Annotated in this window: 217 protein-coding genes, 1 tRNA gene, 1 other RNA gene, 1 pseudogene and 5 other annotated features (2 of these 225 cut by a window edge); of the genes and pseudogenes, 176 read left to right on the top strand and 44 right to left on the bottom strand. The window is 47.1% G+C overall.

Annotation, left to right across the window (positions count from 1 at the left end):
- A protein-coding gene (locus tag EXIG_RS11420) for a GNAT family N-acetyltransferase (RefSeq protein ID WP_012371107.1) crosses the window boundary here: on the bottom strand, nucleotides 1-250 show its 5' portion. It extends 383 nt beyond the left edge of the window; the window shows 250 of its 633 coding nt (coding positions 1-250); the start codon lies at nucleotides 248-250; its stop codon lies beyond the left edge, outside the window.
- A gap of 146 nt (nucleotides 251-396) precedes the next feature.
- Here EXIG_RS11420 and acsA point away from each other — a divergent pair, with 146 nt between their 5' ends.
- Nucleotides 397-2,100 carry an acetate--CoA ligase gene (gene acsA / locus EXIG_RS11415; protein WP_012371106.1) on the top strand — a complete coding sequence of 568 codons (1,704 nt, stop codon included), beginning with the start codon at nucleotides 397-399 and terminating at the stop codon, nucleotides 2,098-2,100.
- Nucleotides 2,101-2,232: 132 nt separating this feature from the next.
- Here acsA and EXIG_RS11410 read toward each other — a convergent pair whose 3' ends face one another.
- Nucleotides 2,233-4,842, bottom strand: coding sequence for a transglycosylase domain-containing protein (locus EXIG_RS11410; protein WP_012371105.1), 2,610 nt, complete (start codon nucleotides 4,840-4,842; stop codon nucleotides 2,233-2,235).
- Between the two features lie 150 nt (nucleotides 4,843-4,992).
- Nucleotides 4,993-5,194 (top strand) — a binding site (T-box leader).
- A 50-nt stretch (nucleotides 5,195-5,244) separates the two neighbouring features.
- Here EXIG_RS11410 and tyrS point away from each other — a divergent pair.
- Complete coding sequence (gene tyrS / locus EXIG_RS11405; RefSeq protein WP_012371104.1) at nucleotides 5,245-6,492, top strand: tyrosine--tRNA ligase; 1,248 nt, start codon at nucleotides 5,245-5,247, stop codon at nucleotides 6,490-6,492.
- Nucleotides 6,493-6,541: 49 nt separating this feature from the next.
- Here tyrS and EXIG_RS11400 read toward each other — a convergent pair whose 3' ends face one another.
- From EXIG_RS11400 to EXIG_RS11390, 3 genes are all read right to left on the bottom strand, one after another.
- On the bottom strand, nucleotides 6,542-7,069 hold the full coding sequence (locus EXIG_RS11400) for a biotin transporter BioY (RefSeq protein WP_012371103.1): 528 nt from the start codon (nucleotides 7,067-7,069) through the stop codon (nucleotides 6,542-6,544).
- Nucleotides 7,070-7,187: 118 nt separating this feature from the next.
- The gene (gene rpsD / locus EXIG_RS11395; protein WP_012371102.1) at nucleotides 7,188-7,787 is read right to left on the bottom strand and encodes a 30S ribosomal protein S4; all 600 of its coding nucleotides are present in this window, start codon (nucleotides 7,785-7,787) and stop codon (nucleotides 7,188-7,190) included.
- Between the two features lie 225 nt (nucleotides 7,788-8,012).
- Nucleotides 8,013-8,498: a free L-methionine (R)-S-oxide reductase MsrC gene (locus tag EXIG_RS11390; RefSeq protein WP_012371101.1), complete on the bottom strand. Its 486-nt coding sequence runs from the start codon at nucleotides 8,496-8,498 to the stop codon at nucleotides 8,013-8,015.
- A 220-nt stretch (nucleotides 8,499-8,718) separates the two neighbouring features.
- On the opposite strand from EXIG_RS11390, the gene ezrA reads away from it, so the two are divergent.
- The gene (gene ezrA, locus EXIG_RS11385) at nucleotides 8,719-10,425 is read left to right on the top strand and encodes a septation ring formation regulator EzrA (protein ID WP_012371100.1); all 1,707 of its coding nucleotides are present in this window, start codon (nucleotides 8,719-8,721) and stop codon (nucleotides 10,423-10,425) included.
- Between the two features lie 66 nt (nucleotides 10,426-10,491).
- Nucleotides 10,492-12,051, top strand: a complete 1,560-nt coding sequence (locus tag EXIG_RS11380; protein WP_012371099.1) for an amidohydrolase — start codon at nucleotides 10,492-10,494, stop codon at nucleotides 12,049-12,051.
- A gap of 34 nt (nucleotides 12,052-12,085) precedes the next feature.
- Here EXIG_RS11380 and EXIG_RS11375 read toward each other — a convergent pair whose 3' ends face one another.
- Nucleotides 12,086-12,901, bottom strand: a complete 816-nt coding sequence (locus tag EXIG_RS11375; RefSeq protein WP_012371098.1) for an NAD kinase — start codon at nucleotides 12,899-12,901, stop codon at nucleotides 12,086-12,088.
- A 164-nt stretch (nucleotides 12,902-13,065) separates the two neighbouring features.
- On the opposite strand from EXIG_RS11375, the gene tpx reads away from it, so the two are divergent.
- The 3 genes from tpx to EXIG_RS11360 all read left to right on the top strand — a co-directional run bounded on the left by tpx (nucleotide 13,066) and on the right by EXIG_RS11360 (nucleotide 15,917).
- Nucleotides 13,066-13,572, top strand: coding sequence for a thiol peroxidase (gene tpx / locus EXIG_RS11370; protein ID WP_148206690.1), 507 nt, complete (start codon nucleotides 13,066-13,068; stop codon nucleotides 13,570-13,572).
- Nucleotides 13,573-13,676: 104 nt separating this feature from the next.
- Nucleotides 13,677-14,585: a class I SAM-dependent methyltransferase gene (locus EXIG_RS11365; RefSeq protein WP_012371096.1), complete on the top strand. Its 909-nt coding sequence runs from the start codon at nucleotides 13,677-13,679 to the stop codon at nucleotides 14,583-14,585.
- 120 nt (nucleotides 14,586-14,705) lie between these two features.
- Nucleotides 14,706-15,917 (top strand): acetate kinase, encoded by a 1,212-nt coding sequence (locus EXIG_RS11360; RefSeq protein WP_012371095.1) that lies wholly within the window; start codon nucleotides 14,706-14,708, stop codon nucleotides 15,915-15,917.
- Between the two features lie 63 nt (nucleotides 15,918-15,980).
- Here EXIG_RS11360 and EXIG_RS11355 read toward each other — a convergent pair whose 3' ends face one another.
- Nucleotides 15,981-16,919, bottom strand: a complete 939-nt coding sequence (locus EXIG_RS11355) for an IS30 family transposase (protein ID WP_012371094.1) — start codon at nucleotides 16,917-16,919, stop codon at nucleotides 15,981-15,983.
- Between the two features lie 386 nt (nucleotides 16,920-17,305).
- On the opposite strand from EXIG_RS11355, the gene EXIG_RS11350 reads away from it, so the two are divergent.
- Nucleotides 17,306-17,911 (top strand): 3D domain-containing protein, encoded by a 606-nt coding sequence (locus EXIG_RS11350; RefSeq protein WP_233494505.1) that lies wholly within the window; start codon nucleotides 17,306-17,308, stop codon nucleotides 17,909-17,911.
- 103 nt (nucleotides 17,912-18,014) lie between these two features.
- Here EXIG_RS11350 and EXIG_RS11345 read toward each other — a convergent pair whose 3' ends face one another.
- Nucleotides 18,015-18,452 carry a universal stress protein gene (locus EXIG_RS11345; protein ID WP_026827730.1) on the bottom strand — a complete coding sequence of 146 codons (438 nt, stop codon included), beginning with the start codon at nucleotides 18,450-18,452 and terminating at the stop codon, nucleotides 18,015-18,017.
- 152 nt (nucleotides 18,453-18,604) lie between these two features.
- On the opposite strand from EXIG_RS11345, the gene EXIG_RS11340 reads away from it, so the two are divergent.
- Complete coding sequence (locus EXIG_RS11340) at nucleotides 18,605-19,330, top strand: SDR family oxidoreductase (RefSeq protein WP_012371091.1); 726 nt, start codon at nucleotides 18,605-18,607, stop codon at nucleotides 19,328-19,330.
- A gap of 59 nt (nucleotides 19,331-19,389) precedes the next feature.
- Here EXIG_RS11340 and EXIG_RS11335 read toward each other — a convergent pair whose 3' ends face one another.
- Nucleotides 19,390-20,493 (bottom strand): M24 family metallopeptidase, encoded by a 1,104-nt coding sequence (locus EXIG_RS11335; protein ID WP_012371090.1) that lies wholly within the window; start codon nucleotides 20,491-20,493, stop codon nucleotides 19,390-19,392.
- A 156-nt stretch (nucleotides 20,494-20,649) separates the two neighbouring features.
- Here EXIG_RS11335 and EXIG_RS11330 point away from each other — a divergent pair, with 156 nt between their 5' ends.
- On the top strand, nucleotides 20,650-21,960 hold the full coding sequence (locus EXIG_RS11330; RefSeq protein WP_012371089.1) for a DRTGG domain-containing protein: 1,311 nt from the start codon (nucleotides 20,650-20,652) through the stop codon (nucleotides 21,958-21,960).
- 44 nt (nucleotides 21,961-22,004) lie between these two features.
- On the opposite strand, the gene EXIG_RS11325 is transcribed toward EXIG_RS11330, so the two are convergent.
- On the bottom strand, nucleotides 22,005-22,322 hold the full coding sequence (locus tag EXIG_RS11325) for a YtpI family protein (protein WP_012371088.1): 318 nt from the start codon (nucleotides 22,320-22,322) through the stop codon (nucleotides 22,005-22,007).
- A 66-nt stretch (nucleotides 22,323-22,388) separates the two neighbouring features.
- Between EXIG_RS11325 and EXIG_RS11320 the strand changes: the two genes are divergently transcribed.
- On the top strand, nucleotides 22,389-23,327 hold the full coding sequence (locus tag EXIG_RS11320; protein ID WP_012371087.1) for a DHH family phosphoesterase: 939 nt from the start codon (nucleotides 22,389-22,391) through the stop codon (nucleotides 23,325-23,327).
- Between the two features lie 57 nt (nucleotides 23,328-23,384).
- On the opposite strand, the gene EXIG_RS11315 is transcribed toward EXIG_RS11320, so the two are convergent.
- Nucleotides 23,385-23,579: a YtzJ family protein gene (locus EXIG_RS11315; RefSeq protein ID WP_012371086.1), complete on the bottom strand. Its 195-nt coding sequence runs from the start codon at nucleotides 23,577-23,579 to the stop codon at nucleotides 23,385-23,387.
- A gap of 154 nt (nucleotides 23,580-23,733) precedes the next feature.
- On the opposite strand from EXIG_RS11315, the gene dnaE reads away from it, so the two are divergent.
- The 11 genes from dnaE to EXIG_RS11260 all read left to right on the top strand — a co-directional run bounded on the left by dnaE (nucleotide 23,734) and on the right by EXIG_RS11260 (nucleotide 37,733).
- A complete protein-coding gene (gene dnaE / locus EXIG_RS11310) occupies nucleotides 23,734-26,901 on the top strand; it encodes a DNA polymerase III subunit alpha (protein WP_012371085.1) in 3,168 nt (1,055 codons plus the stop codon).
- 102 nt (nucleotides 26,902-27,003) lie between these two features.
- Nucleotides 27,004-27,522, top strand: a complete 519-nt coding sequence (locus tag EXIG_RS11305; RefSeq protein ID WP_012371084.1) for a FadR/GntR family transcriptional regulator — start codon at nucleotides 27,004-27,006, stop codon at nucleotides 27,520-27,522.
- Nucleotides 27,523-27,543: 21 nt separating this feature from the next.
- Complete coding sequence (gene accD, locus EXIG_RS11300; protein ID WP_012371083.1) at nucleotides 27,544-28,404, top strand: acetyl-CoA carboxylase, carboxyltransferase subunit beta; 861 nt, start codon at nucleotides 27,544-27,546, stop codon at nucleotides 28,402-28,404.
- On the top strand, nucleotides 28,391-29,326 hold the full coding sequence (locus tag EXIG_RS11295; protein ID WP_012371082.1) for an acetyl-CoA carboxylase carboxyltransferase subunit alpha: 936 nt from the start codon (nucleotides 28,391-28,393) through the stop codon (nucleotides 29,324-29,326). Before accD ends, EXIG_RS11295 begins: the two co-directional genes overlap by 14 nt.
- Nucleotides 29,327-29,479: 153 nt before the next feature.
- Entirely contained in the window at nucleotides 29,480-30,442 is a 963-nt protein-coding gene (gene pfkA / locus EXIG_RS11290; protein WP_326930248.1) for a 6-phosphofructokinase, read from the top strand.
- Between the two features lie 82 nt (nucleotides 30,443-30,524).
- Nucleotides 30,525-32,273, top strand: coding sequence for a pyruvate kinase (pyk, locus tag EXIG_RS11285; RefSeq protein ID WP_012371080.1), 1,749 nt, complete (start codon nucleotides 30,525-30,527; stop codon nucleotides 32,271-32,273).
- 57 nt (nucleotides 32,274-32,330) lie between these two features.
- Nucleotides 32,331-32,801: a DUF441 domain-containing protein gene (locus EXIG_RS11280; RefSeq protein WP_012371079.1), complete on the top strand. Its 471-nt coding sequence runs from the start codon at nucleotides 32,331-32,333 to the stop codon at nucleotides 32,799-32,801.
- A 217-nt stretch (nucleotides 32,802-33,018) separates the two neighbouring features.
- Nucleotides 33,019-34,131, top strand: a complete 1,113-nt coding sequence (gene citZ, locus EXIG_RS11275) for a citrate synthase (RefSeq protein WP_012371078.1) — start codon at nucleotides 33,019-33,021, stop codon at nucleotides 34,129-34,131.
- 69 nt (nucleotides 34,132-34,200) lie between these two features.
- Nucleotides 34,201-35,475: an NADP-dependent isocitrate dehydrogenase gene (icd, locus tag EXIG_RS11270; RefSeq protein WP_012371077.1), complete on the top strand. Its 1,275-nt coding sequence runs from the start codon at nucleotides 34,201-34,203 to the stop codon at nucleotides 35,473-35,475.
- Between the two features lie 22 nt (nucleotides 35,476-35,497).
- Nucleotides 35,498-36,430: a malate dehydrogenase gene (mdh, locus tag EXIG_RS11265; RefSeq protein WP_012371076.1), complete on the top strand. Its 933-nt coding sequence runs from the start codon at nucleotides 35,498-35,500 to the stop codon at nucleotides 36,428-36,430.
- A gap of 163 nt (nucleotides 36,431-36,593) precedes the next feature.
- Nucleotides 36,594-37,733, top strand: coding sequence for a zinc-dependent alcohol dehydrogenase (locus EXIG_RS11260; protein WP_012371075.1), 1,140 nt, complete (start codon nucleotides 36,594-36,596; stop codon nucleotides 37,731-37,733).
- A gap of 86 nt (nucleotides 37,734-37,819) precedes the next feature.
- Here the strand turns inward: EXIG_RS11260 and EXIG_RS11255 are convergent, their stop codons facing one another.
- Nucleotides 37,820-38,251 carry a divergent PAP2 family protein gene (locus EXIG_RS11255; protein WP_369835016.1) on the bottom strand — a complete coding sequence of 144 codons (432 nt, stop codon included), beginning with the start codon at nucleotides 38,249-38,251 and terminating at the stop codon, nucleotides 37,820-37,822.
- A 215-nt stretch (nucleotides 38,252-38,466) separates the two neighbouring features.
- On the opposite strand from EXIG_RS11255, the gene EXIG_RS11250 reads away from it, so the two are divergent.
- The 13 genes from EXIG_RS11250 to EXIG_RS11190 all read left to right on the top strand — a co-directional run bounded on the left by EXIG_RS11250 (nucleotide 38,467) and on the right by EXIG_RS11190 (nucleotide 53,899).
- On the top strand, nucleotides 38,467-39,174 hold the full coding sequence (locus EXIG_RS11250) for a response regulator transcription factor (protein WP_012371073.1): 708 nt from the start codon (nucleotides 38,467-38,469) through the stop codon (nucleotides 39,172-39,174).
- Nucleotides 39,171-40,904: a two-component system histidine kinase PnpS gene (gene pnpS / locus EXIG_RS11245; RefSeq protein WP_012371072.1), complete on the top strand. Its 1,734-nt coding sequence runs from the start codon at nucleotides 39,171-39,173 to the stop codon at nucleotides 40,902-40,904. Before EXIG_RS11250 ends, pnpS begins: the two co-directional genes overlap by 4 nt.
- A 201-nt stretch (nucleotides 40,905-41,105) precedes the next feature.
- The gene (gene polA / locus EXIG_RS11240) at nucleotides 41,106-43,703 is read left to right on the top strand and encodes a DNA polymerase I (protein WP_012371071.1); all 2,598 of its coding nucleotides are present in this window, start codon (nucleotides 41,106-41,108) and stop codon (nucleotides 43,701-43,703) included.
- A 24-nt stretch (nucleotides 43,704-43,727) separates the two neighbouring features.
- Nucleotides 43,728-44,558 (top strand): DNA-formamidopyrimidine glycosylase, encoded by an 831-nt coding sequence (mutM, locus tag EXIG_RS11235; protein WP_012371070.1) that lies wholly within the window; start codon nucleotides 43,728-43,730, stop codon nucleotides 44,556-44,558.
- Nucleotides 44,555-45,142, top strand: a complete 588-nt coding sequence (gene coaE / locus EXIG_RS11230) for a dephospho-CoA kinase (protein WP_012371069.1) — start codon at nucleotides 44,555-44,557, stop codon at nucleotides 45,140-45,142. The genes mutM and coaE overlap by 4 nt, the downstream gene beginning before the upstream one ends.
- Before the next feature lie 175 nt (nucleotides 45,143-45,317).
- On the top strand, nucleotides 45,318-46,361 hold the full coding sequence (locus EXIG_RS11225; RefSeq protein ID WP_012371068.1) for a glyceraldehyde-3-phosphate dehydrogenase: 1,044 nt from the start codon (nucleotides 45,318-45,320) through the stop codon (nucleotides 46,359-46,361).
- Nucleotides 46,362-46,619: 258 nt separating this feature from the next.
- A complete protein-coding gene (speD, locus tag EXIG_RS11220; protein ID WP_012371067.1) occupies nucleotides 46,620-47,006 on the top strand; it encodes an adenosylmethionine decarboxylase in 387 nt (128 codons plus the stop codon).
- Nucleotides 47,007-47,112: 106 nt separating this feature from the next.
- Entirely contained in the window at nucleotides 47,113-47,481 is a 369-nt protein-coding gene (locus EXIG_RS11215) for a hypothetical protein (protein ID WP_012371066.1), read from the top strand.
- Nucleotides 47,482-47,494: 13 nt separating this feature from the next.
- Nucleotides 47,495-47,977 carry a transcriptional regulator NrdR gene (gene nrdR, locus EXIG_RS11210; protein WP_012371065.1) on the top strand — a complete coding sequence of 161 codons (483 nt, stop codon included), beginning with the start codon at nucleotides 47,495-47,497 and terminating at the stop codon, nucleotides 47,975-47,977.
- 67 nt (nucleotides 47,978-48,044) lie between these two features.
- Nucleotides 48,045-49,400, top strand: a complete 1,356-nt coding sequence (locus EXIG_RS11205; RefSeq protein WP_012371064.1) for a replication initiation and membrane attachment family protein — start codon at nucleotides 48,045-48,047, stop codon at nucleotides 49,398-49,400.
- Between the two features lie 12 nt (nucleotides 49,401-49,412).
- Nucleotides 49,413-50,330: a primosomal protein DnaI gene (dnaI, locus tag EXIG_RS11200; RefSeq protein WP_012371063.1), complete on the top strand. Its 918-nt coding sequence runs from the start codon at nucleotides 49,413-49,415 to the stop codon at nucleotides 50,328-50,330.
- A 321-nt stretch (nucleotides 50,331-50,651) separates the two neighbouring features.
- Nucleotides 50,652-52,592 (top strand): threonine--tRNA ligase, encoded by a 1,941-nt coding sequence (thrS, locus tag EXIG_RS11195; protein ID WP_012371062.1) that lies wholly within the window; start codon nucleotides 50,652-50,654, stop codon nucleotides 52,590-52,592.
- A 122-nt stretch (nucleotides 52,593-52,714) separates the two neighbouring features.
- Nucleotides 52,715-53,899 (top strand): glycoside hydrolase family protein, encoded by a 1,185-nt coding sequence (locus EXIG_RS11190; protein WP_234944534.1) that lies wholly within the window; start codon nucleotides 52,715-52,717, stop codon nucleotides 53,897-53,899.
- Between the two features lie 83 nt (nucleotides 53,900-53,982).
- Here the strand turns inward: EXIG_RS11190 and EXIG_RS11185 are convergent, their stop codons facing one another.
- Nucleotides 53,983-55,452: a catalase gene (locus tag EXIG_RS11185; RefSeq protein ID WP_012371060.1), complete on the bottom strand. Its 1,470-nt coding sequence runs from the start codon at nucleotides 55,450-55,452 to the stop codon at nucleotides 53,983-53,985.
- 434 nt (nucleotides 55,453-55,886) lie between these two features.
- Here EXIG_RS11185 and infC point away from each other — a divergent pair, with 434 nt between their 5' ends.
- From infC to EXIG_RS11135, 10 genes are all read left to right on the top strand, one after another.
- Complete coding sequence (gene infC / locus EXIG_RS11180) at nucleotides 55,887-56,417, top strand: translation initiation factor IF-3 (RefSeq protein WP_012371059.1); 531 nt, start codon at nucleotides 55,887-55,889, stop codon at nucleotides 56,415-56,417.
- Between the two features lie 27 nt (nucleotides 56,418-56,444).
- Nucleotides 56,445-56,639, top strand: coding sequence for a 50S ribosomal protein L35 (rpmI, locus tag EXIG_RS11175; protein ID WP_012371058.1), 195 nt, complete (start codon nucleotides 56,445-56,447; stop codon nucleotides 56,637-56,639).
- Between the two features lie 37 nt (nucleotides 56,640-56,676).
- Nucleotides 56,677-57,036 carry a 50S ribosomal protein L20 gene (rplT, locus tag EXIG_RS11170; protein ID WP_012371057.1) on the top strand — a complete coding sequence of 120 codons (360 nt, stop codon included), beginning with the start codon at nucleotides 56,677-56,679 and terminating at the stop codon, nucleotides 57,034-57,036.
- A gap of 116 nt (nucleotides 57,037-57,152) precedes the next feature.
- A complete protein-coding gene (locus tag EXIG_RS11165) occupies nucleotides 57,153-57,635 on the top strand; it encodes a dUTP diphosphatase (RefSeq protein WP_012371056.1) in 483 nt (160 codons plus the stop codon).
- Nucleotides 57,636-57,647: 12 nt separating this feature from the next.
- Nucleotides 57,648-58,730 carry a M42 family metallopeptidase gene (locus EXIG_RS11160; RefSeq protein WP_012371055.1) on the top strand — a complete coding sequence of 361 codons (1,083 nt, stop codon included), beginning with the start codon at nucleotides 57,648-57,650 and terminating at the stop codon, nucleotides 58,728-58,730.
- A 3-nt stretch (nucleotides 58,731-58,733) separates the two neighbouring features.
- On the top strand, nucleotides 58,734-59,489 hold the full coding sequence (locus tag EXIG_RS11155; protein ID WP_012371054.1) for a TrmH family RNA methyltransferase: 756 nt from the start codon (nucleotides 58,734-58,736) through the stop codon (nucleotides 59,487-59,489).
- A 308-nt stretch (nucleotides 59,490-59,797) separates the two neighbouring features.
- Nucleotides 59,798-60,820: a phenylalanine--tRNA ligase subunit alpha gene (gene pheS / locus EXIG_RS11150; protein ID WP_012371053.1), complete on the top strand. Its 1,023-nt coding sequence runs from the start codon at nucleotides 59,798-59,800 to the stop codon at nucleotides 60,818-60,820.
- Nucleotides 60,821-60,832: 12 nt separating this feature from the next.
- Nucleotides 60,833-63,229, top strand: a complete 2,397-nt coding sequence (gene pheT, locus EXIG_RS11145) for a phenylalanine--tRNA ligase subunit beta (RefSeq protein ID WP_012371052.1) — start codon at nucleotides 60,833-60,835, stop codon at nucleotides 63,227-63,229.
- Between the two features lie 183 nt (nucleotides 63,230-63,412).
- A complete protein-coding gene (locus EXIG_RS11140; protein ID WP_012371051.1) occupies nucleotides 63,413-64,840 on the top strand; it encodes an ABC transporter permease in 1,428 nt (475 codons plus the stop codon).
- Between the two features lie 4 nt (nucleotides 64,841-64,844).
- Nucleotides 64,845-65,537, top strand: a complete 693-nt coding sequence (locus tag EXIG_RS11135) for an ABC transporter ATP-binding protein (RefSeq protein ID WP_012371050.1) — start codon at nucleotides 64,845-64,847, stop codon at nucleotides 65,535-65,537.
- Nucleotides 65,538-65,708: 171 nt separating this feature from the next.
- Here the strand turns inward: EXIG_RS11135 and EXIG_RS11130 are convergent, their stop codons facing one another.
- The 4 genes from EXIG_RS11130 to EXIG_RS11115 form a co-directional block, all read right to left on the bottom strand.
- Nucleotides 65,709-66,893, bottom strand: a complete 1,185-nt coding sequence (locus EXIG_RS11130; protein WP_012371049.1) for an MFS transporter — start codon at nucleotides 66,891-66,893, stop codon at nucleotides 65,709-65,711.
- Nucleotides 66,890-67,327: a MarR family winged helix-turn-helix transcriptional regulator gene (locus EXIG_RS11125; protein WP_012371048.1), complete on the bottom strand. Its 438-nt coding sequence runs from the start codon at nucleotides 67,325-67,327 to the stop codon at nucleotides 66,890-66,892. Before EXIG_RS11125 ends, EXIG_RS11130 begins: the two co-directional genes overlap by 4 nt.
- A 68-nt stretch (nucleotides 67,328-67,395) precedes the next feature.
- A complete protein-coding gene (locus EXIG_RS11120) occupies nucleotides 67,396-68,799 on the bottom strand; it encodes a HAMP domain-containing sensor histidine kinase (protein ID WP_012371047.1) in 1,404 nt (467 codons plus the stop codon).
- Nucleotides 68,783-69,445 carry a response regulator transcription factor gene (locus EXIG_RS11115; RefSeq protein WP_012371046.1) on the bottom strand — a complete coding sequence of 221 codons (663 nt, stop codon included), beginning with the start codon at nucleotides 69,443-69,445 and terminating at the stop codon, nucleotides 68,783-68,785. The genes EXIG_RS11120 and EXIG_RS11115 overlap by 17 nt, the downstream gene beginning before the upstream one ends.
- Before the next feature lie 276 nt (nucleotides 69,446-69,721).
- On the opposite strand from EXIG_RS11115, the gene EXIG_RS11110 reads away from it, so the two are divergent.
- A complete protein-coding gene (locus tag EXIG_RS11110) occupies nucleotides 69,722-71,191 on the top strand; it encodes a UDP-N-acetylmuramoyl-L-alanyl-D-glutamate--2,6-diaminopimelate ligase (protein WP_012371045.1) in 1,470 nt (489 codons plus the stop codon).
- Nucleotides 71,192-71,209: 18 nt separating this feature from the next.
- On the opposite strand, the gene rnhC is transcribed toward EXIG_RS11110, so the two are convergent.
- On the bottom strand, nucleotides 71,210-72,130 hold the full coding sequence (rnhC, locus tag EXIG_RS11105; protein ID WP_012371044.1) for a ribonuclease HIII: 921 nt from the start codon (nucleotides 72,128-72,130) through the stop codon (nucleotides 71,210-71,212).
- A 119-nt stretch (nucleotides 72,131-72,249) separates the two neighbouring features.
- On the opposite strand from rnhC, the gene zapA reads away from it, so the two are divergent.
- From zapA to trxA, 11 genes are all read left to right on the top strand, one after another.
- The gene (gene zapA, locus EXIG_RS11100; RefSeq protein WP_012371043.1) at nucleotides 72,250-72,486 is read left to right on the top strand and encodes a cell division protein ZapA; all 237 of its coding nucleotides are present in this window, start codon (nucleotides 72,250-72,252) and stop codon (nucleotides 72,484-72,486) included.
- A gap of 5 nt (nucleotides 72,487-72,491) precedes the next feature.
- A complete protein-coding gene (locus tag EXIG_RS11095) occupies nucleotides 72,492-73,037 on the top strand; it encodes a CvpA family protein (RefSeq protein WP_234944533.1) in 546 nt (181 codons plus the stop codon).
- A 45-nt stretch (nucleotides 73,038-73,082) separates the two neighbouring features.
- On the top strand, nucleotides 73,083-74,798 hold the full coding sequence (gene polX, locus EXIG_RS11090; RefSeq protein WP_012371041.1) for a DNA polymerase/3'-5' exonuclease PolX: 1,716 nt from the start codon (nucleotides 73,083-73,085) through the stop codon (nucleotides 74,796-74,798).
- Nucleotides 74,799-77,165, top strand: a complete 2,367-nt coding sequence (locus EXIG_RS11085; protein ID WP_012371040.1) for an endonuclease MutS2 — start codon at nucleotides 74,799-74,801, stop codon at nucleotides 77,163-77,165.
- An 11-nt stretch (nucleotides 77,166-77,176) separates the two neighbouring features.
- Nucleotides 77,177-77,584 (top strand): DUF350 domain-containing protein, encoded by a 408-nt coding sequence (locus tag EXIG_RS11080; protein ID WP_012371039.1) that lies wholly within the window; start codon nucleotides 77,177-77,179, stop codon nucleotides 77,582-77,584.
- Between the two features lie 184 nt (nucleotides 77,585-77,768).
- On the top strand, nucleotides 77,769-78,662 hold the full coding sequence (locus EXIG_RS11075) for a YitT family protein (RefSeq protein WP_012371038.1): 894 nt from the start codon (nucleotides 77,769-77,771) through the stop codon (nucleotides 78,660-78,662).
- Between the two features lie 169 nt (nucleotides 78,663-78,831).
- On the top strand, nucleotides 78,832-80,505 hold the full coding sequence (locus tag EXIG_RS11070) for an AMP-binding protein (RefSeq protein WP_012371037.1): 1,674 nt from the start codon (nucleotides 78,832-78,834) through the stop codon (nucleotides 80,503-80,505).
- Nucleotides 80,506-80,576: 71 nt separating this feature from the next.
- Nucleotides 80,577-81,155, top strand: a complete 579-nt coding sequence (gene fadR, locus EXIG_RS11065) for a fatty acid metabolism transcriptional regulator FadR (RefSeq protein ID WP_012371036.1) — start codon at nucleotides 80,577-80,579, stop codon at nucleotides 81,153-81,155.
- An 81-nt stretch (nucleotides 81,156-81,236) separates the two neighbouring features.
- Nucleotides 81,237-82,010 carry an electron transfer flavoprotein subunit beta/FixA family protein gene (locus tag EXIG_RS11060; protein WP_012371035.1) on the top strand — a complete coding sequence of 258 codons (774 nt, stop codon included), beginning with the start codon at nucleotides 81,237-81,239 and terminating at the stop codon, nucleotides 82,008-82,010.
- Between the two features lie 15 nt (nucleotides 82,011-82,025).
- The gene (locus EXIG_RS11055; RefSeq protein ID WP_012371034.1) at nucleotides 82,026-82,988 is read left to right on the top strand and encodes an electron transfer flavoprotein subunit alpha/FixB family protein; all 963 of its coding nucleotides are present in this window, start codon (nucleotides 82,026-82,028) and stop codon (nucleotides 82,986-82,988) included.
- A gap of 166 nt (nucleotides 82,989-83,154) precedes the next feature.
- Entirely contained in the window at nucleotides 83,155-83,466 is a 312-nt protein-coding gene (trxA, locus tag EXIG_RS11050) for a thioredoxin (protein ID WP_012371033.1), read from the top strand.
- A 59-nt stretch (nucleotides 83,467-83,525) separates the two neighbouring features.
- On the opposite strand, the gene EXIG_RS11045 is transcribed toward trxA, so the two are convergent.
- Nucleotides 83,526-83,903 carry a VOC family protein gene (locus EXIG_RS11045; RefSeq protein ID WP_012371032.1) on the bottom strand — a complete coding sequence of 126 codons (378 nt, stop codon included), beginning with the start codon at nucleotides 83,901-83,903 and terminating at the stop codon, nucleotides 83,526-83,528.
- A 22-nt stretch (nucleotides 83,904-83,925) separates the two neighbouring features.
- A complete protein-coding gene (locus tag EXIG_RS11040; RefSeq protein ID WP_012371031.1) occupies nucleotides 83,926-85,248 on the bottom strand; it encodes a dihydrolipoyl dehydrogenase family protein in 1,323 nt (440 codons plus the stop codon).
- Nucleotides 85,249-85,330: 82 nt separating this feature from the next.
- Between EXIG_RS11040 and uvrC the strand changes: the two genes are divergently transcribed.
- Nucleotides 85,331-87,115, top strand: a complete 1,785-nt coding sequence (uvrC, locus tag EXIG_RS11035) for an excinuclease ABC subunit UvrC (protein WP_012371030.1) — start codon at nucleotides 85,331-85,333, stop codon at nucleotides 87,113-87,115.
- Nucleotides 87,116-87,218: 103 nt separating this feature from the next.
- Here uvrC and EXIG_RS11030 read toward each other — a convergent pair whose 3' ends face one another.
- Both EXIG_RS11030 and EXIG_RS11025 read right to left on the bottom strand, forming a co-directional pair.
- A complete protein-coding gene (locus EXIG_RS11030) occupies nucleotides 87,219-87,833 on the bottom strand; it encodes a PH domain-containing protein (RefSeq protein WP_012371029.1) in 615 nt (204 codons plus the stop codon).
- A 107-nt stretch (nucleotides 87,834-87,940) separates the two neighbouring features.
- Complete coding sequence (locus EXIG_RS11025) at nucleotides 87,941-88,360, bottom strand: DUF2507 domain-containing protein (RefSeq protein ID WP_012371028.1); 420 nt, start codon at nucleotides 88,358-88,360, stop codon at nucleotides 87,941-87,943.
- A gap of 224 nt (nucleotides 88,361-88,584) precedes the next feature.
- On the opposite strand from EXIG_RS11025, the gene EXIG_RS11020 reads away from it, so the two are divergent.
- From EXIG_RS11020 to EXIG_RS10875, 30 genes are all read left to right on the top strand, one after another.
- Nucleotides 88,585-89,202 carry a succinate dehydrogenase cytochrome b558 subunit gene (locus EXIG_RS11020; RefSeq protein WP_012371027.1) on the top strand — a complete coding sequence of 206 codons (618 nt, stop codon included), beginning with the start codon at nucleotides 88,585-88,587 and terminating at the stop codon, nucleotides 89,200-89,202.
- A gap of 19 nt (nucleotides 89,203-89,221) precedes the next feature.
- Complete coding sequence (gene sdhA, locus EXIG_RS11015) at nucleotides 89,222-90,985, top strand: succinate dehydrogenase flavoprotein subunit (protein ID WP_012371026.1); 1,764 nt, start codon at nucleotides 89,222-89,224, stop codon at nucleotides 90,983-90,985.
- The gene (gene sdhB, locus EXIG_RS11010) at nucleotides 90,985-91,791 is read left to right on the top strand and encodes a succinate dehydrogenase iron-sulfur subunit (RefSeq protein ID WP_012371025.1); all 807 of its coding nucleotides are present in this window, start codon (nucleotides 90,985-90,987) and stop codon (nucleotides 91,789-91,791) included. Before sdhA ends, sdhB begins: the two co-directional genes overlap by 1 nt.
- A 66-nt stretch (nucleotides 91,792-91,857) precedes the next feature.
- Nucleotides 91,858-92,313 carry an acyl-CoA thioesterase gene (locus EXIG_RS11005; protein ID WP_012371024.1) on the top strand — a complete coding sequence of 152 codons (456 nt, stop codon included), beginning with the start codon at nucleotides 91,858-91,860 and terminating at the stop codon, nucleotides 92,311-92,313.
- Between the two features lie 65 nt (nucleotides 92,314-92,378).
- Nucleotides 92,379-92,642, top strand: coding sequence for a phosphocarrier protein HPr (locus tag EXIG_RS11000; RefSeq protein ID WP_012371023.1), 264 nt, complete (start codon nucleotides 92,379-92,381; stop codon nucleotides 92,640-92,642).
- 87 nt (nucleotides 92,643-92,729) lie between these two features.
- The gene (gene racE / locus EXIG_RS10995) at nucleotides 92,730-93,545 is read left to right on the top strand and encodes a glutamate racemase (RefSeq protein WP_012371022.1); all 816 of its coding nucleotides are present in this window, start codon (nucleotides 92,730-92,732) and stop codon (nucleotides 93,543-93,545) included.
- Nucleotides 93,536-94,288 carry a ribonuclease PH gene (rph, locus tag EXIG_RS10990; protein ID WP_012371021.1) on the top strand — a complete coding sequence of 251 codons (753 nt, stop codon included), beginning with the start codon at nucleotides 93,536-93,538 and terminating at the stop codon, nucleotides 94,286-94,288. Before racE ends, rph begins: the two co-directional genes overlap by 10 nt.
- A complete protein-coding gene (locus EXIG_RS10985) occupies nucleotides 94,285-94,881 on the top strand; it encodes an XTP/dITP diphosphatase (protein WP_012371020.1) in 597 nt (198 codons plus the stop codon). The genes rph and EXIG_RS10985 overlap by 4 nt, the downstream gene beginning before the upstream one ends.
- 6 nt (nucleotides 94,882-94,887) lie before the next feature.
- On the top strand, nucleotides 94,888-95,394 hold the full coding sequence (locus tag EXIG_RS10980; RefSeq protein WP_012371019.1) for a metallophosphoesterase family protein: 507 nt from the start codon (nucleotides 94,888-94,890) through the stop codon (nucleotides 95,392-95,394).
- Between the two features lie 66 nt (nucleotides 95,395-95,460).
- A tRNA-Arg gene (locus EXIG_RS10975) sits at nucleotides 95,461-95,534 on the top strand.
- 114 nt (nucleotides 95,535-95,648) lie between these two features.
- A complete protein-coding gene (locus tag EXIG_RS10970) occupies nucleotides 95,649-96,161 on the top strand; it encodes a hypothetical protein (RefSeq protein ID WP_234944532.1) in 513 nt (170 codons plus the stop codon).
- A gap of 29 nt (nucleotides 96,162-96,190) precedes the next feature.
- A complete protein-coding gene (locus EXIG_RS10965; protein ID WP_012371017.1) occupies nucleotides 96,191-97,213 on the top strand; it encodes a hypothetical protein in 1,023 nt (340 codons plus the stop codon).
- Nucleotides 97,214-97,321: 108 nt separating this feature from the next.
- Nucleotides 97,322-98,614, top strand: a complete 1,293-nt coding sequence (gene tig / locus EXIG_RS10960) for a trigger factor (RefSeq protein WP_012371016.1) — start codon at nucleotides 97,322-97,324, stop codon at nucleotides 98,612-98,614.
- A 233-nt stretch (nucleotides 98,615-98,847) separates the two neighbouring features.
- Nucleotides 98,848-100,113, top strand: coding sequence for an ATP-dependent protease ATP-binding subunit ClpX (gene clpX / locus EXIG_RS10955; RefSeq protein ID WP_012371015.1), 1,266 nt, complete (start codon nucleotides 98,848-98,850; stop codon nucleotides 100,111-100,113).
- Between the two features lie 71 nt (nucleotides 100,114-100,184).
- Complete coding sequence (gene lon, locus EXIG_RS10950; protein WP_012371014.1) at nucleotides 100,185-102,494, top strand: endopeptidase La; 2,310 nt, start codon at nucleotides 100,185-100,187, stop codon at nucleotides 102,492-102,494.
- 1 nt (nucleotide 102,495) lies between these two features.
- Nucleotides 102,496-103,077, top strand: a complete 582-nt coding sequence (gene yihA / locus EXIG_RS10945; RefSeq protein WP_012371013.1) for a ribosome biogenesis GTP-binding protein YihA/YsxC — start codon at nucleotides 102,496-102,498, stop codon at nucleotides 103,075-103,077.
- A gap of 150 nt (nucleotides 103,078-103,227) precedes the next feature.
- The gene (locus tag EXIG_RS10940; protein ID WP_012371012.1) at nucleotides 103,228-106,275 is read left to right on the top strand and encodes a hypothetical protein; all 3,048 of its coding nucleotides are present in this window, start codon (nucleotides 103,228-103,230) and stop codon (nucleotides 106,273-106,275) included.
- Nucleotides 106,276-107,028 (top strand): response regulator, encoded by a 753-nt coding sequence (locus tag EXIG_RS10935; protein WP_012371011.1) that lies wholly within the window; start codon nucleotides 106,276-106,278, stop codon nucleotides 107,026-107,028.
- On the top strand, nucleotides 107,025-108,047 hold the full coding sequence (locus EXIG_RS10930; protein ID WP_012371010.1) for a HEAT repeat domain-containing protein: 1,023 nt from the start codon (nucleotides 107,025-107,027) through the stop codon (nucleotides 108,045-108,047). The genes EXIG_RS10935 and EXIG_RS10930 overlap by 4 nt, the downstream gene beginning before the upstream one ends.
- Entirely contained in the window at nucleotides 108,034-109,482 is a 1,449-nt protein-coding gene (locus EXIG_RS10925; protein ID WP_012371009.1) for a glycosyltransferase family 2 protein, read from the top strand. Before EXIG_RS10930 ends, EXIG_RS10925 begins: the two co-directional genes overlap by 14 nt.
- A 25-nt stretch (nucleotides 109,483-109,507) precedes the next feature.
- Nucleotides 109,508-110,656 carry an AI-2E family transporter gene (locus tag EXIG_RS10920; protein ID WP_012371008.1) on the top strand — a complete coding sequence of 383 codons (1,149 nt, stop codon included), beginning with the start codon at nucleotides 109,508-109,510 and terminating at the stop codon, nucleotides 110,654-110,656.
- Between the two features lie 202 nt (nucleotides 110,657-110,858).
- The gene (gene hemA, locus EXIG_RS10915) at nucleotides 110,859-112,199 is read left to right on the top strand and encodes a glutamyl-tRNA reductase (RefSeq protein ID WP_012371007.1); all 1,341 of its coding nucleotides are present in this window, start codon (nucleotides 110,859-110,861) and stop codon (nucleotides 112,197-112,199) included.
- An 82-nt stretch (nucleotides 112,200-112,281) separates the two neighbouring features.
- The gene (hemC, locus tag EXIG_RS10910; protein ID WP_012371006.1) at nucleotides 112,282-113,208 is read left to right on the top strand and encodes a hydroxymethylbilane synthase; all 927 of its coding nucleotides are present in this window, start codon (nucleotides 112,282-112,284) and stop codon (nucleotides 113,206-113,208) included.
- On the top strand, nucleotides 113,198-113,884 hold the full coding sequence (locus tag EXIG_RS10905) for a uroporphyrinogen-III synthase (RefSeq protein ID WP_012371005.1): 687 nt from the start codon (nucleotides 113,198-113,200) through the stop codon (nucleotides 113,882-113,884). Before hemC ends, EXIG_RS10905 begins: the two co-directional genes overlap by 11 nt.
- Entirely contained in the window at nucleotides 113,881-114,870 is a 990-nt protein-coding gene (gene hemB, locus EXIG_RS10900) for a porphobilinogen synthase (protein ID WP_012371004.1), read from the top strand. The genes EXIG_RS10905 and hemB overlap by 4 nt, the downstream gene beginning before the upstream one ends.
- Nucleotides 114,867-116,177 carry a glutamate-1-semialdehyde 2,1-aminomutase gene (gene hemL, locus EXIG_RS10895; RefSeq protein ID WP_012371003.1) on the top strand — a complete coding sequence of 437 codons (1,311 nt, stop codon included), beginning with the start codon at nucleotides 114,867-114,869 and terminating at the stop codon, nucleotides 116,175-116,177. Before hemB ends, hemL begins: the two co-directional genes overlap by 4 nt.
- 327 nt (nucleotides 116,178-116,504) lie before the next feature.
- Nucleotides 116,505-119,147: a valine--tRNA ligase gene (locus EXIG_RS10890; RefSeq protein WP_167315862.1), complete on the top strand. Its 2,643-nt coding sequence runs from the start codon at nucleotides 116,505-116,507 to the stop codon at nucleotides 119,145-119,147.
- A gap of 56 nt (nucleotides 119,148-119,203) precedes the next feature.
- Nucleotides 119,204-120,454, top strand: coding sequence for a bifunctional folylpolyglutamate synthase/dihydrofolate synthase (locus EXIG_RS10885; RefSeq protein WP_012371001.1), 1,251 nt, complete (start codon nucleotides 119,204-119,206; stop codon nucleotides 120,452-120,454).
- Between the two features lie 72 nt (nucleotides 120,455-120,526).
- The gene (locus EXIG_RS10880; protein ID WP_012371000.1) at nucleotides 120,527-124,108 is read left to right on the top strand and encodes a GEVED domain-containing protein; all 3,582 of its coding nucleotides are present in this window, start codon (nucleotides 120,527-120,529) and stop codon (nucleotides 124,106-124,108) included.
- Nucleotides 124,109-124,123: 15 nt separating this feature from the next.
- On the top strand, nucleotides 124,124-124,813 hold the full coding sequence (locus EXIG_RS10875; RefSeq protein ID WP_012370999.1) for an ankyrin repeat domain-containing protein: 690 nt from the start codon (nucleotides 124,124-124,126) through the stop codon (nucleotides 124,811-124,813).
- A gap of 47 nt (nucleotides 124,814-124,860) precedes the next feature.
- Here EXIG_RS10875 and EXIG_RS10870 read toward each other — a convergent pair whose 3' ends face one another.
- The 3 genes from EXIG_RS10870 to EXIG_RS10860 are packed head-to-tail and all read right to left on the bottom strand — an operon-like array spanning nucleotide 124,861 to nucleotide 127,548.
- A complete protein-coding gene (locus EXIG_RS10870) occupies nucleotides 124,861-126,387 on the bottom strand; it encodes a type II secretion system protein (protein ID WP_234944531.1) in 1,527 nt (508 codons plus the stop codon).
- 59 nt (nucleotides 126,388-126,446) lie between these two features.
- Nucleotides 126,447-127,061, bottom strand: coding sequence for a type II secretion system protein (locus EXIG_RS10865; protein WP_012370997.1), 615 nt, complete (start codon nucleotides 127,059-127,061; stop codon nucleotides 126,447-126,449).
- Entirely contained in the window at nucleotides 127,024-127,548 is a 525-nt protein-coding gene (locus EXIG_RS10860; protein WP_012370996.1) for a type IV pilus modification PilV family protein, read from the bottom strand. The genes EXIG_RS10865 and EXIG_RS10860 overlap by 38 nt, the downstream gene beginning before the upstream one ends.
- Before the next feature lie 175 nt (nucleotides 127,549-127,723).
- On the opposite strand from EXIG_RS10860, the gene EXIG_RS10855 reads away from it, so the two are divergent.
- The 23 genes from EXIG_RS10855 to EXIG_RS10745 all read left to right on the top strand — a co-directional run bounded on the left by EXIG_RS10855 (nucleotide 127,724) and on the right by EXIG_RS10745 (nucleotide 148,518).
- Nucleotides 127,724-129,085, top strand: coding sequence for a G5 domain-containing protein (locus EXIG_RS10855; RefSeq protein ID WP_148206630.1), 1,362 nt, complete (start codon nucleotides 127,724-127,726; stop codon nucleotides 129,083-129,085).
- 26 nt (nucleotides 129,086-129,111) lie between these two features.
- Nucleotides 129,112-129,426, top strand: a complete 315-nt coding sequence (locus EXIG_RS10850) for a hypothetical protein (RefSeq protein WP_012370994.1) — start codon at nucleotides 129,112-129,114, stop codon at nucleotides 129,424-129,426.
- A gap of 8 nt (nucleotides 129,427-129,434) precedes the next feature.
- Nucleotides 129,435-131,099, top strand: coding sequence for a GspE/PulE family protein (locus EXIG_RS10845; RefSeq protein ID WP_012370993.1), 1,665 nt, complete (start codon nucleotides 129,435-129,437; stop codon nucleotides 131,097-131,099).
- Complete coding sequence (locus EXIG_RS10840; RefSeq protein ID WP_012370992.1) at nucleotides 131,096-132,139, top strand: type IV pilus twitching motility protein PilT; 1,044 nt, start codon at nucleotides 131,096-131,098, stop codon at nucleotides 132,137-132,139. Before EXIG_RS10845 ends, EXIG_RS10840 begins: the two co-directional genes overlap by 4 nt.
- 4 nt (nucleotides 132,140-132,143) lie before the next feature.
- Nucleotides 132,144-133,361, top strand: a complete 1,218-nt coding sequence (locus EXIG_RS10835; RefSeq protein WP_026827808.1) for a type II secretion system F family protein — start codon at nucleotides 132,144-132,146, stop codon at nucleotides 133,359-133,361.
- A 138-nt stretch (nucleotides 133,362-133,499) separates the two neighbouring features.
- Nucleotides 133,500-134,018, top strand: a complete 519-nt coding sequence (locus EXIG_RS10830) for a type II secretion system protein (protein ID WP_012370990.1) — start codon at nucleotides 133,500-133,502, stop codon at nucleotides 134,016-134,018.
- Between the two features lie 54 nt (nucleotides 134,019-134,072).
- A complete protein-coding gene (locus tag EXIG_RS10825; RefSeq protein ID WP_012370989.1) occupies nucleotides 134,073-134,831 on the top strand; it encodes a prepilin peptidase in 759 nt (252 codons plus the stop codon).
- Between the two features lie 18 nt (nucleotides 134,832-134,849).
- The gene (locus tag EXIG_RS10820) at nucleotides 134,850-136,601 is read left to right on the top strand and encodes a type IV pilus biogenesis protein PilM (RefSeq protein ID WP_012370988.1); all 1,752 of its coding nucleotides are present in this window, start codon (nucleotides 134,850-134,852) and stop codon (nucleotides 136,599-136,601) included.
- Nucleotides 136,598-137,329, top strand: a complete 732-nt coding sequence (locus EXIG_RS10815) for a hypothetical protein (RefSeq protein WP_012370987.1) — start codon at nucleotides 136,598-136,600, stop codon at nucleotides 137,327-137,329. The genes EXIG_RS10820 and EXIG_RS10815 overlap by 4 nt, the downstream gene beginning before the upstream one ends.
- A gap of 107 nt (nucleotides 137,330-137,436) precedes the next feature.
- Nucleotides 137,437-138,015 carry a Maf family protein gene (locus EXIG_RS10810; RefSeq protein ID WP_041261683.1) on the top strand — a complete coding sequence of 193 codons (579 nt, stop codon included), beginning with the start codon at nucleotides 137,437-137,439 and terminating at the stop codon, nucleotides 138,013-138,015.
- Between the two features lie 47 nt (nucleotides 138,016-138,062).
- Entirely contained in the window at nucleotides 138,063-138,695 is a 633-nt protein-coding gene (radC, locus tag EXIG_RS10805) for a RadC family protein (protein WP_200859019.1), read from the top strand.
- Between the two features lie 161 nt (nucleotides 138,696-138,856).
- Complete coding sequence (locus EXIG_RS10800) at nucleotides 138,857-139,891, top strand: rod shape-determining protein (RefSeq protein WP_012370984.1); 1,035 nt, start codon at nucleotides 138,857-138,859, stop codon at nucleotides 139,889-139,891.
- A 14-nt stretch (nucleotides 139,892-139,905) separates the two neighbouring features.
- Entirely contained in the window at nucleotides 139,906-140,790 is an 885-nt protein-coding gene (gene mreC / locus EXIG_RS10795; protein ID WP_012370983.1) for a rod shape-determining protein MreC, read from the top strand.
- Nucleotides 140,783-141,286, top strand: coding sequence for a rod shape-determining protein MreD (gene mreD, locus EXIG_RS10790; protein ID WP_012370982.1), 504 nt, complete (start codon nucleotides 140,783-140,785; stop codon nucleotides 141,284-141,286). Before mreC ends, mreD begins: the two co-directional genes overlap by 8 nt.
- Before the next feature lie 3 nt (nucleotides 141,287-141,289).
- Nucleotides 141,290-141,964, top strand: coding sequence for a septum site-determining protein MinC (locus EXIG_RS10785; RefSeq protein ID WP_012370981.1), 675 nt, complete (start codon nucleotides 141,290-141,292; stop codon nucleotides 141,962-141,964).
- A gap of 50 nt (nucleotides 141,965-142,014) precedes the next feature.
- Complete coding sequence (minD, locus tag EXIG_RS10780; RefSeq protein WP_041261996.1) at nucleotides 142,015-142,818, top strand: septum site-determining protein MinD; 804 nt, start codon at nucleotides 142,015-142,017, stop codon at nucleotides 142,816-142,818.
- 64 nt (nucleotides 142,819-142,882) lie between these two features.
- Nucleotides 142,883-144,220, top strand: coding sequence for a ribonuclease E/G (locus tag EXIG_RS10775; RefSeq protein ID WP_012370979.1), 1,338 nt, complete (start codon nucleotides 142,883-142,885; stop codon nucleotides 144,218-144,220).
- 78 nt (nucleotides 144,221-144,298) lie between these two features.
- Nucleotides 144,299-144,368: a sequence feature (ribosomal protein L21 leader region), on the top strand.
- A gap of 15 nt (nucleotides 144,369-144,383) precedes the next feature.
- On the top strand, nucleotides 144,384-144,692 hold the full coding sequence (gene rplU, locus EXIG_RS10770) for a 50S ribosomal protein L21 (protein ID WP_012370978.1): 309 nt from the start codon (nucleotides 144,384-144,386) through the stop codon (nucleotides 144,690-144,692).
- 3 nt (nucleotides 144,693-144,695) lie between these two features.
- Nucleotides 144,696-145,034: a ribosomal-processing cysteine protease Prp gene (locus EXIG_RS10765; protein WP_012370977.1), complete on the top strand. Its 339-nt coding sequence runs from the start codon at nucleotides 144,696-144,698 to the stop codon at nucleotides 145,032-145,034.
- Nucleotides 145,035-145,048: 14 nt separating this feature from the next.
- Nucleotides 145,049-145,327 (top strand): 50S ribosomal protein L27, encoded by a 279-nt coding sequence (gene rpmA, locus EXIG_RS10760; protein WP_012370976.1) that lies wholly within the window; start codon nucleotides 145,049-145,051, stop codon nucleotides 145,325-145,327.
- 69 nt (nucleotides 145,328-145,396) lie between these two features.
- Nucleotides 145,397-145,882, top strand: coding sequence for a Spo0B domain-containing protein (locus EXIG_RS10755; protein ID WP_012370975.1), 486 nt, complete (start codon nucleotides 145,397-145,399; stop codon nucleotides 145,880-145,882).
- Nucleotides 145,883-145,897: 15 nt separating this feature from the next.
- A complete protein-coding gene (obgE, locus tag EXIG_RS10750) occupies nucleotides 145,898-147,193 on the top strand; it encodes a GTPase ObgE (protein WP_012370974.1) in 1,296 nt (431 codons plus the stop codon).
- A 41-nt stretch (nucleotides 147,194-147,234) separates the two neighbouring features.
- A complete protein-coding gene (locus EXIG_RS10745; RefSeq protein WP_012370973.1) occupies nucleotides 147,235-148,518 on the top strand; it encodes a hemolysin family protein in 1,284 nt (427 codons plus the stop codon).
- Between the two features lie 80 nt (nucleotides 148,519-148,598).
- Here the strand turns inward: EXIG_RS10745 and EXIG_RS10740 are convergent, their stop codons facing one another.
- On the bottom strand, nucleotides 148,599-149,141 hold the full coding sequence (locus tag EXIG_RS10740) for a transcription repressor NadR (RefSeq protein WP_012370972.1): 543 nt from the start codon (nucleotides 149,139-149,141) through the stop codon (nucleotides 148,599-148,601).
- Between the two features lie 20 nt (nucleotides 149,142-149,161).
- A complete protein-coding gene (locus EXIG_RS10735; RefSeq protein ID WP_012370971.1) occupies nucleotides 149,162-150,253 on the bottom strand; it encodes a cysteine desulfurase family protein in 1,092 nt (363 codons plus the stop codon).
- A 97-nt stretch (nucleotides 150,254-150,350) separates the two neighbouring features.
- On the opposite strand from EXIG_RS10735, the gene EXIG_RS10730 reads away from it, so the two are divergent.
- From EXIG_RS10730 to EXIG_RS10655, 16 genes and pseudogenes are all read left to right on the top strand, one after another.
- Nucleotides 150,351-151,781, top strand: a complete 1,431-nt coding sequence (locus EXIG_RS10730) for an L-aspartate oxidase (RefSeq protein ID WP_012370970.1) — start codon at nucleotides 150,351-150,353, stop codon at nucleotides 151,779-151,781.
- A complete protein-coding gene (nadC, locus tag EXIG_RS10725; RefSeq protein ID WP_012370969.1) occupies nucleotides 151,750-152,592 on the top strand; it encodes a carboxylating nicotinate-nucleotide diphosphorylase in 843 nt (280 codons plus the stop codon). The genes EXIG_RS10730 and nadC overlap by 32 nt, the downstream gene beginning before the upstream one ends.
- Nucleotides 152,582-153,679 carry a quinolinate synthase NadA gene (nadA, locus tag EXIG_RS10720; RefSeq protein ID WP_012370968.1) on the top strand — a complete coding sequence of 366 codons (1,098 nt, stop codon included), beginning with the start codon at nucleotides 152,582-152,584 and terminating at the stop codon, nucleotides 153,677-153,679. Before nadC ends, nadA begins: the two co-directional genes overlap by 11 nt.
- 215 nt (nucleotides 153,680-153,894) lie before the next feature.
- On the top strand, nucleotides 153,895-154,488 hold the full coding sequence (gene ruvA / locus EXIG_RS10715; protein ID WP_012370967.1) for a Holliday junction branch migration protein RuvA: 594 nt from the start codon (nucleotides 153,895-153,897) through the stop codon (nucleotides 154,486-154,488).
- A 4-nt stretch (nucleotides 154,489-154,492) separates the two neighbouring features.
- Complete coding sequence (gene ruvB / locus EXIG_RS10710; RefSeq protein ID WP_012370966.1) at nucleotides 154,493-155,488, top strand: Holliday junction branch migration DNA helicase RuvB; 996 nt, start codon at nucleotides 154,493-154,495, stop codon at nucleotides 155,486-155,488.
- Between the two features lie 2 nt (nucleotides 155,489-155,490).
- A complete protein-coding gene (gene queA, locus EXIG_RS10705; RefSeq protein ID WP_012370965.1) occupies nucleotides 155,491-156,534 on the top strand; it encodes a tRNA preQ1(34) S-adenosylmethionine ribosyltransferase-isomerase QueA in 1,044 nt (347 codons plus the stop codon).
- Complete coding sequence (gene tgt, locus EXIG_RS10700; protein WP_012370964.1) at nucleotides 156,531-157,676, top strand: tRNA guanosine(34) transglycosylase Tgt; 1,146 nt, start codon at nucleotides 156,531-156,533, stop codon at nucleotides 157,674-157,676. Before queA ends, tgt begins: the two co-directional genes overlap by 4 nt.
- Nucleotides 157,677-157,747: 71 nt before the next feature.
- The gene (gene yajC, locus EXIG_RS10695; protein ID WP_012370963.1) at nucleotides 157,748-158,038 is read left to right on the top strand and encodes a preprotein translocase subunit YajC; all 291 of its coding nucleotides are present in this window, start codon (nucleotides 157,748-157,750) and stop codon (nucleotides 158,036-158,038) included.
- Between the two features lie 153 nt (nucleotides 158,039-158,191).
- Nucleotides 158,192-160,403, top strand: a pseudogene (secD, locus tag EXIG_RS16080) (protein translocase subunit SecD).
- Between the two features lie 69 nt (nucleotides 160,404-160,472).
- The gene (gene recJ, locus EXIG_RS10685) at nucleotides 160,473-162,782 is read left to right on the top strand and encodes a single-stranded-DNA-specific exonuclease RecJ (protein ID WP_012370960.1); all 2,310 of its coding nucleotides are present in this window, start codon (nucleotides 160,473-160,475) and stop codon (nucleotides 162,780-162,782) included.
- A complete protein-coding gene (locus EXIG_RS10680) occupies nucleotides 162,761-163,279 on the top strand; it encodes an adenine phosphoribosyltransferase (RefSeq protein ID WP_012370959.1) in 519 nt (172 codons plus the stop codon). Before recJ ends, EXIG_RS10680 begins: the two co-directional genes overlap by 22 nt.
- Before the next feature lie 139 nt (nucleotides 163,280-163,418).
- Nucleotides 163,419-165,617, top strand: coding sequence for a RelA/SpoT family protein (locus tag EXIG_RS10675; protein WP_012370958.1), 2,199 nt, complete (start codon nucleotides 163,419-163,421; stop codon nucleotides 165,615-165,617).
- 13 nt (nucleotides 165,618-165,630) lie between these two features.
- Entirely contained in the window at nucleotides 165,631-166,068 is a 438-nt protein-coding gene (gene dtd, locus EXIG_RS10670; RefSeq protein WP_012370957.1) for a D-aminoacyl-tRNA deacylase, read from the top strand.
- A 56-nt stretch (nucleotides 166,069-166,124) separates the two neighbouring features.
- Nucleotides 166,125-166,348 (top strand) — a binding site (T-box leader).
- 40 nt (nucleotides 166,349-166,388) lie between these two features.
- Entirely contained in the window at nucleotides 166,389-167,669 is a 1,281-nt protein-coding gene (gene hisS, locus EXIG_RS10665; protein ID WP_012370956.1) for a histidine--tRNA ligase, read from the top strand.
- Nucleotides 167,666-169,432 carry an aspartate--tRNA ligase gene (aspS, locus tag EXIG_RS10660; protein WP_012370955.1) on the top strand — a complete coding sequence of 589 codons (1,767 nt, stop codon included), beginning with the start codon at nucleotides 167,666-167,668 and terminating at the stop codon, nucleotides 169,430-169,432. Before hisS ends, aspS begins: the two co-directional genes overlap by 4 nt.
- A gap of 59 nt (nucleotides 169,433-169,491) precedes the next feature.
- A complete protein-coding gene (locus EXIG_RS10655; protein ID WP_012370954.1) occupies nucleotides 169,492-170,079 on the top strand; it encodes a DNA-3-methyladenine glycosylase in 588 nt (195 codons plus the stop codon).
- 85 nt (nucleotides 170,080-170,164) lie between these two features.
- On the opposite strand, the gene EXIG_RS16175 is transcribed toward EXIG_RS10655, so the two are convergent.
- Entirely contained in the window at nucleotides 170,165-170,287 is a 123-nt protein-coding gene (locus tag EXIG_RS16175; protein WP_012370953.1) for a hypothetical protein, read from the bottom strand.
- A 140-nt stretch (nucleotides 170,288-170,427) separates the two neighbouring features.
- Between EXIG_RS16175 and EXIG_RS10650 the strand changes: the two genes are divergently transcribed.
- The 3 genes from EXIG_RS10650 to EXIG_RS10645 all read left to right on the top strand — a co-directional run bounded on the left by EXIG_RS10650 (nucleotide 170,428) and on the right by EXIG_RS10645 (nucleotide 172,749).
- Complete coding sequence (locus EXIG_RS10650; protein WP_012370952.1) at nucleotides 170,428-171,630, top strand: DASH family cryptochrome; 1,203 nt, start codon at nucleotides 170,428-170,430, stop codon at nucleotides 171,628-171,630.
- A 67-nt stretch (nucleotides 171,631-171,697) separates the two neighbouring features.
- Nucleotides 171,698-171,887: non-coding RNA, 6S RNA (ssrS, locus tag EXIG_RS15770), on the top strand.
- A gap of 97 nt (nucleotides 171,888-171,984) precedes the next feature.
- Nucleotides 171,985-172,749, top strand: coding sequence for a tRNA threonylcarbamoyladenosine dehydratase (locus EXIG_RS10645; RefSeq protein WP_012370951.1), 765 nt, complete (start codon nucleotides 171,985-171,987; stop codon nucleotides 172,747-172,749).
- A gap of 36 nt (nucleotides 172,750-172,785) precedes the next feature.
- Here EXIG_RS10645 and EXIG_RS10640 read toward each other — a convergent pair whose 3' ends face one another.
- Nucleotides 172,786-174,099: a replication-associated recombination protein A gene (locus EXIG_RS10640; protein WP_012370950.1), complete on the bottom strand. Its 1,314-nt coding sequence runs from the start codon at nucleotides 174,097-174,099 to the stop codon at nucleotides 172,786-172,788.
- A 63-nt stretch (nucleotides 174,100-174,162) separates the two neighbouring features.
- Between EXIG_RS10640 and cymR the strand changes: the two genes are divergently transcribed.
- The 4 genes from cymR to EXIG_RS10620 are packed head-to-tail and all read left to right on the top strand — an operon-like array spanning nucleotide 174,163 to nucleotide 177,522.
- On the top strand, nucleotides 174,163-174,570 hold the full coding sequence (gene cymR / locus EXIG_RS10635; protein ID WP_041261991.1) for a cysteine metabolism transcriptional regulator CymR: 408 nt from the start codon (nucleotides 174,163-174,165) through the stop codon (nucleotides 174,568-174,570).
- Nucleotides 174,571-174,584: 14 nt separating this feature from the next.
- Nucleotides 174,585-175,715: a cysteine desulfurase family protein gene (locus EXIG_RS10630; protein ID WP_012370948.1), complete on the top strand. Its 1,131-nt coding sequence runs from the start codon at nucleotides 174,585-174,587 to the stop codon at nucleotides 175,713-175,715.
- 12 nt (nucleotides 175,716-175,727) lie between these two features.
- On the top strand, nucleotides 175,728-176,852 hold the full coding sequence (gene mnmA, locus EXIG_RS10625) for a tRNA 2-thiouridine(34) synthase MnmA (protein WP_012370947.1): 1,125 nt from the start codon (nucleotides 175,728-175,730) through the stop codon (nucleotides 176,850-176,852).
- Nucleotides 176,853-176,865: 13 nt separating this feature from the next.
- Nucleotides 176,866-177,522 carry a tetratricopeptide repeat protein gene (locus EXIG_RS10620; RefSeq protein ID WP_012370946.1) on the top strand — a complete coding sequence of 219 codons (657 nt, stop codon included), beginning with the start codon at nucleotides 176,866-176,868 and terminating at the stop codon, nucleotides 177,520-177,522.
- Between the two features lie 56 nt (nucleotides 177,523-177,578).
- Here the strand turns inward: EXIG_RS10620 and EXIG_RS10615 are convergent, their stop codons facing one another.
- The gene (locus EXIG_RS10615) at nucleotides 177,579-178,127 is read right to left on the bottom strand and encodes a VOC family protein (protein WP_012370945.1); all 549 of its coding nucleotides are present in this window, start codon (nucleotides 178,125-178,127) and stop codon (nucleotides 177,579-177,581) included.
- A 116-nt stretch (nucleotides 178,128-178,243) separates the two neighbouring features.
- Between EXIG_RS10615 and recD2 the strand changes: the two genes are divergently transcribed.
- The 15 genes from recD2 to EXIG_RS10540 all read left to right on the top strand — a co-directional run bounded on the left by recD2 (nucleotide 178,244) and on the right by EXIG_RS10540 (nucleotide 193,946).
- Nucleotides 178,244-180,469, top strand: coding sequence for an SF1B family DNA helicase RecD2 (gene recD2 / locus EXIG_RS10610; RefSeq protein WP_012370944.1), 2,226 nt, complete (start codon nucleotides 178,244-178,246; stop codon nucleotides 180,467-180,469).
- A gap of 42 nt (nucleotides 180,470-180,511) precedes the next feature.
- Nucleotides 180,512-180,729: a binding site (T-box leader), on the top strand.
- A gap of 60 nt (nucleotides 180,730-180,789) precedes the next feature.
- Nucleotides 180,790-183,432, top strand: a complete 2,643-nt coding sequence (alaS, locus tag EXIG_RS10605; RefSeq protein ID WP_012370943.1) for an alanine--tRNA ligase — start codon at nucleotides 180,790-180,792, stop codon at nucleotides 183,430-183,432.
- Nucleotides 183,433-183,466: 34 nt separating this feature from the next.
- Nucleotides 183,467-183,736: an IreB family regulatory phosphoprotein gene (locus EXIG_RS10600; RefSeq protein ID WP_026827846.1), complete on the top strand. Its 270-nt coding sequence runs from the start codon at nucleotides 183,467-183,469 to the stop codon at nucleotides 183,734-183,736.
- Complete coding sequence (gene ruvX, locus EXIG_RS10595) at nucleotides 183,733-184,155, top strand: Holliday junction resolvase RuvX (RefSeq protein WP_012370941.1); 423 nt, start codon at nucleotides 183,733-183,735, stop codon at nucleotides 184,153-184,155. Before EXIG_RS10600 ends, ruvX begins: the two co-directional genes overlap by 4 nt.
- 12 nt (nucleotides 184,156-184,167) lie before the next feature.
- Nucleotides 184,168-184,455, top strand: coding sequence for a DUF1292 domain-containing protein (locus EXIG_RS10590; protein ID WP_012370940.1), 288 nt, complete (start codon nucleotides 184,168-184,170; stop codon nucleotides 184,453-184,455).
- Nucleotides 184,442-184,735, top strand: a complete 294-nt coding sequence (locus EXIG_RS10585; protein ID WP_012370939.1) for a DUF1292 domain-containing protein — start codon at nucleotides 184,442-184,444, stop codon at nucleotides 184,733-184,735. Before EXIG_RS10590 ends, EXIG_RS10585 begins: the two co-directional genes overlap by 14 nt.
- Before the next feature lie 81 nt (nucleotides 184,736-184,816).
- Complete coding sequence (gene mltG / locus EXIG_RS10580; RefSeq protein WP_012370938.1) at nucleotides 184,817-185,965, top strand: endolytic transglycosylase MltG; 1,149 nt, start codon at nucleotides 184,817-184,819, stop codon at nucleotides 185,963-185,965.
- Nucleotides 185,966-186,037: 72 nt separating this feature from the next.
- Nucleotides 186,038-186,679, top strand: coding sequence for an O-methyltransferase (locus tag EXIG_RS10575; protein ID WP_012370937.1), 642 nt, complete (start codon nucleotides 186,038-186,040; stop codon nucleotides 186,677-186,679).
- Nucleotides 186,680-186,699: 20 nt separating this feature from the next.
- Entirely contained in the window at nucleotides 186,700-187,347 is a 648-nt protein-coding gene (udk, locus tag EXIG_RS10570) for a uridine kinase (protein WP_012370936.1), read from the top strand.
- Nucleotides 187,348-187,403: 56 nt separating this feature from the next.
- Complete coding sequence (gene greA, locus EXIG_RS10565; RefSeq protein ID WP_012370935.1) at nucleotides 187,404-187,877, top strand: transcription elongation factor GreA; 474 nt, start codon at nucleotides 187,404-187,406, stop codon at nucleotides 187,875-187,877.
- 58 nt (nucleotides 187,878-187,935) lie between these two features.
- Nucleotides 187,936-188,640 carry a 5'-methylthioadenosine/S-adenosylhomocysteine nucleosidase gene (gene mtnN / locus EXIG_RS10560; protein WP_012370934.1) on the top strand — a complete coding sequence of 235 codons (705 nt, stop codon included), beginning with the start codon at nucleotides 187,936-187,938 and terminating at the stop codon, nucleotides 188,638-188,640.
- Between the two features lie 111 nt (nucleotides 188,641-188,751).
- Nucleotides 188,752-189,696 (top strand): beta-ketoacyl-ACP synthase III, encoded by a 945-nt coding sequence (locus EXIG_RS10555; protein WP_012370933.1) that lies wholly within the window; start codon nucleotides 188,752-188,754, stop codon nucleotides 189,694-189,696.
- Nucleotide 189,697: 1 nt separating this feature from the next.
- On the top strand, nucleotides 189,698-190,936 hold the full coding sequence (gene fabF, locus EXIG_RS10550) for a beta-ketoacyl-ACP synthase II (RefSeq protein ID WP_012370932.1): 1,239 nt from the start codon (nucleotides 189,698-189,700) through the stop codon (nucleotides 190,934-190,936).
- Nucleotides 190,937-191,139: 203 nt separating this feature from the next.
- Nucleotides 191,140-192,078: an IS30 family transposase gene (locus EXIG_RS10545; RefSeq protein WP_012369167.1), complete on the top strand. Its 939-nt coding sequence runs from the start codon at nucleotides 191,140-191,142 to the stop codon at nucleotides 192,076-192,078.
- 221 nt (nucleotides 192,079-192,299) lie between these two features.
- Nucleotides 192,300-193,946: a peptide ABC transporter substrate-binding protein gene (locus tag EXIG_RS10540; protein WP_012370931.1), complete on the top strand. Its 1,647-nt coding sequence runs from the start codon at nucleotides 192,300-192,302 to the stop codon at nucleotides 193,944-193,946.
- Nucleotides 193,947-193,997: 51 nt separating this feature from the next.
- Here EXIG_RS10540 and EXIG_RS10535 read toward each other — a convergent pair whose 3' ends face one another.
- The 3 genes from EXIG_RS10535 to EXIG_RS10525 all read right to left on the bottom strand — a co-directional run bounded on the left by EXIG_RS10535 (nucleotide 193,998) and on the right by EXIG_RS10525 (nucleotide 196,837).
- A complete protein-coding gene (locus tag EXIG_RS10535) occupies nucleotides 193,998-194,936 on the bottom strand; it encodes an IS30 family transposase (protein WP_012370930.1) in 939 nt (312 codons plus the stop codon).
- Nucleotides 194,937-195,142: 206 nt separating this feature from the next.
- Nucleotides 195,143-196,144, bottom strand: a complete 1,002-nt coding sequence (gene trpS, locus EXIG_RS10530; RefSeq protein ID WP_012370929.1) for a tryptophan--tRNA ligase — start codon at nucleotides 196,142-196,144, stop codon at nucleotides 195,143-195,145.
- Nucleotides 196,145-196,196: 52 nt separating this feature from the next.
- Nucleotides 196,197-196,401: a binding site (T-box leader), on the bottom strand.
- Nucleotides 196,402-196,456: 55 nt separating this feature from the next.
- Nucleotides 196,457-196,837: a DUF3899 domain-containing protein gene (locus tag EXIG_RS10525; protein ID WP_012370928.1), complete on the bottom strand. Its 381-nt coding sequence runs from the start codon at nucleotides 196,835-196,837 to the stop codon at nucleotides 196,457-196,459.
- Nucleotides 196,838-197,108: 271 nt separating this feature from the next.
- On the opposite strand from EXIG_RS10525, the gene EXIG_RS10520 reads away from it, so the two are divergent.
- From EXIG_RS10520 to EXIG_RS10500, 5 genes are all read left to right on the top strand, one after another.
- Complete coding sequence (locus EXIG_RS10520) at nucleotides 197,109-198,725, top strand: peptide ABC transporter substrate-binding protein (RefSeq protein WP_012370927.1); 1,617 nt, start codon at nucleotides 197,109-197,111, stop codon at nucleotides 198,723-198,725.
- 338 nt (nucleotides 198,726-199,063) lie between these two features.
- Complete coding sequence (gene opp3b / locus EXIG_RS10515) at nucleotides 199,064-199,990, top strand: oligopeptide ABC transporter permease (RefSeq protein ID WP_012370926.1); 927 nt, start codon at nucleotides 199,064-199,066, stop codon at nucleotides 199,988-199,990.
- On the top strand, nucleotides 199,990-201,021 hold the full coding sequence (gene opp3C, locus EXIG_RS10510; protein WP_012370925.1) for an oligopeptide ABC transporter permease: 1,032 nt from the start codon (nucleotides 199,990-199,992) through the stop codon (nucleotides 201,019-201,021). The genes opp3b and opp3C overlap by 1 nt, the downstream gene beginning before the upstream one ends.
- Before the next feature lie 27 nt (nucleotides 201,022-201,048).
- A complete protein-coding gene (locus EXIG_RS10505; protein ID WP_012370924.1) occupies nucleotides 201,049-202,122 on the top strand; it encodes an ABC transporter ATP-binding protein in 1,074 nt (357 codons plus the stop codon).
- Nucleotides 202,122-203,075, top strand: coding sequence for an ABC transporter ATP-binding protein (locus EXIG_RS10500; RefSeq protein WP_012370923.1), 954 nt, complete (start codon nucleotides 202,122-202,124; stop codon nucleotides 203,073-203,075). The genes EXIG_RS10505 and EXIG_RS10500 overlap by 1 nt, the downstream gene beginning before the upstream one ends.
- 50 nt (nucleotides 203,076-203,125) lie before the next feature.
- Here the strand turns inward: EXIG_RS10500 and EXIG_RS10495 are convergent, their stop codons facing one another.
- Nucleotides 203,126-203,659 carry an HD domain-containing protein gene (locus EXIG_RS10495; RefSeq protein WP_012370922.1) on the bottom strand — a complete coding sequence of 178 codons (534 nt, stop codon included), beginning with the start codon at nucleotides 203,657-203,659 and terminating at the stop codon, nucleotides 203,126-203,128.
- A gap of 224 nt (nucleotides 203,660-203,883) precedes the next feature.
- On the opposite strand from EXIG_RS10495, the gene EXIG_RS15945 reads away from it, so the two are divergent.
- The 3 genes from EXIG_RS15945 (at nucleotide 203,884) to mecA (ending at nucleotide 205,390) form a co-directional block, all read left to right on the top strand.
- Nucleotides 203,884-204,021, top strand: coding sequence for a hypothetical protein (locus EXIG_RS15945; protein WP_012370921.1), 138 nt, complete (start codon nucleotides 203,884-203,886; stop codon nucleotides 204,019-204,021).
- Between the two features lie 174 nt (nucleotides 204,022-204,195).
- The gene (spxA, locus tag EXIG_RS10490) at nucleotides 204,196-204,594 is read left to right on the top strand and encodes a transcriptional regulator SpxA (RefSeq protein ID WP_012370920.1); all 399 of its coding nucleotides are present in this window, start codon (nucleotides 204,196-204,198) and stop codon (nucleotides 204,592-204,594) included.
- Between the two features lie 169 nt (nucleotides 204,595-204,763).
- The gene (mecA, locus tag EXIG_RS10485; protein ID WP_012370919.1) at nucleotides 204,764-205,390 is read left to right on the top strand and encodes an adaptor protein MecA; all 627 of its coding nucleotides are present in this window, start codon (nucleotides 204,764-204,766) and stop codon (nucleotides 205,388-205,390) included.
- A gap of 70 nt (nucleotides 205,391-205,460) precedes the next feature.
- On the opposite strand, the gene EXIG_RS10480 is transcribed toward mecA, so the two are convergent.
- A complete protein-coding gene (locus tag EXIG_RS10480; protein WP_012370918.1) occupies nucleotides 205,461-206,183 on the bottom strand; it encodes an SDR family NAD(P)-dependent oxidoreductase in 723 nt (240 codons plus the stop codon).
- A gap of 61 nt (nucleotides 206,184-206,244) precedes the next feature.
- Here EXIG_RS10480 and cls point away from each other — a divergent pair, with 61 nt between their 5' ends.
- From cls to pepF, 3 genes are read left to right on the top strand one after another with little or no spacing between them, the layout of a single operon-like run.
- Entirely contained in the window at nucleotides 206,245-207,756 is a 1,512-nt protein-coding gene (gene cls / locus EXIG_RS10475; RefSeq protein ID WP_012370917.1) for a cardiolipin synthase, read from the top strand.
- An 11-nt stretch (nucleotides 207,757-207,767) separates the two neighbouring features.
- Entirely contained in the window at nucleotides 207,768-208,835 is a 1,068-nt protein-coding gene (locus tag EXIG_RS10470; RefSeq protein ID WP_012370916.1) for a competence protein CoiA family protein, read from the top strand.
- Nucleotides 208,836-208,840: 5 nt separating this feature from the next.
- Nucleotides 208,841-210,643: an oligoendopeptidase F gene (gene pepF, locus EXIG_RS10465; RefSeq protein WP_012370915.1), complete on the top strand. Its 1,803-nt coding sequence runs from the start codon at nucleotides 208,841-208,843 to the stop codon at nucleotides 210,641-210,643.
- 169 nt (nucleotides 210,644-210,812) lie between these two features.
- Here the strand turns inward: pepF and EXIG_RS10460 are convergent, their stop codons facing one another.
- Both EXIG_RS10460 and EXIG_RS10455 read right to left on the bottom strand, forming a co-directional pair.
- Nucleotides 210,813-211,604 (bottom strand): DsbA family protein, encoded by a 792-nt coding sequence (locus tag EXIG_RS10460; RefSeq protein ID WP_012370914.1) that lies wholly within the window; start codon nucleotides 211,602-211,604, stop codon nucleotides 210,813-210,815.
- Nucleotides 211,605-211,695: 91 nt separating this feature from the next.
- A complete protein-coding gene (locus tag EXIG_RS10455) occupies nucleotides 211,696-212,271 on the bottom strand; it encodes a CYTH domain-containing protein (RefSeq protein ID WP_234944530.1) in 576 nt (191 codons plus the stop codon).
- 105 nt (nucleotides 212,272-212,376) lie between these two features.
- Between EXIG_RS10455 and yjbM the strand changes: the two genes are divergently transcribed.
- From yjbM to EXIG_RS10440, 3 genes are read left to right on the top strand one after another with little or no spacing between them, the layout of a single operon-like run.
- Nucleotides 212,377-213,027, top strand: coding sequence for a GTP diphosphokinase (gene yjbM / locus EXIG_RS10450; RefSeq protein ID WP_012370912.1), 651 nt, complete (start codon nucleotides 212,377-212,379; stop codon nucleotides 213,025-213,027).
- A gap of 10 nt (nucleotides 213,028-213,037) precedes the next feature.
- Nucleotides 213,038-213,841 (top strand): NAD kinase, encoded by an 804-nt coding sequence (locus EXIG_RS10445; RefSeq protein WP_012370911.1) that lies wholly within the window; start codon nucleotides 213,038-213,040, stop codon nucleotides 213,839-213,841.
- A gap of 17 nt (nucleotides 213,842-213,858) precedes the next feature.
- Nucleotides 213,859-214,740: an RluA family pseudouridine synthase gene (locus tag EXIG_RS10440; RefSeq protein WP_012370910.1), complete on the top strand. Its 882-nt coding sequence runs from the start codon at nucleotides 213,859-213,861 to the stop codon at nucleotides 214,738-214,740.
- Nucleotides 214,741-214,785: 45 nt separating this feature from the next.
- Here EXIG_RS10440 and EXIG_RS10435 read toward each other — a convergent pair whose 3' ends face one another.
- Entirely contained in the window at nucleotides 214,786-215,955 is a 1,170-nt protein-coding gene (locus EXIG_RS10435) for an FtsW/RodA/SpoVE family cell cycle protein (protein WP_012370909.1), read from the bottom strand.
- A gap of 144 nt (nucleotides 215,956-216,099) precedes the next feature.
- On the opposite strand from EXIG_RS10435, the gene fabI reads away from it, so the two are divergent.
- Both fabI and EXIG_RS10425 read left to right on the top strand, forming a co-directional pair.
- Complete coding sequence (gene fabI, locus EXIG_RS10430) at nucleotides 216,100-216,873, top strand: enoyl-ACP reductase FabI (protein WP_012370908.1); 774 nt, start codon at nucleotides 216,100-216,102, stop codon at nucleotides 216,871-216,873.
- A gap of 127 nt (nucleotides 216,874-217,000) precedes the next feature.
- Nucleotides 217,001-217,204 (top strand): hypothetical protein, encoded by a 204-nt coding sequence (locus tag EXIG_RS10425; RefSeq protein ID WP_012370907.1) that lies wholly within the window; start codon nucleotides 217,001-217,003, stop codon nucleotides 217,202-217,204.
- A gap of 2 nt (nucleotides 217,205-217,206) precedes the next feature.
- On the opposite strand, the gene EXIG_RS10420 is transcribed toward EXIG_RS10425, so the two are convergent.
- Nucleotides 217,207-217,719, bottom strand: coding sequence for a YjcG family protein (locus tag EXIG_RS10420; protein ID WP_012370906.1), 513 nt, complete (start codon nucleotides 217,717-217,719; stop codon nucleotides 217,207-217,209).
- A gap of 145 nt (nucleotides 217,720-217,864) precedes the next feature.
- On the opposite strand from EXIG_RS10420, the gene EXIG_RS10415 reads away from it, so the two are divergent.
- Genes EXIG_RS10415 through EXIG_RS10405 form a run of 3 tightly spaced genes read left to right on the top strand, consistent with a single transcriptional unit; the run spans nucleotide 217,865 to nucleotide 219,526 of the window.
- Nucleotides 217,865-218,410 carry a phosphatidylglycerophosphatase A family protein gene (locus tag EXIG_RS10415; RefSeq protein ID WP_012370905.1) on the top strand — a complete coding sequence of 182 codons (546 nt, stop codon included), beginning with the start codon at nucleotides 217,865-217,867 and terminating at the stop codon, nucleotides 218,408-218,410.
- Nucleotides 218,410-219,045 carry a phosphatase PAP2 family protein gene (locus tag EXIG_RS15615; RefSeq protein WP_012370904.1) on the top strand — a complete coding sequence of 212 codons (636 nt, stop codon included), beginning with the start codon at nucleotides 218,410-218,412 and terminating at the stop codon, nucleotides 219,043-219,045. Before EXIG_RS10415 ends, EXIG_RS15615 begins: the two co-directional genes overlap by 1 nt.
- The gene (locus EXIG_RS10405) at nucleotides 219,032-219,526 is read left to right on the top strand and encodes an HAD family hydrolase (protein WP_012370903.1); all 495 of its coding nucleotides are present in this window, start codon (nucleotides 219,032-219,034) and stop codon (nucleotides 219,524-219,526) included. The genes EXIG_RS15615 and EXIG_RS10405 overlap by 14 nt, the downstream gene beginning before the upstream one ends.
- 180 nt (nucleotides 219,527-219,706) lie before the next feature.
- On the opposite strand, the gene EXIG_RS10400 is transcribed toward EXIG_RS10405, so the two are convergent.
- From EXIG_RS10400 to EXIG_RS10385, 4 genes are all read right to left on the bottom strand, one after another.
- Nucleotides 219,707-220,579, bottom strand: coding sequence for a DegV family protein (locus EXIG_RS10400; RefSeq protein ID WP_012370902.1), 873 nt, complete (start codon nucleotides 220,577-220,579; stop codon nucleotides 219,707-219,709).
- Nucleotides 220,580-220,642: 63 nt separating this feature from the next.
- Nucleotides 220,643-221,965 (bottom strand): branched-chain amino acid transport system II carrier protein, encoded by a 1,323-nt coding sequence (gene brnQ, locus EXIG_RS10395; RefSeq protein ID WP_012370901.1) that lies wholly within the window; start codon nucleotides 221,963-221,965, stop codon nucleotides 220,643-220,645.
- Between the two features lie 202 nt (nucleotides 221,966-222,167).
- Complete coding sequence (locus EXIG_RS10390) at nucleotides 222,168-222,461, bottom strand: hypothetical protein (RefSeq protein ID WP_012370900.1); 294 nt, start codon at nucleotides 222,459-222,461, stop codon at nucleotides 222,168-222,170.
- A gap of 251 nt (nucleotides 222,462-222,712) precedes the next feature.
- Complete coding sequence (locus EXIG_RS10385; protein ID WP_012370899.1) at nucleotides 222,713-223,444, bottom strand: hypothetical protein; 732 nt, start codon at nucleotides 223,442-223,444, stop codon at nucleotides 222,713-222,715.
- Between the two features lie 122 nt (nucleotides 223,445-223,566).
- Here EXIG_RS10385 and EXIG_RS10380 point away from each other — a divergent pair, with 122 nt between their 5' ends.
- The 7 genes from EXIG_RS10380 to EXIG_RS10350 all read left to right on the top strand — a co-directional run bounded on the left by EXIG_RS10380 (nucleotide 223,567) and on the right by EXIG_RS10350 (nucleotide 229,451).
- Entirely contained in the window at nucleotides 223,567-224,124 is a 558-nt protein-coding gene (locus tag EXIG_RS10380) for a GNAT family N-acetyltransferase (RefSeq protein ID WP_012370898.1), read from the top strand.
- An 8-nt stretch (nucleotides 224,125-224,132) separates the two neighbouring features.
- On the top strand, nucleotides 224,133-224,858 hold the full coding sequence (locus EXIG_RS10375) for an alpha/beta fold hydrolase (RefSeq protein WP_012370897.1): 726 nt from the start codon (nucleotides 224,133-224,135) through the stop codon (nucleotides 224,856-224,858).
- Between the two features lie 133 nt (nucleotides 224,859-224,991).
- Entirely contained in the window at nucleotides 224,992-226,083 is a 1,092-nt protein-coding gene (locus EXIG_RS10370) for a virulence factor (protein WP_012370896.1), read from the top strand.
- A gap of 357 nt (nucleotides 226,084-226,440) precedes the next feature.
- Nucleotides 226,441-226,653 (top strand): hypothetical protein, encoded by a 213-nt coding sequence (locus tag EXIG_RS10365; protein WP_012370895.1) that lies wholly within the window; start codon nucleotides 226,441-226,443, stop codon nucleotides 226,651-226,653.
- Nucleotides 226,654-226,744: 91 nt separating this feature from the next.
- On the top strand, nucleotides 226,745-227,206 hold the full coding sequence (locus EXIG_RS10360; protein ID WP_012370894.1) for a BsuPI-related putative proteinase inhibitor: 462 nt from the start codon (nucleotides 226,745-226,747) through the stop codon (nucleotides 227,204-227,206).
- 38 nt (nucleotides 227,207-227,244) lie between these two features.
- On the top strand, nucleotides 227,245-228,060 hold the full coding sequence (gene nadE, locus EXIG_RS10355; protein WP_012370893.1) for an NAD(+) synthase: 816 nt from the start codon (nucleotides 227,245-227,247) through the stop codon (nucleotides 228,058-228,060).
- Nucleotides 228,061-228,170: 110 nt separating this feature from the next.
- On the top strand, nucleotides 228,171-229,451 hold the full coding sequence (locus EXIG_RS10350; protein WP_012370892.1) for a protoporphyrinogen/coproporphyrinogen oxidase: 1,281 nt from the start codon (nucleotides 228,171-228,173) through the stop codon (nucleotides 229,449-229,451).
- 8 nt (nucleotides 229,452-229,459) lie between these two features.
- Here the strand turns inward: EXIG_RS10350 and EXIG_RS10345 are convergent, their stop codons facing one another.
- Nucleotides 229,460-229,852: a disulfide bond formation protein B gene (locus tag EXIG_RS10345; RefSeq protein ID WP_012370891.1), complete on the bottom strand. Its 393-nt coding sequence runs from the start codon at nucleotides 229,850-229,852 to the stop codon at nucleotides 229,460-229,462.
- Between the two features lie 65 nt (nucleotides 229,853-229,917).
- Here EXIG_RS10345 and ccpC point away from each other — a divergent pair, with 65 nt between their 5' ends.
- Nucleotides 229,918-230,686, top strand: the 5' portion of a protein-coding gene (ccpC, locus tag EXIG_RS10340) for a transcriptional regulator CcpC (RefSeq protein WP_012370890.1). It continues 122 nt past the right edge of the window; 769 of the gene's 891 nt are visible here — the first part of the coding sequence; it begins with the start codon at nucleotides 229,918-229,920; the stop codon falls past the right edge of the window.

The following is a 230,686-nucleotide window of genomic DNA, read 5'->3' as shown; positions in this document are numbered from 1 at the left end:
CATACGGATCGGGATACAGGAATGTTACGTAGCCGATGATATCATTTCCTTGTCGGGCGATGATGATGCGTCCTTCTTCCAACGCAGCGATCTCAACGAGTGCTTCGTGTTGCTCCGCTGGTTGTCGAAAAGCTGTCAGCCCGGGATCGAGTTTGTAAGTAGCAAGGATCTGGCTTGTGACTGGTCCTTCGATTTCCACCGGACCAAGCGATGTTTCAAGAGTACGATGATTGAATTGTTTTTCAAACATGTAAGCGTCACCACCTTCTTGTTCATTATAATCGAAAGCAGCAAAAGAAAGAGAGGGATTTTTTAACAAATTGACGGCAAATGGATTGAACTACACAATAACTAGCTTATAATGTAGGAGAGAACAGTGAAGGGGAGGAACGAGACATGAAAGTTTTGAAAGCGCTTCCGGGGGAGCATTGGTTATCCGAATATGATGGTTCAGATTCATATGATTGGCAAGAAGCGGAACAGTATTTTTCGTGGTCGACGACGGGGAAAGTCAACATGGCCTACGAAGCAATCGATCGTCATGCAGAAGGTGAACGTGCCAATAAGACGGCATTGATTTATTTTGACGGGACAACGGAACAGACGTTTACGTATGCCGATATGAAAAGACTGACGAATAAAGCGGCGAACGTCCTGAAAGACGCAGGAATCGAAGCGGGAGATCGGATTTTCATTTTCATGCCACGTTCACCGGAATTGTATTTTGCCTTACTCGGTGCGTTGAAAGTCGGCGCGATTGTCGGTCCACTATTCGAAGCCTTCATGGAGCAGGCAGTCCGGGATCGCCTGCTGGATTCGGAAGCAAAAATGCTGATTACGACAAAAGCCTTATTGCCGCGTGTTCCTGTTGATGAGCTGACATCTCTCGAACAGATTTTCCTGGTTGATGAAGACGTCGAGGAAGACGATAAAATCAAGGACTTCCGACAAGCGTTTCAACAAGCATCTGAATCGTTTGAGCCTGTCTGGCTGGACCGGGAAGATGGTTTGATTCTTCATTATACATCGGGTTCGACGGGTAAACCGAAAGGCGTTTTACATGTTCAAAATGCCATGATCCAACATATGATGACAGGACGATGGGTGCTTGATCTACAGGAAGACGACGTCTACTGGTGTACGGCAGATCCGGGATGGGTCACGGGGACAAGCTACGGTATCTTTGCACCTTTCTTAAACGGTGCGACGAATGTTGTCGTAGGCGGTCGCTTTAACCCGGACTTCTGGTACAGTGTCATCGAGAAATATAAAGTAACTGTGTGGTACAGCGCACCAACTGCTTTCCGAATGCTGATGGGAGCAGGGGCGGAAGTCGCCAATACACATGATTTGTCCAGTTTACGGCATGTCCTTTCCGTAGGAGAACCTCTTAATCCGGAAGTCATCCGCTGGGGGAAAGAAGCTTTTGATCAACGGATTCATGATACGTGGTGGATGACGGAGACAGGGGCCATGATGATCTGTAACTACAAATCCATGGATATCAAACCGGGATCGATGGGGAAACCGATTCCGGGAACAAAAGCGGCTATTGTAGATGATCAGGGAAATGAGTTACCTCCGTTCCGGATGGGAAATTTGGCATTAAAAACACCTTGGCCGTCGATGATGCGCCAAATTTGGAACAATCCGCAAAAGTACGAGTCGTATTTCTTTAAAGGGTGGTATGTATCAGGGGACTCGGCCTATATGGACGATGAAGGATACTTCTGGTTCCAGGGTCGTGTCGATGATGTCATCATGACTGCCGGAGAACGTGTTGGACCATTCGAAGTGGAAAGCCGCTTAGTCGAGCATCCGGCTGTTGCAGAAGCGGGTGTCATCGGGAAACCGGATCCGGTTCGCGGTGAAATCATTAAAGCCTTCATTTCGCTGAGAGACGGTTATGAGCCGACAGAAGAGCTCAAACAAGAAATTCAAAAGTTTGTCAAAGAAGGATTAGCCGCACATGCTGCTCCGCGTGAAATTGATTTCCGCGATAAATTACCGAAAACACGTAGTGGTAAAATCATGCGTCGTGTTTTAAAGGCGTGGGAGCTGAATCTTGAAACGGGAGATTTGTCGACGATGGAAGACTGAGGAAACATCATAAAACGAGACCATCTATTTCCGGAAAAATCGGAAGTAGGTGGTTTTATTTTTTAATTTTAAAAGGAAACCTAAAAAAACACCGACTTGTTTAGAGTCGGTGTTTGAGTGACGGAACTTGGATTACTCTGCATTTTTCCGATTCTCATCGGCTTTCTTTTTGGCATCAGCCTTGGCTTTTGCTTCATCCGCTTTACGTTTGGCATCAGCATCAGCTTTGGCTTTTGCTTCATCCGCTTTACGTTTGGCATCAGCATCAGCTTTGGCTTTTGCTTCATCCGCTTTACGTTTGGCGTCCGCATCGGCCTTGGCTTTTGCTTCATCCGCTTTACGTTTGGCATCCGCATCGGCCTTGGCTTTTGCTTCGTCCGCTTTACGTTTGGCATCCGCATCGGCCTTGGCTTTTGCTTCATCTGCTTTACGTTTGGCGTCAGCATCGGCTTTGGCTTTTGAGTCGTCCGCCTTCTGTTTCGCGTCAGCGTCGGCTTTGGCTTCTGCTTCTTTTTTCTTTCGATCTTGTTCGGCTTGCTTTTTCTTTTGATCTTCCTCTTTGAAACGACCGGTATTTTTGAAGTCGTCTGCACTGATAGAGGCTGGCTGATTGAATCGGGCACCTGACTTGAAGTAACTGCTGTTTGAGTTATATGTCAGATTTGCCATTTGAGCCCAAAGATTTTGTGTCCGTTGATAGTACGTCGTCGCACCCATCAAGGAGTTGTTTTGGTCATGTCCGGTCCAGACGGCAAGCGTGACACCAGGTGTTGAACCGACAAGATATGAGTCTTTGATTTCATTCGTCGTCCCGGTTTTACCTGCCCAATCACCAGGTGCCTTGAGTAATGAATTGGCATATTGCGCCGTTCCTTTATCAAAGACACCTCGCATCATATCAAGCGTTAAATAAGCCGTCCGATCCTGGTAAATCCGTTTTTTCTTTGATTTTGCTTTATAGATGTTTTTGCCGTCTTTCGTAATCTTCGAGATGACATACGGTTTGACGTATTGCCCGTAGTTGGCAAGTGTCGCATAGGCGCCGGCCAGTTCGACCGGTGTGATTTCCATCGTTCCTAACGCGGCAGATGGTGCATAGCGGATGTTATCGGGAATTTCAATTCCCATATCCACTAATTTTTGAATCGAGTTCGACATGTTCATCTTTTCATACGTTTTAACGGCAGGAACGTTAAGCGAGAGTTCCAGTGCTTCCCGGACAGTGACGTTTCCGCGGTAACGTCCGCCTTCGTTATTGATCGGGTTATCACCGGGTTGACGCGGAACGGTCTGGTAATAATATTCTTCGTCATTAATGGTGGATGCCGGTGTGATCAATCCGTTTTCAATTCCGTTTGAATAAACAAGAATCGGTTTAGCGGTAGAACCGATTTGGCGTTTCGCCTGGAAAGCGCGGTTGAAGTCATCCGCTGTCCCATCCGTGTAACGTCCACCGACAAATCCCAGTATCCGGCCGGTTTCATTTTGAACCATAACCGCAGCGGTCTCTTCCGGATCTTTTTTCGTGACGGTCTTTTTCGTTTTTGGATTAACGACTTGTTTGTATTGCGGCGCACTTGGGAAATTGGCCGCATTTTTAGCCGGTGCCTGCATCGCTTCATGAATCTTTTTATCGAGCGTCAAATGAATTTTATATCCACCTTGTTTCATGGCAATCATCGCCTGATCCCGGTAGTTGGCTTTGACTTCGGCCAGTTCAGAAGGTTTGACTTCATCCTCTTTAATCCCGTCCTGTTTCATGAAATAGCTGGTCATGATTTTAAGTGCTTCTTTTTCGGCTAAATCATAGACGTAAGGATACGTATCGCGGGAACGTTTTGAGGTTTTGGCAAAGTCCTTTGTAATATCGTATTTTACAGCTTTTTCATATTGGGCTTTTGTAATACTTTTTGCGACATACATCCGCTTCAAGACGGTTTTCATCCGATTGGTACTCGGCGTCAAATCTTTTTTGACGACCCCACCTTGAAGGTAAGGCGTATAGTAGTAAGGGTTTTTTGGAATACCGGCCAGGAATGCTGCTTGCGGTAATGTCAGTTTTTTAGCGGGTTTATTGAATACACCGCGTGACGCAGCTTCGATTCCGGCGATATTTCGCCCGAGTGAATTCCGTCCGAATGAAACGACGTTCAGATATGCTTGAAGAATTTCATCTTTAGTCATTGCATTTTCGAGACGAAGTGCCAAAATGATTTCTTTCGCTTTTCTTTCAAAAGATACTTCATTCGTCAAAATTTGGTTTTTAATCAATTGTTGTGTTAACGTACTTCCGCCCGTCCGAGAAGACGAGTTCGTCAATTCCTGTAAGACGGCACGTAAAGTGGCTTTTGGAACGACTCCATCATGCTCATAGAAATCAACATCTTCCGTTGATAAAACAGCATCGAGCAGATAAGGAGAAATTTCTTTGATATTGACAGGTTGACGTTCTTCGTCTGTGGCGATGTTCGTCAGCTTTTCGCCACTTCCCCAGTAGATCTCACTCGTAACGGCGTAACTGTTTACTTGTTGTTTCATTTCTGTTAGTTTCGGAGCTTTTGTATCTTTGACGAGCGAAGCGAAATAGCCGCCAGCTGCTCCGACAGAAAAACTTCCGACCAACAGGACCCCTATAATGAGGAATAAAATGATATTCCAAGACACATCATATGTGATATTTGACCAGTGCCGAACGGCTTTCGTCCGGGGATGATTCCAAAACTTGAACCAGTTCTCGCGCATAAATGATCTCCTTTACATCTTAAACTTGGGTGTAAATTAACATTAAATCACAGATAGACGTATTATACCATAACTGAAGTATTAGAAAATGGCTTGACAGTGGATTCTGCTTCAACGTATCATGGAAACAGCTTCATCAAATGTATAGTAAAATCAGCTGTGATTGGAAAAAAGTAATGAACCGCTCCCTGTATCAGAGACCTAGTGGTGCTGCGAACTAGGACATAGCGCTTCATGAATTACGCTTCCAGGAGCTTCTTGAGAAATCAAGCGGACTGCCCCGTTATCGGCAATCTAAGTGGCATGATTTTCATGCAATTAGGGTGGTACCACGGAATATTCCGTCCCTTCGTTTCAGACGAGGGGACGGTTTTTTTTTAGACTATTTTAGGGGGAAGACAGATGACGTTACTTGAAGATTTAGAGTTTCGCGGATTGATCAGCCAGATGACGGATGAAGAAGGAATTAAGGAGTTACTTTCCAGTCCGACGACACTTTACACAGGATTCGATCCGACAGCTGATTCGCTCCACATCGGACATTTACTGCCGATTCTTGTCTTACGACGCTTCCAGGAAGCAGGACATCATGCGATTGGATTAGTTGGCGGAGCGACAGGGATGATCGGGGATCCAAGCGGTCGTTCGACGGAACGCTCACTGAATACATCAGATATCGTTGAAGAATTTGCTAACCGGATTAAAGGGCAGTTATCCCGCTTTTTACCGCTTGATGGTGAAAATCCTGTGACGATTGCGAACAATCTTGACTGGACAAAGGATTTGACGATCATTGATTTCTTACGTGATATCGGAAAACATTTCCCGATCAGCTACATGCTCGCGAAAGATTCCGTTGACTCGCGCCTGCAAAATGGGATTTCATTCACGGAGTTTTCTTACATGTTGCTTCAGTCATTCGATTTCCTGAAGCTGTATGAAAATGAAGGATGCCGCCTGCAGGTCGGCGGAAGTGACCAGTGGGGGAACATCACAGCTGGAATGGAATTGATCCGCCGTGTCGGTCACGATCAAAAGGCATTCGGGATTACCGTACCGCTTGTGACGAAATCGGATGGACAAAAGTTCGGGAAAACAGCCGGCGGAGCAGTTTGGCTCGATGCCGATAAAACGACGCCGTACGAATTTTACCAGTTCTGGTTCAACGTCGACGATCTCGATGTCATCAAGTTCTTAAAATACTTTACGTTCCTGACACCTGACGAAATCAACGCACTCCAACAGGAAGTCGAAACGGCACCGGAAAAACGCGTCGCGCAACGCCGGTTGGCTGAAGAGATGACGGTTCTTGTTCACGGAGCAGAGGCGCTTGAACAATCGGAACGCATTACAAAAGCACTTTTCAGCGGTGAAATCAAATCATTGAAAGCAGAAGACATTGCCGATGCTTTCAAAGGGATGCCGCGTTTCACACTCGGTGAAGCAACCAATCTGGTCGATATCCTTGTTGAAGCCAAAATCAGCCCGTCAAAACGTCAAGCACGTGAAGATGTAACGAACGGTGCGATTTACATCAATGGAGATCGTGAACAAGAATTAACAAAAGAGATCACAAAACAAGATGCGATCGGTGATTTTACAATTATCCGCCGCGGGAAAAAGAAATACTTCGTGCTTGAACATGCTTAAATAGAATGAAAAACAACGCTGACGATTTCGTCAGCGTTGTTTTTTTTGTTTAAGCGACACGGAACAACCGGAGCGGAAGCAGTCGAACCGCGATTGTCGTTGCAAGCAATGCTTTCAGGAAATCCCCCAAAATAAACGGTGTGTTGATGACAAGGGCATCCATGAAGGAAAGGTGGAGAACCAGCATTAATCCGAATGTACCAAGGACATAGACAAGACCAAGTCCAAACACAATCATCCCGATGAACAACGGCAGGAAACGGCGGGTCTTTTCAGCGACCAGACCGATGAAGAAACCGGCAATCGGAAAAGCAATCAGATAACCGACAGTCGGACCGACGAACGGGGCAAGTCCTCCTTTTCCACCGAGCAACGGGAGACCGGCAGCGGCAAGCAATAAGAAAATCAAGACAGCTAGTCCGCCGCGTTTCGCGCCGAGAATGGCGCTGACCGTCATGATGGCCAGCATTTGCAGTGTGATCGGCACAGGACCGACGAGTTGAAGTTGCGGCAACAGACTGACCGCAGAAATGATGGCAGCACCTAACGCAATAAATGTAAGATCTTTTGTTTTCATAAGATGACACGTCCTCTATGTTTTTGTGTTAACCAATATAAAATAAAGGTTAACACAAAAAAAGCAAAAGGGAAACATAAAAAAAGCACCCACCGGAGTGGATGCTTGAAACAACTGATTAACGTGAGTAGTACTCAACGACGAGTTGTTCTTGGATTTGATCGTTCAATTCAGAACGCTCTGGAAGACGGACGAACGTTCCTTCGAGCTTCTCAGCATCGAAAGTAACGAAGTCTTTAGTTGCTGGTGCAACTTCGAGTGCTTCTTTGATAACGACAAAGTTCTTCGATTTTTCGCGAACTGAGATCGTTTGACCTGGTTTCACGCGGAACGACGGGATGTCGACGCGAGCGCCATCAACTTGGATGTGACCGTGGTTGACGAGCTGACGAGCAGCACGACGTGTACGAGCCATACCCATACGGTAAACGACGTTGTCAAGACGTGCTTCAAGTAAGAACATGAAGTTCTCACCGTGGATACCAGGCATTTTGCCAGCATCGTTGAAGATACGGTTGAATTGGCGTTCGTTTACTCCGTACATGTGACGAAGCGTTTGCTTCGCTTGAAGTTGAAGACCGTACTCAGACATTTTACGACGGCTGTTACCGTGTTGTCCTGGAGCGTACGGACGTTTTGCGATTTCTTTTCCTGTTTCAGTAAGTGAGATACCGAGACGACGTGAAAGTTTCCAAGCTGGACCTGTATAGCGAGCCATAATAAGACTCCTCCTTAGTGTTCGTTATTATTTGCATAAAAATAATAACGCCATCAAACCCACGTTACGCCCATTTCATGATGTGGCATCCTCGCTTGATAGCAAAGTTACACGATGCCCCTCCGGCAAAGCCGAGTCATGAAATGTGATACGCAAGCGATTTGACCGCTATCGTTATCATTTCTGCACTTTTACAAGTATACGTCTGCTGATTCGTGCTGTCAATCAAATATGACGAAGAAGAATTTCGCTGAATGCTTCGAGACCGGCTTGATCCGTCTCATCGAAACGGCTGAGTTCAGGACTGTCGATATCGAGGACACCAATCGTTTTTCCGTCTTTAATCAACGGGACGACGATTTCCGAATTCGTGGCCGCGTCACAGGCGATGTGTCCCGGGAACGCATGAACATCCATGACGAGTTGTGTCGTCTGATCTTGTGCCGCTGTACCGCAAACGCCACGACCAAGCGGAATCCGGACACATGCCGGTAATCCTTGGAATGGTCCGAGCACCAATTCGTTTTGTTCTTGATCCATCAGATAAAAACCGACCCAGTTTGTTCGGTCGAGAAATTGACCGAGGAGTGCACTTGCATTTGACAGATTGGCAATCTGGTTTGTTTCTCCCGTCAGCAAAGCATCAAGCTGTTTATTCAACATCTCGTATTGTTTTGTACGATCGCCATCATAAGTCGTTGTCTCAAACATATAGAATTCCTCCTGAAAAATCATATTTCATTCATCTTATCGGGTTTTCCCGCGACTGACAAACAATTGATTTCAGGAATTCCGACTTAAAAATCCGGAAGAAATTAGTAAAAGCCCGAGTAAATCTATGCAAATCGGTTGCGCTATACTATTATAAGGATAAGATTAAAGCGAATTTCTCAAAATATAAAGTCGCTTGATAGGGTGGAGGTCGTAGCAAATGTGGGCATGGGTGATTGGCGTCATCGTCATCGTATTACTCGTCATGCTGTTCAGCATGGTCAGTCGGAAAAAATATTATACGAAAATCGATGAACTTGATCTTCGGAAACAAGGAATCATCAGCGCGTCGATTCCGAAGGAGTTGCAAGAACTGAAGGAACTCCCGATGGCGGGTGAGACGGAGACGAAATTCACTTCCTGGCATCAAGCATGGGAGGAACTCGTGACAGTCCACGTCGCACAAATCGACGAGACATTATATCGAGCGGAAGAAGGATTGGATCGTTACCGGTTTGTTGCGGTCAAAAATGATCTGGAAGTGACAGAACAATTAATTGCCGAACTGGAAGGATTAATTGATGAAATGCTGGCAGAGATGTCAACATTCAAAACGAATCAGTCGGTCTTGGCGGAACTCAAGGCGCAAGGCGAAACAAATTCGAGCCAAGTTCGTAAGTCACTGTTGTTGCAGGCGACGTCATTCGGACCTGCATTACCCAATCTTGAAGAGCAGGCGGAACAAATCGACCGGTTACGCGTCGAGATGGTTGCCTTTGAAGAAGCGGGCGAAGTGACGAAAGCTTATGAGACCAGTCTGTTACTGGAAGCAAAAGTAGAAGAAACACGCCAACTCGTCGAAGTGATTCCACAACAATGGAAGACACTTGCACATGAATTACGTCAACGGATTGACCAGCTCAGTGCCGGGTACAAAGAAATGACGCTTGACGGTTATCCGCTTGAACCGCTTGGAATGCAGTCGGATATCAAACGGTTTGAAGAACAACGTCTGAGTCTCGTCAAAAAACTCGAATTCCTGGAAATCGCGGGACTTGAAGAGCAGGTGCAACAACTCGCTTCGGATATTGATCAAATGTACGATACGTTCCGGCGGGAAGTCGATGCAAGACATCATGTCAAAAAAGAAAACCAATCATTGAAACAAAAAGCATTACGGATGCGGGAAAAGGTCCATCAACTGGCGCAGGAATTCAGTATGCTCCGTGAGAATTATGAGATTTCAGCAGATTTAGGGGAACATTACGAATCAATTCAGCGTGATGAAGAAATGTTGTTCGGAGCAGCAAAAGATTTAGATGAATCGATTGCGAGCCGGATCATTCCTTTCAGCATGCTTGAAGATCAAATGCGGGATGCTGTCCGTTTGGAAGAACAGCTGATGCTTCAATATGAACGGTTCGCCGTTGAACTGCAGGCATTACGGAAGGAAGAAACAGAAGTACGTCAACGTGTTGCCGAGTGGCGCCAACTGTTATCGACCATCCGATTACGCTTAAAACGACTCGGTCTCCCGAAAATTCCGGCAGACGTCGAAGAGGCTTTACAGGCATCAAGCCGTTCACTGCAGACACTCGAGATGCGGTTGGAAGAGTTGCCGTTTAACGTCCATTACATCGTTTCGCAAAGTGAAGATGTCAACGGAACGTTTAAAACATTGCAAGAACGGATAGATAAAGTAGTATTCGAAGTCACGTATGCAGAACGACTCGTCCAATACGCCAATCGATTCCGTCGACAAGATAACGAGATACATATGTCGTTGACGATTGCTGAGACGAAGTTCCTTGCAGGAGACTATGAACGGACGATTGCGTTAGGGGAACAAGTGTTACAACAGTTTGATCCTAATTCGATTGAACGTATTCGAAAAGCATGCGGTCAACCGGAAACGATGCATGCATAATCATCACTGACAATTCAGGGTGGCCGTCCAGGTCACCCTGTTTTTGTAAAAAAAGGAGCGATTGAGATGGGGAAACTGTATGTGAACGGAATCATTCGAACGATGTCGCATGAAACAGACATTCATTCGGCGATGTTCGTTGAAGGAACGCGTATCATTGCAATGGGGGAAGAAGGAAAGTTACGCCGGCGGTTCGGAAGACGGATTCTGTCAATCGTTGACCTGAACGGGAAAGCTGTTTACCCGGCCTTCACGGATGCGCACATTCATTTAATCGGATACGGAGAAGCGATCGGGCGGGTCGATGCATCAAACTATGCGACACTTGAGGAATTAGGAAAAGCATTTGTTGAGGCAGAGGCAATCAACGGGTTACATGTGGCGGAAGGGTACGATGAAACGAAGCTTGACCGGGCGCCGACGAAAGCATGGTTAAACCAACTGTTCCCGACAGAACCAGCGCTCTTAAAGCGGACGGATCGGCATACAGTCCTCGTTAATGATGTGTTATTCAAACAGCTGGGGTATAAAGCCTCAACTGTCGTCGAAGGCGGGAAAATCGGATTACTTGAATCAGGAGAAGCAGACGGATTCCTTTACGATGCAGCGATTGAACCGCTGTACGCCTTACAATCCGGATCGGTCGAGCGGAATAAATCCTCGTTGCGGTCGGCAATCAAAGACTTATACCGTCACGGAATTATTGCTGCACATACGGAAGATTTAGCGTATCACGGTGATTTAGAAGAAGTCCTGCAGGCCTACCGGGAAGTGACGGAAGAAACAGGCTTCCATGCCCATCTGCTCGTTCATCATTTAGTCATCGATCAACTCATTCAGATGAATCCTGTATTGCCATCGACTCTGTCGACCGGCGCGATGAAACTGTTTGTTGACGGAGCACTTGGCGGACGAACGGCACTGCTTGGCAGAGGATATTCGGATGATGCGACGACACGCGGCATCGAAGTCCATTCGCCGGAACAACTGGAACAACTCGTGAAACGAGCCCGGAGTTATGGCTTCACGGTGGCGGCACATGTCATCGGCGATTTGGCGATCGAACGTTTTGTCGCTGTCCTCGAAAAATATCCGGCGCCAAAAGGAACACGGGACCGGATCATTCATGCGACGGTCGTCCGTCCGGAATTATTGGCACGGATTCGTAAATTACCGGTCTTGATTGACGTCCAACCGGTCTTCCTGCTCGATGATGCAGATTTTGCGCAGGAACGTCTTGGTCTGAACCGTCTCGATTGGGCTTATCGATTGAAGTCACTGGGGGAAACGGGAGCGCTTCTATGTGGCGGATCGGATGCGCCGATCTCGAATCCGGATGTCCGGCGGGCCTTGTATGCCGCGACGACCGGAACAGCAGGGAACATCAATAAAACGAATGAAGTTTTGTCGATGTATGAAGCGTTATTATTGTTTACGAAAAATCCGCATATCGCGACGGACACCCACGGACGAAAAGGAATGTTGCTTCCGGGTTACGACGCGGACTTCGTCATTTTCGAACAGGATTTTTATACGTTACGCGGGGAAGCTGTTTTGCACAACCGCTTGCTGGAAACTGTTCAAGCAGGTAAAACAGTCTTTGAGTCGGCACCGGTCATGAATTAAAATAAAAAAACTGCCAATCGGCAGTTTTTTTATTTTATAAGAAAGAACGTTGGATTTTATGCCAAAATGTATTATTCGTTAATTTAACGGTCTTCAGTTCTTTTTCCGATAATTGAATATCGACAGAATCTGTCCGTTTTAAGCTGAGCGCCTCATTATCCATTCCGATGATCGGATAGTCGTTGCCGTCTTCGATGATACGTAAAGACAATTTCCGACCGCGGTTTAAGAGGAACGCTGAACCGAGTGTCCGGTAACGGTTGTTGTTGACGGACGCAATCTCACTGACTTGCAGACAATGGATCAATGGATCGACGATGGCACCTGACAATGATTTGTTGTACGCCGTTGAGCCGGTTGGTGTCGAGATGACCATACCGTCCCCGCGGAATGTCTCAAACAGGAAACCGTCAATGTAAACTTCGATTGCGAGTGACTTGATGATGCTCGATTTAACGGAACACTCGTTCAGACACAGCATGGCTGGACCACCGTTGATCGAAGCTTCAAGCAACGGATAACGGCGGACTTCAATTTCGCCTTCTGAAGCGCGGCTGCCGGTTTCTTTGAAAATCGCTTCGACTGAAGACAGATCGTTGATGTCGAAATCACAGTAAAATGAATTTTGTCCTTCACCAAACCCGACATAAATGGCATCTTCCCGGAATCCCGTGAAGCGGGCCGCCTGAAGAAAGGCACCGTCTCCGCCAACAGAGACAATGATGTTGGCTTGTTTGTGATCCTGGACGACGTTCAATCCATACCGATTTCCTACTTCAATCAGTTTACGTACCTGCGTCTCGTGTCTTTGTTTATTACGGTAATACAGGTAGACATTGTTTCGAGCCATGGTCAATTCCCCCTTGAAAGCGTTTCATGAACTCTTTCATTATACCTGTCTTTGACAAAAATCGGTACTGATAGCTTAAAGCACGGGCAGAAATCTTGTGTTATCGTGGCAGTATTTTTATAGTAGAATGGAAAACGACATATGAATCTATTGGGAAATGGGGAATTTACATGGCAACATTTAAAGGCAATGCCATCACATTAATCGGAACACCTGTTGAAATCGGACAAGAGGCACCGGATTTTGAGGTTCTAGCAAACGACCTTTCACCGGTGACACGCGATACGTATGAAGGAGTCCGCATCATCAGTGTCGTGCCGTCAATCGATACAGGTGTCTGTGATGCCCAAACACGTAAATTCAACGAAGAGGCAGCAGCGATCGAAGGTGTGACGGTCTTGACGATTTCAAACGACTTACCGTTTGCACAACGTCGCTGGTGTGCAGCAAGCGGCCTCGATAACGTCGTCACACTGTCCGACCACCGCGATCTTTCATTCGGTACACAATACGGAGTAGCAATCGAAGAACTTCGTTTGCTCGCCCGTTCCGTATTCGTCATCGATGCGTCAAATGAAGTCGTCTACGCGGAATATTTAGAAGAGTCAACGAACGAAGTTGATTTCGATTCGGCACTTGCAGCTGCTAAAGGCGCAAAAGCAACGAAATAAGAATAGTTTACAAACGGCGTAAAACCGCTACAATGAAAGTAATGAGAAAAAACGGCTCCCAAGAAGTGCGGGGGCCGTTTCGTTTTGGAAAGGGTGGGAAACATATGGAATCGTTAGAAAAATTATATAAAGAACTGACGCAACAAGCACGTAAGTTAGAACGTGATTTGGACATGCCTTATCTTGAAGGATTAACGGAAGTCATTGACCGCTTAAATGAGCGGCATACGGAAAACGTGGAACCGGAAACAGTCCGCAAAGCGGTTTCCCTCGCAATTCTTGAAGGAATGAAACAAGCGCAACCGAATCATTTGCCGACACCGGACAGCGTTGCATTGTTTGCGGGTTATTTAATCGGGAAATTAATCAAGAAGGAGGATGTCCGTCTACTTGATCTCGGAAGCGGAACCGGCGGCATGTTGCATGCTGTCCTCAGTCAACTTCCAAAAGATACGGTTGCCGAAGCCGTCGAAGTGGATGAAACGTTGATTCGATTATCGGCATCGGTTTCGGAATTAATGGATTATCCGGTCAACTATACGCATCAGGATGCATTACGTCCGCTCCTACTTGATCCGGTCGATTTGGCGATGGCAGACTTGCCGATTGGCTACTATCCGGATGAGGAAGTTTCAGAAACGTACGTTTTAAAACGGGACGAAGGCATGAGTTACAGTCACTTCCTGTTGATTGAACAAGCGATGAATTATGTTAAGCCGGGCGGGTTTGGTGTGTTTGTCATTCCGAATGGACTTTTTCAACATGATACAGAAGGTAAACTGAAGCAGTATTTCGAAACGAAAGCACATGTCGTCGGAATCCTCCAATTACCATTGACGATGTTTAAACAGGAGCAAGCGGCTAAAAGTTATCTGATAGTCCGGAACCACTTGGCGGGCATGACGATGCCGAAACAAGCATTACTGGCCGAGTTACCGTCGTTTACGGATGCCCGTGCGTTTGGCGGAATGGTGAAACAGATTGATGAATGGATTAACACAGAATTAAAATGAAATGCGCAAAGTGATTGAAATCTGTCGTTAATTTGACTATTCTAGTGTAGAACAGAAAAAGAGCAAGACTCATACAGATGTGAATGTCGATCGATTTGAATGGAAAAGGGGAAATAAATCATGGCAAAGATTATGGCAGTAAACGCCGGTAGTTCGTCACTGAAGTTCCAGTTACTTGAGATGCCGAACGAAACGATGATTGCAGTCGGTTTAGTAGAGCGCGTCGGAAAAGACGATGCCATCTTTACGATTAAATACGGAGAAGGACAGAAATTCACAGACGTTCTTCCACTTGCAACACATAAAGAAGCAGTTGAATTGTCACTTGAGAAGCTGATGGAATTCGGCATCATCTCATCATATGATGAGATTAAAGGTGTCGGACACCGTGTCTTACACGGGAAGGAAAAATATGCGGACTCTGTCATCATTACAGAAGACGTCATGCAAGATATCGAATCGTACACGGAGCTCGGTCCGTTGCACATTCCACCAAACTTGATCGGGATTCGCGCATTCCAAGCGATCTTGCCAAACGTACCGCAAGTCGCAGTCTTCGATACAGCGTTCCACCAAACAATGCCGGAAGAAAACTTCCTTTACAGTCTGCCGTATGAGTACTATACAGAGTACGGCATCCGCAAATACGGTTTCCACGGAACAAGCCATAAGTACGTCACAGAACGTGCCTCTGAACTGCTCGGCCGTCCGTTACAAGACTTGCGTCTGATCTCATGTCACCTCGGAAGCGGAGCGTCAATCGCAGCCGTTGCCGGCGGTGAATCGATTGACACAACGATGGGCTTCACACCACTTGAAGGAATTACAATGGGTACGCGGTCTGGTTCACTTGACCCGGCTCTGATTCCGTTCTTAATGGAGAAGACAGGGAAAACAGCAGAAGACGTCTTGAACGTCATGAATAAAGAATCTGGTATTTACGGTCTGTCTGGTCTTTCAAGCGATTTGCGTGATGTCCAAACAGCTGCAAAAGAAGGAAATCACCGTTCAGAAATGGCGCTTCGCATCTTTGCGAACCGGATCCACGGCTACATCGGACAATATGCAGCCGAGATGAACGGAGTCGATGCGATCATCTTTACAGCAGGTGTCGGTGAAAACTCGGATTCGATCCGTGAGCGTGTCTTACGCGGTCTCGAGTTCATGGGCGTTTACTGGGATCCATCACTCAACAACGGTGCACGCGGCGAAGAATTATTCATCAACTATCCGCATTCACCGGTCAAAGTCATCATCATTCCAACGAATGAAGAATTGATGATTGCCCGCGATACAGTTCGTGTAGGTGGATTGGTTGAACAAAACGCATAAGTAAATCAAACGTCTGGATGACAACGAAAGTTGTGTTCAGGCGTTTTTTTGTTTGACGGTTTGTCAAATTAAGTGCAACACTTCTTCCGTGAAGACCTCGTATGCAGTTTTCCAGTTAAGACATTTTCGTGGTCTCCCATTAATCCAGGCGAGCGCTTGAGCGATTTCAGAACGACTGACCTTTCCGAAATCTGTCCCCTTCGGGAAAAATTCACGGAGAAGACCATTGGCGTTCTCGTTACTACCACGCTGCCAAGAAGAATACGGATCTACAAAATACATGGGTAAGCCTAACGTGTCACGAATTCGTTCATGACAGCTAAACTCTTTTCCACGATCTGTCGTCGCAGTTTGGAACGTTCCCAACGGGAAGGAAAGATGTAATGCTTGAATCGCAGACTCCATCGATTGAGCGGACCGATTTTCCATCGGTACAGCGAGATAAAAACGACTCTTTCGCTCGACGAACGTTGCGACACAGGCTTTTGACGTTCCTCTACCCGATACAACAGTATCAAGCTCCCAATGTCCAAACGTTTGACGCCCTTTGACGTCGGACGGACGTTTACTGATTGGCAGTCCGACGTTGAAGCGTCCGCGCGTCTCACGTGGTTTCTGACGCTTTCCCTTTTGCCGAAGAAGTCCAGAATCGGCCTCGACGAGGCCACTATAAATCCAACGATAAATTGTCTTGAACGAGAGTCCTTCTTCTTGGAATAATCGTCCGGCAATTTGTTCAGGGGACCACGTCTCCCGTAATTTTTCGAGGATGCAGATTCCTTTTTCGAGCGTAAACTTCGTACGTGCACCGCACTTCTTTTTTCGCTCCACATAACGCTGGTCAGCATGAGAAGAATCGTAATGAGGATTTCGTTTCAATTCTCGAGAAATCGTAGAAGGTTGACGCCCCAGGCGTCCCGCAATCTTTCGGACAGAGAAACCTAGCTCGAGATACGTCTCTATTTTGACTCTTTCTGATATGGTAAGATGAATATAGCTCATAACGAATCCTCCGTTGAATTTTGTGTGGTAACTCTATTCTACACGAGGCCGTTATGGGTTTTTTTGTGTTTTCAGCTAGGTGTTGCACTTAATATTACAATTCGTCGTTTGAAAAAAATCATCTGAACAGACTAAAAACAGAAGGGTTGCCGCTGTTGTTAAAAACGTTTGTTACAACAGTTGTCATATAAAAAACGTGAAAACGAAAGTTAAACCGGTTATTGTCGTAAAAACGGTTCGAAACCGTTAAAAATGAGTCTTTTGTAACACAAAAGTAACAATCGCGTCATCTTTTTGTGGTCTATATGTAACGGCACTGCTCCATTTTGTCATGTATATTAATGTAAGTTACAAAACAGGAACAATTATGGAGGAGAGATTACATGATGATGAAACGAATAATCGCTAGTGTTTTAGCAGTCTTGTTAGCACTCAGTTCGTTTGCAGGTCTTCAAGCGGAAGCTGCAACTAAAAAAAATGTCAAGTCGTCGGTCGATAGTCTGATTGTTCGCCAGAAAGCCACAACAGCGTCCAAGAAACTCGGTCTTCTATATAAGAATCAAACATTGCCGTACAAAGCAAAAACAGGAAACTGGTATAAAGTCAGCTATAAAGGAAAAACAGCTTACCTCAGTGCCCGTTATTCTAAAGTCGTTACATCAAGCGGTTCGAAGAAACAATCAACAGGCGGATGGAAAACAATCACAAACGTCAGTGCGACAGCTTATACACCATATGATCCAGGCAGCGGTAACTTAACAGCTATCGGTTGGAACATCAAGAGTTCGAAAAAGAAAGTCGTAGCAGTTGATCCACGCGTGATTCCGCTTCGCTCAACAGTAAAAGTGTATTACAAAGGGAAATTAAAAGGGACGTACACAGCAGCAGATACAGGCGGTGCCATCAAAGGCAAGAAGATGGATATTCTGTACTACTCACGTGCCGAAGCCTTTAACTGGGGTCGTCGTAACGTCACTGTTAAATACAAATAAGTTTTTTCAATCAATCGTACATCGGTGCGATTGATTTTTTTTTTTTTTTTTGTCTTAAAAAAGCACCCCCTCTTTTTAGAGGGAGTGCTGAAAATAAGTTCAATTAAAGGCGGACGATTAAGACATCACATTTCGCATAACGGGTAATACTTTCAGAGACACTACCAATGAAGAAACGTTCGACAGCATTTAAACCGGTTGCACCACAGATGATCAAATCAACGTTATGATTCGGTGCAAGCTTTTTGGCGATGGTTACTTTAGGAGAACCGTATTCAATAGCAACTTCAACATCTTTGACACCACGTTCTTGAGCCGTCTTGACGTAATCATCAAGCAGTTCTTTCGCATAGGATTCGGCACGTTCGGTGATCGTCCGATCGTACGCTTCGACAGTCGCGAAAGTCCGCGTATCAATGACGTGAGCAATGACGAGTTTGGCATTGTTTCGAAGTGAGACGTCAATCGCCGTTTCAAAAGCACGTTCTGCCTCTTTTGATCCGTCGACTGCTACTAAAATGTTGTGATATACGATTGCCATCATGTATCCATCCCTTCGTGTTCGTCTGATTTTACACCCTTATTATACCATTCCCTTAAATAGAAGGTGAGGAACATTTAAGGAGATTTTAAAATTGTTCTTCGACAGCGGAACCCGTAAGATGGAAAGAGATGAAAGGAGGCGATGCCAAGATGAGGCACGCATTAATTACAGCAGGAACAAAAGGATTAGGTGAGATGGTGACCCGCCGTTTGCTTGAAGAAGGTTGGCACGTTACGGCACTACATCGCTCGGAACCGACATTTTCCCATGAACGGCTCCATTTGATTCAAGCAGACGTGACAAATCAAGATCAGTTGATGGAGGCGGTCGAACAGACGATGGCTGTCCACGGTCGGATTGACGCGTTGATTTTAAATGCGGGGCCGTATATCTTCGAACGGAAATCGCTCGTCGACTATTCGGATGAAGAATGGAATGAAGTAGTAACCGGTAACCTGACAGCTAGTTTTTGGTTGTTAAGAAAAATCCTTCCAATCATGCGCGACCAACAATACGGACGTATCGTTACATACGGTTTTCCGGAGAGCGCTTCTGCACCTGGGTGGGTGGAACGGGCTGCCTTCGCCGCTGCGAAAAGCGGTATGGTCAGTCTGACGAAAAGTGTTGCCCTTGAAGAGGCGGAACACGGCATCACAGTAAATATGGTCAATCCCGGCAATATTGTAGGGGACAATAAATCGAAGCGGATTGAAGAAGCGGCAGCGGATGATCAGACACCTATCGGACGAACGGGTGTCGGAGAAGATATCGCCCGAGCCATTTCGTTTTTACTGGCGGAAGAGTCCGGTCTGATTACAGGCGCAGTTTTAGATGTGACCGGTGGCGTCAATGTCGTCCATCAATCACGTCCTTGAAGAAGAGGAAGGCAAAAAAAGAGATCAATTCCGACTGATTCCGGAATTGATCTCTTTTTTTAGTGGGACGGGATGGACTGAAGATGTTTCGGATAGTGTGTCAAAGCTTCAGGACCGTTTTCTGTCAGATGAATATCGTCTTCGATTCGTACTCCGCCGACGTTTGGAACATAGATACCCGGTTCGAGCGTATAGACGATGCCGGCTTCTGCTGTCAGCAAATTGTTTGATGCGAGTGACGGGAATTCATGCACGTCGATGCCGAGACCGTGTCCGACACGATGCGTGAAGTAGTCTCCGTAACCGGCTTGATCAATCACGTTCCGGGCTGCTTGATCCAATGTGCCGAGGGTCACGCCGACCTGGCTGGCTTCTGTTGCAGCTTCAAGTGCCTGAAGAACGGTTTGGTAGATGGTTTGTTGTTCTTCACTGGCTTCTCCGTAAACGAAAGTCCGGGTGATGTCTGAACAATATCCTTTCCATACGACACCGAGGTCGAACAGAACGAAATCGCCTTCTTGAATGACACGGTCACCTGGGACACCGTGCGGATCGGCGCTGTTCGCTCCGAATAAAACGAGCGTGTCGAATGACATCTCACGGACACCTTTCTTTTTCATTTCAAACTCGATTGTTGAAATGACTTCCATTTCCGTGACGCCGGGACGAATCGCCTGTTTGCCGATTTCAACCGCTTCGTCCGCGAGTGCGGCTGCTTCACGGAGAATCTCAATTTCTTGAGCATCTTTTTTAAGGCGTAATGCTTGTAAAGGCTGACCAATATCAAGAATCGCCGCATTTTCCTGGCGGGCTTCCAACTCTTTGAACCGGCTGAACGTCATATGTTCACCCTCGATACCGATCCGGTTATTGGAAATCGAAAATGTTTTAAGGGCTTCGCTGATTTTATCAAATGGATGTTCATGGTCTGCATACGTAATGACTTCACCGTCCCATGGACTTGCGGCGACGATGTTTGCCTCGAGCGCAGGGCAGAAAAGAGCACGTTTTCCGTTCGCATCAACGATGACAGCCATCACGCGTTCATGGGGTTCCGCATAGACACCTGAGAAATAAAATACACTCGCTTTTGACGTAATCAATGCAACGTCAATTCCTGATTCTTTTAATACACGACTAATCTGGTTTGTCCGTTCTAACATATCGTTTCCACCTCTCTGTTCGTTTCATGATTCAGTATACCATCGTTGGAAATGGAAAACATTTCTCGTAAATCGAGACTAGTACACTTTTCATTCGTTGGAGTAGTACAGTATAATGACAGAAGAGTAGAATATAGGAAAAAGAAGGGATACAGCATGCCTACAAAACATGAACAGATCATCCGGCACATTGAGGATCTCGATGTGGGCGCCAAAATATCCGTCCGGCAAATTGCAAAGGACTTAACGGTATCCGAAGGTACGGCCTACCGTGCCATCAAAGAAGCGGAAAATTTAGGGTTCGTCTCAACGATTGAACGCGTCGGCACGATTCGCATCAAAAAGAAACAAAAAGAAAATATTGAAAAGCTGACGTTCGCGGAAGTCGTCAATATCGTCGACGGACAAGTTCTCGGAGGACGTGACGGACTGCATAAGACGTTGACGAAATTCGTCATCGGCGCCATGAAGCTGGAGGCGATGATGCGTTACATCGATGTCGACAGTCTCGTCATTATCGGAAACCGGGAAAAAGCACATGAACTGGTCTTGGATGCAGGAGCAGCGGTCCTGATCACCGGCGGGTTTGATACGACGGAAGACGCAAAACGGTTGGCGGACGAAATGGAGCTGCCGATCATTTCAACGTCTTACGACACGTTCACTGTCGCGACGATGATCAACCGGGCGATTTACGACCGATTGATCAAAAAAGAAATCCTGCTTGTCTCCGATATCTTGATTCCTTTACACGATACGTTTTATTTACAAACGAACGATCCGATTTCCAGATGGCATGAACTCAATGAACAGACGAAACATAATCGTTATCCGGTCATTGATGAACAGATGAAGGTTGTCGGTGTCGTGACGGCGAAGGATATCATTGACCGTCCGCACGATTGGCCCGTCGAAAAAGTCATGACCCGTCATCCGATCACGGTCGGAATTCGGACGAGTGTGACGAATTCCGCGCATCAGATGGTGTGGGAAGGAATTGAGATGTTACCGGTCATCGATCAATACGGTCGGTTGCTCGGGATCATCAGCCGACAGGATGTACTAAAAGCCCTGCAACTTGCGAACCGCCAGCCGCAAGTCGGTGAAACGTTTGATGATTTGATCACCGGACAAATCAAGGCGGCGGAAGATGCGAGAGGACCTTACCTTTCACTGGAAGTCTCGCCGCAAATGACGAACTTCATGGGAACGGCTTCAAGTGGCGTGTTGACGACTTTGCTCGTCGAAGGGGCGACCCGGATGTTGCGTCATATGAAAAAAGGCGACCTGGTCATCGAGAATGTCAGTATCTATTTCATCAAACCCGTCCAAATCGAGAGTACGATCACGATCCGGGCAAATGTCTTTGATGTCGGGCGGAAGTTCGGAAAAGTAGATGTCGAGATGTATCAAGGCACACAAATCGTTGCGAAAGCCCTCGTGACCTCGCAACTGATTGATCGATAACGTAACTAACAGGCCACAAAAAAAGACGGTAGATACCGTCTTTTTTAGGACTGTTCCGTCTGTTCCATTTCACGGACGACATACGGATAGATTTTTTTATAGCGGATGAAGCCGGCGATGAACGAAGCAACACCGATGACAATCAAAATCGAACAGACGACTTTTCCGATTGTCGTCGTCAATCCGTCACCGGAGACGAATTGGTTGACGGCAAACAAGATGACGAACAAGCTGAGCCAGATGCTCGCTTGCGTATTAAATAAAAATTTTCGGTTCGTGCTTTTCGTATGAAACGCACGTCGTTTGGCAAGCAGATATCCGCCGAGTGACAAGACGATTAACAGAATGAGAACAAACTGCATATGGATGACCTCCTTTTCTTTCTGTATCTGTTTGTATCATATCAATATTTAGAGGAGCTGTGCACTGTGAAAGAACAAATCAGACAATTGATTGAACAAGCATCCACGATCATCATTCATCGTCATGAACGTCCAGACCCGGACGCGTTAGGCAGTCAGTTTGGACTGCAACGAGTTTTACAAAAACGATTTCCTGATAAAAAAATAAAGGCCGTGGGTGAAATGGCGGCTTCACTTTCCTTCATGGGAGAACTTGATTCGGTGGACGCAACAGAATATCAACAGGCGCTTGTCATTGTACTGGATACAGCCAATCAAGGTCGGATTGATGGAGCGGAAGCCTTGAACGGGCAACAGACGATTAAAATCGATCACCATCCGGATGAAGATCCTTACGCAGACGTTCAGATTGTCGATACAACCGTCAGTTCGACGTCGGAGCTGTTGGTCCATCTTTTAAATGAATGGGAGTACGATATCCCGGCCGCTGCAGCGATTCAATTTTATGCAGGAATCGTTGGAGATACAGGTCGTTTCCAATTCAGAGGGACGACAAGCCGGACGTTTTCCGTCGCGGCGCAACTGCTTGATACAGGGATTGATACGGATTGGCTCTATCGAAATATGTATCAGACGGAACTAGTCGCTTTACAGTTACAAGGTTACGTGTTGCAACACATCCAGTTGACGGAAGCAGGCGTCGGTTACGTCGTGTTGACGCAAGATACGTTGGCGACGTTCGATGCGACCGTTGAACAGGCCTCTCTTCTTGTCAACAGTTTTGCAGGCTTGAAAGGCTTAAAAGCATGGGCCTTGTTCCTCGAAACAGATAAGGAAGTGCGTGTCCGTCTGCGCTCGAAAGGGCCCGTCATCAATGAGGTGGCTAAAGAATTCAATGGGGGCGGACATCCGATGGCATCAGGTGCAACAATCAAGAATTTAACGGAAGTTGATAAGGTCGTATCCCGTTTAAATGAAGTGGCAGAAGCCTTTACTTTCGAATAAAAAAGGGCTGCTCGCCATCATCCTGTTTCGGATACATGGCGAACAGCCTTTTTTGCATCAATGAGTGGTAGCCTCTTCCTGGGGGATGAACCAAGTTCCCCGTTCTGTATGATCTTCAATGACATTCAATTCAAGTTCTTTGACAGACTTACGAATTTTTTCAGCGATTTCTTCAGTCTCGGTAAAAGCGGTGACCCCTAATTTCAGTTGTTCCACTTTTTCACGAGCGATTTGGCTACGGTTTAAAATCATGGCAAACTCTCCTTCCGTGCAAGTCATGATGTTCTCTTTTTATTGTAGCGAAAAATGATAGGGATGGCGAGACTGAGAAACACATAGATATGAAACTTCTGAAAACGTTTCATTTACAGGCGAAATATAATCAAGTGAGGATGGAGGAAACAGGATGGTCCAACTAAATGTCCGTACAGCATACAGTCCGTTGCAAAGTACGATTCGGATGGATCGTTATCTCGATGAAGTGAAGCGACGCGGCTTTTCGGCTGCGGCGATTTGTGAGACTTCTTTGACAGGCGTCCCGGCATTTATGGCAGGCTGTAAGCAACGGGAACTGATTCCGATCGTCGGATTCGAACAAGTCATAGAACCGGATGAACTTACGATTCTATGGTATGCGAAAACAAGCCTTGGATTAAAAGTACTTTACCGGCTGGCCAGTGAAATGCCGGTTGAAGATTACTCGGAGCTGATTGCCGTCCTCGAACCGAAACGTCAGGCACCGGAAGATGAAGCGCGCTTGCGGCGTCTCGTCGCCCAGTGGATGGGATCAGCACACAAAGCCACGATTTTACTTGGTGTCAAGGCAGTCCGTTCGACTGTTGAACGCGACAGCAGGGAACGATACCGTCAAGCGGCAAATGCCCTGGGAATTGAAACGATTCCGATTGATCCCGTCCGTTATCTCTTTCGCGAAGAGGCAGATGCGTTTCAAGCCCTGCGTGCCATTGACGAAGGTACGATGTTCGCTGAACAAAAGGTCAGCCGATCGGCTCATCTTAAACTGACGGAAGAATTACAGGATCAGTTTACGGACCGGGAATTGCGGTTGTTAACACGGTGGGCGGAGTCGCAGGAGACGCTGACGTTACCTTTTCAATCGCGTCCTCTTCCACAGGTGACGGATGATTCGAATCACGCCCTGAACCGGTTGGCGCACGATGGTTTACTTGCACATGGACATGTCGGGGAAGAAGCGACGAAACGGCTGCAGTATGAACTCGAAGTTATTGAAAAAACAGGATTTGCGGACTATTTTCTGATTGTTGAAGATTTGGTTCGCCACGCGAAAAGTGAAGGAATCCGTGTCGGCCCGGGACGTGGATCGGCTGCCGGATCACTCGTCAGTTATGCCCTCGGGATTACGACTGTCGATCCGCTGAAGTACGGTTTGTTATTTGAACGGTTCCTGAATCCGGAACGGATCACGATGCCTGATATCGATATTGACATTGAAGATGCGCGGCGGGAGGAAGTGCTTGAGTACCTGGTCGAGCGGTACGGCAAGCAACATGTCGGTCAAATCGGAACGTTATCGACTCTTGGAGCGAAAGCCGCCCTGCGTGATGTAGCACGGGCATTGGAATTTTCGAAAGATGAAACCGACGCGGCGGCAAAACAATTGGGAAAAGTGACGACGCTACAAGGGCTCGAGCAACAAGCATCCATTTACCGCTGGTTCTCGGGCAGTGAAAAACGACGTCAATTGTTACAGCTGGCTCAAGCGATTGAAGGATTACCGAGACAACGTTCGATTCATGCTGCCGGCGTCATCATCGGTTCAGAGGAATTGATCGAGACGACACCGGTTGATTTACATGCAAGTGGACGGTTCGTCACACAATATTTAATGAAGGCAATCGAACAACAAGGTTTGCTGAAGATCGACTTGCTTGGATTACGTAATTTAACACGGTTACGGCAGATGGAGCAGTTGATTCAGCATGCGTACCCTGATTTCTCGGTCGAACGGATACCGGACGAGGACAAAGCGACGTTACGGTTGTTTGCCAAAGGAGAGACGGATCAAATCTTCCAATTTGAATCGGCAGGGATGAAACAGACGCTGCGCGAAGTCAAGCCGAACCGGTTTGAGGATTTAGTCGCGACGATGTCACTGTTCCGTCCGGGACCGATGAAGTTCATCGATCTCTATGCGAAACGAAAAGCCGGTCAACCTTATCAAATGGTTCATCCGATTTTAGAAGAAATTTTAACCGCGACCTACGGCGTTATCGTCTATCAGGAACAAATCATGGAGATTACACGCCGGGTTGCCGGATTTACGCTGGCTCAAGCCGATTTGCTGCGGCGGGCGATTTCGAAAAAAAGCAGTCAGTCTGTAGAAGCGGAAAAGAAACGTTTTATCGAAGGGGCATTGCAAAACGGTTTTGATTTAACGGTTGCCGAAACGTTGTACGATCAAATCGAACGGTTTGCCGGTTATGGATTTAATCGCAGTCATGCTGTTGCCTATACCAAAATCAGTTATGCACTCGGATATATGAAAGCCCATTATCCGCAAATCTTTTCATTGGTATCGATTGATCAACCGGAACGTCTCGTCCGCGTCATGCGGGAAAAACGGCTTCCGGTATTGCCGCCCGATATTTGGATGTCGGATTTCCGTTCGACATTAGAAGGCAAAGGAATCCGGCTCGGAATTCAGACGCTTCGGGGAATTACGGAAAAAGACTTTCATACGTTACGTGAAGCCGCGAAAACCTCGCAGACGATCACACAGTTATTGTCGGCAGTCGGGTGGGGGAAAAAGGAACGGGCGAAGATTGAGCTGTTGTTGTACAGCGGGGCGTTTGATCGTTCGACTCATGGAGACCGGGGGCTTGCAGAACAGGAGGTCCTCGACTACTTTACGATGGCTTCGAATACGCTGCTTCCGGACGAACTCGCAAGCCTTGGACGGAGAAAAACAACAACACAAACGAACCGGACAGCAACCGATTGGGCACGCCTTGAGCGCGAGTCACTTGGATTTTGGCTGACCTATTCTCCGTTGATGACCGCGATGAAGCCGCCTGTTGAGACGACACATTTCCAAACCCTCTCGCTGGAAGGGAATCAAACCAACTACTTGGTTTGTTATATTGAGCAAATCCGTGAATTCAAAACGAAGCGTGCCCAGACAATGGCAGTCATTCATGCCGTCGACGGGTATACGACGGAGGAAGTCGTTGTCTTTCCGCAACAGTATGCCGCGTTCAAACGTTCGTTGTATATCGGAAACGTGCTGTTGATTGAAGTGAAGGTGCAGGAACGTGAGGGAGATCGTCAATTCGTCCTCGAGCGGTTGCGTCCTTTGGGGCAGGACGTCTTATTCGTCAAACTGCCGTCTAAAAATGATCTCGCTGTTCTGGAACGGATGCTCGAATCGGCCCCGGGTGATATTCCGGTCGTCGTACGTTATGCCGATACGAATGAAACCAAGCCGTTACCGGGAATTTATGCCGTTCAGCAGGAAGAGGAATTGATGGCCCAACTCCGGATTCGCTTCGGGGAAGCGAATATCATCCTGAAAAATGTGCCGCGTTCGAACTAGTAGTAGGTAATAAGATTTGTTATAATAAGGCGTAATTGGTCTGACCAATGACCGCCGGAATAAGGAAATGACGCATGCGTCAGGAAGGTGGTGCTGTACAAAATGGAGAAAAAGCGGAATGCTTTTGAAACGAATATTTCAGCAATCAAAACGATGATCGAAAAGGATGGCTTTGTGCCGGGAGATCGAATTCCATCAGAACGTGAATTGGCAGAACGACTGTCGATCAGCCGTCCTTCGGTGCGGGAAGCACTTCGGACGCTCGCTTATCTCGGAATCATCGAGACAAGGCACGGGGGAGGCAGTTTTCTTTTAAACCGGGATGACCATACCTACATTCAGATCATCGCACAATTTTTAGTGACCGGCGATTCAAAATTTGAAGATTTGGCAGGAACACTTCGTTTGCTTGAACAGGCAGCTTTTGTTCAACTCGCAGACGTGTCCATTCTAGAAGAGCACGTCGATTCCGATGCGGCATTTCGGGAAACGCTGATCGCTACAATCGATAATGATTTGTTTGAGAGGATCTGGCGGCAAGTGAATGCCTTCTATCAAAGTTTTGGTCAAGGGGAGCTCTATACGCGAGCGGAACGGGAAGCTTTTCTAAAACGCTCGTAGGAACCACAAGGGGGAACTAACGTGCAAGCATTTTTTCGAAAACCTAAAAAATTTGTCACTCTGACGTCAAAGGAACAGCGGGTCGATGTACCGGTTGGTTTAATGACAAAATGTCCGAAGTGCAAACTGATCCAATATACGAAACAACTCGAAGCGAACTTAAAAGTCTGTGTCTGTGGATACCATCATCCGTTAACAGCGACTGAACGATTTGAACAATTATTTGATGCGGGAACGATTACGTATTTTGATTTACCGGCAGTCAAGGCCGATCCACTCGATTTTCAGGATTACCCTGAAAAGCTGAAAGGTGATCAAGTGCGGACAGGACTTGAAGAAGCGATTGTCTGCGGTGTCGGTCAAGTCAACGGATATCCGCTCGTCGCCTGTGTCATGGACGCCCGTTTCCGGATGGGCTCAATGGGAGCAGCAGTCGGAGCAGCGATTTCGGAAGCAATCCGTTACGCGACAAAAGAAAGATTACCCGTAACGATTTTTTCAGCTTCAGGTGGAGCACGCATGCAGGAAGGAATGGTCAGCCTGATGCAGATGGCGAAATCAAGCTTATTCCTGAAACAGCATTCTGATGCCGGATTGCTCTACGTTTCATGTATGACGCATCCGACGACAGGTGGAGTATCGGCAAGTTTTGCCATGTTAGGCGATTTTAATATCGCAGAACCCGGCGCTTTGATCGGCTTTGCCGGCCGGCGGATCATTGAACAGACGATTCGTGAAAAATTACCGGAAGACTTCCAAACGTCAGAGTTCTTACTGCAGGCGGGACAACTCGACGATGTCGTATCGCGACACGACTTGAAAACCTACTACACACGAATTCTGATGATGCACTCGGAGGAAACCAATCATGCAACCATTTGATCAACCAGTAATCGCATTGCGCAAAAAAATATTAGAACTGCACGATATGGCAGAGACGCAAGGCCTTGATTTCAAAGAAGAACTGAATTTATTGGAAGAGCGGCTGCGTCGGTTAGAACTCGATATTTACGGGAATATGAAAGCGTGGAACCGTGTGCAACTGGCACGGCACCCGGAACGTCCGACGACACTCGATTATGTGCGCTTGATTTGTGACGACTTCATTGAATTGCATGGTGATCGGCATGGATATGACGATGCAGCCATCGTCGGAGGTATTGCAATGCTGAATGGACAAGCCGTAACGGTGATTGGTCATCAGCGGGGGAAAGATACGAAGGAAAATATCCGCCGTAACTTTGGTATGCCGCATCCTGAAGGGTACCGGAAAGCTTTACGGTTGATGCAACAAGCAGTGAAGTTCAATCGTCCCATCATTACATTCATTGATACAAAAGGCGCATATCCCGGCCGTGCAGCGGAAGAGCGCGGACAAAGTGAAGCCATTGCGAAAAACCTGTTTGAAATGGCCGGAATGCCGGTCCCGATTATTTCGATCGTCATCGGCGAAGGCGGATCGGGCGGAGCACTCGGAATCGGTGTCTGCGATCAGCTGTTGATGTTGGAGAACTCCACGTACTCCGTCATTTCACCTGAAGGTGCAGCTGCCCTTCTTTGGAAAGACGCCAGTCTCGCGGAGAAAGCGGCGGAATCGATGCAAATCACGGCGCCTGATTTACTGCGACTCGGGATTGCGGATGGCATCATCTCAGAAGTCATCGGTGGAGCGCATTTAGATGTTTCATTACAGGCGGACAAACTAAAATCTGTTCTAGAACAAAAGCTTGCCCAACTGACCCGTTTGACACCAGAACAGTTAATCGAGAAGCGTACAGAAAAATATCACCAAATTGGCACATAACCTGCATGTAATCGCTATCATGATTGGCATTCCTTATTTCGTGAGAGGATGAACAAACTGCTGTAGAAAGTTTATGCAGTCTGCCCTGTTGTAAAACAACAAAACTACGTGCTATTTTAGACTAAGATTAATAGAGAGGTGATTAACGTGAGTTTGAAACGGATTGCTATTTTAACAAGTGGTGGCGATGCACCCGGCATGAATGCCGCAGTGCGTGCTGTAACACGTAAGGCGATTTTTCATGGACTGGAAGTGTTTGGTGTCTACAACGGATACCAAGGTCTGATTAACGGAGATCTCGTCCAATTGAACCTTGGTTCAGTCGGTGACATCATCCAACGGGGTGGAACGTTCCTGCGTTCTGCACGTTGCCCGGAATTCCGGACTGAAGAAGGACGCGCGAAAGCTGTCGTCAATCTGAAGAAATTCGAAATCGATGCACTCGTCGTCGTTGGTGGTGACGGGTCTTATCGTGGTGCTCAAAAATTGACGGGACTCGGTTTCCCGACGATCGGTCTTCCGGGAACGATTGATAACGACATCCCGGGTACGGATTACACGATTGGTTTCGATACAGCCCTCAATACGGCACTCGAAGCCATCGATAAGATCCGTGACACGGCGTCGTCACATGAGCGGACATATGTCATCGAAGTCATGGGACGCGACGCAGGGGATATCGCACTATATGCTGGATTAGCCGGCGGAGCGGAATCAATCCTGGTTCCGGAACGTCCGGAAGATTTAAAAGAAGTCTTGAACCGGATTCAAAGCGGTGTCAATCGTGGTAAGAAACACTCGATCGTTATCGTAGCGGAAGGTGCCGGACGTGCGCAGGATGTTGGAGACGAGATTGCCAAGGAAACAGGACTTGATACACGTGTCACGGTATTAGGTCATGTTCAACGCGGCGGTGCGCCGACAGCTGCTGACCGTGTACTGGCAAGCCGGATGGGTGCCTATGCGATTGACATCCTGCTTGAAGGTAAGCAAGGACGTGTCGTAGGTGTACGCGGCGGTAAGATGGTCGATCTTGATATCGACGAAGCATTGGATGAAAACAAACACGAACTGGATCTCGAAATCTTAGAGTTGTCAAAACAACTATCCATCTAAGGTAGACTGACATTCGTCGTATTGGTATAGGTTTATTGGCATTGTGATCGAACAGCCAAACATTGTAGGAGGTTTATGGAATATGCGCAGAACTAAAATTGTATGTACGATTGGACCGGCGTCAGAAAAACGTCTTCCAGAAATGATTGAAGCGGGTATGAACGTTGCTCGTCTTAACTTCTCACACGGTGACTATGAAGAACATGGTGCCCGCATCACGGATATCCGTCGTGCAGCAGAAGAAGCAAACAAATTAGTTACGATTCTTTTAGATACAAAAGGTCCGGAAATCCGCACGCATACGTTTGAAGAAGGTAAAGCCCTCCTCGTACGCGGCAAACAAGTTATCGTCGTCAGCGGTGACGCAAACGAAATCGTCGGTACAGCTGACAAGTTCTCTGTCACATACGACGGTTTATACGATGATGTCGAAGTCGGTTCAATGATTATGCTTGATGACGGGTTAATCGGACTCCGTGTCGCAGAAAAACTCGACAACCGTGAACTTCTTTGCGACATCGAAAACGAAGGAATCATTAAAACGAAAAAAGGGGTTAACTTACCAAATGTAAAAGTTAACTTGCCTGCTTTGACAGACAAAGACATCGCAGACATCGAGTTCGGAATTAAGAGCGACATCGATTTGATCGCTGCTTCATTCGTGCGTCGTGCGTCTGACGTTGTTGCGATTCGTCAATTGCTCGAAAAACACAATGCCAGCCACATCAAAATCTTCCCGAAAATCGAAAACCAGGAAGGTGTCGCCAACATCGAAGAAATCATCGCGATTTCTGACGGTTTGATGGTCGCACGTGGTGATCTCGGGATCGAAATTCCGACTGAAGAAGTCACGCCGACACAAAAAGATCTCATCAAAATTTGTAATGACTACGGTAAACCGGTCATCACAGCAACGCAGATGCTTGACTCGATGCAACGTTTCCCGCGTCCGACACGTGCGGAAGCATCAGACGTCGCCAACGCAATTCTTGATGGAACAGATGCCATCATGCTTTCAGGTGAAACAGCAGCCGGGGACTACCCGATTGAATCTGTTCAAATGATGCACACGATTGCGAAGCGTACGGAGAAAATGCTCGACTACAAAATGCTCTTGAAAGATCGTCAAACACGCAGTGAGCACACTGTGACGGATGCGATCGCTCAAGCGGTTACGCATACAGCCATCAACCTGGACGCAAAAGCAATCTTGACACCGACACAGTCTGGTTACACAGCTGCCCGGATTTCAAAATACCGTCCAGAGCCAAACATCGTTGCCGTCACACCGAGCGCGCGTGTTGCACGTCAACTCAACATCGTTTGGGGTGTTTATCCGATCGTTGTCGATCACCTCTCAGACAACACGGATGACATGTTGACACTTGCTGCTGATACAGCAAAAGAAGCAGGATTCGTCACAGACGGTGACCTCGTCGTCATCTCTGCAGGTATCCCGGCTCTTACAGCAGGTACAACAAACATGTTGAAAATTCACATCGTCGGTAAAGAAATCACAAACGGTCGCGGAATCGGTGAACGTGGTGTCGTTGGCGAAGTCGTCATCGCGCATACAGCTGAAGAAGCAAACGCAAAAGCAAAACCAGGCATGATTCTTGTCACGAACTCAACGGATCGCGACATGATGCCTGCAATCGAGATGGCTGCAGCAATGGTCACAGTAGACGGCGGATTGACTAGCCATGCTGGAATCGTTGGTCCTTCACTCGGTAAACCGGTTATCGTCGGTGTTGAAAACGCCATGACAATCTTCACGGATGGTCAACGTATTTCAATCGATCCGTTAACAGGTAAATTGTACAACGCATAATCACTGAAACGGATGTGGCGAAAGCCATATCCGTTTTTTCAAATCGGGGGTTTTAACATGGAAGCCTATCTGTTTTTGATCGGTCTCGTGTTGATCGGTGTCATCGCTCAAAACAAATCATTGATCATTGCAGCTGCTTTTTTGCTGATCATTAAGGCGATTGGTCTCGACGGACGTCTGTTTCCGTCTTTACAGGCGAAAGGCATCACCTGGGGAGTCACGTTGATCACAGCGGCCATCCTGGTACCGATTGCTACGGGAGACATCGGATTCAGGGAACTGCTCAACAGCGTACGGGGACATATCGGTATCATTTCGTTTTTAGCGGGAATTTTTGTCGCAATCATTGCGGCCCACGGTGTGGGTCTGATGAAGGAAGATCCCCTCGTCACGACAGCGTTGCTTGCCGGAACGATTCTTGCAGTCGGATTGTTTCGGGGTGTGCCGGTCGGTCCTTTAATCGGAGCGGGAATCGCCGCTCTTGTCATCGGGATGTGGGACATCATCGTCAAAGCAATCAGCGGCTAAGGGATGTTGTAATAGGGAACAGAATTAATTTTTTGATAATAGTATGCAAGTTCGTTCACTTTTTGGTTAATTTTGTTTATACTAAGAACAGAAACAAGATGGTCTATTCAGGAGCAAACGGTTCGATGTGGGGAACGACTCTTGCTTAGACGTCTTTTTTTCAATACGGAAATGAAAGCGTTTTAAATTTCTGGGGGAAAAAAAGGGGGATTTTTGTATGACACAAACAAAAGGTTTAGAAGGAATCGTCGCAACATCATCGAAGATCAGTTCGATCATCGATGGTCAGTTGACGTATGGTGGGTATACAATTGATGATTTGGCGGAGCACGCCTCATTTGAAGAAGTGGTCTTTTTACTTTGGAATGACCGCTTACCAAAAGAAGACGAACTGAAGCAATTGTCAGAAGCTTTGATTTCTGAAGCGACGGTTGCACCAGCAGTCCTTGAGACATTAAAAGTGGCGCCAAAAACCGCTAACGCGATGTCAGCCATCCGAACGGCTTTGTCACAACTTGCATTATATGATGAATCGGTGGAAGATATGTCGACAGAGGCGAATTACGCTAAAGCCATCAAACTCCAAGCGCAGATTGCGACACTCGTGACTGCATATGCACGAATCAAAAAAGGTCAAGAGCCGGTTGCACCGAAAGCTGGACTTTCATATGCAGCGAATTTCCTCTACATGCTGACAGGCGAAGAGCCGACAGAAGTAGCAGAAAAAGCCTTTAACCAGGCGCTTGTCCTGCACGCGGATCATGAGCTGAACGCTTCAACATTTACGGCGCGTGTCTGTGTCGCGACGTTGTCTGACATCTATTCAGGTGTCACGGCTGCCATGGGTGCTTTGAAAGGTCCGCTTCACGGTGGAGCGAACGAAGCCGTCATGAAGATGTTGGTTGAAATTGATTCAGTTGAAAAGGTTGACGAGTATGTTCATAATAAGTTTAAGAACAAGGAAAAAATCATGGGCTTCGGTCACCGTGTCTATAAGGACGGCGACCCGCGTGCGAAGCATCTCCAAGAGATGAGCCGTCAATTGACAGCACAAATCGGAGAACCGAAATGGTATGAGATGTCAGTGAAGATTGACGAAATCGTCCAATCGGAAAAAGGATTGAAACCAAATGTTGATTTCTATTCGGCTTCGACGTACCATGCACTTGGACTTGATACGGAATTGTTTACACCAATCTTTGCCGTTAGTCGTATGTCAGGTTGGTTAGCGCACATTTTAGAGCAGTATAGCGACAACCGCCTCATTCGTCCACGCGCCGATTATATTGGTGAAACACACCGGACATACGTGTCCATGAACGAACGTTAAAAAGGCGGAGAGGAGAAATCCTCTCCTGCTTTTTGATGACATCAATCATATTCAAGGGGGATTTTACAAATGGCTACAATTCAAGGCGAAAACATCACAGTAACAGACGGAACACTTAACGTACCGAATTCACCAATCATTCCATTCATCATCGGTGATGGCACTGGACCTGATATTTGGAATGCTGCAGTTCGTGTCTTCGACGCTGCTGTCGAAAAAGCATATAACGGCGAGAAGAAAATTGAGTGGAAAGAAGTCTACGCCGGAGAAAAAGCCTTCAACAAAACAGGCAACTGGCTTCCTGAAGAAACACTTGATCTGATTCGTGAACATATCATCGCAATCAAAGGACCACTCACGACACCAGTCGGCGGCGGAATCCGGTCGTTAAACGTTGCGCTTCGTCAAGAACTTGATTTATATACATGTCTTCGTCCGGTCCGTTACTTCACAGGCGTTCCTTCACCGGTTAAACGTCCAGAAGATACAGATATGGTCATCTTCCGCGAAAACACAGAAGATATCTATGCTGGAATCGAGTACGCATCAGGCAGCGAAGAAGCACAAAAATTACTTAACTTCCTGCAAACAGAGATGGGTGTCAACAAGATCCGTTTCCCTGAAACATCTGGTCTCGGAATCAAGCCGATTTCAAAAGAAGGAACAGAACGTCTTGTCCGTGCAGCAATCGAATATGCACTTGAAAACAAACGCGCTTCATTGACGCTCGTCCACAAAGGAAACATCATGAAGTTCACGGAAGGCGCATTCAAAAACTGGGGTTATGAACTCGCAGAACGTGAATATGCAGAACACGTCTTCACATGGAACCAATATGACCGTATCAAAGATGAAGAAGGTGCTGATGCAGCGAACAAAGCACAGTCTGAAGCAGAAGCAGCCGGCAAATTGATCGTTAAAGACTCGATTGCTGATATCTTCTTACAACAAATCTTGACGCGTCCAAAAGAATTCGATGTCGTTGCAACAATGAACTTAAACGGAGACTACATTTCAGATGCGCTTGCAGCACAAGTCGGCGGAATCGGGATTGCACCGGGTGCCAACATCAACTACATGACGGGCCACGCAATCTTTGAAGCGACTCACGGTACAGCACCGAAGTATGCAGGACTTGATAAAGTAAACCCATCTTCTGTCATTCTTTCAGGAGAAATGATGTTCCGTCACCTCGGATGGAATGAAGTCGCAGACTTAATCATTCAGTCAATGGAAAAATCAATTGAAGGCAAAGTCGTCACATATGATTTCGCACGTCTCATGGATGGCGCAACAGAAGTGAAATGTTCTGAATTCGCAGATGAACTCATCAAGAATATGTAATCTTGCATAGGGGGACGGGACAATGAATCGACGGAAAAAGATTTCGGTGATTGGTAGCGGATTTACTGGAGCGACGACGGCACTGTATCTCGCTCAAAAAGAGTTAGGGGATATCGTGCTCGTCGATATGCCGCAACAGGAAAACGCAACCAAAGGAAAAGCACTTGATATGCAGGAAACAGCACCGATTCAAAGTTTTGACGCCTGGATCAACGGAACATCTGATTATCAAGACATTCAAGGTTCTGACATCGTCGTCATTACGGCGGGGATTGCCAGAAAACCGGGGATGAGTCGTGAAGATCTTGTCAGCACGAATGCAAACGTCATGAAAGCCGTCACGAAAGAAATCGTGACCCATGCACCGGAATCGATCATCATCGTGTTGACGAACCCTGTCGATGCGATGACGTATACCGTCTTTCAAGCATCCGGTTTTCCGAAAGAACGCGTCATCGGTCAGTCCGGTGTGCTCGATACAGCACGTTTCCGGACGTTCGTCGCAATGGAACTGAATGTCTCCGTTAAGGATATCTCCGGATTCGTGCTCGGTGGGCATGGCGACGATATGGTACCGTTGTTACGTTATTCCTACGCGGGCGGAATTCCGCTGGAGAAACTGCTGACACCGGAACGATTAGCTGCCATCGTCGAACGGACACGCAAAGGCGGCGGTGAAATCGTTCAGTTACTCGGGAATGGTTCGGCCTATTACGCACCGGCAGCGGCCATCGTCGAGATGGTGGAAGCGATTCTAAAAGATCAGCGGCGCATTTTGCCGGCGATTGCCTATCTCGAAGGAGAATACGGGTATGAGGACTTGTATCTCGGTGTTCCGACCATTCTTGGTGGGAACGGCGTAGAACAGGTACTTGAGTTGGACTTGACGTCAGAAGAAAAGCAAGGGCTGGATCGATCTGTTTCAACGGTCCGTTCTGTGTTGGAAATGCTCTGACTTCAATTTTAGTAAACAAGGCATCCAATCAATAGATTGGGTGTCTTTTTGTATTGGATTAAAAAATCTTCTTTTTGTAAGAAACATGTAACATGAATGCCTGGTTTTTAGGGTAAACCTTTACAGTAGACCTTTTTTTTAAAACTTTAAAGGGGGAAATTTCATGCGCGCCGTTACGTATCAAGGTACAAAAAATGTCGAAGTGAAAGATGTCCAGGATCCGTCGATTGAGAAGAACGATGATATCATCGTCAAGATTACGTCTACTGCCATCTGTGGGTCAGATTTGCATATCTATCAAGGAAACATGCCGGCGAAAAAAGATTATGTCATTGGACATGAACCGATGGGGATTGTTGAAGAAGTTGGTCCGGATGTGACGAAGGTCAAGCGGGGAGACCGAGTTGTCCTGCCGTTCAACGTCGCGTGTGGACATTGTTTCTTTTGTGAACACGATATGGAGAGTCAGTGCGATAACTCTAATGGAAACCCTCATGTTGATACAGGCGGGTATTTCGGATTTACGGAAGAATTCGGCGGGCATCCGGGCGGTCAGGCAGAGTACTTAAAAGTCCCGTTTGGAAACTTCATGCCGCTCGTTGTTCCTGAATCATGTGAACTGGAAGACGAAGCGTTGTTGTTTTTATCAGACGTCATTCCGACAGCATACTGGAGCGTCATCAATTCGGGAGTCAAAAAAGGGGATACGGTCGTCATTCTCGGGTCGGGGCCGGTCGGATTGATGACACAGAAATTTGCCTGGATGCAAGGAGCAAAACGGGTCATTGCCGTGGATCAGCAGGTATACCGGTTAAATCATGCCAAGATGACGAACCGCGTCGAAACAGTCAATTTGCAGGATCACAAAGAGACCGGTCAATATCTGAAGGAACTGACTCAGGGCGGCGCAGATGTCGTCATTGATTGTGTCGGACTGGACGGTAAGATGTCGGCTGTTGAAAAAGTGGAACAAAAAGTCGGTTTGCAAGGCGGAACGTTGAGTGCCATCAATATCGCGAAAGATGCTGTTCGGAAATTTGGAACCGTCCAATTGACGGGTGTCTATGCCAAAAAATACAATCAGTTCCCGCTCGGAGATTTCTTTACGCGGAACATCACGCTCAAGATGGGACAGGCTCCGGTCGTTCATCTGATGCCCGAATTGTTCCAAAAAATCATCAATCAGGAGTTTGATCCAACCGATATCATTACGCACAAAATCGATTTGGAACAGGCAGCCCATGCCTATCAAACGTTTAACGATCATGAGGACGGGTGCATTAAAGTCATTTTAAAACCATAACGCAATCAGCAAAAAGACCGCTTCGATATCCGAAGCGGTCTTTTATGTGAAAAAATTATATCCGATGTACCAGGTGGGCGTTACGATCAGAAGAACAAGACGGGCCATAGGAAACCTACGGCAAGACCAAGCAGAAGACCCACGAAGACCTGGAACTCGGTGTGTCCGACCAGTTCATTGAGCAAAGGTGTCTTGTGCCGGATTCCTTTGAAATAATCATTTAACAGCTTGGCCTGTAACCCGACGGCTTGGCGAACGCCGGTCGCATCATACATGATGATGACAGCGAAAATGGCGGCAAGTGCAAACAGGGAAGAACTAAAGCCTTCTTGAAAACCAATCACGACAGCCAGTGCGACGACAGTCGAACTATGTGAACTCGGCATGCCCCCTGAAGCAAACATGATTTCAAGGTCAAATTTTTTTGTTTTGATTAAACCGGTGACGAGTTTAGCGGCTTGTGCGATAAACCAGGCTGTAATTGCTGCAAACAGCGGGTGATTCCATTCCATATTCATTCCTCCACATGATCACGATATGTAACTGTTTCCCCAATTCCGCCATTTCAACACGGGAAACTACTGGAAGAAAGTGTCCGACCTTAAAGATTATGTAAAGAAAGACCAGAAAGATTTGTGGTTTAGTAGCGAAAGTCGTTAAGATGAAGACAGAAGAAGCGGATTCCACGGAATTCCTCATTCAAAGATGAAATGTGCTGAGGAGGCTAACTGTCTTGAAAGATAAAATAATCGTTGTTGATGATGAACTCTCGATTGCCACACTTTTGAAATTTAATTTAGAGCAAGCCGGATTTGTTGTTGAAACGGCCCATGATGGCATGACAGGGTTGAAGTTAGCGGAGAAACAGGATGCGGCGTTAATTGTCCTGGATCTCATGTTACCGGAACTGGATGGACTGGAAGTCTGCAAGCGACTACGCCAACAAAAAATTAATACCCCGATCTTAATGCTGACGGCAAAAGATGATGAGTTCGATAAAGTGCTCGGACTGGAACTCGGAGCAGATGATTATTTGACGAAGCCGTTCAGTCCGCGTGAAGTCGTCGCCCGTGTCAAAGCGATCCTGCGCCGGATGAACCAGCAAACTGTCGCGGAGGAAGTGACGGATGGAACGATTCTGATTGGAGACGTCAAAATCGTACCGGACAACTACGAAGCGTTCAAGGCGGAAGAGCGACTTGAATTAACACCAAAGGAATTTGAGCTGTTAGTGTATCTCGCAAAAAACAAGGGACGTGTCTTGACACGGGACCAATTATTGTCCGCCATCTGGAATTATGACTTCGTTGGGGATACACGAATCGTCGACGTCCATATCAGTCATGTCCGGGAAAAGATTGAACCGAATACGAAAAAGCCGATCTACATTAAAACGATTCGCGGATTAGGTTACAAGATGGAGGAGCCGAAAGCGGAATGAGTAAATACCGCAAACGATTCATTCTGAAAATGTTGTCTTTCATCAGCCTGGTCTTAATCGCACTGGGCTTTTTGCTTGGACAATCATTTAAAGATTTTTATATCAATAATGAAAAAGAAAAATTAGTGGATGAGACTTCACTGGTGGAATCCATTTTACGGGAGCGGACAGTGCCGGATATGGCAGCTTACGTTGATAAGATGTATGCTGAATCGAATTTCGACATGATTTTATTTAACGGTCGCGGGGAAATCATTGCCGGAACCCCGATCGATGTCACGAAGTTGAACGTTCGGGCTATCAATTTTTCTGCCATTCCGAATGATGGGACCTTCGAATCGAAAGTCGATGAGACGAGTCTGCAATATACGAAACCCGTCCTGACTGCTGACGGGGGGGAAGTCTATATCAGTTTCATCCGCTATACAAAAGATTTAAATATGATTTATTCACGGATTTGGACCGTCATCATTTTATCGCTGTTGACATCGTTTTGTATCATTTTCTTTGCTGTCTACAGTTCGACAAAGCGTTTCCTGCGTCCGATTGCGGAAGCAACAGAAGTCTTACACGAATTGTCACATGGGAACTACAAATCCCGGGTTTATGAATTGACGGCACCGGATGAATCAAGAGATCTCGGGAAATCCATTAATCTGTTAGCCCGGAATTTAGAGAATGCGTCTTCCGGCGAAGCGATGCAGCGGGCGCGACTCGAGTCACTGATTGAATACATGGGAGCCGGCTTGATGCTGATCGATGAGAAAGGGTATGTTCTTCTGGTTAATCGGACATACCGGGAAATGTTTAATATCTACGGTCAGTCGAATGGACAATTGTACTACCGGGTTTTACCGAATGAAAAGATGAGTCAGGTCATCGAAGATGTCTATCTGACGGAAAAACCGAACCGGAAACAATCGAGTGTCAGGTTTGGATTGAACAGTCGGACTTTCATGGTCAGTGCGGCACCGATTTTTGGGAAAAACGGACGCGTTCAGGGGACGACAGTCGTATTTAACGATATTACGGAAATCAAAAAGCTTGAACAGATGCGGAAGGACTTCGTCGCCAATGTCAGCCATGAGCTGAAGACACCGCTGACGTCAATCAAAGGATTTGCCGAAACGCTGCTCGATGGTGCCCAGGACGTCCCGGAAATCAGGGAGCAGTTCCTGAACATCATTCATGATGAATCCGAGCGGATGCAGACGCTGGTCGAAGATTTACTCGAATTATCCCGTCTTGAACAGGATAATTACCAACTGGAAACGACAATTGTCGATGTCACGAGTTTACTCCACGAAACAGCCACGCTGCTCCAGCGAAAAGCAACTGAAAAACAGATGACGATTCACCTTGAAACGGAAGAGGAAGTCTTCATCCGGGCAGATTTAAATCGTCTGAAGCAAGTCGTCGTCAATCTGGTGGCGAACGCGTTGAATTATACTCCGAACGGCGGAAATGTCTGGATTAGTCTTGAGGACGGAGAAGAGGCCGTCATGCTGCGGATTAAAGATGACGGAATCGGAATCCATCCGAAAGAGATGCAACGGATTTTTGAACGTTTTTACCGGGTCGACAAAGCCCGGAGCCGGAACTCGGGCGGGACAGGTCTTGGTCTCGCAATCGTCAAACATATCATCGATCTGCATCACGGAACGATTGACGTGGAATCCGAAGAAAATCAAGGAACGACTTTTACGATACGTTTACCGAAAAAGGGATAAGAGTTCATATTTCCTTTACAGAAGAATCGTATGCTTAAAGTACCTTCTTCATCATCTGTGCCTCGACTGGTTCAGCTCCCATGTCGGGATACACAGGGACGACTGGCTTTTTAGCCGGTCGTCTTTTTTGTCTGCTTTTTTAGCGAACAAATGTGTGTAGAGTGATACAATAAGAACAGAAAATCTTCCAAAGGGGCGTAGATGATGGAAAACAAACTTTTATTGATTGATGGAAACTCACTGACGTATCGTGCTTTTTTTGCGTTACCACCAATGACGGATGCGCAGGGACGCAATACGAACGCAGCTTACGGTTTCACGATGATGCTGTTGAAATTACTTGAAGAGGAACAGCCGACACACATGCTCGTCGCATTTGATGCCTCGAGCGAAACGTTCCGGCATGACGTGTATCAGGAATATAAAGGCAGTCGGGAAAAGACGCCTTCTGAGCTTCGGGAACAGTTTCCGATTGTGCGGGACATCTGTGAAGCGTTAGGCATTCAAATGATGGAACTGCACCGTTATGAAGCGGATGATCTGATCGGTACATTGGCACAAACGATGCCGGCTGATCGAATCCGAATCGTGACGGGAGATAAGGATTTACTTCAACTCGTGACGAGTCAGGTCGAAGTGTTGATTACGAAGCGTGGCATCACAGACGTTCTCTGTATGACAGAAGAATTATTTGCCGAAACTTATGGTGGACTGAAGCCAATTCAGATGATTGATCTGAAAGGGTTGATGGGTGATAAATCCGATAACATTCCAGGAGTGCCGGGAATCGGTGAAAAAACAGCCATCAAATTGATTTCTGCGTATGGATCCGTCGAAGGTCTGTATGAGCATGTTGAAGACTTAAAAGGGAAACAAAAAGAAAAAGTCGTCGCAAATGAAGAATTGGCTCGATTGTCGAAAGAACTGGCGACCATCAAGTTGGACGTTCCACTCGATGTGACACTCGACGATTTACAAATCAGTGACGTCGATACACAAGTACCGTATTCATTGTTCCAATCACTTGGCTTTAAGTCCTTGACGAACCGGTTTGCTCCGGTCGTCGAAGAAGCGGATAAAGAACAGTTAAACGTCCAAGCGATTACTTCGCTTCCGGAGGATGTGACCGATGCCGTTCTCGTCGTGGAACAACTTCGTGAAGATTACATGGAAGAAGACATCATCGGATTCGGTATCGCGACACCGGATCAAATTTACGTCGCTTCAGCTGAACTCGTCGATGATCCGGCATTTCGTGACTGGATCGAATCGGATCATCAAAAAATCTGTCTGGATGCGAAACAAGCCGCGTTTGCCTTACGGAAACACGGTTTGAAATTAACGGCATTCGATGATTTACTGCTCGCCGGTTATTTATTGAATCTGAGCGGCGGGACGACGCTCGCATCGATTGCCGGCCATTATATGCTAATGGCACCAAACGAAGAAGCCGTCTTAGGGAAGGGGGCGAAACGTCTTGCTCCGGCAGACGACGTGCTGCATCCATATCTGGCGGAAAAAGCCCGGATGATTGAGCTGTTGTTCCCGAAAGTCAAAGAAGAACTGAAGGCCAACCAACAGTTTGAACTATATGAAACGCTGGAACGGCCGTTGTCGGGTGTTCTCGCTGAAATGGAATGGACCGGCATCCGTGTCGATGTCGGAACGCTCCAGGAGATGCAACATGATTTAGCCGGACGTCTGCACGATTTGGAACAATTGATTTACGGGGAAGTCGGCGAGGAATTCAATATCAACTCACCGAAACAGCTGGGGGTCATTCTGTTCGAGAAAATGGAACTGCCTGCCTTTAAGAAAACGAAGACCGGTTATTCGACCGCTGCCGACGTATTGGAAAAACTCCGTCCGCTGCATCCGGTCATCGACCATATCATGTTGTACCGGGAGCTTCAAAAACTGCAATCCACGTATGTTGAAGGCTTGCAGAAGGTCATTAAAGAAGACGGAAAAATCCATACCCGATTTGCGCAGACCATTGCCCAGACAGGCCGGCTCAGTTCCGTTAACCCGAACTTGCAAAACATTCCGGTCCGGATCGAGGAAGGACGAAAAATCCGGAAAGCATTTGTTCCGAGCGAACCGGGCTGGTCGTTATACGCTGCCGATTATTCACAAATCGAATTGCGGGTCATGGCCCATATGTCGGAAGACAAGACGCTTGTCCAGGCGTTCTTGGATGATGCCGATATCCACACGCAGACAGCCAGCAGCGTGTTTGGTGTCGCACCAAATGACGTAACCGGCAATATGCGCCGTCAGGCCAAAGCGGTCAACTTCGGAATCATTTACGGCATCAGTGACTACGGTTTGTCGCAGAACCTCAATATCTCCCGCAAAGAGGCGCAGGACTTCATTGACCGTTACTTTGAATTGTTCCCGCAAATCAAGTTGTTCATGGATGCCGCCATCGAGAAGGCGCGGATGAACGGTTTTGTCGAGACGTTGATGAACCGTCGCCGGAACATCCCGGATATCAATTCGAAAAACTTTAACTTACGTGGTTTTGCAGAGCGGACGGCCATCAATACACCGATCCAGGGCTCGGCCGCCGATATCATCAAAAAAGCCATGCTCGATGTCCATGCGGCGCTTGAACAGTCACCGTTGCGCGCCCGCCTGTTGCTCCAAGTACACGATGAACTGATTTTCGAAGCGCCGGATGAAGAACTGGATGCCCTGAAGACGCTGGTCAAACAAGCGATGGAACAGACGGTTCAATTATCCGTTCCGCTTCGTGTCGACGGCGATGCCGGTCATTCGTGGTATGAAACCAAATAACAAGTTGTCAGAGGAGGAAAACAGTTGCCTGAATTACCTGAAGTCGAGACCGTCAGACGAAGCTTGGAACGGACGGTCTCTGGAAAAACGATTTCTTCCGTTAAAGTATTTCATCCGAAGATGATTCGGGGAATGGAAGTCGCACCATTTGTTGACGCCTTGAAACAGGAGCGGATTGAACGAGTGGAGCGTCGGGGGAAATTTTTATTGTTCACATTTGATCGATTTTATCTCGTCAGTCATTTGCGGATGGAAGGGAAGTATTTCCCTTATCCGCAGGCGATTGAAAAAGATAAACACACCCATGTCATCTTCCGCTTTACAGATGGCTCGGAACTGCATTACAACGATGTCCGGAAATTCGGGACGATGGAGTTGCGTGAGAAGGAGACGGCGATGTCGGTTCCGCCACTGGCCCAGCTTGAACGTGAGCCGTTTGATCCGACGTTTACGGCTGAAGTCTTGGCAGAGAACCTGATCCGGAAAAAGCGCAGTCCAATCAAAACGTCTCTGCTTGATCAATCGATTTTTTTAGGGTTGGGGAATATTTATGTCGATGAGACATTGTTTGCCGCCCGGGTCCATCCGTTAACGAAAGCCGGGGCACTGACGCTTGATGATATCTCCCGGATTCACGCGGCAGGTGTAGATGTACTCGCCAAAGCCGTTGAAAGCGGCGGAAGTACGATTCGCAGTTATGTCTCTCCGACCGGAAAAGGGGAGTTTCAATTACAGCTTGCTGTATACGGTCAAACCGGTGCACCTTGCCCGAGATGCGGGACGGCAATCGAAAAAATTAAAGTCGGCGGACGAGGAACGCACTTTTGCCCGACCTGTCAACAGGTGGCTTTATGAGAATCGGACTGACCGGAGGGATTGCAACCGGAAAAAGTACGGTATCCGCCTATTTACACCAACAAGGGATTGACGTCATCGATGCGGATCTGGTCGCCCGGCAGGTCATCGAACCGGGTGGATTGGCATACGAGGAAGTCAAAGCGGCTTTTCCGACTGCTTTTTCCGACGATGCGCTCGTCCGGTCAAAGCTTGGCGATATCATTTTTTACGATAATGAAAAGCGGACTATCCTGAATGAATTGATGCATCCGAAAATTCGGCAACAGATGTTAGAAATGGCAAATCGACAGGAACAGGCCGGACAATCGATCATCGTTTTTGATATCCCTTTATTGCTAGAAGGGGACTGGAAACAACTTGTCGATCAAGTCGTAGTCGTCTATTGTCCTGCCGAATTGCAAAAGCAGCGTCTGATGGAACGAAATCATCTGACTGCGGAAGAGGCACAGGCCCGTATGAATTCGCAACTCGATATCGAACAGAAAAAGCAATTGGCAGACTACGTTCTGACTAATGAAAGTACACGGGAAGCATTATACCGGCAAATTGATAGCTGGTTAAAAACGCTTCGTTCAGTCTAACGCCGTTTTCTTATGACCGTTTTCTGTCGGCAAAAGTATTTTCGGAATCAAAGTGGGAGAAAGTTACCAACTTCTCTCACTTTTTTTAGATTACGTAATGAAATCGCTTACATTTCATGATATAGTTCTATCTGTAAACGGAGCATTATCCGTCACATTGAAGGGGGATCCGCAAATGGGAGTCAAGGTGGCAGTTAACGGGTTTGGTCGAATTGGTCGAATGGTATTTCGGCGTCTGATCGCTGAAGGGAAAAGTGAGGTCGTCGCGATTAATGCAAGTTATCCGGTGGAAACATTGGCACACCTCATCAAATATGACACGGTTCACGGGAAATTTGCATATCCAGTCGACATCATTGACGGGGCATTGATGGTGAATGGACGACAAATTCAAATCGTCAGCGAACGTGATCCGGAACAGTTGCCGTGGGGACAACTGGGGATTGATATCGTCGTCGAAGCAACGGGGAAATTTAATTCGAAAACGGGTGCTGAAAAACACTTGACGGCCGGTGCAAAAAAAGTCGTCATTACAGCTCCGGCAAAAGGGGATTTACGTACAATCGTCATGGGGGTCAATGACGAGATGTATGACCATGAGACGGATGCGATTGTCTCGAACGCTTCATGTACGACGAACTGTCTCGCACCTGTCGTCCAGGTCATCGACCGGGCATTCGGAATTGAGTCAGGTCTTGTGACGACGATTCATGCTTTTACGAATGACCAGAACAATATCGATAATCCGCATAAGGATTTACGACGGGCGCGGGCATGCGGATCGTCCATCATTCCGACTTCGACCGGAGCAGCCAAAGCGATTTCACTCGTCTTGCCGCATCTCGAAGGAAAACTCAATGGACTGGCACTGCGTGTTCCGACACCAAACGTCTCACTGGTCGATCTTGTCGTCGAGGTCAGTCGTGATACGACGGTCGCTGAAGTTAATGAAGCGTTCGTTAAGGCAGCGGACGGAGCGCTTGACGGTATCCTCGGCTTAACGATGGAACCGCTCGTCTCGATTGATTTTAACGGGGAAGAGAAGTCGACTGTCGTTGATGGTTTATCGACGATGGTCATGGGAGGACGGCAAGTCAAAGTCCTCGCCTGGTACGATAACGAGTGGGGCTACTCCTGCCGTGTCGTCGATCTTGTTCATCTCGTCGGAGCACACATTGAAGCGACTGGAAACGAAGCGAAACAACTGGAGTTAAAATAAAATAATGTTAAAGAAACGCTCTACATCAACGTGTAGAGCGTTTTCTTCGAGAAAATATAATAAAATTCGAAATTTATCCTTGTGTATCTTTTTGATACTCGCTATAATTCAAATCGTGAACTTCAATCGGTCTGGCAATCGCAGCTTAAAGGGTTAGGACCTCTCTGGACTAACTTTCCCCCGTGGGTGCGAACGACTCAGGCGCAAAGTAAGTGATCAACTACTTTGAAGACCATTGAATGTAGGGGGGATCCACAAATGGATACTATGGGAAGACACATTATTGCAGAACTTTGGGATTGTAATCCTGAAAAATTGAACGACATGGAATACGTAGAACGACTTTTTGTTGATGCAGCACTTCAAGCAGGTGCGGAAGTACGCGAAGTCGCATTCCACAAGTTTGCTCCACACGGCGTCAGCGGCGTCGTCATTATTTCTGAATCGCACTTAACGATTCACAGTTTCCCAGAGCATGGTTATGCATCAGTTGATGTATTTACATGTGGCGATCGAATCGATCCAGCCATCGCAGCGCATTATATCGCGGACGGACTCGATGCGAAAATCCGTGAAAATGTCGAAATTCCACGTGGTATGGGACCTGTTGAAGTTCCAGCTGCTACGGTTCAGCACGTTAACTGACAAAAACACGAATGAACAAGCTCTCGTCTTATGGCGAGGGCTTTTTAATATGTCTGACGTCTGTTATTCTTAATAGTAGAAGAAAACAGAAAAAGGTGATGACGGAATGGGACTGAAAGAACGATTACAAAAGCAAATGGAAACGTCAGATACACATAAAAATGAAAAGTTACAGACCCATTATTATGCAGCAACAGTAGAGATGCTGTTTACGGGATTAGAGGCGACGGTCACGAAACAGCAGGGAACGGTCAAACGCATCGATCAAGGACGCGGAGAACTGGCCTTTACAGCACCCGGATTAGACGGTCTTGCGACAGTCATCATGGTCGGATCCGGCCGTACGGCGGTTGATCTGTTCCTTCACCGGGACGGTCTGCTCGGTCCGGACTTAGAAAAATGGATTGAATTGATTTATGAGGATCTTGATTCGACATACCGTTTAAAAATGATCGGCACTAAAGAAATTACGTGAATGGAGGTACGACATGCGTTGTCCAGCCTGCAACTATAACGGGACAAAAGTATTAGATTCGAGACCCGTGCAAGATTTTGGTTCGATTCGCAGACGTCGGGAATGTGAATCATGCGGCTACCGGTTTACGACATTTGAGATGGTCGAACAAACCCCGCTCATCATCGTCAAAAAAGATGGGACCCGTGATGAATTCAATCGGGACAAAATCTTGCGCGGATTAGTCCGGGCATGTGAAAAACGCCCGATTTCCATCGAACAATTGGAAACAGTCGTCAGCCGGGTCGAAAAAACATTGCGGGCGACGGCGCAACATGAAATTCCGAGCGAACAGGTCGGACGGCTCGTGCTCAATGAACTGGCGTCTGTCGATGAAGTGGCATATGTCCGGTTCGCCAGTGTCTACAAACAATTTAAAGACATCAATGTCTTTTTCCAAGAATTATCCGAATTGATGGAACGTCATCAAGACACCGAACAGGAAAATCAAACCTAATGAAGGAGAGGTCGTCTGACTGTTCAGAGCGCCCTCTCTTTTTCTCACGAAAGAAGGGATGAAGCAAATGATGGAACGTGAATTGTCAGGGACCGATCTCTGCTTGATCATGAGTAATGGTGTCGTCGACCGGGAAGCGTATCAATCGCTTTATTATCTGTATCAACCAATCATCGGTGTAAAGGCCCTTGGGCTGTATCAAACGTTTTGGAGTGAGATGATTCCGGGGAAGACGAAATCACAATATATCTCGCATGCAGAACTCGGCACATTGCTCGGATTCTCAGTCGATGAATTTAAAGAAGAACTATTTAAACTCGAGGGAATTGGTTTGATTCGGACGTTTGAAGCGAAACAGGCCGCTTACCGTTATGTCTATCAAATCCGTGTCCCGTTAGCTCCGAATACATTTTTAAACGATGGTGTGCTGTCGAGTTTACTGTTTTACCGTGTTGGTGAAATTCGTTTCCGTGCTTTGCAGAATCGGTTCCGAACCGATCCGCTACCAAAAAATGTCGTCGACCGGACCGTCCGGTTTGATCAAGTATTTGATGTCAAGGCGGGACTTGCCTCCGCCCATCAGCCGAAATCCTATGCAAAACAGGAACGGGCAGCCTATGAATTTGATTATTCGTTTGACCTTGAAGAAATGAAACGTCAAACCGATCGATTCCTGCCGCGGAGCTTTTATACGAAATCGATTGATCATCTGCTGTTGAAACTCGCTTACGTCACACAATCAAATGAAGCACTCATGGCAGAACTCCTGAACGCCCGTTTCCGTCATGAAGCCTATCTGCCGATGACAGACAGTGAAAAGCAGGAACGATGTAAACAGATGATGTTATCGGCGAAGCAAAAGCTCAGTCGGGAAAAGAAAGCCAAAGTTGCGGTTCTCGAAGAGGTGGAAGTCGGGGAACTCAGTGAAACCGAGACGATGGAAGGAACCCATCCGAAGCATTACGTCGCGAAGTTAAGAAAAGTTAAAGCGTTGTCGGAACGTGATGAAGAGTTGATTCAGCAATTGATTATCGACTATGAAATGTCGTCCGGAATCGTCAACGCCGCTTATTATTATGCGTTGGTCATTAAAAAGGATAACCGTTTCAGTAAAAACTTCCTGTTGTCGATCGTCGATGACTGGAAACAAAAAGGATACGTAACGGCAGCCGAAGCGTTGGCCAAAACGAAAGAGCAAGACGAACTGATTTCAAAAAAACAGGATCAAAAACAGGAACGTTCGCGGCAGACCGTCGGAGGACGAAGAGGCCGTTCCAATGCGACCGGACCAAATCCGAAATGGTTGCAGGAAGAAAAAGAAAAACAGCAGCAATATGAAGCGACAAAAAAAGCCGATTTTGAAGCTGAGGTGCCGGATGATGAAGAAATGGAACGGATTCTGCGGGAACTCAAAGGCAAATAAAGGAGTAGTGAGATGGAACATATCCAATCATCGATTGAAAAGATTTTAAACCGGCCGGACGTGGCAGAATCAGTTCGGGCCATTCATCAGCGTGTCTTGTCACACCCGGGGGTCATCATGTTTTTGCGGACGCATCCTGAAATCGATCAACGGATGATTGAACGCGGCATGCTGAAACTAAACGAGTATGCGGAACAGATGAACGGAAATCAAATCATTGAAAAGAAAGCCGTCATCGAAGGTTATCAGCCTGTCCTGCACTTAGAAAAAGGCCAGATCATGGTCGCTTATGAAAAAACCCAAGCGTTACGGGACCGTGAGAACGAGCGGGCTCTCGAAAAGAAATTTAAAAGTCTCTTCTTACCGGATGAAGTCCGGGATGCGAACTTCAGTGACTTTGATTTAACGACGACGGACCGAAAGCTCGCTTTACGTGCCGCTTCACAGTTTTTAAATACAGTCCGTTCCAAACAACAAGTCAAAGGATTGTACCTGCACGGCAGTTTTGGTGTCGGGAAAACGTATCTGCTCGCAGCGATCGGTAATGCGTTGAAAAAGGAACGGGTTGCGACGATTTTGGTTCACGCACCCGGTTTCGTCTCGGAAGCGAAGCGGCGGATCCGGTCGGATAGTTTCGATACGTTTTTGGAAAGTTTTCAGACCGTCCCGGTTTTGTTGATTGACGACATCGGAGCAGAGTCGATCAGTCCATGGGTCCGTGACGAATTATTCGGCATCATCCTGCAGTACCGGATGATGCATCGTTTGCCGACCCTGTTCAGTTCCAACCTGTCGTACGACGAACTGGAGCTGCATTTCGGGATTACGAATGACCAGGGAGACAAACTGAAAGCCATGCGTCTGATGGAGCGGATCCGGACGACGACGAATCCGGTTGAGTTTTTAGGCGAAAACCGACGCCGGTATTAATTTCTCTTGTCAAAGAAGTTCGACTTTGGCTATACTAAGGACACAATCTGTATAGATGTCAGCTACGATTGAGGATATGAAAAATGAACAGGGACCAAACAAGCGAGAGAAGGATGGTGAAAGCTTCTCATGGAATCCGTCATTTCTTTACTCCCTCATAGCTCAGGCGGGGATAATCCGCTTGCGCGTCACGCCCGTTAGCGCGTGTTCGAGCCGGTGCATGGAAACATGTTCGGGAACGAGGGTGGTACCACGAGATTGAGACTCGTCCCTTTTTGAGGGATGGGTCTTTTTTATTTTAATTTATAGGGGGAAGCAGTCATGTCAAACATTGCTCTTACATTTCCAGATGGTGCAGTAAAAGAATTTACAGCCGGAACGACAGCTGAAGAAGTCGCCGCTTCAATCAGCCCGGGATTACGGAAAAAAGCGTTTGCCGCAAAATTAAACGGTCAAGTCATCGATTATCGTCGTCCAATTGAGGAAGACGGTTCAATTGAACTCGTCATGCCGGATTCGGAAGAAGGACTGGATTTAATCCGTCACTCATCTGCCCACTTGATGGCACAAGCGATTAAACGTCTGTACCCGGACGAGACGATTCATCTCGGAATCGGACCGACGATCGAAAACGGGTTTTACTACGACATTGATATGGAGCGTCGTCTGACAGAGGAAGACCTGCCGGAAATCGAAAAGATGATGAATAAGATTGCCGGTGAAAACTTACCGATCGAACGGGAAGTCGTTTCACGCGATGAAGCATTAGCTGTTTATCAGGAATTAAACGATCCGCTCAAAATCGAATTGATTGAATCGATTCCTGCCGATCAGGATTTAACGTTCTACCGTCAAGGCGAGTTCTTCGACTTATGCCGCGGACCGCACGTACCGGCGACAGCGAAACTCCAAGTCTTTAAACTGATGAGCATCGCCGGTGCTTACTGGCGCGGTGATTCAAAAAACAAGATGTTGCAACGGATTTACGGAACAGCATGGGCAAACAAAGATCAGTTAAAACAACACCTGCACTTCTTGGCGGAAGCCAAAGAGCGCGATCACCGGAAACTCGGGAAAGAACTCGACTTGTTCTTCACATCCCAAGATGTCGGACAAGGTCTGCCGATGTGGTTACCAAAAGGAGCGGCCATCCGCCGGACGGTCGAGCGTTATATCGTCGATAAAGAACTTGAACTCGGATACGAGCACGTCTATACGCCGGTTCTTGGTTCTGTTGAACTGTACAAAACATCAGGACACTGGGATCACTATCAAGATGATATGTTCCCGAAAATGGAAATGGACAATGAAGAGTTGGTTCTCCGTCCGATGAACTGTCCACACCATATGATGATTTATAAAAATGAACCGCGGTCGTACCGTGACTTACCGCTCCGCGTCGCAGAACTCGGTGGTATGCACCGGTATGAGATGTCGGGTGCGTTAACAGGTCTTCAGCGTGTCCGTTACATGGTCTTAAACGACGGTCATACGTTTGTTCGTCCGGATCAGATGAAGGAAGAATTTAAAGCCATCGTTCACTTGATTCAAGAAGTGTATGCCGACTTTGGTATCACGGACTATAAATTCCGTCTTTCGTATCGTGATCCGGCGGATAAAGAAAAATACTTCGACAACGATGCGATTTGGGAAATGGCGCAACGTGAGTTGAAAGAGACAATGGATGAGCTCGAGCTGCCGTACTTTGAAGCGGAAGGCGAAGCTGCATTCTACGGACCAAAGCTTGACGTACAAGTCCGCACAGCGCTTGGTAAAGATGAAACGCTGTCGACCGTTCAACTCGACTTCCTCTTGCCTGAACGCTTTGAGCTGACATACAAAGGAAACGACGGACAAGATCACCGTCCTGTCGTCTTGCACCGTGGTGTCGTCTCGACAATGGAACGATTTGTCGCTTACTTGATTGAAGAGTACAAAGGAGCGTTCCCGACGTGGCTCGCACCGGTTCAAGTCAAGTTGATTCCGGTCTCAAGCGTACATGAAGACTACGCACGTGAAATCAAAACGATGCTTTTGAAAAAAGGAATTCGTGTCGAAACGGACTTCCGTGATGAAAAACTCGGTTACCGGATCCGTGAAGCACAAGTCAATAAAGTACCGGTCATGTTGGTCCTCGGCGATAAAGAAATTGAAGCGCGCGAAGTCAATATCCGCCGTTACGGTTCAAAAGATTCAAGTAACGCATCACTCGAACAGTTCGTCAGCGATTTGGAACAAGAAATCGCGAACCGTTCAAAATAAGCATGTCTTACCAGTAAAAAGAGGATGGCTGTCAGCCATCCTCTTTTTGTGTCTTCTACAGATTTTGTATGGAAGTACCGATAATAGGAACAGAGAAGGGAGACGAAAGAATGAAAACAAGAATGATGCTTGCAGTATGTCTGATTGTTGCTTTTCTGCTCCTGCCTGATACGGAACATGCAGTCAGTATGAAAAGTTACCGGATTACGCCGCAGACAGAACCGATCGATCCTGTACTTCGCGCTTACTCCACATATAATGCCCAAACTAGAAATCATTACACACTCCGGTCATATCTTGAAAAAATTGAAGCGGAAGGCGGAGGAACATTGGTCTTGTCGAAAGGGATGTATCAATCTCCGTTACGTGTCGGCGTTCCTTCCAATACAACCATCATTTTAGAGGATGGCGTCATCATCAAAAAGACGAATGAGACCGGCACACCAAAACTTCAAGCGACGACGAGTATCTTTGATTTGGTACCGCCATCCGTTTTACGATTGAATAAAACAGTCGGGACATACAGCGGGTCCAAAAATATTAAAATCATCGGGCAGGGAAATGCTCAAATCGATTTAAATTATTTTCCGCGTGGTTCGGCTTTCGCCATTGCACATAATGAAAATCTGTATCTTGGAGGAATTACGATTCGTCATCAGCAAGGATCACATGCGATTGAACTGGATGCGACCAAAACAGCTCTCATTGAAAACATGCATTTTGTCGATGCCAAGATGATTGCCGGGACAGGACCAAATGAATCGATTAACCTTGATACGCCGGATCCGGTCACAAAGGGATTCCAGTGGAAATGGTCAGCCCAAGACCGGACACCAAACCATGATATTACGATTCGAAACAATGACTTCACTAATATCAATGTCGCAATCGGAACACATCAATACTCTCAAGATCGTCCGCATACGGCTGTGCGCATTTTGAATAATGTAATTGACGGGACAAAAGACTATGCGATTTCAATGATGAACTGGAACCAACCCGTCATTCAATACAATACGATTCGAAACGTACATCGGGCAGACGGGAAAGCGATTGCTATTTTAGGACGTGGAGTAGTCGGTGGGAGCATTAAACATAATCGACTGGAAAAGGTCGACCGGGCAATTCAATTCCAGCCTCACGTCAACTATGGATTCAAGCCGCTCTACAATCGATTCACAGATAAAGAAAAACTGAGCTTCCGTCAGAATGAAGTGAATCAAGCAACGGTAAATCAAGTCGTATTGTTTTCCAAGCTAGGTGTCTACTCGGCGGAAACATCAGAACGCTTTAATTTTATTCCTTAAAAAAAGCCTATTCCTTTGCGGAATAGACTTTTTTTATAGAAAAGATTATTCCTTTGCGGAATAGACTTTTTTTATAGAAAAGATTATTTTTGCATCTGTTGCAAGAACGGTTGGATATCGACTTGTAACGCTTCTGATAATTTCTTGCCGAGCGATTCGTCCGCACGGTAGAAGTTACAGATGGCAAGCAAGACAGTGTTTTCATGGCGGACTTGTTTTAAGTCATCCACTAAATTGTTCAGGAGTGCCGTTTGTTCTTCTTCTGTCATACGACGGTACACTTCACCGGCTTGACCGAAGTTATTTGTTTTTTCGATTTCAAGACGACCGTGAATGTCATCATACAACGGCTGGTTTTCTTCCGTGTATTCCGGCGTTTGTTTCGGCTCGTCCTGGTAACGGTTTGGTTCGTAGTTGACCGGGCTTGTTTGTTGTCCGACCGGCATTGCACCGTCACGTTGATAGTTGTTGACCTGAGCGAACGGGCAGTTAATCGGCAACTGTTGATAGTTCGTTCCGATACGGTAACGCTGTGTATCGGAATACGAGAAGAGACGCCCTTGGAGCAATTTATCTTCTGACGGCAACATGCCTGGGATCAGTACACCCGGGTTAAAGCCGACCGATTCCGTTTCAGCAAAGTAGTTGTCGACGTTTTTGTTTAATACCATCGTTCCGACGTGTTGGAACGGGATGACATCTTCAAACCAATCTTTTGTTGCATCGAGTGGATCGAAGTCGAAGTTGTCGACATCAGCCGGATCAAGAACTTGGACGAACAGATCCCACTCCGGGAATTCTCCGTCTTCAATCGCCTGATACGTGTCGTTTGATGCATGGTTAAAGTCTTTTCCTTGAATCTCTGTCGCTTCATCTGCTGACAGGTTATGAACACCGACTTTTGGCACCCAACGTAACTTGACATAAACCGTATTGCCGTGAGCGTTCACCCATTTAAAAGCATGGACGGACGAACCGCGCATTTTACGGTAGCTTGCCGGAATTCCCTCATCCGTAAAGAGGTGCATCAACATATTTGTAGATTCCGGGCGTAATGTCATGAAGTCCCAGTAGCGGTCAGGGTCTTGAATATTCGTGCGTGGATCCGGTTTCAGCGAGTGGACCATATCCGGGAACTTCATCGAATCGCGAATAAAGAAGACCGGTAAGTTGTTTCCGACGAAATCCCAGTTTCCTTCTTCTGTATAGAACTTAACCGAGAAGCCACGTGGATCACGTAACGTTTCAGGAGAATGTGTACCGTGAATAACGGTTGAGAAACGGGCGAATACAGGAACCTCGGTCCCTTCGTTTTGAAGGAATGCCGCTTTTGTATATTTCTTCATCGAATTTTTTACCGTGAAGACGCCGTGTGCACCAAAACCGCGGGCGTGTACAACACGCTCAGGAACACGTTCCCGGTCGAAATGGGCCATTTTCTCAATCAGTTGATAGTCTTCAAGCAGTGTTGGACCGCGACGACCGGCCGTACGCGAATTCTGATTGTCACCAATCGGGACACCCTGGTTTGTGGTTAATCGTTTTTCACTCATTAATAACTCCCCCTTATGTATAAGATTACATTGATTATAAAACAATAATTATTCTAAATAAAGAATAATGCTCTGCAAATTCTGAAAACTTGTTTTGAATTTTTTTTATTTACCCAGACGAACAAACTTAGAAACTTCTTGCTAAACGGACAGAGGATTGCTATTATAATCAAGTATCTGAGCAACGTTCTAACCGAACAGATATAGCGGCTTGACATCGAGGGAAAACAAGTGCTATGATAGCAAAGTGAAATGACAACAAAGCAGAAGCATCCCGCTTCTCACCACGTATAGCAAGCTATGCTGGTCCATCATGATGATATGTGATAGTAGAGTGTTCTCTGACTATTGTATACTTTATGAGTGTGGGCGGGAAAAACTGCCGACGCTTTTTTTATAGCGTTTTATATCATTCATTTTTCGTGCTCTGCACGATGGAGGTGCTAACCATTAGCAAAGATCTGTTAATCAATGAAGGCATTCGCGCTCGAGAAGTTCGTCTTATCGGAGCGGATGGCGCTCAACTTGGAGTCCAATCACGTACGGAAGCGTTACGTCTTGCTGAGGAAGCTGACCTTGACCTCGTCATGGTCGCACCACAAGCGACACCGCCTGTATGTAAAATCATGGACTACGGTAAATACCGTTTTGAGTTGCAAAAAAAGGACAAAGAAACTCGGAAGAATCAGAAAGTGATTCAGATGAAAGAAGTCCGTCTCAGCCCGACGATCGAGGAGAATGACTTCCAAACGAAATTCCGTAATGCGAAGAAATTCTTGGAGAACGGCAACAAAGTGAAAGCGAGTATTCGTTTCCGCGGACGTGCCATCACTCACTCAGAAATCGGTAGACGTGTCCTCGAACGTCTCGCTACAGAATTAAGCGAGTTCGGTGTCATTGAACAGAGACCGAAGATGGAAGGACGCAGCATGTTCCTAGTGCTTGCTCCAAAGAAAGAAGACTAATCGAATCGAAGTAGGAGGGAATCTCTCATGCCTAAAATGAAATCGCACCGCGGTGCTTCTAAGCGTTTCAAACGTACTGCTTCTGGTAAATTGAAACGTGGTCGTGCTTACACAAGCCACTTATTCGGTAACAAATCAACTAAAGCGAAACGTAAATTACGTAAAGCTAGCATGGTATCATCGGGTGACTTTAAACGTATCCGTCACATGATCGCTAAGTAATTTACCCAATCGTACACAGATTTAGGAGGGAATTTATATGCCACGCGTAAAAGGCGGATATACGACTCGTCAACGTCGTAAAAAACAACTCAAATTAGCTAAGGGCTACTACGGCTCGAAACATACACTCTTCAAGGTTGCAAAACAGCAGGTCATGAAATCTCTCATGTATGCTTACCGTGACCGTCGTCAAAAGAAACGTGACTTCCGTCGCCTCTGGATCACTCGGATCAATGCGGCTGCACGTATCAACGGTCTTTCTTACAGCCGCATGATGCATGGTCTTAAATTAGCAGGTATCGACGTTAACCGTAAGATGCTCGCTGACCTCGCAGTTACAGATGCAACTGCATTTGCTTCACTTGCTGATACAGCAAAAGCAAAATTGAACGCTTAAGTTCTACAATTCGTCGGGGAATTTAATTCTCCGACGTTTTTTTTGGATTCATGGTAAAATAAAAAAGCGCATTTTATGGGCTGAGGCAATTTTTTTAGATTAAAAGGAGAATTAAGATGGACTGGTTGACACTTTTTGAAATGCAGGAACAATTGGATAAACGGATTCAGTCAGAACATAATTTGACGGGAAATCAATTTGATGAACGTTTGCTGGCGCTATTAGTGGAGCTTGGTGAACTTGCGAACGAAACGCGTTGTTTTAAATTCTGGTCGACAAAAGGACCATCGGCTCAAGTTACGATTCTCGAAGAGTACGTCGACGGTGTCCATTTTCTACTTTCTTTAGGACTTTCTTTAGACTATCGTAAAAACGACTTTGTCGAAGGGGATTACTATCTGACAGCGACAGATGCGTTTTTGGATGTCTATAATAAGACAAACGTGTTTGCGATTTCGCGGACAGAACAAAGTTATGACGTTCTGATTGGTGCTTATCTCGCATTAGGTGCTACACTTGGATTTACACAAGAAATGATTTTCAAAGCTTATGTCGCAAAAAACGAGGCGAATCACGTTCGCCAAGACAACGGTTACTGAGGAGGAAATCAGATGAATGAACAATTACATATGCTGAAACGTCTTACGGACGCAACGGGTGTTCCCGGAAATGAGAAAGAAGTACGTCAATTAATGCGTGAATATCTTGAACCGCATGCAGAAAACTTCCATCAAGATGGATTAGGCAGTTTGTTTGCCGAACGTCAAGGAGCGGGAGAAGATGCACCACGGATTTTGATTGCCGGGCATATGGACGAGGTCGGATTCATGGTCACGAAGATTGATGAGAAAGGATTCCTTCGCTTCCAGCCACTCGGTGGATGGTGGGGACAGGTTCTTCTTGCACAGCGTATGAATATTGTCACATCGTCTGGTGAAGTCATTCCAGGTGTCATCGGTGCGAAACCACCTCATGTTTTACCACCGGAAGCGCGCAATAAACCAGTCGATATCAAAGAGATGTTCATCGATATCGGTGCCACTTCGAAAGAAGAAGTGGAAGGGTGGGGAATCCGACCGGGAGATACGGTTGTTCCGCATTGCGAATTTACTGTGATGAAAAATGATAATTTCCTGATGGCAAAAGCGTGGGATAACCGTGTCGGTTGCGCCATTGCAATCGAAGCGATCAAACGCTTAAAAGAAGAGGGTCACCCGAATACGATTTTTGCCGGTGCTACGGTACAGGAAGAAGTCGGTTTACGTGGTGCTCAAACGATTGCGAATCTGCTTCGTCCGACGATTGCTTTTGCAGTCGATACAGGAATTCCGGGTGATACACCAGGTATGACGGATCGTGAAGCCTTATCCAAACTTGGAGAAGGTGTTCAAGTCATCCTGTTTGATGCGACGATGATTGCGCATCGCGGATTGATTGATTTTGTAACAACAGTTGCTAAAGAAGAAAACATTAAATATCAATTGGATCTGACACCGGGTGGCGGAACAGATGCAGCGAAGTTCCACCTGTCTCATACGGGTGTTCCTTCACTTGCCTTGACTGTTCCGATCCGCTACCTGCACACAAACGTTTCAATCATGCATAAAGCAGATTTCGAAGCTGCCGTCGACTTGATTGTCGCGGTGACGAAACGTTTAGATGCAGAGACGGTCCAAGCGATTTACGAGGGGTAAACCATGAAACACATTTCATCTCCAAAAAACGAAATCGTTAAACAATGGAAAAAATTATTGACTAAAAAAGGACGCTTGCAAACAAAACGTTTCCTGATTGAAGGGGAACATTTAGTGGAAGAAGCCGTTCGTGCCGGAATCATTAAAGAATTGATCGTGCGCGAAGATGTTCAAGTACCGGGTTCTTGGAAAAAGAATGCTGCTGATTTAATTACGATTGATGAATCCGTCGCAAAAGTTCTTTCTGAGACAGAAACGACACAAGGTATTTTTGCTGTCTGTGAAATGAAACAGCAGACAGAACGTTTGGAACGCGGGCGTTATCTTTTACTCGATCGTCTCCAGGATCCGGGAAATGTCGGAACGATGATTCGGACAGCAGATGCTGCCGGTTTTGACGGTGTCATCATTGGTCACGGGACAGTGGATGTCTATAACAGTAAAGTCCTTCGGGCGACACAAGGTTCGATTTTCCACTTACCGGTCATCATGATGTCACTTGAAGAAGCTATTCAAGACTTACATGAGCTTGGAGTCTTCATTTTAGGGACTGCCTTACGTGGCGCTCAACCGTACACAGACGTTGAGAACCTTGGGGCAATCGGTCTGATTATCGGAAATGAAGCACAAGGTGTTGCTCCAGAGTTACTCGACCAATGTGATGGTCGGGCATACATCCCGATTCGCGGAAAAGCAGAATCTTTAAATGCGGCAGTTGCTGCCGGAATTTTACTGTATCATTTTGCTCCGGCTGATTGAATCCAAGGAACGTTCGTGCTAAAGTGAGTTACAGCATCATATTTAACTAGACAACGATGGAACAGAGTAGGTTAGAAAACGATTCGATCAGGGAGAAAAAGCCTTAGACTGAGAGCTTTTTTACGAATCTGCTAGCTGAATTCACTCCGGAGTCGCACGAGAAATCGTGACGGGAGGCGCCCGTTACCGCGCCGCTTGAGGACTTGAGAATTTCAAGTTGAACAAGGGTGGTACCACGATTATATTAAATCGTCCCTTCGGCATTTGCCGGAGGGACGATTTTTTTATTTGGAAAAGGAGTGAGGAACATGCGGGAACAATTAGAAGCTTTACGTGATGAAGCGTTGCAACTCGTTAATCAAGCAAGTACACAAAAAGAATTAAACGATGTCCGGGTAAAATACCTTGGGAAAAAGGGACCGATTACAGAAGTGCTTCGGGGAATGGGAAAACTTTCAGCTGAAGAACGACCAGTCGTCGGAGAAATTGCGAATGCTGTCCGCAGTGTCATTCAAACTGAACTCGAACAGCGTCTTGTTGATGTCAAACAACAGGAAATGGACGCAAAATTAGCACTTGAAGCGATTGATGTGACCCTTCCCGGTCGTCCGAAACAGGTCGGTCAAGCCCATTTACTGCAACAAGTGACAGATGAAATCGAAGATATCTTTGTCGGTCTCGGTTATACGATTGCCGAAGGTCCGGAAGTCGAACAGGATCTGTTCAACTTCGAAATGTTGAACTTACCGAAAGATCACCCGGCCCGCGATATGCAGGATTCGTTTTACATCACGGATGAGATTTTGATGCGGACGCATACTTCACCGGTACAAGCCCGGACGATGCTCGCTTCAAAAGGTGAACCGATCCGGATTCTTTGTCCCGGAAAAGTGTACCGCCGAGACGAAGATGATGCGACACACTCGCACCAATTCATGCAGGTGGAAGGACTGGTCGTCGGTGAAGAGATTTCAATGGCAGACTTAAAAGGAACACTTGAAGCATTCGTTAAACAAATGTTCGGTGAAGCACGCGAAATCCGGTTACGTCCGAGCTTCTTCCCGTTCACGGAACCATCGGTCGAAGTCGATGTATCGTGCTTCAAATGTGGCGGTAAAGGATGCAACATCTGTAAACAGACAGGTTGGATTGAAATCTTGGGCGCAGGAATGGTTCACCCTCACGTGCTTGAAATGGCGGAATATGACAGTACGAAAATGTCTGGTTTCGCCTTCGGAATGGGGATTGAACGAATCGCCATGTTGAAATATGGTGTTGATGATATTCGCCACTTCTATACGAATGACGTTCGCTTCAGCGAACAGTTTTAAGGGGGAAAACAGATGTTAGTCTCAAAACAATGGTTGCAGGAATTTGTTGATGTTCGTCATAAGACAGGTCAGGAATTGGCTGACTTGATTACAAAAAGCGGGATTGAAGTCGAAGGTGTCGAGGTTCGGGACGCTGACTTGAACAATATCGTCGTCGGTCGTGTCCTGACGAAAGAAAAACATCCGGAAGCGGATAAATTAAATGTCACGACAGTCGATATCGGACAAGAAGAGCCGGTTCAAATCGTTTGCGGTGCACCGAATGTCGATGCCGGACAAGATGTCATCGTTGCCCGCGTCGGAGCCCGTCTGCCGGGCATTAAAATCAAGCGTGCCAAACTGCGTGGTGTTGTTTCGGAAGGAATGATTTGTTCCCTTGAAGAACTCGGTTTCGAGAAGAAGTACATCCGGGAAGATGAACAGGACGGCATTCATACGTTCCGTGAACCGGTCACACCCGGGCAAGATGTCCTCGAATTGCTTGGACTCCACGATGAAGTACTGGAACTCGGGTTGACGCCAAACCGTTCTGATTGTTTGAGCATGTATGGGGTAGCGCATGAAGTAGCCGGCATCTTGAACACGACACCTGTTTTTCCGTCTGTCGAAGTACCGGAAGCAGCATCGTCGACTGCAGTAACTGTTCAACTGGATTCGGAAGCCTGTACGTTTTATGCGGCCCGTGAAATTCGCGATATTACAATCGGGGAATCGCCGCTCTGGTTAAAAAATCGTCTAATCGCGAACGGAATCCGCCCGATCAACAACGTCGTCGACATCACGAACTTCGTTTTGCTGGAGACGGGACAGCCGTTGCATGCGTTTGATGCCAACAAACTGGGGCAACAAATCGTCGTTCGCCAGGCAAAAGCCGGTGAAACGTTCCAAACTCTTGATGAAGTCGAACGGACACTTGATCCGTCGATGCTCGTCATCACAGACGGTGAACGTCCAGTGGCGCTTGCCGGTGTCATGGGGGGCGCGAATACGGAAGTGGATTCTGCGACGACGTCCATCGTCCTTGAGTCTGCCTATTTTGCACCGACATCGGTTCGGAAAACAAGCCGTGTTCTCGGTCTTCGATCGGATTCGAGCTCGCGTTTTGAAAAAGGTGTCGATCCGCGTCGTGTCGTGTTAGCGCTGGACCGGGCCGCGATGCTGATTGCTGAACTGGCAGGAGGTACAGTATTATCCGGAACGGCTGAAGCCGGTACGCTTCAACTGGAGGATCATCTGATTGAAGGCAGTGTTTCGTACATCAATCACCGCCTTGGTATGGAAATCGAAGGAACGGTCATGAAGGATCTGCTCGAGCGTCTTGGTCTTGAAGTCGAATTGTCGGCAGATGCATTGACAGTCAGTGTCCCGACACGTCGTCAAGACTTGATGATTCCGGCCGATTTAGCGGAAGAGGTTGCCCGTCTTTACGGATATGATGCGCTGACGTCGAGCCTGCCGCGCGAAGCAAGCCGCGGTTTCTTACCAAAACGTAACCAACACCGTCGTAAGATGCGTCAGCTTCTTCAAGGTGCTGGTCTTTCACAAGCCATCACGTACTCGTTGACAAGTGAGCAACGTGCGATGCAATTCAATGAACAGCAAGATTTGCATCCGGTTAAATTGGCGATGCCGATCAGTGAAGCCCGTTCCACGCTTCGGACATCCTTGATTCCGGGACTGCTGGAAGTCGCACAACATAATGTGGCACGACAACATGCTGATCTTGCCTACTACGAACTCGGAAGTGTTTATCTGCAACGTGATGCCTCACTTGAGACATTACCGCTTGAACAGGAAATGCTCGCAGGCATCATGGTCGGTCTGGCAGAGCAACATCGTGTTCACGGAACGCACGTCAAAACGGACTTCTTTGTCATAAAAGGAATCGTCGAGACGCTGGCTGAGGCGCTTGATGTGCCGTTAACGTATGAAGCGGCAGCAATGCAGTCGATGCACCCGGGCCGGACGGCACGAATTCTCCTTGACGGGGAAGCGATTGGATTTGTCGGACAAGTTCACCCCGGCTTATCGAAAGAAGAATACGGTCTGAAGGAGGTCTATGTCTTCGAACTCGATGCGATGGCACTACACTCTAAAGTAGCCCGTGTCTATCAGGAAATTTCACGTTTCCCGTCAATGACGCGTGACGTCGCGATTGTTCTCGACCGTTCTGTATCTGCGAGCGAAGTCGAAGCCGTCATCATGCAAGCTGCAGGACCATTATTGAAGCAAGTGGAACTGTTTGATGTCTATACCGGTGATAATGTTGGAGCGGATCAGAAGTCGTTTGCCTTCTCGCTCCGTTATCAAAATAAAGAACGGACACTCGTCGATGAAGAGGTCACGACAGCTCATCAACAAGTCATTGAAGCCCTTCAATCATCGTTTAAAGCCGAATTGCGTTCTTAATCGTTTATACCTTTTTAAAAGTGAATGATTACCCGGAAAAGGGAGCTGGATGAATCAAAATCCAGCTCCCTTTTTGATATGTCTATAAACTATTTTTTTCTTCGCTTGAGATACAGTCGGACTACAGGTTGGCTACAGGTCCGCTCGATAAGATGAAGTCAGAAGAAAAAGGGAGGCTTATATATGAATTTTTTAAAACGGGCAGGAAAAAGTATTATTGCACGAAAAGGAAAGACGCTGATCATGCTGATCATCTTGACAGTGATTGGGTCACTTGTGCTATCCGGATTTGCCATCCAGGAAGCTGCAAAAAATGCAGGGGAAGAAGCACGAAAAGAACTCGGAGCGACCGTCACCCTTCAAGTCGACCGACAAAAACAGATGCAGGAACGACAAGCATCCGGAGAACGGGGGCGACCTGAACAACAGGCGATTAGTCTGAAAGAGATTGAAGCGGTTGCTAATCTCAGCGAAGTCAAATCTGTCAATTACTTATCACAAGCAACCGCCACTTCCAGTAGTGTCGATCCAGTAACCAGTGAATCGACGGAAACGTCTGATTCCGAACAAAAAGGTCCTGGTACGATGGAGATGCCGGAAGGGATGACAACACCTGACTTTTCCCTGAACGGTGTCACGAGTATGGAACTGATAAATGCCTACACGGAAGGGACCTTAACAGTAGTCGAGGGGGAAGCGTTGACCACCGATTCACCTGAAAACAGTGTCGTCATTGATGAAAACTTAGCATCAGAAAACGATTTAAAGGTCGGGGATACGATTAAATTAAAAGCAACGACTACAAAACAATCTCAAAAATTGACGATTATCGGTCTGTCGTCATCGACGGAAGCGACATCCGATGCTGGTTTCCAGGCCGCCGGTTTCATGGATCCGATGAACCAGATGTATGTCTCGAATGATACGTTAGCTGATTTTGCGACAGAAGATGGAGAAGTCAGTGTATCGAGTGTTGTGTATACATTAAAAGATCCGGCAACGATTGCGACCTTTAAAAAAGAAGCGCAACTTGCAGCAAGTGATTTGGACTGGGATACGTATATGCTTGATGCTAATGATGCGGCTTATCAAAAGATGGTCGGACCAATCGAACAGGTTGCTTCGTTTTCTAAATCGGTTGTATATCTCGTCAGCATTGCAGGGGGATTGATTTTAGCGTTGTTGATTTTATTGTCTGTTCGTGAACGCCGAAAAGAAATGGGGATTTTACTTGCGATGGGTGAAAAACGTTCCAAATTGATGGGACAATTGTTGATTGAGACGTTTGCGGTTGCAACGGTTGCTTTCCTGATCACATATGCAACAGGCGGCATGACCTCTCAGTTTATGACAGATCAACTGCTCAGCCGAGAAGTGACGGAAGCAACAAGTACGGTTGCGACACAAACCGGATTTGGAGGTCCGGGCGGTCCCGGACAACAAATGCTGAACAGTATTCCGCAAATCACCGAAATGACGACTAATATCGACTGGGTGACACTAATTCAGGTAATGGAGATCGGAAGCTTGATCGTCTTCTTGTCCGTTCTGTTCCCATCAGTCGCCTTACTGCGTATGAATCCAAAAGAAATTTTGTTACGGGAGGATTAATCCAATGACTATCTTAAAAATGAATGATGTCTCGTATGCCTATACATCGGGAAGTAAGATTCAACATATCTTAAAAAATGTATCGATTGAATTTAAAGCCGGTCACTTTTACGCTGTTCTTGGCGAATCGGGATCTGGGAAAACGACTGCACTCAGTTTGCTGAGTGGTCTCGATTCACCTACTGAAGGACAAATTGAGTATGATGGACGAGACTTGCGAAAAATTGGTTTAACAAGATACCGCTCACGTCATGCTGCAACCGTATTTCAAGCCTTTAATTTACTGACGTATCTGAATGCGATTGACAATATCATCGTGGCGCTGGAATTGAGTGGGAGAAAGGTCAAATCGAAAAGAAGTCACGCTTTAGATCTGCTCGCTCAAGTCGGACTAGATGAAACACATGCCGAGAAAAAAGTGCTTCAACTAAGTGGCGGTCAACAGCAACGTGTAGCTATTGCCCGTGCACTGGCAACGGAGGCGCCGATCATTTTGGCAGATGAGCCGACCGGTGCTCTGGATGAAAAAACAGCTGCCGATATCATTGAACTGTTTAAACGACTTGCACATGAATCGAATCGTTGTATTATTACCGTGACACATTCAGCGGAAGTTGCCCGTGCAGCAGATCATATCATCGAATTGAAACAACAACACTTCCGAATCAGAACAAATGCCGAGCCTCAGACGGTATGACCATTATTCCGGGAGACAGAATACACCGGCCATCTTCTTGTTCTTGACAGAACAGGAAGGCAGCCGGTGCTTTTTTGTATCTACCCCAATTAGGTGAGAGGACTGCCGATTCTAAACGAAAAGAAAGTGGGAGGTGAACCACCGATCTTCTTTCCGGATAAAATCTAAACATCATGAAGCAAGTTCCTGCTCATGCGGTGGTTCGTTTCGACGATTGAAAATGAAGTAGATGAAACCACTTGTAAGAACGATGATACTGCAAAACAAAAACATGTTCGAGTAACCGATTTTGGCAGCAAGGCCCGACAGTAATAATGCGCCAAGACCAAATCCGCTGTCATAAGCCAAGAAAAAGGTAGAAATGGCTTTTCCTTTTTGATGTGGTGCAGCGTAGGTCAGCATGACAGTCTGGAGTCCGGGGAAAATCGAAGCAGATCCGATTCCGATGATGAGTGCAGCCAAAAGTAACCCGGGTAACGAAGGGAAAACGCCTAAGAGAATAAAACCTAGACTATACAGCAGGAAAGAAGGAAATAAAACGAAACCCGGTCCTTTTTGGTCAAACCATTTGCCGGCAAGCGGACGGATTGCTACCATGCCAAGTGCGACGAGGGCATAAAAGTAAGACGCGTAAGAAATGTGACCAATTGAATCCGTATACAATGAAATGAAAGCCGCTGTACTGGAGATGGCGACACCGGCTAAAACAGTGGCAAACAATAATAACGGACGGGATAAGAAAAGTGATTGATGAAGCCGGAAGACGCGCGTATTCGGTACATGTTGACTCGTTAACGGTAAGCGAATCATCAGAACGAATGAAACGAATGCGAGCGATGCGACCGTGATGAAATAAAGGAAAAAGGCATCATGCTGAATCAAACTAAGTCCGATGACCGGTCCGAGAACAGAGGCAAGATTCATGGATAAAACAAAATACCCCATCCCTTCACCTTGACGGGTTTTCGGAATAAGTGTCGTTACGGCCAAGCTGATGGATGAAGACAACATGCCGAAGCTAAAACCATGAAAAATACGGACGATGATGAGATACAAAAAAGAATTCAGAGGAAGAACCAACAGATACAAAACACTCATCATTGTGAACAATGATGCAGAAATCAACAGCATCCGTTTGACATCGTGGCGATCAAGCCAATGACCAATCAAGGGTCGGGAACAAACGGTTGCTAAAATAAAGCTGGTGACGACCCAACCCAGTGCAGCCTGTGAAACATCAAATTGTTTAGCGGCAAGTAAAGGAAGTGAAGCATTGAGTAAATAAAACGTAATGAATAACAACAGATTGATCAATAAAGTCAGTACGTAATGACGATGAAATAAACGGTTTTTCAAAGTGAATCCTCCTGTTCATCTGGACGGTGTGTTGCGAGTAACTGTGTCATGACTGCCGCAATGATGCTTTGATCGTCGAATGATACAGATTGCAGAAATGCATGATGAGCAGACTGGACGGCCTGATCGATTTCACGATAAGCGTGACGGGCGGAAGGCGTTAAAGTAATCAGGCGTTTACGTCCAGAACCCGTTCGCGTGATGTAGCCTAACTCTTCAAGACGTGCAACCGTCTTGGTGACGGCGGGTTTTTCAATGACTAAGTATTTGGATAAGGCAACTTGCGAGACGGGTTCGAGAATGGCGACCGCTTTGATTAACCCCCATTGTCCGGTGTGTAACGAAAAAGGCAGAAGCGCCGCATCGATGTCACGTTTTGCGAGGCGTGCTACTTTGGATAACTGCCCTAACAGATCTTCTTGAAACGTGGTCATATAAAAAACTCCTTTAAGTTAACTAGTTAACTTAAAGGAGTATACCGAATCGGTAACACGATGACAAGTTATTTTTCGGAAGGAAGCGCAAAGACGGCTTGAAACGTGACCTGATTGATTGAGCCGTTGATTTGAGTCATGATTTCGAGCCGGTCCATGATTTGACGAACGAGGAACAGACCCAAACCGCTCCCGCCATGAATCCGATTTCTGGATTGCTCCGAACGAACGAGAGGATCAAACCAGTTTGCGGTTTCACTTGTATCTTGAACGGTTGGTTCATTGGTAATCGTCAAGACGACAGCTGTATCCGTTGTGTCTGTCGAAATTTGGATGTTTCCCGTGACAGCGGTGTAAGAGACGGCGTTCATGAGTACATTATGAAGGGCACGACCCAACAAAGAAGGATCACTCTGAATCCAAGCATCATTTCCGGTTACTGTGACGTCCAGTCGACGCTCCGTAATCAGGTTCTCAAGTGGTCGTAGTTGTTGCTGTAGGATTTCATGCAGGGAGATATCATGTTTTTTGACTTCTATTTGTTCGACGCGGGCGACTTCAAGAAGTTCTGCAACCAATCGCTCCATATTTTCAATGACTTGTCCGGCGCGTTCCAAATAATAATCGCGATCCCGGTAAGCTCCTAGATTGAGTGACATCCCTTCAACCTGTCCTTTTATGATTGTTAACGGTGTCTTCAGCTCATGTGAGATGGCTAAAAATAAATTACGCCGTTCCGCATCACGTTGCCGATCTTTTTCAGATTCGAGACGCAAGCGTTCGTTCGAAGTATGCAGCGACTGCATCGTCGATTCCAGTTTTGTTGCCAGACGATTGATGTTTTCTGATAAATCGCCTAATTCATCGGACGAGGTATGGTGTGTCCGTACCGAAAAATTCAAGTGGGCGAGTTCTTTTGTAGCTTGATTGATCGTCAGTAAAGGGCGTGAAATGGTTCGAGAATACAAAAAAGCGGCTAAAGCAGCAAGTAACAGCAACGGAAGAACGATATAGGGGGCAAGATTCAAAATCACACTTTTCACTTCATCAATCGGTTGAATCATTTGATTGGCCTCTAAAATCAAAGTCTGGTCAGTCAAGTCGAGCGTCAAGGATTCTTGAATCATACCTTTTGGCGCATTGTCAGAAACAGGACGCGCTTGCCGGAGAGGACTCCGTTCAAAGCCGGGTGCATAATACAACTGATTGGTTTCCGTCCAAAGAGAAAAACGAATTCCTTGATCCGATAGACGGTCGAGCTCCGTAATCAATTGGGCACTGGATTTTTTTTGAGCGGTCTGTTGGATCGTTAACATCGTTGTATGAAACTGATCTTCCCGGTAGCTTTGATAATAAGACGGTAATGTTGCATATAGAAAGCCGACAGTCGACAGGACGGCAATCATCAGCAAACTAACCGTTAATGAAAACAACTTCCACGTTATCCGATGGCGTTTAATTAGTCGCTTCAAGTTTATATCCGACTCCTTTTACGGTCTGAATGTAGGGAACGTTGATTTTTTTGCGAAGGTTTTTAATGTGTGTATCTAAAAAACGTGTATCCCCAAAAGCGTCAAATCCCCATAATTGTTGAATCAGTTGTTCTCGTTCCAGTACTCGACCTGGATTTTCCAACAATAAATGAAGGATTTGAAACTCTTTTAACGTCAAAATAACAGCGTTACCAGAAATTAAAACGTTATAGCTTGCCGGAAATAGGGTAATTTCACGGAAAGAGAGCTGTTCTTCGTCATTCGTCCGGATTCGTCGAATGACGGCTTCGATTCTGCGCAATAAAATGCGTAAGGAAAAGGGTTTGGCAATATAGTCATCGATCCCAAGGTCAAACCCTTTTACTTGATTGTCTTCATCTTGTAAAGCGGTCAAAAAGATAATCGGCGTTTGAGACGTTTTTCGAACCTGTTGCGCGACTTCAAAACCGTCCAGATAAGGCATCATGATATCCAGTATCATCAAATCGAATGTCGCTGACTGATGCAGCTTAAGTGCCTCCATTCCGTTAGCGGCACTTGTGACATGATAGCCGCTCGATTCAAGCAGTTCAGTTAAGAGTTCGCGGATATCAAATTCATCTTCCGCAATTAAAATATGTGTCATTTTTTTCACCTCATACTTAGTTGTACCATCATTATCTGAAGTTTAACTGAATTTAGCGAGAATTCTCCCACCTCTAAGCGTCTCAGGGCGAAGCCCAGCATAGGTGGAAGATGAATCGCCCTGTTTTTCAAGACTGAGATTGTTGGATACAATCAGTGTAACGAATCAAAAGGAAACTTCAATTTGCGAAGCAAATAAGTGGTGAGTAGTTCACCGGTAAAGCCCGTCAGAATACTGTCGCTGTTCGTTTAAACTCAGGAGGAGAGAACATACATCATGAATCTTTTAGATAAACACCTGTCCGAATTAATTGCGCCATTTCATCTCACATGCGAAGTAAATCCTTCCATCACGGGCATCGCAACAGACTCGCGTGAAGTGACAAAAGGCTGTCTGTATATTTGTGTCCGCGGCTATACCGTTGATGGACACCAGTACGCTGAAGAGGCCGTTGCAAACGGAGCCGTTGCGATTTTAGCGGAAGAACCCATCGACGGAGTGGAAGTTCCCGTCGTCCTATTACAGGATACAAAACATGCAGCCGGAAAAGTGGCGGATTTATTTTACGATCATCCGAGTCACAAGTTGAAGGTTTATGGAATAACGGGTACGAACGGGAAAACGACGACGACCAAACTGACATACGATTTATTTCGTGCTGCCGGACAGAAGGCAGGGATGATCAGCACAATCGGAGCGATGATTGACGGAGAAATGATCGATACACCGAATACAACACCGGAAGCTATCATTTTGCATCGTCTGTTATACCAGATGGTCGAGCAGGGGGTCACCGATTGTGTACTCGAGGTTTCTTCGCACGCTTTAATGGAAGGTCGCGTGGAAGGGGTAAAGTTTCATGCCGCAGCGTTTACGAACCTGACACACGATCACCTTGATTACCATGCCTCGATGGAGGAATACGCGCAGGCAAAAGCCTTGGTGTTCAAACAAGTTGCAACGAGCGGAGGGCAAGCGGTCATTCTAAATGAGGCTGATCCGAAGAGTCGAGTCATGGAAAAAGCGGCAGAAGGCGTGCCTGTCATCTGGTACGCAACAAAAGCGCTGTCTGAAGCACCAATCACAGTGGAGTGGAAAGAGGAGACTGTCAGTGTCCGGATTGACGGGACAGTGACGGAAGTTCCTGTCTTTCTTCTCGGCGATTTCAATGCTGCGAATCTTGCGGCGGCCATCGGACTGATGCAGGCAGGTAACGTTAATATGTATCAGCTGATCCGCCATATACCGGAACTTCGTCTTCCGAAAGGACGTTTGGAACAGATTCCGTTTGAAGGGTGCGAAGTATACATTGATTATGCGCACACACCGGACGGATTGGAGAAGTGTTTGAAAGCATTGTCTGTTCCGGGCGAACCTTTATATATGGTGCTGAGTGCAGCAGGGGAACGAGATCGTTCCAAACGAGCGGTGATGGGACGGATTGCCGGTCAGTATTGCGAGGGAATCATCGTGACGGTACATGATCCGAGGCGGGAACAGCCGCAACAAATCATTAAAGAGCTTCTGGTAGAGATACCGCCTCGAAAAATCATCACCTGTCATGAGTCGCGAAAAGAAGCACTCCAGATTGCAGCAAAGGTTGCATTGACCGGGAAGCGGATGGTCATTGTCGGGAAAGGGCATGAACGGTTCGAACAGATTGGGACGGAGCACGTGCCGTTCGATGAAGTCAAGATTTTAACCGATGAACTGATTCGGTTATCCGGTCAGGAGACGGCCATGTAAAAAACCGACCATTTTTCATTATGGTCGGTTTCTTTTCTTAGCTAAAGCTTCCGCTTTTTTAGTATTGGCGAAATGATATTTTGTCCATTCCTGTAAACGTTCAGGACCGTATCTTAATAAGAGCGAAGCAGCGACCTGATCGACTTTTGCACCGGCACCTTTCGGGATCTCCGTCCCGGTCTGGCGGCTCAACTGATCCATCTCTTTTAAGAAGATGGCCCGTGCCAAAATTGAGGCGGCGGCGACGGCGACGTGGATTCCTTCCGCCTTCGTCGAAAAGTAGACGTTGTCCTTGACCTGGTTCGTCTCTCCGGAAAGATGTTTGTAGTAGACAGCTTTTTCAGCGAATTGATCAATCAGGATGGCTTGCGGCGGTTCATCCAGTCGAGTGAGTAATCCATTGAGCGCGGAATTATGAAGCAGGGCGGTCATCTTGCCCTGTGTCATCGTCCGTTGCATTCGATTGTAATCCGGATTGTGCAGGATCCGGTATTCATAAGGAATCACAGCATGCAAATCACGAGCAATCGTTCGGATTTCCGGATCGGAGACGTTTTTAGAGTCGCGGACTCCGAGCTCCCGGACCAGTTCGATTTTCGTTTTGTCAACGTAAGCGGCAACGACGACTAAAGGACCAAAAAAGTCACCTTTTCCGACTTCGTCACTGCCGACGACCGACCAGTTGGCAAATCCTTCTGGTAAAGAGCCGCTTGCCGGAGAAACGGTTTTTTTTGCTATCGGCGAACCGTAACGTACAGCGACAGTTTCAGCTTCCTGTCCTTGAAACATGACTTTTCCCGAGTTATAGACGGTCACGATACATCCGGCCGTTCGTGCGGCGAATCGTGCATAAGGCGGAGGCGAAACTTGATGACGCGTGAAATCGGAAATGACGGTTTCCTGTTTTTCTTTTGTTAGCTTTAAAACGACTGTTCCCATGACATGATCACCCTTTCGAAAATAAGCATACCATCCTTAAGTCGGATGGTGGACTTCTTTTCCTATTTCAAAAATGATGGTACTATATGAAAGAAGCAAAGTATGAGGAGGACAGGAAAATGGCTGATTCAGAAGGGTTGAACCGGACGACGATTCATATTGCAGGAAATGATTATACGATTGTCGGAACGGAGTCACCTGAACATGTTCGCGAAGTGGGTCTCCTCGTGGATACAAAAATTCGTGAAATCAGAGACCAGGCACCACAACTCGACGTGCGACAAATTGCTGTTCTAGCAGCTCTCAATATCGGTAGTGACTATGTCAAAATCAAAAAGAATTTGGGTGAACTTTAAACATGATGTCTCTTGTTATCTTACTGTTTTTAGCTTTAGGCACGATGACGGGTGTCCGTCGGGGTGTTGTGTTACAGGCAGGTCATTTATTAAGCCTGATCATCTCGTTTATTGTCGCTTTGTCGTTTTACGATGAGTTGGCCGAGAAGTTCAAGTTATGGATTCCTTACCCATCAACGCTGGATGATGCCGGAATTGATTTAACGATGTTCTCCATCCCGAGTTCGGTTGGTTTGGATGAAGTATTTTATAAAGCCTTTTGGTTCATCGTCTTGTTTTTTGCGACGAAAATCGTGTTATCGATTATCATCGCAATGTTTGATTCACTGACGAACATTCCAGTTCTCAAGCAGGTCAAAGGTCTCTTGGGAGGTATCTTCGGATTCATCGAGATGTATATCTTCATCTTCCTGGTTTTGTTCCTGGCAGCCTTTGCACCGATTCAGTCCATTCAAGATGCCATTGCAGATTCAAGTTTAGCGTCATTTATGATTCAACATACACCGGTCCTCGCAGATTGGTTAATGCAAAAAGTCGGTTTGATAAAATAACGTGCTCCCGTTGAATGGGAGCTTTTTTTGAGGGGAGAATTGAACATGCGGACGACACAAGATGCGATTCGACATTTGGAACGAATTTCAGTTTATCTCGAAGTAAAAGGTGAAAACCCGTTTAAGATCAATGCGTTTCGAAAGGCAGCAAGTCTGCTCGAAGCAGCGGAACTTGATTTCATGGCGATCGAAGACTTTACAGCGATGAAAGGAATCGGAAAAGGAACGGCAACGGTCCTTGAGGAATTCCGTGAAACCGGAACGAGTACCGCATTGACGGAACTTGAGCAACAGGTCCCGGAAGGATTGATTGCCTTACTGAAGATTCCGGGACTTGGTGGAAAGAAACTCGCGAAACTGCATGAAGTCGGTGTCATTGATGCAGATTCCTTCGCTGAGAAACTGGCAGATGGTACAGTGGAAGCAATGCCGGGCTTCGGGAAAAAGACCGTGGAAAAATACAGTAAGGCACTGGAAACATTTGAGACACGGCCGGAACGGTTACCGTACGGTGTCATGCGAAAGAGTGTCAGTGAGCTGGAGCGGACGTTAGCCGGGATCGATCAAATCATCCGTTTTGAAGTCGGGGGCAGTTTCCGGCGCGCGGAAGAGACGTGTAAGGATCTCGATTTCATCATCTCGACGGACCATCCAAAAGAAGTGAAGGCGCAATTACTTGAAATTGAACAAATCGATGAAATCATTGCTGCCGGGGACACCAAAGTCTCAATCGTTTTGAAGCGGGATGATGCTTACATCGCAGTTGATTTCCGATTAGTGGACGACTTGGCATTTGCTTCGACGTTACATCACTTTACGGGATCAAAAGATCATAATGTCCGGATGCGGCAACTGGCGAAAGAACGCGGTGAAAGTATCTCGGAATACGGAGTCGAAACGAAAGACGGACTGTTCCAACCGAAAACGGAACAGGAACTGTTTGCCCGTTATGACCTGCCGTTCATCCCGCCGGAACTGCGGGTAGGACGTCAGGAGTTCGAAGCGGATTTAAATATGTTGATTCAGGAAAAGGACATTCAAGCAGATGTCCATATGCATACAACGTGGTCGGACGGTACGTTATCCGTTGATGAACTGGTTGATGCCTGTGCGGCACGGGGATACTCCTGGATGGCCATTACCGATCACAGTAAATATATGAAGTTCGTCAATGGATTGACGGAAGAACGATTGCGGAAACAGCGCGTCGAAATTGAAGCGGCACGAAAGAAACATCCGGAGATGACGATTTTATGCGGTGTTGAGATGGATATTCTACCGGACGGATCACTCGATTATGAGGATGACTTCTTAAAAGAAATGGATTACGTCATCGCTTCGATCCATTCGAAGTTTGATCAGACGGAAGAGGAAATCATGCAACGTCTTGAAAATGCCTGCCGCAATCCGTATGTCTCTTTGATTGCCCATCCGACCGGACGCATTATCGGACGCCGGGATGGATATGCAGTCAACATCGATCGACTGGTCGAACTGGCGGCTGAAACCGGGACGGCACTGGAAATGAATGCGAATCCCGGACGGTTTGATTTAACCGCCTCGTCACTGGCGAAAGCGAAGGCAGCTGGAGTCAAACTGATGATCAACACCGATACCCATCGTCCGGAAATGTTGGAAGATATGAAACTTGGGGTCCTTCATGCACGTAAAGCATATTTGGAACCATCTGATGTCATCAATACGTGGACTGCCAAAGAAGCACGTGCCTTTTTTGACCGAAAACGTTTAGGAGTGAAGTAAATGAATGCCAATGCACTACGTGTATTAGAATACGATAAATTAAAAGAACTACTCGCCAAACAAACCGCCAGTTCACTGGGGGCTCAGTTCGTGCGGAAAATGGAGCCGGCGGAAGATTTTGAGCAGGTGAAAGCGTTACTCGCTTTGACGACAGAAGCGACGACCGTTTACCGATTGCGCGACCGTTATCCATTTGGCGGACTGACGGATGTCCGCAGTGAAGTCAAGCGGGCGGAAATCGGATCTGTCCTCTCAACCAGTGAGTTACTTGCAGTGGCAGACGTCGTCTATTCCGGACGTCAAGTCAAGGCTTTCCAGGAACGTCTGCATGAAGATCATCCGGATCTCCGCTTACCGGCGCTTGACAGCCGGATTGAGCAGATTACAAAGCTGGTGGAAATCGAACAGGGTATTCGTCATGCGATTGATGACCAGGGAACGGTTCAAGACTCGGCAAGCGACAAACTTCGGGCTTTACGGAGTCAGCTTCGCTCACTCGAAGGTCAAGTCCGGTCGAAAATCGACGGCGTCTTACGCAATAAGTCGAAGATGTTGTCCGATGCCATCGTCACGATGCGAAATGACCGTTACTGTGTGCCGGTCAAGCAGGAGTACCGTCAAGCCTTTGGCGGAATCGTCCATGACCAATCGGCATCCGGTGCGACACTGTTCATCGAACCGCAAGCCGTCGTTGCGGCCAACAATGAAATCCAGGAAGCACGCCTCAAAGAGCGGGCAGAAATCGAACGGATTTTAGCTCAACTTTCAGCGCTTGTCGGCTCAGTCGGCGATTCGCTTCGCATCAACGTCGACGTCCTGGCGGAGCTCGATTTCATCATGGCAAAAGCGTTATACGGACACACGATTCGTGCCGTCGAACCACGTTTAAATGAAAATCGCCACATCGTCCTGAAAGAAGCGCGTCATCCGTTCATTCCGGATGATGAGGTCGTTCCGATTACCGTGTCGCTTGGCGGGGAATTCACCTCACTCGTCATCACCGGACCGAACACCGGCGGGAAAACCGTCACGTTGAAAACGATTGGACTACTGCAATTGATGGTTCAATCCGGTTTATACGTTCCGGCAGCGGACGAGACGGAGTTGAGTGTCTTTGATGCGATTTATGCCGACATCGGAGATGAACAGTCCATTGAACAAAACTTGTCGACGTTTAGTTCTCATATGACGAACATCGTTTCAATGATGGGGAAAATTGATTTCATGAGTCTTGTCCTGTTTGATGAACTCGGTGCGGGAACGGATCCGACAGAAGGGGCGGCGCTTGCGATTGCCATCTTGGATGAAGTGAAACGACGCGGGGCGCGTGTCGCTGCGACGACTCACTATTCGGAGCTGAAAGCATACGGTTACAACCGGGAAGGTGTCGTGAACGCCTCGATGGAGTTTGATGTCGAGTCGCTTAGTCCAACGTACCGGTTACTGATTGGTGTACCTGGACGTTCCAATGCCTTTGAAATTTCGAAACGGCTTGGGCTAGAGGACCGTGTCATCGATGCGGCCCGTGATCAAGTTGGAACGGATGCGCAGTCCGTCGAAACGATGATCGGACGGCTGGAAGAAGCGAAACAACGTGCTGAATCCTTGGAACGGGAATTGCTGCAGGAACAACAACGATTGGTGGAAGAACGGGAAGAGTTCGAGCGGGAACAGGCGGAGATTCATCAAGAGAAAAATGAAATTCTCGCCAAAGCAGAAGAAAAAGCAACGCGTGCCGTCGAACGGGCACAAAAAGAAGCAGAAGCTGTCATTAAGCGCCTGAAAGAATTACGGGACGCGGGAGCTGTCAAAGAGCACGAACTGATTGAAGCCCGGAAACAGCTCGAGCAAGCGAAACCTTCGTTGCAAGATCAACGGATTGCCAAGGTCAAAGCAAAAACCAATCAGGCTCCGGTCTTTGCCAAAGGCGAAGAAGTAAAAGTAACGACCTTTAACCAAAAAGGATATATCATCAATCAAAATTCAAATGGTGAATATACAGTACAGGTCGGAATCATGAAAGTAAACGTCAAGCCGAGTGATTTAGCCAAGGTCGGGGAAGTCAAATCGGCTTCGAAAACCAAAAAACGATCTGGCGGAACAAGTATCACGAAGCAGTCTGCTGCTTCAGCCGAGTTGGATTTACGCGGTGTCCGGGTCGAGGAAGGACTGGCAAAACTCGATCGGTTCATGGATCAGGCACTGCTGTCCAACTACGAACAGATTCGTGTCATCCATGGTCTTGGAACAGGAGCGATGCGTCAAGGAGTACAAGAATACCTTCGTGGAAACCGTCATGTCAAAACCCATCGCTTAGGCGGTCAGGGTGAAGGTGGACATGGTGTGACAATCATCGAATTGAAATGAGGCGCGGTTAGGTGAATATTTTTGAAAACGTCTATGTCTACACGACAGCTTTATATTCGGTTGCGGGACTGTTAATCATCATGGGGTTGGCACTTTTTGAGTTGACAACCCGGTACCGGAACTGGGAACATATCAAGAGTGGAAACATTGCTGTTGCTCTCGCGACCGGCGGGAAAATCATCGGTTTGGCAAATATCGTCCATTTTGCCGTCCAAAGTGAACAGCGTGTCGGGGCGATTTTTTTAGAAAGTGCCTTCGGATTTTTACTGTTGATTTCGACCTATTGGATTTTTGAATTCTTAACTCCGAATCTTCCGGTCGACCGGGAGATCGAAAAAGGAAATATCGCTGTCGGCATCATCTCCTGTTCGTTATCGATCGGGATGTCTTATGTGATCGGTTCAGCGTTAGTGGGGTGAACAGGTGTTAGAACGATTAGCGAAAATCATGTTTGGCGTATCGATTGCCTTTTTGGTCGTCGGTCTGCTGTGGGTTTTTATGAATTAAAAGAACTGGCTCTGCTAAGTGATTATTCCGTACTGAGATCGATTCAGTACGGAATTTTTATTGGCAGGACACAAAAAAATGAAGGAGGAGACGACTATGAACGTCAAAAAAACCAATACCAATGAAATACGGCGCCGCGCCTTTGAAGCGATGCAACTGATTTCCTGGAAAGATATTTTTTGGGTGATCATCGGTTCAGCTATCCTGGCGTTCGGCATCAACTACTTTACGATTCCGAATGATTTGTCAGAAGGAGGGTTGATCGGGATTACGGTCATCTTCTACTACCTGTATGGATGGGATACCGGCTTAGTCTCGTTACTTGCCAATGCGTTATTGTTTGTCGTCGGCTACCGCTTCTTAAGTCGGAAAACGATGATCTATTCCGTCATTTCCGTCGCGACGACCTCGTTCGTCTTGTCGTCAACGGCATCACTCGCGACGAGTTCCGACAACCGGCTGATCGGGACGGTCTATGCCGGAATCTTGATTGGTCTTGGAATCGGTCTTGTCATCCGGGCAGGCGGGACGACCGGCGGCGGTGTCATCATCGCTCGGCTAATGAATAAGTATTTGAACTTAGGGATTGCCGTGTCGATGTTCATCATCGACGTGACGGTCGTCGGAGCCTCCGGATTTTTGTTTGGGGAAGAAACGATGCTTTATACGTTGATTGCAATCATCATTGGTTCGTATTTGATTGATTTGGTCAGCGAAGGATTGAATGTCCGTGAAGCCGTGACGATCATCAGTCATCGCCAGGAAGAAATCGCCACGATTTTGACCGAAACACTCGGACGCAGTGCGACCGTCATCCACAGCCACGGTCATTTCACAAAACAGAAAAACGATATGTTATATATGATTGTCGATAAGCGCCAGCTCGCGCCATTGAAACAAATCGTCGAAGCGGCGGATCCGCGTGCCTTTGTCGTCATTCATAAAGTACGGGAAGTCATCGGGGAAGGGTTTACCTATCCATCCCGTTAAACCGATTCAAAAGACCACTTGTGAAACAGCGCAAGTGGTCTTTTTGATGAGTTTCAAATATCTATTATTTGGAAAAAATGAAATTTATTTTAACAGAAGACTAGCCGTGTTAGCTGAAATACACGTATAATAAAAATGAATAGTAATTCAGTTACAGGGAGGGAATGGAATGGATTCAGCATGGTTAAAGGATTATCCGGAACAAATACCTGCATCGATCAACTATCGTGAAGTACCGCTTTATCAAGCACTCGAGGAGGCGGCAAATGAATTTCCGGAGCGGAGAGCGCTTAGTTTTCTCGGGAAACGAATGACGTTCCAGGAAGTGCGCCATGAAGCGCGGAGCTTTGCAAAAGTCCTGCAGGATGCCGGTCTTGAGAAGGGCGACCGGGTCGGTTTGATGTTGCCGAACTGTCCACAATATATGATCAGTTACTACGCGGTGTTGTACGCCGGTGGAATCGTCGTTCAGGTCAATCCGTTGTATACCGACCGCGAACTGGAACAGATTTTGGACGATTCAGGGGCGAAGATGCTCGTCACACTCGATTTGCTGTATCCGAAAGCATCGCGTGTCAAAGCAAAGACGTCTTTAAAAACCGTTGTCACGACAAGCATTGCTGACTACCTTTCATTTCCTAAAAATAAACTGTATCCGATCAAGTCCCGTAAAGACAATAACATCATCATTGATACGACGGGATCCATTCCGTTTCTGTCTCATCGCGGAAGTACGATGATTGAACCGGTGAACATCAACCCAAAAGAAGATATCGCAGTGTTACAATATACAGGTGGAACGACCGGTGCGCCTAAAGGTGTTATGTTGACGCACTTTAATCTCAGTGCCAATGTCGAGCAGATCAGTCATTGGTTCTATAAATATTCTCGGGGAGACGGGCGGAAGTTGTTGGCGGTCGTCCCGTATTTCCATGTCTACGGAATGACATGTAACCTGAACTTCGGCATGTTCAATGCCTATGAACAAATCATTTTGCCGAAATTCGATTTAGAACAGGTCCTGAAGACGATTGATAAAGAAAAACCGAGTCTGTTTCCCGGTGCTCCGACGATGTATGTCGGATTGTTAAATCATCCGAAACTAAAAAAATACGATTTATCCTCGATCGAAGCATGTATTTCCGGATCAGCACCGCTTCCGGTCGAAGTACAAGAGAAGTTTGAACAGGTGACAGGCGGACGCATCGTCGAAGGGTATGGCTTGTCGGAAACAAGTCCCGTGACGCATACGAACTGTATCTGGGATAAGCGCGTTCCGGGAACGGTCGGAATTCCTGTTCCGGATACAATCTCTAAAATCGTTCAACCGGACGGAGAGACGCCTGCTGCACCGGGAGAAATCGGAGAGATTCTTGTCCGTGGCCCGCAAGTCATGAAAGGATACTGGAAACGCCCGGAAGATACGCAGGCTGTCCTGCGTGACGGATGGTTGCATACGGGAGACCTTGGATATGTCGGCGAGGACCATTATTTCCGGATTGTCGACCGGAAAAAAGATTTGATTATCGCATCGGGATTCAATATCTATCCACGGGAAGTCGAAGAAATTTTGTACGAACATCCGGCGGTCAAAGAAGCGGTCGTCATCGGTGTGCCGGATGCTTACCGGGGTGAAACCGTCAAAGCCTTCATCGTACTGAAAGACGATGTGCAGACGACGGAAGAGGAACTGGATCAGTTTTGCCGGAAAAGTCTGGCTTCCTTCAAAGTGCCGAAGCAGTATGAGTTCAGACAAGAGTTACCGAAAACGTTCGTCGGGAAAATTCTGCGTCGTGTCCTGGTCGAGGAAGAACGGGCAAAACAACTGGAAGAAAGCAGTTGACAGTTCAAAATGGCATGATAGAATAAATATGAATGAACCATCATTCATTTTATGTGTTAGGAGATAACCTTATGAAAAGAACGATGTCTAAAAGTGATCGCATCATTGATGCGGCAGTGAAGGTGATTGCGAAAAACGGCTACCACGGTGCCAAAGTGACAGCTATCGCGAAAGAAGCAGGCGTAGCGGATGGAACGATTTATCTTTACTTCAAGAACAAAGAGCACTTATTGATTTCTTTGTTCCAAGCCAAGATGGGTAGCTTCATCGAATATTCAGAAGCGCAAATCGCACATCATCAGTCAGCGACGCAACAACTGGCAGCGCTCATTGAGGCACATCTCGAACAATTGTCGGTTGATTATGATTTGGCTGTCGTCACACAAATCGAGTTACGCCAATCGAATCAAGAGATGCGGCATAATATCGCAACGGTTTTAAAACCGTATCTTCATCTGATTGATCGTGTGATTCGAAACGGGATGGAATCGGGAGAGTTCTCAAACGAGCTGGATTACCGTTTAGCACGGCAAATGGTATTCGGAACGATTGACGAAGTCGTGACCAGCTGGATGGCGAGCGGATTTAAATACGAGTTGCTCGAGACACGTCACGGTATTCATCGCATGCTAATTAAAGGGCTGAGTTAAGCCCTTTTCATGAAAAACTTTTTGTAAGCGGATACAAAAATGATGGTGGTCAATAGAAGTTGATACGAGGGGGAACGAAGAATGGAAATCTACGTCTTGTTAAAACGAACATTTGATACGGAAGAAGCAATCCAGCTCGAAAATGGTCAAATCGAAGAGGATGGTGCGGAATTCATCATCAACCCTTATGACGAATATGCAGTCGAAGAAGCGATCCGTGTACGGGATGCCCAATCTGGAACCGTGACGGTCGTAACGGTCGGACCGGAAGATGCAGACAAAGAACTCCGGACAGCGCTCGCGATGGGAGCCGATCAAGCAGTCCGAATCTCAATTGAAGACGATATTGAGGAAGCCGATCATTATTCGATTTCAGAAGTATTGGCCGGATATCTCAAGGAACAGACAGTCGATTTAATCATCGCCGGAAACGTCGCCGTTGACGGCGGAAGCGGACAAGTCGCTCCGCGTGTCGCAGAACTGCTTGATATTCCGTACGTCACAACAATCACGAAGCTTGAGTTGAACGGAACGGATGCCGTCGTGACACGTGACTCGGAAGGGGATACGGAAGTCATTAAAACATCGTTGCCGTTGCTCGTCACAGCCCAACAAGGATTAAATGAACCTCGTTATCCAAGCCTGCCGGGTATCATGAAGGCGAAAAAGAAACCGCTCGAGGAACTTGAATTATCGGATCTGGAATTAGACGAGGATGAGTTGGCACCGCGTCTTGAGACGATTGAACGCTTTTTGCCGCCAAATAAAGCAGCCGGTAAAATTCTAGAAGGCGATTTGTCGACACAAGTCCAGGAACTCGCTTCATTATTACGCAACGAAGCAAAAGTTGTTTAAGGGGGAAGAAACGATATGTCAAAAGCACTTGTACTTGCAGAATCACGGGACGGGAATTTACGAAATGTGTCATTTGAAGCGATTGCAGCGGCAAACTTAGTTGCAGACGAAGTCGTGGTTGCCTTAATCGGACAAAACGTAGCAGCAGATGCCGCGCAACTCGCGACACGGGGGGCACATCAGGTTCTCGTCGTTGAAGACGAACGCTTGCAGCATTATACACCGGACGGGTACGGACAAGTCTTCATGCAGTTGTTGGAACGTGTTGCGCCGGACGTCATCGTCTTTGGTCATACCTCACTTGGTAAAGATCTGTCACCGAAAATCGCAGCGAAACTGCAGGCAGGATTAATCAGTGATGTGACGTCGATCGAAGGCAGCGGAGCAGATGCTTCTTTCATCCGACCGATCTATTCCGGAAAAGCCTTTGAAAAAGTAAAAGTTTCAGAAGGAAAAACGCTCTTCACCGTCCGCCCGAACAATATCGAGCCGTTGGCGGAAGGAACTTCAGAAGGAACGGTTGAATCCGTAACCGTTGAGTTGAAGGATCTGCGTACTATCGTTTCAGAAGTCGTCCGAAAAGCAACGGGTGGTGTCGATCTGTCGGAAGCGAAAGTCATTGTCGCAGGCGGTCGTGGTGTCAAGAGTTCAGACGGTTTTGCACCGCTTCAAGAGTTGGCGGATTTGCTCGGTGGTGCAGTCGGTGCATCACGTGGAGCGTGTGACGCAGACTATTGCGATTACGCGTTGCAAATCGGTCAGACGGGGAAAGTGGTCACACCGGACTTATACATCGCTTGCGGTATTTCCGGTGCGATTCAACATTTAGCCGGGATGTCGAATGCGAAAGTCATCGTCGCCATCAACAAAGATCCGGAAGCGAATATCTTCTCGGTCGCAGATTACGGAATCGTCGGCGATTTGTTTGATGTCGTGCCGTTACTAACGGCAGAATTCAAAAAAATGCTTGTTCATTAAGAAGCGGGGGAAGAAGCAAAGAGCAACTTCTTTGCTTCTTTTTTTGCGTATAACTTGTCTGAGCAGTTTCGTTTGCTGTAAGGTAGGGCTGTGCTATACTCAAGTCAGTAAAAAGATGGGTTGGATTCACAAGTCGATCCCGTCTAAAAATAGGAGGTTTTTCTCAATGGCAATCGTACACGCAACTAGCCAATCGTTTAAAGAAGATACACAAGAAGGTCTCGTTCTCGTTGATTTCTGGGCAACATGGTGCGGACCTTGTCGCATGCTTGCTCCGGTTCTCGAAGAACTTGATGCAGACATGGAAAACGTTAAAATTGTTAAAGTCGACGTTGACGCTAACCCGGAAGTTGCTGGAGCTTTCCAAGTCCAAAGTATTCCGACGCTCGTCTTATTCAAAGACGGTCAACCGGTCAACAAAACAATGGGCTTCATGCCTAAAGATGCTTTAAAAGAATTCGTTGAAACATCTAACTAATTCTAAACGCTATTCAAAAGGCATTCCGTCAATCGACGGAATGCCTTTTTTGTATTGAATCAACCTATCGGTGAACAAAGTTCAATCAGATGACCGTCCGGGTCAAGCACATAGGCGACTGTTTGACCCCACGGTTTTTCAGTCGGAGGTAACACGGTTTGGTGACCTGCATTCTTGATCTGCTCATACACATGAGCGACATCTTCCGTCACAAAACCGAGCTCGATCGATTGTTGAGCGGTTTTGTCCGGGATTTCATAGGGAATCATGGAACGGACGTCTTCTTTTGTGTTGAAGGCAAGAATTGTCGATCCGGTATCAAACTCCGTATAACTTCCGTGCTCCGCTTTAATCGGCAGACCGAGCAGACCGTTGTAAAACTGACGGGTCTTGTCAGGATCCGCGATATAAAGAATCGTATAGCCGTAGTGAACCATGTCGAAACCTCACTTTCCTTAATCAGTCTTCAAGTAATGAAGCAATGTCGGATGCCGGTGTCGGGTAGGCAAAACTTGTTTTTTGCAGGGCGGAGCTTGGAATCCGGTGTTGCATCGCGAACGAAAAGTAATTGGCCAATTCTGCGGCATGCACACCGATGAAGTGAGCACCCAGAATCTGATCGTCTTCGCCGATCAATACTTTGGCCCGGGCAAACGGATCTTTAATCCGGACATTTGTTTGCCAACTCGAGGTATCAATTAATTTTCCGCGATATCTTGTATTGTTTTGTTTTAGACTGGCTTCCGTCTGTCCGACTTTTGCAAGATTTGGCGTAGTGAAGACGATGCTCGGCACAGGAAGTAATTCCAGTCGGCGCGTATTGCCTTCGAGCATATTACAGGCAGCAAGCCGTCCTTCCGTTCCTGCAAAAGGAGTCAAGGCAGGATTTCCGCTGACTGCTACGTCACCTGCTGCATAGATGTTTGAAGCGGAAGACTGGAGGTAATCATTTACATGTATGCCTTTTTCTTCGTAGATGACACCGGCTTTTTCCAATTGCAAATGTTCGATGCTTGCGACGCGACCTGTCGCATTCAACACAACGTCAGCTTCTAACCGTGTTCCGTCAGAAAGTGTCAATGTCGTGTCCGAGTAAGATACAGCTTCCGTTTCGTGAAGAATCTTGATGCCAAGCGCCTGTGTCGCTTCGAGCAGCACGGAAACTAAATCTTGTTCAAACTGTTTAAGTGCACCGGAACGCAGGAGAATCGTCACTTCAGAACCGGCGATTCGGGCAAGGTGAGCGAATTCAAACGAAATGTATCCTCCACCAATACAGACAAGGCGACGGGGTACATCACGTAATTCCAGAAATTCATTACTGTTGAGGAAACGTTCACTACCGGGAACGGACAGCTCACGTGGGCGAAGTCCGGTCGCGATTAAAAATTGGTCGGCTTCCAACTCGATATCGTCCACAAGGAGTTTTTTGTTAGATAGAAAACGGGGTTCACCGTGATAGTAGTCAATTCCCACCTCGTCATACCGATTTCGTGTTTGTTCCGGGATGGCGCGTGTATATTCATTTTTTCGTTCCATCAGCTGACGCCAGTCAATGGACACAAGGCCTTTTAATCCATATCCCAGCAGACGTTCGACGGCGTCTTTAGCTTCACTGCCGGTCAATAAAATCTTTTTCGCATCACAACCACGCTGGGCACATGTTCCGCCCGGTGTAAAGTTTTCGATAATGGCAACGTTTAGTCCTTTTTCGGCAAATTTATAAGCTGCTTGGTTTCCAGCAGATCCTGTACCTATTACAATGCAATCGTATGTACGCATTTTTTATCCCCCATATGTCATAATCAATGTATGATATTTACCCTATAACGTAAAACTAGAAACGGTGGAAGGAGACATTTTTGTGAGTCATCAAGAACATATTAAGGCGAAATTATCCCTTTTACCTGACGAACCGGGCTGCTATTTGCATAAAAATCAATTTGGTGAGGTCATTTATGTCGGAAAAGCTAAAAATTTAAAGAACCGTGTCCGGTCTTATTTCACCGGTGCACATGACTTAAAGACAGAACGGCTTGTCGCAGACATCCGTGATTTTGAATACATCATTACGGGAAGTGAGCTCGAAGCTTTGCTTCTTGAGATGACACTGATCAAGAAACACGACCCGAAATATAACATTATGCTGAAGGATGATAAATCCTATCCTTATTTAAAAATTACGAATGAGACGTATCCGCGTCTGATTACGACACGGAAATTAAAAAAAGACGGCGGACATTACTTTGGTCCTTATCCGAACGCTTATGCTGCCAATGAAACCAAACGTCTACTCGACCGGCTGTATCCGCTCCGGAAATGCCAGCCGATGCCGAAGAAACTGTGTTTGTACTACCACATCGGCCAGTGTCTCGGACCTTGTGAAATCCCCAATCTCGAAGGGGACCAAAAAGAGATTGTCTCGGAAATCCGTCGTTTCTTATCGGGGGAAACAAAAGACTTGGTCCAGTCGTTGCAACAAAAGATGAGCGTTGCAGCGGAAGAGATGGAATTCGAGCGGGCAGGGGAGTTGCGTGACCAAATTCGGGCGATTGAATCCATCATGAACAAGCAAAATATGATTACGGCAGACCTGACCGCGCGGGATGTCTTCGGGATTTATGTCGACAAGGGATGGATGTGTGTCCAGGTCTTCTTCCTGCGTGGCGGAAAAATGATTGAGCGCGATGTGTCATTGTTTCCGATTTACGGGACACCGGCAGAAGAGCTCGAGAGTTTTATCGTCCAGTTCTACGAAAAAAACATTAAACCGAGCGAGATTTATGTCCCACCCCTCGTCAATCAGATGTTGCTGAAAGAAGCGCTTAGTTTGCGTGTCCATGTCCCGGTCCGCGGATCAAAACGTAAGTTGCTTGATCTTGCGACGAAAAATGCGGAAAACGCAATCGGCGAACGGTTCGAACTGATTGCCCGTGATGAAAAGAAAACCGTTCAGGCTGTTCAGGAACTGGCCGATGCAATTGATATCCATCCGTTATCGCGGATTGAAATCATTGATAATGCCAACATTCAAGGTGCTGATGCCGTCTCGGCACTCGTCGTTTTCGAAGACGGAAAACCGCTCAAAAAAGAGTATCGCAAATTTAAAATCAAGACTGTCACAGGACCGGATGATTATGAGTCGATGCGGGAAATCGTCAGACGACGCTACCGGCGTTTATTGCTTGAAGGAGCACGTTTGCCGGATCTTGTCTTGATAGATGGTGGACTCGGGCAATTAAATGCCGCACTCGAAGTCATTCAAGATGAACTGGGATTATCCCTGCCAGTCGGCTCACTGAAAAAAGACGATAAGCACCGGACAAGTCAGTTATTGTTCGGGGAAGGCGGTCGGTTGATTGAACTGCATCCGCGTTCGAGTGCGTTTTATTTGCTGCAACGTATGCAAGATGAGGTCCACCGGTTTGCCATCACGTTCCACCGTTCACTGCGCTCAAAAGGAATGACTCGGTCGCTGCTTGACGACATTCCCGGAGTCGGGCCAAAACGCCGTCAACAGTTGATCCGCCATTTTGGGTCGATGCGGAGTTTGAAGAAAGCGAACATCGAACAGCTGACGGAAGCGGGTTTACCCGTTAAGTTAGCAGAGACGGTTGCGGAATATCTCAGTCAGACGAATGAAGAGTAAAAATAAAAAGGAAACGCGCCATTCCCTCGATTTTCTAATAGAAAACGAGAGGACGGCGCGTATTTTTATAAGGAATTCATCAAATTAAGCTAAAACAGCAGTTTTAGTTATTGATATATTTTTCGTAGAACGAACCAAAGTCTTTTTGATTCCACTTGTAGTAATGGCCCTGTAACCAGTCAAACGACTCTTGCGATAAGTCTTTGAACGTTTGCGGGACGTTCATATCGCCTTGGCGGAGACCGCCGAGAATCGTCACGGAATGATTCAGTGAACTGTTAGCGAACTCAAGCATCTTTTGTCCCTCGTATTGTTTTTCGGCAATGGCGAGAAGCGCTTTGTAAAGATCCTTCACGTGTTCGAGCTGTTTTTTATCGACATCAATCGAATAGTGTTTTCCGCCAATCTCAAACTTGATCTCGACATCGAGATCAACCGTACCGGCCGTTTCAAACATGACATGACGAATCGGGTAATGGGCATACGGATAACGGTAGAGAACACGTTTTGAGCTGACGGCACTTTCGCCGTCAAGGTGAACAAGCGCCAGATTCGTAAAGCAGTACTCATCCGTTTTCGATTTGATTAAGAAATAAATTTTTTCGCCGTCTTCGTGTAACACGTAGTCGTCCGCAGCGGCCTTGTCAAAATCGTCCGGGTGAATCACTTGCCCAATATCACTGAATCCTGTTAAATCGGCTGCTAGTTTCTTGAACATAAAAATTCCTCCTTTGGTAGATGCGACTGAATACTGATACGGCAATCAAACGAAAAGGTTTCATGTTTCAAGAATTCGAGGTCCGCTTTAAAACTCCTGTATGGATTTCAAAGTGAGCGTTCTATCGGATCTTTTGGATCAATCTCAATCAAAATATGTACGCTGGTTTTGTTTAATTCTGCATATCCTTCCGCCACACAACCGTGCAGTCGAGAGAATTGTTCCGCTAAAAAGCCGGCTTCTAATTGGAAATAGCCTGAAGGGCGGTCGAGGCGTGTCGATTCAGGGGGTGTTAATACAAAACTCAAAGAGTTTCCTTTTTGTTTTTTTAGTTCGAGATGTCCCCAACCCGCTTCGTAAAAAAAGGGAGCTGCTTCTTCGGCACTTAAGACCGGAAATTCACGTGCCAGTCGCTTGCCTGCCCAATAGATGACATGGCGGTAATCTGTTCCTAATAAATCCATCAGCACATAGTCACGAATCAGTTCGATTCCGAATGTGGAAGAGGGGGTTGGTACTGAATCCATCAACAATCACTCCTATCTCTGAAACTATTATAGCGGGGTAATTCTCCTCGGTCATTGTTTTCCTGAAAAAATTTGCAGTTATTTGCAGTTAAATGCAACGGCTCGGGTTGTCTTATAAAAAGGACAGGAGTAGAATAAGTGATGAAAAGACGAATTTCCTTATGAAAGCGCTTTTCTACCAAAATGCGCCAACGTTTGATTGGCAAACAAAAGGGGGGATTTGGATGGCGAATCATCGTGATTTCGTGGGGCGTAAAATACACTCACTGCTCGGCGTCATTCCAATCGGGTTATTTTTACTTTCTCATTTTACGACGAACTATTTCATCGTTCGTGGGGAAGAAGACTTTAATAAGGCTGCGGAAGTCGTGGGGAGCGTTCCGTATCGGTTGTTCTTGGAAGTGTTTGTCATCTTCATTCCAATCATCCTACACGGTATCTACGGTGTTTACATCGCGTTTACAGGTTCCGCGAACACAGGTCGTTATACATACTTCCGGAACTGGATGTATGTGCTACAACGCTTCTCAGGTATTTTCCTTGTCGTGTTCATCACATGGCACGTTTGGGAAACACGGATTGCCGCAGCAATGGGTACGGAAGTTGATGCGAGCATGATGCAAAATATCGTCGATAACGGATTCATGCTTGCCTTCTACATCGTCGGGATCCTGGCGACGACGTTCCACTTGGCAAACGGACTCTGGACGTTCTGCATCACATGGGGAATCACACAGTCACCCGCTTCTCAAAAAGCGATGTCTTATGTGGCAGCCCTCGTATTCATCGGATTATCGTTTGTAGGCGTACGCTCGATCTTGACGTTTGCAGGCGTGTTGTAAGGAAAGGGGAACTAACAACATGGCGAATAAGAATCTTGTCATCATCGGCGGAGGACTTGCCGGTTTGATGGCTACGATAAAAGCAGCAGAACAAGGTGTACCCGTCAAATTATTTTCTCTCGTGCCAGTCAAACGTTCACACTCCGTTTGTGCACAAGGAGGAATCAACGGGGCCGTCAATACAAAAGGAGAAGGTGACTCACCTTACCAGCATTTGGACGATACGGTGTACGGCGGTGATTTCTTAGCCAACCAGCCACCGGTTCAAAAAATGACGGAAGCGGCACCGAAAATCATCCACATGTTCGACCGGATGGGCGTCATGTTTAACCGGACACCGGAAGGATTACTTGATTTCCGTCGTTTCGGAGGAACATTGCATCACCGGACGGCTTATGCCGGTGCAACGACAGGACAACAATTGTTGTATGCACTTGATGAACAGGTCCGTAAATTTGAAGCGCAAGGTTTGGTAGAAAAATATGAAGGATGGGAATTCCTTCGTGCGATCATTGATGAAGAAGGGATTTGTCGTGGTGCGGTATGTCAAAACTTACGTTCGATGGAAATCGAAGCGTTTGCAGCTGACTCAGTCATTTTAGCAACAGGCGGTCCGGGTGTTATTTTCGGAAAATCAACCAACTCGGTCATCAACACAGGACAGGCAGCAGCAGCGGTTTACCGCCAAGGTGCTATTTACGCGAACGGGGAGTTCATTCAGATTCACCCGACAGCGATTCCGGGAGACGATAAACTCCGTCTCATGAGTGAATCGGCCCGCGGTGAAGGTGGACGTGTCTGGACGTATAAAGACGGTAAACCATGGTACTTCCTCGAAGAAAAATATCCGGCTTACGGAAATCTTGTGCCACGTGATATCGCGACGCGCGAAATCTTTGATGTTTGTGTCAATCAGAAGCTTGGTGTCAACGGGGAAAACATGGTCTATCTTGACCTTTCTCACAAAGATGCGAAAGAACTGGACGTCAAACTTGGCGGTATTCTTGAAATTTACGAGAAATTCGTCGGAGACGATCCACGAAAAGTACCGATGAAAATCTTCCCGGCAGTTCATTACTCAATGGGTGGACTATGGGTTGATTATGATCAAATGACGAATATCCCGGGATTATTTGCATCCGGCGAATGTGACTACTCGATGCACGGCGGGAACCGTCTGGGAGCGAACTCGTTGCTGTCTGCCGTCTACGGCGGAATGGTCGCAGGACCGGCAGCAATCGCCTACATGAACGATCTCGATCAATCCGTTCATGAGATGCCGGAAGAAGTCGTGGAAGCACACAAAATTGCTGAGATCAACCGTTTCAACGACATCCTCGCAATGGAAGGTACGGAAAATGCGTATCAAATCCACCGCGAACTCGGTGAAGTCATGACGGATAACGTCACAGTCGTTCGTTATAACGATAAACTCGAGCAGACGCTTGAGAAAATCAAGGAACTCCGCGACCGCTTCACACGCATTTCAGCGACGGACACAGCGCGTTGGAGCAACCAGGGTGCATCATTCATCCGTCAGCTCGATCATATGCTGGATCTTGCGGAAGCGATCACACTTGGAGCCTTGAAACGCGACGAGAGCCGTGGCGCCCATTACAAACCGGACTTCCCGGAACGTGATGACGAACGATTCTTGAAAACAACGATGGCCCGCTATACGAACGGTCATCCGGAAATCTATTACGAAGAAGTCGATACATCATTGATTCCACCGCGTAAGCGCGACTACAGCAAGAAGTCGAAGAAAGAGGTGAAGGCATAATGGCGACACCACTCGAACAGAAAACGAATCAAAAACCGGTTCAGTTCATCGTGCAACGTCAGGATGGACCGGACGGTAAAGCCTATGATGAAGCATTTGAAGTCCCTTACCGCCCGAATATGAACGTCATCTCGGCCTTGATGGAGATTCGTCGTAACCCGGTCAATGCAGCCGGAGAAAAAACGACGCCGATCAACTGGGACATGGGATGTCTCGAGGAAGTCTGCGGTGCGTGTTCAATGGTCATCAACGGAACACCCCGTCAGTCGTGTACGGCACTTGTTGATAAGCTCGAGCAACCGATTCGTCTGCAACCGATGCAAACGTTCCCGATTGTCCGTGACCTTCAAGTGGACCGTCAACGCATGTTTGACGCCTTGAAAAAAGTTAAAGCCTGGGTACCGATCGACGGTACGTACGACTTAGGTCCGGGGCCGCGGATGCCGGAAAACAAACGCCAATGGGCATACGAGCTTTCAAAATGTATGACATGCGGTGTCTGTCTCGAAGCATGTCCGAACGTCAACGACCGGTCGAACTTCATCGGACCGGCATCGATTTCGCAAGTCCGTCTCTTCAATTCGCATCCGACCGGTGCGTTCCACAAAGAAGAGCGTCTTGAAGCCTTGATGGAAGACGGTGGAATCATGCAGTGCGGAAACGCACAAAACTGTGTGGAAGTATGTCCGAAAGGCATTCCATTGACAACATCCATCGCAGCGATGAACCGTCAGACGACATTGCATTCCTTCAAGAAATTCTTCGGCAGTGACGAAGGACGTACGGGAGAAGCAGTCAGTCGTTAAGACGAAAACGTAAAATTAAAGAAGGGGCGATGCTCCTTCTTTTTATATTTTAAGGAGGCAATGGTTGTGCGTGTACCCAGTTATATCAATGATTTAGACCAGTGGTTGGAACAGATGAAGCACGGCACGCGGCTGGATGTCGCGGTCCGCTTCGCTGAAACCGATGCTTACGGTCACATGAATAATCGAGTTCCGTTCGTTTATTTTGAAGATGTCCGGACGCTGATGCTCGAAGAAACAGGTTATTCGCTTGCTAACGACGGAATCGTCGTCGTAGCAGATGCGCAGTGTAACTACATCCGCCAAGTCTATCCGCGGGCCCGTCTTGCCGTCTATGCGTATCCGGTCCAGGTCGGAACGGCTTCGTGTGATGTCCATTACGCGGCGTTCAGCGAACAAGAGGAATTGATGTTTACAGGTCGGACCTCGATGGTCCAAATCGATCGTTCCGGAAATGCGTTTCCGTGGAATGAAGCCTATAAAAATTCCTTGCAGAATCGATTCGAATCCGTTATCATTTGATAATGAGTTCACATATTCGAAAACGACTCACTAGTACGTTATTAGTGGAGGGAGATTTCTTAATCATGGAAAAAACATTCAAAGTCATCGCGGATTCAGGCATTCATGCTCGTCCGGCAACACAACTCGTCAACACAGCTTCTAAATTCCAATCAGACATCAACTTGGAATACAACGGAAAGACTGTAAACCTCAAGTCGATCATGGGTGTTCTTTCACTCGGAATCGCAAAAGACTCAGACATCAAAATCGTTGCAAACGGTGACGATGCTTCTGAAGCTATCACGACTCTTTCAGATATGCTGACAAGCGAAGGTCTTGCTCAGTAATCCTTTATCGTACATTCTTGGACGCCGGTCTTGCACCGTCGTCCTTTTTTGTTACCATATGAGATGAGAGGAAAGTGAGGGGAAATCGTGAATAGATCAATTGGAGTATTAGATTCTGGGGTTGGTGGATTGACTGTCGCGCGTGAATTGATGCGTCAGCTGCCCCATGAACAAATCATATATGTCGGAGATACGTTACGGTGTCCGTACGGTCCCCGGCCGGAAGAAGAAATTCGTCAATTTACATGGGAGATGATTGATTTTCTGGTCGCTCAAGGTGTGAAATTGATTGTCATCGCCTGTAATACGGCGACGGCAGTTGTCCTAAAAGAAGCCCGACAAAAACTGTCGATTCCCGTCATCGGTGTCATCGATCCTGGAGCACGGGCGGCAGTCAAGGTTACACGCTCGAAACGGATCGGCGTCATTGGTACGAAAATGACGATTGAAAGCAATTCGTATGAGAAAGCCTTGCGTCACGTCGAAGGGCAGGTCGTCGTTGAGTCGCTTTCCTGTCCACCGTTTGTTCCGCTCGTTGAATCGTCTCAGACAAGTGGACCATACGTTGAACGTGTCGTCGCCAACACGTTAAAGCCGTTGCTTTCCTATGATATGGATACATTGATTTTAGGATGTACACATTATCCGTTACTGGCAGAAGTCATTGGACGAGTCATCGGACCAAACGTCCAGCTGATTTCTTCAGGAGACGAGACGGCGCTTGAAGTCAGTGCCTTGCTTGATTATAACGGCATCACGGCAGATCTTGATCGTATTCCGGAACATGTCTATCATGCGACCGGCGATACACGCTCTTTTGAACGAATCGCCAGTGACTGGTTACATCATCCGGTCCAAGCGAAACGGTTAGTGTTAGGAACGGAGGAAGAAAAATGCGTTTAGATCAACGGGCACAATCGGACATGCGGAAAATTCAGCTCGAGACCGATGTCAATAAGCATGCAGAAGGATCGGTACTGATATCGGTCGGGGATACACGTGTCTTATGCACCGCGACGGTGGAAGAAAAAGTGCCGCCGTTTTTACGGGGGAAACGTCACGGATGGATCAATGCCGAATATGCGATGTTGCCGCGGGCGACAGCACAACGGACGGGACGGGAAGCCGTCCGGGGAAAGCAGACGGGACGAACGATGGAAATTCAACGATTGATCAGCCGGGCGTTACGGTCCGTCGTCAATCTCGAAAAATTGGGTGAACGGACGGTTTGGATTGATTGTGATGTGCTGCAAGCAGATGGCGGGACGCGTACAGCGGCTATTACAGGCGGTTTCCTGGCACTTGTCTTGGCAGTCGACGGATTGATTCAAAGCGGTAAGCTGACGGATACCCCCATCAAAGAAGGAATTGCAGCAGTATCGGTCGGGAAAGTCGGGACGGAGTTATTGCTTGATCTTTGTTATGAAGAAGACGCAGCAGCCGATGTCGATTTAAATCTTGTCATGACCTCATCCGGAAAAATCGTCGAACTGCAAGCGACAGGGGAAGAAGCAACCTTTTCTCGCAAAGAGATGCTCGATATGCTTGAACTTGGGGAAAAGGGTATTGAAGAACTCCTTCACGCGGCTGAACAATCGTTAGGGGCTTCGTGGTGGTATGTCGGAGAAGAGGTGGAGCACAAATGAAAATCATCGTAGCGACAAGAAATGCTGGTAAAGTCGGTGAGTTTCAAGCGATGCTTGGACGACTCGGATACGATGTCGAATCGTTACTCGATTACGACACGGCACCGGAAACGGAAGAGACCGGATCAACCTTTGAAGAAAATGCGGAACTGAAATCGAAAGAAGCGGCAGCTTATTTTGGCCACGCCGTCTTGTCGGACGACTCCGGACTTGAAGTCGATGCACTGGACGGCGCACCGGGCGTCTACTCTGCCCGGTTTGCCGGAGAGGATAAATCAGATGCTGCCAATAACGCATTGTTGTTGGAAAAATTAGCGGACACACCGGCTGATCGACGGACAGCCCGTTTTGTCTGTGCCTTGTCACTGGCAAAACCGTCCGGGGAAACATTGACCGTTCGGGGAACAATGGAAGGTCAAATCGGATTTGAGCAGAAAGGGACAAACGGTTTCGGTTACGATCCGTTATTCCTGATTCCATCGTTGAATCAGACGGCAGCTGAATTGACAAAAAGTGAAAAGGCAGCCATCAGTCATCGTGGACAGGCTTTGAAAAAACTTGAAGCGGCATTAACTACTTTTTTGGGAGAGTGATTTTAGATGAAAGCGTTAATCGTAAGTGACAGCCATGGTCTCGATCAGGAACTATTGACGATATTCAACCGCCACCAAGAAGCAGATTTCGCCTTTCATTGCGGGGACTCCCAACTGACAGGAACGACTGAATCGTTATATCCCTATCGTGTTGTCAAAGGGAACTGTGATTACGGGAATGACTTCCCGGATGAAGTCATCGAGGAACTTGGATCGTTTCGTGTCTTATGTGTCCATGGACACCGGCAAGACGTCAAGTACAGCCTCGACCAGCTGGTGCACCATGCCGATCAAAAAGCGGCAGCAATCGTTCTGTACGGTCATTCGCATGTTGCAAAAGCCGAGCAACGGGACGGGAAACTGTTCATCAATCCGGGCTCGATCCGGATGCCGCGCCATCGCCCGGAAAAGACGTATGCGTTGTTGACGGTTGAAAATGATCAATTCACAGTCGATTTTTATGATCTGACAGGTGAAAAAATCAATGCTTTGTACCTCGACGGTACACTTTAAAAAGAGTTTTACCAAATGTGATTGACACGAAAGAATTGTTTTAGTATAGTTTATTCGTGTTGACACGTCTCAATAGCTCAGCTGGATAGAGCAACGCCCTTCTAAGGCGTCGGTCGGGGGTTCGAATCCCTCTTGGGACACTATAATTAAAATAGAGACTTCCCTTATGAGGGAGGTCTCTTTTTTTTATCCGTTTTTTCGAGTATACTTAAGGTATCATGAACTTGAAAGGGATGATGAAGGTGTTAAAGAAAATGAGTGGAATCCTCGTACTGACCGTGGCTTTAGCCGGATGCAGCGAGGTTACAGATACAGTCGATCAGGCGAAACAGCAAGTGACGGACGTAAAAAACAGCGTTGATTATGCAGGTCAGTTGCAAGATATTGCCCAGGACACGTCCAAGGTGACATCTGAATTGTCGACGAAACTCGATCAAGCAGCGACTGAAGCGCGGGATGCCGCAAATCCGGAACAGGCTCTTGATCAGCAAATTGAAAAACTCCAGACTGACGGAACAGTTCAACAGTTGAACGAAGAATTAAACAAAATTGACGAACGGCTTGCTAATTTAGACACTCCGCCGGCGGAACTGAAGAACTTGAGTGAAAAATTGGAGCAGTACGTGAATCAATCGGAAGATATCACACGGTTGCTGGAAACCGATGTTTCCCTGGACACATTGAATAAAATGGGAATCGAACAGGCAGGACAGTTACAGGAAGCGATTACGAACTGGACGTCTTTACTGGATCCGTTCACGAAGTAAGGAAGTAAGACAGATATGAAGAAGGTGGGATGACCGTGAAGCAGTCGCAATCACGTTGGATGGAACAACCGTTGTCAGATGAGCGGAAGCGGCTCGCAAGATTGAGTCAGGACGAATTGGCAACTGAGCTGGAACGACTGAAAAGTTTAGAAACAGAAGAGGATATTCTTTATGTGCTCTATACAATTCAGGAAGCTTTTTTGACAAACGATCAAGAGGTGGAAGCCTATCTGCAAGTGGTGAACCCTTTCCTTGAAGTGGACGGTGTCGAGCAACTGAGCGCACTCTTCATGTACGAGAAGGGAGAGAGGTATTCCTTTGATCTGGCCCTGCGGACAGCCTCTCCCTATCTTCCTTACGGTCTCGCCTTGAAATTAGACGAAATGACCCAGTCGCTTTCACGTAAGAAAGGTAACATCGGGCAGACGGATGATTCCTCATATGTGAAGGTACGGGAACAATCCCATTTACGGCTAGTACCAGGGGATCGGGTCGATCGTTACCGGCTCGGGACGATGGACGAACAGTTTCGTTTGATCGGGCAATTCGATTTACAGGCAGATCCTTCGTTCGTCCGTTATCTCATCGAGGATTATTTCACGGGAGAAGATGTTAACGAACAGAGTGCTCTTGTCATCCAGACATTGCTTCCGCAACTTCCGGCGGATCGTGCACTTTTCCCCGTCCGGATCCGGATTCCATCGATTGGGCTGGATCATGAATTTGAAAGTCCGGAGCAACTCGAGAGACATGTGACGAGACAGGCGCTTGAGCTTCAGTCTTTCAGTAACGAAACCTTCAGGCTGAAGCGCATGGATCCATTTAAGGCGCTGTTGTTCATGAACTGGTATCAAATCGTCTTTCCGACCGAAGTGCTGGAACAGGGAAACAGATGGCAGGAATGGGTGGATGCGGTCGAAGAATTGGCGGAATCCGACTTTACATCGGAAACTCCGCCACCTGACTTGAGCGGACAAGCGCAAAAGATTTATCAGGCTGTCCATTTCCTGTTACCGGAAGGAAAACAGTACGAGCAGGCCTTGCTTCTTTAATTCAAGGGAATGGCTCGTTCAACAGTGGTAATCCTCGGAACGATTGTGCTATAATGTGACTTGTTGTACACACATGTACGCTAATTGACATTTTTGGAGGGACTCAGCATGACTGCAAAATGGGAAAAACAATCAGGTAGCCTCGGCGTTCTCACGTATGAAGCGCCTGCTGAAGCATTTGATAAAGCGGTAGACCAAGCGTTCAAAAAAGTCGTTAAGACATTGAACACACCAGGTTTCCGTAAAGGAAAAATGCCACGCGCAATGTTTAACAAAATGTACGGCGAAGAAGCACTTTACCAAGATGCACTTGATATCTTATATCAAGACACAATCGAAGGTGCTGTCGTCGAATCAGGAATCGAGCCAATCGCGCTTGATAACATCGACGTCGAAACACTCGAAAAAGGAAAACCAGTTGAGTTCAAAATCACATTCGTGATTGAGCCGGACGCAACACTCGGTGAGTACAAAGGTCTTGAGTACACAGCAGTCGAAACAGACGTTACAGACGAAGATGTCGATGCTGAACTCAAAACAATGCAAGAGCGTGGTGCAGAGCTCGTCGTTAAAGAAGACGGCGCGATCGAAAATGGCGATACAGTCGTATTCGACTTCGCAGGTTTCGATGGTGAAAACCAATTCGACGGTGGTACTGCAGAAAACTACTCACTCGTCATCGGATCTGGAAACTTCATTCCAGGATTTGAAGAGCAGATGGTTGGTCTTAAATCAGGCGAGCAAAAAGATATCGACGTCACGTTCCCAGAAGAGTACCATGAAGCATCACTCGCTGGAAAACCAGTCGTGTTCAAAGTAACAATCCACGAAATCAAAGCACAAGAACTTCCTGAATTGACAGATGAGTTCGCTAAAGAAATGGACGAAGAAGTTTCTTCTCTTGATGAGTTGAAAACAAAAATCCGTACACGTCTTGAAAACACACGCAAACAAGAAGCTGATGCTTCAATGCGTGATGAGTTGGTTGAAGCTGCGACTAAAAACGCTACAGTTGATCTTCCAGAAGTTATGGTTGAAAACGAAGTTGAACGTATGGTCCAAGAATTCACACAACGCATTCAGTCACAAGGAATTGACCTTAACATGTACTTCCAGTTAACTGGAACGACTGAAGAGGCAATGCGTACTGAAATGAAAGAACAAGCAGAAGAGCGCGTTAAAGCTCGTCTCGTTCTTAAACAAATCGTTGCAGACGAAAAAATCGAAGTTACTGAAGAAGAAGCGCAAGCTGAACTTCAATCGATGTCTGAACTCTACAACATTCCTGCAGATCAACTTGAAACGATGCTTGCACCACAAGGCGGACTTGATACACTTAAAGGTGATCTTCAGTTCCGTAAAGCAATCGACGTTCTCGTTGACAACGCAAAAGCAAAATAAGCAAACAACCGAACAGAATCGACTTCAAGACCAATCTCTGGTCTTGAAGTCGATTTTTTTGTACGATAGGTCAAACAAGGACAAACAAAAATATATTTTTCAAATCAAACTGTAAAACGCTCATCCAAGATTTGAAAGAGTTTCCTTGTTCATGCTACAATCATAAATAGTAAAACGTGAGAATAGATGCGAAACGGATCTATACAAATTCCACGTTAAAGGGGTGGACCTTTATGTTTAAATTTAACGAAGAAAAAGGTCAGCTAAAATGTTCTTTCTGCGGAAAGACACAAGAGCAAGTGCGCAAACTTGTTGCTGGACCTGGCGTTTACATTTGCGATGAATGTATCGAACTCTGTAATGAGATCGTCGAAGAAGAGCTTGGTACAGAAGAAGAAGTCGAACTGAAAAACGTACCGAAACCGCATGAAATCCGTGCGACTTTAAATGACTACGTCATCGGACAGGAAAAAGCGAAAAAATCGTTATCTGTCGCGATGTACAATCATTATAAACGGATCAATGCCGGTGGACGTGCCGACGACGTGGAATTGTCTAAATCAAACATCGTCATGATTGGACCGACTGGTAGTGGTAAAACACTCCTCGCACAAACGATGGCCCGTATTCTGAACGTTCCGTTCGCAATCGCGGATGCAACAAGTCTGACGGAAGCCGGATATGTCGGGGAAGATGTTGAAAACATTCTCCTAAAACTCATTCAAGCTGCTGACTATGATGTCGAAAAAGCAGAAAAAGGTATCATCTACATCGATGAAATCGATAAAATCGCCCGTAAATCTGAGAATCCGTCGATTACACGTGACGTTTCAGGTGAAGGGGTGCAACAAGCACTTCTGAAAATCTTAGAAGGTACTGTTGCAAGCGTTCCGCCACAAGGCGGCCGGAAACATCCGCATCAAGAATTCATTCAGATCGATACGACGAACATCTTGTTCATCGTCGGTGGTGCCTTTGACGGGATCGACCAATCGATCAAACGTCGTCTTGGGAAAAAGGTCATCGGATTCGGAAATGATTCCGAGAACCGCAACCTGACGCAAAAAGAAATTCTTGCGGCTGCTTTACCGGAAGATTTACAGAAGTTCGGATTGATTCCGGAATTCATCGGACGTTTACCAGTCATGGCGACACTTGAGCCGCTTGACGAAGAAGCGCTCGTCCAAATCTTAACAAAACCGAAAAATGCACTCGTCAAACAATACAAAAAAATGCTTCAACTGGACGATGTCGAACTCGACTTCACAGAAGATGCACTCGTTGAGATTGCGAAACTTGCAATCGAACGGAAAACAGGAGCGCGTGGTCTTCGTTCAATCATCGAAGAAACGATGCTCGATATCATGTTTGAAATTCCATCACGTGAAGATATTGCGAAAGTCATCATCACAGCAGAAACGTTGACTGGAAAACGCGGTCCAACGCTCGAGTTGAAGGATGGCACAATTGAACATGGTAAAGAAAAAGAAACGGCGTAACACCGTGACAAATCGGCTCGGAGGCTACTTGTACGCCTTTCCGAGTCTTTTTGTTTAGGAGGAGATTTTTGATGAAGACAAAACAATATCCATTATTGCCATTACGTGGTGTCGTCGCCTACCCCTTAATCGGTCTGACGATTGATGTCGGGCGTCCTGTCTCGCTCAAAGCACTGCTGGCGTCGAAAGAGCATGAAATTGATTTGGTTGTCGTCACGCAACGTGATCCCGAAGCGGAACCGTCTGTGGATGGTTTGCATACGATCGGGACACTCGTCCAGATTGCAAAAATGAGTGAACTGGGTAATGATACGGTTCGTGTCCGGGTCATTGGTAAAGAACGTGTCCGGATTGATCAAGTGACGGAAACAGATGAAGGCTATCAAGCGAGTATCGAACCGATTGAAAAAGCAGACATCAAGGGAGCGAAGCAGGAAGCGCTCGTCCGTTTGATCAAGGAACAGTTCGGACAATTGGTGTCACGCATCAAAGGAATCGGAACGGACGAACGACGTCGTTTTGAGACATATGAACGACTCGATTCATTGACGGATTACATCGCGTCGAAATTGCCGATCGACATCGCGAAAAAACAGGAATTCCTCGAAGAAAATGATCCGGTTGAACGCGGGGTCATGCTGCTTGATGTCATGAAACATGAATATGAAGTCGTCGAACTCGAACGCGAAATGCGGGAACGGACGAAAAAGACGATTGAACAGTCGCAACGCGAATACTATCTTCGTGAACAACTGAAGACGATTCAACAGGAACTTGGCGGAGAAGCAGTCTCGGCAGAAAGTGACGCCGTGAAGTATAAAGAAAAACTGGCACTGCTTGATTTGTCAGAAACGGCAGTCATCAATATCGAAAAAGAAATCAATCGTCTTTCCGTCGTGCCGGCAACGAGTCCGGAACACGGTGTAATCCGGAACTATCTCGAATGGTTCTTTTCCCTTCCATGGAACGAAGCGACGGACGACTTCTTGAACGTCGAAGCCGCATCGGAACAGTTGGATGAAGATCATTACGGTCTCGAGAAAGTAAAGGAACGGATTCTTGAGTACTTAGCGGTCAGACAACTGACGGACTCGTTACGCGGTCCGATTTTATGCCTGGCAGGTCCTCCGGGAGTCGGGAAAACGTCACTCGCCCGGTCAATTGCGACGGCGCTTGAACGCAAATTCGTTCGTGTTTCGCTCGGTGGCGTGCGTGACGAAGCAGAAATCCGAGGACACCGCCGGACTTATATCGGAGCGATGCCCGGCCGGATCATTCGCGGATTGAAACAGGCCGGAACAAACAACCCGGTATTCCTGCTCGATGAAATCGACAAGATGGCAAACGATTTCCGGGGCGATCCGTCTTCCGCGATGCTTGAAGTACTTGATCCGGAACAAAACAACAGTTTTTCCGATCACTACATCGAAGAGCCGTTTGATTTATCAAATGTCTTATTCATTGCGACGGCCAACGATGTCTCAAATATTCCGGGACCCTTGCTTGACCGGATGGAACTGATTCAAATCGGCGGCTATACAGAACAGGAAAAAACAGAAATTGCAATCCGGCACTTATTGTCGAAACAACTAAAAGAGCACGGACTGAAGAAAAGTCAGCTGACGGTCAAACCGGATGCCTTACAAGAAGTGGTTCGCCGGTATACGCGGGAAGCGGGTGTCCGGAGTCTCGAGCGCGTCATCGGTGCGTTGTGCCGGAAAGCGGCGAAACAAATCGCTATGGGTGAAAAGAAACGGGTTACGGTCACGAAACGTAATTTACCGGACTTCTTAGGTAAACCGATTTACCGTTATGGTCAAAGTGAACTTGAAGATACGATTGGCGCGGTGACCGGTTTAGCGTATACTGCATTTGGGGGCGATACACTGACGATTGAAGTGAGTCTCGCTCCAGGTAAAGGAAAACTGCAGTTAACAGGGAAATTAGGAGACGTCATGCAGGAATCCGCTCAAACCGCACACAGCTTCGTTCGGGCGAATGCAGAAGCGTTTAAAATCGATCCGAATTTCTATGAGACACAAGATATCCACATTCACGTTCCGGAAGGCGCCGTGCCAAAAGACGGTCCTTCGGCGGGGATTACGATCGCGACAGCATTGATTTCCGCGTTGACGAAACGTCCGGTACGGCGAGATGTCGGTATGACCGGAGAAATTACGTTACGGGGACGGGTCTTGCCGATCGGCGGTCTGAAAGAGAAGTCATTGGCAGCCCATCGTGCGGGTTTGACGACGATTTTGATGCCGCAAGACAATACACGTGATATCGATGACATTCCGGAAACGGTTCGGGATGGCATTCGCTTCATACCGGTCGCGACAATGGATCAAGTGCTCGAACATGCATTAAAAGGAGAGTAACATGAAAATTTATAAAGCAGATTTTATTACGAGTGGTGTCAATCCGGAACATTATCCGGAACCGCTCCTTCCTGAGGTGGCACTCGCCGGACGTTCGAACGTCGGAAAGTCGTCGTTCATCAACAAACTTGTTCAGCGAAAAGCACTCGCCCGCACATCCTCAAAACCGGGTAAAACACAAACGTTAAACTTCTTTAACATCAATGATGAAGTCATGTTTGTTGATGTACCGGGTTATGGTTATGCGAAAGTTTCGAAAACCGAACGTGAGGCATGGGGCAAGATGATGGAAAAGTATTTCACGACACGTGAAATCCTAAAGGGAGTCGTCTTGCTCGTCGATATCCGTCATGAACCTTCAGCGGATGATGTCATCATGTATGACTTCTTAAAATACTATGATTTATCGGTCATTGTCGTAGCGACGAAACTGGATAAAATCAAGCGTGGTCAACGCGATAAACAGATTGCGGCGATTAAACGGAAATTACAGTTTGACGGGCAGGACACATTCATTCCGTTTTCTTCAGAAACAGGTGAAGGTGTCGACGCAGCATGGGAAGCCATCTATCGTCATTTATGATTCAGATAAAAAGAAGCAACCGCCGGAAGGCAGTTGCTTCTTTTTTTATCCAAAATATCCCTTTCAGAAATAAACGCTTCCCATATATGCGGTAGATTGTTTTCACGTTACAATGGTAAAAACAAAAGTGATGGAAAGGGACGTGTAAAGATGAAGCGATATAAATGGATTGCCGCGATCGTAGTCCTTCTGATGCTGACACCGCTATTGATTTGGTTCATACAAAAGGAACGGACATTAAACGTAATCCTATTTGATTACACGGTGGGAAAACAACAACGGGAACATGCAGGAACGACCTGGTTGTTGAATCATTTGAAAATCACGAAGGATGAAGGAAAGAATTATACATACACGGATTACATCAACCGGTATGACGGGACACAAGGTGAAGCGATGTTGAAACAAGCTTCCAAGGCCGATGTATTGCTGTTTACGGATACATATGGAAAATCCTACACGGTCGACGGGAAACAGCAACACCGTGGCGGACTGACAGCTGAGGATGTGGCACTTGCGACAGACGCGATTTCAAAAGGGAAGACAGTAGTCGCAGAGTTCAATACAGCAGCCAGTCCAACGCCATCCGACCGTTCGAATGCGTTTCGGCAATTATTCGGAACGGCATGGACGGGTTGGATCGGACGCTTTTTCCCGGACTTGACGAAATTACAGGGTCTCGATCAAACCGTCATTGATAAATTAAAGATTCAGGCAAAAGATAAAACGTTTAAATTATCCGGACCCGGATATGTTTTCATCAATGACTCAACAGAAGAAGTTTTTTTCGTCAATGATGAGACACCTCTTTTGTACAAATGGGATAAAAATCAGGGATCGGCAAAGGACGAAGTCCGGTACAACTATTGGTTTGAAGTATTGGAACTCGACGGGGGCGAACAACAGGCCCATTTTTCCTGGAAACCCTCCAAAAAAACACAAGCCATGTTACGCGAGCGGCAATTGCCTCTTGAATTCCCCGCCTATGTTACACAAGGAAGCGGCCATTATTTTGCAGGTGATTTCACAGATGTCGCTGATATTCCGCGCTACTATCGTTATGCCGGACTCGATTGGTTCCGTAAACAATTCATTCTCGACAGTGCAGACAGCGAAACGGCATTCTTTTGGAAGGTTTATGCACCGACCATCAGCCGTATCTTAAAGGAAACGAAAGTCGTGAAACAGCAGGCGGCGCAGGTTAAACCGCTGGCACAAACGAAAGTCAACAATCAAACAGTCCGTACACGGGCACGTTCTGGTCAAGACACACTTGAGATGTATCAAGACGGGAAATGGAAACCATATTTTGTTAAAGGTGTGAATGTTGGACTCGGACGTCCCGGTGCTTTCCCGGGAGAACATGCTATCAGCCGCAATGAATATGACCGGTGGCTGAAACAGATGGGCGAGATGGGGGTCAATACCATCCGTATTTATACACTTCACCCTCCGGCATTTTATGATGCGTTAAAAGCTTACAACGAAACAGCAAAAACACCGATTTATCTGATGCAGGGCATGTGGGTCGAGGAAAAACCGTTTGAAGAATTAAAAAATGCCTTTGAACCGAATTTTTTGAAGATGACGGATACGGAAGCCGAACGGATGGTCGACGTGATTCACGGGAATGCTGTCGTCAAGGAAGTTGTCGGTCATGCTTCCGGTACGTATACGTCTGACGTTTCACAGTACGTCTCTGCATTTGTGTTCGGGATCGAATGGTTACCGGACGCCGTCATCGGAACGAATAAGAAGAACAAGGGGCTTCGGTACGACGGCAAATACGTGACGACAACCAAAGACGCCTCGCCATTTGAATCATGGTTAGCCGGCCGGATGGACGGTGCGACACAGCATGAGCTCGATACCTACAAAACGACCCGGCCCATCGCAGCGACGAACTGGCCGACGACGGATCCGCTTGCGCATCCGAAGGAAGTGGAAGAAGAACAGGACCTGGTATCGATTGATTTCAACCATATCCAGGCCACAAAAGACTTTGCCGGCGGCGTCTTTGCCTCGTATCATATTTACCCGTACTATCCATCGTTCATCAAGGAAGAGTTTGGACGCAAAGCGGATACCGGATCAGAGTCGTACAGCCGTTATCTGAAGCGGATGAAAGACTATCATGATATGCCGTTACTCGTTTCCGAATTCGGCATTCCGAGTTCGCGTGGGAAAACCCACCTGGGTCCGAATGGATTTGATCAAGGGCATGTCAGTGAAGAAAATCAAGGAAAACTCGTAGCCAAGTTATATCAAGACATCGTCGAAACGAAGATGGCCGGCGGACTGGTCTTTATCTGGCAGGACGAATGGTTCAAACGGACGTGGAATACGATGGACTATGATGACGCTAACACACGTCCGCGCTGGTCAAATGTCCAAACGAGCGAGCAGCATTTCGGGATGCTTGGTTTCTTAAGAGCCGATATTACGATTGACGGTAAGATGGATGACTGGAAAGGCTATGCACCGGTAGCGGAAACGGACGGTCAAGCGATTTACATGACATCGGATGAAGCTTATGTGTATGTCCGGATCGACCGGAAAAAAGCCGAACCGACGACACTCGCCTTGTCGACGAAGCCGAATGACGGTAATCTGCAAGTCGGACCGTTAAAATTGGACGAAGGTGCCGAGTATCGTTTGACAATCGGCGATCAAGCGCGCCTGGATGTCGATGAACGGTATGACATCTTCCGCTACCATTACGGGTTGAAAAAACCGTTTGAGATGGTCAAGCCGCCGTCAGATAAACAAAACAGTGGAAACTTTAACCCGATCTACCAAATGCTCGATTATGCAAGAAGAGATCCGGTCACTAAAAAAATCATCAAGCCGGCCGTGAAGTGGGACACAGGTATTCTGCATGAAGGACCGCCGGAAAGTATTTTGACCGATATCTCTGACATCAAGCAAAAGCAGATCGAACTTCGGATTCCATGGATGTTATTAAATATGCGGGATCCGAGCAAACATGAAATCATCGGAGATTTTTGGAAAGATGGGCTTGAGGCGAAGATGATCACGGAAGGGATTGAAGTGACCGGCCAGATCGGAACAACGCGGATTCCGGAAAAAGACCGCGGTTTTTATAATTGGTCGGAATGGACGAACCCGCAACAGCGCGAGGCGTTAAAACCGGTATATCAAACGATGCAACAGGCGTTTAAAGAAGGAGTGAGATAAATGCGTCGGGAAGAGATGTGGAAATTAATCAATGCAACAATCGAACCCATTGATACAGAAACAAGCTCATCACATATCTTGTCCGAACAGGATGTGAACGAATCAACATCAGGAGTCATTTTTATTCATACAGTCGGTGTAATGCCGGTAACGGTCAATGATCTGATTGAAGAAGGGCGATGTGCAAGAACGGACTTGTCCTATGCGGATGTCATTCTCGCCAGTCGACCGGTAGAGGAGGAACGGACTCCTGTCGTTTACCTGAATCCGGATATGAATGACGCCTCGTTCTACTTACTGGAGAATGCACGAGAAATCGTACCGGCTGATCTGGCCAAGGATGTCCTGTTGGATCGAATTGTCCGGTATAAACGTGTTCAGCGTGTCGTCGATGCGGTAATCGTCACAGACGATCCGCATCTCAGACGATTGCTGGAACGCGAATTGACAAAAAACTTTGAAACCCTCTCCCTGTATGAACGAGCAGAAGTATTTTTAGAGCAGCATGTGGCGACACGCCCGTATCTGCTGGTCTTTTCATCCGCACTCCCGCGAGCTGACGGACTGGAGTTATTGTTACGTGCAAAGCAGGAAACCATCGTTCCGTTTCATGCCATCATGATTTCGATGTACAACCGGGAAAGAGATCACGTGTTGGCGATTGAACGCGGAGTCGACGGCATCATGACTTTACCGCTCAAAGTCGAAGAGTTTCGGGCATGGGTCAGCAGACTAGAGGGGGTCCACGGATGAAATGGATTTTAGGTTTCATCTTCCTCCTGGTCGTCCTGCAAATCGGAGCACTCGTTTACCTGGTCCTTCAAAAAAACAAACGCGCGAAACAGGAAGAAAATCGTTTAACATGGCAATTGAACTTCCGGGACGAATTGTATGATTTTGCGACAGGAGAACAAAAGGACATGCCAAAAATCGTATCCGGAAATGAAGATCTGGTGGAGCTGGAGCTGTTTGCCTTTACGAACCTGACAGCGACATTTTCCCATCAAGAGCGCATCTACCAATACGTCGAGGCGAAGCTGTTGCCGTACTATCATAAACAGATCCGGCACCGGCGGATTGACCGTCGTTTGAATGCGTACGAAGCGATTGCGCAATTCCACTTAAAGCCGGTTGCGACTGAACTGCATCAAAAACTGCATAAATCTTTATCGCCGGAAGAAGAAGATGTCATCATCCGGACGCTGGTCTCGATTGCTCCGGAACTGGCGATTGAAGAAGCGAAATTAAAAAGCCACATCAGTTTCTTTGGAGCTGTTCTCGCAGTTGGACGCAGCAAAGACTTAACGTTGTGGATTCAGGCGTTTGAGGATTTGACAGAACCCTTTCAGATGGCGATTCTCCAGTTGATTTATGATCGTGACGAAACGCGGTATGCAGATCTCGCGCGAACAAAGACGTTGGATGCCAATCCGGAAATCCGGAAGCGGGCACTCCGCGCGTTGACGCGTGTCGGGCTCGAAGAAGACTGGCAACTTTATACGCCTTATCTCGAGGATGAGACGAGTTGGGTCGAGCAGATGTTAGCATTGCGCTTTCTAGAAAACGTGACACCAAAGGATTCTGTCGACTACATCCTGCCGTTCGTCGGCAGCCGTTCCTGGTGGGTACGGACCGCAGCCTTTGATGCCCTGCTTGCCTGTGGTGGTCTCGAACAGCTGGCGCTCGTCGCAAAAGATCATCCTGACCGTTATGCCAAACAAAAAGCGACGGAACGGTTAGCAAAGGAGATGAAACAACATGTTGTCATCTGAAACGATTCAAAATATCATTAACGTTTTATCCTGGACTGTTCTGATTTATATGATTCTCGTTATCATTTTTTATTCAACGTTGTATCTGATTTCGGCACAAATGGTCCGAAAACAACGGTTCCGACGAAAGGAAAGTTCTTATTTGCCATTAATGCGTTCTCTTTATACGCGGCCGGTCAGTGTTCTTGTTCCGGCTTACAATGAAGAGTATACGATCGTCACCAGTGTTCAGGCGCTGCTTGCACTCGACTACCCGGAACATGAAGTCATTGTCATCAATGATGGATCGAGTGACGGGACGATGGATGAGCTGTTTAAGACGTACGAATTGGAAAAGGAGTTACGTTTTCCCAGGATTCTGATTGGGTCGCAACCCGTCAAACACGTTTACCGTTCCCGAATCGATGCCCGTTTGATTGTCATTGATAAAGAGAACGGCGGGAAGGCGGATGCCTTGAATGCCGGAATCGACTACTCCAGTTATCCGTATTTCTGTTCGCTGGATGCCGACTCGATTCTTGAACGGGATGCTCTCCTGAAAGTCATGAAACCGATTGTAGAGTCCGATGAAGACGTCATTGCGACATGCGGGTCGATTTTCCTCGTCAACGGTTGTACGATCGAAGGCGGCGAAATTGTTGAGATTCGGACCCCGAAACAACGGATTGTATTGATGCAGATGATTGAGTATTTCCGTGCCTTTTTGTTCGGACGCCTCGGACTCAGCCGTTTTAATATGTTACTGATTGTGTCCGGTGCTTTCGGATTATTCCAAAAAGCAATCGTCGTTCAGGCGGGCGGGTACAAAGAGGGGCTTGTCGGCGAGGACATGGAGTTAGTCGTCCGGCTGCATCGTTACATGAAAGAAAATAAGATTGATAAACGGATTGAGTACGTCCCTTCACCGGTCTGCTGGACACAGGCACCGGATACGATGGAAGTCTTACGCTCGCAACGGAGCCGTTGGCATCGGGGACTGGCAGAAACGTTATGGACACATAAACGGATGATTGGGAATCCGCGCTACGGTTTCGTCGGAAGCGTCTCGATGCTGTACTTCTTTTTAATCGAATTGCTCGGACCGATTGTCGAGTTGATCGGGTACTTCATCATTCCGCTTAACCTGCTGGTTGGAACACTTAATTTTGAGTTCGGTGTTGTCCTATTGACTGTTGCTTTGCTGTACGGGTCTTTGTTATCCGCCGGAGCCGTTCTGCTTGAAGAGTGGACGATGCACCGATTCAAGAACGTCAAAGAGTTGATCCGTCTATACTTGTGGTCATTGACAGAATCGTTTTGGTACCGTCCGATCCTGGTCTTCTTTAAGCTCGGTGGATTAATTCAGTTCATGACGGGACGCGGTCAATGGGGTAAGATGGAACGACAGCGACTGGACGATGTCGTAACAGACGAAGTGAAAGAAAAAACAAGTTGATTGTAAACTCGTAGGAGGACTGTTCGTGGATTTACTTCGAAACAAATGGTTTAAAGCCTTACTTTGGATTTTGACGATTTTCTTGGTTATCTGGGTCGGAACAAAAATCTCATTTTTATTCCAACCGATCAAAGTGATGTTAGCATTGATTTTCCCACCGCTGATTATCGCCGGTATCTTTTATTACTTCACCCTCGGAATTGTTGACACGCTTCAAAAACGCGTCAAGAAACGAGGACTCGCGGTTCTGATCGTCTTGCTCGGATTTCTCGGTATCATCACGATTGCCGTCGCTTCGATCGGTCCGATTTTGGTCGATCAAGTGTCGGATTTTGTGACCAGCATTCCGAATCTGGTCGTCGAACTGCGGGACCAGACGCTGAATCTCCGGGACCAGTTGATGAACAATCGTTTTATCTCCAACTGGGTGCATGAAAATACCGCCATGTTTGATTCCTGGACGAATGAAGCGACATCTTATATCGGCACGTTATTCAAGTCGGTCTCGACGTCTGTCGGAACGATCTTCGGGGTCATCTCTTCGACCGTCTTAATCGTCGTGCTTGTACCGTTCATTTTGGTCTACATGTTACTCGACGGCTATAAGTTTCCGAACTCAGTCGTCAAACTGCTACCGAAAAGCTATGAAACGGAAACCCGGAAAATTCTTCACGATATGCATGTGACGGTTAAACACTACGTGAACGGTCAAGTCATCGTCTCGTTGTGCGTCGGTCTTATGTCGTTGATCGGATTTTTCATCTCGGATATTCAATATGCGTTGCTACTGGCGCTGTTCTGTACGGTCACGAACATCATTCCGTATCTTGGACCGTATATCGGGGCTGTTCCTGCCGTCATCGTCGGATTCATCGATGATCCAATCAAAGCACTCTACGCGATCATTACGATTGTCGTTGCCCAACAGATTGAATCGAATCTGATTTCGCCGTATGTCCAAGGGAAGACGCTGAAAGTCCATCCATTGACGATCATCATCGTCTTGCTCGTTGCCGGAAAGATCGGCGGTATCATCGGTGTCATCTTAGCGGTCCCGACCTATGCCGTAACCAAAGTCGTCGTTCAAAACATTGCCCGGATTTATCGTCTGCGCCAACAAAAGTTGGATGTCCAGATCGATGAGTCACGGATCATTACCGATTCGACGAAATAAGAAAGACAAACCCTCTGCTGACGATGAAAGCAGAGGGTTTGTACTTTGGCGCTGAGAGGGATATGGTAAGAAGATAAGTTTCACAACTTCGACTCATTTTAGTTTATAAATTGATTGGAATCTTTTTTATAATGGTTATAATGTAGAGTAGAGAACGAAAGATAGATGAGAATGAAATCTTTGGACGTAAGGGGTAGAGCGCATGCATATCGTAGTTGTCGGTTTAAATAATAAGACGGCGCCTGTATCAATCCGCGAACAAGTCTCATTTGGGGAACATGAGATGAAGGGAGCGGTCGTTGCGCTACGTGACGAAAAAAGTATTTTCGAGAGCGTCATCGTTTCGACATGCAACCGGACGGAATTATATGTCGTTACGGATCAGCCGCATACAGGGCGTTATTATACAAAACGTTTTTTGGCGAACTGGTTTGGTTTGACGATGGAAGAACTGGAGCCGTATTTGTTCATCCACGAGGGATTTGACGCAATGAAGCATCTTTTCCGGGTGACAAGCGGACTCGACTCGATGATTGTCGGTGAAACACAGATTCTCGGGCAAGTGAAAACGAGTTTCTTTACGGCACAAAAACTCGAGACGACAGGAACAGTTTTCAATAAATTATTTAAAGAAGCCGTGACGCTTGCAAAACGGGCACATGCGGAAACAGGAATCGGTGAAAATGCGGTTTCAGTCAGCGCAGCTGCCGTAACATTGGCGGAACAGTTACTTGGATCGCTCGAAGACAAATCGATCGTGGTCATCGGTGCCGGAGAAACAGGCGAATTGACGACACTTAACTTGTATGAAGCGGGTGCCCGTGATATCACCGTCTTTAACCGGACGCTAGCCAAAGCCGAAGAAGTGGCGAATCGTTTCGAAGGATCCGCACATTCGATCAATGAAATGCAATGCGGTCTGCTTCGGGCTGACATCGTTATTTCTTCAACCGGAGCAAAACGAGCAATCATCAAACGTGAAGACATTGCTGCAGCCCAATTGTTCCGAAGTGATCGTCCCTTCCTGTTGATCGATATCGCGGTTCCACGTGATATCGAACCGACTGCAGGTGACTTGCCGGGCGTTCATTTATACGATGTCGATGATTTGACGTCAATCGTCCAGCAAAACATGGCAGAACGAATGAAGGAAGCTGCAAAAATCGAACGGCGGATTGAAGCTGCGATTGCTGAGTTCGAAGGATGGATGACGACGCTTGGTGTCGTTCCGATCATTACGGAACTCCGTGATCAGTCGCTTAAAATCCAGCAAGAGACGATGCAGAGTCTGGAGCGGAAGTTGCCGAATATGACAAATCGGGAAAAAACCGTGATCGGAAAACACATGAAATCGATCATCAATCAACTGCTTCGCGAACCATTATCCTATATTAAAGATGCAGCCGCGAAACCAGATGCCGAGCAACGGATTGCGCAGTTCATGGATACGTTTGCATTAGACGAAGAGTTGTTTGATAGTGCCGCCGAGGAAATGGTGTTACAAGAAGAAACAACAGCCGAACGGAAAGCTGTGAATCGGTGAACATAGACCGAATTGTGTTACAATAGAAAAGCATGGGGCGGACTTGTGCCGCCCCTTTATTATTGTACAGGGGGATTTCAGCATGCGAAAAATCATAGTAGGTTCACGTAGTTCAAAACTTGCGATGACACAAACGAAATGGGTCATCGAGCAATTGAAACAAGCAGGTGCACCATACGAATTCGAAATCAAGAACATCATCACGAAGGGTGACCGCATCCTTGACGTGACACTATCTAAAGTTGGTGGTAAAGGATTGTTCGTCAAAGAAATCGAACAACAGATGATTGACGAAGACATTGATTTTGCCGTGCATAGCATGAAAGATCTCCCGTCTGAATTACCGACAGGACTCATCATTGGTGCGACACCTTCACGAGTCGATGCACGAGATGCTTTGATTACGACGACAGGTGGCGGACTGGACTCGCTTCCGGAAGGGGCAATTGTCGGAACGAGCAGCTTACGCCGCGGTTCCCAATTACTCAAATTACGCCCGGATTTAAAAATCGAATCGATCCGCGGGAACATCGATACACGTCTTGAAAAGCTGAAGACAGGTCCGTTTGACGGTATCCTGCTTGCGGCTGCCGGTCTGCAACGGATGGGCTGGTCAGAAGACATTGTTTCGGAATACATTTCAACCGACGATATGATTCCGGCGGTCGGACAAGGGATTTTGGCAATCGAATGCCGGGCGAACGATCAAGAAGTCCGCGACTTGCTGAATTTGATCCACGATCAGATGACAGAAAAAGTAGCTTTCGCCGAGCGCTCGTTCTTGGCGGCAATCGAAGGAAGCTGTCATGTTCCGGTCGGCGGATTCGCGACGATTAATGAAGACTTATCGACAACACTCGTCGGATTCCTTGGTTCAGTCGACGGTCAACAAATCCTGCTCGAACGGGAAACATCACTTGATCCGATGCAACTCGGTCAAACGGTTGCGACGCGTCTTCTCGATGCAGGTGGTCGTGAGATTCTCGCATCTTTACCGGATGACCTGTAAGCGCCTGGTGTTGACGGGAAGCCGTCGACCGACTGCGGAGCAGGTGGAGCGTTTGACAGCACAGCGGATTGAAGTCGTCCATCATCCGGTCATCGAAACGATTCCGGTCGATTTTCAGTTGCCGGCGGAACTCGATTGGCTGATTGTGACAAGTCCGACCGGCGTCGAACGCATCCAGTCAGAGCTTCCGTTCTTGCAACATACGAAGATTGCAGTCGTCGGATCAAAAACGGCGGCGGCGTTAATCAAGCAGGGACGAACACCTGATTTCATCCCGTCCGCTTTTACAGGGGATGTACTGGTTGAAGAATTACGGCCGCTTCTCCGGACAGGACAACGCATCTGTTTTGCCCGCGGGAACCGGTCACGTCAAGAACCGCTCGAACGATTAAAGAATGCCGTTGCGGCTGAAGTGTTGGAAGTCATCACGTACGAAACAAAGTTGCGGGTGATTCCACCTGATCTGTTGCAACAGACTGCGTATATTGGTTTACAAAGTCCTTCAGCTGTCGAAGCGATTGCTCCATTGTGTCAAGAGACGACGGCGACTTACGTGACCATCGGACCGATTACCGAGCAAGCCGCTCGACGTTTCGGTTTGACACCACTTTTGGTCGCTGCCGTCTATACACTCGACGGACTGATTGACTGTATTTTAGAGGAGGAACTGTTATGAATACATTAGAATTCGCACGTCATCGCCGCTTGCGGAATACAGCATCATTGCGCTCACTCGTCCGGGAAAATCATCTCCACAAAACTGATTTGATTTATCCGTTGTTTGTCGCAGAAGGGGAAGACATCAAACGGGAAGTCAGCTCGATGCCCGGCGTATTCAACCTTTCACTCGACCATCTTGAAGCAGAAATCAAGGAAGTCGTTTCACTTGGTATTGAATCGGTCATCCTGTTTGGTGTTCCGCACGATCACTTAAAAGATGAACAGGGGACAGGGGCATTCCATGATCACGGGATCGTTCAAGAAGCGACGCGACTCGTTAAAAAAGTCGCACCGCAACTGACGGTCATCGCGGATACATGTCTATGCGAATATACGTCAACCGGACACTGCGGCATCGTCGCCGACGGAACGGTCGATAACGATGCGTCACTTCCGTTGCACGTCCAAACAGCAGTGTCTCAAGCGCGTGCCGGTGCCGACATCATCGCACCATCTTCCATGATGGACGGATTTGTCGCGGCGATCCGCCAAGGACTCGATGAGAATGGATTCAGCCATATCCCGGTCATGAGTTACGGCGTCAAGTATGCTTCCGCTTATTACGGACCGTTCCGTGATGCGGCAAACTCGGCACCTGGTGAAGGGGACCGCAAAGGGTATCAAATGGATCCGGCTAACCGTCGGGAAGCATTCCGTGAAGCGACAGCAGATGTCGAGCAGGGTGCCGACTTCATGATCGTCAAACCGGCTCTCGCCTTTATGGATATCATTCGGGATGTCCGGGAACGGGTAGACTTACCAATCGTCGCGTATAACGTATCGGGTGAATATGCGATGGTCAAGGCTGCTGCGTTAAACGGCTGGATTGACGAAGAACGTATTGTCATGGAAACGATGCTCGGCTTTAAACGGGCCGGAGCCGATTTAATCATCACCTATTTCGCGAAAGACATTTGCCGTTACTTGGAGGGGTCGAAATGAGCTTAACGAATCAAAATTCAAAATCAAAAGCCGCGTTTGAGCGGGCCTTACCGCTCATGCCGGGCGGTGTCAACAGCCCGGTTCGCGCGTATAAATCAGTCGGCATGACACCGATTTTTGCAGAACGTGCGCAAGGATCACGTCTGTACGATATCGACGGAAAAGAATACATCGACTATGTTTTATCATGGGGACCGATGATTCTTGGTCATGCTGATCCGATCGTTACGGCTGCCATTCAAGAGCAGGCGACACGTGGATGGAGCTACGGCACACCAACCGAAATCGAGTCGGCGATGGCGGAAGTCGTCATCAGCCGTGTCCCGTCGGTTGAAGTCGTCCGAATGGTCAACTCCGGAACGGAAGCGACGATGGCTGCGCTTCGTCTCGCACGCGGATATACAGGAAAAACAAAAATCCTGAAATTCGAAGGCTGTTATCACGGTCACGGCGATTCACTGTTGATTAAAGCCGGATCAGGCGTTGCGACACTCGGACTGCCGGATTCACCGGGTGTACCGGCACAAATTGCCAGTATGACATTGACAGTGCCGTATAATGACATGGATGCGGTTCGGATTGCATTTGAAAAACACGGCGACGATATCGCCGGTGTCATCGTCGAACCTGCAGCCGGAAACATGGGCTTCGTGCCACCACAACCGGGCTTCCTCGAAGGACTGCGCGAAATCACGGAACAGCACGGCACACTGTTGATCTTTGATGAAGTCATGACCGGTTTCCGCGTCGGCTTCAATTGTGCCCAAGGACATTTCGGTGTCACACCGGATATCACATGTCTCGGTAAGGTCATCGGTGGCGGTATGCCGGTCGGTGCTTACGGCGGACGTCGCGATATCATGGAACAAATCGCGCCGCAAGGTCCGATTTATCAAGCCGGTACATTATCAGGTAATCCGCTTGCGATGGCGGCAGGACTTGCGACATTAACGCAACTGAAACCGGAACACTACGAAGAGTTTGACCGGAAAGCCAACCGTTTGTCGGAAGGGTATCTCGCAGCAGCTGCGAAATACAATATTCCATTGACGACGAACCGCGCCGGTGCGATGTTCGGTGTCTTCTTCACGGATCAGCCGGTGACGAACTTCGAACAAGCGAAATCATCGAATCTCGACATGTTCCGTTCGTATTATCAAAAGATGGCGGCACGCGGTGTCTTCTTACCACCGTCACAATTTGAAGGACTCTTCTTATCGACCGTTCATACGGACGACGATATCGAACAGACACTTGCAGCGGTCGAGCTGACGTTCAAGGAATTGCAACTCGAATTTAATCGTTAAGCAGTTCTTGACGCGCTACGGACGTCTCGGATAAAATGAAGAAAGATTAATTTGGAAAACAGCGATGACGGGAAGAGTAGTCAATCAACGGACTGTTATGAGAGAACACATCCATGGCTGAGAGATGTGACAGGACGTCCTGATGAAGGTCACCCCACGAGCTGGTCTCGTAAGCAACAGCAAGCGAGATCCGGATTGCCGCACGTTACGCGGGCTAGAGGGCACTCTGCAAAGAGTGAACTAAGGTGGTACCGCGGAAGAGCAACGGCTTCTTTCGTCCTTAGATGAGGACGAGAGAAGCCGTTTTTATTATGGATTAAAGGAGCGATTCAGATGCAGGAATTATCAATGCCAACAAAATATGATCCGCAGGCAACGGAAGAAAAATGGTACGACTTTTGGATGAAAGGGGAATACTTCAAAGCCGATCAGGATCCGGAAAAAGCACCGTATACGATCGTCATCCCGCCACCGAACGTCACCGGGAAATTACACCTCGGTCATGCCTGGGATACAACACTTCAGGATATGCTGACACGGATGAAACGGATGCAAGGTTTCGACGTCTTGTACCTGCCGGGAATGGACCACGCCGGAATCGCGACGCAAGCCAAAGTCGAACAGAAGCTCCGGGCGGAAGGAAAGTCACGTCTTGAAATGGGACGTGAGAAGTTCCTTGAACAATCATGGGCATGGAAAGAAGAATATGCTTCAACAATCCGCGAGCAATGGTCGAAACTCGGACTCGGACTCGATTATTCACGGGAACGGTTTACACTCGATGAAGGTTTGTCGGAAGCGGTTCAAGAAGTGTTCGTTAAATTGTATGAAAAAGGCTTGATCTACCGTGGTGAATACATCGTTAACTGGGATCCGGCGACGAAAACAGCCATCTCGGATATCGAGGTCATTTATAAAGACATCGAAGGTGCTTTCTATCACTTCAGTTATCCGTTGACGGACGGAAGCGGTCACGTCGAACTGGCGACGACGCGTCCGGAAACGATGCTCGGCGATACAGCGATTGCCGTCAATCCGAAAGATGAGCGTTATGAACACCTCGTCGGAAAAACAATCACGTTACCAATCGTCGGCCGGGAAATCCCGATTGTTGCCGATGAGTACGTTGATATGGAGTTTGGGACAGGTGTCGTTAAAATCACGCCGGCCCACGACCCGAACGACTTTGAAGTTGGAAACCGTCATGATTTACCGCGTGTCCTCGTCATGAACGAAGACGGCACGATGAACGAAAATGCCGGCAAATATGAAGGCATGGATCGTTTCGAATGCCGTAAGCAGATTGTCGAAGATCTGAAAGAATCAGGTGTCCTGATCAAAGTCGAACCGCATCTGCATTCCGTCGGTCACTCGGAACGGTCGGACGCGATTGTCGAGCCGTACTTGTCGCTCCAATGGTTTGTTAAAATGGAACCGCTCGCTGAAAAAGCATTACAAGAGCAACAAGGGGAAGACAAAATCAACTTTATTCCGCAACGTTTCGAAAACACATATGTCCGCTGGATGGAAAACATCCGTGACTGGTGTGTCAGCCGTCAGCTTTGGTGGGGTCACCGGATTCCGGCCTGGTACCACAAAGAAACGGGCGAAGTCTACGTCGGCAAAGAAGCTCCGGCTGATCTCGAAAACTGGGAACAGGACAATGATGTGCTTGATACATGGTTCTCATCCGCCCTTTGGCCGTTCTCGACGATGGGCTGGCCAAACGAAGGTGCAGCTGATTATCAGAAGTACTTCCCGACGTCAACACTCGTAACGGGTTACGATATCATCGCTTTCTGGGTCTCACGGATGATCTTCCAATCGTATGAATTCACAGGCGAACGTCCATTCAATGATGTCTTGATTCACGGCTTGATCCGTGACTCCGAGGGACGGAAAATGTCGAAATCACTCGGTAACGGGATTGATCCGATGGATGTCATCGAGAAATACGGTGCGGATTCGCTGCGCTGGTTCTTAACGACCGGTTCAACACCAGGAAACGATTTACGTTTCTACTGGGAGAAAATCGAAGCGACATGGAACTTCTCGAACAAATTGTGGAACGCGAGCCGCTTTGCCTTGATGAACATGGATAGACTGACGCATGAGCAAATTGATCTGTCCGGTGAGAAATCACTTGCCGATCAATGGATTCTGACACGTCTGAACACGACGATTGATGATGTGACGCGTCTGTCAGACAAATATGAGTTTGGTGAAGCAGGTCGCGTTCTGTATCACTTCATCTGGGAAGACTTCTGTAACTGGTACATCGAGATGGCGAAGTTGCCGTTAAACGGTGAGGACGAAGCAGCGAAATTGACGACACGTTCGATTCTTGCCTATACGCTTGATCAAATCATGCGTCTGATGCATCCGTTCATGCCGTTCATCACGGAAGAAATCTGGCAGCACTTACCGCACGAAGGCGAAACAGTTACACGTGCCGCTTGGCCGACACGGAACGATTCACTGGATTTCCCAAAAGCTGTTCCGGCATTTGAAGCCGTTCAGAACGTCATCCGTTCAGTCCGGAACATCCGGGCTGAAGTCAACGCACCGATGTCGAAACAAATTCAGTTGATGATTGCAACGAGTGACGATCAAGTCCAGCATGATTTAGAAACAAATCTGTCGTACTTGAAAAAGTTCACGAATGCGTCAGAATTGCTCGTTGAACGCAATATGACAGCACCGGAAAAGGCGATGAGTGCCATCGTGACGGGAGCAGAATTGTTCATTCCACTTGCTGACTTGATCAACATCGAAGAAGAAATCGCTCGTCTGAACAAAGAACTCGTCAAGTATACAAAAGAAGTCGAACGGGTCGAGAAAAAACTCAACAACCCGGGATTTGTCGGGAAAGCACCGGCACATGTCATTGAAGAAGAACAAGCAAAAGCACAAGACTATAAAGAGAAGCGGGCGGCAGTTGAAGTCCGAATCAGCGAACTCGCAAAATAATCTTAACAGTGGCTCAAGTTTTCTTGAGTCACTTTTTTTGAAGGAGTGAACCAAGCGTGAGAACACGAGAAGATGTGTTGGAATGGTTATCGGCGTTACTGGCATTTGGCATCAAACCGGGACTGAGTCGGATGGAAGCATTACTGGCGGAACTTATGATTGATCCGGATGCGATTCCGACGATTCATGTCGCGGGAACAAACGGAAAGGGATCAACGGTCGCTTTTTTGCGGGAGATGGGTGTAGCCGAAGGATTGCAAGTCGGAACCTTTACGTCACCGTATATCATTCAGTTCGAGGAACGGATCATGTTGAACGGTGTACCAATCAGTGAAGCGGATCTGGTCGAGGCGGCTAATGTGGTTCAAGCTGCAATCCTGAAATTAGAACCGGTAATTGGGGCATTGACGGAATTTGAAGCCTTAACGGTGCTCGCTTTTTATCATTTTTATCAAATTCGTCCTGATTTTGTGATTTATGAAGTCGGACTCGGTGGTTTGTACGATTCGACGAATGTCCTGAAGCAACCGAAAGCCGCCATTATTACTTCGATTGGGCACGACCATCAGGCTATCCTCGGAGATACGCTTCAAGAGATCGCCCTACAGAAATTCGGGATCATCAAACAAGGCACACGAGTCATTGCCGGGAAACTGCAGGAAGAATTGACGGTACCGTTGATGGCCTATTGTGGCGATCGGCAAGCGAGTCTGTCCTGGAGTCAGGAAGTGATTCGCGATTACCGGCTCAGTGCAACAGGCACGTGGGCAACCTATGAAGGCATTCCCGAGACACGGCTTGGACTGGAAGGGATGCATCAAGTCCACAACGCGGCCAATGCCGTCGTCTGTGCCAAACAACTGGGATGGTCGAAGACCGCAATCCGGCGTGGACTGCGGAATGCAACGCATCCGGGTCGGTTTGAAATCATCTCCCGTAAGCCGAGGATCATTTTGGACGGTGCCCATAATCCGGAAGGGGTGACGGCACTTGTCGAACGTTTGAAGGAAGAGTCAAAACCGGTCGTCGTCCTCTGTTCGATCTTACGGGACAAGGACCGCAAAGCGATGCTCAGGCAGTTACGGGAAGTGACACCGGATATTTACGAGACGACGTTTGATTTTCCAAGGGCGCGAACACTGGAAGAATTGGAGATGGACGGAGCGAAGGCGATGGAACTCAACAGCTTTTTCAAGGAAGTGGATACGGCTGACAAGACACTTATTGTCACGGGTTCCCTTTATTTCATCAGCACGGTTCGCACATTACTTAAGGCACAGTCTTTTACAAAAAAGGGGAAACACTGAAAGAACTTGTATACTAATGGTGGGGTAATATAGTCCTAGATTTTATGATCTTACGACGAGGAGACGATGGAGATGCAACGTTGGGTACGTCTGTTTTTAGTCAGTCTGTTGATTTTTACCAGTATTACGTATATACAACCACCACATACAAAGGCTGCAGCCGGAGAAAAGTTTAAGATTTTAGAAATCCGAGATGCCTGGTCAGCAACAAATCGGATTGATCCGAATACTGTCATCACATCCATGTTGACAGGACTGGATACGAGCCGGTACGAGATTAAGATGATGACAGTCAAGGAACTGAATGCGTCGCGTTTCCCGCTTGATGGAGCATTTGATGCGATTGTTTTTGATCCGTCAGCTTTTTCGGGAACAGACCGTTATTCGATGACTGTTTCAGATACGAAAAAAAATCATAATACGAACAAGGTTGAAAATGATATTACAAAGCTGAAAGCAAACGAGATTCAAAATGCATATGTCAAAAAAGGACTACCTGTCTTTTTGCACCAAGATGTTCTGACGCATTCGTCGAGTAACTTTACGGCAATTTTTAAAGAGACACCGGTGTATACGGATCTTTCTATCGTCATTTCAAGATTGAAACTGCAAAAGGTCGTCCGCCCTCGTTTGGAAGGCGTATCTGTTCAGCAAAAAGGAACGGCTTTGACGGGCGTCGATAAAGGAACGACAGCCGTTCCGAACGTCCCGATTGATTTTACGTACACGACGAGCGCTGAAAATACGAATCAACTTGTTCGACTGTACATTGATTTCGACAGCAATGATCAATTTGAAGAGTCGGAAAAAGTCGATGAAAAACCGGCAGGGAAAACGGGTACACTAAGCTATACTTTTGACGCGCCAAGTTATACCGGTCCACGGAATTGGATGATTCGTGTCTCAAGCAGTGATGACTTGAGGGACTACAAAACCGGCAGTTTTTTGATGAAGGATCAGGTTGCGGAAGCAAAAATTCTTCAAGTGACACGGACAGGAACGACCGGATCCATCAATGGATTTATGAATACTGGAACGTTACTGAAGCAGGATGGATTTTATGACTTTAATGTCGAAGTCATCACTGCAGACACATTTAATCAAACGTATTCGACTAAGAATTTAAATACGGCTTACGATATGTTGATTTTTGGTTTTCAAGATTCTTATGGTGCCGCATCTTTGAGTGACGCTGCATCGAACGCGATCCTTGGGTTTACGAACACGGGACAAGGTCTGATGTTGTCCCACGATACGATTTTTAGACCGAATCAATCAGCAAGTCCTGAACTGTTTTGGGAGAAGAAGTTTGCCGGACTCGCCGGACAGAAAAACTTTACCAACATGGGATACGCAGCACCACGGACGTCAGGTCAAGCTGTTAAACAAAACGATGGTGTCATGACGTCGTATCCCTTTACGTTAGGTAATAGTGTTCAGATTGCGACGACCCACAACCAATATTTTGGTTTGGACTTAGAACAACCGGACTTGATTCCATGGTATAACATTCGTGAAAATAACCTTGCTTCGACAAATCAGGATGCTGGACGTACGATCGGTGATGCCCGAAATCATTATTATATGTATACAAAAGGGAATGTCACCTATTCCGGAGCGGGACATACTTCGACCTTCAACCAGCAACAGGAAAAAGAGTTGTTCTCGAACACGATGTACCGTGCTTTCATTGGTGCCAACCACAAACCGCTTCTGAAAAATATTTTGCCGGAAAATCAGGCGAGTTATTTAGACAACGAACCACTCACTATCTCATACAAAGTGAACGACTATGACTTACGGGACCGTGAATTAAAAACACGTATTTATATCGACAATGAAAAAGTGTATGAGAATGATAAATTGAAAAACAATTCCTTTGTCAGTGAGACGTTTACCGGGAAATTAGCTGGTAAGACGTCAGCAGTAATTCGGATTGAAGCGGAAGATCAACGTGGCGCGAAGACGATTGAAACACGGACGATTCAAGTCGTTCAGCCGTCCGCCTCATCTCCGTTTACGTTGTCACGTTCGATTGATCCGGCGACGATTCCACAAGGGGAAACAGCAGACATCACCTATACCGTCAAAACGAGTCCGATGCTTCAAAAAGATGCCATCGGAAATAATGGATATATCATGGGTCAATTCTCTGTCACGATGGAAGATATCCTATTCAGTGAAGATTTCCCAGGGAATGTCGAGGTGATCTCAGCGACAGGGCTCGGTAACGTGAAGATCGTCAATCAAAAGTTGACAGGGAACGTGCCGGATATCGAATATGATGAAGCAATTGCAGGTGTTCAAAAAGGATTGTGGATTGCCAAACCATCTGAGCTGACCTTTACCGTAAAGGTCCGGGCAAAAGATGCAGCCGGTGTTCATCTGTTTGATAAAAAAGATAATTCGATGACTTCAACGAAAACGGTCTACCGTGATAAGAAAAATGGAGTCGATAAATCAAAGTCCGTTGCAAATGATGCGCAAGCTTTTCCGACGTTAGGGTATGCACTGTCGACACGTTATGCGACAGAAGCCAAAATCCCATCAGTCCGTATCGATATCAATACCCCGTCTTATAAAGTCTTGCCTGACATCAATCCGGCAGGCAGTCAATACGGGACGTTGAAATGGTCGATTGCAGATACGAGTATTGCGACGATCAACCAAGAGGGAATCATTGTACCGAAAAAAATCGGTACGACGGATATCAAATTGATTGTACCTGTCGCAAATGGCAAAGAACTTGTCGCAACATCCAAATTGACCATCAATGATGTATTTGGCGGATTGATTGTCCGTGATGTGCCAAATGTGTTGTACGTGGGGCAAACGAAAGCGATGACAGGGGATGCCATCATGTTGTCCGGAACAGATGCCCCAATCAAATGGATCGTGACGAATCCTGGATTTGTTGAATCAAAAGGAAAAGACACCGATACGTTGAGCTTAACGGGCATTAAACCCGGTATGCTGACCGTTCAAGCGGTCGTGCCAGCAACTGCAGGCGCAACGACCTACTTGGCGCAATCACAAGTCTATACGATCGAAGTCAAGGTTCCGGAACTAACTGTGAATCCAAGCAACTTGGAACTATGGGTCGGGACGACAAAGGATGTGACGGCAACATTTTCACCGGATATCCGTTTACCGTTTGTTCTTTCTAAAATCAGTGATGCCATTGAACTGACTGCGGCCGGTACCGGATACACCGTCAAAGGATTGACCGGGACTCCAAACGGTCCGATTGATGTACTGTTACAGTTAAAAGATTTCCCAGATACGCAAGCGATCACTAAAATCAATGTGCGTGAAAATCCACTGACATTGACGGCGAATGATTTGACGATGACATTACAAGATGATCAAAAACGCCCGCTTCTCAATTGGCTACCCGTTACGACGACGGAACGTTTCTATCGTCTCGAAGTCTTGCAAGGAAAAGAATACGTCAAGACGGATGCGACTGCTCAGACGCTGAAGGCACTTCGTCCGGGTGTTGCCCGCGTCAAGGTCACTGCCTTAAAAGAAGACAAGACTGTTTTTGAAGTATTGAAAGACGGAGAAAAAGAAAAGCAACCGTTGACGACAACGTTTAAAGTCACGATTTCATCTGAGGAATCGGCGGGAGAAAGTGATACGGATGTGTATTAAAGAGGAGCCAACGACGTGACACGAAAAAAAATCATGATCGTCGTTCTCCTGTTCTTGATTGGAATCGGAGGAACGACGTATCTGTTAATCGATTATCGAAATCAACAAACCTTTGAAGCAAGCCTCAAGGCAAGTGATGCCAATAAGTTGCAACAAGCAGCAGAAGCTGTCAATTTATCGACAAAAGAACGAAACCGGTATATCCGGCAGTTTCAAGAAACACTCGAGTACGACAAAGCACTCGTCCTGTTGGACCGGACAAGTGCTAAAAATCAAACCAATTGGTTTTATGTCGCACAGTTTGCTCCGACGAATGTCGTAGCGGATTGGTTGCAAGCAGGCGCGTCCGTCCGACAAGTGAACAAGGAACGACAAAATGTGTTACATGTCGCAACAAGTGTCAATCGTTCGGTCGATGCCTACGCGTTACTCGTCAAACAAGCAACGAAACGCGAATTGAACCAGCAGGATCGATCCGGTCATACCCCACTATATTATGCAACCGTCGATCAAAACCAAGAAGCGATGGAGCTGTTACTGGCAGCGGGTGCTTCGCCGGACAAAGGGAAAGATCGCCCGATTTACGAGACCGTCAAACAAAACCGGAAAGACCTTTATCAAGTGTTAGAAAAAAGCGGCGCCTCAGCAACACGTAAACAAGTGAAACAACTGGCTGAAACGTATGGTGCAGCATCTTTTGAGTAACTGAAAAACACGACATCCGCTGTTGACGGGTGTCGTGTTTTTGTTTGTCATGGAAGCCGTTTCGGCGTCTCGACATAGAGTTGAACGGCCCGGCTGAGCGGAAGCATCGCTGTTGGATTTTGAAGAACACTCGCATCGTAAGTTAAACGAAGACGGGATTTTTCAGCATCAGCGGATTGCTTGGCCTTCATCAAGGTCTCGAGTGCTGTTACATCTTGCGGGAAACTATTTTCCGGTAAATCAAGCGTTCCGCGGTAGGCATTGACTTCGAGACTGCCTTTCGTAAAGATTCCACCTTGCAGGTTCATCGTCGAACCAACGGAATAGATTCGGTTTAGCTTTGGATCATCGCTGTATAAAAAAGCACTCATATCGGGTGTTGCGGTTTTTGGTGTTGAAAATTTATTGACGCGGTTAATCGTCAAACTTCCTTTGCTGAGAAGGATCAAGGTATTCTGACTGACTGAACTGGCAATTCCTTGAATGTTCGCATCGTCCAGGCGGCTCGAGCCCGTCGAAAACATCGTCGTCGCAAAGCTGACGTTACCGCGGATCAGTAAATTACCGAGAACAATCATCGGCCGTTTGATTTCAAGTGGTCGATCGATGGGGTTGAGGGAAGAAATCGTCAAGTTTCCGTCGATGATAAGGGGTTCAGTGGAAGCTTTGACGATGTCGTCGGTAATGGTCACCGTGTTGTTTTCTGTTGGTGCCGGTCGAATCAGTTGTTTGTCTGTACTTAGTTCGTTTAAAAATGGACCTGATAAGACAGCCTGTTTGATCGGTTGATCTCGTAAGTAACTCGATAACGTGGCGAGTGGCGTGGTACTCGGAATATCTAAAAAATCGTTTAAGGCGAATTCAAAATCAAACGGGACCAAGGCGTCTTTTGTGGCCAACAAGTCCGTTTTGACGGTCGAGTCGAATACACTTGAATCACAAGGTAAAAAATCACGACAGCTCAATAACGTTTGGTCCTTTGGCTGGAATACCTTGACTTGACCATCGATGTAAGAACGGGCCGTTTTATCCGTATACTTCCCCGAAACACCATTGTAGATAAAGTTAGGTGACGCTGATACTTGCAACGGTTCCCGGGAAAAGATATTTCCCTGAATCCGCGGGGCGCCATTTAAAATCACTTGATTGTCCGAACCTAAGATGTAGTATAAAAAACTTGGAATCGCAGACAGATAAACGCGTTGCGAATACGTTTTCCGGACTGTCGGCTGATCGCCTTTTGTTTCTTCGACCTCTGCGGTCAAATCAAATGCCTTGACCCGGATGTTCGAGGCCGCCTCGTTTAAGACGATTTTGACATTCGGTGCGGAAGCCGCAAGCTTTAAAATGATTTGATTGGTTGGATCCTTAAATAATTCGGTGGAAGAACTGGTGGGATTGGTGCCGGCTGTCGTCGCAACGATTTGTTGCAGGGCAGCGATGGCTTGATTCAATTCATTTTGTGTCGCTGATTCGACTTCGATGTTCGTGCCCCGGATTTCCGTCAACCGGGTGGATTGCAGACTGATACCGATTGTCGCCACCGCCAGTACGGACAGAACGGTTAATGTCACTAATACAAATAGTAGGGTGTAACCTTCTTCAGATTTTCGCATAGGTCGTCCTTTCTCCCTTAAAAGCCGATCGTACTCGTCAGGGTTTGTGTTTCTTCTTGATCAACGGACCGGATGGTTAAGGTAATCGTCAAGATGCCGTGAATGACATAGACACCTGGATGGTCGCCTGTGGTAATCGTGACCGTTTCCGGACGCGATAGGGTAAATGTTTTTTCAACGCGTGTCTGGTCATTGATGCTTTCGGGCGGTCCTTTATAAATCAAAGTCGTCTGTTCGGTTTGTTGCTCAGCAAATGTATAAGTGATCGGATTGACCGTCTCGTCTGTTTGGTCTTGATTGGCGTTATACGGTACAAAACCGGCCGACCGTTCAAGCAGCCCTGTTGATTGACTAATACTTGGCAGTGTTTTTTTATAAAATGACAATTGATTGAGTTCGTCAATTCGAATAGCATCAAACCCGGTGATTTCATTTAAAATCAAACCAACCGAACTGTCGGCTTCACTCCGCAACTCACTGATAATGCCGGTTGCCTGAAAGCTTTTTGTTCCCGAAATAAACACCGTTAGGATGACCGCACTAAAAATCGCAGCAATGACGATTGCGACCAGTAATTCAACGAGTGAAAACCCGTCACTTCGTTGATGGAAAACTTTGATTAAGCGTCGCATTCGTAATCGATCCTTTCAAGGAAGTAATGGGCTCTGATTGTCCGTCTGGATAGACATAAACATACAAATCGAGCAGATTGGGATCCGTTTGTCCGTTGATTTTACGTGGAGTGACACTGAACTTCACATCGAACGGTAAATTATTTATTTCGGCGTCATTGAAGATTGAGTCACAAATAGCCGATACACCACATGACGGCGTGTTCGGCGTCGGCATTACAAAAGCTCCATTCTGATAAGTTGCCTGTTGGGCTTTGGTTTTCAAGTCATTAAAAACAAAAGGACCGGACTCTGCTTCGACGGCTTCCCGCTCGATGTAGGAGGCAGCATTTTTGGCGAGATAATTGGCAAACGTCAATTTGGTGCTATCCCGGGATGCGGCGAGGGATTGGGAAAAGATACTGATTAACGATACAGAAATAATCGATAAAATCGTAATGCTGACTAATACCTCAATTAATGAAAAACCAGCTTGCTTGTTTGGCACGGATTCACCTCATGTCTAAATCAATAGGATTTCTGGACTAAAAATTAAAAAAAGGTATGTATTCACACGTAGAGAAAGTATTTGTCAGGTAGGACTTATGTTTCATCATAATATTCATTATAATGGAAATACTAGACACCTGAAATGGTTATTTCATACGGAAAGGAAACAGATGATGATAAATTTTAAACGTTTTGCCGTACATACGCTGTTGTTAGTCGCCTTAATTGCTCTGATTTATGTTCCTTCATTTGCTTTGATTTCTTTTACAGGCAAAGCAACGGTCGTCGAAAATTTTTCCGATACCGCCCGAATCGGTTCTGTTCCCGTCAGCGGATTGACACGGAAAGAAGCAAAACCGAAAGTGCAGGAAGCAGTCACGTCCTGGTCTAAAAAAACACCATTGACCGTCGGGACAGGAGAAGAAACATTGCCAATTCCGACTGAACTGGTGACATTTAAAATTGAGGAATCAATCAAACAAGCGTCCTTAAAAAAAGGTGGATCTTTAGAGGTAACTGTTGATCAAACAGCGATGGAAACCTATCTCGCCTCACAACCGATTACATATACAGAAGAGCAGGTGAAGACGTTCAACACCTGGTTAATCAAAACAAGTGAAAAATTGGAAGAAGGAAACTTTGATCCGTCTGAAACGGCAGCAGCGGTTGATCCGGCGGGTGAAGTCGTTTCGAGTGTCACGTTCATGACCCGTTCGGCAGCAGAAGAACAGATGATTGACGCGATGGCTCAAGTCGACATTAAGGCCGGTCAGTTGATGAATATTAAGACGTATGGCATGGATCCGATTGCGGCCTCCTTCATTGGCAGTAAACTGTATGAATTATTTGCGAAAACGCCATTTGAGATCGTCGAACGGATGCCACATGCGCAGTTACCGGACGATATCACGCTTGGTTATGATGTCAAGATTGACGAAAAAACCGATTTTGCCGTTCGGAACACACAAGCGGTCAACTACCAAGTCGTAGCGACGAAGAACGGGAGCGATGTCACACTTGAATTACGCGGGACACCGTTCAAAGAAACGGTTTCTGCCGTACTGGAAGCGGAAAAAACAATTCCGTACCGGACAATCACACGCTATTCTGCAACGTTATCTGCGGGAACAAGCAGTGATACGCAATCAGGCATCGAAGGAAAATCAATTGAGTTGTATCGTGTCACGAAATCAAATCAAGGAGAAGTCAAACGATTACTGGCCCTTGATTTTTATGCAGCCACACCAGCCATTGTGACGAAGAGCAGTCAAGAAGAGTTACCGCCTGTTGTCACACCACCGGCAGAAGAACCGTCAACCGACTCGACGGACGAGACGACCAATGATGAAACAACCAATGACTCGACAGATAACTCAACAACTGACTCAACGGATGGAACAACAGACGGAACGACGACACCAGAAGAACCTGTAACACCGAAGCAACCGACAACACCAGATACTCCGGATACACCAACAACAGGGGATCCGGCATCTCCAGTCGAAGATGATTCGACAGAAGGCGCTGTCGGCTGATTTTCCTAAAAGAAAAGAGGATGAACATGAACTGGACGGACTTAGCAATCGAGCTTGGCATCATTATCGGTCTTGCGACCATCATTTGTGGTTTGATGTTTGCGATTCAAATTCCTTTTGTCACGACTACAGCAGCAAAAGTGATTCTTTCATTGACGGCGCTCGTCTTGGTCACTTCCCTCTATTTAATCGTCAAGTTTGACTGGATTTCGAATCCTTTGGTCATTGCCGGTTATATCGTATTGATTCTCGTTGTAACGGCAATTACGAGTGTCGTGGATGAAAAAAAACAAAAACTGACACCACTTGACGAAGAAGAAACATGGCACGCGGAAGGATGACAACGTAAATGGCGATGAAACGAAAACGTTTAGGCGAAATGCTGTTGGAAGAAAGTGTCGTGACGGAAGCACAGATTGAAGAGGCTTTATCCGTCAAACGGACATCGGAAAAATTAGGGGATACCTTACTACGACTCGGTCATTTAACCGAACAACAATTGATTGAAGCGTTGCATCATCAATTAAAAATTCCTGTCATTCAACTGTATAACTATCCGGTCGATGTCGCGGTAACAAAATTGATCTCAAAAGAACTGGCACAGCGGCATACATTAGTGCCGGTTTATCGAGAAGGAAATCGGCTGTTCATCGCGATGGCAGATCCGATGGATTTAATTGCAATTGATGATTTGCGACTGCAAACTGGATTGATGATTGAAGTGGGTCTTGCGACACGCGACGAAATCCGACGGACGATTTTAAAGTATTACGATATCGATTCATCCCTGCGAGAATTACTCGAGTCCGACGAGATGACGATTTCCGATACATCACGTGATACCGTGACACGTGAAGATGCTCCCATTATCCGTCTGGTCAATCAAATACTCGAAAACGGAATTTCCCAGCGGGCATCCGATATTCATATGGATCCACAAGAAACATCGCTGTCAATCCGAATTCGGATTGATGGTGAATTACGGACAGAAAACAATTATCCGAAACAGATTCAAAATATTTTGACGACCCGGATTAAAGTCATGAGCGAACTTGACATTACGGAATCCCGGTTACCACAGGATGGACGAATTAAATTCCTACATAATGGCGTTGCGTATGATTTCCGGGTCTCGACATTACCGACTGTCTACGGCGAAAAAGTCGTCATTCGGATTCTCGACAGTTCCAATTCCAACATCTCGATTGCAAAAATCGGTTTCAGTGAACGGAACGAACAACAATTCCGTGAGATGCTCAAACGGCCAAACGGGATTATCTTAATCACGGGACCAACCGGATCCGGGAAATCCTCAACATTGTATGCCGCTTTAAATGAATTGAACGATGAAACACGGAACATCATTACGGTCGAAGATCCGGTCGAGTATCAAGTCGACGGTATCAATCAGGTTCAGGTCAACTCAAAAATCGGCTTGACGTTTGCCAGTGGTCTCCGTTCGATTCTGCGACAGGATCCGAACGTCGTCATGGTCGGGGAGATTCGGGACATTGAAACAGCGGAGATTTCAATCCGGGCTTCATTAACCGGTCACCTTGTTCTCTCGACCTTGCACACGAATTCGGCCGTCAGTTCGATTACCCGATTGATCGATATGGGGGTTGAACCATTCCTTGTTGCGGCCTCGGTCACCGGATTGATTGCTCAGCGTCTCGTCCGGCGGGTATGCCGTGACTGCGGGGAAGTCCAGCCGTTGTCGAAACGGGAAGAAGAATTGTTTGCGCAAGAAGGGATTGCGGCGACGACCGTCATGCGTGGACGCGGCTGTTCCTCTTGTAACATGACCGGCTATCGCGGACGACTGGCGATTCAAGAAGTCGTCATGGTTGATGAAAGCTTACGACGGATGATCATGAATCAATCAACGGAGAGTGAAATCACGATGTATGTAAGATCACAAGGACAACGGTTATTGCTAGCGGACGGTTTATCTAAAGTCGCCCAAGGGATCACGACGACGGAAGAGATTCTCCGGACGGTGATTTCCGAATGAGTACGATGGAACGCGCCCAAATTGAAGACATTTTACGATCGTCAAAAGAAAAAGAAGCATCTGATGTCCATCTGACGGCCGGCTCACCACCGGTCTTTCGCATCAACGGTGTCCTGACACCGTTTGGCTCGGAAAAGATGAAGCCGATCATCATTGAAGGGTTCGTCCGTTCCCTTATTACCGAGGAAATGTTTTTACAGTTAAAACAGGATCGCGATATCGACTTTTCATTTGGTGTGACAGGAGTGGCGCGCTACCGCGTCAATTGTTTTTATCAACGCGGTGCGTTGTCGATGGCTTTCCGGACAATTCCGACCGAAGTCCCGACACTCGATCAATTGTCATTACCGCCGGTCTTAAAACGTTTTTTGACGAAGCCGCACGGTTTGATTCTCGTGACCGGTCCGACCGGTTCCGGGAAATCGACGACACTGGCAGCGATGATCAATGAAATCAACCAGACGATGTATAAACGGATCATCACGCTCGAAGATCCGATTGAATATTTGCATAGTCATCAGAAAAGTCTGATTGACCAGCGGGAAATCGGAATCGATGCGCCGCGGTTTGCGACCGGCTTACGGTCTGCCCTCCGGCAGGATCCGGATGTCATCTTACTCGGTGAGATGCGCGATCTGGAAACGATTTCAACCGCCGTGACGGCAGCAGAGACCGGTCATCTAGTTTTCGCGACCGTCCATACGTCGACGGCGGCATCGACGGTCAGCCGGATCATCGATGTCTTTCCGTCCGAGCAACAAGACCAGATTCGGGCTCAACTCGCGAACGTTCTAGCCGGTGTCGTCTCACAACGGCTAATGCCGCGAACAGACGGAACGGGTCGTGTCGCAGCACTTGAAATCATGGTCGAGACACCGGCTGTGTCAAACTTGATCCGGACCGGGAAAGAATATCAGATTCAATCTGTTCTGCAGACAGGAAAACAGTACGGGATGCAGACGATGCAGATGGCATTACAAGACTTAGTGAGTCGTGGATTGATTCCAGCATCTGCCGCGACACCTTACATATCGGGGTGAATTAATGACAGTCTTTAAATATGAAGGTCGAACAATGACCGGCAAACGAAAAAAAGGCAAGATCACAGCACTAACGAAACGGGAAGCGGCAGAACGATTACGGACCGATCAAATTGCCGTGACGCTGCTTGAAAAACAAGAATCAAAAGGCTTAAATACAGAGATTACATTTTTAACCGCGAAACCGAAAATCGAGCATCTCGTCATGTATGCCCGACAATTCGCGACACTTGTCCGGTCGGGGGTCTCGATCGTCAAGGCAACGGAAATCTTGCGCAAACAGACCGATTCGAAACCGCTCGAACGGGCACTTGTCGAGGTTGAAGACGATTTACGGAGCGGAATTCAATTTTCGCAAGCGATTGAAAAACATCCCCGTGTCTTCGATACATTTTTTGTCAGTATGGCGATGGCGGGGGAAGCAAGCGGAAACTTGGAAGAAGCGCTTGATAATATCGTCACTCAGCTTCAGAAGCAGTACGAGATCAAACGGAAGGTCATCTCGGCGTTGATTTATCCGGCAGTCGTCTCGATTGTTGCCATCGGCGTTGTCGTCTTCTTGATGCTGAACGTCGTCCCGACGTTCGCGTCGATTTTTGACCAACTGGGAAGTGAGTTGCCGTTGATCACAAAAATCGTCGTTGCGGTTTCTGACTTTTTTGTCGCCTATTGGTGGGTCTTACTGCTAATTGCTTTTGGTCTGCTCGGTCTGCTGTACTTCAACTTAAAGAATGAGCGGCAACGCGTTATCTTTGACCGTCTGTTATTGATGATTCCCGTGTTTGGCCCATTGATTCAAAAATCACAAATCGCCTTGATGACACGGGGACTGGCCGTTTTACTGAATGCCTCCGTCCCGATTCTCGCGTCCCTCGACATCACGGAACGGATCGTCACGAACCGGGTCATCCGTAAAGGAATTGCCGCTGCAAACGAAGCAATGTCACGCGGGATCCCGATGCATGAACCCTTATCAAAAAACAAATATTTTCCACCTCTCGTCACGCAGATGATTGCGATTGGGGAGGAGTCGGGACGGCTCGACTCGATGCTGACCGAAGTCGCCGATTTTTATGAAACCGAAGTTGAGACGACGACCGACCGTTTAAAGTCCATCATTGAACCGTTATTGATTGTCGTATTAGCAGTTATCGTTGGTGTGATCGTCATTGCAGTCGTTGTCCCGATGTTCAAAATCTACTCCGATATTCAGGCCAGTTGACAACTGTCAAAACATTTACCTATTGTACAAAAAAGACATTTTCTACAAAAAATATGGTGCTACTATAATAGTATCAAACTGGATAGTATGACCTATACGCCAGAAGCAGTGAAAAAGTACTAGGGAGGAATAATAAACATGTTAGAACGTCTGAAAGAGATTTGGCTCGATGCTAAACAAATGCGTGACGAGCGCGGCTTGACATTGATCGAGTTACTCGTTGTTGTCGTTATCTTAGGAATCATTGCAGCAATCGCTGTCGTCGCCATCGGCGGATTGATTGAAAACTCACGTAAGGATGCGGTTGTGTCCGATGCGAAACAATTGGTTTCGGCTGCGAAGTTATACGCATCTTCTAATCCGATTCAAGCTGGTGAGTCGATTATTTTAGGTATTAACGAAGGCGGGGAAGAAATAACATCTACACCAGTTGGAGATAAAGTACCTGTACGTAAAGAATCGTTAAGTAAATATATTGATACTATGAAAGACTCTTTAAACTCTGATGCAGAGTACAAAGATTCATTTGTACTCGTAAAAGAAGTAAAGGGAAAATATACTTACACAGTAACGCTTAACAGCAAAAAAACTACTAACGAATATTTTGATGGAGTATCTTCAGATGCTCTTAAACGCTCAGCAATTGAAGTGAAATAATATCTACCCCCATCTCGGGGGTTTTTTTCTGAACTTTTTTAAGGAGGGAACTGTATGATGACAGTCGTCTTTACGGTTTACTTTTTTCTGATTGGGATGCTCGTGACATCCTTTACGAACGTCGTCGGCTTACGGGTCCCGGTCGGGGAATCGATTGTCCGTCCGCGCTCGCATTGTCCGAACTGTGGTCATGTCCTCGGTCCGCTTGAACTGACGCCGGTCATCGGCTATCTCGTTTTGCGCGGCAAATGTCGGACGTGCCAGTTACCGATTTCGATCAAGTATCCGGCACTCGAATTGCTCGGCGGGATTTTGTATGCTTATGCCTTTTATCAGTTCGGTTGGTCGATGCAATTCATCCTGTCGATTCTGCTGACGAGCCTGCTCAGTATCCTCGTCATGTCCGATCTTGCCTACATGTTGATTCCGAACAAAATCTTATTATTCTTTTTACCGATTAGTCTGATTGTTCGCTACCTTTCTCCCCTTGAGAACTGGTATAATCCAATTATTGGCGGATTCGTCGGATTCTTTCTATTGTTCGTGATCTTTCTTGCGTCACGACAAGGGATGGGGGCAGGAGACGTCAAGTTGTTTGGTGTGCTCGGGATTTTTTTAGGTCCGTTACACGTCGTCATCGCCCTGTTTGTTTCCGCGTTCGTCGGATCGATCATCGGACTGGGGTTACTCGGTTTCAAACGCGTTGAACGAAAACAACCGATTCCGTTTGTTCCCTCGATCGCAGTCGGAACATTACTGACATATTATTTCGCGGACGATTGGGTGAAGCTTTATCTCGATCTGTTCCTCTAGGAAAGGAAGAACATACATATGGCGCAAGCTCGGCGCAGAGGTACATATATTTACTTTAATTTCACAGATGTCGGGATTTTTGGAGCGGTCGTTAAAAAGGGTGTTATCAAACGACGAGGCGTCGTCTCGTTACCGCCCGGAACCCTTCAAGGGGGGTGGCTCCAACCGGAAGCATCGCTTGATCTGATTTTTGACAGCTTACTGGCGAAGTTAAAGGTTCCCCGCGGTTCGCAAGCGGTCTTGGCGATTGACGGATCACTCGTCCTGGCCCGGAAACTCGAAATTCCGGAGACGGTCGAGACGAATCAGATTCGCGGATATTTGTTTATGGAATTGGGACACAGCATCGTCCTGCCGTTTGAAGAACCGTATTTTGATTACACGCTGCTCGAAGAAGACGGTAAACGGGAAATCATGTTGTATGCGGCACCGAACGAAGCGTTAAAACAGTACATGGAACTGTTCCGGAAAAAACATATCCGTCTCGTGGCAGCTGAGCCCCAGCCACTGGCAACGTTTTTTGGTCTCGATGCGCTGTATGAGGTCGAAGCCGACAGTAATCTATTGATTTGGAACGTCAACGCGACGAATCATCAGCTGATCATCATTGAAGACAAGATACCGCGTCTGATTCGTTCAGTCGATACGTTTGTCGCGAATGCCTGGGAAGTCGATGTCATCGAGGACCGGTTGCATTACCGGTATCAATCGGACGATACCAACGTCGAATTCATCTTGGAAGAGATGTTACTGGAATTTTCACGCGTGCTTGATTTCTATCGCTTCTCGTTAGCAAGGGACGGGCGGGAAATTAGCCGCGTCATGCTGACTGGAGATTTTCCGTTTCAAGAGGAGCTGGTCCGCCGGTTTGAAACGAATTTTGATGTCCGGTTGGAACAATTACCGGATGTACTTGATGTGGCAGGTCAATCGATTCCAAAAGCTTACTTACCCCTCGTTGGATTAGCAACGGTCCATAAAGACCGGATTAACTTGTTGCCGGACAGTGATGTGGCTCCAAAGTTTCCGCTTGTTGCTTCCCTCATCTTGTTGTTATTCGGCGGGATGGCCGGAGGATATCTCTACTGGCAGACCGATCAATTTGCCGATCGGATTGAAACCGCGAACAACCAGATTCAAATCGTCCGGACGCTACAATCGGAATCGGCCCAATCCGCCAAACAAGAAGTCGCGCAGCTGAAACAAACAGTCGATGATCTTGAAGCAACACCACGTCCGGCTGTTCCGACCCTTGAACGGATTACGCGTTATTTGCCGGAACGCGGTTACATCCTGCAGTTTGCTTATGGCGCGGATCACCTTGTCACGATGAATGCCCAGTTCGAGACGTTAGATGAGTTAAACGGGTTTTACCGTCAACTGCTGACGGATACAGCCTTTACGGGGGTGACGTTAACGAACGTCACGACAAAAACGATGAATGAGCAAGCGGAAGTCGTCACTTCGACGACAATCGATCCGACGACCGGGGCAGAGATTCCGACGACGACGATTACACCGACGGATGAGACGGCGACGGAAGAACCCCGTTACATCGGACAATTCGGTCTGACGGTCGTTCCGGCGGAAGTCATCAAAGGGGAAACGAACCAGGCGGATCCTGATGCGCCGAAGGAAGACGCGGCGACGGATGCCGTGGTCGATCCAGAAGCGGAAGCAACGGAAACGGTGGAACCGCCGACGACAGACACCGGTACAGAGGCAAACGAACCGGTGTCGACTGAAGTAGAGGAGGTGGAAGAGAATTGAAACGATATAGTGGTCTCATTCTTCTTGCCCTGACGATCGTCCTGATTGTCGGCGGTCTCTCTTACTTCGGCTATACGACGTATACGACGTACCAGGAAATGAATCAAACCGAAGCGACGCTCGAACGGGAGCAGATGGCGCTTGAAGCAGCAAAAGCGAATGAACAGAAAGTGGATGTCGCTGAATCCAGCTTCCTCCAAAAACAAGTCCCGGTCGTACCGGCAAATGATGACGTGATTGATGCGATCAATGCCGCCAGTCAGATTGCCGGCGTAAAAGTCCAGGGAATCACATTTGATGCCACTGCGACCGAAGCGGCTCCTGCCTCACCGGTCCAGTCGACACCTGCCGTGGACGGTGCGATGGCAACAGAATCCGAGACGGAAGCTGCCCAGACGGCAGAGACACCGGTTGCGACCACAACCGCGACGGCACTGCCAGCTTCTTTGACGGTCGAGGCTCCGTCCTATCTTGAACTGATGGCCTTCCTCAAACAGATCGAACGGACGGACCGGATTACGATTTTACGTCAAATTCAGCTGACAGGTCCGGATGAACCCGGTCCGGGAAGCCAGACGATCGTATTAGAGGACGAGATGATGTCCTTTACGGTGGAAATCGAAAGTTACTACCGCCCGGATTTGACACAGCTGATTCCGGATAAACAGACGCCTCTTCAAGAGACGACACCTAAATCGGATCCGTTTGTCGATGTTACAGATAATTAATCAAAAAACAGGTGTTGCTCTGACTCGGAGCGGCACTTGTTTTTCGTTATACTGAAAGTTGATTCCAGTAAGACTGGTCGAAAAAGAAGGAAAAGAGCGTGATACTGATGATAACGCAACACCCATTGATTCTGGCTTCAGCATCTCCGAGACGGACTGAACTGTTACGGCAGATTGGTGTGCCCCATACGATACGGCCGGCCGATGTGTTGGAGGAAGCCCCATACCCGATGACGGCTGACGAGTACGTGATGTATTTATCACGGAAAAAAGCCCGGGCTGTGGCAAAGCCCGGTGAAATCGTCCTGGCAGCAGATACCGTTGTCGCCCTGGATCAGCAGATTCTTGAAAAACCGGCAGATCAACCGGCTGCCCTCGAAATGTTCCGGCTGTTATCCGGACGGACACATGAAGTCGTGACCGGCGTGACCCTTTTACAGGATGAACGGGAGGAGACGTTTACGGTCACGACGACGGTCCGGTTCTGCGAGATTCCGGAAAGCTGGATGTTGTCCTATGCCGCGACAGACGAGCCGTATGACAAGGCGGGCGGATACGGGATTCAGGGGAAAGGCGGTCTGTTTGTCGAAGCGATTGACGGCGACTATTACAATGTCGTTGGTCTGCCCATCAATCCGATCAGCCGCCGTCTTGAGGCATTTGGAATCGAGCCGATGTTCGCGTAATTCCTTGTACAGAAAGGTCGGATGAAGTGATTGAATGGCCAAAGGATATGATTCAATTAAAAGGGTTGGCACAGGCGACGACAGTGGAATTATTAGCGTGTCTCGTCCGCAGCGGAACACGGAACCGGTGTCCGCTTGAAATCGCCGAAGATTTACTCGAGATCTATCCATCGCTGATCGAACTGGAAGCGGCAGGTGTCGGCGGACTGGAGAAGGCACCGGGCGTCGGAAAAGCAAAGGCGCTCCAAATCATGGCGGGACTGGAACTCGGCCGTCGGCTCGTCACGGAACCGAAATGGGTCCGTCCGGTCGTCCGCTCACCGGATGATGCCGCGGAATTGCTGATGGAGGAGATGCGGTTGTACCAACAGGAACACTTCATCTGCCTGTATCTGAACACGAAAAACGAAGTGATCTCGAAGAAAACACTGTTCATCGGCGGACTCAATACATCGATTGTTCACCCGCGCGACATATTTCGGGAAGCCATCCGTTGTTCGGCGGCAAGCTTCATCGCCGTCCATAATCATCCGTCCGGTGACCCGACACCGAGCCGGGAAGATATCGAGGTCTCGGAACGAATGGTTGAAGCGGGCAGATTGATCGGAATCAGTTGCATCGATCACCTCGTCATCGGACATGGACAATTTATTAGTATGAAACAGCGGGGATTTATGTAAGAATAACGTCTGAGGGGGAACTGTGCTTCCTGACCTCAGGCGTTTTTACTTTTGTAATAACCATTGAACTGTAAACAAGCTGTAACGTTTTAACGCTTTCCAAGGAAGGCTTTTCCGTTATAATTAGTGAAGTGTATTCTCAGAGAGGGGTTTTTTGAATAATGTTTGGATCATTTAGCCGTGAAATCGGCATTGACTTAGGTACGGCAAATACGCTCGTTTATGTGAAGGGGCAAGGCATCGTCGTGCGCGAACCTTCTGTCGTCGCATTCCGTACCGATACAGGAAAGATTGAAGCAGTAGGTAATGCAGCGAAAAACATGATTGGACGGACACCGGGAAACGTGACGGCACGACGCCCGATGAAAGATGGGGTTATCGCCGATTATGAAACAACGGCTACGATGATCAAATACTTCATGGATCAAGCAACGAAGAAAAAAGGCTTATTCTCGTCTAAGACTAACGTCATGATCTGTGTACCAAGCGGCATCACATCCGTTGAAAAACGTGCGGTTGAAGATGCAGCCAAACTCGCTGGTGCACGCGAAGCTTATACGATTGAAGAACCGTTTGCGGCAGCAATCGGAGCAGGTCTTCCGGTTTCTGAACCGACGGGATCCATGGTCGTCGATATCGGTGGCGGAACGACGGAAGTTGCTGTCATTTCACTCGGTGGTATCGTTACAAGCCAATCGATTCGTGTCGGTGGAGATGAGATGGACGAGTCAATCATTCGTTACATCAAATCGAAATACAACTTGATGATTGGTGAGCGGACGGCTGAAACGTTGAAAATGACGATCGGTTATGCGCGGATTGATGAAGAATCGGAAAACGAGACGATGGAAATTCGTGGACGTGATCTCGTAACGGGACTTCCGAAACAAATCGAAGTCACAAGTGCAGAAATTTGTGACGCGTTGTCTGATACAGTCGATGCGATTTTAGCCGGTGTCAAGCATACGCTCGAACAGACTCCGCCGGAATTATCAGCAGACGTCATGGACCGCGGAATCGTCCTGACAGGCGGCGGCGCTCTTCTGAAAAACTTGGATGCTGTGATTGAAGATGAAACACGCATCCTGACACTCGTTGCGGAAAATGCGCTCGACTGTGTTGCAATCGGTACAGGTAAATCACTGGAGATGATGAATGTGTTGCGTTCGAAATCAGGCATCTCACAAAAAAGATAAGGACGGGATGAGCGATGAAGCGATTTTTAAATAATCGAAAACTGCTCATCACACTCCTTAGTTTTCTCCTTTTGGTGATTTTAATCGGAATCTCGCTTCAAGGACGTAACCAAACCCACTGGTATCAAAGCTTTGTCCGCGATACGGTCGGGGTTGGCCAACGTCTTTTTGCGACACCGATTGGCTGGATTGATGATACGGTCACTTCGGTTAAAGAAGTGCGCGATGTGTATAAGGAAAATGAGTATTTAAAATCACGACTGGGCGACTATGCCGGAAATTCCGTTAAAGTCCGCGACCTGGAACGTGAGAACAATGAATTAAAGGACATGTTGAAGTTAAAGGGATCGATTCGTGATTATACGTTATTACCGGCAGAAATGATCGGTCGGACGTCATCCGAGTGGCAACGCTTCGTTACGGTCAACATCGGTAAAGAACAAGGGGTGAAAGCCAACATGGCCGTCGTGACGGCAGATGGATTGGTCGGTCGTGTCATTCAGACAAGTGCCTACACTTCACTCGTTCAGTTATTATCGGATACAAGCCGGACGAACAATGTCTCAGCTGTCGCTGACGATACAAAAGGAAAAGGGGTCTTCGGAACGATCGAAGGCTTTGACGAAGAGACGAATCTTTTGAAATTCACGAAGATTCCGAACGACGCCAAACTGAAAAAAGGTCAAATTGTTACGACATCCGGACTCGGTGGCAAGTATCCGAGCGGTATCGTCGTCGGTAAGATCGAACAAGTGAAATCGGATCAATACGGTGCTTCGAAAATCGCATACGTCAAACCGGCAGCAGACTTCGAACAGTTTGGTCACGTTTTCGTGATCCAGCGCGAAGCGAAGGAACCTTTCGCTGAGACCGACAAGGGAGGGGACACTCGTGAATAACATCAAGTTGTTTTTCGCCGTGTTCCTTCTTTTTATCTTGGAAGGAACACTGTTCGCAGGTCCGCTCGGAGACGGCTCTCCTTACGTCATTCATGTCACGCTGATTGCGTTGATGTTTTTGGGGCGTTACGGAAAAATCGAACAGGCGCTTGGTTTTGGACTGCTGTTTGGTCTGTTATATGATTTTGTCTACTCGGATATCATCGGAATTTATTTATTTGCGCTATCTGCCATTCCGCTTTTTAGTAGCTTCGTGCTAAAATATGTAAAGGAGAACGTATTAACGATTATCGTCACCTTTACGTTCAGCGCTATTTTGTTTGAACTGGATATTTATTTCTTCACGGCTTCGGTCGTAGGGGTCGGTGTTCCCTTCAAGGAACTCGCGACACAAATCATTCCAAGGAGTCTCATTGCGCAGTTAATTGGGATCATCGTGCTGTATTATCCGATGACACGACTGGTGCAATCCACATTTGATGAGAAAAGAGGATGAGTCATGATTGAGCGTAAGCGTTATGTAACGATGAAAGGTCATCGTGGTGGCCTCGCCGTCTATGTAAATGAAAGGTGCAGTGTGGATGAATTTCTTGACGATTTAGAATTGACGCTTGCCGACAAATCCGTCGAGAACGGACGCGCCGTTCCGATTACCTTCTTCTTTGGTCGCCGTTATGTCGACGAAGGCGTTGTGACGGCCGTCGAGTCCATCGTCGCGCGTCATGATTCATTTTCATTTAATGGGTACGACAGCGAGTGTCTGACGAAGGATGAAGCAAAAGCCCTGTACGGGGAACGAACATTTCATTACTTCGGCGGCACGGCCCGCAGCGGGCATGTCGTAGACGTTGAAGGATCGATTGTCGTCATTGGCGACATCAATCCGGGAGCCGTCGTTCACGCAACCGGCAGTATTTATTGCCTCGGTGCGTTACGGGGGACGGTTCATGCAGGAAAAGGCGGGAATCATCAGGCTGTCATTGCTGCCAGTGTCTTACAACCGAAATGGATTTCAATTTCTGATTTTGTTTATGAAGATCCGGACGATGCGCCGATTCAGGCACTGGACATGGGCTGTGCGTTTGTCGGGGAAACAGGAGTAGAATTTTCTCGTCTTCAAACCGTTCCGCTTGCGCGGATGGATCAATTTGCGATTGATAGTGAAAGAGGGTGACAGATATGGAACAAGTGAAAGAACAGGTACATAAAGATGCGAAAACGCATGTGGGACGTGCCATCGTCGTCACATCTGGTAAAGGTGGCGTTGGTAAGACGACGACAACGGCTAACATCGGGACGGCACTTGCGCTGATGGGGCATTCGGTTTGTCTCGTTGATACAGATATCGGTCTTCGGAATCTAGATATCGTTCTTGGCCTCGACAACCGGAGTATCTATAATATCGTTGACGTCGTGACCGGACAGTGCAAACTGCATCAAGCCCTCGTCCGTGACAAACGTTTTGAAGAAATGTATCTGTTACCTGCTGCCCAGTCCAAGGATAAATCATCCGTTACACCGGAACAGGTAAAAGGCATCATTGATTCGTTGAAACTCGAGTATGACTTTGTTTTGATTGACTGCCCGGCAGGAATCGAACAAGGATTCATGAATGCGATTGCCGGTGCAGATGAAGCGGTCATCGTCACGACACCGGAAAAAGCAGCGGTTCAGGATGCAGACCGGATCATCGGAATGCTGGAGCGCTCGGAACGTCAAATCGTACCGAAGCTCGTCGTCAACCGTGTCCGTTCGCATATGATGGCGTCTGGAGATATGCTCGATATCGACGAAATCATGCGTATTCTGTCGATTGATCTGCTTGGTCTGATCGTCGATGATGAAGAAGTCATCGCGGCTTCACATCGTGGTGTACCTGTGACGATGAATCCGGATAACCGGGCTGGTCTCGGCTACCGGAACATCACCCGCCGGATTCTCGGAGAGTCTGTTCCGTTGCTCGACATCATGGAACAGCCGCAAAAAGGATTTTTCGTGAAACTTAAAAAAATGCTTGGCATGAAATAAGATGGGGAAAAATAGACTAGAAGGGTTTTGATGCTTCTAGTCTATTTTTCATGGAGGAATGAAGATGAAATGGATTAGTGAACAGACTCCGTCCCTGGAACGGGTGGCATTGGTCGAAGGAGGACGGGTCGTCGAGTACCATGAACGGATGCGGGATGAGATTCGGGTCGGTACGTTGCTGCATGCCAAAGTCGATCGGTTGCATCCGACACTGGAAGCGGCATTTTTGATTGCGACGGATGGGACGCCGCTTTATTTACCGATCAATGAGACGCTCGAGACGTTACGCCGTTATCCGGAAGTTCCGACAATCGGCCAAGCCGTTCAGGTCGGTCAAACCTTACTCGTACAGGTGGTGAAAGAAGGGGCTGCGCCGAAACAGCATAAAGTCACACAAAACATCACCTACGGCGGACGGTTTCTCGTCTATTTCCCGTATGGACGCCGTGTACGCTTCAGCCGCAAACTGGATCTCGTCGTCCAGCAGCAGCTGGCGAAAGTGATTCCGGTAGCGGAAGAAGAAGGGATTTTATACCGGACAGAAGCGGCACAAGCCGAGGTCGGAGTGTTGATGACGGAATTAAAGCAATTGCGTGCGCGTCATCAACACATGCTACAGCAGGCGACGCTGGAACAGGATGAGCCGTTGATCATTCAGGAAGCGAAACGGTTAAGTCATGTCGCCGAAGCGCTTGTCACGACCAGAGCGGAGAAAGAGCGGCTCGAGCAGATGGGGTTGCAAGTCGAGCGTCCGGTCATCAAAGGGCGCCTGCCGGTCATGGAACAGGTCGACCGGGCGATTGAGAAGGCACTGGACCGGGTCGTTTGGCTTGATGGTGGTGCTTACCTGTTGATTGAAGAAGTCGAGACGATGACCGTGATTGATGTCAACAGCGGGAAAACGGTTTCCGTCAAAGAACAAAAGCGGACATTTGATCAAATCAATGAAGCAGCTGCTGTTGAAATCATGCGGCAACTCCGTTTGCGGAATATTAGCGGCATGATTGCCGTCGATTTTTTAAGGGGTTCCAGTAAAGGGCAGACACGGGTGACGCAACTGTTGAAGGAACGGGCCGCACATGAGTCAAAACAGATTGAAGTATACGGTTTTACGAAGATGGGATTATGTGAATTGACGCGTCAGCGGCACGGAAAGTCCTTATTCGAACGGTCCCGGGATCACGGTCAGCCGTCTAGGATTGCCATCCACCGGCAACTCGAACCGCGGCTGATGGAACTGGCAACTCATGCGGAGGCGGCGGTCGTGCGTGCTCCGCTCGCTTTGCTCAGTCCGTTGCTTCTTGCCGAAAGTCCTCTCGAATTGCTTCTGGTAGAAGGCGAACCGGGGATTCTGTTTACCGGCACGAAAGCCGATTGTGACGATTTCGTCAAAAGACAATAAGAATAAAGGAGAACGTTATTGACAACAGTCAGCATCGTTTGGTATTCTGAATAACGTTAGTTCGTTTGGAAAGCACCCAAATGACTACAACCGCACAGACCGGGTTTTAAAGCATCCGCTGCCCGTGATGGCGAGTCTGAGTTCCTAAGAGGAGGTGCACGTAATGTACGCAATTATTAAAACTGGTGGTAAACAAGTTAAAGTCGAAGCTGGCCAAGAGATCTACGTTGAGAAATTAAACGCAGACGTCGACAGCACAGTAGAATTCGGCGAAGTCTTGATCCTTGGTGGTGACGATGTTAAAGTCGGCGCTCCACTCGTAGAAGGTGCGAAGGTCGTAGCAACGGTCATCAAACACGCTCGCGCGAAAAAGATCACAGTCTTCAAAATGAAAGCTAAAAAGAACTACCGTCGTAAGCAAGGTCACCGTCAACCTTACACGAAGGTCCGCATCGAGAAAATCGAAGCGTAAGCCATGATACGTGTCAAGATTCGACGAGATGAAGCGGATTTGATCCGTTCCATCGAAGTGACAGGACATGCCGAGTTCGCTGAGCCTGGTTTAGATTTAGTCTGTGCCGGCACATCAAGTGTGATCTTCGGGGCATATAATGCCATCGAATCACTGCTCGGGCAGGTCCTGCTCCTTGAAATGGCAGAACAACAAGAAGGTGGCTACTTTTACGTAGAACCGTATGCTGACTTAGCACCGGATGTCAGTGAACGCACCCAATTGTTACTGGAAGCGATGTTGGTCCAGCTTGGAACCATCGCCGACAGTTACGGTGAGTTTATCCAACTTGAACAAATATAGGAGGTGGATTCCACATGTTGAAACTTAATCTTCAGTTCTTCGCATCGAAAAAAGGGGTAGGTTCGACAAAGAACGGTCGTGACTCGCAATCGAAACGCCTTGGGGCGAAACGTGCAGACGGTCAAACTGTTTCTGCTGGTTCAATCCTCTACCGCCAACGCGGTACGAAGATTCACCCAGGTATGAACGTCGGACGTGGTGGCGATGATACACTTTTCGCAACTGCAACTGGTGTCGTTCGTTTCGAACGTCTCGGACGCGACAAAAAACAAGTCAGCGTTTACCCAGCATAAGTGATCGATGAAGCAGACTCTAGCCACTTTCAGGGGTTAGGGTCTGTTTTTTTTAGGAGGGAACGACTGATGAAGGATGAACAGGTACTGGATCTTTTGAAGTCACTTCGTCACGAATGGTTGAATCGGTTACAACTTGTTCGTTCATATAGCGCGATGGGTGACGAGGCGGCTGTTGAATCGATTTGTTCAATGTATCGGGAACAAGCGTCGCGAGAAGGACGACTTTCCCTGATTGGACTACCGAAAACGGCACTCGCACTGCAACGAGCAGATTGGACAGGCCTAACTGTCGAATATGATGTAATCGAAATACCAAAGCAGATCGAGGATTCACGCTTGGCGTCTATTCTTGAAGCTGCGTTTGACATGATAGAAGTGGGGAATGGAGAAGTATCCGTGACCTTCCATGAGGGCGTGACCATCGAGATCTATCGGGATCTACTAGATATGTCGCGCCTTAAAGATCTAGTGACGCCGATGGAGATCGAGTCACAGACAGAACATGAGTGTGTGATTGAAATCGAAAGTCTTCCTGTCGAGGAAGAAAAGTAATAGGAGGGATCTGACATGTTTGTCGATCAGGTAAATATTTATGTAAAAGCAGGAGATGGAGGACGCGGGCAGGTAGCGTTCCGTCGCGAGAAATATGTTCCAGACGGCGGACCAGCCGGAGGAGACGGTGGGCATGGTGCTCACGTCGTTCTCGAAGTGGATGAAGGACTTCGGACGTTGATGGATTTCCGTTACAAACGTCATTTTAAGGCCGTTCAGGGTGAAAACGGGATGTCGAAAGGCATGCACGGACGTAAAGCCGAGCACCTTGTCGTTAAAGTCCCACCCGGCACCGTCGTGTATGACGATGATACGGATGCAGTCATCGCTGACCTTGTTCATCACGGACAACAAGCCATCGTGGCAAAAGGCGGACGCGGCGGACGTGGTAACTCACGTTTCGCAACACCAGCGAACCCGGCTCCGGAACATGCAGAGAATGGTGAACCCGGTGAAGAGAAATACTTGAAACTCGAATTGAAAATGCTCGCAGATGTCGGACTTGTCGGCTTCCCAAGTGTCGGGAAATCAACGATGCTGTCGATCGTCTCAGCAGCCCGTCCGAAAATCGGGGCGTATCACTTTACGACGATTACGCCGAACATTGGTGTCGTTGAAACGGAAGACAGCCGCAGCTTCGTCATGGCCGATTTACCGGGTCTGATTGAAGGGGCAAGCGAAGGTGTAGGTCTTGGTCACCAGTTCCTCCGTCACGTCGAGCGGACGAAAGTCATCGTGCACGTCATCGATATGAGTGGTATGGAAGGACGCGATCCGATTGACGATTACAATATCATCAACAAGGAGCTTGCGGACTACAACCTTCGTCTGACAGAACGACCACAAGTCGTTGTCGCAAATAAAATGGATATGCCGGATGCGGAAGCGAATCTCGAAGCATTCAAAGAAGCGTTCCCGGATCTTGAAGTGTTTGCCATCTCAGCTGCAACACGCCAAGGATTACGCGATCTCTTGTTCCGTATCGCCGACCTTGTTGATGCGACGCCGGAATTCGGTCTCGAAGAACTCGAAGAAAAAACAGCGACACCGCGTGTCGTTTACGGATATGAAGCACCGGAAGCCGGATTTACGGTTTCGAAAGATGAAGATGATTGCTTCGTCATCAAAGGACCACGGATCGAGAAGCTGTTTACGATGACAAACTTCATGCGTGAAGAATCCATCAAACGCTTTGCCCGGACGTTGCGTCAAATGGGTGTCGATGAAGAACTTCGTAAGATGGGTGCGATTGACGGCGACGTCGTTCGAATCCGCGACTTCGAATTCGAATTCATCGAGTCTTCGTTCTAAAATACAACAAGTTCATTTGAGAAATGGAGTGTGAGAGCATCGTGGACCCACTTCCCGCGATTCAGTTCATCTGGTTTTTCGTCCTGCTTGTCATCTCGGCCTTTTTCTCCTCGTCTGAAACCGCCTTGTCGAGTGCAAACCGGTTACGGATTTTGCATCAGTCGGAGGAGGGGAGCCGTCGTGCGACTCAAGCTCTTCGTCTGTTGCAACGGTATGAGGAGACACTGACCGCCATCTTAATCGGAAATACCTTGTCTAACCTCGGTGTCGCGATGATTGGCGGCTGGTTGGCGATGACGGTATCGACGGATCTATTGGTACAAATCAGTATTGTTTTCCTGACGTTTCTGTTCATTTTGTTATTTGGGGAGCTCATTCCTAAGTCCTATGCCCGGGAACATGCGGAAACGTATGTATTTTGGATCAGTGGTCCGCTGCATGTCTGTCTGAGTCTCTTCAAACCGGCCATCTTCCTGTTTCTGAAATTGCGACAGGTTGCGTTGTTGCTGATCGGGGCCGATCCGAAAGGACCGCTTGTCACCGAACAGGAACTACGGGCTTTAGTCGACATCAGTGAAGAAGAAGGTGTCATGGACGAAGCGGGAGCGGAAATCGTGCATCGAGCGGTTGACTTTAAGAATGTCACGGTCGAAGAAGCACTGACACCGCGAACGAATATTCAGGCAATCGACATTGATGCCGGTTTTGATGAAATTTTACGTGAAGTGCAAAAAGACGGATTCTCGCGCTTGCCGGTCTATAAGGATTCGATTGATCACATCATCGGAGTTTTATCAGAACGTGACTTTTTACGAGAATTCGTCAAGCATGGACGTGTCGAGATTCGCGAATTGATCCGTCCGGTTTCGTTTGTCGTTCCGCAAACCCATATCATTGATTTGCTGCCGGAATTAAAAGTCAAACAGTCACATATGGCTGTTGTACTCGATGAATTCGGAGGAACAGCCGGTTTGATTACACTGGAGGATATTCTCGAGGAACTGGTCGGAGAGATTTGGGATGAACATGATGAATCACTCGAGTACACGAAACAGGTGAGTCCGAACCGGTATGAATGTCTGGCGGAATACGACATCGAAGATTTTTGTCATCAATTTGACTTGGCGATGCCGGAAACGGAAGCGCAGTCGCTTGGAGGCTGGATCATGGAAGATGTCGGTCATATTCCGGAAGTGGGGACTCAGATGGTGTATGGACCGTTGACCTTGACTGTCCTGCACGTCGAAAACCGTCGGGTCCGAACCGTTTCAGCCGTATTCTCACAACATGAACCATCAGAAGGAACGGACGATTTAAACGTCTGATCTGTATAACAAAAGGCCCGTTCCGATTAGGAAGGGGCCTTTTTGTTATGAAAGGATGTATTTAAAAGGCATCCTCGTGATTAAACATCGAGTTCTGAAACAAGAATACCCAAACGGTCGAGCGCATCGATTGCGGCATTTAACGCTTCTTCGTTATCCGCTTCCAGCGTATGAATGTGGACACCATCCGTCAAAGTGGATAAAGGGGTCGCCTGCGTTTCTTCCAGTTGTTCGATCAACGCCCGGACATCGCGGCGGCTTTTCAGCATCAATTCTCCTGTTAAAAAGCCGTAGACGGGATGTTCGACGATGACATCACGGATGATGACACCTTCATCGACGACGGCGTCACACTCTGCTTTTAATTGATCACTACCGTGCCGGCAAACGACTTTTCTCATATGGCGGGATTCGTCAAGCTCCGGATGATTTAATAGATATCCCCGGGCAGTCGCAACGACAGGATGTCCTTTTGCTTTTAGCAATGATAAATCCTGCACGATGACCTGGCGGCTGACACCTGCCTGCTTCGCCAACTTCGTTCCTGTGACGGGTTGTTCGCTTTGTTGAATGATTTCTAACAACTCTTGCCGGCGTTCTTCTCCGGACTGTCTTATTCCCATGATTATTCCTGCCTTTCCAATTAATCTGATTCCTCCAGAGAACATAGAACATCGATACATCGCTCTACTTCCTCGGCTGTTGTCATCCGACCGAAACTGAGTCGAATCAATCCATGAGCCGCCGACTCATCAAAACCAATCGCCCGTAAAGTCGAGTTGGGGCCATTTTCACCTGCACGACAAGCGCTTCCCGCCGATACGGCAATTCCGGCACGGTTCAGGGCGAGGAGGACGAATTGACCATCCCGTTGTTTCGTATGAATGGCACAAATCGAATGAAGTTGCTGAGGGGACTCAATGATTTGATAATAAGCAGCTGGAAGTCTTTTTTTTAGCATACCACGAAATCTTTTGCTCGATGCCTGGATCTGTTGATTTTCCTGAAGATAACGGTGACATGCCATCATGAAAGCAGCAATTCCCGGGACATCGACGGTTCCCGGCCGGATTCCGAATTCGTGGTGCGCCTCATAATAGGGACTGAACAGGGGATGACGCAAATAGACGGCACCGAGTCCTTTCGGTCCATACACTTTATGACTGCTGATCGTATAAGCTTCGACGTCGGTCAAATCAACCGGGTTCTTCAAAAAGCCTTGAATCCCGTCACAGTGGAACAGAATACCTTTTTTTCGGCAAAAGGCGGCAATCGCGGCAATCGGAAAGATGAATCCTGTTTCTGAGTTTACCTGCTGGATAGAGACGACACCGACCTCTTCCGTACACGCTTGTTCGAATAAGTCCCAGTCGAATTCACCGGTCGTCTTTAAATCGAGTGCCTGCCAATGGACTGCCCACCGTTGCAAAGGAAGTAAAACGGAATCGTGTTCCGATTTAAGTGTCAAGACAGTTGTCTTATTGGTTTGACGGAGAAGATGGTTTAAAGCGATGTAATTAGCTTCAGACCCGCTGCCCGTAAATATAATCGTTCCTTCCGTTACACCGAGCCATTGCATTAATTTATTCCGTGCCTGTTCCAGCAGTTGAAGGGCGTCTTCTCCCGTGTCATGGAGCGAAGAACTGTTGCCGTAGAACCGTTCTGCCGTGTCCCGATACTGTTCGATGGCATCCGGGTGCATAGGTGTCGTTGCCGCATGGTCTAAATAAATCATCAATTATCGTATCCTTTCATCTTGTCACTCAGCTAAAAATATGCCAAACTTATTGTCAAGTCAACAGTAAATATGAATGTACAGAGGTGTTTTTCATATGTCTTTACATAAAACAGAAGAAGTGGATGTTTTAATCATCGGGACAGGACTAGCCGCCGTCTCGGTTGCCCTGCATCTTCCGGCTGATCTGAATGTCATTCTTGTCTCAAAAGGAACAAGGACAGAAACAAATTCGATGCGGGCGCAAGGCGGAATTGCGTCAGCGTATCTCGAAGCCGACCATGTCAGCCATCAAGCGGATACGAAACAGGCGGCAAAAGGGCGGACCGATGAAACGATGATTTCTTTTATCACCGCAACCGGAAAGCAGGTGATTCCGGAACTCGAAGCGTTTGGTGTTAGGTTTGATCGACAGGTGACAGGAGCATACGCTTTAGGTCAGGAAGGGGCACACTCGAGACCACGTATTTTTCACAGTGGAGGAGACCGGACGGGCGAACGTATCATGACGCAACTGCTTCAGCAACTCGTTCATCCCGTCATCGAGGATACCGTCATTACAGAATTGTTGACGAACAGACAACAGGTCGTCGGAGCACGGGGATATCGGGGTCAAAAGCCGGTCGTCTTTTCAGCCCGGGCTGTCATCCTGGCGACAGGCGGCATCGGCGGATTGTTTACAGCCTCGACGAACGAACCGAGCTTGACCGGTGACGGTCTGGCACTCGCTGCTCAAGTTGGCGCCGGTCTATCGGATTTAGGTTATATCCAACATCACCCGACCATTCTGTTGCATGACGGCGTCAGTCACGGCTTGATTACGGAAGCTTTACGGGGCGCCGGTGCTTTTTTAATGACGGCAGACGGTCGGCGCGTGATGGCGGATCATCCGCAAGGCGACTTGGCGGCCCGGGATGAAGTGGCGATGAGAATCACGACGGTACGAGAACGGGAAGCGGTCTATCTCAATACGACGCCTGTCGAACATCTGCAAACACACTTTCCAACATTTGTTGAAAAATGTGAAATATTGAACATATCACCTGATATCGTCGAAGTGACGACCGGTGTGCACTTTTTAATGGGCGGGATTAAAACGGATCGTCTCGGACGGACAACTGTTCCGGGACTGTATGCAGTCGGAGAGGTCGCTTCAACAGGATTGCACGGAAAAAATCGATTAGCCTCGAACTCACTTCTCGAATGTTTTGTGATGGGCAAGGAACTGGCGTTACGACTCCAGTTGCCGCCCCGTCTGCCATTGCCTGAAAATCAGTTCAAAGAAGATGAAGAGAAGGTGGCACTTGACCCATCATGGACAGAAGCGCTGGCCGTCCATCTTGATGAAACCGTACTTAAACAAACCTTGGAAACCTTCAAAAACCAACCGGAGGAACGGGCAACAGGACGGGACGCTGAACTGAGGCGCCTGCATCTGATGACGGCAAAGCTGTTGCTTGAAGGTGCAATTCAACGATTAAAAGGAGACCGACAACATGAACAGATGGTATCTACGACGACAGCTTGAGGATTTTTTGGTGGAGGACATCGGGCATCAGGATGTGACGAGTGAGGTGTGTTTGACCGGCGATGAAATAGGAACCGGTCACTTCATGGCGAAAGAGGACGGTATTTTTTGCGGCGAAGCGGTATTGGTCGAACTAGCCCGACTGCTCGGAGTCGAACACGAAACACTTGTCCGGGACGGAGAACCGATAGTCCAGGGACAAGTCGTTGCGAAGTGGACCGGGCGGTTACAAGCGATTTTAACGGGAGAGCGGGTCGCATTGAATCTGATTCAGCGGACGTCCGGAATCGCGACATTGACGCATCAGGCTGTCCGTCTGGTCGCCGGGAACGTCCGGATTGCGGATACCCGTAAAACAACACCGGGACTCCGGATGCTTGAGAAACATGCGGTTCGAGTCGGAGGCGGATTTAATCACCGCGGTCGACTCGATGACGCCGTCATGATCAAAGATAATCACATCACCGTCGCCGGTTCGATTACAGCAGCTGTCCGGCGGGCGAAGGCGCAAGTCGGTCATACGACACCGATTGAAGTCGAAGTCGAGACCGGTGAAGAGGTCAAGGAAGCAGTTGCAGCAGGGGTCGACATTATCATGCTCGACAACCGGACACCGGAAGAAATTAAGCGGTTCCGGTCATGGATTCCGAAATCAATCACCGTTGAATTGTCCGGCGGGATCACGCTGGATACGTTGCCAGCCTATAGTGAGTGCGGGGCAGATTACATCTCACTCGGAGCATTGACCCATTCGGCACCGGCGTTAGACATCAGTATGAAAATTGCGGGAGGAAAAAAAGATGAGTCTTGATTTATTTACAGAGCAGGGGATTCCAAAAACGTACTCAGAAAAAACGGATGCACAATTAGTGACAATCATTAAAGGTATCAAAGAACGGATGGGCTCACGGTTATTTTTACCGGCACATCATTATCAGAAAGATGAGGTCGTTCAGTTCGCCGATGCGACCGGAGATTCACTCCAGCTCGCCCAACTGGCGAAACAGATGACAGACGCAGAATATACTGTTTTTTGCGGCGTTCATTTCATGGCAGAGACGGCAGATATGCTGACGGATCAAACACATACAGTCGTCTTACCGGACATGCGGGCCGGTTGTTCAATGGCTGATATGGCAAATGGATTTCAGACGGAACGGGCATATGAGATATTGACGAACCGGTTGGGCCGATCGATTCTCCCGCTGACCTATGTCAATTCAACGGCTGAAATCAAAGCGTTTGTCGGACGGCACGGTGGAGCGACGGTCACGTCCTCGAATGCCGTTCCGATGGTCGAATGGGCACTCGGGGAACGCGAGATTCTTTTTTTCCTGCCTGACCAACATCTCGGGCGAAATACGGCACATGCTTTGGGGATTCCCCTGGAACAGATGGCAGTCTGGGATCCGATTGCGGATCGGCTGATATTCGACGGAGCGGATGAGGACATCCGGGTCGTCCTGTGGAAAGGACATTGTTCCGTCCACGAGAAGTTTACGGTCGGACAAATTGAACAGTTCCGTCAAGCGGACCCCGAGCGGAAAATTCTTGTTCATCCGGAGTGTTCCTTTGAGGTCGTGGCAGCGTCGGACCTGAACGGTTCGACAGCCTATATCATCGATCAAATCAAACGGGCGGAACCGGGGACGAAATGGGCGATCGGTACAGAGATGAACTTAGTCCAACGACTGGCGAACGATTATCCGCAACTCGATATCGTCTCCTTGAATCCCTTCATGTGTCCCTGTCTGACGATGAACCGGATTGATTTACGACACCTCGCCTGGTCGCTCGAACAAATCGAAGCCGGTCAGCCGGTCAATATCATTACCGTTGATCCGGAAACAACGCGATATGCGGTACTTGCACTCGAACGGATGCTTGAACGTTCTTGATCGTCCGAAAAGAAAAGTCAATCTGAACCATTTACGCACTACGAACCAGAGAAAGGAATGTCGCATTCCGTTTTTCTGGTTCGTTTTTTTAGTAGTTTAGAAGAGATGAATTTCCATCGTGACCGTCTTCCGTTTAAAGAATTACGTTTTGAAGAGCCTCCTCGTTATATGCTACAATAACACGAGAGTTTGTTAATGGATGGGAGCGTTCTAAAGTGATAGAATTCGTACGCGGCGAAGTCGCTTATGTCTGTGCGGAATTCGTGACGATCGAGGTCGGGGGGATTGGCTACAAAATCGTAGCACCGAACCCGTTTTTTTATCGGACCGGAGACGAACAGGTTATCGTATATACGTATCATTATGTCAGAGAAGACCAGGAAGTTTTGTTCGGATTCCGTTCAAGACGGGAACGGGCGCTGTTCACAAAATTGCTTGGCGTAACGGGAATCGGTCCTAAAGGATCACTCGCCATTGTGGCGTCCGGAGACGTCGATGCGCTTGTTGAAGCGATTGAGCAGGAAAAGGAAAGTTATTTGATCAAGTTCCCCGGTGTCGGCAAAAAGACTGCGAAGCAGATGACCCTTGATTTAAAAGGGAAGTTGGCAGAGCTCGCACCGGATTATATTCCGAGCGAAGGATTATTTGCCCAAGGAAATGCGGAATTAAATGAAGCATGTGAAGCGTTGACGGCACTCGGATACAGTGAACGGGAAGTCGAAAAAGTCAAAAAAGCACTTCAAGGTGAAGTGTTGTCGACGGATCAATATGTGAAGCGGGCGTTGCAGTTGTTATTGAATGTGAGGTGAGAACGTGGAAGAACGGATTTTGTCAGAATCCGCACATGCGGAAGATCAGGAAGAGTGGAGTTTGCGTCCTCAGACACTTGATCAATATATTGGTCAAGAGAAGGCAAAAGGCAACTTAAGTGTCTTTATCCAAGCGGCAAAAATCCGTCAGGAAACACTGGACCACGTACTTTTATACGGTCCTCCCGGTCTTGGTAAGACGACGCTTGCGACAATCATTGCCAATGAGATGGGGGTCGGTATCAAGACGACAGCCGGACCGGCGATTGAACGTCCGGGCGATTTGGCTGCTATTTTATCTTCGCTCGAACCGGGAGATGTCTTGTTCATCGATGAGATTCACCGGTTAAGCCGGTCGATTGAGGAAATTCTTTATCCGGCGATGGAAGACTATTGCCTCGATATCGTCATCGGTCAAGGCGAACTCGCCCGCAGTGTGCGGATTGATTTACCGCCGTTTACCCTCGTCGGAGCAACGACGCGGGCCGGTATGTTATCGGCTCCGCTTCGTGACCGGTTTGGAGTGACGCTGAAACTCGAGTACTATACGATGCCGGAATTGGCGGCGATTGTTACACGGACGTCCCGCTTGTTTGGTTTTGAAGCGGACCGGATGGCAGCGGAAGCGATTGCGCTCCGTTCCCGGGGAACACCCCGTGTCGCCAACCGTCTGTTGCGGCGTGTCCGTGATTTTGCACAAGTCGCACACCAAACGGCAATCGATGCGACACTTGCGACGGGCGCCCTTGATCGTCTGCATGTGGATGCACTCGGGCTGGATGACGTCGATCACCGTCTGTTACGTTCGCTTGCCGAACGTTTTGCCGGCGGACCGGTCGGCCTTGAAACGATTGCTGCGACGATCGGTGAAGATGCCCAGACGATTGAAGATGTCTATGAACCATACTTGCTGCAGCAAGGATTTTTACAACGTACACCACGAGGTCGTGTTTTGACGCCGTTTGCGCGGCGACATTTAGGATTGAAAGAAGGAAACTAAAGATGGATGTAAATTTATTTGATTTTCATTTACCGGAAGAGCAGATTGCGCAAGTGCCTTTGCTCGATCGGACAAGTTCGAAGCTGATGGTCGTCAACCGGGAAACCGGCGCCCTTCGGCATGAAAAATTTCATGATATCGTCTCGTATTTTAATGCGGGGGATACTCTTGTCATCAATGATACAAAGGTCTTGCCGGCACGCCTATTTGGTGTCAAGGAAGAGACCGGCGGCAAAATCGAACTGTTGTTACTCAAACAGACAAGCGATGACGTCTGGGAGACACTCGCGAAACCGGCGAAACGCGTCAAACCGGGAACCGTCCTGTCCTTTGGTGACGGATTGCTCCGCGCGGAATGTGTCGAAGCACTCGACGACGGCGGACGGATCCTGAAGTTCTCGTATACAGGGATTTTTTATGAAGTACTCGATCAACTCGGGACGATGCCGTTGCCGCCTTATATCCACGAGCAGCTTGAAGATCAGGATCGTTACCAGACCGTTTACGCCCGGGAACGGGGAAGTGCGGCAGCTCCGACAGCCGGTCTTCACTTTACGCCGGAACTGTTGCAGGCCCTGACGGATAAAGGGGTTCAGCTTGCGCCGTTGACGTTGCACGTCGGACTCGGGACATTCCGTCCGGTCTCTGTTGATGACGTCGACAGCCACAAAATGCATAGTGAATACTACGAGTTACCGGAGTCTTCCGCAAAGATTTTACGCGAGACCCGCAAAAACGGCGGACGGATCATTGCTGTCGGAACGACTTCGACACGAACGCTTGAGACCGTCATCCGCGATCATGGGGATTTTGTTGAAGCTTCCGGTTGGACGGATATTTTCATCTATCCTGGTCAGGAAATTAAAGGAATCGACGGATTGATTACGAACTTCCACTTGCCGAAGTCGACGTTGATCATGCTCGTATCCGCTTTATCGACCCGCGAACACATATTACATGCCTATGAAGAAGCTGTTGCGCAAAACTACCGATTCTTTAGTTTCGGAGACGCAATGTTCTTAACGAGAGAGGAATTAAACCGATGACAAAACATGCAGTAACGTACGAACATATCAAGACTTGTAAACAATCTGGTGCGCGGTTAGGAATCGTCCATACGCCGCACGGCAGCTTCGAGACTCCTGTTTTCATGCCGGTCGGGACACAAGCGACGGTCAAGACAATGGCGCCGGAACAGATCAAAAACATGAACGCGAACATCATTTTGTCAAATACGTATCATTTGTGGGTCCGTCCGGGACATGATGTCATCAAGGAAGCCGGCGGTCTCCATAAATTCATGAACTGGGACGGTGCGATTTTAACCGATTCGGGCGGATTCCAAGTCTTTTCACTCGCTGATTTGCGCAACATCACGGAAGAGGGTGTCAACTTCCGCAACCACTTGAACGGAGACAAACTATTCCTGTCACCGGAAAAAGCGATGGAAATCCAGAATGCCCTTGGTTCGGATATCATGATGGCCTTTGATGAGTGTCCGCCATTCCCGGCTTCTCACGAATACATGAAAGCTTCAGTCGAGCGGACAAGCCGCTGGGCGGAACGTTGCCTTGAAGCTCATGAACGGCCGCAGGATCAAGCCTTGTTCGGGATTATTCAAGGCGGAGAGTATGAAGATTTGCGCCGCCAAAGCGCACGCGATCTCGCATCGCTTGATTTCCCGGGTTATGCAGTCGGCGGTCTGTCGGTCGGAGAGCCGAAAGACGTCATGTATCGTGCCCTTGATTTCACGACACCACTCATGCCGGAAGACAAGCCGCGTTATTTGATGGGCGTCGGTTCGCCGGATGCCTTGATCGAAGGAGCCATCCGCGGGATTGACATGTTTGACTGTGTCTTGCCGACCCGGATTGCCCGCAATGGTACGTTGATGACATCAAGCGGACGTCTCGTCGTCCGGAATGCCAAATACGCGCGTGATTTCCGTCCGCTCGACGAAAAGTGTGATTGCTACGCCTGTAAGAATTACTCGCGTGCTTATATCCATCACTTAATCCGGGCACAGGAAACATTTGGTCTTCACCTTTGTTCGACACATAATCTTCACTTCCTCGTCAAGTTGATGGAAGGCGTCCGTCAAGCGATTCGCGAAGATCGTCTGCTTGATTTCAAAGACGAATTCTTCGAAGAATACGGTTATAATTTACCGAACGCGAAGAATTTCTGATAAATGGTCTGACAATTCTATTCTTTTTACGGTATAATGAACGTGATTTGAATGAAAAGGAGCTGACTCAGATGCAACAATTATTGACATTCCTCCCGATGATCTTGATCTTCGTGGTGTTTTATTTCTTGTTGATTCGTCCACAGAACAAACGCCAGAAGCAAGTGCGTGAGATGCAAACCCAGTTATCACGCGGTGACTCGATCGTAACGATCGGTGGCCTTCATGGGGTCGTACAAAAAGTAGATGAGACGACAGTCACATTGAAATCGGGTAACGCTCAATTGACGTTCAACCGTAGTGCGGTCGCAGAAGTTACGAAAAAAACTACGACTGTCATGGACGACGAAATCGTCGAATAAGGCTAGAAAAAGACGCTTTCCGAATTCGGAAGCGTCTTTTCTGTTTTTATATGAGAAAAACGATTGCTAAGATTACTAATTCTTATGTAAGCTAGGATAGGATAAGAAAGTTGTCTGAAAATATACTGGGATTGAGAGAAAGGACAATGTAGCATGATTAAGAAGGGAAAACTGGCCACGTTCTTCATCATCGTTGCCGCGCTGCTCGTTTTGATTGGCACGACATCGAATTGGCTCTTAAAAGACACAAAACTCGGTCTTGATTTAAAAGGCGGATTTGAAGTGTTGTATGAAGTACAACCGTTGAAAAAAGGCGACGTCATCGATGCCAATGCGATGAGCGCGACACTGACGGCAATCGAAAATCGGGTCAACGTACTCGGTGTCTCAGAGCCGGATATTCGGATCGAAGGAGACAACCGGATTCGTGTTCAACTAGCCGGTGTCAAAAATCAGAGTGAAGCCCGTCAGATTCTATCCTCGACAGCCGAATTGTCATTCCGGGACATCAACGACAAAGTGTTACTTGATGGTTCAGACTTAAAGGCTAAAGGCGCAAAAGTCGGATACGATCCGCAAACAAATGCACCGCTCGTCGAACTGACAATGAAGTCGAAAGAAAAATTTTATGAAGTGACACAACAAGTATCAAAAATGCAACCGCCCGCCAATCGTCTTGTCATTTGGCTCGACTATGAGAAAGGCGATACGTACGAAAAAGAGATTCAAAAAGAAAACTCTAAAATTGTCTCCGATGCATCGGTCCAACAGCCGATCAACTCGGATAAAGCCATCATCTCCGGTGGTGACATTACAGCAGAATACGGGAAGCAACTATCCTCCATCTTAAACGCCGGAGCACTACCGGTTAAGCTGGATGAAATCTACTCGACGTCTGTCTCGGCCGCATTTGGTCAAGATGCCCTCGACCAGACTTTGTTTGCGTCGATGATCGGTGTCGCAGCCGTCTTCTTGTTCATGTTGCTGTTTTACCGGGTATCCGGTTTCGTATCGATCATTACCTTGTTGTTCTACATCTATCTCGTCATGATCTTCTTTAACGGAATTAACGCCGTCCTGACCTTACCGGGAATCGCGGCCCTTGTCCTTGGAGTCGGGATGGCGGTAGATGCCAACATCATCACGGCAGAACGGATCAAAGATGAACTCCGAAGCGGGAAATCTGTCTTGTCTGCTTTCAAAGCCGGTAACCGCCGCTCATTTGGTACGATTCTTGATGCCAACTTGACGACGTTGATTTCTGCAGGCGTGTTGTATTACTTCGGAACGAGTACCGTCAAAGGATTCGCGATCATGCTGATGGTCTCGATTGCCGTCACGTTCGTCACGAATGTTTTCATCTCACGTTACCTGATGCAACTTCTCGTCAGCAGCCGATGGTTTGATAAGAAGAAAACCTGGTTTGGCGTAAAGGAGAGTGAAATTCGTGAACTTTAATCCTACGAAATTTGATTATGTAAAACACCGGAACATTTACTTTATCATCACGATTGCCCTTGTCGTCATTTCTGTTTTGTTGCTCACACTCCGCGGCCTGAACCTCGGAATTGACTTTACAGAAGGAACACGGGTTGAAATTTCTTCAACGAACACGATTAAGGAATCAGAGGTTCGTTCCGTTATCGAAGATGCCGGAATTGACGCAGCGGAAATTAACGGTGTTCAATTTGCGCAAGGCGGCAAGCTCGCGAACGTGACGTTCGTCGGAGAATTCGATCAGCAACAAATCTCGAAAATGAAACAAGCGATTGAAGCGAAATACAAGAAAGAACCAAGCATTTCGACTGTATCTGCCCAGGTCGGTCAGGAGATTGCCCGTAATGCAATTTATGCCGTTTTACTGGCGTCGCTTGGGATCGTCATCTACGTCTCGTTCCGTTTCCAACCGTTATACGGGATTGCGACTGTTCTTGCGTTGCTCCATGACGCCTTGATGATCATCGCCTTCTTCTCGCTGTTCCAGATTGAAGTCAATCTGTACTTCATCGCAGCGATCTTGACCATCATCGGGTATTCGGTCAATGATACGATTGTTACGTTCGACAGGGTTCGGGAAAATCTCGCCCATGCTGAAAAAGGCGGCCGACAAGTGACGTTCAGCGAATTGTCGCATATTGTCAACGAATCGATTCAACAGACAATCATTCGTTCAATCAATACTGTCGTCACAGTCATCATGACGGCAGCGGCGCTCTATATCTTCGGCAGTGAAGCGATTCGTGGATTCAGCCTTGCCTTATTGGTGGGTCTGATCATGGGGATGTATTCTTCAATTTTCATCGCAGCCCAATTGTGGCTCGTCATGAAAGGCCGGACGCTCAAATCATCTAAACAAGCCTCATAACCTGACCCGTGTTAGCTATCGCTAACGCGGGTTTTGTTCTATAATGATGGAGTTGATTGGAGGGATTGGATGTATCATTCAAAGAAAACATGGATCGACAAAGACGTCGATTCGCTTAAAATAGACGAGTTAGCCGACCAGGTGAACGTATCCCGGCAAGTTGCGCACTTGCTTGTTCAGCGGGGATTTGATACCGCCGATCAAGCCAAGGCATTTTTGGAAACGGATCAAACGGCATTTCATGATCCTTTTTTGTTCCAGGATATGACCAAAGTGATCACCCGAATTCAGCAGGCGGCAGATGAAGGTGAAATGATTTTGATTTACGGCGATTACGATGTTGACGGTGTCAGTTCCGCTGCGATTTTATGGCATGCGTTGATTGAAGTCGGTGCGATGGCGGAATGTTATATCCCGAATCGTTTTACGGAAGGTTATGGACCGAACGAGGCGGCGTTCCGCTGGGCAGCAGAAGAAGGATTCGGTCTCGTCATCACGGTCGACTGCGGGATTTCCGGCATCGAGGAAGCGGCTGTTTTAAAAGAACTCGGCGTCGATTTAATCATTACCGATCACCATGAAGCAAAAGATGTCCTGCCGGACGCTTTTGCTATGATTCATCCGGGTGTCGATTCCAACTATCCGTATTCGAAGCTCGCCGGAGCCGGTGTAGCCTTTAAGGTCGCTCACGCGCTGCTTGGGCGTGTACCGGAAGAATTGCTTGATTTGGCTGTACTCGGAACGATTGCCGATTTAGTCCCGCTTATCGGCGAAAACCGTTTGCTTGCAGCAAAAGGAATTGAAGCATTGAATGCCAGTGAACGGCCTGGCATCCTGGCGTTACGGAAAGTCTGCAGTCTCGTCGAAGACGAATTGACGGAAGAATCGGTCGGATTTGCCTTTGGACCCCGGATCAATGCGGCCGGACGTCTTGACTCGGCGATGCCAGCGCTTGAGATGCTGCTTGCGGAAACGATGGAAGAAGCGGAACCGCTCGCCGAGCAACTCGATCAGCAAAACAAACAACGGCAGGATATCGTCAAAAAAATTGCCGAAGAAGCGACGGCACTCGTGGAGCAACATTATCTATCCGATCGTGTTTTAGTCGTTGATTCCGATCAATGGAATCCCGGTGTCGTCGGAATCGTCGCATCCCGGCTCGTTGAAAAGTACCATCGTCCGGTCATTCTGTTGTGTCACGATGCAGAAAAAGGGACGGCTAAAGGATCAGGACGTTCGATTGCAGCCTTTGACCTCTTTGCCGAGTTGAATCAGACGGCTGACATCTTACCGCACTTCGGAGGACATCCGGCGGCTGCCGGGATGACATTGTCATCAGAAAACGTCCCGGTGTTACGAGAACGGTTGAATGCCCAAGCGGCAAGTCTGCCGGACGAAGCGTTTATCGCCACGACGGAGATTGATTTACGTTTACGTGTCTCGGATGTCTCGATTGGCTTGATTGAAGAAATGGGACGGTTGTCTCCGTTTGGTATGGGAAATCCGTCGCCACGTGTCGTCGTCGAAGGCGCCAACATTCGGGACTTGAAACGAATCGGGCGTGATTTAACGCACTTGAAGGTTCTTGTGACGGACGGGAAAACGGAACTCGATGGTATCGGATTCGGGTTTGGAGATGCCGTTGACGAAGTATCATCGCTCGCTGAAGTTTCATTGATGGGGAGTCTGAACATCAACGAATGGAACGGTTTCCGTAAACCGCAACTGATGATTCAGGATCTGGCCGTCGTGGATTATCAATTGTTCGATTACCGCGGTGGGAAAAAACCATTAACGGATTTATTTGAACTTCCGCACGACACGACGACATTTGTTGCATTTTCGGAAGAAACACAATCCAAATATGCCGAGCGTCCGCTGAACGGAGAGGCGAAGGCAAATGTTGTCTTTTTGGATTTGCCCGAAGAAGAAGCAGCTTTCTTGCCGTATTTAAAAGATGCCGAACGGATTTACTGTGCGTTTAAGGATGAAGGGTACTATTTCGAGACGATTCCGTCACGGGAAGAGTTTAAACATTATTTCAATTACTTTGCGAAATGTCCCCGTGACGAGCTCCGAATCGGGCTTGTTCGTTTGTCGAAATCGCGAAAATGGTCGAAACGTTCGATTAACTTTATGCATTCAGTGTTTTCGGAACTTGATTTTCTTGTTACAATGGAGGACGGGCTGCCGGGTGTAAACCCGAATGCTGAAAAACGGGACTTGACGGAAGCAACGACGTACAAGCGTCATGAGGAACGTCAACGTCTTGAGCAACAATACATTTATTCGTCACTCGCTCAGTTGAAAGAGCGTTTTGATACTTTGGTAGAAGCGGCGAAGCAGGAGGAAATGACATGGAGTTCAAACAGCATATAAAAGAGGTCGAAAACTGGCCGAAAGAAGGAATCAGTTTCAAAGATATCACATCCCTGATGCAGAACGGTCCTGCTTATAAGCAGTCAGTCGATGCATTGATCGACTATGCCCGTAAGCAAGGCGCGGACGTCATCGCCGGACCGGAAGCACGCGGATTCGTTGTCGGATGCCCAGCAGCATACGCGATGGAAATCGGATTTGTTCCAGTTCGTAAAGAAGGAAAATTACCGCGTGAGACAGTCCGTGTCGAGTATGGTCTTGAGTACGGGAAAGATGTCTTGACGATGCACCACGATGCAATCCAACCAGGACAACGCGTCGTCATTCTCGATGACCTACTGGCAACAGGCGGCACGATCGAAGCGACAATCAAAATGATTGAGCAACTCGGTGGAACGGTTGCCGGAATCGGATTCCTGATTGAACTTGACGGTTTAGGCGGACGTGAAAAATTAGAAGGATACGATATTTTATCCTTGATTCGTTACGCAGATTAATGAATAAGCAATACCTTCTCGGCAGTGGTCGGGGGGGTATTTCTTTTTATTTTGACATATTATCAAAATTTCACGATAATAGAGGATATATATTAGGGATTCAGCGTAATCAATCCCGGGGACTGGGTGAGGATAAGGGATGACAAATAAACAAATCGTAAATGTAGAAGACCTTCTCGCTCGATGTGTGGAGTACATGACAGAGGCAGAAGTCAAAGATATCGAACGTGCCTATCAATTCGCAAAAGACGAGCATGAAGGACAATTTCGTCGATCGGGTGAACCTTATATCATTCACCCGGTTCAAGTGGCTGGGATACTGGTAGATATCGGACTCGACGCGACGACGATTGTTGCCGCTCTTCTTCATGATGTCGTCGAAGACACTGACATTACGCTGGAAGAACTCACGGAACGATTCGGAGCAGATGTCGCGATGCTGGTCGATGGCGTGACGAAACTCGGGAAGATCAAATACAAGTCCAAACGAGAAGAATTGGCAGAAAATCACCGGAAGATGTTTATTGCGATGGCAGAAGACATCCGCGTGATTTTGATCAAGTTAGCCGACCGCCTGCACAACATGCGGACGCTTCAACATATGGTCAAAGAGAAACAAGTCCAAAAAGCAGAAGAAACGCTTGAAATCTTTGCGCCGCTCGCGCATCGACTCGGGATTTCGACGATTAAATGGGAACTCGAAGACATCAGTCTGCGTTACATCAATCCGCAACAATACTACCGGATTGTCTCGATGATGAAACAAAAGCGGACGGAACGCGAAGCGCTCGTCACGTCTGTCATCGATGAAGTCAACGAAGTACTCGAAGAAGTCGAGATCGCAGCCGAGGTGGATGGTCGTCCGAAACATATCTACTCGATCTACAACAAGATGCAGAACTCGAAAAAAGAATTCAGCGAAATCTATGATTTGATGGCCGTGCGAATCATCGTCGACTCCATCAAGGATTGTTACGCGGTTCTCGGAATCATTCACACCCAATACAAACCGATGCCGGGACGCTTCAAGGACTATATCGCGATGCCTAAACCGAACATGTACCAGTCGTTGCATACAACGGTTATCGGGCCGAAGGGTGAACCGCTTGAAGTGCAAATTCGGACACGCGATATGCATTTCATCGCCGAATACGGAATTGCCGCACACTGGGCTTACAAAGAAGGAAAAGAGCAAGAGGCGAAGTCAGGTTTTGAAGATAAAATCGCCCACTTCCGTGAAATTCTGGAGTTACAAAAAGATACCGCCGATGCGGAAGAATTCATGGAGTCGGTCAAAGTCGACTTCTTCAGCGATATGCTGTACGTCTTTACACCAAAGGGTGACGTCATCGAATTGCCGAAAGGGTCGGTGCCGATTGATTATGCCTACCGGATCCATACGGAAATCGGACACCGGACGATTGGAGCAAAAGTCAACGGACGGATGGTGCCGATCGATTACAAACTGAAGACCGGTGACATCATTGAAATCGTTACGTCGAAACACAGTTATGGACCAAGCAAGGATTGGCTCAAGATTTGTGTATCGAGTCAGGCGAAAAATAAAATCCGTCAATGGTTCAAACGGCAACAACGGGAAGAAAACGTCTCGAAAGGTCGGGAACTGATTGAGGCGGAAGTAAAAAAACTCGGCTTTGAACCAAAGGATGTCATCAACGATAAGACACTTGAGGACGTGACACGGAAGTTCAACTTCGGTCAAGAAGAAGATATGTATGCTGCCGTCGGATATCACGGTCTGACCGCTGCCCAAGTCGCGCATAAATTGACGGAAAAATTGCGCAAAGACAAAGAGTCAAAAAATCTTGAATTAAACGAAGCCATCAGTGAAATGAAGACGTTTGACCGACCGAAGAAACAAAATCCGGAAGGCGTTCGTGTCAAAGGCATCGACAACATGCTGGTCCGCATGAGCCGTTGCTGCAACCCGGTTCCGGGTGATGATATCGTCGGGTATATTACCCGCGGTCGCGGTGTTTCGATTCACCGGTCCGATTGTCTGAATGTGATTCATGAACAGAATCCGGAACGGTTGCTTGAAGTCGAATGGGAACATGAAGGCAAGACGGTCAAGAGTTATAACGTCGAAATCGAAATTTCCGGTTTTGACCGGGCGGGTCTGTTAAATGATGTCCTCCAATCGGTGTCCGCGATGAACACGAATATCGTAGCTGTCAGCGGTAAGGGAGACGACAGCAAACAGGCCAAGATTTCAATGACGATCGCAATCGACAACGTCAATCACCTGCAAAAGGTCGTCGATCGAATTAAACAAATATCAGACGTGTATGCCGTGCATCGCGTCATGATGACATAAGGAGCGGATAGAAATGCGAGTCGTATTACAACGGGTCAAAGAAGCAAGCGTGACGGTCGAAGGGACGGTTGCCGGTCAAATCGATCAAGGATTTCTTTTACTCGTCGGGGTCACGCATGACGATACGCTGGAGCAAGTCAACTGGTTGGCGGACAAGATTGCCGGGTTACGTGTGTTCGAGGATGAAGAAGAACGGATGAACCGGTCGCTTCAGGATGTCGAGGGGAAGATTTTATCGGTGTCCCAGTTCACCTTATACGGAGACGTCAAAAAGGGCCGTCGCCCTGCTTTTACAGAAGCGGCCAAACCTGATGTTGCAAATGAGTTGTATGAAGCGTTCAACGCTCGTTTACGTCAGCAGGGAATCATCGTCGAGACCGGACAGTTCGGAGCGATGATGGACGTTGCGCTCGTCAATGACGGACCGGTGACGTTGATTCTTGAAAAGTGACCAAAGTCTTGACAGGATCTTTTGGACGAGGCAATATAAAGGATAACAGAACGAATTAAGAACCGATGACGAAGAAGAGTAATTTAGATCTCGGCTGCATAGAGAGTCGCTCCCCGGCTGAAAGGGCGATCAGACGAACTAGATGAAAGACCCTTTTGAGGTATTTTCCTGAAACGAACAGAGTAGGGGAAATCGTAGGCAGGCGTTAACTGCACCGAGTGGCTGAGATTTTTCAGCAACCAGGGTGGTACCACGGGATCTTTAAGTTCTCGTCCCTTTGCGGACGAGGGCTTTTTTTGTATTCAAAAGGAGGAATTAGGATGAAATTACCACGCGGAACGTTTGATGTACTTCCCGGTACAGTGGAACGTTGGCAGTATATTGAAAACCAATTGCGGGAGATCAGTAAACGGTATAACTACAAAGAAATCCGGACACCGATTTTCGAAGAAACAGAGCTGTTTAAACGCGGTGTCGGTGAGACGACGGACATCGTTCAAAAAGAGATGTTCATGCTTGAAAAGCGCGGCAAAGAACAATTTACGCTTCGTCCGGAAGGGACGGCAGCAGTCGTTCGGTCATTCGTGACGAATAAACTGTACGGTGCTGCCAATCAGCCCGTCAAACTCTTTTACATCGGACCGATGTTCCGTTATGAACGCCCGCAAGCCGGACGTTTCCGTCAACTGCACCAATACGGTGTCGAGGCACTCGGCAGTGAAGAGCCGGCCATCGATGCAGAAGTCATCAGCCTGGCGATGAGCATTTACCGCTCATTCGGACTGAAAAAACTGAAGCTCGTCATCAACTCGCTCGGAGACAGCGAAAGTCGTGCCGCACACCGGGAAGCACTCGTCAACCACTTTAAGCCGGTCGCTCACGAGTTATGTCAGGATTGTCAAAACCGTCTGGAAGTGAATCCGCTTCGCGTACTCGATTGTAAAGTCGACCGGAATCACCCGAGTATGGCGACAGCCCCATCGATTCTCGACTTTTTGAATCCGGCTTCGAAAGAGTACTTCGATCAAGTCCTGTTGCACCTGGATGCGCTTGGTATCGAATACGTGATTGATCCGACCCTTGTCCGCGGACTGGATTACTATAATCACACGTCATTTGAAATCATGTCGGAAGCAGAAGGGTTCGGCGCGATTACGACACTTTGCGGGGGCGGACGTTATAACGGACTCGTTGAACAAATCGGCGGACCGGCCACACCGGGAATCGGATTTGGAATCGGAATCGAACGTCTGTTGATGGCGCTTGAAAATGAAGGGGTCCTGCCGGAAATCGATGATGCAATTGATGTCTTCATCGTCGCGCAAGGCAACGATGAAGTTGAAAAAACGGCAACACGCCTGTTGCAGTTGATGCGTCTTGAAGGACTTGCCGCAGACCGTGATTATCTCGGACGGAAGTTTAAGGGGCAATTCAAAGCGGCAGACCGTTTGAAAGCACGTTTCACCGTCATCCTCGGAGACGAAGAAGTCGAGCGCGGAGCGGCTGCGTTAAAAGACATGTCGACCGGCGAACAGATTGATGTACCATTATCTGCTGTTGCCGATACGATTGTCGCGAAATTAAAGGAGGAAGTACAATGATCGGACGTACACACATGAACGGAACCGTAACAGAGGAAACGATCGGCCAAGCCGTTCAACTAAAAGGATGGGTCCAAAAACGACGTGACCTCGGGGGATTGATTTTCCTCGATCTTCGTGACCGGACCGGTATCGTCCAAGTCGTCTTCCAACCGGAAAACGAACAGGCACACCGTTTGGCGGAATCGATTCGCTCGGAATACGTGCTCGACATCAAAGGGACAGTCGTCCAGCGTGAAAATCCGAACCCGAACATCCCGACCGGCCAAGTCGAAGTCGTCGCAGACGAAGTCATCATCTTAAACGCTTCGAAAATGACGCCGTTCCCGATCAGTGAAGAAGCGGAACAGACATCGGAAGACCTTCGTCTGAAATACCGCTACCTGGATCTCCGTCGTCCGTCATTACAGGAAACATTCCGTCTGCGTTCGAAAGCTTCGAATATCATGCGGAACTTCCTCGACGAACAGGACTTCCTCGAAGTTGAAACACCGATCTTAACGAAATCGACACCGGAAGGCGCGCGTGACTATCTCGTTCCGAGTCGTGTTCACCCGGGTGAGTTTTACGCCTTACCGCAATCACCGCAGTTGTTTAAGCAATTATTGATGGTATCCGGCTTTGAGCGGTACTTCCAAATCGCCCGTTGTTTCCGTGATGAAGATTTACGGGCCGACCGTCAACCGGAATTCACACAAGTCGATATTGAAACAAGTTTCATGGACGTCGAAGATCTGTATGCGATGATGGAATCGATGATGACGCGTGTCATGAAAGAAACACTCGGAAAAGACATCACGACGCCGTTTCCGCGGATGCCGTATGCGGAAGCGATGAGCCGGTTCGGTTCAGATAAACCGGATACGCGTTTCGGTCTTGAATTGATTGATGTCGCGGAAGCCGTCACAGGAGCTGGCTTCAAAGTCTTCGACATGGCGCTTGAATCAGGTGGCGAAGTCAAAGCCTTGAATGTCAAAGGGGCAGCCGATCAGTTCTCCCGTAAAGACATCGATAAATTACAAGAGTTTACAGCAATTTATGGTGCCAAAGGCCTTGCTTGGGTTAAAGTGACCGCTGACGGACTGAACGGGCCGATTGCGAAGTTCTTTGATGAGGCAGCAACAGCCCGACTCGTCGAAGCGACGACAGCGGAAGCTGGTGACTTACTTGTGTTCGTCGCGGCAAAAGCATCAATTGTTGCCGACAGTCTGGGTGCCCTTCGTCAAAAACTAGGAAAAGAACTCGGCTTGATTGACGAAACCGTCTTCAACTTCCTGTGGGTAACGGACTTCCCACTCGTGACGTTTGAAGAAGCGGACAGTCGTTTTTATGCGAACCACCACCCGTTCACGATGCCGCGTCGGGAAGATCTCGATAAACTCGAGACAGACCCGGGCAGTGTCCTCGCTGTTGCCTATGACCTTGTCTTGAACGGTTATGAGCTCGGTGGCGGATCACAACGGATTTACGAACGTGATATTCAAGAGCGGATGTTTAAATTGCTTGGCTTCACGGAAGAAGAAGCAAACGAACAATTTGGTTTCCTGATGGAAGCATTCGAGTACGGCACACCACCGCACGCCGGTATCGCACTTGGTCTTGACCGTCTGATCATGCTGCTTGCAGGCCGGACGAACTTACGCGATACGATTGCGTTCCCGAAAACAGCTTCTGCGAGCGATCTGTTGACAGCGGCACCAAGCCCGGTTTCAGACGCACAATTGAATGAACTGTCGATTCGGACAGCAGTCAAACAATCATAATACCAACAGATTTCCTTCGATCCTGAAGGGAATCTGTTTTTTTATAAGGGGGACTGGAGATGGAACGGATATTTTTTGAACGGTCACCGGTTGAGGTGGCACCAGAATTGTTAGGGAGTCTGTTGACGGTCGAACACGTTACGATGCGGATTGTCGAAGTGGAGGCGTACCTTGGTCCGCACGATCAAGCCGCCCATTCCTACAGTGGACGACCGACAAAACGGACCGCGCCGATGTTTGGCCCGGCCGGTCATATCTATGTGTATTTCACCTATGGCATGCATCATTGTTTGAACATCGTCTGCGGGGAAGTCGGACAAGGATATGGGATTTTGCTTCGCGGAGCGGAAATCATCACCGGACACGATTTAGTTGCTGACCGCCGTTTTGGGAAGCCGTATGCGGAACTGACCAAAACCGAGCAAAAAAATCTCGTCAACGGTCCCGCTAAATTATGTCAGGCCTTCGGATTGAGAACGGACGATTCAGGTGCTGATCTCTACACGGATCACCGGTTTCAGATTGAGAACGGTCAAGCGACTGAAATCGTCCAGACGACGAGGATCGGGATTCCGAATGCGGGAGAAGCAACAGCGTATCCATGGCGGTTTTACGAACGGGAAAGCAATGGGGTCAGTAAAAAATAAACCGTATAAAAAAGATGTACCGCTGATGGATACATCCTGGCATCAAAAAACGTGTTTCTCTAAGAAGAGAAACACGTTTGCTGTTTTATCGTTTTGGTGTGTTGATTGATTTTTTAGATTGTTGCTTTTTATAGAATTTGTAGACGATCGGTCCAACCGTCGTAGCAAGCGTGATCAATGTTCTTAATTTCCCTTTTTTAGCAGCCATGAAATGTTTCACTCCTTAGTAAGTTGTACTAATCATATTCCACGAAAACAAAAACTTAAAACCTTTCTAGCACATTGGTTCTTTGCGAAAGGAAGTAAGATTGAGATAGTACGGGTAGAAAAGAGAAAGGAGCTGAGGATATGGCAGGAGTTGTATGGTACCGAAAAGATTTGCGGGTCGACGATCATGAGGCATTGACACGCGCATGCGAAGAAGAGAAGATAGTCCGTGCTGTTTTCGTTCGGCAGACAGCAGACGGTCGTGGCAAACAGCAGATGACATTTGAAGAGGAAACTCTACAATCCTTAAACGAACATTTGGTACAACTCGGCATCGAACTGACGATTTTACAAGGGGAGACGGTTGAACAACTGACATCGTTCATTCAACCGGAAGACGTCGTTTATTTTCACCGGATGACAGGTGAATATGAAGCACGACAGGAACAGGAAGTACAGAAGCGTTTTAACACGAGAATGTACGAGACCCAGACGCTCCATCTCCGGGACGATATCGGCAGTGACGAACTGAAACGTGTCTTTACGGCTTTCCGGAAACGAGTCGAACAAGATGGCCGGTTCGCGGAGCCGATCGAAGCACCCGGGAACATACAGTATATCGAACTGCCGCAAACGAGAGGTGGTTATGACCCGCGAACCGCATTTCCGTTCATCGGAGGCGAGGCGGCCGGCAGGAACCGGTTAGCAGCGTATCTGGAACAACCGATTTTTACCTACAAAGAAACACGGAACGGTTTTAACGTTGATGATTCTTCCAAACTCTCCGCCTGGCTTGCCAACGGTTCACTGTCCCCGCGACGGGTCATGGCAGAACTGCAACGGACGGAACAGGAACACGGCGCGAATGAATCGACCTACTGGCTATACTTTGAATTATTGTGGCGGGACTTCTTCCATTTGACGATGCGCGAGACGGGACACCGGCTGTTTCGCTCGAACGGTTTGAAGGACGGTCGCTTGACGTGGAAGACGGATCAGGCGGCAATCGATTCGTGGATGGCCGGCGAGACGGGAGAACCGTTTGTGGATGCCTTCATGCGGGAAATCAAGGACACCGGCTGGATGTCAAACCGGGGACGTCAAATTACAGCCAGTTATTTGATTCATGACTTGAAACAGGATTGGCGGATCGGCGCACGGTACTTTGAACAGCAGTTGATTGATTACGATGTTGCCTCCAATTACGGAAACTGGGCGTATATCGCAGGAGTCGGAAATGCGACCCGGACACCCCGGTTTAATCCTGAATTTCAACAACAAAAATATGATCCGAACAGAGCATTTATCCGACGTTGGATGTCAAGTGAAACGACTGAAAAATGATCAAATTTTAAGAGTCGGAACCAGTTGCATTTCGATAAGGGGAATGCTATATTAAATGCAACAGATGGGGTTCCTGAGATGTACGAGAGCCGCCTTTTATCTTTGAGCCACTCTTTTTTGATAGGGAGTTTGACGTTCCAACTAGTAGTACATGCCTCGTAACACAGCAGGAGGACGTACGAATAGGAATCGGATAAGACACCCACCTGCGCAGCAGGTTCAAAAATAAGGTATCGACACGGCACTTCGGGTCCCATCGTTTCTTTTTTAGATGAATCACACCATACGTCGCATGACGTTTTTTTTTATGATATAATTCCGAGTAAAACAGTATGAGTATTGTGAGGTTATGAGATGTTAAATCAATTTTCACGTAATGAACTGGCAATCGGTAAGACCGGACTTGACGCATTGGCATCCAAGTCTGTAGCGATTTTAGGAATCGGCGGCGTCGGTTCGTTTTCGGCGGAAGCCCTGGCACGCAGCGGTGTCGGACGTTTGATTCTGGTGGATAAAGATGATATTGATATCACAAACGTCAACCGTCAAATCCATGCGTTGCTTCCGACGGTCGGTCAGCCGAAAGTCGATGCAATGGCGGATCGCCTGATGCAAATCAACCCGGATTTAGAAATCGTCCGTTTGAAAATGTTCTACAACGAAGAAACATATGAAACCTTTTTCGCAGAAAATCCGGATTATGTGATTGATGCTTCGGATACCGTCTCGTTTAAGATTCATTTGATCAAAGAGTGTAAACAACGTCAGATTCCAATCATTTCGAGTATGGGAATGGCGAATAAGATGGATCCGACACGAATCAAGATCGTTGATATTAAAGATACGACTTACGATCCACTCGCAAAAGTGATCCGGACGCGCCTGCGTAAGGAAGGGATCCATAAAGGAGTCCCGGTCGTCTTTTCGGATGAACCACCGGTCAAAATCATCGAAGAAGTTCGTCAAGTCGTCGGAAACGATGAAGCCGTGATTCGAAAAGCTAAAATGCCGCCGAGTTCAAACGCGTTTGTCCCGTCGGTCGGTGGATTGATTGCGGCAAGTTATGTCATCAATGAGATTGTCCGGGAAGCCGGCGTCGTCATCGAACGTGTCCGTTAAAAAAAGCGACCTGTTGAGGTCGCTTTTTCTCATCGTTTACGGTTGTTTTTTCCAAAAGTCGAGCCGGGCCTGCAATTGTTTTTCGAACCCACGGGGACTTGGCTTGTAAAAAACGGGCTTGGTTCGTGCCAGATTTTCCGGCCAGTAGTTCTGTTTGACATATGCATGCGGAAACTGGTGTGGATACTGATATTCGACACCATTACCAAGTGCTGCAGCACCTGCATGATGAGCGTCCCGTAAATGCGGTGGAACCGGACCGCCGTCCGATCGACGGACGAGTTCAAGTGCCTGGTCGATCGCGGTAATGACCGTGTTCGATTTTGGTGCCGTCGCAAGATACAGCACCGTTTCGGCGAGTGGAATCCGTGCCTCCGGAAAACCGATGTATTCACAGGCCCGGGCACAGGCATCCACAATCAGCAAGGCCTGCGGATCCGATAATCCGATATCTTCTGCCGCGTGGACGTAGAGGCGACGGACGATGAAGCGGGGGCTTTCCCCGGCCTCAATCATGACGGCAAGCCAGTACAGGGCAGCATCGGGATCCGAACCGCGAATTGATTTGATAAAAGCTGAGATGACATCGTAATGCCGGTCTCCGTCCTTATCGTATTTCAAGGCTTTTTGCTGAATCGATTCTTCGGCTACGGAAAGATCAATCGTAATTTCACCGTCAATTTCCGGTGTCGTCAAAACGGCGAGTTCGAGTGCGTTGAGCAGTGCCCGGTAATCCCCGTCCGACAGTTTGACATAATGATCGACCGCTTCTTCTGTGACGGTAATCGGATATTTGCCGAGACCACGTTCTGTATCGTGTAACGTCCGGTGGAGGACGACCCGTAAATCTTCTGTCGTCGGCGTTTCAAACCGGAAGACAGTTGCCCGCGATAACAGAGCGGCATTGACTTCAAAACTCGGATTTTCCGTCGTCGCGCCAATCAGCGTGATCGTTCCGGCTTCGAGTGCAGGCAGTAAAGCATCCTGTTGCATTTTATTGAAACGATGAATTTCATCCAAAAATAAAATCGTTTTTTGTTGGTCAAACTGCAGTCGAGATTCCGCTGCTTTTAAAACTTCACGCAACTGATCCAGTTTTGCCGTGACAGCATTCAGCTGTTCGAATGCCGATTTCGTATAACTGGAAATGACACGGGCGAGCGTCGTTTTTCCGGTTCCCGGTGGTCCGTAAAAAATAACCGTCCCAAGCCGGTCGGCGAGAATTGCCCGGCGTAACAAGGTTGATTCTCCGATCAAATGGCGTTGGCCAACGATTTCGTCCAGTGATTGAGGGCGCATCCGATTGGCGAGCGGACCGGCCGGAGAATGTGATTCAAATAAATTAGCCATAGGTAGCGTTCCTTCTTTCAACTTTTAGCTACTACTATACTAGAAAGGATGTCTTTTCGCATGATGAAAATCTCGACAAAAGGCCGTTATGGTCTGACAATCATGATTGCACTCGCCAAAGGAGGCGAGGCAAAGCCGTTGTCTTTAAAAAAAATTGCCCAGATGTACGACCTGTCTGAACATTATCTGGAGCAATTGATTGCCCCGCTCCGAAACGGCGGTCTCGTCAAAAGTGTCCGCGGAGCATACGGTGGATATAAATTAGGCCGTTCGGCCGAAGAAATCACAGCAGGGGATATCATCCGTCTGCTTGAAGGTCCGCTTGTCGTCGTTGAAGGCGATAATTGTGACGAAGTGACGAAACGAAAATTGTGGGATAAAATTCAAAGTGCCGTCGATCAAGTTTTGGATACGACGACATTAAAAGATTTAGCCGAAGAAGATGACACGGGTTACATGTTTTATATATGAGAGGTGAAAAAACGATGATGTATTTTGATCACGCGGCAACAACGCCGATGCGGCCGGAAGTTTTGGAAAAGATGACGCCTTACATGCTCGAGCAATTCGGGAATCCGTCAAGCGTCCATGCATTCGGACGGACGGGACGGGCTGCGATTGACACGGCGCGAAGAATGATGGCAACGGAACTGAACGCCAAACCGACGGAAATTCTCTTTACGAGCGGCGGCACGGAGTCGGATAACTATGCCATCATCGGTGCCGCGATGCAGTATCAGTCGAAAGGCCGTCATGTCATCACGACACGGTTTGAACACCATGCCGTGCTCCATGCGTTCGAGGAACTGGAAAAGCGGGGATTCGACGTGACGTATCTTGAAATACCGGAGTCCGGCATCATAACGGAAGAGGCGTTACGGGCAGCCGTTCGGCCAGATACGATTCTAGTATCGATCATGTTCGGAAACAATGAGGTCGGGACGGTCCAGCCGATTGCGGCATGTGGTCGTTTCCTCCGGGAACAACAGATTATTTTCCATACCGATGCCGTCCAAGTCTTTGCGAAGTCGCCGATTGACGTGGAAGCGATGCAAATCGATTTGCTGTCGGCATCAAGTCATAAAATCAACGGACCAAAAGGCGTCGGCTTATTATATATCCGTTCTGCCGTCAAACTGGCTCCTCAATCGTATGGCGGGGAACAGGAACGAAAGCGTCGTGCCGGAACGGAAAATGTTGCCGGTATCGTCGGTTTTGCGGAAGCAGTCCGGCTGACGGCAACGGAACGCGAAGAACAGTTTGAACAGTATCAACTGTTGCGGCGTACATTGCTCGAACGGCTTCGTTCCTCAACGATTGAGTTTGAAGTCAACGGGACAGACGGATTGCCGCAAGTTCTCAACCTGTACTTCCCGGACGTCGAGATCGAACCGTTTTTGATTATGCTCGACATGCGGGGGATTGCCGTTTCGAGCGGAAGTGCCTGTACGGCAGGATCGGTCGAACCGTCACATGTCCTGTCAGCAATGTATGGTGAAAATCCGCGGACGAAACAATCGGTCCGGATCAGCTTTGGCCGGGGAAACGACCTGTCACAAGTCGAACTGCTCGCACAAGGCCTGATAGATGTCGTAAAATCGTTTCAGAACAATTAAGAGGTGAAAATAATGAATACACGCGCTAAAGCACCGGAGGAAACAACGGTCGTCGTCGGGATGTCCGGCGGTGTCGATTCTTCCGTTACGGCTTATTTATTAAAACAACAAGGTTACAACGTCATCGGGATTTTCATGAAAAACTGGGACGATACAGATGAGAACGGATTTTGTACAGCAACGGAAGATTACGAAGATGTCATCGCCGTCGCCAACCAAATCGGTATTCCCTATTATGCGGTCAATTTCGAGAAAGAGTACTGGGACAAAGTCTTTACGTACTTCCTCGATGAATATAAACTCGGCCGGACACCGAATCCGGATGTCATGTGTAATAAAGAAATCAAATTCAAAGCATTCCTTGACCATGCGATGCGCTTAGGCGCCGATTTCGTCGCGACAGGTCATTATGCCCGTGCCGTCTATGAAGACGGGGAGCATAAATTATTGCGCGGTGTCGATACAAATAAGGATCAAACGTATTTCCTGAACCAACTGTCGCAGGATCAGATTGCGAAAGCGATGTTCCCGATTGGACATATGGAAAAATCAGAAGTTCGGAAAATTGCCGAAGAAGCGAACCTTGCGACGGCCAAGAAAAAAGATTCAACCGGTATTTGTTTCATCGGGGAACGGAATTTCAAACAGTTCCTCAGTCAGTATCTGCCGGCACAACCCGGTGAAATGCGGACACTCGACGGTAAAACAATGGGGCGTCATGACGGTCTGATGTATTACACGATGGGACAACGTCACGGTCTTGGAATTGGTGGAGACGGTGAGCCGTGGTTCGTCGTCGGGAAAAACCTGCAAGACAACATCTTGTTCGTTGAGCAAGGATTCCACAATGAATTGCTTTATTCAGAAGGATTATATGCCTCTGACATCAGCTGGACGGCAACGATGCCGGCCGGAACAGAATTCCGCTGTACGGCGAAGTTCCGTTATCGTCAGACGGATACACCGGTCACGGTCCGTGTCCTCGACGGCGGACGTCTGGACGTTGCATTCGACGAACGGCAACGGGCGATTACTCCCGGACAAGCCGTCGTCTTTTATGACGGAGATGTCTGTCTCGGCGGAGCAACGATTGACGATGCCTACAAAGCAGGTCAAGCATTAACGTATCTTGCATAAGGGAGAGATTGGGATGAATTACAACGAAGTCGGATTCCGACATTTAGAATCCGGTAATTATGAATTAGCGGCTCAAGCTTTTAATGATGCCATTGAAGAACAGCCGAACGACCCGACCGGTTACGTCAACTTGGGGACATTACTCCAATCGATGGACGATGCCGACCGGGCACTCCGGTTTTACGATAAAGCCTTGACGATTGATCCGACGTTCGCCAGTGCCCATTATGCCAAAGGCGCCTTATACTTCTCGGCGGATTTATTGGTAGAGGCGGAAGAGTCGTTACGTCTTGCTTTGCTGCACGGACTCGATGATGCCGATCTCCATTTCATGCTCGGTCTGACGTATCAAAAGCTCGGGGATCCGGTTCGGGGGATTCCGCGTTTGAAACAGGCGACGGAACTGAACGGGGTGGATGTCGAAATCGCCTTCCAGTATGGTCTTGCTCTTGCTCAGAACGAGCAGATCGAAGAAGCGGCTGAAATTTTCGAACAAGTTCTGTTGCTCGAAGAAACACATACGGATGCCCGTTACAACTATGCCATCGCACTGGCCTTTTTAGGTCAGCAGGAAGCATGTTATACAGAGCTCGAAACCGTTCTTGCCTATCAACCAAACCATACGCTGGCGCAGGATGCCAAAGCGAAAATGGATGCCTTACTAAAATAACCAGGAAAAGACTCTGCTGTCGACGGCTTGTGGCAATCGATACAGCAGAGTCTTTCTTAGTGCCCGATCTCGCGGACGATGCGAAGCGGCGGACCGGAAAATTCCTCATAGGCTTCATCCATATTTTTCGTATAGAGCTCAATAACATTGTTTTCCGTATCTTTAAAATAAGCCGAGTATTCCTTGTCATTAGACGTCTCTTGTTCATCCCATTCCCGAATCTTGACGTCAATCGATGCACCCCGAAGCAAATCAAGTGCTTCGTTAAATTCGTCTTTCTCAATATAAAAGGCACAGTGGACATGAACGCCGCCTTCATCATACAGACTGTCCCACTCTGTCACGGGAAGGTTTTTGACGGTCCGTTCTTCCATCGTAAAGTCCCGTTTGAGCCAAAGCCCGAGACGGGTGTTTCCTCCGATGTACAACCATGTCGCCCAAATCCCATCCTGTTTTTCCTGTTCATGACTCGGCTCTGCATCTTCCGGTGCCCATTGTTCAACGATTGGAATACCGAGCGTTCCGTTCCAAAAGGCGACGGCCCGGTCCATGTCCTGCACTTCTAAAACTAATTCACATAATCCTGCGATCGGTAGACGTCCCATGTTTGTTCCTCCATTCAGATAATATATCAAGGAATGTTTCCCTCATTTAAAATCCCTTAAACGAGTGCTATGATAATAACTGAGTAACGGAGTCCAGAAAGAGAGCAGGTGGAGTGATGGAGCACCCCCATCAAGTAGTCGGTCGTATCAAACGTGTGCTTTTTTCCTCCGAAGAAGAAGCCCATTCCATCGTCCTGATGGCGATCAAGGAAAAAAACTTTGAACTAAAAGAAACGGAGCTTGTCGTTACGGGAACCGGTGTCGGAATCGAACTCGGCGGAACGTATCAAGCGTTCGGACGGTTGATTGATCATCCGCGATTTGGCAAACAACTAAAAGCAGAGTTGATCCGGCGTTCGGTCCCGATGACGAAACACGCTGCCGTCCGTTTTTTGACGAACGGATCGTTTACCGGCATTGGTCCGAAAACAGCGAAAAATATCGTCGATGCGCTCGGTGAAGATGCCATTGACATCATCTTAAAGGACAGTAAAGCACTCGATCGTGTCCCCGGGTTAAAACAGAAGCAGGCGGATGTCATCTTCAGCCGGCTCGCGACCTTATACGGTGTCGATCAACTGATGCTTTTTTTAGCACCGTTTGATGTCACCCCAAAACTCGCAGCAAAGATTTATGCAGCGTACGAAGGGGATGCGATGGCGAGAATTCGTGAAAATCCTTATTCCTTGATGTATGAGGTCAGTGGAATCGGTTTTAAGACAGCCGACCAAATTGCCTCGCATCTCGGACTTATCGGACTGCATCCGGAACGGGTCGCAGCATCCATCATGCATATACTGGAGCAGGAAGCGGGAGAAGGGCATGCATTCGCGACGGTCGAATCCCTGTTACAGCGGGCACCGCGTCTACTCGGTGAGGATCCGGGGGAACGCCTGGAACAAGCCATCGAGCTGTTGCTGACGGAAGATAAGGTCAAACTCGAAGAAGGTTGTTTGTATCTGCCGACGATTTTCTATGCGGAAGTCCGGGCGGCAAAAGAGTTGGCCCGTGTCATGGCGAACGGATCCGAGCAGGAAGTCGATGTGGCGACAATTTTGTCAGCCATCGGTCAACTCGAAGAACGGTTTGGTATGGAATACGCCGTTCAGCAACGGGAGGCGATTGAGCTTGCGGTCAAGGCACCGCTGATGGTCCTGACGGGCGGACCCGGTACGGGGAAGACGACGGTCATCAAAGGGATTTTGCATGCGCTTCAGGAAATCCATGATTGGCCGCTTGAAAAAAGTCAGGTCAAGTCAGGCGAAGTCTATCCGTATGTGCTCGTCGCACCAACCGGACGGGCGGCCAAACGGCTGTCGGAAGCAACGGACGTTCCGGCGATGACCATTCACCGCTTATTAAAATATGACGGGACGAACTTCCAGCTGGACGAAGACCAACCGATTGCCGGTAAAGTACTGATCATCGATGAATCGTCCATGATCGACATCTATCTGTTATCGAGTTTGTTACGGGCCGTGCCAAACGGCATGAAGATTTTATTCGTCGGCGACCGGGACCAGCTGCCGTCGGTCGGTCCGGGGCAAGTCCTTGCCGACTTGATGGATACGGACGGTATTCCGGTCGTCCGGCTCAACGTCGTCCATCGGCAGGCCGAAGATTCCTCGATTCTCCGGTTGGCCCACGATTTAAAAAACCGGGTCACGTCAGCTGATTTGCTGGCCCCTTTATCCGACCGTCGTTTTTATTCGCTTGCTCCGCAGGAATCGTTGCGCGGTATCGCGGCTTTTGCAGAAAAAGCACTGGCGAAAGGATATTCGAAGTTTGACGTTCAAATTTTAGCGCCGACGTACCGCGGACAGGTGGGCATCGACGAATTGAATATCGTTCTGCAAAAAGTCTACAATCCGGAAGCGCCGAAAAAACGGGAAGTCAAACAGGGGACACGGATTTACCGGAGCGGAGACAAGATTCTTCAGCTCGTCAACAATGCGGAAGAGAATGTCTACAACGGTGACATCGGTGAAATCGTCAATATCTTCTTTGCGAAGGAGAACGTGGATAAAGTCGATAAAATCATTGCCCGGTTCGATCAGACGGAAGTTGAATATAACCGGAGTGACTGGGATCAATTTACGCATGCTTACGCGATTACGATTCATAAAGCGCAAGGATCGGAGTTTCCGATTGTGTTGATGCCGGTCTTTTTCACCGGTGCCTTCAAGCATTCCCGGAATCTCATCTATACAGCCGTCACTCGGGCCAAAGCCAGTCTGCTGTTGTTCGGAGATCCCCGTGCCTTCCATAAAGCGTCACAAGAGGAAGAACCGCGCCGGCGGACACGGCTCATTGAACGGCTCGGCGGTATGACAAAGACTTGACTGAATGCATCAGATAGGTAATAATCACGGTAGATGAATGGACGCAAAACGTTGATGGAAGATAAGTAAATCGTAGTTTTCATGACCAGAGAGAGATGGAATTGCTGGAACCATCTTCATGACGATTCGATTGAAGCTCCTTCCGGAGTCGAGTGCAAACACTTGCGGGTAATCTCCGTTAACGGATTTTTCGAGGTAAAGGGAGCAATTGTCTTTACGAACGAGGGTGGTACCACGAGAGCGATGCTTTCGTCCCTTTTCAGGGATGAATGTATCGTTTTTTTGCGTTCAGGACAAATTAATCAATGGGGGTATTTTCGATGAAACCATTAAAACCGTTGACGGGTGCACAAATCCGTCAAATGTATCTCGACTTTTTCCAGTCTAAAGGGCACGCAATCGAACCAAGCGCATCACTCGTTCCAATTGAGGATCCGACGTTACTTTGGATCAACTCGGGTGTCGCTACGTTAAAAAAATATTTTGATGGACGGGTCATTCCGCAAAATCCACGGATTGTCAACGCACAGAAATCCATCCGGACGAACGATATCGAAAACGTCGGGAAAACAGCACGTCACCATACGTTTTTTGAAATGCTCGGAAACTTTTCGGTCGGCGATTACTTCCGCGAAGATGCGATCAAATGGGGCTGGGAACTCTTGACGAGTGACGAGTGGTACGGTCTTGATCCGGATCGTCTTTCCGTAACGATTCACCCGGAAGACGATGCTGCGCGTCAAATCTGGCTCGAACTGGGTGTGCCGGCTGAGCGCATCATCCCGCTTGAAGATAACTTCTGGGAAATCGGGGAAGGTCCTTCAGGTCCGAACACGGAGATTTTCTTCGACCGTGGACCGGCTTTCGGCGATGATCCGAACGACTCTGAACTCTATCCGGGCGGCGAGAACGAACGGTACCTTGAAATCTGGAATATCGTATTCAGTCAATATAATCATGACGGACACGGCAACTATACAGAATTACCGCGTAAAAACATCGATACCGGAATGGGTCTTGAGCGGATGGCGAGCGTCATGCAGGACGTACCGACGAACTTTGATACGGACTTGTTCATGCCGATCATCCACAAAACGGAAGAAATCAGCGGGAAACGTTATCGCGAAGACACAAAACTGGATGTCGCGTTCAAAGTCATCGCGGACCACATCCGCACGGTTGCTTTTGCCATCGGAGACGGAGCGTTGCCTTCGAACGAAGGACGCGGTTATGTCTTACGCCGATTGCTTCGTCGTGCTGTCCGTTATGCAAAAATGCTTGGGATTGAACGTCCGTTCATGTACGAACTCGTTGATACAGTCGGCAGCGTCATGGTCGATTTTTATCCGCAAGTTCCGGAAAAAGCAGATTTCATCAAACGTGTCATCAAAAACGAGGAAGAGCGATTCCACGAGACATTACATGACGGTCTTGCCATCCTGAACACAGTGGCACAAGCTGCCAAAAATAACGGCGAACATATCATCAGCGGAGAAGATGCTTTCCGTTTGTATGATACGTACGGTTTCCCGCTTGAACTGACGGTTGAATATGCGGAAGATCATCAGATGTCGGTCGATGAAGAAGGATTTAAACGGGCGATGGATGAGCAGCGTAAACGTGCCCGTGCTGCCCGTGAAGACGGCGGTTCGATGCAACAACAATCAGAAGTATTGGCAACTTTGACTGTTCCAAGTCAATTCGTTGGTTATACGGACCTTGAGGCGGATGCAAAAATCATTGCTTTGTTGCATGATGGAGAACGAGTAACAGAAGTCGCTGCCGGCGAGGAAGCACAATTGTTGCTTGATGTTACACCGTTTTATGCAGAGAGCGGCGGAGAAGTGGCTGACTCAGGAACAATCACGGGTCCGGATTTCGTCCTCGATGTCAAAGATGTCCAAAAAGCACCAAACGGTCAAAATCTGCATACCGTTGTGGTCCGGACAGGGATTGCTTTAGCGGATGCATCCGTTCATGCCGCGGTCGAAGCATCGTCGCGTCAAGCCATCACGAAAAACCATACGGCAACCCACTTGTTGCATAAAGCGTTGAAAGACACACTCGGAACACACGTCAACCAAGCGGGTTCACTTGTTTCAGCGGAACGTCTGCGCTTTGACTTCTCGCACTTCGGAGCAGTAACGGCCGAAGAATTAGCAACAATCGAACAGGATGTCAACCAAGCGATTTGGGCATCACTTGCAGTCGAAATTGAAGAGATGAACATTGCTGATGCGAAAGCAAAAGGGGCAATGGCACTGTTTGGTGAAAAATACGGCGAGACGGTTCGTGTCGTTTCGGCTGGAACCTATTCGATCGAACTCTGTGGCGGGATTCACGTCCGCAATACAGCGGAAATCGGTCTGTTCAAGATTGTTTCCGAATCAGGCATCGGAGCCGGAACACGCAGGATTGAAGCTGTTACAGGAGCAGGCGCTTACCATGTCATGAACGGTCACCTGCAGACACTCGAGCAGGCAGCACGTGTCCTGAAAACGAAAACGACGGAAGTACCGGGACGAATCGAAGCACTTCAAGTCCAGCTTCGCGAAACGGAACGGGCACACGAATCATTGCAGGCAAAACTTGCAAACATCGAAGCGGCGTCACTTAAAGATGATGTCGAGCAGATCAACGGCGTCCAGGTGCTTGCGAAGCAAGTCGACGTCTCGGATATGGATGCCCTTCGCGGCATGATGGACGAACTGAAGTCAAGTCTCGGTTCGGCAATCATCGTCCTCGGTAGTGCGCAGGGAGACAAAGTCAACCTCGTTGCGAGTGTCTCAAAAGACTTAATCGATCAAGGGTACCATGCCGGTAAATTGATCAAGGAAGTAGCCACACGTTGCGGCGGCGGTGGTGGCGGTCGTCCGGACATGGCACAGGCCGGCGGAAAAGATCCTGCAAAATTAAACGAAGCTCTTGCGTTTACTTCACATTACGTGCAATCACTGGCATAATAGAGAAGTAGTGTAAATGAAAGAGGTGATTAACGTGAGTCAGATGGATCAAACGATGAAATTTAATTTTCCAGAAGACGATAGCCAGGCGGCGACACGCGAAGTATTGCTGACGGTCTATCATGCTTTAGAAGAAAAAGGCTATCATCCGATCAACCAAATCGTCGGATATCTACTTTCCGGTGATCCTGCTTACATTCCTCGTCATAACGATGCACGTAATATGATCCGAAAGATTGAGCGTGATGAACTACTGGAAGAACTCGTGAAATCTTATCTATCGGAGAGTGGAGACAAAAAATGAAGCGTGCCATCGGACTTGATGTCGGTTCGAAGACGATCGGTGTTGCGGTGAGTGATTTGATGGGCTGGACAGCACAAGGCGTCGAAACCATCAAATGGACAGAACCTGAATACCCGGTCGCCTTCAAACGACTCGAGGCAATTATTAAGGAATACGGTGTCGAAATCATCGTCATCGGACATCCGAAAAACATGAATGGGTCAATTGGTCCCAGAGCTGAGGCGAGTGAAGCGTTCGCGCGTGAAATCGAAACCCAGACGGGCCTTTCGACTGTTCTTGTCGACGAGAGACTGACGACGATGCAGGCAGAACGTATGCTGATCGATGCCGATGTCAGTCGGAAAAAACGGAAACAAGTCATCGATAAGATGGCAGCAGTCATGATCCTGCAATCTTATTTGGATCGGGCAAATCGATAAGGAGGAAATGAGATGTCTGAAGAAAAACGGCAGTATCTCTTTCCTGATGAAGACGGTGGCGAACATCTTTTCGAAGAATGGTACCGTTATGTCAGTGAGCGAACCGGCAAGACCTATTTATTTCTCGAAATGATCGGTCATCCGGAAGAGGGCGCAGATGATTTAATCATTTGCGAAATCGACGAGTTTGGCGAAGGCGAAGATGATTTTGAATTGAGCCTGATTGATGAAAACGATGAGCAGACTTGGGATGAACTTGAGGCTGCATTAAAGGAGCGGATGAATGATGCAACAGAATGAACCTACACATTACGTAATTCCCGATGGGGAAGGCAACGAATTTAAATTTGCCGAGCGTTTACGGTATGAAAGCCCACGCTCAAGCAAAACTTACATTTTCCTTGAGCCGGTCGGCGCGGATTATGATGAAGCAGAAGAAGTCGACATCTTCGTTTATGAGTTAGAAGAGTACGGTGAAGGTGATGATGATTTCAACCTCGTTCCAATCGCAGAAGACGATGCAGAAACTTGGGATGAAATTGAAGAAGTCTTTAATACATTAGAAGACGAGCTTGACTAAACCGACTCGTGTATAAGGTGGTGTCGTCAGAGCAATGGCTCTTTCGATATCACCTTGTTTTAAGAGAAGAAGGAGGAACCGATGGAGAATGAATGGAAGAAAAATGCTGAAATCGAACAGAAACGTCGCCGGACATCGCGCCGGATAACGTTAATCATCCTTTCAGTATTGTTCACGATTTTCTTAGTAGCAGGAGCAGCCATCTACATCTTTTTAAAGAGTTCACTCGAACCGGTCAACGAAGAGGCGACGAAGTCTGTCAAGGTTGAGATTCCTTTAGGCGCCGGTACAAGTACGATTTCAAGCATTCTTAAAGAAAAAGATTTAATCGCGAACGAAACGATTTTCCGCTATTATGTCCGCTATAAGAATGAATCGTCATTCCAAGCCGGGACATACACGTTGACTCAAGCGATGACACCGGACGAAATCATCAATGAATTGAAGACCGGAACAGTCATGAAAGCAGCAGATGTCAAAATCACGCTCCCTGAAGGAATCACAATGGATCGTCAAATTGCCATCATCGCGAAAGCAACCGGGTTTAAAGCTGACTCCATCCGTAAATCCCTGACAGATGAGGCATATATTAAAACATTGATTGAAAAGTATCCGATGTTGACGGATGAAGTGACGAAGCAGGGCGTCCTCTATTCACTCGAAGGCTATCTCTTCCCGGCGACATACGAATTCGACAAAGGAAAAAGCATCAATCAAATTGCCGAAACGATGTTGGATGAGATGGAAAAGATTTATGATGCGAATGCCGATGCCATTAAGAAATCAGGCATGACTTTCCATGAAGTGTTGAGTCTCGGATCCATGGTGGAGCGGGAAGCCGCAACACCAGACGATCGTCGTGAGATTGCCGGTGTCTTTACGAACCGGCTGAACGACGGGATGAAACTCCAATCGGATCCAACGGTCTGGTACGGTACAGGAGAAAATACAGCATTGACGACATTAAAGGATTTGGAGAACAATTCGAAATACAATACGTACAAGTATGAGGGGATTCCGATCGGTCCGATTTCAACCGTCAGTGAAGATTCAATTCTTGCCGTCCTTAATCCTAAAAAGACGAAATACGTTTATTTCTTTGCCCGACCACCAAGTGATAAAAATCCACGCGGTCAAATTCTTTATGAGGAAACCTATGAGGAACATCAACGTAATGTTGTGAAGTACAAACCGGAATGGGTCGAATACGAAGCAAGTAAAGAGCAATGAACAGGAGGTTGATCGGGAACGGTATGTTCGTTCCCGGTCAACCTGTTTATGCGCAGAAGGAGTGAATTCCGAATGAATGATTTTACAGCGTATGTCGAAGGGATGATTCGGCCACGTGATCCCTTGTTACAGGAAATGGAAGCATACGCGAAAGAGCACCATATTCCAATCATTGAACTGACGGGATCGGAAGTTTTGTTATCGTTATTGACGTTACAACAACCGAAACGAATCCTTGAACTTGGTACAGCGATTGGGTACAGTGCGATTCGGATGGCTCGCGCCTTACCGGATGCCCGGATCACGACAGTAGAACGAAATGCGAAACGATACGCCGAAGCCAAGATGTTCATTGAACGTTCAGACGTCGCGGACCGGATTGACATCGTTTTTGCGGATGCAGTAGAATTAGCCGAAACCCTTGAACAGCAATTTGATGCCGTGTTCATCGATGCGGCCAAAGGGCAGTATAAAAAATTCTTTAACGGTTATGGGCGATTGGTGCCAATAGGCGGAGTTTTATATACGGATAACCTATTTTTGCACGGGGATGTCCTGGAGACGGATCCGAAGACGTTTGACCGGAGAAGACGGCGGCTTGTCCGTCTGGTCAAAGAATTTACGGCATGGATGATGGAGCAAGACCAATATGATACGACGATTTTCCCGCTTGGAGACGGTGTGTCCGTCAGCCGGAAAGTGAAGTCGGAATGAATGATGGAGGTACGAATTCAATGCAAAAACCGGTTGTAATTGGTGTGGCTGGAGGAACTGGTTCAGGAAAGACGACGGTCGCACGTTCACTTGTCGACGCATTCCCGAGTGAATCCATCGTCATGATCGAGCAGGATGCTTACTATAAGGACCAAAGTGAATTATCGATGGAAGAGCGCTATCAAACAAACTATGATCATCCATTTGCCTTTGACAATGATTTGCTGATTGAACATATCAAAGCGTTGCGCGAAAACCAGGCGGTTGAAAAACCGGTCTATGATTACGTTGCGCACACACGGGCAACGGAGACGATTCCGCTTGATCCACGTGACGTCATCATCGTCGAAGGTATTTTAGCGCTTGAAGATGAACGTTTACGGGAATTGATGGATATTAAAGTCTTCGTGGATACAGATGCCGATGTTCGGATTCTGCGCCGGATGCAACGTGATATGAATGAACGAGGACGTTCGATTGATTCTGTCGTCGAGCAGTATACGAAAGTCGTCCGTCCGATGCATCTTCAGTTTTGTGAACCCACAAAACGATATGCCGACATCATTGTTCCCGAAGGTGGAGAAAACCATGTGGCAATCGATTTACTCGTCACGAAGATCCGTGCGATTCTCGATTATCGATCTTCACTTGATCAAAGAGGATATTGATTCCAAAAAAGATGTGAATATACTATACTAGTGGAATAAAAAGGAGCGTGACAAAAATGGCAGAAAAACAGTATTACATGACGCTTGAAGGTAAAGCGAATGTTGAAAACGAATTAAACGAACTGAAGTCAGTCCGCCGTAAAGAAGTTGTCGAAAACATTAAGATTGCCCGTTCATTTGGTGACTTGTCGGAAAACGCGGAATATGATTCAGCGAAAGAAGAACAAGCAATGGTCGAAGGCCGGATTGCTCAATTGGAAGAGATGTTACGCAACGTTGCCATCATCTCGGAAGATGAGAAGGATATCTCGGTCGTTGGTATCGGGACGACAGTTACATTCTTGATCCTTGAAGACAACGAAGAAGAAACGTATACGATTGTTGGTAGTGCAGAAGCAGATCCATTCACCGGGAAAATCTCGAACGAATCACCAATTGCGAAAAGCCTGTTCGGCCACAGTGTCGGCGAGCAAGTTTCCGTTCAAGCACCAGGCGGAGATTTCGCTGTAAAAATTACATCAATCAAGTAAATACGAATGAACAGCAGCCGGAGCAATCCGGTTTTCTGTTTGAACGGGGGAAAAAGAGATGCCGATCGCAATTATCGGAGCAATGGAAGAAGAAGTAAACTTACTTCGGAATGAATTATCAGAACGAAAAGATACGGTCATTGCCAACTATCATTTCTATGAAGGGCTGTTGAACAGTGTACCAGTCGTCATCTTAAAATCCGGTATTGGAAAAGTGAATGCAGCAATCGGAACGACGTTGTTACTCGATCATTTCAAGCCAAGTTCCGTCATCAATACCGGATCAGCCGGCGGATTCAGAGCCGGTCTGAAAGTCGGTGACGTCGTCGTTTCGACGGAAGTCCGTCATCACGACGTCGACGTGACAGCGTTCGGTTACGAGTATGGTCAAGTACCGGGAATGCCGGCTGCCTATACAGCTGATCCAAAATTGATTGCAACAGCGGAAGCTGTCATTGAACGAATGGATGCGATTCGGGTTGTCCATGGTTTAATCGTGACGGGTGATTCGTTCATCCATGATACGGAGCGTTCAAACCTTATTAAAACGAACTTCCCGGATGTCGCGGCAGTTGAGATGGAAGCAGCACCGATTGCACAAGTTTGCCATCAATTCGATGTTCCGTTCGTCGTGACACGTTCGATTTCTGACAGCGCCGATGAAGAAGCATCCCTGTCATTTGATGAATTCTTGGAGATTGCTTCGATTAATTCAGCGAAGATGGTCATGGAAGTCGTCCGCACATTAGCTGATTCAGAGTAATCTGGATGACGTAAAAGAAGGTCTCTCAACGGGAGGCCTTCTTTTCTCTTTGACAAAATGTGTTTAACGCTTTATATTAGTACCAGATACTAATTTCAAAGGAGCAATCATATGAATATCGGAATTGTAGGACTCGGTACATCATTACCCGAACATCGGATGACAAATGATGATTTAGCAGCGACACTCGATACGAGTGATGAATGGATTCGGTCACGTACAGGAATCGGGGCGCGGCGGATTGCAGATGATGCAGTTGATGTCACGGATTTAGCGACGGAAGCAGCGCAAAAAGCATTAGCGGATGCCAATTTGACAGCAGACGACATCGGATTGATTGTTGTCGGAACGGCAACCGGACGTGCTTTCCCGTCGACTGCCTGTATCGTTCAGGAGCGAATCGGCGCACTCGGAGCGACAGCTTTTGATATCAGCGCAGCCTGCAGCGGATTCATTTTTGCCCTACAGACGGCTTCGAGTATGATGACGGCAACGGGATCGAAACACGCACTCGTCATCGGAGCAGAGAAGATGTCAAGCATCGTTGACTGGTCAGACCGGTCGACGGCCATCTTGTTCGGTGACGGTGCCGGAGCAGTTGTTCTCGGTCCAACCGAGCAACAAGGATTGAATGCCTTTGAATTGGGCACGGATGGCCGCGGAGCACATCTGTTATTTAAAAACTTGGATGGTCCAATTGAAATGAACGGTCGGGAAGTCTTTAAGTTCGCAGTCCGCAAGTTACCGGACATCGTGGAGAAAGTCATTCAAAAAGCGGACGGAACCCTGGACGAACTTGATTTACTGATTCCGCATCAAGCGAATTTACGGATTATTGATGCAGCACGTGAACGGCTTGGGATTGCAGAAGAGAAAGTGATCGTGACGATTGACGAACATGCGAATACATCTGCTGCGTCAATACCACTTGCACTAGAAGAGGCACGGCGACAAGGAAGATTGTCACCGGGGACGACACTTGTCCTCGCCGGATTCGGCGCAGGTTTGACATGGGGAGCAGCTTACATTACTTGGACTAAAGGGGAGAACACATAAAATGATGAGAAAACGTGTAGTAGTAACAGGTATGGGCGCACTGACGCCAATCGGTAATGATGTCGATACATTCTGGAATGCCTTAAATGCCGGTGAAAACGGGATTCGTCCGATGGAACGTCTCGATATCGATGAGTATCCGACGAAAGTAACGGGAGAATTACAGAATTTTGATGTCACGGAATTCATTGAAGCCAAGGAAGCCCGGAAAATGGACCGTTTCGTTCATTATTCGCTCGTCGCAAGTATGGAAGCCGTTAAAAATGCTGATTTGGATGTTAAACCCAATGCTGAACGTATCGGCGTCTGGATCGGATCCGGTATCGGCGGCGTCGAGACGATTGAAAAACAGGCGAAAATCTATTTTGAACGGGGTCATCGTCGTGTCAGCCCATTCTTCATCCCAATGATGATTCCAAACATGGCCAGTGGCCAAGTTTCGATTTATACAGGCGCAAAAGGACCGAATAACTGTTCCGTCACTGCATGTGCTTCCGGTACAAACGCGATTGGTGAAGCGTTACGCGTTATTGAACGCGGTGACGCGGACGTCATGATCGCCGGTGGAGCAGAAGCACCGATTACCAATCTTGCATTTGCTGGTTTTTGTGCCAATAAAGCGATGTCGACGAACCATGATCCAAACACGGCAAGCCGTCCGTTTGATGAAGGCCGTGACGGATTCGTCATGGGAGAGGGTGCCGGAATCCTGGTACTTGAAGAGTATGAACATGCGGTCGCCCGTGGTGCCAAAATCTATGCAGAAGTCAGCGGATACGGATTAACAGCCGATGCTTACCATATCACAGCACCAGATCCAGACGGCGACGGCGGAGCGCGCGCAATGGCGATGGCGATTAAAGATGCAGGTATCGAACCGGCTGCCGTTCAATACATCAATGCACACGGAACGAGTACACCGATGAATGATGTGTTAGAGACGAAAGCAATCCATACGGTCTTCGGCGAGCACGCTGAAAAATTAGCCGTCAACTCGACGAAATCAATGATCGGTCATTTACTCGGCGGTGCCGGTGGAGTGGAAGCCATCGCAACGATTAAATCGCTGCAGGAGCAAACCGTTCACCCGACGATTCATTTGGAGAATCCAAGTGAAGGATGTAATCTCGATTACGTGCGTGAGGGAAGCCGGTCATGGGATCTTGAGTATGCACTCAGCAACTCGCTTGGATTTGGTGGTCATAATGCTTCACTCGTCTTCAAACGATATCACACATAATCTCGTGCGAAGCAGAAGCGGAAAAGCGATTTAACGGTTCGGATGACCTTTAAATCGTTTTTTTTTATATAAAAAAATTCTGCTTTATTTTATAAAGACGAATTGTAATATTAAGTGCAACACCTAGCTGAAAACACAAAAAAAACCCATAACGGCCTCGTGTAGAATAGAGTTACCACACAAAATTCAACGGAGGATTCGTTATGAGCTATATTCATCTTACCATATCAGAAAGAGTCAAAATAGAGACGTATCTCGAGCTAGGTTTCTCTGTCCGAAAGATTGCGGGACGCCTGGGGCGTCAACCTTCTACGATTTCACGAGAATTGAAACGAAATCCTCATTACGATTCTTCTCATGCTGACCAGCGTTATGTGGAGCGAAAGAAGAAGTGCGGTGCACGTACGAAGTTTACGCTCGAAAAAGGAATCTGCATCCTCGAAAAATTACGGGAGACGTGGTCCCCTGAACAAATTGCCGGACGATTATTCCAAGAAGAAGGACTCTCGTTCAAGACAATTTATCGTTGGATTTATAGTGGCCTCGTCGAGGCCGATTCTGGACTTCTTCGGCAAAAGGGAAAGCGTCAGAAACCACGTGAGACGCGCGGACGCTTCAACGTCGGACTGCCAATCAGTAAACGTCCGTCCGACGTCAAAGGGCGTCAAACGTTTGGACATTGGGAGCTTGATACTGTTGTATCGGGTAGAGGAACGTCAAAAGCCTGTGTCGCAACGTTCGTCGAGCGAAAGAGTCGTTTTTATCTCGCTGTACCGATGGAAAATCGGTCCGCTCAATCGATGGAGTCTGCGATTCAAGCATTACATCTTTCCTTCCCGTTGGGAACGTTCCAAACTGCGACGACAGATCGTGGAAAAGAGTTTAGCTGTCATGAACGAATTCGTGACACGTTAGGCTTACCCATGTATTTTGCAGATCCGTATTCTTCTTGGCAGCGTGGTAGTAACGAGAACGCCAATGGTCTTCTCCGTGAATTTTTCCCGAAGGGGACAGATTTCGGAAAGGTCAGTCGTTCTGAAATCGCTCAAGCGCTCGCCTGGATTAATGGGAGACCACGAAAATGTCTTAACTGGAAAACTGCATACGAGGTCTTCACGGAAGAAGTGTTGCACTTAATTTGACAAACCGTCTAAATAAAAAAATAAAAATCTAAAAATCCCACTTATTTTCAAATTGTTTTGAAAAAATATTTAGAAAAATCGGATAAAAGGTTTGCAAAATTATCAGAACATTGTAAACTATTTGTAACGAGAGGTTTTGGTCGAATAAAAGTTATGACTTTTTTTTTCGCTCAAAAACCTTAGATTACTAGCTTTGGAAATTTTAGGGGGGTCATCGTATCATGAAAAAGAAAAGTTTTGCACTGGCTACATCTGTAGCCCTCGTTTCAAGCGCGTTCCTCGCAGCTTGTTCGACGACTGATTCAAATGACACATCATCGGGCGACAAAGGTTCGGACAAGAAATCAAGTGAGCAGACGCTAAACTTGATCGAAAGTGCTGATATTCCAACGCTTAACCCAACAACTTCTACGGATGCCGTGTCGTTCAACGTTTTGAACAACACAATGGAAGGTCTTTATCGTTTAGATGACAAGCAACAGCCGACACCGGGTATTGCTGAAAGTCACACAGTTTCCGATGATAAATTGACTTACACATTCAAGCTACGTGATGCAAAATGGTCGGACGGTACACCAATCACAGCAAAAGACTTCGAATATGCTTGGAAAGAAGTCTTGAACCCGGATAATGCTTCGCAATACGCGTATGTTTTCTACAACATCGAAGGTGCTGAAGAATACAACACGAAAAAAGGCGAGCGTGATGCGGTTGGCGTCAAAGCAGTTGACGACAAGACATTCGAAGTAAAATTAAAAGCACCAGCTGATTACTTCCTCGGTTTAACTGGATTCGGACCATTCATGCCGAAATCAGAAGAACTTTCGAAAAAAATCGGTAAGGACTTCGGTTCAACAGCTGATAAATCACTTTACAACGGACCATTCAAATTAACAGAATGGACACGTGAACAAGGCTGGAAAATGGTTAAAAACGATAACTACTGGGATAAAGACAGCGTGAAGCTGAACACGATCAACGTTAAAGTCGTTAAAGAAGTTGCGACAGGCGTTAACCTTTATGAAAAAGGCGACATCGATCGTGCTGGTCTTTCTTCAGAGTTCGTTGCCCAGTTCCAAGACAACAAAGAGTTCAAAACTAAAGGGGAGTCAACAATCTTCTACCTTTACTTGAACACGAAAGTCAAAGCTTTGAACAATGAAAAAATCCGTCGTGCCATCGACATGGGTTACAATAAAAAAGGAATCACGGACGTCATCTTGGCGAACGGTTCGCTTCCTGCAAACTACATTGTACCAAAAGACTTCGCGAAAGATGCTGACGGAAAAGACTTCCGTGAAAAGTACCCGACATTCAACGAGTACAATGCAGACGAAGCGAAAAAACTATGGGAAGAGGGCTTAAAAGAAATCGGTCAAAAATCGGTTGAACTTGAGCTCCTTAACTACGATAGTGATGATGCGAAGAAAATCGGTGAGTTCTTGAAAGGTGAGCTTGAGAAGAACCTTCCAGGCATGAAAGTCACAATCAAGCAACAACCGTTCAAAAACAAATTGGATCTCGAAAACAAAGGCGACTTTGAATTCTCGTTCGCCGGCTGGGGTCCTGACTACCAAGATCCAATGACATTCCTCGATCTCTTCTTGACTGACGGACCATACAACCGTGGTAAATGGTCAAACAAAGAGTACGATAAACTCATCAAAGATGCACAAACACAAACAGATGCAGCAAAACGTTGGTCTGAACTTCAAGAAGCAGAGAAAATCCTTCTTGATTCAGCAGCGATCTCGCCTGTTTATCAGCGCGGACGCGCATTCCTCGTTAAACCATACGTTAAAGGTGTTGTCGAACATAACTTCGGCGCAGATTTCTCTTACAAATGGGCTTCTATCGAAGGAAAATAAGTATGATAAGCGTTCCCTTAACCGGGAGCGCTTTTTTTAGTTGACGGTTTGTCAAATTAAGTGCAACACTTCTTCCGTGAAGACCTCGTATGCAGTTTTCCAGTTAAGACATTTTCGTGGTCTCCCATTAATCCAGGCGAGCGCTTGAGCGATTTCAGAACGACTGACCTTTCCGAAATCTGTCCCCTTCGGGAAAAATTCACGGAGAAGACCATTGGCGTTCTCGTTACTACCACGCTGCCAAGAAGAATACGGATCTGCAAAATACATGGGTAAGCCTAACGTGTCACGAATTCGTTCATGACAGCTAAACTCTTTTCCACGATCTGTCGTCGCAGTTTGGAACGTTCTCAACGGGAAGGAAAGATGTAATGCTTGAATCGCAGACTCCATCGATTGAGCGGACCGATTTTCCATCGGTACAGCGAGATAAAAACGACTCTTTCGCTCGACGAACGTTGCGACACAGGCTTTTGACGTTCCTCTACCCGATACAACAGTATCAAGCTCCCAATGTCCAAACGTTTGACGCCCTTTGACGTCGGACGGACATTTACTGATTGGCAGTCCGACGTTGAAGCGTCCGCGCGTCTCACGTGGTTTCTGACGCTTTCCCTTTTGCCGAAGAAGTCCAGAATCGGCCTCGACGAGGCCACTATAAATCCAACGATAAATTGTCTTGAACGAGAGTCCTTCTTCTTGGAATAATCGTCCGGCAATTTGTTCAGGGGACCACGTCTCCCGTAATTTTTCGAGGATGCAGATTCCTTTTTCGAGCGTAAACTTCGTACGTGCACCGCACTTCTTTTTTCGCTCCACATAACGCTGGTCAGCATGAGAAGAATCGTAATGAGGATTTCGTTTCAATTCTCGTGAAATCGTAGAAGGTTGACGCCCCAGGCGTCCCGCAATCTTTCGGACAGAGAAACCTAGCTCGAGATACGTCTCTATTTTGACTCTTTCTGATATGGTAAGATGAATATAGCTCATAACGAATCCTCCGTTGAATTTTGTGTGGTAACTCTATTCTACACGAGGCCGTTATGGGTTTTTTTTGTGTTTTCAGCTAGGTGTTGCACTTAATATTACAATTCGTCAGTTAAAAAGTGGCTGACGCAACAGTCGATTTTTTCAAAAAAAATCCGGGTGGCAGAATTGGAATCTGCCACCCGGATTTCATTAAAAGATAACTGAAATTATTTTTTTACTTTTGCCCGTTTACGCTGAAGGCCCATCGCTTTTTCGACTTTCGCCAATTTGCGTGAGGCAACCAGTTCCGCTTTATCGCGCCCTTGATCAAGAATTAAATCAAGTTCTTCTGAATCAATCAGCTCGTGATACCGTTGCTGGATTGGTTCGAGTTCCGCTACGATGACTTCCGCAACATCTGCTTTAAACACACCGTAGTTTAATCCGTCATACTTCGCTTCCAAGTCTTTAATGGAAATACCGGCAAGCAGCGAATAGATTTCAAGTAAGTTCGAGACGCCGGGTTTGTTTTCCCGGTCAAATCGGACGATGCCTTCTGAATCCGTGACGGCAGACTTAATTTTTTTCCGAATGACATCCGGTGCATCAAGCATTGAGATATAACCTTTTGGATTCGTATCCGTTTTTGACATTTTTTTATCAGGAGACGTTAAGCTCATGATACGGGCACCTGTTTCAGCGATAACCGGTTCGGGCATTTTAAACGTTTCGTAGTATCGGCTGTTGAAGCGCTGTGCCAAATCACGTGTCAATTCAATGTGTTGTTTTTGATCGTCACCGACCGGCACGAGTTCTGCATCATACAGCAGAATGTCCGCCGCCATCAAGGTCGGATAAACAAACAATCCGGCACCAATCCGGTCTTTTCCTTGCGATTTGTCTTTATATTGCGTCATCCGTTCCAATTCACCCATACCGGACAGGCATGTCAGCATCCAACCGAGTTGCGCATGCGCTTTGACCTCCGACTGAACGAAAATGGTTGATTTTTCAGGGTTTAATCCACTTGCGATGTACAATGCAGCCAGTGCCCGTGTATTGTTCATCAGTTCGACGCGGTCAATGTCGACTGTAATCGAGTGTAAATCGACGATGCAGTAATAGGCATCATGTTCATCCTGAAGATTCACAAAGTGTTTCATTGCTCCGATGTAGTTACCGAGCGTGACCGTACCCGTTGGTTTGATGCCTGAAAAAATTGTTTTCATGAGATTCCCTCCAAAAAATGAAATAAAAAAGATGACTCGTTCCTTGAAATTATCAAGGGACGAGTCATCGCGTTGCCACCCAAGTTGCTAGAACACTAGCCGCTCATTTGCTGTAACGGGCAGACCCGTCTGATTCTACATGATTTCGAATCAGCCACTCCGAAGTCCATTCCATCTGTTCCGACTGTCCATTTCCACCGTCCATGGACTCTCTGTAAGTGGTGATCAGATGTACTACTCTTCTTCACTGTGTTCTCTATAACGTTATCTTCACTTTATCACATGTCTATTCAAAACGTCATTAAAATTCAATCAAATGAACGACAAAAGCAATGAAACGACGATGCAGATAAAACCACTGGAGAGATACGGAACTGTCCGGTTGGAAGCCCGTTTTTGTTTTGCTTCCAAGAGTTCACTTTCTTCGTCCTCGTCTTCGTAATAATCACCGTCGACTTCGCGTAATTTTGCTTCACGTTGCTTTTTGAAGCCGGCAGTGACCCCTTTAAAAAATCCATTGGCAGACATACTAGAGAAAAATCCAATCGCGAGTAACAGAAAACCGGCAATGAATAAACCGCCGGACAGGTGATACATCAGGGAGTGGGTCGCATCGGCAACAACGGCCCAAATCGTGTAAATCGTTGTTAAAATCAAGGCAATCAAAAGCGGGCGAAATAGTTTGGCAGACATGATGAACCTCCTACGGCAAGATGATGATTTCATTATACGCAAAGTCAAGGACAGTTACGACTCTGTATTATTCAGAGCGTGTAAAATAGCAAATAGTGTGACTATTCACTTGACGTTATTGTTATTCTCACATAAAATCAATTTATCACTTCGTTTAAGATTTTGAAACTAGGTCAATGCGTTTTGGGGAACGTTGAGGCAGTTTCGACGAGATGTCTAAAAATCGTTTAGTTGTAGCGGTTTTAAAAAAAGAAAAGGAGATGACTCACCGATGAATAAAAAAACAGTCGGTCTCGCGTTATCAGTTATGCTTGCAGGAAGCGTTGTTCTTGCAGGGTGTTCAACAACAGGTGACGGAGATAAAGATGCAGGTTCTTCTAACGGGAAAAAGGTCTTACGTCTAACAGATACTTCTGATATTACGACGGTCGACCCGGCACAAGCAACAGATGCTGTTGCCTTCAACACGATCGGCAACACGATGGAAGGTCTTTACCGTCTCGATAAAGACGGAAAAGCGATTCCGGCACTTGCTGAAAAAACAGATATCTCAAGTGACAATCTCACATACACATTCACACTTCGTGATTCGAAATGGTCGGACGGAACTCCTGTCAAAGCACAGGATTTCGAGTTTGCATGGAAACGTGCCGTCGATCCTAAAACGGCTTCCGGTTATGCGTATATTTTTGATACGCTTAAAAACGGATCTGACGTCTCACAAGGTAAAAAACCGGTTGATGAGTTAGGTGTTAAAGCCATTGATGATAAAACTCTCGAAGTTAAGCTCGAGCGTCCGGCACCGTATTTCCTTTCACTGACATCATTCGGAACGTATACACCAATCAGCGAAGATTTCTATAACAAAAACAAAAAAGATTTCTCGCTTCAACCGGATAAATTACTTTACAACGGTCCTTTCGTTTGGACTTCTTGGAAAACGGATTCAAAACGTGTTCTGACGAAAAACGAAAACTACTGGGATAAAGACAACGTGAAATTGGATGAAGTATCAATCCGCGTCGTCAAAGACAACTCAACTGTTGCGAATCTCTATGATACGGATGAAATCGATTATGCCGGATTGACATCTGAACAAGTAGCAACATATGAATCAAAACCTGAGTTCAAGACAGCACTCCGTTCATCGATTGCTTACTTGAAATTCAACAACGAAGACGCAACAATGAAAAACGTCGATGCACGTAAAGCAATTGCCCGTGCGATCGATCCGAAAGGGATTACGGATACGTTACTTGCGAACGGTTCGATCCCGACAACAAGCTTCATTCCGAAAGAATTCATCAAAGATGACGCAGGGAAAGACTACACAAGCGACATCAACTGGTTCGACCGTGATGGAAAAGAAGCAGCTGACCTTTGGAAAAAAGCAAACGGTAACAAGAAAACGACAATCGAACTCCTGTCATTTGACAGTGAAGATGCGAAAAAAGTCGGTGAGTACATGAAGGGACAAATCGAGAAAAACCTTCCGAATGTTACCGTCTCAATCAAACAACAACCGTTTAAAAACAAACTTGACTTAGAAGCGAAAGGCGACTATCAGATGTCGTATGCACTTTGGGGTCCTGACTACCAAGATCCAATGTCAAACTTGTCGATCTTTGAATCAACAAACAGTCAAAACGACGTGAAGTATAAATCGTCTGCTTACGATAAATTGTTGAACGCTGCCAATGAAGAATCAGATGTTGCAAAACGTCTTGATCTCTTTAAGCAAGCAGAATCACAATTGATTGAAAAAGATCAAGCCATCGCGCCGATCTATCAAGCAGGAGCTGCTTTCTTGAGCCGTCCGTCTGTCAAAGACTTTAACCGTCAAGTCTTTGGTGCTGACTTCCAGTACAAGTACGTTGATGTGAAGTAATTGAAAATCGGAGCGTCCTTGAGAACGTTTTCAAGGTACGCTCCTGTTTTATACGTTTTTTTCTGAATGGAAACTCATTTTGTTATCAGAAATGTGAACTTTTCGTAAAAAATGGGTTCTAATTACTTTGTTAGCAAAGTATAATGGAATCAAACGAAAAATTCTGAAATATTGGTTAACTGCGAAAAAACAGTAACCAGGGGGGCGTCAATCAGTCCAAGATAAAAAAGAATTTTAATTTTTACAACAAAATTCTTGAATGTTCCGACAATTTTGGGTCATACTGATTTTATTGATGTTTCGAAAAAAACAGAAAATCTTTATAGGGGGTGCCATCTATGGGCCGTTATTTAGCTCAACGCCTTGTTTACGGCGTACTGACGTTTTTACTCATCGCTTCGTTCACTTTCTTCCTAATGGATCTGTTACCAGGTTCACCGTTCCAAAACCAGGAAAAACTTTCTCCTGAACAGTTGGATATCCTGCGGGATAAATACAACTTGAATGATCCGCTTCCACAACGCTATGCAGCGTACATGGTTAACTTGGTTCAAGGGGATCTCGGCGTATCATTTAAATATGACAGCCGTCCAGTAACAGATTTAATCATGGAACGAATTGGACCATCAGCTCAACTAGGTGTTCAAGCCCTCGTGCTCGGTGTATTGCTTGGTCTTGTTCTCGGTGTTGTTGCGGCTCTCCGCCACAATACAGCAGTTGACTACGGTGCGATGTTTATTTCGGTACTTGGGATTTCCGTGCCATCATTCGTATTTGCGTCACTTCTTCAATATTATATCGGAGTGAAATGGGGCGTATTGCCAGTAGCCTTCTGGGAAAGTCCAGCACATACGATTCTTCCGACGGTATCCTTATCGCTTGGGGTAACGGCCTCGATTGCCCGTTTCGTTCGAACGGAGATGCTTGAAGTCACCGGTCAGGATTACGTGACACTCGCTAAGGCAAAAGGCCTAGATGGTCAATCAATCACTTGGAAACACATGGTGCGTAACGCTTTGATTCCAGCAATCACGATTCTTGGACCAATGACAGCAGCCTTGATTACCGGAACATTCGTCATTGAAAAAATCTTTGCGGTACCGGGTCTTGGTGAGTTGTTCGTTTCATCCATCACACAAAATGACTATACGGTTATCATGGGGACAACACTGTTCTTCTCGGCAGTCTTTATCTTTATGATCTTGCTCGTCGATATTCTATATGGTGTCGTCGATCCACGGATTCGTTTGGGGGGTAGCAAATAATGGCAGAACAAAATTCAAACGCAAAAGCGGAGCAGTTCGATTCCTCGTTGTTCCAACCAGTAGAATTTAATGAACAAGCGGGTGAGCGGATTGCCGGAAAAAGCTTAAACTTCTGGCAGGATGCATGGACACGGCTTCGCAAAAACAAAGCGGCGATCCTGTCGCTCGTTATCATCGTCATCATCGCATTGTTATCACTATTCGGACCAATGTTATCCGGTAGAGATGCTTATACCCAAACGATTACTCAAGCTAAACTTCCACCAAAAATCACTGGTCTCGAATGGGCTGGTTTTGACGGAATGGCGACACTTGGTGAAAAGCCAATCGATTTTTATGAAACAAAACAAGTCAAAGATACATTCTGGTTCGGTACGGACCATCTCGGACGTGACTTATGGTCACGTATCTGGGAAGGAACACGGATTTCACTCTTCATCGGTCTTGTCGCAGCAATCATTGACGTTCTAGTCGGTGTCACGTACGGCGGTATCTCTGCTTACTACGGTGGACGCGTCGATAACATCATGCAACGGATTGCGGAAATTCTGACAGGGATTCCGAACTTGATCTTAATCATTTTGTTCATCTTAATTCTTGAACCGGGAATCACGACGATCATCCTCGCGATGACGATCACCGGCTGGATCGGGATGAGCCGACTCGTCCGCGGACAAATCCTGAAACTTAAGAACCAGGAATTTGTTCTTGCAGCACGTACACTTGGTGCTTCTAGCGCACGTTTAGTATTCAAACATTTGATTCCAAATACACTCGGTACAATCATCATTTCATTGATGTTCACGATTCCAGGTGCGATTTTCTTCGAGGCTTTCCTAAGCTTCATCGGTCTTGGTCTTGCTCCACCGCAACCATCACTGGGTACATTGATCAATGAGGGATACAAAGAATTAAAAACATTCCCTTACTTGCTCGTCATCCCATCGACAATCCTCGTACTTGTCATGATCAGCTTCAACATGCTAGCCGATGGATTACGTGATGCGTTCGACCCACGTCTGCGTCGCTAACGGAAATAAGAGAGGAGTTCATCCACAATGGAAACTATTTTATCAGTACGCGACCTGACTGTCGCTTTCCATACGTATGCTGGGACGGTTCAAGCCGTCCGCGGCGTATCGTTTGATTTAAAAAAAGGTGAGACACTTGCCATCGTTGGTGAATCCGGTTCAGGTAAGTCGGTTACATCAAAAGCCATCATGCGTTTGATTCCGAATCCTCCTGGGGAAATCACAAAAGGTGAAATCATGTTTGAAGGCCGTGATTTGGTCAAACTCTCTGACAAAGAGATGCAAAAAGTCCGTGGTCGTGATATCGCGATGATCTTCCAGGATCCGATGACATCATTAAACCCGACGATGACCATCTTCAAACAGATTGCAGAAGGTTTGAAACGTCACCAAGGATTGACAGGCGACGCAGCGAAAAAACGGACGCTTGAATTACTGACACTCGTCGGAATTCCGAATCCGGAAGCGCGTCTCAAACAATACCCGCACCAATTGTCAGGCGGTATGCGTCAACGGATCGTTATCGCAATCGCACTGGCTTGTAATCCTAAAGTCTTGATTGCCGATGAACCGACGACAGCACTCGATGTTACGATTCAAGCACAGATTCTTGAGTTGTTAAAAGACATCCAGCAAAAAACAGGTACAGCCATCATTTTCATCACGCACGATCTAGGTGTCGTAGCGAACATGGCAGACCGCGTAGCGGTAATGTATGCTGGGAAGTTGATTGAAAAAGGAACTGTCGATGAGATTTTCTATGAGCCACGTCATCCTTATACATGGGGACTTCTTGGATCCATGCCACGACCGTCTGACGATCGTTCGCAAGACTTGCCGGCAATTCCTGGTACACCACCGAACTTATTGCACCCGCCGGTCGGTGATGCATTTGCACCACGTAATCAGTACGCAATGAAAATTGATTTCGAGAAAGAACCTCCGTTCTTCCCGATCACAGATACTCATGAAGCGGCAACTTGGTTGCTACATCCGCAAGCACCGTATGTGGAACCACCAGCAGCCATCCGCGATCTTGCGCTGAAGTATCGTCCAGATAGCACATTCGCGAAATCGCTTCTGAAAGGCGGTCTAAAGTAATGGAGAATCGTAATAAATTACTTGAAGTAAAAAACCTGAAACAACACTTTAATATCGGTCGTGGTCGTGTCGTCAAAGCAGTTGACGGTTTATCATTCGATATTTATGAAGGTGAAGTCCTTGGGCTTGTTGGAGAGTCCGGTTGCGGAAAATCGACAACAGGACGTTCGATCATCGGTTTATACGATGCGACAGACGGAGAAGTTCTTTTCAAAGGTGAAAATGTTCATGATAAAAAATCACGTAAAGAGAAATTGAAATTCAACCGTTCGATGCAGATGATTTTCCAAGATCCATATGCATCGTTGAATCCACGGATGACAGTCGGAGATATCATCGCGGAAGGAATCGATATCCACGGTCTTGCAAAATCGAAAGACGAGCGAAACAACCGTGTCTACGATCTTCTTGAAACAGTTGGTTTGACGAAAGAACACGCGAGCCGTTATCCGCATGAATTCTCAGGTGGACAACGTCAGCGGATCGGGATTGCCCGTGCGTTAGCCGTCGAACCAGACTTCATCATTGCCGATGAGCCAATCTCTGCACTCGATGTATCGATTCAGGCACAGGTCGTCAACTTGATGAAACAGTTGCAACGTGATCGCAGTCTGACGTATCTGTTCATTGCCCATGATTTATCAATGGTCAAATACATCTCGGATCGGATCGGAGTCATGTATCAAGGTCACCTCGTAGAATTATGTGATGCGGATCGTCTTTATGAGAACCCGGTCCATGCGTACACGAAATCCTTGTTATCAGCGATTCCACTTCCGGACCCGGAGCATGAGCGGACACGTAAGCGGATCATTTATGACCGTCCGACAGGCGGAGCGGTCGGGAAGTCGAGTGAAGACTCAAGCATCCCGCCATTACGTGAAATCGAGCCGGGCCATTACGTCTCGATGACAGATGCAGAACTCGAAGCGTATCAAGCACAACTGGTGTAATCAATCCAAATTAAAAAGGCATTCCTGAATGTATTCGGGAATGCCTTTTTTTAATTTTCAGAAGCAAGACGGGGAAGGTTGTTAAAGCGGTGGACAACCGAGTCAAGAGCATGCAATCGATTGACGGCTTCTTCAAATGGAATCTTCTCATAATGATGAAGGCCACCCGGCTGTTCCTCGAGCGTATCTGCATCATGGACTAATTGTTGCAACGGAGTCCGATTGATCGTACCTGGTGGTAAATAAGAATCTGTATGCAAGAGGACAGCAAGAGCAATTTCTTTTGCCCGTTCCGGCTCTTCACCAAGCCGGATCAGTAACTTGTGCGCCCGTTCTGCTCCTTTAATTGCATGGATATCATTTTGACGGTAGAGATCATAATTCCATGTGCCGTCCGTATACCATTCGTAATGACCGATATCATGAAGCAAGGCAGCCTTCGTTGCCGTATCCGCATCAAGACCGCGTTGAGTAGCAAGTGTCAAAGCTTGTTCAGCTACGGAAATAGCATGATTCAAGCCAGACCGTTCTAAATATTTTTGAGCAATCGGGTGTTCAATGATGGTGACAAGGGTAACTGACATAAAGAAATAACTCCTTTCACGAGTAAGTATTTCTATACACTCTACGTGAAATTGAAAAGAATTGCAACTGTTTGTCTCATGTTTATCGACAATCTCACATAATTAATTGACACAAGTAGGAATAGAAATCGGGTAAACGTGGTATACTAAGTAATGTAGAAGATGAAAAAATTAGCTTTCGTTGGTTAACTGTTCTTTTTTCGGACCGAGTGAGGTGTCGGAGTATGAAAGAACGTGATAAAAAGAAAAAGTTGAAAAAGCGCCTTTTGCGGGACATTTTCGAAAAAAAATTAAAAGAGATTAAACTCCCGAAAGCAAAAGAGACGATTTCTCAACCCTTTGATCACACACCAGCTTGCTGAAGCCACCTGGTGGCTCTGGCAAGTTTTTTTACGAAAAGTTCTTTCATCTCAAAACATATTGGGTTTTCTTTCAGTTGAAATCAATGTAAACTATCAAGTAATAGAATCATCAGCTGCTGTGTAATACATTTACGCAGGGGAAATGATGTGAAATCAGGGGGAGGATGTTTTTCAATGGTAACACTCTATACTTCACCAAGCTGTACTTCTTGTCGTAAAGCGCGCGCATGGCTTGAAGAACATGAAATCCCATTTGTGGAACGTAATATTTTCTCGGAACCATTATCGCTTGATGAAATTAAACAGATTCTTCGTATGACAGAGGACGGAACGGATGAAATCATTTCGACCCGTTCAAAAGTCTTTTCAAAACTAGATGTATCGGTTGAAAATTTATCATTACAACACTTGTATGATTTAATTCAAGAATATCCGGGGTTGTTACGCCGTCCGATTTTGATTGATGAAAAGCGTCTTCAAGTTGGATACAATGAAGATGAAATTCGCCGATTTTTACCACGTAAAGTTCGTACATTCCAACTATTGGAAGCACAGCGCCTTGTCAACGAATAATATACACCGAGCACGCTGCTTTCTGAGCAGTGTGCTTTTTGTTACCGTCTAAAAAGGTTAAAATAGAGTTAACAAAGGAATATACCCTATATGTTGAATGATTCTTTTGAATCTATGTGAAGTGCTCGTTCGTATACTAGATAAGAGCGAGAGGAAAGGAGTGGACATATTGAAAATCGAACGCGTCAATGACAACACCGTCAAGTTCTTCATTACGTACACGGACATCGAACGCCGCGGCTTCGCCCGAGACGAGATTTGGTACAACCGTGAGCGTGGAGAACAGCTATTCTGGCAGATGATGGATGAAGCGAATGAAAAAGAGTCCATCTCCTTCGAAGGTCCACTATGGATACAAGTTCAGGCATTTGAAAAAGGTCTTGAAGTCACTGTTACAATCGCTAAAACAACGATTGACGGAGAACAAGTTGACGAAGATGAGTTAGATTCGTTACTTCGTTCCGCGATGTCTGATGCGGAAGAAAAAGAAACGGAACTCAGTCAAGATGTCTTATTTGAAACAACAGATTTCGAGCATATCATTGCCCTTAGCCAATATGCAGAAGCACCGATCTTCGAAGAAGTGAAAACGTCTCTTTATCAAAAAGACGGACTGTACCTGTTGCATCTTCATTTTAAAGAAGAAACAGAAGTGGAAGAACAGGAAAATGTGATGAGCCTGATTGCAGAGTATTTAAACTTCAGTGAACAGACAATTCATCCGGTGGCAGAGTACGGAAAAGTTATCGTACCAAACGACGTATTTGCGTTCATCCGGAAACATTTCCCGAATTAACAGAATCAAACGCTATAACAAAGGACTGCTCCAATGTGTTTGGAAGCAGTCCTTTGTTGTGTAAAAAGAATCAAGTGAGAGTATAACCGCCGTCGACGATTAAGGTTTGACCGTTGATGTAGCTCGCTTTATCGGATAATAAAAAGCAGACGACTTCTGCGATTTCGGATGGATGAGCCGCTTCGCCGCGTAAATGATGTTTCATTGCTAAATCGAATTTATCTTTTCCACCGTATAAAGAATGGCTTAACTTCGTGTCGACAGGGCCAGGACAAATGGCATTAAAACGATACTTTCCGTGAAACCGGGCGGCATATGTTTTCGTAAGCGTAAGAAGAGCACTTTTGGAAGAAGCATACGGTAAGAGCATGGCAGGGAATTTAACATGTCCGACAATCGCGCTGTTGTTGACGATGGAGGCACCGCGACTCAGCCGTTTGACAGCCTGTTGAATGATTTGCTCCGGTGCATGATAATTGACTTGGAAGACTTCGGCTTGCTGTTCCGTCACCCGTTCTGGTGCGACCGGTTTTCCGAAAGTTCCGGCATTATTGAAAATACCATCGAGTGTCGGGAATTGTTCTTTGGTGTCTTCAAAAAATTGATTGATGGCTGACGGGACGGATAAATCGACTGCAAAGAAGCGGATCCGTCCGTCACCACGACTTTCCAAGTAGTTCCCGCGTTCCTCGTCTCGTCCAAGTGCAAGGACGGTATGTCCTTCTTGAGCCAGTTGTAAGGCGGTCGCTTCACCAATTCCGCTTGTTGCACCAGTCACTAAATACGTTTTCATATTGAATCGTCCCTTCTACATAAAAGTGTGTCATCCATAACTAATCAAAGGAGGGGATACCATGTTAAGGCGTGTCCAATTACTTATGACGCTACTGTTAACCGTCAGTCTGATCGGCTTTCTTTCCTATTACTGGAGTGTGTACATGGTAGGATGGCTCTCAATCGTCATCATTCTTGTCGTACTGAGTGTTTTTGTCATCATCCTACTTGAGAATCGGAACCCGGAACGAACGCTTGTCTGGGCGCTTGTCATGATGGCGCTTCCCGTTGTCGGTGTTTTCGTATATTTCACCTTTGGTCAAAATTATAGACGAAAAAAAATGTTTCGTCTGAAAGCGATGCTCGATGAAGAGTCTTACATTAAATATCGTACCCAGTTTGATCATGGAATACACAATCAAGTGTTCCAACATGGACATTATACGAAAGTTGTTAAACTCATCGACTCCATCAGTCGCCTGCCGATTTCGTATAATAGTCACACGAAAGTATTAACGAATGGACAAGAAAAATTTCCGCTGTTATTAGCCGAGATTCGTCAAGCGGAACACCACATCCATTTGGAATACTATATCGTCCGCGATGACGAACTGGCGCTAGAGTTGCAGGAAGCATTAATTGAACGGGCGAAAGCCGGAGTGGAGATCCGTTTCTTGTATGATGCTGTCGGTTGTTTCTCGACGGATAAGTCTTACTTTAAAAAGATGGAGCTGGCGGGAATCGAAGTCCGTCCATTTTTCCCGGTCGTTCTGCCTTTCATCTCGAGTAAATCCAATTATCGGAATCACCGGAAAATCGTTGTTATTGACGGTACTGTGGCTTTCACGGGTGGAATTAACGTTGGGGACGAGTACATGGGAAAAGATAAGATGTTTGGATTTTGGCGGGACACGCATTTGCTCGTCAGGGGAGAGGCCGTCTCGGAGCTTCAGTTGATTTTTCTTCAGGATTGGTACTATATGACGGGGGAACGGTTGTTTACACCGTATTATATGAAACCGCTCGAAGTCATGGAGGAATCGACAGGAGGCGTCCAAATCATTGCGAGCGGGCCGGATGAACCCCATGAAACGATGAAGTCTCTCTACTTCGGTTTAATTACGGAAGCCCGGAGTTCTGTTTACATTGCTTCTCCCTATTTGATTCCGGACGAGGATCTGATGACTGCTTTAAAGACGGCAGCGATGTCGGGAATCGATGTCCGGATCTTACTGCCGAGTTTTCCGGATCATAAAGTCGTTTTTTATGCCAGTCGCTCTTATTTTGATGACTTGTTATTAGCGGGTGTAAAGATTTACGAATACAACAAAGGATTCATGCACTCAAAAGTCATCGTGGTCGATGATGCGATTGCGACGATTGGCACGGCGAATATGGACTTAAGAAGTTTTCACTTGAACTTTGAAGTAAATGCCTTTTTGTACGGGACAAATTCCGTCCACGAATTAACACGTGACTTTTATGAAGACTTTTCCAATTCTTCACAAGTTGAGCGTCAAGTCTTTATTCAAAGGAGTTTCGGTCAACGTTTGATCGAGTCCATTTCGCGGTTATTTTCACCGTTACTCTAAGGAGGAGTAAAATGTTTGAGGCGATGGATGAACAGGGAAATCGAATCAACAGCCAACTGGAGACCTTCCAATCGTTAACAGATAAACTACTGTACTGTCCCTATTGCCGAACGCAACTCCGGGTCCGCCAAGGCAAGAAGCGTCTTCATTTTGTTCATATGACAGCATGTACCGGTGAATCGTCCGAACATCAATTTTGGAAAACACGGCTGGCTGTCTATTTTGAAACGTTACGATTCAAGGTCGAGATAGAAGCAGTCCGGGGACGAAGGCGGTTTGATCTTTTCATTTCGCCCGGAGAAATCGGGGTCGAGATTCAGCGTTCAAAAATGAACGCTGAAGAATGGCAACGGCGATCGTTGATTGATCAGCAAGCGGGATACGAAGTCCGCTGGATTGGTTTTCATGAGTCGGGCGGACAGCTTCTTAAGCTTGACGGTTGGATGAAGGCGGCATTCATGAAAAATGGTTACATCGATTTAATCGAGCGGGGACGAATCGTTCGTTATGTACATCCGCTTCCGTTTGCGCAACGTTTGGTATTCTGCCAACGTGTGTCTTTATCGGCGAAACAATTTCTCTTTCCGAGTCCGGTTCCCCGGCAATTCTTCGAACGGCCATGGACGACACTGATAAAAAAATATCGGCTTCGTCCATTTTTTTCTTCGCTCCCTTCCCGATACGTGCAATCTCCTCTTTATTCCTCCAACCTCCAGGTTTCTACACTCCCGTCCTGGTGTTTTCTGCCCTTATCCCCGTTGCTGTGTTTATCTGTCCATCCGTTTGAGATTCAAGTAGCTGTTTATCTACGCTTACAAGGAACTTACCTCGCAGAGCAACTGCTTGCCTTCCTCACCGAATGTTTGACGCGGTCCAAGGTTTCATATGAGTTATCCAATCTTCACCTTCTGATTGACGAATGGATGGCTATGATCGACTTTCTCCAAAATCATCTGCCTGAACTTTTTCAAACCAATACTGTTGATTTGTCGACCCGTTTGGAAGAAGATCAAAAGTTAGCAGGTGCGCTTCGTTTGTTTGTCGAAAGGGAAACAGGTATAAATGAAGTAAAGGAGTGATTTAAATGGCAGAAGTATTAACACGAAAAGACGTCAAGCAGGAAGAGACGTGGAATTTAGAATCCATTTACGAAACGAATGAGAAATGGGAAGAAGAGTTTGAGTCAGTGAAAGCGATGCTTCCGCTACTCGTCGAGTATAAGGGACGTCTTGCACAGTCGGATGCCACTTTATTTGAAGGACTTCAACTTCGGGACGAAATCTCAAGACGGCTGCATAAGCTCTATACATATGCACATATGCGTTACGATGAGAACACGGCCGACAGCTTTTATCAGGCGATGAATGACCGTGCCCGGACGCTCGCTTCGCAAATTGGAGCGACGCTCGCTTTCATGACACCCGAGCTGTTGGAAGTTCCAGAAGAAACAATTGCCTCGTACTTGGATCAGAATCCGGATCTCGCCCTTTACCGTCATGCGTTCGATGAGTTGAACCGTGAGCGGGAACACGTCTTATCGGAAGCGGAAGAGGCGATTCTTGCAAAAGCAGGCGAAGTCCTTGGACAGTCGGGAACGACGTTTGGCATGCTGAATAATGCGGATATGAAATTCCCGAAAATCAAAGGCGAGGACGGGGAAGAGGCGGAATTGACACACGGGCGGTTCATCACGTTCATGGAGTCAAAAGATCGTTCCGTCCGTGAGGCGGCGTTTAAAGCCATGTATGGAACGTATAGCCAGTATACAAATACATTGGCGTCTACGTTAGCCGGTTCCGTCAAAAAAGATAACTTTTATGCTGAGGTCCGGAAATTTAAAACAGCACGCGAATCAGCGTTACATGGAAACACGATTCCGGAACAGGTATATGACGGATTGATCGAAGCGGTTCATGAACACCTTCCGTTGTTACACCGGTATGTTGCTTTACGTAAACGGATTTTAGGTGTCGATGAACTGCATATGTATGATATGTACACACCACTGGTCAGTGAAGTGGAAATGAAGATCTCGTACGAAGAAGCAAAACAGTTGATGGTGGACGGATTAGCGCCACTAGGACCTGAATACAAACATATTCTTGAAGAAGGTCTTGCAGAACGCTGGGTCGATGTCCGTGAAACACGGGGGAAACGGAGTGGTGCCTATTCTTCAGGCGCGTACGATACGCAACCGTTCATCTTGATGAACTGGCAGGATAACGTCAACAACTTGTTTACGTTAGCACACGAGTTCGGACACTCGGTTCACAGCTACTATACACGTCAGAATCAACCCTATGCCTACGGAGATTATTCAATTTTTGTAGCAGAGGTTGCGTCGACGACAAACGAAGCACTTTTAAATGATTACCTGTTAAAACGTGTGACAGATAAAAATGAGAAATTGTATCTCCTCAACAATCAATTGGAAACATTCCGCGGAACATTATTCCGTCAGACGATGTTTGCCGAGTTTGAACATCAAATTCATGAGGCAGCTCGACTTGGACAAGCACTGACACCTGAATTCTTAACGAAGACGTATTATGCACTAAATAAAACGTATTTCGGTGATGGTATTGTATTAGATGAAGAAATCGGTTTGGAGTGGGCACGTATCCCGCATTTCTATTACAATTACTATGTCTATCAGTATGCGACAGGCATTTCTGCTGCCGCAGCGCTGACTTCACAAATCCTAGAAGAAGGGGAGCCAGCGGTCGAGCGGTATATCAATAACTTCCTCAAAGCAGGATCAAGTGATTATCCGATTGAAGTTCTGAAAGCGGCCGGCGTTGATATGACGACGAAAGCACCGGTTGAAGCTGCTCTTCGTCAATTCGAACGGGTACTCGATGAATTTGAAGCATTACTCGGAGAATGACAATTTTGTGAATTAGTGAACAAAAGAGTGTCGGGAAGGTTGAGATTCGGTTATACTAATCATGTGAAGCGAATCACATTCCCCCTGATGATTCTTTTTTCCCCCATCCAGATTCAAAAAACGACAAAGAAGCTGCTTCTACGATTAACGTGGAAGCAGCTTCTTTGTGTTAAGCATGGGCAGAATCTTTTAAGTGACGCCACACTTTACCGTCACAATACGTCAATGAAACACATTTTTGTTGAAGCAATAACTTTTTCAATTCGTGTTCAACCTGTGCTTCTGTTGCATCATAAATAAATGCGATTTCAGAAGTGGTTGCTGTGTCATACCGTCTCAAGAATTGTTCGAGAGGAGGTTTTGCCTGCTTCTCAAACGGTTGATCTAATAATTCGTTCAGAATCGATACATAAACCAAGTATTCGTAATGGCCTTCTGCTTTGATGGCTTCCTCATCCCCGACGAAAGCAAGCGTTGGGAGAATACGTACGTCCCAGTCTGTCACCAGTTCAGTCTCTTTTTCGAGCATTAATTGAATGGTATCTGATTCGATATCACGATGGAATTCCGCTAAATCCAGACCAAATTCCGTCAATGCTTCTGCTAACCGCATCAAGGAAGAACGCGAATAAGCGCTTTTTCCTTCGACGTTATGCAACATGCGTAAACGACGCATGAACCGCATACCAAATGTTTTTCCCTGCAATTCGATCGCCTTTAGAATCAGCAGTGGTGACATATCACACGCTGATCGTGAAGGTGCGCAAGGAATGGTTGCAATCGTCCGGAGACGGAATAAATGACCGTATTCTAATTCTAATTTCTTGAGAACGGGAATCAACCGTAAACCATCCGTTTGTGTGACGTCTAGAAAATGATAAATTTCTAGTGGTTTCGTCGGTTGTTGAATTGATGGTTCGTCCAATGAACAATATGATCCGTTGCATTGTTCGTGTTCCATCCGTTCACCCCTTTTCTTTTAATATCGTTACCCTATTTTAGCAACGAAAAAAAAGAAAGAGCAAAGGTTTTGCTTGTACATTTCTACACGATTAACGTGTAAGCGCTTTACGATCCATGAAACGGACGATTTTATTTTTCGTTTCACGGACTGGAATTTCGTTTGTTTGCAACAGTTCTTCGAACGCAAGTTTGCCGGCTGCGTAGTCCGTCACTTCGAATTCAAGCTCATAATCCGTCGTGCCTAAATACGTACTTTGATCCAACACCAACAACCCACTCGGCAATTGTTTTTCAAAACGTTCGGTTTCAAGACGGCCCAAATGTTCAAGCGAAGTCGTTAATTCAAACTTTTCCAATTGTTGATTCATCTCAGCAGAGTGAATCAGACCATACTGGAATAAATCTTCAGCCTCTTGTTCGGACAATGTCACATGTGTTTCCAGTAATCCATCGTCTTGTGGTTCTTTTAACGTCAACACCAATCCGGTTTTCTTTTCACGGATACGCAGAGCGGCACCATGATTGCGAAGTTCGAACGCCGGGGTATCGAAATAGTCATTTGCTTGCCACACAGAAGACCCGGATGTATTGTACCGTTCCATTAATTTTTTGTATTCAGATTCGTTTAACAGGTTTTTAAATTCAATTTCCATTTCTTGTCTCATTTCCGACCACACCTTTCTAGTTGAATGCTTGAAAATATGATACCATGAATGGTGTAGTGGAACGAATTGAACTAACAATTTAGACTAAAAGTGGTGACAATAACGATGACAAAAGAAAATTGGGACTTATTTCTCGCACCGTATCAAATCGCAGTGGATGAATTAAAAGTAAAATTAAAAGCCATTCGAAAACAATTTCAACAACGTGGGGAACATTCACCGATTGAATTTGTCACAGGACGTGTCAAACCTGTAAAGAGTATCTTACAGAAGGCTGAACGAAAATCGATTGATATCGAGTTGCTGGAACAGGACATGCAGGACATAGCAGGTCTCCGGATCATGTGCCAATTCGTGGATGACATCATCCATGTCTTAGAATTGTTGCGTTCCCGGGGAGACTTTAAGATTGTTGAAGAACGAAACTATATTACACAAAAGAAGGAAAGCGGCTATCGTTCGTACCACATCATCATTGCTTATCCGGTCCAAACGATTGAAGGGGAAATCCCGACACTCGTCGAGATTCAGATCCGGACACTCGCAATGAACTTTTGGGCAACGATTGAACATTCCTTGAATTATAAATACCAGGGAAATATTCCGGAAGAGACACGGGAACGCTTGCGACGTGCGGCTGAAGCGGCGTTTCTGCTCGATGCGGAGATGAGTCAGCTGAAAGTAGAGATACAAGATGCTCAAGTCGTTTTACATGAACGAGAGGCGACCGAAGCAAAGAATCGAGCAAAAGAGTAGGAGGATGACGATGCGTTTTGCGGTTACGGCGCGGGGCGATGAACGTTCCCATATGCTGAAGGAACAATTAGAACAGGCGTTGATCGAACGAGGAAGTCATCGAGACGTCGTTACTCCTGAAATCGTGATTTCAATCGGCGGGGATGGTACGATGCTGCAAGCTTTCCACTCTTATTTGGACCAGGTCGAGGAAATCACACTGGTCGGAATTCACACCGGACACCTCGGGTTTTATGCCGACTGGCGACCGGAAGAGATGGATGAATTGATTCAACATATCGCAGACGACAATATAGCGACCGTTGAATATCCGCTGCTTGAATTATCGATTGATTATGCTGATGGATCGACGAATAAACTGTTGGCATTAAATGAATGTACGATTAAAAGCTTTAATCAGACACTCGTCTGCGATCTGTCGATTCGTGGCGATTATTTTGAAACGTTTCGGGGAGACGGTCTATGCATCTCCACGCCGTCCGGCTCAACAGCTTATAATAAAGCGCTTGGCGGGGCAATCGTGCATCCGGCACTCGAAGCGATTCAGATTACAGAAATGGCATCGATCAATAATCGCGTGTACCGGACGATTGGTTCCCCGATGTTATTGCCGAAGCACCATGATGTCGAGATTCGGCCGGTCAATCCGATTGATTTTCAATTGACGTACGATCATTATGCTTCGATTGTGCATCAAAACGTTAAATCGATTCGTTGTCGTGTATCGGATAAAAAGGTCAAATTCGCTCGATTCCGTTCTTTCCCGTTTTGGCAAAGGGTCCGGGAGTCGTTTTTAGCAGAAGAAAGAAGTTAATTAAAAGAGGTAACGTGATGGCATTTCAAATTGAACAACAAGTAACTTCCATTGAAGACGGATGGAGTGTCGGTCATTTTTGTACGACACGTCTTCATATTTCCCGAAAAATGTTAGTGTCGATTAAACACCACGGAGATATTTTGCGGAATGAACAACATGTCAACGTAAACGAACCTGTTCATGCAGGAGACCGGATTCATGTCCGGTTTCCGGAAGAACAGCCTGCACAGGATATGCATGCGACGAGCGGAGAACTCGATATTCTTTTTGAAGATGACTGGTTGCTGATTGTCAATAAACCGCCGGGAATGGCCTCGATTCCGTCTCGACTTCATCCGGAGCGGTCTTTATCGAATTTTGTTCTCGGTTATTACCGGCAACATCAGATCCCGTATGCGATTCATATCGTCAATCGGTTGGACCGGGATACAAGTGGACTGGTCGTTTTTGCGAAACATTCCCTTGCGCATCATCAGTTGAGTAAGATGCAACAGAACGGCTTGCTTGATCGCCGGTACGTCGCATTGATCGAAGGGACCATTCCGGCTCAAACGATTGACCTTCCGATCGGTCAAACCGATCATTCCTTCATGGAAAGAATGGTACGGGAAGACGGTCAGCAGGCGATCACACATATCTTAACGAGTGAGCCGATCACGGCGTTTTCGCGTGAATTGTCCCGATTAACGATTAAATTGGAGACGGGCAGGACGCATCAAATCCGGGTCCATCTCGCAGCACTTGGTCATCCGTTAGTCGGAGATACGATGTATAAAGGGACACCATTGATTGCGAGACAAGCATTACACAGTGCGTCTGCGACGTTTCCGCATCCGGGGACAGGTGAGGTGATGACGTTCGTCGCACCGTTGCCGGACGACTTAAGTCTTTCGTGAATACAAAAAGAGTGGCACCCGACTGGATGCCACTCTTTTTTGACGTTAATCTTCATCAAACATGGAGATGCGGGACTGTGAAGCGATGGCCATAATTAAGCCGAGTCCAACCAGGTTAACGATCATCGTCGACCCTCCGTAACTAATGAAGGGAAGCGGGAGACCGGTGATCGGTAAGACCCCCATCGTCATCCCGATGTTTTGGAAGATCTGGAATGTGAACATCGCGACGTATCCTGTCACGATATACGTTCCAAACGGATCTGCTGTTTCCAGCGCGATTTGAATCAACCGGTAGATGAATAGGAACAGGATAATTAGAACGACAGCCGCACCGATAAAGCCGTAGTGAGCTGAAATCGCAGTGAAGATAAAATCGGTGTGCAGTTCGGGAACCGATACTTGAAGTTTTCCGTACCCGACACCAAACATCTGTCCTGAACCGATAGCGTTAATCGACTGGACCAACTGATAGGAAAGGTCATCCGCATATTCAAACGGTTGTAACCAAGCCATGATCCGGTTCATCGCATGCCCCGGGAAGAAAGTGGCAAGTAAATCATTTTGGAAATAAAACAGATAAAAGAATCCGACGATTGCGACAGCCAACAAGCCGAACATCGTAAGTAACCATTTCCAGTTCAAGCCGGACAGTAACATGGCACAAGCCAAAATGACACAGAGGATCAAGCCGATTCCTAAGTCGGGTTGAATGATAATCAAAGCGAGTGGAAGCAATGTGAGAGCGACCATCTTGACTAAGAGCAGGAAGTCCCGCTCATGCTGGACGTACCGGGCGTTGTGTTCCGAGATGACGGCAGCGAGTGAGACAATCAAGAAAAACTTCATGAACTCAGCCGGCTGAACGGTTCCGATGACCGGGAACTGATACCAACCGTAGGCTCCTTTAATATTTGCGACCAACGGTGTCCCTCGTAAGACGACAAGACCAATCAGGGAGACAATTCCTGCCCCGTATAAGTACCAATGGAAACGTTTCAGTTGCTCATAATCGATGAGAATGACGACAGACAGTGCGATAAATCCGATGATATACCACTGAATCTGCTTAGCCATGAAATTGATTTCACTGATTGCCCCTTGTAAAAAAGGTTGCGCGGTATAGATTGCGATGACACTGACGACCATCAAACAACCGAGCAAAAAAAGCAACGTGTTATCATAACGTTGTGTAAATGATTTAAAACGGTTCATTCCATCCCTACTTTCTGTCTCTTTCTATATTACCGTAATTTATCAAAATCGCAATATCAAGAGCGATGGTTGACAGAAGCGTTACGTTTTTGTAACCTAGATATAGGTGTTATTACCAGGTACTAATTTAAGGGGGAACTCATAATGAATATTTATCCTTCGCTTGAGGGAAAGACGTATGTTGTAATGGGTGTCATCAATCAACGGTCAATCGCATGGGGAATCGCACGTGCTCTTGATGCAGCAGGTGCAAGTCTTGCCTTTACGTATGTCGGAGAACGTTTTAAGGCACCACTCGAAAAGTTAGGTCAAGAACTTTCACGACCGGCTACTTACTACACATGTGATGTGACGAGCGATGCTGAAATCGAACAGGTATTTGAAACGATTCATGCTGATCACGGGAAGATTTCAGGAATTGCCCACTCGATTGCTTTTGCCGATAAAGAAGCCTTGCGCGGTGAATTCTCGGGTGTGACACGTGAACAGTTTGCGCAAGCACTTGATATCTCGGCATACAGCCTGACAGCTGTCGTGAAAGCGGCAAAAGACTTCTTCACGGAAGATGCTTCTGTCATTACATTGACGTATCTCGGTGGCGAAAAAATGGTTCCGAACTATAACGTGATGGGCGTCGCAAAAGCGGCACTCGATGCAAGTGTCCGTTACTTAGCAGCAGAATACGGAAAGCAGGGCGTTCGCGTCAATGCGATTTCAGCCGGTCCGGTCCGGACGGTTTCTGCAAAAGGTGTCGGCGATTTCAATTCAATTCTTGAAAGTATCGAAGAGCGGGCTCCGCTTCACCGTAACGTCACGACAGAACAAATCGGTCAAAGCGGATTGTTCCTCTTGTCCCAAATGTCGAGTGGTGTCACAGGTGAGATTCTGCACGTCGACAGCGGTTTCCATATCTTATAATAAGATTTCGGGTACATTCTGAACGATACGGTACAGCTGAAACCAGGGGAAACTCTGGTTTTTTGTTTTTCTTAAAGCGATTTTGGGAATAACAGAATAACGAGCTGAAGTAGAGGGAGGACATCATATGTACCAGGTAGATTTTACGGTGGTCCAGTATGTGAACCGGCAAGTAAGGGTCGACTTGGAACGAAAGACAGAACCGGTCGCCCGTATCAATCCGATTAAACGTGTCGAGCCGTATCATGCCGAATTAGAAGAACAAGCTAATGCTTATGGGGTTTTGCCAGAACTAAAACTTCCCGGTCGCAAGTTCGACCGGGAAGTTTGATGTTATTGACCTGTAAATCGGAACGTTTCGTACACACTCCAAGAACCGTTTTCGAGCTCATACAGCAGAGCCATCTTAGTGACATCTTCTTGGAAGCGGATATCCTCCATCTTCAATCGTTCGAGAACGTCGAATAATTCGACATCGGATAAATCCTGACCGATTGTGATGTGAGGTAAGAAATCATACTTGGGTGTGTGACTCAAATCACCCGTGTGCAAAGCCTGATGTAATTGTTCCAATTCATCCGTCGGCATGACTTTTAAAAATAAGACATTATTCGTCGGGTGGAAAGAACGAGCTCCTTGAATGTGAAGTGAAACTGGTTTCGTTTGCTCCGCTACTTTGTTGAGAGCTGTTACGATGGAATCAAGTTCAGTATCATCGATATTGATCCGCTCCCGCATTGTAATGTGTGGTGTAATCAACGCATACTTGGAATCGTACCGTTTGCGGTATGAATTCGCAAAGTCCTGAATTCGTTTCGATGGAAACAAAACTACCCCGATGTTCATCGAAAATCCCCTACTTTCCCCTGAAATGATAACGCTTTACAGGATAATCATGACGGATTATCCGCGTGATGTCAAAGAAGTTTGAGGAGAGAGGAGCAATCCGTGTATACTTGTGAAGAACTTTGTCAGAGAGGTGGATTTTGTCATGAAAGAAAAAGCACATTCTAAAGAAGTAAAACAAGCAGCAATCGATAAGCTGCATGAGCGGGGCGTCACGATTCACGCGATTGCTGAAATCGTGTATCAAATGCAAGCACCATACACGATTGAACTGACGCTTGAAACATGTCTCAGCTCTGTAGAGCGTGTTCTCGAAAAGCGGGAATTGCAACATGCAATTCTTGTTGGGGCAGAACTCGATATTTTAGCCGAAAAAGGACTGTTGTCTGAACCGCTTTTATCCATCATTCGCAGTGATGAAGGTTTGTTTGGCGTGGATGAGACGATTGCGATCGGAGCCGTCAATACGTACGGATCGATTGCCGTCACAACATTTGGTTATTTGGATAAGGCGAAGGTCGGAATTATTAAAGAACTCGATACGAAGGTCAATGACGGACGGGTCAATACGTTCATGGATGACATCGTTGCCGCGATTGCTGCCAATGCGTCCGGTCGTCTCGCGCACCGATTGCGTGATAAAGAAGACTATTCGGCAGAAGAACTCGAACAACGGAAAGGGACGTATTGATGAAATTAAACCGAAAAGCATTAGTCGTTTCAGGCATTGCGTTCATCATTTTCATAGGGATTGCCATCTCGATCCGATTGACGGGATATTTTTTGTTTGACGCGCAACTGTCGAACCGTATGTCGAAACAAGTACCGGCTGACTATGTCAGTTGGTTCACGCAATTAGGCTCGGGAGTAGGGGCTGTGACGATGACCGTCCTTTTGACCGCCATCAGTTATTACCTGTGGCGTGATCGTGTAGGGAGTATTTGGTATCTGTCGAACTTTTTGGCAGTGGCTGTTCTCAATCAGGTCGCTAAAGTAATTTTTGTCCGGGACCGTCCGTCACTCAATGAGTTGGTAGGCGGAGTCGGCTACAGTTTTCCAAGCGGTCATTCTTCAATGGCTTTCGCGGTGTACGGTGGTTTTTTGATTCTGAGTTGGCGATTTTTAAACCGATCCGGGAAAGTGATCTTAGGTATCTTTCTTAGTCTGTTGATCTTGGCCATGGGATCGTCCCGTATTATCTTAAACGTTCATTACTTCTCGGATGTAGTCGGTGGTTTTTGTTTTGCTGCCTTCATCCTTTGTCTGTCCTATGCCTTCATTTCACCGCGACGGAAACAAAAGGAGACGCATCATGTTACTACTTGATATCGATCACAGTCTGCTTTTTGATGAAGCCGCGATGAAAAAGATTGCCGTTCCTACTTTATTGGTAGAACGAGTGGGAGAAGAAAAACGGTTTATGACGATGCGGACGCATTTACGATTAAAGCGTCTGGTCGAAAAAAACGGCTTGATTCCATTTACGAGTCGTACGTTTGAGGCATTCCGTCAGTTGGAGTTGTTTCAAATCGATGCAAAGCCGAAATGGGCGATTCTCGAAAGCGGGAGGATTTTACTGAAAGACGGCAAACCGGATAAACGTTATGAAAACTGGTTGCGTCAACATGACGAAGAGGCTTCGCTTGAAACGGTACTCCGTTACCTGGAGGAAGTGGAACAGTTGAGTTGGACGGTATATCCATCGGAAGCGTGGGCAGAACGGATCCGTCGTCCGCATCAGACGATTCGGCGGGAAGAAGACGAAGCAAAGATGCTGGATGATGTCTTTAAGCAGATGAAATTCTAGTCTTAAATAACATTTACCGAATGAGGACACTTGATAAAAGGTCCCATTCGGTTTTTTTGTCCGGTTTTGTTATGTGAATTATAAAAAAGATGATTCCGATATGGTATCGGAATCATCCCAAAGCCGCCTGATCAGCGGAACTATTTTAATGATAAAGTCTTCAATGGAAGATGTCGTCAATCATCGATTGACCGTCAAATCATCGAACCAATATACACCGACTGTTTCAGATCCAGCATGTGTCAGGATAGATGGACCGAATTGTGTAATTTCGATCGAAATCTGAGGCAGTTTCGTCTGCAACAAATCACGTAATTGTTCGGCAGAAGACCGCGCCAGTGTATGGCCGATGTAGAGGGTCTGATTGTATAATCCGAACTGTTCGATTTTAGAAGCAATCTCGGATGACATTTCCTGAAAAGCTTTTTTGATGGAACGCACTTTCTTAAACGGAACGAGTTTACCGACCTCATCGAACTTAACGATCGGTTTAATGTTCAGCATGTTGGCAAGCAAAAACTGACTGCTCGACACACGTCCACTTCGACGCATCGTCTCCATATTGCCGATGATCAGATAAAAATGAGAATGGTGTTTGAACTGTTCCAAGACCTGCATGACTTCTTCCGGCTGTTTCCCGGCTTGCGCCATTTCGATCGAAAGGCGTAACATATTTTGTTGGTTGGCAGCACCGGTATAGGAGTCGATGGCATATAATTTAAAGCCGACAGCATCTGCAGCAGCGACAGAGCTGGCATAAGTACCGCTCAATCCGCTTGTGATGTGAACAGCATACGCATAATCATAACCTTCTGCCTGCAAATGTTCGTAAAGTTCAACCAACTCACCAAACGAAGGCTGTGAAGTCGTCGGGATGACAGAAGAGCTTTCGCGCATTTTTTGATCCAGTTGTTCGATCGACAAGTCAGTATATTCCCGATAGGACTCTCCGTTGATGATGATGACTGTTGGTACGACATGGACTCCGAGTTTTTCAGCTTCCCCCGGTGGGAAAAAGGCCATACTATCGGTAATCCAAGCAATCTTATCCATTAAAGCGACGCCTCCAGTAGAATTTCATTTTTTTAATCATACCATGCGATGAAAGCGGCATCACTAGCCAATCCGTTTTTCAGGAATAGAATCAGAAGAATCGTGTCTAATCGATGAACTGATGAAGAATATAATCAAAGCAGGCAGAAGCCAGGCTAGGCTTTTGTCGGATAACGGTAAGGCAGAATATACAGTAACTACCGGATCCGGCAAAACTTTTAATGTGTGGAGAGCAGTTAATAACGAGAACAGGGCAGTAATCGATAAAGTGGCTCTGTACACGAACGACGGTTTTTTAAGCAATGAACGGATAAAGGTCAAACCAATCAATACGATGACAATAGGATAAAGGAACATTAAGACAGGTACCGCAATTGCCAGTAATGCATCAAGTCCGACAATGGAAATCAAGAAACCTAGAACGGTTGTGATTGTACCCGTGAGCGGAAGCGTGAGACGTGTCGAAAGTGACATCATATATTCTGAAAAAGCTGTGACAAGACCGACGGATGTCGTTAAACAAGCTAGCAAAATAGCAACTCCTAAAATCATCAAACCAATCGTGCCAAAAGTACTTTCGGCGTATTGTTGTAATAAGGAAGGGCCGTCGATCATCCCGACTGCTCCAAAGCTGTTTCGACCAATGAAACCAAGTCCGGTATAAACCAACGTCAATGATAATGCAGCAATCAATCCGGCTTGAGTCACAGTCTTCAATTGGACTTTTCGACTTTTTAAACCGCGAGCATGTAGCGTATGCAGGACGATGACGCCAAATACAAGGGCGCCAAGAGCGTCGAGCGTCAAGTATCCTTGAAGAAATCCTTGGATGAATGCATCTGTAAAACCATTGTACGAGGAATGAGGAGATTGAACGGCCGATAATGGCTTTAAAATACTGCTGATGCTCAGTGTCGCGAGTGCCAAAAGTAACAACGGGGTGATGAAACGACCAATGATATCAAGAAGTTTACCCGGTTTGAGAACAAGATATAACGTGACTAAAAAGAAAAGAGAAGAAGAAATCAGTAGTGTCGTTTGACTAGGTCCATTCAAGAAAGGGGCGACACCAAGTTCGTATGTGACGACGGAAGTCCGCGGAATTCCGAAAAAAGGGCCAATGGCGACATATAAGGCAAACGTCAATAGAGCTCCGACGAATTTTGGAAGTGGATTAGCAAGCGTGCTGATGCCCCCGCCGACCCATGCGACAGCAATTAATCCCGTCAGAGGTAACCCGACACCGGTAACGATGAAGCCGAGCATTGCAGGGAAAAATTCTGTTCCAGCCAGAGCACCAAGTTCAGGAGGGAAAATTAAATTACCCGCACCAAAGAACAATGCGAAAATCATAAAACCTAAAGCAAATACGTCTTTTTTACTCATAATATATCTTACCTCCTGTTTTTTTTACGTTATTCACTATATCATCGGGTGCGAGATGATGAAAGAATTTTTAGAAAATTCATTTGTTTTCAAGGCTTATTTTTTGACTTCAACAAAAAAAGCCCACGACACGGTTAGAAAATCTCTAACGGTGACGTGAGCAACATGTTGCAGTGATGATGAAATAAAGGAGTAAATGGTTTTAGCTAGACGCCATGAAGCGACTCTTTTTTTGTCGTCTTAATTTATGGAGGAGCCAAGCGTGAACGACTTCGCACGATTGACGAGGGAGGGTCAGTTCCACGAGCGGTTCTTGTTGCTGACCACGGATAATGAATAATCCTGTTTCTTCATCAATAGGTGAGATAGTCATTGAGCTCGCTTCATTCAATGATACCTTCAGTTCGCCGGTTGTCGCATCCTTCAATTTCAGGATGTTTCCGTTCGTTGCAAACTTGGTGAATGAACCGATACCGTTCACTTTTAACTGATCCATGCTAAATTCCTCCTTCGGTTGATACAGACTTAAATTAAATCATCAGAAAATCAGTTCCAACTTCTAGCTTCCAAAAGGTTAATCTCATTATAACGAAGTCTGCAGCAGATACCAGTCTTAATTTATGTGAAAATTCCAACAAATTAGTAACGGTATTGTCATATAGAGGATTATGCAAAAAACGAGCAAAAATAGCAGTTTGAAAAATATGAAAAAACTATCCTGTTATTAAGTCATAAATAGGATTGGGATCATTGTAACTCCAAACTCCAGCTTTTTTTGCGGTGGATCAACTCGCCGCGCAAGACGATGGATTCTTTTTTTGTTTCCAGGTCTTCTTTCAGGACATGCATGTCTTCATATCGACCGGCGATATAAACTGGAATGGTCGTTTGACGTGTGAACATCGATTGCCGTGTATGCGTGAAATCAATTAAGATTCCTTCTTGCAGCAATTGCCGAAGATTAATGATGATTTCAGCTGTAAGTGGTGAGGCAGTCGGGATGCGGAGTTCCCGGCGGATTTTTTGTTGCAACAACGTTGACAGGACTTGTTCGATACTTGACCAATCTTTTAAATAAGCCGTTGCTTGTGTCCCGTTGTGCTCACTGAAATAGGCCCATTCATTGTCGACGGTAGTCATGAACGGACTGGGCATTCCACGTTTCATATGCATTAAAAATAACAGCTCTGCGATTTCAACATCTGTGAGGATATCGAGAGAATGAGAAGAACGGATATCGATGGCATTCAGGGGAAAACGTTCGACATCGCTCGATTGAACGAATTGTTCTACTTCATGGGACTCGACATAATGAAAGGCGGTCCGAGAAGAATGTTTGACAGATTTAAAAGCGGCTCCAGAAACGAGTAGAGGACTCTTTGAATCAATGGATGTGATAAAGTCTCCAAAAGTGACGCCGGACATCGTCAAACGATTGTTTTCGGCATCTTGATATAGATAGAGCAGGGAATTGGACATAAACAAGCGACTTCCTTTCGTGGTCAGGACATGAATAATTTCAATAGTAGCAAAACTTCTCAGCAGCGAAAAGGGTATTTCCTTCTGAAAACGGGCATAATATAGAAAAGAGGTGATTGGGTATGTGGGGGTTGAGAAAACCATTCCCGGAATTAAAAACAGAACGATTCATCCTGAGAGAGTTGGAAAACAAAGATGCACGGGACTTATTCAAGATTCTGTCGGATGACGAGGTCATGTATTATTACGGTTCTGATCCGCTGGTCACAGTGTATGAAGCCAAAAATGTCATCAGTTATTTTAAAGAACAGTTCACTCAAGGAAAAGCAATCCGGTGGGCGATTGCCGATCAACAAACGAATCAATTGATTGGAACGATTGGATTTCATAATTGGTTGACCCAGTATCACCGGGCTGAAATCGGATTTGAAGTCAGTCAGGACTATTGGCAACAAGGAGTGGCTTCGGAAGCAGCACGAGCGGTACTGACACACGGATTCGAAGATTTTGCTTTGCACCGGATCAGTGCTTTGGTTGCACCTGAAAACATTGCCTCCAATGCCTTGGTTCAAAAACTCGGTTTTCAGGCAGAAGGATTACTTGAAGACTATGCTTACAGTCATGGACGATTCATGGATTTAACGATATACCGAATGCTTGCATCGGAATGGAAAGGATGACTAGTTGAATGTCAAAACAACCACTTGTTTTATTACATGGTTTTGCCGGAGGAACAGATTATTTTAGTCGGGTTGAAGCGAGACTGCGTTTGTCATTTGATGTACTCGTACTTGCTTTACCCGGTCATGAGGGACAATCGGTCGGTCCTGATACAATTGAAGGATTTGCTGCATGGGTAATGAAGGATCTTGAACGAAGAGGTATCGAACGGCCCATTTTGATCGGTCATTCATTCGGGGGTTACATCGTCTCATCGATTGTCGAAACCTATTCGGAAAAAATCAGCGGATTTGGACTTGTCTATTCGACCGCTAAAGCAGATACAGACGACGCTAAACAAAAAAGAAATCAAAATATCAGCCGGGTTCAGGAAATCGGCGTGCGGGAATTCGTTGACGGATTAGTGCCCGGGTTGTTTGCAGAAGGAACAGATGCGATGATCGTCTCAGAAGCAAAGGAAATCGGCTACATGATGACGGTCGAAGGAGCCATTCGGGCGTTGACGGCGATGCGTGATCGAAGAGATTTGACACCAGTCTTAAGCCGGACAAGCGTTCCGGGAGTGATTATACATGGTGAGAAGGATCCGTTGATTTCAGAAGACAGTGCGTTTGCACCTCAAAACGAGCGGGTCATCAAGCGATCGACGGACAGCAGCCACATGGGTATGCTCGAGACACCGGATGCATTTTGTGAGATTCTAGAAGAAGTTTTCTCGGAAGAACATGCGTAAACGCAGTCTTGCCGATAAGCGTTCACCGCGTGGTGGGCGCTTTCTTGCTTCTTTTTGATAGGATCTGAAAACAAAAGCGTATGCGTTGCATTTTGAAACGAATTTCTGAATGATAAAAGGGGGAGGGATTAAGATGAAGATTATAGCAATTGAACCAACACCAAGTCCGAACAATATGAAGGTCATCGTCGATGAAACGTTTTCGGAGAAGGGACAAACATTTGAACATGCATTCGGTGCACCGGACCACGTCGCAAAATTACTGGAGATTCCAGGCATTAAATCAGTATATCAAGTCAGTGATTTTTTAGCTGTCGAACGGTTTCCGAAATATGATTGGCGGACGTTAGTCATCGAGATTCGTCGGTCGTTTGGTGAAATACTCAGTGATGTTGAAAGACATGAAACGGATGAGGCATTTGAGCCTGTTCATCTGTTTATCCAATTTATTTTAGGCGTACCGATGCAGCTAAAAGGAGTCAAAGGATTAGAAGAAAAACGTCACGGATTACCCGACCGGTTCCGGGAAGCCGCACTATTCGTTCAGCCTTATGTCAAAAATGTCATCAGTGACCGCCGGTGGGTTGAGCAAGCACCGCGTTACGGTGATTTGGATGAAAGTTTGGAGGAAGTGGCCCAAGAAATTGAAGTCGCGTATCCACCAGAGCGGATAGACCGTTTAAAAACCATCGCTTCTGGAGAAGAAGTGACATTTGACGGACAAGCGTTAACTTCGTCCGATTGGAAACAGCGTTTTGCAGCGCTTGACGAACTGCCAATCGAACTGGACTGGATTCCGGCCTATGCGAAGCTGCTTCAGGATGAAAAGATGCAGATCAGAAGACAAGCCGTAGTCAAACTTGGCATGTTTGAAGAAAATCGATTGGAACTATTGGACTATATTACGAATGCCTTGCATGATCCTTCAAGCAGTGTCCGACGAACTGCGGGAGATACGATTTCTGACTGGGCCTTGCCGGAGGCAGAAGTAATGATGATGGAAGCCTTGACGGATAAAAATAAACTGGTACGTTGGCGTGCGGCACGCTTTTTATTTGATGTCGGAACGGAACAATCGATTCCACGCCTAAAAGAAGCCGTACAAGATAAGGAATATGAAGTCGCGCTTCAGGCGGAACTCGCACTGGCCCGGATTGAAAGTGGGGAAGAAGCACTAGGTACGGTTTGGCAACAAATGAATCGAATGTCAGGTGAAAGTTCATAAGAACTTCAAATAAACGGTGTGCGAAGAACCATTCGACAAAATAACAAGTGAGATGTCTAGGTATATTTTCCCTTCTAACTAAGGGAAATGGGAAAAAATGAATATTATTTTGTAATGGTTTTGAAATGGAATTGAAATGTGTTGATAAAACGCCATTTTAAAGATGTATACAGCAACTATCTCGATGTTCCAAAAAATGGTTGTATTTTTTGGAATAAAGTTTTGACACGAAATGTCGAACGAGAATTTTCCGGTGTTTTTTCTGTTTTGATAAAGTGAAATCACAATAACTGATTCGAATTCAAACGGCTATTTTGGTTTGACTGACATCTGACATAACAAAGGAGATTCGGGGATATGATACTTTTTGCTGAAACAGACTTAGCGGTAGGGTACAAAGAACGCACAGCTTCAGGAGTGTTCGTGACGATTGAGACAGTGGACAGCCGGACGATTACACTTGTGGCACCTGCAACGGCAACGGACGCCATTTGCGATGAATTGTTTGTGACGGGGATCGAACAATTATTTTCTCCATCAAAAATGACAGCAACGATTCCGGTTGCTTAATTTATGAATTGAAGAGGCAGGATGAGGGCGAACCTTATCCTGCCTCTTTTTTGTGCTAAAATTGTTAAGTGAGAAGAGAGGGGGCGTTGTTTTGAAATGGATTATACGGATATCGTGTGTATGTGTCCTGACGTTGATTTTAGCCGGGTGTAACCAGCAGGAACAGGAAAAGCCAGCGACACAAGACGATGCGGTACAACCGATTGAAATCAAGGTGTCCGGCAAACTGCTCGAATCCAATACGGTTTTGGCTGTCGTGGAATTAAAGAATCCGAATGAGCAAGCATTGACTCTGACATTCCCGACATCCCAACGGTTTGAATTGAAAATCAAGGATGCGGATCAAAAAGTACTGTATACTTTTTCGCAAGAGCAGGTATTTACGCAAGCCATCGAACAAGAACGGTTTAAAGGACTGGAGACTAAACGGTACGAAGTAAAAGTCGAGCTTCCGCCTTCCAGTCATCCGACCCGGATCGAAGCGATGACCATCCGACAAGTGAAGGATCAATCGACGTCCATCACGAAAGCGGAAAGTGAGCTTTTGAACTAAGGAAGACATGATGAAAAATGAAGGAGTGTGACGGTTTCATGCAACAGGAAATCATTCAAGTGACGGGAGTCAAACCAGTCATTGACGCTGAAGAAGAGATTAAGCAACGCGTTCAATTCTTAAAAGAGTATCTTGTGCATACAGGAGCAAAAGGACTTGTTCTTGGAATCTCGGGAGGACAAGATTCTTCGTTAGCCGGTCGTCTTTGTCAAATCGCGGTTGAGGAGTTACGCAGTGAGACGAATCGCGATTATCAATTCTACGCTGTACGATTACCGTATGGTCAACAACAAGACGAGTCGGATGCCCAGCTTGCCCTGTCCTTCATCCGTCCGGATCATGCGTTACGCGTGGACATCAAGCCGGCCGTCGCTGCTTCCATGGCTTCTTTTGAACAAGCGACAGGAGACGTCTTGTCTGATTTTAGTAAAGGAAATACAAAAGCGCGGGAACGGATGAAAGTACAGTATGATATAGCGGCCCATTACGGCTGTCTCGTCGTCGGAACCGATCATGCAGCTGAATTCGTGACCGGGTTTTATACGAAACACGGAGACGGTGCTTGTGATTTGACGCCATTGACCGGTTTGAACAAGCGACAGGGAAAACAACTGTTACGTCAATTACAGGCACCTGAAGGACTGATTGAAAAGGTACCGACAGCAGATTTAGAAGATAACCAGCCGGGGTTGCCGGATGAACAAGCACTCGGCATGACGTACAATGAAATCGATGACTACTTGGAGGGGAAAACCATCTCCGCTGAAAGTCAGGCTAAACTCGAAGCTCAGTATAAACGGGTTGGCCATAAACACCATATGCCGGTTTCACCCCTGGATACGTGGTGGAAATAAGGAATGACCTGCAGACGACAGCTGAAAGTGCTGTCGTTTTTTTCGTCTAAAAAGCGGGAAAAGAGTTAAAACAAACCATTGAGTAAGAGAGCCTGACTGGAGGGAACAGAATGGAATCGATAGCAGTCGTCGGTGGTGGACTGGCAGGGTTATCCGTTGCTGCCTTGCTTGCGAAACAAGGGAAACAGGTACAACTTTATGATGCCGCGATGTTAGGCGGCAGAGCGACCTCACAACGCATTAAAGGCTATACATTCAATTACGGGGCGCATGCGATATACGGGCGTGATCAGTCCGTCTTAAAGACGATCATAAAAAATCTGAAATTAGAGATTACCTGGCTGGACTTTTCTTCGGCAAAAGCAAAATATGAATTTTCCGGTCATTTAACGGCTGCTCCCGCCAATGCAATCGGTCTCTTAAAAACAGAAGTGATAGGCGGAACGGATAAACTTCGTTTCACATGGGAAGTCGTGAAAACCGTTCTCCGGCTTGAAAAAGGGGAGCCGGAGTTGTCAATTGGTCAATGGTTGATACGGGAAAAAACGGAGGAAGATGTGTCCCGTCTGATGCTTGATCTGGCCTCCAGCAATTTTTTTACGACCGAACCGGAAAACATTCCGTCAGTCGTCTATTTTGACTATTACCGCAAACTCTTTCGGACACGAAAGCCGGTCTCCTATATCGCCGGAGGATGGCAAGTTTTAATTGATGAACTGGAACGGGTCATCCAAGAACAAGGCGGAACCATCCATCGGAAAACTAAAATCACGGCGATTGAAGAATATGAACAAGGATATCAGTTACGTGACCGGAAAAAGACCGAATGGATTGTGAACCGGGTTGTCCTGGCGCTTCCTCCCCGGGATATGCGGAAACTGGCATTGCCGGCATCCGTTCAATCCTTCATCGAACCATTTGCGCAGTACGAACCGGTGGAAGTTCTCGTATATGATGTCGGGATCAGTCCATACCTCAAAACACCGTTTTCATATGTGTACGACCGTACACATCAACTGTTCGTAACGGATCTATCCCATTACGATCCGAGTATCGCGCCGAAAGATGGTCAAGTCTTACAGGTTGTTGCTTATCTTGCCCACCCAGAAGTCGGAAATCCGGATTATCTGGCAGAAAAGGTCCAACACATTCACCGGCTCCTTGATCAACATTATCCGACATGGCAGGAACGTCTCGTCGTCGAGCGGACAATGAAACGGGCAATCGTTCAAGAAATCAAATGGAAAATGGGCCAAAGCGGATTACCTAATTTTATGCAGGACGGACCAAAGGAGACGATGGCGTTTGTCGGGGATTGGTGTGAAGGAGAAGGGCAGTTATCGGAATTATCCTTCTCGAGCGCGTTGAACGTGGCAGCGACTTGGAAATAAAAAAACACTCATTGAGCGTTTTTTTTATTTGGATAAAAGGCGAGGATGACCAAAAGCGTAAATGCAATCAAACTCATCATCGGAATCGTCAGGAAGCCAAAATAATTGACCCATTTGATGAGACAACCATTTGTACAGAGCGCTTCGCCATCCGGTAATCGTTCGAGTACGACGTGGTAGGCCGCGACTGCGAACCCGAGTAATGTATACAAGCGAAGGAAAAATCCGTCGACCGGGCGATTGCGGAACAAGGATACGAGCAGATAGATGGCGGTCGTATACATGAACAGACGTTGCCACCAACATAATGGACAAGGAATGAATCCCCGGACCTCACTGAAATACAGACTGCCTAAAGTAGCGACCGTTGAGACGATCAACATAAAATGATACCGTGACATATGTACCTTCCTCTCTAACGTGTTAAACTAATGCCATCTTATATCATGAGGAGTCGAATCATACATTGCAAGTGTCGGAAATGGAAATGTTGATTACGTTGTCAGAAGAATTGAACATGAGACGGGCAGCCGAACGTCTTTTTGTATCGCAGCCTGCCCTCAGCCAACGTTTGGTCGCAATCGAGCGGCGCTGGGCAACCAAGCTGTTCATTCGTTCATCCCGTGGGCTGAGTATTACTCCGCAAGGCGAAAAAGTCATCGGTCTCGCCAAGGAGATGAACCGGAAAGAACTGGAGCTTAAAAGTGAATTGACGGCAGAAGAGGGAGCCGTTTACGGGACACTTCGGATTGCAGTCGCGTCCATTATGGGACAATACTGGCTTCCCCGTGTTCTGAAACGATTTGTCGAACGGTATCCGCATGTCCGTGTCCAATTGGTCACAGGGTGGTCAAGTGAAATGATGCGTCATATGCTGGAAGAACATTTTCACATCGGTATCATCCGCGGAAATCCCGATTGGAAAGGCGTGAAGGAACGGCTGTTTTCCGATCCGCTGTATTTAGTCGACAGTGAACTGACGTCGTTGGAACAGTTGCGGAAGACAGAACGTCCTTTTATCCAGTTCAAGAGCGATTCGACCTATTATCAGGAAATTTTAGAATGGTGGCAGGATCGTTTTTCGAGTCCGCCGGCCCGGACGCTCGTCGTCGACCAGATTGAAACGTGTAAACAGATGGCACTTCACGGGATTGGTTTTGCCATCTTGCCGGAATCGACGATCCATGAAGCGAGTGAAGTGATGCAGATTCCGCTCAAAACGTCATCCGGTAAAA

Origin of the sequence: Exiguobacterium artemiae 255-15 (assembly GCF_000019905.1) — a bacterium.
In the GTDB taxonomy this organism is placed as follows: domain Bacteria; phylum Bacillota; class Bacilli; order Exiguobacteriales; family Exiguobacteriaceae; genus Exiguobacterium_A; species Exiguobacterium_A artemiae.
Note: the sequence above shows the minus strand (reverse complement) of the source record. Positions and strands in the feature narration are given on the sequence as shown.

What these genes read in the sequence shown, in the direction of transcription:
- EXIG_RS11055 (WP_012371034.1), top strand. Translation starts at nt 82,026, where the DNA reads ATGTCAAAAGCACTTGTACTTGCAGAATCACGGGACGGGAATTTACGA.
- EXIG_RS10370 (WP_012370896.1), top strand. Translation starts at nt 224,992, where the DNA reads ATGAAGATTATAGCAATTGAACCAACACCAAGTCCGAACAATATGAAG.
- nadE (WP_012370893.1), top strand. Translation starts at nt 227,245, where the DNA reads ATGCAACAGGAAATCATTCAAGTGACGGGAGTCAAACCAGTCATTGAC.
- EXIG_RS10735 (WP_012370971.1), bottom strand. Translation starts at nt 150,253, where the DNA reads ATGATTTATTTAGACCATGCGGCAACGACACCTATGCACCCGGATGCC.
- icd (WP_012371077.1), top strand. Translation starts at nt 34,201, where the DNA reads ATGGCTACAATTCAAGGCGAAAACATCACAGTAACAGACGGAACACTT.
- EXIG_RS10365 (WP_012370895.1), top strand. Translation starts at nt 226,441, where the DNA reads ATGATACTTTTTGCTGAAACAGACTTAGCGGTAGGGTACAAAGAACGC.
- pepF (WP_012370915.1), top strand. Translation starts at nt 208,841, where the DNA reads ATGGCAGAAGTATTAACACGAAAAGACGTCAAGCAGGAAGAGACGTGG.
- hemC (WP_012371006.1), top strand. Translation starts at nt 112,282, where the DNA reads ATGCGAAAAATCATAGTAGGTTCACGTAGTTCAAAACTTGCGATGACA.
- EXIG_RS10755 (WP_012370975.1), top strand. Translation starts at nt 145,397, where the DNA reads ATGAAGGATGAACAGGTACTGGATCTTTTGAAGTCACTTCGTCACGAA.
- EXIG_RS10980 (WP_012371019.1), top strand. Translation starts at nt 94,888, where the DNA reads ATGAAAGCGTTAATCGTAAGTGACAGCCATGGTCTCGATCAGGAACTA.
- rplT (WP_012371057.1), top strand. Translation starts at nt 56,677, where the DNA reads ATGCCACGCGTAAAAGGCGGATATACGACTCGTCAACGTCGTAAAAAA.
- EXIG_RS10825 (WP_012370989.1), top strand. Translation starts at nt 134,073, where the DNA reads ATGATGACAGTCGTCTTTACGGTTTACTTTTTTCTGATTGGGATGCTC.
- EXIG_RS10845 (WP_012370993.1), top strand. Translation starts at nt 129,435, where the DNA reads ATGGCGATGAAACGAAAACGTTTAGGCGAAATGCTGTTGGAAGAAAGT.
- EXIG_RS11115 (WP_012371046.1), bottom strand. Translation starts at nt 69,445, where the DNA reads ATGACACATATTTTAATTGCGGAAGATGAATTTGATATCCGCGAACTC.
- EXIG_RS10650 (WP_012370952.1), top strand. Translation starts at nt 170,428, where the DNA reads ATGGCAGGAGTTGTATGGTACCGAAAAGATTTGCGGGTCGACGATCAT.
- cls (WP_012370917.1), top strand. Translation starts at nt 206,245, where the DNA reads ATGTTAAGGCGTGTCCAATTACTTATGACGCTACTGTTAACCGTCAGT.
- EXIG_RS11360 (WP_012371095.1), top strand. Translation starts at nt 14,706, where the DNA reads ATGGCAAAGATTATGGCAGTAAACGCCGGTAGTTCGTCACTGAAGTTC.
- ruvX (WP_012370941.1), top strand. Translation starts at nt 183,733, where the DNA reads ATGAAGCGTGCCATCGGACTTGATGTCGGTTCGAAGACGATCGGTGTT.
- tgt (WP_012370964.1), top strand. Translation starts at nt 156,531, where the DNA reads ATGACAAAACATGCAGTAACGTACGAACATATCAAGACTTGTAAACAA.
- EXIG_RS10380 (WP_012370898.1), top strand. Translation starts at nt 223,567, where the DNA reads ATGTGGGGGTTGAGAAAACCATTCCCGGAATTAAAAACAGAACGATTC.
- mltG (WP_012370938.1), top strand. Translation starts at nt 184,817, where the DNA reads ATGGAGAATGAATGGAAGAAAAATGCTGAAATCGAACAGAAACGTCGC.
- EXIG_RS11365 (WP_012371096.1), top strand. Translation starts at nt 13,677, where the DNA reads ATGGAATCGTTAGAAAAATTATATAAAGAACTGACGCAACAAGCACGT.
- EXIG_RS10940 (WP_012371012.1), top strand. Translation starts at nt 103,228, where the DNA reads ATGAAGCGATATAAATGGATTGCCGCGATCGTAGTCCTTCTGATGCTG.
- cymR (WP_041261991.1), top strand. Translation starts at nt 174,163, where the DNA reads ATGAAAATCTCGACAAAAGGCCGTTATGGTCTGACAATCATGATTGCA.
- yjbM (WP_012370912.1), top strand. Translation starts at nt 212,377, where the DNA reads ATGACAAAAGAAAATTGGGACTTATTTCTCGCACCGTATCAAATCGCA.
- EXIG_RS10440 (WP_012370910.1), top strand. Translation starts at nt 213,859, where the DNA reads ATGGCATTTCAAATTGAACAACAAGTAACTTCCATTGAAGACGGATGG.
- udk (WP_012370936.1), top strand. Translation starts at nt 186,700, where the DNA reads ATGCAAAAACCGGTTGTAATTGGTGTGGCTGGAGGAACTGGTTCAGGA.
- EXIG_RS11350 (WP_233494505.1), top strand. Translation starts at nt 17,306, where the DNA reads ATGATGAAACGAATAATCGCTAGTGTTTTAGCAGTCTTGTTAGCACTC.
- EXIG_RS10775 (WP_012370979.1), top strand. Translation starts at nt 142,883, where the DNA reads ATGAAATGGATTAGTGAACAGACTCCGTCCCTGGAACGGGTGGCATTG.
- EXIG_RS10850 (WP_012370994.1), top strand. Translation starts at nt 129,112, where the DNA reads ATGAACTGGACGGACTTAGCAATCGAGCTTGGCATCATTATCGGTCTT.
- EXIG_RS11260 (WP_012371075.1), top strand. Translation starts at nt 36,594, where the DNA reads ATGCGCGCCGTTACGTATCAAGGTACAAAAAATGTCGAAGTGAAAGAT.
- EXIG_RS10470 (WP_012370916.1), top strand. Translation starts at nt 207,768, where the DNA reads ATGTTTGAGGCGATGGATGAACAGGGAAATCGAATCAACAGCCAACTG.
- rpmI (WP_012371058.1), top strand. Translation starts at nt 56,445, where the DNA reads ATGCCTAAAATGAAATCGCACCGCGGTGCTTCTAAGCGTTTCAAACGT.
- EXIG_RS11075 (WP_012371038.1), top strand. Translation starts at nt 77,769, where the DNA reads ATGAACGTCAAAAAAACCAATACCAATGAAATACGGCGCCGCGCCTTT.
- EXIG_RS10575 (WP_012370937.1), top strand. Translation starts at nt 186,038, where the DNA reads ATGAATGATTTTACAGCGTATGTCGAAGGGATGATTCGGCCACGTGAT.
- EXIG_RS10785 (WP_012370981.1), top strand. Translation starts at nt 141,290, where the DNA reads ATGATTGAGCGTAAGCGTTATGTAACGATGAAAGGTCATCGTGGTGGC.
- EXIG_RS11325 (WP_012371088.1), bottom strand. Translation starts at nt 22,322, where the DNA reads ATGCAGTTTGTTCTCATTCTGTTAATCGTCTTGTCACTCGGCGGATAT.
- pheT (WP_012371052.1), top strand. Translation starts at nt 60,833, where the DNA reads ATGTTAGTCTCAAAACAATGGTTGCAGGAATTTGTTGATGTTCGTCAT.
- EXIG_RS10840 (WP_012370992.1), top strand. Translation starts at nt 131,096, where the DNA reads ATGAGTACGATGGAACGCGCCCAAATTGAAGACATTTTACGATCGTCA.
- EXIG_RS10350 (WP_012370892.1), top strand. Translation starts at nt 228,171, where the DNA reads ATGGAATCGATAGCAGTCGTCGGTGGTGGACTGGCAGGGTTATCCGTT.
- EXIG_RS15945 (WP_012370921.1), top strand. Translation starts at nt 203,884, where the DNA reads ATGAAAGAACGTGATAAAAAGAAAAAGTTGAAAAAGCGCCTTTTGCGG.
- polX (WP_012371041.1), top strand. Translation starts at nt 73,083, where the DNA reads ATGCGGACGACACAAGATGCGATTCGACATTTGGAACGAATTTCAGTT.
- EXIG_RS11400 (WP_012371103.1), bottom strand. Translation starts at nt 7,069, where the DNA reads ATGAAAACAAAAGATCTTACATTTATTGCGTTAGGTGCTGCCATCATT.
- EXIG_RS11040 (WP_012371031.1), bottom strand. Translation starts at nt 85,248, where the DNA reads ATGCGTACATACGATTGCATTGTAATAGGTACAGGATCTGCTGGAAAC.
- EXIG_RS10655 (WP_012370954.1), top strand. Translation starts at nt 169,492, where the DNA reads ATGGAACGGATATTTTTTGAACGGTCACCGGTTGAGGTGGCACCAGAA.
- EXIG_RS11390 (WP_012371101.1), bottom strand. Translation starts at nt 8,498, where the DNA reads ATGTTTGAGACAACGACTTATGATGGCGATCGTACAAAACAATACGAG.
- EXIG_RS11305 (WP_012371084.1), top strand. Translation starts at nt 27,004, where the DNA reads ATGGAGAAAAAGCGGAATGCTTTTGAAACGAATATTTCAGCAATCAAA.
- thrS (WP_012371062.1), top strand. Translation starts at nt 50,652, where the DNA reads ATGTCAAACATTGCTCTTACATTTCCAGATGGTGCAGTAAAAGAATTT.
- EXIG_RS10520 (WP_012370927.1), top strand. Translation starts at nt 197,109, where the DNA reads ATGAATAAAAAAACAGTCGGTCTCGCGTTATCAGTTATGCTTGCAGGA.
- EXIG_RS10830 (WP_012370990.1), top strand. Translation starts at nt 133,500, where the DNA reads ATGTTAGAACGTCTGAAAGAGATTTGGCTCGATGCTAAACAAATGCGT.
- EXIG_RS10905 (WP_012371005.1), top strand. Translation starts at nt 113,198, where the DNA reads ATGACCTGTAAGCGCCTGGTGTTGACGGGAAGCCGTCGACCGACTGCG.
- EXIG_RS10615 (WP_012370945.1), bottom strand. Translation starts at nt 178,127, where the DNA reads ATGGGACGTCTACCGATCGCAGGATTATGTGAATTAGTTTTAGAAGTG.
- EXIG_RS11185 (WP_012371060.1), bottom strand. Translation starts at nt 55,452, where the DNA reads ATGAGTGAAAAACGATTAACCACAAACCAGGGTGTCCCGATTGGTGAC.
- EXIG_RS11020 (WP_012371027.1), top strand. Translation starts at nt 88,585, where the DNA reads ATGGCGAATCATCGTGATTTCGTGGGGCGTAAAATACACTCACTGCTC.
- EXIG_RS11330 (WP_012371089.1), top strand. Translation starts at nt 20,650, where the DNA reads ATGCCTACAAAACATGAACAGATCATCCGGCACATTGAGGATCTCGAT.
- rph (WP_012371021.1), top strand. Translation starts at nt 93,536, where the DNA reads ATGCGTTTAGATCAACGGGCACAATCGGACATGCGGAAAATTCAGCTC.
- EXIG_RS11125 (WP_012371048.1), bottom strand. Translation starts at nt 67,327, where the DNA reads ATGACCACGTTTCAAGAAGATCTGTTAGGGCAGTTATCCAAAGTAGCA.
- opp3b (WP_012370926.1), top strand. Translation starts at nt 199,064, where the DNA reads ATGGGCCGTTATTTAGCTCAACGCCTTGTTTACGGCGTACTGACGTTT.
- infC (WP_012371059.1), top strand. Translation starts at nt 55,887, where the DNA reads ATGGAGGTGCTAACCATTAGCAAAGATCTGTTAATCAATGAAGGCATT.
- EXIG_RS11085 (WP_012371040.1), top strand. Translation starts at nt 74,799, where the DNA reads ATGAATGCCAATGCACTACGTGTATTAGAATACGATAAATTAAAAGAA.
- EXIG_RS10820 (WP_012370988.1), top strand. Translation starts at nt 134,850, where the DNA reads ATGGCGCAAGCTCGGCGCAGAGGTACATATATTTACTTTAATTTCACA.
- rpsD (WP_012371102.1), bottom strand. Translation starts at nt 7,787, where the DNA reads ATGGCTCGCTATACAGGTCCAGCTTGGAAACTTTCACGTCGTCTCGGT.
- EXIG_RS10555 (WP_012370933.1), top strand. Translation starts at nt 188,752, where the DNA reads ATGAATATCGGAATTGTAGGACTCGGTACATCATTACCCGAACATCGG.
- EXIG_RS11380 (WP_012371099.1), top strand. Translation starts at nt 10,492, where the DNA reads ATGGGGAAACTGTATGTGAACGGAATCATTCGAACGATGTCGCATGAA.
- EXIG_RS11375 (WP_012371098.1), bottom strand. Translation starts at nt 12,901, where the DNA reads ATGGCTCGAAACAATGTCTACCTGTATTACCGTAATAAACAAAGACAC.
- EXIG_RS10640 (WP_012370950.1), bottom strand. Translation starts at nt 174,099, where the DNA reads ATGGCTAATTTATTTGAATCACATTCTCCGGCCGGTCCGCTCGCCAAT.
- EXIG_RS10810 (WP_041261683.1), top strand. Translation starts at nt 137,437, where the DNA reads ATGATAACGCAACACCCATTGATTCTGGCTTCAGCATCTCCGAGACGG.
- EXIG_RS10500 (WP_012370923.1), top strand. Translation starts at nt 202,122, where the DNA reads ATGGAGAATCGTAATAAATTACTTGAAGTAAAAAACCTGAAACAACAC.
- EXIG_RS10970 (WP_234944532.1), top strand. Translation starts at nt 95,649, where the DNA reads ATGAGTGGAATCCTCGTACTGACCGTGGCTTTAGCCGGATGCAGCGAG.
- EXIG_RS11225 (WP_012371068.1), top strand. Translation starts at nt 45,318, where the DNA reads ATGGGAGTCAAGGTGGCAGTTAACGGGTTTGGTCGAATTGGTCGAATG.
- EXIG_RS10460 (WP_012370914.1), bottom strand. Translation starts at nt 211,604, where the DNA reads ATGGAACACGAACAATGCAACGGATCATATTGTTCATTGGACGAACCA.
- hemL (WP_012371003.1), top strand. Translation starts at nt 114,867, where the DNA reads ATGAGCTTAACGAATCAAAATTCAAAATCAAAAGCCGCGTTTGAGCGG.
- EXIG_RS10740 (WP_012370972.1), bottom strand. Translation starts at nt 149,141, where the DNA reads ATGGGAATAAGACAGTCCGGAGAAGAACGCCGGCAAGAGTTGTTAGAA.
- fadR (WP_012371036.1), top strand. Translation starts at nt 80,577, where the DNA reads ATGAAAAGAACGATGTCTAAAAGTGATCGCATCATTGATGCGGCAGTG.
- EXIG_RS11215 (WP_012371066.1), top strand. Translation starts at nt 47,113, where the DNA reads ATGGGACTGAAAGAACGATTACAAAAGCAAATGGAAACGTCAGATACA.
- EXIG_RS11070 (WP_012371037.1), top strand. Translation starts at nt 78,832, where the DNA reads ATGGATTCAGCATGGTTAAAGGATTATCCGGAACAAATACCTGCATCG.
- rpmA (WP_012370976.1), top strand. Translation starts at nt 145,049, where the DNA reads ATGTTGAAACTTAATCTTCAGTTCTTCGCATCGAAAAAAGGGGTAGGT.
- EXIG_RS11410 (WP_012371105.1), bottom strand. Translation starts at nt 4,842, where the DNA reads ATGCGCGAGAACTGGTTCAAGTTTTGGAATCATCCCCGGACGAAAGCC.
- EXIG_RS10495 (WP_012370922.1), bottom strand. Translation starts at nt 203,659, where the DNA reads ATGTCAGTTACCCTTGTCACCATCATTGAACACCCGATTGCTCAAAAA.
- coaE (WP_012371069.1), top strand. Translation starts at nt 44,555, where the DNA reads ATGAGAATCGGACTGACCGGAGGGATTGCAACCGGAAAAAGTACGGTA.
- polA (WP_012371071.1), top strand. Translation starts at nt 41,106, where the DNA reads ATGATGGAAAACAAACTTTTATTGATTGATGGAAACTCACTGACGTAT.
- EXIG_RS10935 (WP_012371011.1), top strand. Translation starts at nt 106,276, where the DNA reads ATGCGTCGGGAAGAGATGTGGAAATTAATCAATGCAACAATCGAACCC.
- mtnN (WP_012370934.1), top strand. Translation starts at nt 187,936, where the DNA reads ATGCCGATCGCAATTATCGGAGCAATGGAAGAAGAAGTAAACTTACTT.
- EXIG_RS15615 (WP_012370904.1), top strand. Translation starts at nt 218,410, where the DNA reads ATGAAATTAAACCGAAAAGCATTAGTCGTTTCAGGCATTGCGTTCATC.
- lon (WP_012371014.1), top strand. Translation starts at nt 100,185, where the DNA reads ATGAAGACAAAACAATATCCATTATTGCCATTACGTGGTGTCGTCGCC.
- EXIG_RS10435 (WP_012370909.1), bottom strand. Translation starts at nt 215,955, where the DNA reads ATGAACCGTTTTAAATCATTTACACAACGTTATGATAACACGTTGCTT.
- EXIG_RS10505 (WP_012370924.1), top strand. Translation starts at nt 201,049, where the DNA reads ATGGAAACTATTTTATCAGTACGCGACCTGACTGTCGCTTTCCATACG.
- EXIG_RS10420 (WP_012370906.1), bottom strand. Translation starts at nt 217,719, where the DNA reads ATGAACATCGGGGTAGTTTTGTTTCCATCGAAACGAATTCAGGACTTT.
- EXIG_RS10985 (WP_012371020.1), top strand. Translation starts at nt 94,285, where the DNA reads ATGAAAATCATCGTAGCGACAAGAAATGCTGGTAAAGTCGGTGAGTTT.
- EXIG_RS10415 (WP_012370905.1), top strand. Translation starts at nt 217,865, where the DNA reads ATGAAAGAAAAAGCACATTCTAAAGAAGTAAAACAAGCAGCAATCGAT.
- yihA (WP_012371013.1), top strand. Translation starts at nt 102,496, where the DNA reads ATGAAAATTTATAAAGCAGATTTTATTACGAGTGGTGTCAATCCGGAA.
- hemB (WP_012371004.1), top strand. Translation starts at nt 113,881, where the DNA reads ATGAATACATTAGAATTCGCACGTCATCGCCGCTTGCGGAATACAGCA.
- EXIG_RS11340 (WP_012371091.1), top strand. Translation starts at nt 18,605, where the DNA reads ATGAGGCACGCATTAATTACAGCAGGAACAAAAGGATTAGGTGAGATG.
- EXIG_RS10835 (WP_026827808.1), top strand. Translation starts at nt 132,144, where the DNA reads ATGACAGTCTTTAAATATGAAGGTCGAACAATGACCGGCAAACGAAAA.
- EXIG_RS10425 (WP_012370907.1), top strand. Translation starts at nt 217,001, where the DNA reads ATGTACCAGGTAGATTTTACGGTGGTCCAGTATGTGAACCGGCAAGTA.
- EXIG_RS10345 (WP_012370891.1), bottom strand. Translation starts at nt 229,852, where the DNA reads ATGTCACGGTATCATTTTATGTTGATCGTCTCAACGGTCGCTACTTTA.
- acsA (WP_012371106.1), top strand. Translation starts at nt 397, where the DNA reads ATGAAAGTTTTGAAAGCGCTTCCGGGGGAGCATTGGTTATCCGAATAT.
- EXIG_RS10445 (WP_012370911.1), top strand. Translation starts at nt 213,038, where the DNA reads ATGCGTTTTGCGGTTACGGCGCGGGGCGATGAACGTTCCCATATGCTG.
- EXIG_RS10855 (WP_148206630.1), top strand. Translation starts at nt 127,724, where the DNA reads ATGATAAATTTTAAACGTTTTGCCGTACATACGCTGTTGTTAGTCGCC.
- EXIG_RS10390 (WP_012370900.1), bottom strand. Translation starts at nt 222,461, where the DNA reads ATGGATCAGTTAAAAGTGAACGGTATCGGTTCATTCACCAAGTTTGCA.
- nadC (WP_012370969.1), top strand. Translation starts at nt 151,750, where the DNA reads ATGAACAGATGGTATCTACGACGACAGCTTGAGGATTTTTTGGTGGAG.
- speD (WP_012371067.1), top strand. Translation starts at nt 46,620, where the DNA reads ATGGATACTATGGGAAGACACATTATTGCAGAACTTTGGGATTGTAAT.
- pheS (WP_012371053.1), top strand. Translation starts at nt 59,798, where the DNA reads ATGCGGGAACAATTAGAAGCTTTACGTGATGAAGCGTTGCAACTCGTT.
- EXIG_RS11160 (WP_012371055.1), top strand. Translation starts at nt 57,648, where the DNA reads ATGAATGAACAATTACATATGCTGAAACGTCTTACGGACGCAACGGGT.
- EXIG_RS11165 (WP_012371056.1), top strand. Translation starts at nt 57,153, where the DNA reads ATGGACTGGTTGACACTTTTTGAAATGCAGGAACAATTGGATAAACGG.
- mnmA (WP_012370947.1), top strand. Translation starts at nt 175,728, where the DNA reads ATGAATACACGCGCTAAAGCACCGGAGGAAACAACGGTCGTCGTCGGG.
- citZ (WP_012371078.1), top strand. Translation starts at nt 33,019, where the DNA reads ATGACACAAACAAAAGGTTTAGAAGGAATCGTCGCAACATCATCGAAG.
- trpS (WP_012370929.1), bottom strand. Translation starts at nt 196,144, where the DNA reads ATGAAAACAATTTTTTCAGGCATCAAACCAACGGGTACGGTCACGCTC.
- EXIG_RS10400 (WP_012370902.1), bottom strand. Translation starts at nt 220,579, where the DNA reads ATGGATAAGATTGCTTGGATTACCGATAGTATGGCCTTTTTCCCACCG.
- EXIG_RS11110 (WP_012371045.1), top strand. Translation starts at nt 69,722, where the DNA reads ATGAATCTTTTAGATAAACACCTGTCCGAATTAATTGCGCCATTTCAT.
- EXIG_RS10375 (WP_012370897.1), top strand. Translation starts at nt 224,133, where the DNA reads ATGTCAAAACAACCACTTGTTTTATTACATGGTTTTGCCGGAGGAACA.
- EXIG_RS11255 (WP_369835016.1), bottom strand. Translation starts at nt 38,251, where the DNA reads ATGAATATGGAATGGAATCACCCGCTGTTTGCAGCAATTACAGCCTGG.
- obgE (WP_012370974.1), top strand. Translation starts at nt 145,898, where the DNA reads ATGTTTGTCGATCAGGTAAATATTTATGTAAAAGCAGGAGATGGAGGA.
- aspS (WP_012370955.1), top strand. Translation starts at nt 167,666, where the DNA reads ATGATCGGACGTACACACATGAACGGAACCGTAACAGAGGAAACGATC.
- tig (WP_012371016.1), top strand. Translation starts at nt 97,322, where the DNA reads ATGACTGCAAAATGGGAAAAACAATCAGGTAGCCTCGGCGTTCTCACG.
- pyk (WP_012371080.1), top strand. Translation starts at nt 30,525, where the DNA reads ATGCGCAGAACTAAAATTGTATGTACGATTGGACCGGCGTCAGAAAAA.
- radC (WP_200859019.1), top strand. Translation starts at nt 138,063, where the DNA reads ATGATTCAATTAAAAGGGTTGGCACAGGCGACGACAGTGGAATTATTA.
- EXIG_RS10680 (WP_012370959.1), top strand. Translation starts at nt 162,761, where the DNA reads ATGGAGTTCAAACAGCATATAAAAGAGGTCGAAAACTGGCCGAAAGAA.
- EXIG_RS10800 (WP_012370984.1), top strand. Translation starts at nt 138,857, where the DNA reads ATGTTTGGATCATTTAGCCGTGAAATCGGCATTGACTTAGGTACGGCA.
- rplU (WP_012370978.1), top strand. Translation starts at nt 144,384, where the DNA reads ATGTACGCAATTATTAAAACTGGTGGTAAACAAGTTAAAGTCGAAGCT.
- brnQ (WP_012370901.1), bottom strand. Translation starts at nt 221,965, where the DNA reads ATGAGTAAAAAAGACGTATTTGCTTTAGGTTTTATGATTTTCGCATTG.
- EXIG_RS11205 (WP_012371064.1), top strand. Translation starts at nt 48,045, where the DNA reads ATGATGGAACGTGAATTGTCAGGGACCGATCTCTGCTTGATCATGAGT.
- alaS (WP_012370943.1), top strand. Translation starts at nt 180,790, where the DNA reads ATGAAACCATTAAAACCGTTGACGGGTGCACAAATCCGTCAAATGTAT.
- EXIG_RS10630 (WP_012370948.1), top strand. Translation starts at nt 174,585, where the DNA reads ATGATGTATTTTGATCACGCGGCAACAACGCCGATGCGGCCGGAAGTT.
- EXIG_RS11295 (WP_012371082.1), top strand. Translation starts at nt 28,391, where the DNA reads ATGCAACCATTTGATCAACCAGTAATCGCATTGCGCAAAAAAATATTA.
- EXIG_RS11315 (WP_012371086.1), bottom strand. Translation starts at nt 23,579, where the DNA reads ATGATTTTAAACCGTAGCCAAATCGCTCGTGAAAAAGTGGAACAACTG.
- EXIG_RS10880 (WP_012371000.1), top strand. Translation starts at nt 120,527, where the DNA reads ATGCAACGTTGGGTACGTCTGTTTTTAGTCAGTCTGTTGATTTTTACC.
- EXIG_RS11355 (WP_012371094.1), bottom strand. Translation starts at nt 16,919, where the DNA reads ATGAGCTATATTCATCTTACCATATCAGAAAGAGTCAAAATAGAGACG.
- clpX (WP_012371015.1), top strand. Translation starts at nt 98,848, where the DNA reads ATGTTTAAATTTAACGAAGAAAAAGGTCAGCTAAAATGTTCTTTCTGC.
- EXIG_RS10405 (WP_012370903.1), top strand. Translation starts at nt 219,032, where the DNA reads ATGTTACTACTTGATATCGATCACAGTCTGCTTTTTGATGAAGCCGCG.
- EXIG_RS11000 (WP_012371023.1), top strand. Translation starts at nt 92,379, where the DNA reads ATGGAAAAAACATTCAAAGTCATCGCGGATTCAGGCATTCATGCTCGT.
- EXIG_RS16175 (WP_012370953.1), bottom strand. Translation starts at nt 170,287, where the DNA reads ATGGCTGCTAAAAAAGGGAAATTAAGAACATTGATCACGCTTGCTACG.
- EXIG_RS11190 (WP_234944534.1), top strand. Translation starts at nt 52,715, where the DNA reads ATGATGCTTGCAGTATGTCTGATTGTTGCTTTTCTGCTCCTGCCTGAT.
- EXIG_RS11155 (WP_012371054.1), top strand. Translation starts at nt 58,734, where the DNA reads ATGAAACACATTTCATCTCCAAAAAACGAAATCGTTAAACAATGGAAA.
- pnpS (WP_012371072.1), top strand. Translation starts at nt 39,171, where the DNA reads ATGAGTAAATACCGCAAACGATTCATTCTGAAAATGTTGTCTTTCATC.
- fabF (WP_012370932.1), top strand. Translation starts at nt 189,698, where the DNA reads ATGATGAGAAAACGTGTAGTAGTAACAGGTATGGGCGCACTGACGCCA.
- mdh (WP_012371076.1), top strand. Translation starts at nt 35,498, where the DNA reads ATGAATCGACGGAAAAAGATTTCGGTGATTGGTAGCGGATTTACTGGA.
- EXIG_RS10865 (WP_012370997.1), bottom strand. Translation starts at nt 127,061, where the DNA reads ATGCGACGCTTAATCAAAGTTTTCCATCAACGAAGTGACGGGTTTTCA.
- yajC (WP_012370963.1), top strand. Translation starts at nt 157,748, where the DNA reads ATGCAACAATTATTGACATTCCTCCCGATGATCTTGATCTTCGTGGTG.
- EXIG_RS10540 (WP_012370931.1), top strand. Translation starts at nt 192,300, where the DNA reads ATGAAAAAGAAAAGTTTTGCACTGGCTACATCTGTAGCCCTCGTTTCA.
- EXIG_RS10765 (WP_012370977.1), top strand. Translation starts at nt 144,696, where the DNA reads ATGATACGTGTCAAGATTCGACGAGATGAAGCGGATTTGATCCGTTCC.
- EXIG_RS11030 (WP_012371029.1), bottom strand. Translation starts at nt 87,833, where the DNA reads ATGTTCAAGAAACTAGCAGCCGATTTAACAGGATTCAGTGATATTGGG.
- EXIG_RS11025 (WP_012371028.1), bottom strand. Translation starts at nt 88,360, where the DNA reads ATGGATTCAGTACCAACCCCCTCTTCCACATTCGGAATCGAACTGATT.
- queA (WP_012370965.1), top strand. Translation starts at nt 155,491, where the DNA reads ATGGATGTAAATTTATTTGATTTTCATTTACCGGAAGAGCAGATTGCG.
- opp3C (WP_012370925.1), top strand. Translation starts at nt 199,990, where the DNA reads ATGGCAGAACAAAATTCAAACGCAAAAGCGGAGCAGTTCGATTCCTCG.
- EXIG_RS10585 (WP_012370939.1), top strand. Translation starts at nt 184,442, where the DNA reads ATGCAACAGAATGAACCTACACATTACGTAATTCCCGATGGGGAAGGC.
- greA (WP_012370935.1), top strand. Translation starts at nt 187,404, where the DNA reads ATGGCAGAAAAACAGTATTACATGACGCTTGAAGGTAAAGCGAATGTT.
- EXIG_RS10480 (WP_012370918.1), bottom strand. Translation starts at nt 206,183, where the DNA reads ATGAAAACGTATTTAGTGACTGGTGCAACAAGCGGAATTGGTGAAGCG.
- EXIG_RS10730 (WP_012370970.1), top strand. Translation starts at nt 150,351, where the DNA reads ATGTCTTTACATAAAACAGAAGAAGTGGATGTTTTAATCATCGGGACA.
- EXIG_RS11060 (WP_012371035.1), top strand. Translation starts at nt 81,237, where the DNA reads ATGGAAATCTACGTCTTGTTAAAACGAACATTTGATACGGAAGAAGCA.
- dnaI (WP_012371063.1), top strand. Translation starts at nt 49,413, where the DNA reads ATGGAACATATCCAATCATCGATTGAAAAGATTTTAAACCGGCCGGAC.
- recJ (WP_012370960.1), top strand. Translation starts at nt 160,473, where the DNA reads ATGTATCATTCAAAGAAAACATGGATCGACAAAGACGTCGATTCGCTT.
- rnhC (WP_012371044.1), bottom strand. Translation starts at nt 72,130, where the DNA reads ATGGGAACAGTCGTTTTAAAGCTAACAAAAGAAAAACAGGAAACCGTC.
- EXIG_RS10925 (WP_012371009.1), top strand. Translation starts at nt 108,034, where the DNA reads ATGTTGTCATCTGAAACGATTCAAAATATCATTAACGTTTTATCCTGG.
- EXIG_RS10545 (WP_012369167.1), top strand. Translation starts at nt 191,140, where the DNA reads ATGAGCTATATTCATCTTACCATATCAGAAAGAGTCAAAATAGAGACG.
- EXIG_RS10675 (WP_012370958.1), top strand. Translation starts at nt 163,419, where the DNA reads ATGACAAATAAACAAATCGTAAATGTAGAAGACCTTCTCGCTCGATGT.
- EXIG_RS11135 (WP_012371050.1), top strand. Translation starts at nt 64,845, where the DNA reads ATGACTATCTTAAAAATGAATGATGTCTCGTATGCCTATACATCGGGA.
- EXIG_RS10535 (WP_012370930.1), bottom strand. Translation starts at nt 194,936, where the DNA reads ATGAGCTATATTCATCTTACCATATCAGAAAGAGTCAAAATAGAGACG.
- EXIG_RS10620 (WP_012370946.1), top strand. Translation starts at nt 176,866, where the DNA reads ATGAATTACAACGAAGTCGGATTCCGACATTTAGAATCCGGTAATTAT.
- EXIG_RS10930 (WP_012371010.1), top strand. Translation starts at nt 107,025, where the DNA reads ATGAAATGGATTTTAGGTTTCATCTTCCTCCTGGTCGTCCTGCAAATC.
- EXIG_RS11095 (WP_234944533.1), top strand. Translation starts at nt 72,492, where the DNA reads ATGTCTCTTGTTATCTTACTGTTTTTAGCTTTAGGCACGATGACGGGT.
- nadA (WP_012370968.1), top strand. Translation starts at nt 152,582, where the DNA reads ATGAGTCTTGATTTATTTACAGAGCAGGGGATTCCAAAAACGTACTCA.
- dtd (WP_012370957.1), top strand. Translation starts at nt 165,631, where the DNA reads ATGCGAGTCGTATTACAACGGGTCAAAGAAGCAAGCGTGACGGTCGAA.
- mreC (WP_012370983.1), top strand. Translation starts at nt 139,906, where the DNA reads ATGAAGCGATTTTTAAATAATCGAAAACTGCTCATCACACTCCTTAGT.
- hisS (WP_012370956.1), top strand. Translation starts at nt 166,389, where the DNA reads ATGAAATTACCACGCGGAACGTTTGATGTACTTCCCGGTACAGTGGAA.
- EXIG_RS10455 (WP_234944530.1), bottom strand. Translation starts at nt 212,271, where the DNA reads ATGAGACAAGAAATGGAAATTGAATTTAAAAACCTGTTAAACGAATCT.
- EXIG_RS10385 (WP_012370899.1), bottom strand. Translation starts at nt 223,444, where the DNA reads ATGTCCAATTCCCTGCTCTATCTATATCAAGATGCCGAAAACAATCGT.
- ezrA (WP_012371100.1), top strand. Translation starts at nt 8,719, where the DNA reads ATGTGGGCATGGGTGATTGGCGTCATCGTCATCGTATTACTCGTCATG.
- recD2 (WP_012370944.1), top strand. Translation starts at nt 178,244, where the DNA reads ATGGAGCACCCCCATCAAGTAGTCGGTCGTATCAAACGTGTGCTTTTT.
- nrdR (WP_012371065.1), top strand. Translation starts at nt 47,495, where the DNA reads ATGCGTTGTCCAGCCTGCAACTATAACGGGACAAAAGTATTAGATTCG.
- sdhB (WP_012371025.1), top strand. Translation starts at nt 90,985, where the DNA reads ATGGCGACACCACTCGAACAGAAAACGAATCAAAAACCGGTTCAGTTC.
- EXIG_RS10525 (WP_012370928.1), bottom strand. Translation starts at nt 196,837, where the DNA reads ATGTCTGCCAAACTATTTCGCCCGCTTTTGATTGCCTTGATTTTAACA.
- EXIG_RS10645 (WP_012370951.1), top strand. Translation starts at nt 171,985, where the DNA reads ATGTTAAATCAATTTTCACGTAATGAACTGGCAATCGGTAAGACCGGA.
- fabI (WP_012370908.1), top strand. Translation starts at nt 216,100, where the DNA reads ATGAATATTTATCCTTCGCTTGAGGGAAAGACGTATGTTGTAATGGGT.
- spxA (WP_012370920.1), top strand. Translation starts at nt 204,196, where the DNA reads ATGGTAACACTCTATACTTCACCAAGCTGTACTTCTTGTCGTAAAGCG.
- dnaE (WP_012371085.1), top strand. Translation starts at nt 23,734, where the DNA reads ATGGTCCAACTAAATGTCCGTACAGCATACAGTCCGTTGCAAAGTACG.
- EXIG_RS11045 (WP_012371032.1), bottom strand. Translation starts at nt 83,903, where the DNA reads ATGGTTCACTACGGCTATACGATTCTTTATATCGCGGATCCTGACAAG.
- EXIG_RS11345 (WP_026827730.1), bottom strand. Translation starts at nt 18,452, where the DNA reads ATGGCAATCGTATATCACAACATTTTAGTAGCAGTCGACGGATCAAAA.
- EXIG_RS11140 (WP_012371051.1), top strand. Translation starts at nt 63,413, where the DNA reads ATGAATTTTTTAAAACGGGCAGGAAAAAGTATTATTGCACGAAAAGGA.
- EXIG_RS10965 (WP_012371017.1), top strand. Translation starts at nt 96,191, where the DNA reads ATGACCGTGAAGCAGTCGCAATCACGTTGGATGGAACAACCGTTGTCA.
- EXIG_RS11335 (WP_012371090.1), bottom strand. Translation starts at nt 20,493, where the DNA reads ATGTTAGAACGGACAAACCAGATTAGTCGTGTATTAAAAGAATCAGGA.
- tyrS (WP_012371104.1), top strand. Translation starts at nt 5,245, where the DNA reads ATGACGTTACTTGAAGATTTAGAGTTTCGCGGATTGATCAGCCAGATG.
- EXIG_RS10590 (WP_012370940.1), top strand. Translation starts at nt 184,168, where the DNA reads ATGTCTGAAGAAAAACGGCAGTATCTCTTTCCTGATGAAGACGGTGGC.
- EXIG_RS11280 (WP_012371079.1), top strand. Translation starts at nt 32,331, where the DNA reads ATGGAAGCCTATCTGTTTTTGATCGGTCTCGTGTTGATCGGTGTCATC.
- trxA (WP_012371033.1), top strand. Translation starts at nt 83,155, where the DNA reads ATGGCAATCGTACACGCAACTAGCCAATCGTTTAAAGAAGATACACAA.
- sdhA (WP_012371026.1), top strand. Translation starts at nt 89,222, where the DNA reads ATGGCGAATAAGAATCTTGTCATCATCGGCGGAGGACTTGCCGGTTTG.
- zapA (WP_012371043.1), top strand. Translation starts at nt 72,250, where the DNA reads ATGGCTGATTCAGAAGGGTTGAACCGGACGACGATTCATATTGCAGGA.
- hemA (WP_012371007.1), top strand. Translation starts at nt 110,859, where the DNA reads ATGCATATCGTAGTTGTCGGTTTAAATAATAAGACGGCGCCTGTATCA.